Origin of the sequence: Streptomyces sp. NPDC014889 (assembly GCF_043081205.1) — a bacterium.
Classification (GTDB): Bacteria; Actinomycetota; Actinomycetes; order Streptomycetales; family Streptomycetaceae; genus Streptomyces.
This window is the reverse complement of record NZ_JBIBWH010000008.1, coordinates 4,929-235,043: the sequence shown is the minus strand read 5'-3', so window position 1 is coordinate 235,043 and position 230,115 is coordinate 4,929. Positions and strand designations below refer to the sequence as shown.

Here is a 230,115-nt window from a genome sequence, read left to right as displayed (position 1 = left end):
TACACACCCGGCACGGACGTGCGCTGGAACTCGTCCACCCGCACACAGCCGTCCGGCAGGATTCGGCACCCCAACTGCTGGGCCAGCAGGGAGTGCTGGCGGGTGGGCGCCCGATGGTAGACGCCTTGCCGTTCGAGGACCCGGCCGTCGGCGAGGACCAGGCGGAGTGCACCTGCCTCGCCCTCGATCCGGGTCACGGCCGTCTCCTCCACGGTGATACCGGCATCGGCGAGCTTGCCCGCGGCCTGTTCGGGCACCGGGTGCCCGTTGGTGCACACGACCACGTCGTCACTGAAGCGGTCGGCCACGTACAGGGCCTGCATGACCTGCGGCAGTTCATGCCCGAGGACGGCCAGGCTCATCCCGCTGGTCTCCCAGCCGTGGCAGAACGGGCAGTGGTACACCCCCCGGCCGAACAGCGCGGACAGCCCTTCCACTTGCTCGTCGAGCTCGTCGACCTGCCCCGTGGCGAGGACCAGTTTGCGGGTCCGCTCCACCGCGCCGTCCGTCAGCGTCAGGGCGAACCCCGGCGGCTCGGACACGGCGGCCGTGACGGTCGCCTCACGTACGACCACGTTCGGGTAGGCGCTGAGCTGCTCCCGGCCTATGCGGCGCAGTTCTGCGGGCGGGAACCCGTCACGGCTGAGGAACATGTGCATCTGCGCCGCGGGCGCGTTGCGCGGGCGGCCCGAGTCCAGCAGGAGGACCCGCCTGCGCTGACGCCCTGACACCAGCGCGGCGTTGAGGCCCGCAGGCCCGCCGCCGACCACGATCACGTCGTACATCGTCTGTCTTCCTCCGTAGTACGCCACTGTAGCTCTGATAATAATTATCATTTTCAGTTACCGGCTGGCGGTGGGGAAGGCGAGGAACACAGGTACGGGGGCACTCATGCCGCATTTTCGATGTGGTCGCACAGGCCGAGCCGCGGCACGGCGCGGACTACGTCGACGCTGCCGGTGAGGAAGGGGTCGTGGCGTGGGCGCTGGGCGGCGCGGAGACCCCCGGACTGGCGGCGGCCTATGAGGACGTGCGGCGACGCGGGGTCTGGTGCGGCTGGAGTGCTCTTCCCGCGCTCCGCCGGGCGAGTGCTTCCGGCTGGTGCTTCGCTGCTCGGGGGTGCGCACGGTTCGCCGTTGCTCTGGGACGGCCGTCCGGGCACGCCAGGCGTGCCCGGACGGCCGAGGAAGCGGTGTGGGTCACCAACTGCTCTTGGTCACGCCGGGGAGTTCGCCTGCGTGGGCCATCTCGCGTACGCGGATGCGGGACAGGCCGAAGGCGCGCAGGTGGCCGCGGGGGCGGCCGTCCACGGAGTCGCGGTTGCGCAGGCGCGTGGCGCTGGCGTCGCGGGGCTGTCGGCGCAGTTCCCTCTGGGCGGCGGCGCGTTCGTCGTCGGACGCCTGGGGTGACGAGGTGATCGCCTTCAGTTCGGCGCGGCGCGCGGCGTAGCGGGCCACGACGAGGCGCCGCTTTTCGTTTTTCGCGATCTTGCTCTTCTTTGCCATCAGACCTTCCCGCCCCGGGCGCGGATGCGGGCCACCGCGGCCTCGATGCCGATCGTGTCGACCGTCTTGATGCCCTTGGCGGAGAGGGTGAGCCGGACGTGGCGGCCTTCGCTCGGCAGCCAGTAGCGCTTGCGCTGGATGTTGGGGTCGAAGCGGCGCTTGCTGCGCCGGTGGGAGTGGGAGATGTGATGGCCGAAGCCGGGCTGTCGATCGGTGAGTTGGCAGTGGGCGGACATGTTTCCTCCTCGTCGCGTGGATCGTGGTCCCGTGTGCGGTTCTTGCGAGGTCGGGCGATTGCGACCCGGTACGGGGCAGCACAGTAGCAGCTAGATGAAAATGAAAACCAATCTCTTGTGGCGCTGAGAGCCGTGAAGCCCGGAATCCACCCCGCCTACCGCCCGGTCGTCTTCCGTGACCGGGCCGCCGACTTCGCCTTCCTCACCCGGTCGACGGCCACGAGCGACAGGACCGTCGAGTGGGAGGGCGGCAACACCTACCCGGTCATCGACGTCGAGATCTCCTCGGCGAGCCATCCCTTCTACACCGGCACCCAGCGGGTCCTGGACACCGCGGGGCGCGTCGAGCGCTTCGAGCGGCGCTACGGCCGCGGACAGGGCCGGCAGTGAGCAGGGACCAGGCGCGGCTGCCGGTCGCGATCGTCGCCGGGTTGCACGCCGATGCCCGCCGGGCCGCCGTCGAGGAGATCCTGCGCACGGTGCCCCGCTCGGTCGCGCTGCACCACGACCTGTCTGACCGCCTTCGCGTCCAGCAGCGGGGGCCAGGCCGCCGAGGAGCCCAGCCTGCCCTTGGGGTGCCAGATGCCCGTGACCGTCACCCACGTGTCCGTCGCCGGGGCGTCCACGCCGCGGACCTCCACCTTGCTCGTGGTCGCGTCGGCCGCGCAGCACGAGACCAGGAGCCGGGTGATGTACCACGTGCCGTCGCCCCCGTGAGTGACGAAGCCGGTCAGCCGGACCGTACGGCCCTTCAACGAGCGATCGCTGTCGTAGACCGCCTGGGAGGTGAAGGCGGCGACGCTCAGGTCCACCGGGTCGCCGGACGGCAGTGGCGGGAACGTTCCGACGCCCTGGGCCGCGCGCTGCGCGTCCTCCCGGTCCGCGCTGTAGGAGCCGAGCGCGGGAGGACCCGCACGGGCACGGGCACACCCACACGACCGGCCCGCGCCTCGCCTGGCTGCTCGCCCTTCCCGCCACCGCGCTGCAGCACGGCCTGCCCGTACCGCCTCACAGCAGCCACCACCCCACGAGCACACTGCTCACCATGGCGACCACCCAGGTCGCCGACGAGAACCGGATGGTGAATGCGCCAGCAGCAGAACCGACAGCCAGAGCGATCCGGTGAAGAGGTCCAGGACCTAGCGGCCGGGGCGACCCCGCGCCGCATCAGGCTTCTTGCCACCGGTACGGACGCGCACTCGCACCCGGGCAGCACCGCTCCGGCCGCCCCCGCTGCGGGCACGGCGAGCGCCGGGTTCCTCGGCAGCAGCCGACTGAAGACGCGCTCGGGCACGAAGGCGCCGATGGCCGCGGAGACCAGCGTGCCCAGCAGGAAGGGGATTCCCTGGACGACGACGGCGGTGAACACCGTCCACCAGGCGGCGACGGGCGGGGTGTAGAGGTCGAGTGCGATCACTGGCCGAGGACCAGCGCGACCGCGACGATCGTGGCGAGCGCGAGGCCGCCGACGACGACCTGCACGAGCGTCCGGACGGCGAGGCGGACGGTGTCGAGGAACCCGTACCGGCTCTCGATGTACTCCTGACCGCTCACGTCACTCGCTTCGCCGTGCGACACCACGCACGCGCCGCATGGTAGCGACGGAGGCTGTGCGCCGGTCTCTTCGGGGCTCCGGGCGTACCGGTCCTCACCCATGGCGGTCTGGCGGATCGGTGTCCGTGCCGGGCCGGGCGGCGCCGTGGCTGCGTTCGCCGCCCGACCCGGGGTCCTCAGACGCCCGCCACGGGTTCGGGGTGCTCGTGCTCGCAGGTGTCGTCGATGCCGTAGGTGTCCCAGGCGGGGAACGGGTCGACGGGCGGCAGGCTCTCGCCGTCGGTCATGAGGCAGTCGGTCAGTGCCGCGTGCAGTGCGTCCGCGTGCAGATGCGTGCCGATGAAGACCAGTTCCTGGCCGTCGCGGCTGTCGGTGTCGCGGGCGGCGGAGGGCTCGAAGCGTGCGACGGAGCCGGCCTGTGACCACAGGCCCGTCACCTGCGGGCGGCTGGCCAGCGTGAAGAACCCCTTGGAGCGCAGGATCTGCCCGTACGCGCCGCTGTCGAGCTCCTGGGTCACGAACGTCCACAGCCGATCGGGGTGGAACGGCAGTTCGGCGCGGAAGACGGTCGAGGAGATCCCGTACTCCTCGGTCTCGGGGACGTGGTCGCCGTTGAGCTCCATCACCCATCCGGGGGCCTGTTGGGCGCGTTCCAGGTCGAACAGCCGGGTGCCCAGTACGTCGGCGGCCTGCACGCGGCCGTGGACGGCCGGGACGACGCGCGCGACCGGATTGAGGCGGGTGAGCGTGGCCCGCAGCCGGTCCGCCGACTCGTCGTCGACGAGGTCGAGCTTGTTGAGCACGATGACGTCGGCGAACTCGACCTGGTCCATCAGCAGGTCGCTGACGGTGCGTTCGTCGTCCTCGTACTGGTCCAGGCCGCGCTCGACGAGCTCGTCGCCGCTCGTCAGCTCGGGCAGGAAGTTGGCGGCGTCGACGACCGTGACCATGGTGTCCAGGCGGGCGATCTCGCCGAGGGTGGCGCCGTCGTCGCGGGCGAAGGCGAAGGTGGCGGCCACCGGCATGGGTTCGGAGATGCCGGACGACTCGATGAGCAGGTAGTCGAAACGGCCCTCGCGGGCCAGCCGGTCGACCTCCTCGAGCAGGTCGTCGCGCAAGGTGCAGCAGATGCAGCCGTTGGTCATCTCGACCAGGCGTTCCTCGGTGCGCGACAAGGCGGCCTCGCCGCCGCGCACCAGGGCAGCGTCGATGTTGACCTCGCTCATGTCGTTGACGATGACCGCGACGCGCAGTCCCTCGCGGTTGCCGAGCACGTGGTTGAGGAGAGTCGTCTTGCCCGCGCCGAGGAATCCGGACAGGACCGTGACGGGCAGTCGGTCGTAGCGCATGAACGGTCAGCCCTCGGGGCGCAGCAGGCCGCGCTCGTACGCCTTCACCAGCCGCTGGGGCACCAGGTAGGGGACGCCGTCGACGGTGACCGGCACGAGCGCCGGGGTGGCCGCCTTCCACTGGGCGCGGCGGTGGCGGGTGTTGCTGCGGGACATCTTGCGCTTGGGCACGGCCATGGGGTCCTCCTGGATCGGTGAGCACGCAGGACGCTACATGAAAACGAATCTCATTACTAATTGGCCGCGCCGGCTGACGAGCCTGGGGAGTGGGCGGCAGCGCGTGCGTGCGGACGCGCACACCCGTCGGCCGGCAGGCGCTCCGGTCGGTCAGGCGGATTGCGGCGTCGGCCTCCTGGCTCCCCACCGCCGGGCGCGGTAGCTGCCCGTCAGTCGGCAGACGGCGTAGAGGGTGAACGAGATCGTCGTGACGTAAGGGCTGATGGGGATGCTGCTGCCCAGTGCGAGCAGGATGCCGCCCTCGATCGAGGCCACGGCGAAGACCACGCTGAGCACCGGCAGCAGGACCGGCGATGCGGTTACCCGGGCGGCCGCCGCGGCGGGTGTGGTGACTAGGGCGAGGACCAGCAGCGCGCCGACGGCCTGTACCGACAGGGCGATGACGAGTCCGAGCAAGAGCATGAAGGCGATCGACAGGCCACGCACCGGCACCCCGCGCGCCTCGGCGACGTCGGGGTCGGCGCTGGCGAAGGCAAGCGGTCGCCATATGGCCGCGAGGACGATGAGTACGACGCCGGAGGTGCCGAGCAGCCAGGTCGTCTGGGGTGTGTCCACGGCGACGATCTGGCCGGTGAGGAGGCCGAACTTGTTGGCCGCCCGGCCCTTGTAGAGGGCGAGGAAGAGCACGCCCAGGCCCAGGCCGGACGCCATGATGATGCCGATCGCCGAGTTGCGGTCCCGGGCCCGCGCGCCCAGGACGCCGATCGCGCCGGCCGCGAGGAGGGAGCCGGTGATCGAGCCCGCCACGATGTTCGTCCCCAGCAGGAGCGCGACCGAGGCGCCCGCGAAGGACAGTTGGACGCGCTCATCCCCAAGGACACGAACATCCACGTGGTGCTGGACAACGGCTGGCGGGAGTCCGGTGCCTGGTCGGCCGCCGACACCCGGTCCTCCAACGGAAGCGGCCACGGCCGGCCCTTGCGGACCGGATCGGCTCCCTCACGCCGCAAGGCGGTGATCAGCTTGTTCACCTCTGACGCGTAAATAGGAGCACGTCAAGGTGCATGTGGGCACGGCTGGGTGCCCGGTCGCCGTGGAGGCTGTCGGGTATCCGGGCTCGGGGCGGTCAGGCTGGGGTTCCCATTGGGTTGAGCGTGACGGTGTAGCCGAGCTGGTTCAACGCGGTGATCGCTCGACGGGTGGCGCGTTCAGGGTCGCGCTGGGTGAAGTAGGCACCGCCGAGCTCGTGGTACGGCTTGTGATCGGTGAGCATGTGCCAGACCGCGGTGATGATTGAGTGTTCGACGGCGACCAGGGCCTTCAGCGGGCCGCGACGTGCGGCCAGCCGCTTGTAGCGGGCCTGCAGATAGCAGTCCTTGGTTCTCGCCGCGCTGAACGCCGCGAGTCCGAGAGCGCCTTTGAGGTAGGGGTTGCCGGGCCGGACCTTGGTGCTCTTGGTGCGGCCGGCGGACTCATGGTGGCCCGGGCAGACCCCGGCCCAGGAGGCGAGGTGCTTGGCCGAGGCGAACCGGGCCATGTCCCCGCCGGTCTCCGCGATGATCACGTCGGCGACTCCCCGGTTGATTCCGGGGATGGTGTCGAGCAGGTCCAGTGCGGGACGAAAGGGGGCCATCGCCTCCTCGATCCGCCCCGTGAGCTGGTCGATCATCGCGGTGAGCTGGTCGTACTGGTCCAGATACAGCCGGGCCAGGAACGCGTGGTGTTCGCGGAAGCGTCCCGTGAGCGCCTCGGTGAGCTCGGGGATCTTGCTACGGAGCTTGCGTTTGGCCAGGTCGGCGAGGATCTGCGGGTCGCGCTCTCCGCGGATGAGGGCTTCGAGCATGGCCCGGCCGGAGACGCCCATGATGTCGGAAGCAACCGCGGACAGTTTGATCCCGGTGTCCTCCAGCAGCTTCTCCAGGCGCTGGACCACGCGGCCGCGTTCGCGAGTGGTGACAGTGCGGGCTCGGGTCAGATCCCGCAGCTCACGCACCGGTTGTGGCGGGACGAAGGAGGGGCGGACCAGCCCGTGGGCGCCGAGCTGAGCCAGCCAGGCGGCATCTGAGACGTCGGTCTTGCGGCCGGGCAGGTTCTTAACCTGGCGCGCGTTGACCAAAATGACGTTCAGATCCTCGGCCAGCACGTAGTAGTAGGGCTTCCAGTAGTCCGAGGTGGCCTCGATCACCACCAGGGTCACCTGCGCGGCAAGCAGATGATCCCGCAGGGCGAGGACCGCATTGGTCGTGGCGCCCCAGGTCGTGGTCTCGGTCGTGAACGACCCCCGGCGCCGGGCATTCGGCGTACGGATGCACACCTTGGCGTCTTTCTTGCTGATGTCCATCCCCGCGCAGCGTTCGTGCAGCACGTCCACGGCCCGCTCCTTCCATCCATGAAGGGCCAGGAGGAACGCCGTCCCGGGAGGGCCAGGGTGAATCAGGAATTCTGACGCACGTGCTCACAGCAACGCTCCACGGTCCCCGTGGTCGGCCCTCAGCACCATGCTGACCAGCGAGCTGCACAGCATCACAGAGGCATCGGTTTCGGCCGGAACGAACACTTCATGATCCCGAACGGGGCCAGTCCCTCGAAAGGGCAGACAGAAGCACCTCCGGCGCGCGCCACAGCATTTACCACGCCCCCGGCGCGCACCGAAGGTGCGCTGGACTGCTGACCAGCAGTTACGGGACAGCCTCTAGCCTCCGCGCCTCGCGGCCCCGAGGGGTCCGCCGGGTGCGCCGACGGCTGCGCTGGCGGGGTGGCGCTCCCGGATTGGGAACGATTGACGCGATCAATTCTGGTCATCTGCTTGCCATTTCTGCGCCAATCTCTATGGAAGATCAACCTTTCTTGCCCGGAAAAACCTGTAAATGCCCAAAATATTTTCCCTGGTTATGCCGGCAGCACGGCAATAAGGTCAGCTGCGGGCGCCCGCGCGATCAGCGGGATCAGGGGCGTCCGCCGCCTCCGCTCACCGCCGGTCCGCGGGCCTGCTCTCGCAGGCGCGGGGTCGGCTCGTCCTTCAGGAGAAGTACGTGAAGACCGCAGCCATCCGTATCGCCACTGTCTCCGCGGCCACCGTGGCGCTGGGCCTCATCCCGTTGGCCGGCACCTCGTACGCGGCCGGCTGCAGCGGTAGCGGCTGTGACAACCAGGGGCCCAAGGCGACAGCGTGCGAGACGGCCAACGTGTCCACCGAGCGCACCCTCATCAACAACGGCCGCAAAGCCGAACTGCGCTGGTCGGTCGGCTGCCAGGCCGCGTGGGTCCGGGTCACCGGCACCGCTCAATCTTTCTACAACTCGTTCGGCTACATCGAGAAGTACGACTCGGCCGGCAAGCTGATCCGCTCCCTGGACGTCCGCATCCCGGACTCCAACAGCATCGACTGGTCCAACATGCTCGGCGGCGGCAGCTACTACTACCGGGTCTGCATCGCGTTCGTGGGCAACGAGTACCCGATGACCTGCAGCACCAAGTTCTGACCGGCACCCCGGCCCGCTGAGCCCGCGGGAGGCCGCCGCACTGCGGCCTCCCGGCCGGTCCGCGAAGGGCCCCGGTCCGCCTTTCCCTCTCGTCATCCCTTCCGCGCGAGCAGCTCCACACCCGTGTGCCCGGCACACGGGTGTCCGCGGCCTGCCCACGCAGTGCGGGCCCGCCCTCCGGCACGGCGACTTCACCAGCAGGTGAGCCCCCCGACCCGGTCCGCGGGTGAGCGCCTACCCGGGCAGGGCCGCTGTGAGGTCGACCTCGATCAGCTGTCCGGGGAAGCCGAGTTGGGCGACTCCCAGCAGCGTGCTCGCGGTGGTGAACGCCGACCCAATGACCGATCCGGTCAAGCGCTGCCAGGCAGTACCCAGAACCGCGACATCGCCGCTGACCACATAGATCACCGAGCGGACGACGTGATCCGGACGGGAGCCCACCGCGCTCAGGGCGTCGGCGTTGGCTGCGTGTGATCTTGGCCGGGCATGCAAGCACCCGGAGCAACCCCACCCGCTCCAACACGGACCATGAGCCCGACCCTCCACGAACTTGCGCGGAGCAGCACTAGCTGGGGCAGGAAGTCCCGGACCCGATCGGCGGCGTCCACGATGACGATCGCCACCGGCAGATCCTCCCTCAGCGACAGCAGCCGCGAGGTGTGGACCAGCGACGAGGCACCGAAGCCTTCCACGCCGCAGAACACCGGCGCACCGACCAGCCCGGCCTTGCGCGCACGGTGCACGATCTCGGTTGAAGATGTCGAAGGCGTAGCTGCTGGCCAGGGTGACGGCGGCCGCTCCGATGATGCCGGCGTCCGGCAGGACGATCGCGAACAGCACGCCCAGCGGCCGAGAGCGTCGGCGACTCCGGTGGCGTCGGTGAGGGGCTTCGGGCGGCGGTGCCCCGGACCGCGAAGTCGGCGATCATGATCGCGGCGGCGATCCGCTGCGGCTCCTGCCACAACCGCCGTGAGCGCGAAGCCGGCTGATGGGTCGGAGGCGTCGCTGTGCCGCCCTCCGCGATGCCCCGTAGGGGCCCGGTCCGGGGAGCGAACGGCTCGGCCCCGCTGTGTCCAGGTGTAGACGCGCATGAGGGTGCGGACTACGGTTGCGTGCTGATCATCCGCTGCCGAGGGGGACGTCCATGCAACCGTCGTCGGCCGCCGCCGAGCCGGGTGGCTCCGGCACACGCGGGTCGCCGGACGCGCGACGGCACCCCGCGTGGGCCCGCGGGGCACTGCGCGCGGTGACGACGGTGCACACGGCGACCCTGTTCACCCAGGCCGTCCTCGCCGGGCGGTTCCTGTCCGGCGACTACGACATGCTCACCGCGCACGCGGTCAACGCCAACGTCATCGTCGCCGTCGGCCTCGTGCAGGTCATGGTGGCAGTGCTGTACTGGCGCCCGGGCCGCGGTCCGGGCTGGCCGGCCGCGGTCAGCGCCGTGCTGCTCGTGGGCGAGGCCGGGCAGGCCGTCCTCGGCTACCAGCGGACCCTGGGGGTGCACGTCCCGCTCGGCGTGATGCTCATCGCCGCCGGGCTGCTGCTCCTGGTCCAGGTGTGGCGCCCCCTGCCCCGGGGCCCCGTCCCGGCCACGTCCGGTGACGCCGGGTCAGCGTCCGGGAGGGTGCCGCCGCCCGGCACGTCCCCGGAGACGTCGCGGCCCGCACAGGAGGTCTCGTGAGGCCGGCGATACCGCGCCGCCGCCTCCTCGGCGCCCTGGGTGGCGCGGCCGCCCTGGCGGCGGTGGGCACACAGATCCCGCGACTGGCCGCCGGCGTCCAGACCGGGGAACTGCTCCGCAGCCTGCTGCCGCTGCCCTCCCCATACCAGGTGCCGCTGCCGGTCCCGCCGGTGCTGACCCCGCGGCAGGACGCCACCACCGACTACTACGAGGTGACGCAGAAGGCCGCCACCCAGGAGATCCTGCCCGGCCACACCACCGCGATCTGGGGGTACGAGGGGACCTTCCCCGGACCCACCCTCGTCTCCCGCAGCGGCCGGCGGACCGTCGTCCGCCACCGCAACACGCTTCCTGTGCCCGCCGTCGTGCACCTGCACGGCGGCCGCACCCCGTCTGCCAGCGACGGCTACCCCACCGACCTGATCGTGCCGGACGGGTTCACCGGCCCGCTCCCGCACCACGACCACCGGGCCGCCCTGGCCCACGGCTCACGCGACTACGAGTACCCGCTCCAGCAGCGGGCCGCCACGCTCTGGTACCACGACCACCGCATGGACTTCACCGGCGCCTCCGTCTGGCGCGGACTGGCCGGGTTTCATCTCGTACACGACGACGAGGAGGAGGCCCTGCCCCTGCCGCGCGGGGACCGGGACATCCCCCTCATGATCACCGACCGGGCCTTCGAAGCCGACGGCTCCTTCCGCTACCCCGCGACCGACCCAACCCTGCTGCACACCCCGGGCGTGCGGCCGGACTACGTCGAAGGGGTCCTGGGCGACGTGATCCTGGTCAACGGCGCGCCGTGGCCCGTCCTGGAAGTCGACGCCGCCCGCTACCGGCTGCGCATCCTCAATGCCTCCAACGCACGCCGCTACCGGCTGGAGTTGGACCCCCAGCCCGCGGGCGGTGGCGCCCTGGTGCAGATCGGCTCCGACGGCGGTCTGCTGGCGGCCCCGAGAGCGCACGACGCGATCGTACTGGCGCCCGCGGAACGTTTCGACGTCGTCGTCGACTTCTCCCGCTACCGGGTCGGCGAGGAGGTCACCCTGGTCAACCGGCTCGGCAGCGGCACCACCGCCGCGGTCATGCGCTTCCGGATCGCCCGGCGCGCCCCCGACGACAGCGCCGTGCCCGCCCGGCTGTCGGACATCGAGCGCCTGGACCCGGTCCGCGCGACGGCGACCCGCACCTTCGCCTTCCGCGACCAGGGCGACGAGGGCTGGACGATCAACGGCCGCCCCTTCGACCCGATGCGGGCCGACGCCACCCCCCGGCTGGGCGCGCTGGAGGTCTGGCGGTTCACCAGCGACTTCCACCACCCGGTTCACCTGCACCTGGTGCACTTCCAGGTGCTCGCCCGCAACGGCGAGGCCCCCGGCCCCTACGACGCGGGCTGGAAGGACACCGTCGACCTGACCCCGGGCGAAGCGGTCGCGGTCATCGCGAGATTCACCGGCTACCGGGGGCGTTTCGTCTTCCACTGCCACAACCTGGAGCACGAGGACATGGCGATGATGGCCAACTTTGAAGTCGTCTAGTCTGTGCCCTGACCAAATGGACGATGGTTCTTGTGTCGCCTCGTCATGCTTGCGTCCACGCTGCGGCTGCAGCCCCGCGACGGAACTGGTCGGGGAGCCGGAGGATAAAGCCCTGCCTGAGGGGATTGACAGGGCTGCCAACCACTTGGAACCTGATGCATCACCATCGAAGGCGGGGTTCCCACGTGCCGCACACAAGCGCCCGGATGAAGGTCAGTTGGGTCTGCTTGGCTACCGTTGGTGCCGGCATCCTGATCTTCGGCATCGTCACGGTCGTAGCGCCAACCTCCCCGGACAAACCACTCATGCGCGCCGTCGGCATGGCGTCGATCGGCATGGGCCTGTTCGGGATGGCGACAACGCTGGGCCCGTTCCGCCGTCAGGAACGCTGGGCGTGGCTCACGCAGTGGTTCTATCCGGTCTTCTGGGTGGTGCATCTGGTGGTTCGCCTGCCGCCGGGCAAGGATCACGTCCATCAGGTGGTGTTCATCGTGCTGTCGCTCGTGGGTTTGCTGCTGCCAGTCCGTGAGTTCTTCCCACGTCTGTGGCAGCAGAGCCGAGGTTGATGATGAAGTACAGCAACCGACGGTGATCGAACAGCGCCTCTGAGGAACAGCGTGGCGGCCTCCATGACCTTCGTTGACCGTAGCGCCAGGGAACAAGAGGGTTGCCCCAAGTGGAGACGGTCTGGCCTCGAGCCAGGCCGTCTCAGTTACCGTCTCATGGGGCCATCAGCAGAGATCGTTTCCCCGCGTTCACTCGCCCATGAACGCGGGTGAAGGGCAGGACCGCGCAGCCTTAGCCGCCGCCGGATCCCAGTCAGGCTCGGTGGTGGACATCCCGGGTGAGCGGGTGAGACGGCGGGTCATCAGCGTGATCGCGGCCCAGGCGATCAGGGTTTCGGAGTGCTGGATGAGCCGTTCGTAGTCGCGCGCATGCGGCGGGAGTTCATCGTCCAGACCGTTGGGAGCGTTCGACGACCCAGCGGCGGCGCAGCAAGACGAACCCGGAGGTGTCCAGCGGGCGGGCGACGGTCTTGACGGTGAACTTCCGCAGGTCAGGACGTCAACAGTCGCCGCGGACTGTTACCCGGGGGGCGTGCGCTCAGCGGCTGCCGCCGGTGGAGCCGCTCGAGTTCCCCGCGCAGCGATCTGTGGCAGCTACTGAGGGGACGCCAACCGTCCAGCGCGTGGCATTTGCGCCTTCACTCCGGCAGTGCCCGCAGGCCTCGATGCCTTCGCTCAGCGCTCGCAGGGCGACCCCCGGGGTACGCCTTCCCGGCGCTTACATGCCAAATGCAAACGCCATGTGGACGGCGACAGGCGGAGTGCCGCGGTTCAGGCCGCCTTCGGTGTGGCCGGCCGGGCCTGCTCGCCGCGTTGGCGCTCCTCCTTGCGGCGTTCGGTTATGGCGATCTGCTGCCGTACTCGGTCGAGGGTGAGGACGAGCCATGTGGGGCGCGCCCGCTATGAGCGCGCCCCTCTTGGGTTCCAGCGGCAACCGCTATCAGCGCACGATGATCACGACGGGGCCGCCGCCGAAGTCGTGGTCGAAGCGGTGGTGGAAGCGGAACCCGCCATGGTCGAAGTCGTGGTCGAAGCGGTGGTGGAAGCGGAACCCGCCATGGTCGAAGTCGTGGTCGAAGCGGTGGTGGAAGCGGAACCCGCCGTGGTCAAAGTCACGATCGAAGCGGAACCCGCCGTGGTCGAAGCAGCGCCAGTCGTCGCCGAAGCACCGGCTGGTGGTCACATGGGTGTGCACGGCTGGGGCTGCTGCTGCGGCCGTGCTGGCTGCGCCGATTGCAGCGCCGCCGGCCATCAAAATGGCGGCTGACGTCGCGACGAGACGCGTAGCGCCTTCTACTCGCATGGTGAATGCACTTTTCCTTCTGCCGCGTCGGCCTGTGTGGCTGGGCGGCGTGGTCTTTGCGGCACGAAAGGGATGACTGCGGCCGCGAGGGAGCGGCACGGTCGTGGGCCTCGCCCCGCGCGTTCGAGGAGCACGTCTCACATCCAAGATCCCCGCTGCACGGGAACCAGCGACCAGGGAACGTATCCCCAGGTTGCAGCTTTGCTTCGGTTACGTAAGCGGCGTCTTTTTGGATTGCCGTTTGGTGAAAAAAACGGTGTGGCACGGCCTGCCGGAATGCTGTCAGAGACTCAGCGTGACAGCGGCACCCCGCACCCGAACGGACACGGACCGCACATCCATAGGGCCGTCGACTCTCGTATCCGCGGCCTGTGGCCCGCCGTCATGGTGCTGTCGAAACCGCCCTCGCTGATCGAGACGGTCCGCTCCCGCCGCGCGACCGGCCGCTGACCGCCGGACGCAGCCGCACCCCGACGTCCAGCCCCGAACCGGGTGAGGCATTCAGGGTGATGTCGCCGCCGGAGGCGTGCACCAGGTGGCGGACGATGGGCAGACCGAGGCCGGTGCCGTCGTGGTGGGAGCCGGAGGCGCGCCAGAAGCGGTCGAAGGCGCGTGCCCGGTCGGCCTCGGTCATGCCGGGGCCCTGGTCGATGATGTGCAGTTCGGCGCCCTGGGTGCGGTGGAGGGTGATGGTGGTGCCGGGTGGGGAGACGCGAAGGGCGTTGGCGACCAGGTTGTCGATGATCTGCTCAAGTGCCCCGGGGATCGCCCACACCCGGCCGGCCGGGCTGCCGGTGATGGCCAGGGTGACGTACTGTTCCGCCGCCAGTGGCTCCCACGTGGCGACGCGGTCGGCGATGACGGCGTCCAGGTCGACCGGTTCGGCAGTGGTGGCGGTGTTCTCCAGGCGGGCCAGGGCGAGCAGGCCGTGGACCATGCGGTTGAGGCGTTCGACCTCGGCGACTGCCTCCTCCAGGCTTTCGTGGGCGCGTGGGTCGAGGTAGGGCTCGAAGTTCTCCAGGCGTAGGCGGAGTGCGGTCAGCGGGGTTTTCAGCTGGTGGGAGGCTTCCGAGGCGAACGCCTGCTGGGCTTTGAGCAGGTGCTGCAGCCGGATGGCGGTGTGGGTGAAGGAGGCGGCGAGGCTTCGGAGTTCGGGCGGGCCGGTGGTGGCGTCGGGCGGGTTGTCCAGATGGCCGTCGGCGAGTTGGGTGGTGGCCTGTTCCAGGGTGCGCAGGGGGCGGGTGATCCAGCGGGCGAGGGTGAAGGCGGCCAGCGCGACGGCGGCCAGGATGCAGGCCCCGGCGAGGGCGAGGGCGCCCCAGATGTTGTGGATGCGGCCGGTCACCTCGGCCATGGGGTAGGTCAGGCGGAGGGCGCCGCGGATCGTGGTGCCCGAGGAGCCGGGCATGGTTGCGGACAGCGCTTCGCTGCCGTCGGTGTCCGTGGTGGTGGTGACGGTGGGCCGGTTGCGCAGGGCGCGGGCGATGTCCGGCTGGGCGGCGAGGCTCACGCCGGTGCGGCCGGCCGGCTGGGAGTCGGCCAGGACGATGCCCTGCTTGTCGGTGACGATGACCCGGCCGCCGGTGCGGGTGGCGTAGTCGCCGACCACATCGGGCAGCACGCCGAAGTTGCCCTTCTCGATGTTCTCCTCGGTGATCTCGGCGAGCATGGAGGCGTCGCGTTCCACGTTCTGGGAGGCACGGGAGATCTCTCCGCGGGCGTAGATGTAGCCGAGCGGTATCTCCAGTCCGGCCAGGACCAGCAGGGCCAGGGCGAGATAGCTGAGCAGCAGGCGCCGGGTCATCCGGCCGCCTGGGACGCGGTGTCTTCGCCGGGGATGGTGAGGCGGAAGCCGACCCCACGGGCGGTGGTGATCCACGCCGGATCGCCGAGCTTGCGGCGCAGGGCCGCGACGTGCGCGTCGAGAGTCTTGGTGGGGCCGAAGTAGTGCCCTCCAGCAACCGCCCAGCAAACGGAGAGCAGGAGCCCAGCAGACGACCAAAGTTTCACCACCGATGCCAGCAGGTGGTGAACCACTCTGGACGGGACGGCCGGTTGGGTGTGTCGGCTGTCAGCGGGCGCGCGGGAGTCTGACCTGGAAGAGCGCGCCGCCGTCGGGTGCGTCAGAGAGGGTGAGTGCCCCGCCGCGGCCCTGGACGACGTCGCGTGCGATGGCCAGGCCCAGGCCCGCGCCGCCGTCGTCGCGGCCGCGGGCCTCGTCGAGGCGGACGAAGCGTTCGAAAATACGCTCACGGTCGGCCCGGGCGACGCCGTGACCGTCGTCGGCGACGCTCAGAACGATCGCGTCCCCCGCCGCCTGCACGGTCACGGTGACCGCGGTGGCGGCGTGCCGCTGGGCGTTGTCGAGCAGGTTGCCGAGCACGCGGGAGAGCTGGGTTCGGCTGCCCTGCACCTCCAATCCGGCGTCGTCGACGGTGATGGCGGGCGCGATGCATCGCTAATGCAAAGCCGTTCAGGTTTTCCTTGCGCGGCCTGGTCCCTCGCGTGTGGTCCTACCAGGCCCGTCGCGTCTGCCGTCCGAAGAGGATGCCGCGGGGTTCGGGCGGTGGGGGAGTGCCCGGTTTGAGGGGCCAGGCGAGCAGCATGCCCACGATGAAGCCGACCACGTGGGCCAGGTACGCCACGCTGCCCGACTCGGCGACGGCCTGGCCGGAGGAGTAGAACGCCTGGAGCACGAACCAGGAGCCCAGCACCACCCAGGCCGGAAGGCGTAGCGGCAGGAAGATCAGGAAGGGGACGAGCACCCACACGCGTGCCGTGGGATACAGCAGCAGGTAGGCGCCGAGCACGCCCGCGATCGCCCCGGACGCGCCGATCAGGGGCTCGGCGGAGTCCGCGTTGAGCAGCGCGAAGCCGTACCCGGCCGCGTACCCGCAGACCAGATAGAACAGCAGGTACCGCACATGGCCCATGCGGTCCTCGATGTTGTTGCCGAAGATGAGCAGGAACAGCATGTTGCCCAGCAGGTGCAGCCAGCTCCCGTGCAGGAACATCGCCGTGAGGACCGACAGCACGGGCGACTTGTCGTAGGCGGGCGGCGCCACCACGCATCCCGGGCCGTGGACGCCCACCCCGACGGCGCCCGTCGGGACCAGCGACGGGAGCTGACCGTGGATCAGCTCCCTCGGCACCAGTGCCCACTGCTGCGTGAAGGCCTCCAGATGGCAGAGCTGCGCCAGCGAACTGCTGCCCGTGACGGATCCGGCGATGCCGGGCGTGAGCAGGAACACGACGAAGTTCGCGGCGATCAGCGCGTACGTCACCCACGCGGTGCGCCGCACCGGGTTCAGATCATGGACGGGAATGACCACAGAAAAGTACTGCCCGCGATGCGCTCGCCGAACCGGTGAACGCCGCCGTCCGCGTGTACGTATCCCTCCTCGACCGCCCGCGGCCCGGGGAAGGCGGGCCGCGCGGCGGACCACTCGTCCGGTCCGCCCGCTGCCACGGCCGGCCGGAGCGGCACAGGGCTCACGGCGTGCTGTCGCGGACCTTCGCCGCGGCCTTCCGGGCCGCCACGAGCACCGGATCCCACACGGGGGAGAACGGTGGCGCGTAGCCCAGGTCCAGGGCCGTCATCTGCTCCACCGTCAGACCGGCCGTGAGGGCGACCGCGGCGATGTCGACCCGCTTCCCCGCGCCCTCACGGCCGACGATCTGCACGCCCAGCAGCCGGCCGGTACGGCGTTCGGCGATCATCTTGACGGTCATCGGGGAGGCGCCGGGGTAGTAGCCCGCGCGGCTGGTCGACTCGACCGTGGCCGTCTCAAACCGCAGGCCCACCCGGCGGGCGTCCTTCTCGCGCAGCCCGGTGCGCGCGATCTCCAGGTCGCACACCTTGCTCACCGCGGTGCCGACCACGCCCGGGAAGGTGGCGTAGCCGCCGCCGGCGTTGGTGCCGATGATCTGGCCGTGCTTGTTGGCGTGGGTGCCCAGCGGGACGTGGCGGAGCTGTCCTGAGACCAGGTCCAGGACCTCCACGCAGTCGCCGCCGGCCCAGATGTTCTCGTGGCCGCGCACCCGCATCGCCCGGTCGGTGAGCAGGCCGCCGTGCGCGCCGACCGGGAGCCCGGCCGCCCGCGCGAGCGCGGTCTCCGGGCGTACCCCGATGCCCAGCACGACCACGTCCGCCGGGTACTCGGCGTCCGCGGTCGCCACCGCCCGGACCGCCCCGTCGTCGCCGGTGAGCACCTTGGTCACCTCGGCGTCGTCGACCATGGTGATGCCCAGGCCCGTCATGGCCCGGTGCACCAGGCGGCCCATGTCCGGGTCGAGCGTGGACATCGGTTCCCGGCCGCGGTTGACGACCGTCACCTCGTAGCCGCGTTTGATGAGCGACTCCGCCATCTCGACTCCGATGTAGCCCGCCCCGATCACCACCGCCCGGCGGCCGCGCGCGCGTGCGAGCGTGTCCAGCAGGGCCTGGCCGTCGTCGAGGGTCTGCACCCCGTGCACGCCGGGCGCGTCGGCGCCGGGCATGTCGGGCCGGACGGGGCGGGCCCCGGTGGCGATCACGAGCTTGTCGTACGACGTCCAGGTCTCCGCGCCGGAGTCGACGTCCCGCGCGCGCACCCGGCCTGCGGCCACGTCGATCTCCGTCACCTCGGTGCGCATCCGCAGGTCGATGCCCCGCGCGCGGTGCTCCTCGGGCGTGCGGGCGATCAGCCGGTCCCGTTCGTCGACGTCGCCGCCCACCCAGTACGGGATGCCGCACGCCGAGAAAGAGGCGAAGTGGCCGCGTTCGAACGCCACGATCTCCAGCTCGTCCGGCCCGCGCAGCCGGCGTGCCTGCGACGCCGCGGACATCCCCGCGGCGTCGCCGCCGATCACGACAAGGCGTTCCTTCGTACCCCGGCCCTCACGCGCAGCGTTCACGTCCATGCGCCCACGCTACGGGGACGGGCCGTCACCAGTCCCGGGGTCGTCTCAGTCCTCGGCGTCCGGTTCGCCGCCCGGCTCCCCGGCCGAAGGAGTAGCCGGCCGGGAGTCCGGCAGCGCGCCCGGCGCGGTCATGACGGGCGCGTCGGCGGCGGGGCGGCGCGGCAGCCGGGGCCGTACCACCCGCAGCCACAGCGCCGCGGCGACAGCCGCCGCCGCGGCGAACGGGAGCAGCGCACCGACGGCCAGGGCGATCCAGCGGAGCACGGTGACGAACACGTGCCAGCCGCCCGCCAGCGCGTCCACGAACCCGGGCTCGTCGTCCTCGGCGACCGCCGGCGCGGGCGGCGGTGTCCGGGACAGCGACAGGGTGATGGTGGCCAGGCTCGTACGGTCCTTCAGCGACGCCTGCTGGGCCAGCAGCGCCTCCAGGTCGGACTCGCGGCGGCTCAGCTCTCCCTCCAGGCTGACCACGTCGCTGAGCCTTGTCGCCTGGTCCATCAGCTCCCGCACCCGCGCCACGCTCACGCGCTGCGACTTGACGCGGCTGTCCACGTCGACGACCTGGTCGGTGACGTCCTGCGCCTTCGCCGTGCGCTCGATCAGCTTGCCGGTGCCCTCCAGGCCGCTGAGCACCTCGTCGTACCGTTCGACCGGCACGCGCAGGACCACGCGGGTGCGTTCGTGCCCGTCCCCGTCGCGGCTGGTGTTCTCGTCACCGACGTACCCACCGGCGTTCTCGACGGTGGCGCGGGCCGTGTCGAGGGCCTTCGGCACGTCCTTGACCTGCACGGTGAGCGAGGCGGTGCGGATGATGTGGGTCGCGGCGACCCTGGGCGGCGCGGTGGCCCTCGCGCCGGAAGCCGGACCGCCACCGCTGCCGCTGTCCGGCGCGCCCCGCTGGTCCTCGGCGGCGGCGGCGTCCGCCGCGGACTTGGCGGAGGAACCGCCGCCGTCGTCCGCGCTGCACCCGGTGAGTGAGAGGGCGGCGGCGAGCAGAAGCCCGGCAAGGGCGGAAGCGGGCCGGACGGAACGTCGTGTGCGCATGTGGCATACCCCCGAGGGTCGTTGTGACCACTGACGCTTCTTCGACTCCCGGCCGGCGCGAGACGTTGGGCGGAAAGGGTTCCGATGCGGTCACGTTCATGACTCGGGCGAGACTCGGGCCCGGGCGCCGGGGCGCGGCAGGTGTGCCGGAACGGTCTGAGAGAGTGGGCTCATGAGCGCAGCGCGTACGGGCACGGACCACGCAGTCGTCATCGGGGCCGGGATCGCGGGGCTGGCCGCCGCGCACCGGCTGTTGCAGCAGGGGGCGCGGGTGACCGTGCTGGAGGCGGCCGAGCGCGTCGGCGGCAAGCTGCTGCCGGGCGAGATCGCGGGCGTCCGCGTCGACCTGGGCGCCGAGTCGATGCTGGCCCGCCGGCCCGAGGCCGTGGCCCTCGCGCGTGAGACGGGACTGGCCGACCACCTCCAGCCGCCCGCCACGGCGAGCGCCGCCATCTGGACGCGTGGCGCCCTGCGCCCCATGCCGAAGGGGCACGTCATGGGCGTCCCCGGCACCGCCTCCGCGCTGTCCGGGGTGCTGTCCGAGGAAGGCCTGGCCCGTATCGAGCGCGACGCCGGGCTGCCCCGCACGGAGGTCGGCGACGACGTGGCGGTCGGCGAGTACGTGGCCGCCCGCCTGGGCCGCGAGGTCGTCGACCGTCTGGTGGAGCCCCTGCTCGGCGGGGTCTACGCCGGTGACGCCTACCGCATCTCGATGCGTTCGGCCGTCCCCCAGCTCTTCCGGGCCGCGCAGACCCACGACTCACTGCTGGAAGGGGTCCGCGAGATCCAGGCCGCGGCGGCCGCCGCGCAGCAGACCGGGCCGGTGTTCATGGGCGTCGAGGGCGGGGTGGGCCGGCTGCCGCTCGCGGTCGCCGAGTCGGTGCGGGCCCGCGGCGGCGAGATCCTGACCGGGGCCCCGGTGACGGAGTTGCGCAGGCAGGACCGCACGTCCTGGCGGGTGACCGCCGGCGACCGCGTGCTGGACGCCGACGCGGTGGTCGTCGCCGTGCCCGCGCCGGCCGCCGCCGGGCTGCTGCGCGCCGAGTCCCCGGAGGCCGCCGCCGAGCTGCGGGCCGTCGAGTACGCCTCCATGGCCCTGATCACCCTGGCCTACCGCCGCGCCGACGCCGCCCTGCCCGAGGGCAGCGGCTTCCTGGTGCCCCCCGTCGACGGGCGCACCATCAAGGCGTCCACCTTCGCCTCCCGTAAGTGGGGATGGATCGCCGAGGAGGACCCGGACGTGGTCGTGGTGCGCACCTCGGTGGGGCGGTACGGCGAGACGGAGATCCTGCAGCGCGAGGACGACGGCCTCGTCGAGGTCTCCCGGCACGACCTGCGCGAGGCGACCGGCCTGGACGCCGTGCCCCTGGAGACCCGCGTCACCCGCTGGACCGACGGACTGCCCCAGTACCCGGTCGGCCACCACGCGCGCGTGGCCCGCATCCGCGAGCACGTCGGCAAGCTGCCGGGCCTCGCGGTGTGCGGCGCGGTGTACGACGGGGTGGGCATCCCGGCGTGCGTGGCGAGCGCGTACGCGGCCGTCGATCAGCTGCGGGGCGACCTGCGGGCCGTGCGGGATCTCACCGCGGCCCCGGTGCAGAGTCTGCACGGCGGAGCGGGAGAATAGCCTCATGAGTGACGACGCCCCCACCACCGAGTCCGGCAGGATCCCGAACAAGGGCAAGCTGGCCAAGGACCTCAACGAGGTCATCCGCTACACGCTGTGGTCCGTCTTCAAGCTGAAGGACCTGCTCCCCGAGGACCGCGCGGGCTACGCGGACGAGGTCCAGGAGCTGTTCGACCAGCTCGCCGCCAAGGACGTGACCATCCGCGGCACGTACGACCTCTCGGGCCTGCGTGCCGACGCCGACCTCATGATCTGGTGGCACGCCGAGACGAGCGACCAGCTCCAGGAGGCGTACAACCTCTTCCGACGTACGAGGCTGGGCCGCGCGCTGGAGCCGGTGTGGTCGAACATGGCGCTGCACCGCCCCGCCGAGTTCAACCGCTCGCACATCCCGGCGTTCCTCGCCGACGAGACGCCGCGCAACTACGTCAGCGTCTACCCCTTCGTGCGCTCCTACGACTGGTACCTGCTGCCCGACGAGGACCGCCGCCGCATGCTCGCCGACCACGGCAAGATGGCCCGCGGCTTCCCGGACGTGCGCGCCAACACCGTCGCGTCCTTCTCCCTCGGCGACTACGAGTGGGTCCTCGCCTTCGAGGCCGACGAACTGCACCGCATCGTCGACCTCATGCGTCACCTGCGCGCCTCCGAGGCGCGCCGGCACGTCCGTGAGGAGATCCCCTTCTTCACCGGGCGTCGTAAGGACCTCGCCGAGCTGGTGGCGGGCCTGGCCTGACGCCTCCGTGCGTCCCGGGCCGACGGGCCCCCGGAACCGGCCCCGGCCTGGTCAGCGGGTGACGCCGGTGCGGCCGGTCGCGCTCTTCAGGGACTCGCGCAACCGGCGTGCGCGGGACTCCTGGAAGGTCGGGCCGTCCGGCCGCGGCTCCGCGCGCGGGGCGCACGCCGCCTGCCACAACGGCAGGCGGCCCTGGAGCAGGTAGGCGTCCAGGTACGCGTTGACGCAGGCGTTCGGTCCGCCCGCGATGCCGTGCGTGCCCGCGCCCCGCTCGGTCACCAGCACCGAACCGGCCAGCCGCGCGCGCAGTTGCAGGGCGCCCCTGTACGGGGCTGCCGCGTCCCGTTCGGCGGCGAGGATCAGCGTCGGCGGCAGCTCGCCGGGGGCGGTCCGCACGTCCAGGGGCCGCTGCCGGGGCGCCGGCCAGTAGGCGCACGGCAGGTTCGCCCACACATTGCTCCAGGTCTCGAACGGCGCGACCCGCGCGAGCCGTGTGTTGTCCCGGTCCCAGACCGCGAAGTCCGTCGGCCAGGGAGCGTCGTCGCACTCCACGGCCGTGTAGACCGCGCTGCCGTTCTCCGCCCGGGCGGCCCCCTCCCGGTGCGGCGCCGCCAGCGCGACCAGCGGTTTCGGGTCGCCCTTCAGATACGCCGACAGGGCCTTGGCACTGCCGGGCCAGTAGTCGTCGTAGTACCCGGCGGTCAGGAACAGACCCTGCAACTGCCCCGGCCCCACCCTGCCGCCCGCCGGTTCGGCGGCGAGCCGCTCCCGTGCCCTGTCGTAGCTCTTCTGCACCTGCCCGGCCGTGCGGCCCAGCCCGTACACGTCGTCATGACGGGCCGCCCACTTCCGGAAGTCCGCCCAGCGGGTCTCGAACGCGGCCGACTGGTCCAGGTTGGCGCGGTACCAGATCCGGTCGGGCGCCGGGTCCACCGCCGCGTCGAAGACCATCCGGCGTACGTGCGAGGGGAACAGCGTGGCGTACAGCGCGCCGAAGTAGGTGCCGTACGAGGCGCCCACGAACGTCAGCCGGTCCTCGCCCAGCGCCGCCCGCAGCACGTCCAGGTCACGGGCGTTGTTGAGGGAGTTGTAGTGGCGCAGGTCCTCGCCCGCGCGCCGGGCGCAGCCGCCCGCGTACGCCTTGGCCTCGGCGACGCGCTGCTCCTTGTACGCCCGTGAGGGATGCGCGGGCGCGGGCGTGGGCGCCCTGAAGAACTCCTTCGGGTCCTGGCAGGACAGCGGGGCGGACCGGCCCACCCCGCGCGGGGCGTAGCCGACGAGGTCGTACGCGGAGGCGACACGCCTCCACTCCGGCAGCAGGCCCATGAGGGGGAAGGAGGTGCCATCGGCGCCCGGCCCGCCCGGGTTGAACACCAGGGAGCCCTGACGGGGCACTCTGCGCTTGCTGTTGCGCGGGTCCTTGTGGGTGGCCCGCACCCGGCTGACGGCGAGCCGGATCCGCCTGCCGTCGGGGTGCGCGTAGTCGAGGGGCACCTGAACCGTGCCGCACTCCATGGTCCGGGGCAGTTCCCGCGCCTTCGGGCACGCGCCGAACTCGATCCCGGCGGCCCGGGCACGCGCCGCGGCCACGACGGTGCCGCGCGGCTGTGCCGCGGCGGACGTGGCCGGGGCGCCGGTAAGAGCGGTGAGGACCAGGGACCCGGCGGCCGTCCAGACGGCGGCAGCGGTCATCGCGTATCCCTTCGGTGCACGGCAGCGACAGAAGGGATGTTTCGTCCACCCCGACGGCGAGGGCAAGCACCGCCCACCGGTGTCGCCCCCGATGCCCCCGACGCGCCCCGACCGGGCGCCGGTGCCGGGCGCACGCTCCGGCACGCGCCGCCGTCCGCACGCCCGCGGTCCCGGCTCCGAAGCCGCCGTGGGGCCTAGCGGTCCTGGGAAGCCCGGCCCTGCGAGGGACGGTTGTGCGGAGGCCGGTCGCGTGCGGGGCGGTCGTGGTGGGCGAAGGCCGCGCGCAGGTCCGGTTCGCCGATCGCGTGGATGCCGCGTACGGCCACGGACGCCAGGTACGTACGATCGTCCCCGGCGCCGTTCATCCGGCGGGTCAGGCCGCCGAGCAGGCGCTGGCCGGCCGGGGAGGCCCAGCGCGAGTACGGGTGGACCTCGAAACGGGCGAGGGCCAGGCAGCTCAACGCGAGGGCGAGCGGCAGCGCGAACCAGAGGGCGATCAGCTCGCGGGGCATCCCGGTCGGGCCGGGCAGCAGCAGCGCGGTCGTGCCCAGGGCGACGACGCCCAGCGCGGCCACCCGCACCCGGCGGACCCCGGCCGCGATCGTGGACGCGTCCCCGTCCGGCACGGCGAGACCGGCCCTGACGAGCCGGTCGGCGAGGCCGCGCACCGCGTCCGCGGTGGCCGCCGCCGCGCGTACCGGCGCGATCCGGGACTGCCCCTCCGGGCCGATCGCCCCTATGACGGAGCGCTCCATCTCGTCACGGCCGCGCGGATCGACGACCGTCGCCCAGCCGGTGTGCGCGAGCAGCAGCCGGCGCTGGCGCGCCATGGAGACCAGGGTCAGCTCGGCGACCCGCGCCGGTCCGCCCGAGAGGAACGCGGCCTCGTAGAGCGTCAGATCGCGGCCCCGGCCCGCGTCCACGTCGACGACCGCGGCGCGTACCGCGGCCAGGCACAGCCGCAGGCACGCCGTGCCCGTGAAGGCCCAGGCCAGAAGCAGGAGAAGGACCCAGAACATGACGCGTTTCTATGCCAGAGGCCTGGGAAACGCCATGCCCTGTTCGCCATCCGGACAGAGTGTTGCCGGTATGTGACGTTCCGCTTGTTTCCCGAGGTCAGGGCACCGGGACGCCGGGGCCGGACTCAGCGGCGCAGCAGCACCCGCCGGGCCGCGCGGGCCGCCCGTGCCGCCGGGCGGCGCGACCGCGGCGCCGGCCCCGAGCGGTCCAGCCACCACTCCCGCAACTCCCGCCGGGCGCCCGCGTGGTGAGGCCGGCCGGCGAGCAGCAGGGACTCCGCGAACTCCAGGGCGTCCTGCCGGTAGCCCCCGGTCATCGGGTGCCTCTGCGCATACGCGAGGAACGCGGCCCGGTACTCCTCGCCGAGCAGCACCGGCAGTTCGGGCGCCACCTTGGCCACGACGTCCGCCCGCTTCGCGGCGAGCGACCGCGCCTGCACGCCGATGCGCACCCGGTCGAACCCCTCCGGGGCGGGCGTCCCGGCGACGAGCGCCGAGAGCAACGAGGTCTGCGCGAGCGCGAGCCGCTGCCGCGCGGACTCGGAGCCGGCCGCCTGCCGTTCCGGTCCGGGCGCGCCACGGCCGCCGTCGGGTGCGGGTGCGGTGCCGCGCGCGGGCGCGGCGTCCGGGGCAGCGGCGGGTGCCGGGTCGGAGTCGGCCGACCCTACGGCCGTCGTGCGTCCCGATTCCACCGCCGTTCCGATGGTCGCCAACTCCCTTTCCAGTTCGGCTGGTTCGGGGAAGTTCTCGTCGCGTTCCAGGAGGACCCCCGGTGGCGCGACCCGCGAGGCGAGGTCGGTCAGGATGTCGAGGACCGGGCGCGGCACCGGGTGGGCGTGGCTGTCGTGCCAGACGCCGTCACGCTCGAAGCCGCCCGCCACATGGACGTACGCGAGGGCTTCGAGGGGGAGTTCGGCCAGCGCCCGGGCCGGATCCTCGCCCCGGTTGACGTGGTTGGTGTGCAGATTGGCCACGTCGATCAGCAGCCGCACCCCCGTGCGGTCGGCCAGCTCGTACAGGAACTGCCCCTCCGTCAGCTCATCGTCCGGCCAGTTCAGCAGCGCGGCGATGTTCTCCACGGCGAGCGGCACGGGCAGTGCCTCCTGCGCGATACGGACGTTCTCGCACAGCACGTCCAGGGCGTCGCGGGTGCGCGGCACGGGCAGCAGATGCCCGGCCTCCAGCCGCGGCGAGGCGGTCAGCGCGCCGCCCGCGCGGACGAACGCGATGTGCTCGGTCACCAGCGGCGAGCCGAGCGCCAGCGCCCGCTCGGCGAGGGCGGTCAGCCGGCCCTGGTCCGGCCGTTCGGCCCCGCCGAGGCCGAGCGAGACCCCGTGCGGCACCACGGTCACCCCGCGGCGGCGCAGCCGCAGCAGCGACTCGGGCAGATGCCCGGCGCACACGTTCTCCGCGACGACCTCCACCCAGTCGATGCCCGGCATGGCCTCCACGGCGTCCGCGATCTCCGGCCGCCACCCGATCCCCGTCCCGAGCCGCTCCATCGTGCCCTCGCCCCCTCTTGCCTCCATACCGGTGCACGTGAGGGGGGTATGGCCCCGGGCGCCGGGCCCCGAACCCCGCCGCCGCACCTTCAGAGCAACATTTGAGCTAAGCCCCGCCGTGGGCGTGGACCCGGCGGAGCGCGGGGTGGTCGGCGACGACCGTGCAGGAGCCGGGGGCGATCTCCGTGAAGCCCGCGTCGCGGACCACCGGCAGCCCGCCCGAGGTGAGTTCCGCCCAGTGGGCGGGTTCGGCGGTGCGGACGGTGAGCGGGAAGCCCGCGTCACGCCAGGCCGTACGCTGCTCGTCGGCCAGTTCCCACCAGGCGAGCTGGGCGCCGTGGCCCGCCTGGGCCATCGCCTTGCCCGCGGACATGTCCAGCCCGGGGCTCGTCCACAGCACCGGGACGCCGGGGTCCGGCGCAGCGGGCGGCTCCGGGTCGTCGAGCTCGGTGCCGGAGACCTGGAGCTTCGCCAGGTCCTTGGGCCAGCCGTCCAGCGGTACGGGCGGGAAGACCCGCACCTGCGCGGTCTCTCCGGTGACGGTGATGCCGGGCAGGGCCTCGGCCCGCCGCCACTCGGAGCCGCGCGCCCGCCGCACCACCTTGCGGATCCGGGCGTCCTGCCAGTCGCGTACGGCCCCCGCCCACTCCCCGTCACCGGCCGAGCGCTCGTCGGCGAGCAGCACCAGGACCGCTCGGGCCGCGGTCTCCAGGGCGTCCGTACGGGCCGGGGGAGCGGCCCGCTCGATCCGCACCACCAGCGGCAGCACGAACTGCGGCGCCTGGTCGCGTGCGCCGGGCTCGGCGCGGAACGGGCTGTCCTGCGGGGCGGTGGCCGTGGTGCTCTCGTCGGTGCTCACGGCGTCCAGTCTGCCAGCCGGGTCGTCGGCCCCCGGCCGTCACCGGCGCCGGGCGTCACCGCCCCACCCCGGCCGACCCGTCAGGCCCGGTCGGTCGAGGCGGCGATCAGGTCGGAGACCTTCACCAGGCGGTAGCCCTGCTTGCGCAGCTCCGGTACGACGGCACGCACCACGCGCTCGGTGGTGGGGGCGGCGCTGCGGGTGCAGTGCATGACCACGACCGAGCCCGGCTTGACCCCGTTCAGGACCTGCCGGACCACGGCGTCCGCGTCCGTCGCGAACGCGTCTCCGCTCACCACGTCCCACTGCACCGCCGTGACGCCGAGACTGCTGAGCGCCCGCAGGGACTGCTGGTCGTAGCAGCCGCCCGGGAAGCGGAAGTACGGCATCGGGTGCGGCACGCCCGCCTTGCGGAACACCTCGTACGCGCCCTCCACGTCCGACCGCATCCGGTCGGCGGGCACCCGGGGCAGGCCGTAACAGTTCGCGGTGAACGCGTAGTGGCTGTAGGAGTGGTTGGCGAGCTCGAACAGGGGGTCGCTGCCGATGGAGCGGGCCTGGTCGGGGTACTGCTCGGCCCAGCGGCCGGTCATGAACACCGTGGCCGGCGCCTTCAGGGCGCGCAGGGTGGCGATGAGTTCCGGGTTGTCGAAGTGCTCGCCCGCCGCCGCGCGCGGTCCCTCGTCGGCGGTCATGTCCGCGTCGAAGGTGAGCGCGACCGTCTTCCCCTTGGTGCGGGGGCCGTTGCTGAAGACAGGGGTCAGACCGCCGGGTCCCGGGGTGAGGGCCGGCGGCCGGGAGGGCGAGGGACTGGCCGGTGCGGAGGGTGGGGCCGACGCGGACTTCGAGGGGGCCGTCAGCCCGGCGCGGGGGGCTCCGTTGCCGCCGCAGGCGGCCAGGGCGGCGCCGAGGGCGCAGACGGCGGTGATGCGTCGTACAAGTGGGATCACCCGATGAACATATGACCATCTTCGATCACGGGAACGGCGGCACGGCCGTACGGTCACCCACCCGGTGGCCGGGGCAGACGCGGGACCCGGCTCAGCGGCCGTAGCGGGCGGTGAGGGTGCCGGAGGCCAGGGTGTGACCGCTCAGCGCGCGCCGCACGTCGGCGGCCGTGGCATTCGGCTTCAGGTCGAGACGGCGGTCGGCGGCGTACACCGTGATGACATAGCGGTGCGGCCGGCCCGGCGGCGGGCAGGGACCGCTGTAGCCCGTCTTCGAGAAGTCGTTGCGTCCCTGGGCGGCTCCCGGCGGGGTCGCGCCCGTCGGCAGGCTCCTGGTGCGCGGGTCCATGTTCCAGACCAGCCAGTGCGTGAACGTGCCGCCCGGGGCGTCCCGGTCCTCGACCAGCAGGATCAGCCCCGCCGTGCGCGCGGGAACCCCGGAGAACGAGAGCGGCGGCGACACGTCGGCACCGCCGCACGTGTAGCGGCCCGGAACGGTGCCGCCGTCGGCGAACGCCGGGCTCGACACGGCGATCCGGCCCGTGGCACCGGGGGAGACGGTGCCGTCGGCGCTGGGCGTGCCGGCGGCGCCCCGGCCCCCGCTCCCGCACCCCGCGAGGCCCCCCAGCACCACGATCAGGACAACCCCCACGAGCCGGCTGCGCATGCCTCGCACGCTAACGACTCCCTCACCGCGCCGCGACCGCGCAGACCCGTCCAGGGGACGGGCCCAGGGGACGGGCACGGGAGCTACATCCTGGAGCCGGCGGCCGTGCTGCCGTCCGCCTCCGGGGTGACCGCGTCGGCGCTGCTCCGGACGGGGGTGATCGGCGCCGCCTCGGGGGCGGGGCCGTCCGTGGACGTCTCCGTGCCCTCGGGCAACTGCTCGGGCGGACGGGGTGCGGGTGCCGTGCTCCGGTCACGGCTCCTGGAGGGACCCGGCTCCGGTTCCGGCTCCCGCTGGGCCTTCTCCAGGAAGCGCAGCAGCTCGACCGGGAAGGGCAGGACCAAGGTGGAGTTCTTCTCGGCGGCGACCGCCGTCACCGTCTGGAGCAGCCGCAGTTGCAGCGCGGCGGGCGTGTCCGCCATCTGCTGGGCCGCCTCGGCCAGCTTCCTGGACGCCTGGAGCTCCGCGTCCGCGTTGATGATGCGGGCCCGCCGGTCACGGTCGGCCTCCGCCTGCCGGGCCATGGACCGCTTCATCGTGTCCGGCAGGGAGACGTCCTTGATCTCCACGCGGTCGATCTGCACGCCCCACCCGACGGCCGGGCTGTCGATCATCAGCTCGAGGCCCTGGTTGAGCTTCTCGCGGTTGGACAGCAGATCGTCCAGGTCGCTCTTGCCGATGATCGAGCGCAGCGACGTCTGCGCCATCTGCGAGACCGCGAACTTGTAGTCCTCCACGCGGATGAGCGCATTGGCGGCGTCGACCACCCTGAAGTAGACGACCGCGTCCACGCGTACCGTCACGTTGTCCCGGGTGATGCCCTCCTGGGCCGGGATCGGCAGCGTGACGATCTGCATGTTGACCTTGTAGAGCCGGTCCACGAACGGGATGATCACCGCCAGGCCCGGCGGGCGCGCCTCACCGGTCTGCCGCCCGAGGCGGAACACCACCCCGCGTTCGTACTGCTTGACGACCCGCATCGCCGCGGTGAGGTACACGAACCCCACGCAGCCCGCGGTGATCACGGCGGTCACCAGTTCCTGCACCATGACGAGGACTCCTCGACCGGTCGCCGGTATGCGTGCTGTGCGCTCCCTTCAACGATATGCCCGGTCCGACGCCAGGGTCGAGCCGTGGGACGGGCACCGCCCACAGGGCAGCGGGACGGCCCCGGCCCAGAGGACCGAGAGAGGGCCCCGCGACTCACAGGGCCGTGAACGCGTCCGTCCGCGGGCAGTGCGCCAGCACCGCGCCGGTGTGCACCTCGTAGTACCAGGCGTGCAGCGTGAGCCGGCCGTCCGCGAGCCGCTTCTCGACGCACGGGTACGAGCGCAGCCGCAGCAACTGGGTCAGGGCGTGGCTCTGGACGCCCTCGGCGACCGCCGGGTCCTGGGCGGCGCCCGCCGGCCGGGGCGTCGCCTGCGCCAGCCAGTCCCGTACGGCGGGTACGGCGTCGAGATCGTCCCCGCGGACGAGGGCGCCGACCGCGCCGCAGTGGGAGTGGCCGCATACGACGATGTCGCCGACGCCGAGCACCTCCACCGCGTACTCGATGGTGGCCGCCTCGGCGGTGGGCCCGGCCGAGGCGTACGGCGGCACGATGTTGCCCGCGGTGCGCAGCTCGAACAGCTCGCCCGGCCGGGCGCCGGTGATCAGGGCCGGGACGACCCGGGAGTCGGAGCAGGTGATGAACAGGACCTCGGGGGACTGGCCCTCGGCGAGCCGGGCGAAGTCCTCCGGGCGCCGTCCGAACGTACGGGCATTGTGGATCAGGGGCTGCATGGGGCGACTCCGTGTCTTTTGGCGCGGACCAGCCAACGGTCAGGGCCGGCGAACGATCATGAGCCGGCAGGAGACACGGTAAACCCCGGGAAGCCGTCCGCCGGGGCGTCGTCCCGGTCAGTGCGTCTCGACGAGCCCCTTGGCGTCCCGGGCGAGGGCGGTCAGGCGGGATATCGCGCGGAAGTACTTCTTGCGGTAGCCGCCGTTCAGCATCTCCTCGCTGAACAGCCGGTCGAAGGGCATCCCGGAGGCCAGTACGGGCACCTCGCGGTCGTAGAGCCGGTCCGCGAGCACCACGAGCCGCAGTGCCGTCGACTGGTCCGGCACCGGCCGCACGTCGGTGAGACACACGGCCGCCACCCCGTCGGTCAGGGCGCCGTAACGGCTGGGGTGCACCCTGGCCAGATGGTCCAGGAGGTGCGGGAAGTCGTCGAGCGAGGCGTTCTCGGTGGCGTACGCCGCCTTCGTCACCTGCGCCTCGGAGTACGGCGCCGGCGCCTCGGGCAGGCCGCGGTGGCGGTAGTCCTCGCCGTCGATGCGCAGCGCGCGGAAGTGCGCGGACAGACCCTGGATCTCGCGCAGGAAGTCCGTGGCGGCGAAACGGCCCTCGCCGAGCTTGCCCGGCAGCGTGTTGGAGGTGGCGGCGAGCGCGACGCCCGCGTCGACCAGCCTGCCGAGCAGGGTGGACACGAGCACGGTGTCGCCCGGGTCGTCCAGCTCGAACTCGTCGATGCACAGCAGGCGGTGGCCGGAGAGGGTCTCGACGGTCTTCTGGAAGCCGAGGGCGCCCACCAGGTTGGTCAGCTCCACGAAGGTGCCGAACGCCTTGCGGGCGGGCTCGGCCGGGGTGGCGTGCCACAGGGACGCCAGCAGATGGGTCTTGCCGACGCCGTAACCGCCGTCGAGGTAGACACCGCGGGGCCCCGCGCCGGCGGCCCTCCCCTTGCCCCTGCTCCTGCCGAAGCCGAACAGGCCGCGCCTGCCGGAGCCGGCCGCGGGCGCCCCGAGGCCGGCGGCGAAGTCGTCCAGGACCTCGACGGCCTCGGTCTGGCTGGGCTGCTTCGGGTCCGGGAGGTACGTCGCGAAGCGCACCGCGTCGAAGCGGGGCGGCGGCACCATCTCGGCGACCAGCCGGTCCGCGGGGACGTGCGGCTCGCGGGCGCACAGGGACAGCGGGGCCGTGGTGGTCAGGGAGCTGAGCCCGGAGGCGGCTGTGGAGGACGACACGGTTCCCCATGGTAAGCGGCGTGGAACACTGCACCTCATGCGACGCCTGTTCCCTGTGACCGACGAAACAGCAGCCCGTCCCCCGGAAGGGACGCACGGGGCCGGGACGCACGTGGCCGGTGGTACGGGCGTGCCCGGCCCCCTCGTGGACCGGGAGTGGACCTTCGCCGAACTGGCCGCCGCCTACGCCTACCCCGAGCGCGGGCCCGCGGCCGGGGAACCGTGGCTGCGCGCCAACATGGTCGCCACCCTCGACGGCGCCGCCCAGCACGAGGGGCGTTCCCAGCCCATCTCCAGCGCCGCCGACATGAGGATCTTCGGCACCCTGCGGGCGCTGGCCGACGTGGTGGTGGTCGGCGCGGAGACGGTACGCCAGGAGGGGTACCGCCCGGCCCGGGCCCGGGCGGAGTTCGCGGCGCTGCGGGAGGCGGCCGGGCAGGGGCCCGCTCCGGCGATCGCCGTCGTCACGGCGAGCCTGGAGCTGGACTTCTCGCTGCCGCTGTTCGGCTCGCCGCTGGTGCCCACGCTGATCCTCACGGGCGCGGCGGCGGCCCCGGACCGGATCGCGGCCGCGGAGAAGGCGGGCGCGCGGGTGGTGATCGCCGGTGACGGCGTCGGTGTCGACCCCGCCCGCGCCGTCCGGGCGCTCGCCGGACTCGGTCACACCCGTCTGCTCACCGAGGGCGGGCCGCGCCTGCTCGGTCAGATGGTGGCGTCCGGCGTCCTCGACGAAATGTGCCTCACCGTCTCCCCGATGCTCACCGCGGGCGACGCCCAGCGCATCGCCGGCGGGCCCTCCGTCACGGTCCCGCAGCGCTTCACCCTGGCGTCCCTCATCGAGGACGACGGCTTCCTGTTCGGCAGGTACCGCCGCCCCTGACCGGAGCACCGCCGCCGCAATTCCCGCGATACCCGTGCGATCACGGGGCAGGATGGTTTCCGCAGGGGCCGCTGCGGCCCGTGGCGGGAGACGGAGGGTCCGGGGACCCTCGGAGGAGAAAGGGCGCCTGGTGTTCACAAGCGTTTTGATGATCGAGAAGGCCCTGACGTCCGCCGACGTGGAGTTCGTCACCACCTTGCACGGCGAGGAGCCGGTGTTCTTCCACGTGCTGCTCCAGCCGCGCGGCGATCAGGCCGACCGGTTGCTGCGGGCCATCGACGACATCGCGCTCGGCGAACTGGACGAGGCGACGCGCGAGGGCGAGACCCCCGAGGGCGCGGCCGCGAAGGGCGCCGGGGAGCAGGCCCTGGACGTGTCCCTCCTCGCATTGCGCGCGGCGGGCAGCAGGGCCGAGGGCCGGCTCGTCGAGGACCATCCGCTGGACGCCCTGAAGTCGCTGGTCGCCGAGGTCGGCGCCGACGAGGTGATCGTCCTGACCGACCCGCACTACGTGGAGGAGTTCTTCCACCGCGACTGGGCCTCCCGGGCCCGCCACAAGGTGGGCGTACCGGTCCTGAAGCTCTTCTCCCACAGCAAGGCATAGGCTGGGGCGGCGTCCCCGCGCGGGGGCGCCCGCACCGTCGTACCGCAGCCGCACCACCTGGGGAGAAAAGCGCATGGCACCCGGCCTTCCTACCGCCATGGACCGACCGCACTTCATCGGCATCGGCGGCGCCGGGATGTCGGGCATCGCGAAGATCCTCGCCCAGCGCGGGGCCAAGGTGGCGGGCAGCGACGCCAAGGAGTCGGAGACCGCCGAGGCGCTGCGCGCGCTGGGGGCCACCGTGCACATCGGGCACGCGGCCGCGCACCTCGCCGACGACGCGAGCTGCGTCGTCGTCTCCTCGGCGATCCGCGAGGACAATCCGGAGCTGGCCCGCGCGGCCGAGCTGGGCATCCCGGTCGTGCACCGCTCCGACGCGCTGGCCGCCCTGATGGAGGGCCTGCGCCCGATCGCGGTCGCCGGCACCCACGGCAAGACGACCACCACCTCGATGCTGGCCGTGTCCCTCGGCGAGCTGGGCCTGCGGCCGTCGTACGCCATCGGCGGCGACCTGGACGCCCCCGGCTCCAACGCGCTGCACGGCGAGGGAGAGATCTTCGTCGCCGAGGCGGACGAGTCGGACCGCAGCTTCCACAAGTACGCGCCCGAGGTCGCCATCGTCCTCAACGTCGAGCTGGACCACCACGCCAACTACGCCTCGATGGACGAGATCTACGAGTCCTTCGAGACCTTCGTGGACCGGATCGTCCCCGGCGGCACCCTGGTGATCGCCGCCGACCACCCCGGCGCGCGGGAGCTGACCCGGCGCGTGGCCGGTGCGGTGCGGACGGTGACGTACGGCGAGTCCGAGGACGCCGACGTGCGGATCCTGTCGGTCGTGCCGCACGGCCTGAAGAGCGAGGTGACGGTCCTGCTCGACGGCACCGAGCTCACCTTCGCCGTCTCCGTGCCCGGCCGCCACTACGCGCACAACGCCGTCGCCGCGCTGGCCGCGGGCGCCGCACTGGGCGTGCCCGCCGCCGGACTCGCCTCCGCGCTGGCCGCGTACACCGGTGTCAAGCGGCGCCTTCAGCTCAAGGGCGAGGCCGCCGGCGTCCAGGTCGTCGACTCCTACGCGCACCACCCGACCGAGATGACCGCCGACCTGGAGGCGATGCGCGCGGCCGCGGGCGACGGCCGGATCCTGGTCGTCTTCCAGCCGCACCTGTTCTCCCGCACCCAGGAACTGGGCAAGGAGATGGGCCAGGCGCTGGCCCTCGCGGACGCCTCAGTCGTCCTGGACATCTACCCGGCCCGCGAGGACCCGGTCCCCGGCGTCACCAGCGAGCTGGTCATCGCCGCCGCGCGGGCGGCGGACGCCGACGTGACGGCCGTCCACGACAAGGCCGAGGTGCCCGACGCGGTGGCGGGAATGGCCAAGGCCGGTGATCTCGTTCTCACCATGGGCGCGGGCGACGTCACCGACCTCGGACCGCGCATCCTGGACCGTCTGTCGAAGTGAGGGGCGCGAGAACCATGCCGTACGACGTCGAGAAGCCGGACGAGCAGTGGCGGGCCGAGCTGAGCCCGGCCGAGTACACCGTGCTGCGCAAGGCCGGCACGGAGCCCGCCTTCACCGGTGAGTACACCGACACCAAGACCAAGGGCGTCTACTCCTGCCGGGCCTGCGGCGCGGAACTGTTCACCTCCGGCACCAAGTTCGAGTCCCACTGCGGCTGGCCGTCCTTCTACGACCCGAAGGACACCGACGCCGTGGAACTGCTGGAGGACCGCTCCCACGGGATGGTCCGCACCGAGGTGCGGTGCGCCCGCTGCGGTTCGCATCTCGGCCACGTCTTCGAGGGCGAGGGCTACGCGACCCCGACCGACCAGCGGTACTGCATCAACTCGATCTCCCTGCGCCTGGCCCCCGACGAGGACTGACCGGCGCCGGGCCGGCGGGCGTGGGCGGGTGCGCCCGTCACAGTGCCTCGTCGTCCCACCGGTCGAGCAGGAGGTCGCTCAGGTCACGGTCGGTCTGCGGGCCGCCGTCGCCGTGCAGGGGCTGTTCGGTCCAGATGACCTTGCCGTGGGGGGTGTACCTGGTGCCCCAGCGGCGGGCGAGCTGGGCGACGAGGAACAGGCCGCGTCCGCCCTCGTCCGTCAGGGCGGCCCGGCGCGGGTGCGGTGAGGTGCTGCTGCCGTCGCAGACCTCGCAGATGAGGGTGGCGCGGTTCCGCAGCAGCCGCACCCGGATCGGCTCGCTGCCGTAGCGGATCGCGTTGGTGACCAGTTCGCTGAGCATCAGCTCGGTGTCGAAACCCACCTCCTGAAGCCCCCACGCGTCCAGCTTCCGGGCGCACGCCGCGCGCACCCGGGCGACGGACGCGGAGTCGCGGGGCACGTCCCACTCCACGACGTCCGCCGGGTCGAGCAGCCGGGTGCGGGCCACGAGCAGCGCCACGTCGTCGCTGGGGTCCGGGGGCAGCACGGCGCCGATCACCGCCCGGCACGTCTCCTCCGGGCTCCGGGCGGGCCGGCCGGTCAGGGTGTCGCGCAGCAGGGCCAGACCGGTGCCGATGTCCCGGTCCCGGTCCGCCACCAGCCCGTCGGTGTACAGGACGAGGAGCGATGCGGGCGCCAGGTCCAGCTCGGCGGTCTCGACGGGCAGGCCCGCCGCCAGGCCGAGCGGCGGGGAGGCGGGCACCTCGGGGAAGCACACCGTGCCGTCGGGACGCAGCAGCGCGGGTCCGGGATGGCCCGCCCTCGCCACGGTGCAGTGTCCGCCCACCGGGTCGTAGATCGCGTAGAGGCAGGTGGCCCCGGTGATCGGGTCGGTCTCGGCCGCGCGGTCCTGGTCGATCCTGGCGACCAGTTCGTCGAGGTGGATCAGGATCTCGTCGGGCGGCAGGTCGAGGGCCGAGAAGTTGAGCACGGCGGTGCGCAGCCGGCCCATGGTGGCGGCGGCGTGCAGCCCGTGCCCGACGACGTCGCCGACGACGAGGGCCACGCGGGCGCCCGGCAGCGGGATCACGTCGAACCAGTCTCCGCCCACACCGGCCTGCGCGGGCAGATAGCGGTGGGCCACCTCGAGGGCGTCCTGCTCGGGCCGCCCCCGGGGCAGCAGGCTGCGTTGCAGGGTCACGGCGACGCCGTGCGCGTGGGTGTAGCGGCGGGCGTTGTCCACGGAGACGGCGGCCCGCGCGACCAGTTCCTCGGCGAGGGAGAGGTCCTCGTCCTCGAAGGGGCCGCGCCGGTCCGTCCGCCAGAAGTCGGCCAGCCCCAGGACGACGCCCCGCGCCCGCATCGGCACGGCGATGAGTGAGCGGATGCCGTGGTCGACGATCCTTCCGGCCGTTTCCGGGCTCCTGAGCAGCCAGTCGTGGGTGGTCAGATCGGCCTCCAGCACCGCTCGACCGCTCTCCAGCGCCACCGCCATGGGGGTGCCGGGCAGCCAGGTGACCCGCCCGCCCACGGGGAAGACGGGCGGGTCCACGCTGTCGCCGAGGATGACCGCGCGGCACATGTCGGCCATGTCCGTCGGCTCGTCGCCGCGCAGGACGGGCTCCAGCAGCTCGACGGTGACCAGGTCGGCGAACCGGGGGACGGCCACCTCCGCCAGTTCCTCGGCGGTCCGTACGACGTCCAGCGTGGTGCCGACCCGCACACCGGCGTCGTACAGCAGCCGCAGACGCTCCTGGGCCTCCTCGGCCCGGCCCGAGACAGCGCGCAGCTCCGTGGTGTCCCGCAGCGTCGTCACACTGCCGGCCGGTCCTCCCCCACGGTCCGTGAGGCGGGTGCTGGCGACCAGCAGCCGGTCTCCCGCGGGTATCACCTCGTCGCTGGTCACCCGTCCGGAGGACAGCAGCCCGGCCACCCGCGGTTCCAGACCGAGCTCGGCGATCCGGCGTCCCTCCGCGTCCGCCGGCAGGTCCAGCAGCCGCCGTGCCTCGTCGTTGGCCAGGAGCAGCCGGCCCTCGCCCGAGACGACGAGGACTCCCTCCCGCACGGAATGGAGGACGGCGTCGTGGTGCTCGTACATCCGCGTCAGCTCCAGGTGGCCCAGACCGTGGGTCTGCCGTCGCAGCCGCCTGCTTGCCCACGCCGATCCGCATGTGGCCAGCACGAGTGCTCCGCCCACGCCGCCGAGCAGGACCGGCAGCTGGTCCATGACCATGGCGTTCACCGTCTCCAGCGTGATCGCGACATCCACGACGCCGGCGACCGAGCCGTCCGGCCGGAAGACGGGGACGAGCGAGTCGACCGCGGGCCCGCGGCTCGCGGTGACGACGTCCGTGAAGGGCCGTCCCTGGACCGCCTGCTTGTACGGACCGATGACGTGCTTGCCGATCAGGGCGGTGTCGGGGTGCGTGAGCCGGATCCCGTCCGGCCGGTACACGACCACGAAGGCCACCCCGGTCCGTTTGCGGGCCTCCTCGGCGCGCGGCTGGAGGATCGCCGTCGGATCGCGGCTGTCGAGGGCCGCCGCCGTCCCCGGGGCGCTGGCGAAGGCGTCGGCCACGGAGCGCGTGCGGTGCCGGGCGTCGGTCAGGATGTTGCTCCGGGTCTGGAGCACGAGGACGGCGCCCGCGGCGATGATGAGCACCAGCAGCATCACCATCTGGAGGGCGAACGCCTGCGCGGCGAAGCTGCGCACGCCGGGCACTGGACGCCGCCGCCTCGCTGACCTGCGCAGAAATCCGGCCATGCGTTCATTTTCCAGCAATGGCGGCCATCACGGAGTCAGCGGCGGCTGCCGGGGCGCAGAGAGCCCCCGGGAGTCGCGGACCCTTTGCGGGGCACTCTTGCGGTGGGACAATATGAGGCAAAGGTGGCGTCTACCCGCGCCACCAGCGCACTTCGCTTTGCTCAGTGAGGCGGGTGGAACACATGGACACAGCTTCCTTCTTCGCAGCGGACACAGGGACCCATCCCTGGGTCATTTACGGCGCCTTCGTTCCCGGAATCGTCATCGCCGCCGCCCTGGTCTGGGCCGTCGTGATCGGCATCCGCGTGATGCGCCGGGAGTCGGAACGGCCGACCGAGAGGGAGCAGCCGCACCTGCCGGTCACCGGCGCCGTCCACGAGATCAGCGAGATGCGGGAGCTGGACGAGCTCCACCCGGACGGCGGGGAGCGGCTCATGCCCTATGAGCTGCACGCCACCGGAACCCGCCGCAGCCAGGACCAGCACCGGCGGCGCTGGCACCCGGGCAGCAGCGGATCGTTCGGCGGTGGCGGCCCCGGCCGGACCTGACCCGGCCCCGCGCCGCACCCGTCAAGGGGACGGGCCTTCAGGGGCCCGCCCCCGCCCCATGCCGGGGCCGGGACGGGCCCCCGGTGGGGCGGAAGGCGCGGTACGTGGCGCGGATCGCGTCGGCCGACCGGTGTCGGGAGCGCGATGCTGGGTAGGCGTCGGTGTCGAAAGGCGCCACGGGGCCTGGGAGCCGTCCGTTCGGGCGGGCCCGCGCGCCGGGCTCACAGCTTGCGCACAGTGCGGTTACGGGGGACGGGGGTGTCGCGTGCGGATCTCGCACGTCACGAGGTGCCCGGACTCTTCCCGCAACGGCCCGCGCGACCTTGGCCGAGAGCGGACAGCTCCTGCCAGACCCGAAGGGTATTCGGCGTTTTGATACGGATAGATTCAGTCACCAAGCGGTATCCGGACGGCACGCTGGCGGTCGACCGGCTCTCGCTCGAGATACCGGACCGCTCGATCACCGTCCTCGTCGGACCGTCGGGATGTGGCAAGACCACCACTCTGCGCATGATCAACCGGATGGTGGAGCCGACCGGGGGCAGCATCCTCCTCGACGGCGTCGACATCCAGGACCAGCCCGTCAACACCCTGCGCCGGTCGATGGGGTACGTCATCCAGAACGCGGGGCTCTTCCAGCACCGCACCATCGTCGACAACATCGCGACCGTGCCCCGCCTGCTGGGCTGGGGCAAGCAGAGGGCCCGGGCGCGGGCGGCGGAGCTGATGGAGCGGGTCGGCCTCGACGTCTCGCTCGCCAAGCGCTACCCGTACCAGCTCTCCGGCGGCCAGCAGCAACGCGTCGGCGTGGCGCGGGCGCTCGCCGCCGACCCGCCGGTGCTGCTGATGGACGAGCCGTTCTCCGCCGTGGACCCGGTGGTGCGCAAGGGACTCCAGGACGAACTTCTGCGCCTCCAGGAAGAGCTGGGCAAGACCATCGTCTTCGTCACGCACGACATCGACGAGGCCGTCAAGATCGGAACGATGGTCGCCGTCCTGCGCACCGGCGGCCGGCTCGCCCAGTACGCGCCGCCCGCCGAACTGCTCTCCGCGCCCGCGGACGACTTCGTCGAGGACTTCCTCGGCATCGACCGCGGGATCCGCCGGCTGTCCTTCTTCGCCTCCGGGGGACTGGAGCTGACGAAGACCCCGATCATCGCCGCCGATTCCACCGCCGAGCAGATCGCCGCCCGCGCCACCCCCGGCGTGCCCTACCTCCTCGTCACCGACGCCGAGGGCAGGCCCCTCGGCTGGAGCGACCCCGCCGCCCTGGCCGACGGCCCCCTCGACGTGGCACGGCTCCTGCCGTACGGGCGGCCCTTCGAGTACGGCACCGACTCGCTGCGCGCCGCCCTCGACGGCGCCGTGCTCTCGCCGACCGGCTGGGCGGTCGCCGTGGACGGGAACGGCCGCGCGGTCGGCGTCGTCTCGCAGCAGACCATCGGCGAGGCGATCCGCAGCGCCCACGCCGAGGGGCGTACCGCGGCGGAGACCGGCACGGGGACCGCGGCGGAGGCCGGCGCCGACGCCGGAGCAGAGGCCGGCGCCGAGGCCGGGGTCGCCGGATGAACCGATTCTTCGACATCCCGAGCGACCTCCAGCACAGCTGGTTCGGCCTGATCGGCCTGCATCTGCGCGAGGCCCTGCTGCCGGTGCTGGCCGGTCTTGTCGCCGCCCTGCCGCTCGCCCAGCTCTGCGTGCGGTTCCGCTGGATGTACCCGCCGGTGCTCGGCCTGACGACCGTGCTGTACGCGATCCCGTCGCTGGCGTTCTTCGTCGTCCTCATCGACTACACCGGCCAGACCGAGCTCACCGTGATGATCCCGCTCGCCGTCTACAGCCTCGTCGTGCTCGTGCCGGCGATCGTCGACGGCGTCCGCTCGGTGCCGCAGGAGACCCTGGCCGCGGCCACCGCCATGGGCCTGGGGCCGGTACGCCGGTACCTCCAGGTGCAGTTGCCGATCGCGGTGCCCGCCATCATCGCGGGGCTGCGGGTGGCCGCCGTCTCCAGCATCTCGCTCGTCAGCGTCGGGATGCTGATCGGCAACCAGGGCGCCCTCGGCAATCTGCTGCACGACGCCCAGATCTACAACCGCCCCGAACTCGCCTGGAACTCCGTCCTCACCACGGCGGCCCTGGCGGTCGTCGTCGACGCCGCGCTCGTTCTCGTCCGGCTGCTGCTGACCCCCTGGATGCCGCGCGGCACCCGCCGCCGCACCCCGGTGGACGCCGAGGCCCGGCCCGAACCGGCCACGCCCGCACTGGAGGACGCAGCCCGGTGAACGTACTGCACTTCATCAACGCCTTCTTCAGCGACGCCACCCACTGGAAGGGCTACGACGGCATCCCCACCCGCCTCGTCGAGCACATCCAGTACTCCCTGATGGCCCTGGCCCTGGCCGCCGCCATCGGGCTGCCGGTGGGCCTGCTCACCGGGCACTACGGGCGCGGCGGCAACGCCCTGGCCCTGATCGCCACCGCCGGGCGGGCGCTGCCCAGCTTCGGCCTGCTGGTGCTGATGGTCATCCTGCTGGGCTTCGGCAAGACACCCGTGATGATCCCGCTGGTGGTCCTCGCCGTCCCGCCGATCCTGATCACGAGCTACGAGGCGATGCGTTCCGTCGATCCCTCGCCGGTGGACGCCGCCCGCGGCATGGGCATGTCCGAGTCGCGTGTCCTGTTCCAGGTCGAACTGCCCGTCGCCCTCCCGCTGATCCTCAGCGGACTGCGCTCGGCGGCCATCCAGATCGTCTCCACGGCCACCATCGCCGCGTACGTCAGCCTCGGCGGCCTCGGCCGGTACATCGTCGACGGTCTCTACCAGCACGACTACGAGAAGGTCGTGGGCGGGGCCGCGCTCGTCGCCGTGCTGGCGCTGGCGACGCTCGCGGTGTTCTGGGCGGTCGCGCGGGTGACGGTGTCGCCCGGGGTGCGCCATGGCGGCTGACCCCGGAAGACGAAGCGGCACACCGGGACCGGGGTGGGTCACCGGCCGCCCCGGGGGCGCTCCGCCGTCACCGCCGGACGCGCATCGAGGCCGATCGGTGACCCGGCGCCTCTTGACTGACGAAGAAGCGGCTGGATTGGATCAAACCGCGGCAATCGCGCCCCGCGTGCCGCCGCCGCTGCCATGCGCCCGAACAACCTCTCAGCCGGGAACGGGAATTGTGACTTCCAACACGAAGAGCACCAGGTCCAGCAAGAGCCACTTCGGGGCGGCCGCGGTCGCGCTCGCCGCCACCTCGGCGCTCCTCGCGGGGTGTTCGTCCGGCGGCTCCTCCGGCAAGGACCCACTCGCGGAGGGCCGGGCGAGCGGCGGCAAGGTCGTCGTCGGCTCCAACAACTTCGCCGAGAGCATCCTGGTCGCCGACATCTACGGCGAGGCCTTGAAGGCCAAGGGTGTCAAGGTCGAGTACAAGCCCAACATCGGCAGCCGGGAGACCACCTACGGTCTGCTCAAGAACGGCTCGATCACCGTGCTGCCCGAGTACAACGGGGCGCTGCTGGCCTACCTCGACTCCAAGGCCGCCCCGAAGTCGGTCGAGGCGACGACGGCCGCCATCGGCGCCAAGCTGGACTCCGGTCTGACGCTGCTCGAACCGGCGCCCGCCGAGGACAAGGACTCCGTCACGGTCAACGCCGCGACGGCGAAGAAGTACGGCCTCACCGACAAGTCGTCCATCGCGGACCTCAAGGACGCCGCCAAGGACCTGGTCATCGGCGGCTCGCCGGAGTTCCAGGCCCGGCACCAGGGTCTGAAGGGCCTGAAGTCCGAGTACGGCCTCGAGTTCAAGTCCTTCAAGGCGCTGGACGCGGGCGGCCCGCTGACCCAGGCGGCGCTGAAGAAGAACACCGTGCAGGTCGCCGACGTGTTCACCACGGATCCGACCATCGCCAAGGAGAAGTTCGTCGTCCTTCAGGACCCGAAGAACCTCTTCGGCTTCGAGAACGTCCAGCCACTGGTGTACAAGTCCGGCCTGGACCAGAAGGGCGTCGACGCGCTCAACGCGGTCTCCGCCAAGCTGGACACGGCCGCCCTGCTGGACATGGACACCCAGGTGCAGTCGCAGAACAAGGACCCGCTCGACGTGGCCAAGGCCTGGCTGAAGTCCGTGGGTCTCGACTGATGCAACCGCCCGCTCGCCGGGTGCCGGACGGACGACCGTCCGGCACCCGGCGAGGCGTGAGCCGTCAGGCCCCGCCGGCTCAGAGGTCGAACTCGTGCGGCGGCAGGCCCAGGGTGAAGCAGGCCTCGCGCACGATGGCCTGCTCGGTCTTGTCGAAGTCGCCGTCCGCGCCGCCGATGACGATGCCGATCTGCACCACGGCACGCGCCTCGGCGGGCTTCTTCTTCGCCTTGGCGATCTCCTGCAACACGCTGACCTTGCCGAAGTCGAAGTCGGCGGTCAGCTTGTTCAGGTTGTCCTCGAAGCGGCGGCGCAGGTCGTCCGCGGGGAAGTTCTGCAGCACCTCGTTGGTGGCGATCAGCTGCGCGACACGCTGACGCTCCGAGGGGTCGATGGTGCCGTCGGCGGCGGCCACGAGGGCGCACATCGCCATGCTCGCGTCCCGGAAGGCACCGCTCTTCAGGTCGTTCTTCTTCGCCACGAGCTGGGTCTGCATCTGCGTCGCGGAGTCCTTGATGCGGTCCCACAGGGCCATGTGCTCTCCAAGTGTGGTGGTCGGGTGGACTGACACGTCCGTGCTGCATCTACAGCAACGTAGAAACTGACGGGGCGGCGGATAAGTTCCGGCGGAAGTCTTCCGGTGGGTTCCGGCGGGTTCCGTCCGCGCCGGGCGGCCTAGACTGGGGCAGCCCGTACCAGGCGTGCGGGCTGAGCGGACAGCGCGCGAACCGTGTGCGCGAACAGGAGGAAGACGACCGTGGCGGCAGCCGGCAGTGGCTTCGAGGATCCGCCCGCCGACGTGCTCGCGGAGGCGGCCGCGGCCTTCGGGCTGCTCGCCTCGCCCGCCCGGCTGCACATCGTGTGGGCACTGGCCCAGGGCGAGAGCGACGTCACCGGGCTCGCGGAGCGGGTCGGCGGCGCGCTTCCCGCGGTCAGCCAGCACCTGACCAAGCTGAAGCTCGCCGGGCTCGTCCGCTCCCGCCGCGAGGGCCGGCGGCAGGTCTACTTCGTCGACGACCCCGACGTGGTCGACGTCGTACGGCTCACGGTGGCCCGGCTCACCGACCGGGGCGCCGCCGCCCCGGCGCGCCGCCTCCGTGGCCTCTGAACTCGCGGCGGCCCGCCCGGCCTCGCCCGACGGCACTCCCCTCCAGGTACTGCGGCGGCTCGACAGCGGCCCGCGCGGCCTGACCGACGCCGAGGCGGAGGCCCGGCTCGCGGTGGTCGGCGAGAACACGGTCGGCGAGCTGCGCACCCCGTCCTGGCCCCTGCTGTGGGTGCGCTCCCTGCGGGACCCGTTCACCGCCGTACTGCTCTGCCTCGGCCTCGTCTCCACCCTCGTCGCCTCCTGGGGGACCGCGGCCGTCATCCTCAGCCTGGTCGTGGTGAGCTGCGTGCTGCGCGCGACCGGCGAGCACCGGGCCGACCGGTCCATGGCCGCCCTGCGCGAACTGGTCGCCGGCACCGCCACCGTGCTGCGGCGCACGGCCGACGGGGAGGAGCCGCGCGCCCGGGAGGTCCCCGTCGCCGAACTGGTGCCGGGCGACGTGCTCCGGCTCGGCCCCGGCGACCTCGTACCGGCCGACGTCCGACTGCTGCGGGCCCGGGGCCTGACCGTGCATCAGGCCCCGCTCACCGGCGAGTCCGCCCCGGTCGCCAAGGCGGCCGTGGAGGAGCCGGGGCTCGGAAAGCGGGGCCCTTTCGGGCAGCCGCACCTGTGCTTCCAGGGCAGCAGCGTCGCCACCGGCACGGCCACCGCCGTGGTGGTGGAGACGGGGGCGCGGACGCGGTTCGCCGCCGCCCACGGCTCGACGGGGCGCGGACGCGCGGGTCCCAGCGCCTTCGACCGTTCCGTGCGGGGCATCTCCTGGGTGCTCATCCGGTTCATGTTGCTGACGCCGCCGCTGGTGCTGATGGCCAACGCGGCGCTGCGCGGGCGCGGTCTGGAGACCCTGCCCTTCGCCGTGGCGGTGGCCGTCGGGCTCACGCCCGAGATGCTGCCCGTCATCGTCACCCTCTGCCTGGCCCGCGGCACCCGGCAACTCGCGGGCGCGCACGGCGTCATCGTCAAGCGGCTGCCCGCCCTGCACGACCTGGGCGCCGTCGACGTGCTCTGCGTCGACAAGACCGGCACCCTCACCCAGGACCGGCCGGTCGTCGAACGAGCCCTGGACGCGGACGGCCACGACGACCCGGAGGTGCTGCGCTGGGCCGCGATCGGTGCCTGGTGGAGCCTCCAGCTCGCCGAACTGCCCGCGCCGGACGCGCTCGACGAGGCGCTCCTGGAGGCCGCCGGAGCGGTCGGCGAGGAGCACGACGGGGTCGCGGCCGTCCCCTTCGACCCGGTGCGGCGCCTGGCCACCGCCGTGGTGCGGGGCCGGTTCGGCCGGCACGTCCTCGTCGTCCGGGGCGCCGTGGAGGACGTACTGGAGCGCTGCCTGCTGGAGCCCGCCGAGCGTGAGCGGCTGCGGGGGCTGGCCGCGCGGGAGGCGGACGCCGGGCTGCGGCTGCTGGCCCTCGCCACGGCCGAACGCGCCGCCCGCACCGGCGACTACACCCCCGCCGACGAGCGCGGGCTGACCTTCCGCGGCCTGATCGCCTTCCGCGACGCGCTCGCGCCGACCGCGGCCGAGGCCCTGCGCGGGCTCGCCGAGGCCGGTGTCACCGTCAAGATCCTCACCGGCGACCATCCGGGCACGGCGGCGCGTGTCTGCCGTGACCTGGGGCTGAAGGTGGGGGAGGTGCACACCGTGGGCTCCGGGCCCGGCGGGGACCGCGCCCTCGCGACCGCCGCCGCCCGTACCACGGTCTTCGCCCGCTGCACACCGGACGACAAGGCCCGGGTCGTGGCCGCGCTGCGGGCGGCGGGACACACCGTCGGCTTCCTCGGCGACGGCGCCAACGACGTGCCCGCACTGCGGACCGCCGACGTCGGCGTCGCACCCCGGGCGGCCCGCGACATCGCCCGGGAGAGCGCCGACGTGGTGCTCGCCGACAAGGACCTCACCTCGATCGGGCACGCCGTGACGGCCGGCCGGCGGGCCAGCGGCAACATCGCCTCCTACCTGCGCGTCACGCTCTCCTCCAACCTCGGCAACGTCATAGCGATGCTCGTCGCGGGTCTGCTGCTGCCCTTCCTGCCGATGCTCCCGGTGCAGGTGCTCGTGCAGAACCTCTGCTTCGACGCGGCCCAGGCCTCCTTCGCCCACGACCGTCCGGGGAGGGCGGCGCTGCGCCGCCCGACCGCGCTGCGGCCGCGGGCCTTCCTGCGGTTCATCACCGGGTTCGGCGCGCTCAACGCGGTCGCGGACTTCGCCACCTTCGCCGTCCTCGCCCTCGTCCTGTGGGGGCCGGACGCGCTGAACGACGAGGCCGTCTTCCACTCGGCCTGGTTCACCGAGAACCTGCTGACCCAGGCCCTGGTGATGGTGCTCCTGCGCACCGGGCGCGGCGAGTGCGGCCGGCGGCGGCTGCCGGGACCCGTCGGCCGGGCCGCGGCCGTCCTCGCCCTCGTCGGGCTGCTGCTCCCGGCCAGTCCGCTGGGCCCGCCGCTCGGCATGACGGAACTCCCGCTGCCCTACTACCTCCTGCTCGCCGCCGTCCTCGTACCGTACGGACTCGCCCTCGCGGCGGCGGTCCGGCGGTACGAGCAGCGCGGGCCGGAAGCCGTCGCGCCCGGCGCGGAGACGCCGGACGCGCCCGCGCGGGTCGGCTGACCAGCGCCACGGGCAGCTTCAGCGGCCCCGCAGCCGCAGGGCCAGGGCGGCGCCCGCGGTGAGCACCAGAACCGCGGCGGCGCCGGCCGCCAGCAGGGGCGCGGAGGGGCCCTGGCCCGCGTCGGTCGCGGACGCCACCGGGCTGCTGTCGGGAGCGGCCGAACGCGCCTGCGCGGCGGCGGAGTCGGGGGCCTGCCCCGCCGGAGCGGCCGTCTGCGGCTCGTGCGCGTGGATGGCGCTCGGGCTCCCGGTGCCCGGCTTCGGCGTACCGGCGGCCGGACTGCCGGCAGAGCGACCGGAGTCACCCTGCCCGGCCGTTCCGGCCGTTCCGCTCGTGCCGCCGGAACCGCCCGTGCCGGCCGCCGCGGTCGTCGCGGTCGTCGCCTTCGCGAACACCACGTCCGAGCACGAGTAGTAGGTGTCCGGTGTGCTGCTGTTCTGCCAGTCGGTGAACAGGACGTGACGGCCCGTCCGGTCGGCCGGCAGGGTCGCCCCGATGCGGTACGCCCCGCCCGTCAGCGGCGGGTCCTTGACCTCGGCGAAGGGCCGGTCGGGCAGGTCCGACCAGGTCAGCGGCTTCGCCGGGTCGTACCCCGGCCTGGTCAGATAGAGCTTGAACGTGCCCTCGTGCGGGATCGTCGAGGCGTACGACATGGTGAGCCGCGCGCCCGGCGCCAGCCGGGTCGACGGCCAGTCGGCGCGGGCGAGGTCGAGTCCCTTGTACGCGGGCAGCCCACCGCTGCAGAGCTTCCCGTCGGGGACGACCTGGCGGTCCCGGCCGCCCACGTTCGCCACCCGCAGGTTGTCCCACGCGGTGAAGGGGACGCCGCCGTTCGCGGCGACGGCCGCCCGGCAGGCAGCCGTACCCGCCGGGCCGCCGTCCGGCGAGCAGGCGTACACCCGGCTGACCGGGTCGGTCGGGGCGCCGTGCGCCCGGGCGGGCCCCGCCGCCCACAACGTGAGCAGGGCCGACACCGCCACGGCGGCTGCGGTGCCCCTGAGGGGCGCGGTCGTCCGGGTCATCGGGGGGCGACTCCTGGGCCGGCGGGGAAACGGACTGCTGTCCGGTCCAGTACGGACGGCGGGCGCCGAGCGTTCACGGGGGTCTCCCGAGCGCGGCCGGTGACCGGTGAGGCCCAAGGGGCCCTGGTGGGCGCCTTGTAGCCGTGAGCTATCGTGTACGCGGAGTGAGAAACAAACGGTCCGCCCCGTTCGTTACGGCCCCGGGAGTGTTCTGTTCATGCCGAGGCAGTTACGCGCCGAACAGACCCGCGCGACGATCATCACAGCCGCCGCCGACCTGTTCGACCGGCACGGCTACGAACGGACCAGCCTCAGCGACATCGTCGCACACGCACACGTCACCAAGGGCGCCCTGTACTTCCACTTCGCGGCCAAGGAGGATCTGGCCCACGCCATCCTGGAGTTGCAGTCCCGGGCCGCCCAGCAGGTCACCAACCGCGTGGACGAGCAGGGCTACTCGTCGCTCGAAGCGCTGATACGCATCACCTACGCGCTCACCCGCCTCACCGTGGAGGGCCCCGTCACCCGCGCCGGCCTGCGGCTGGCCACCGGAGGGGTCGAGGTACGGCCGCCGCTGCGGCACCCGTTCACCGAATGGCTGGACATCGCCACCGGCAAACTCCTCGGCGCCGTCAAGGAGTACGAGATCCAGCAGGACGTCGACGTCCACGCCGTCGCGCACTCCCTCGTCTGCTTCTTCGTCGGCACCCGCGTCGCCGGCCGGCGCCTGGAACCCATGGCGCGGCTGCCGCGCCGTACCACCGAGATGTGGCACCTGCTGATCCGCGGCCTGGTCCCGGTGCACCGGCGCCCCCGCTATCTGAGCCTCGCCACCCGCCTGGAGCGGGAGATCGTCGTCCTCTGACCCGCCGGGTACGGTGAGGCGCATGCCCGCCACCCCGTCCGCGCCCGTCATCCTCGGCGACGAACCCGGCTCCTTCCCCCACAGCGTGCTGGCCGAACGGCACCCGGCCATCGTCCGGCAGGTGCGCGACGCCTTCCCCTACGGCCCCGAGCAGCACCGCGCCCTGGACGCGTTGCTGGAGAGCTGCGCCGAGGGCGTCATCGAGGACCTTCCCGCCGCCGAGTCCGACCGCGACCGCTGGCGTACCTGGGGCCTGGATCGGTATGCCGGGCATTCCTGGTTCGACGTGCCGTGGCTGTGGTCCGAGAGCTACTTCTACCGCCGGCTCCTCGAAGCCGTCGGCTACTTCGGGCCCGGCCCCTGGCAGGGCATCGACCCGTTCCGCCCGTCCAAGCTCGCCGAACTCGACTCCCCGGAGACCGACGGGGAACTGGCGGCGCTCGACGAACTGGAGAGCAGACCGGCGGCGGAGCGCGCCGACGCCCTGCTGCACGGCTCCCTCTGGGGCAACCGCGCCGACCTCGGCTTCCGGCTGTCGGCGGGCGGCGCCGAGGCCGGACCGCCCGTCCCCGCCCTGGTCGCCGACGACAGGGCGGCCCTCTGGTCGCTGCTGCCGCCCTCCGGCACCGGCACGCTCTGCCTGGTCGCCGACAACGCCGGCCGCGAACTCGTCCCCGACCTGCTCCTCGTCGCCCACCTCCTCGCCGAAGGTCGCGTCCGGCGGGCGGTCCTGCACGTCAAGCCGTACCCGTACTACGTCTCCGACGCCACCACCGCCGACGTCGTCGACGCCGTACGCCGGTTGACGGCGGCTCGCGGCGCGGCGGCGGACCACGGGCGCCGCCTGTGGTCGGCGATGGCCGACGGCCGGCTCACGGTCCGGGCGCACCCCTTCTCCTGCTCCCCGCTGCCGTACGCCGACATGCCCGCGGACCTGCGCGAGGAGTTCGCCGCGGCGACGCTGACCGTGTTCAAGGGCGACCTCAACTACCGGCGGCTGGTGGGCGACCGGCTGTGGCCCCCGACCACGCCGTTCGCGGACACCACGGCCTTCTTCCCCGGCCCCGTCGCCGCCCTGCGCACCCTGAAGTCCGACGTGATCACCGGTCTGGACGCGGACACCGAGGCCGCGCTGGACGCCGCCGAGGGCGAGCGCTGGCGCGTCGCCGGCACGCACGCGCTGATCCAGGTCAGCCCCTGACCGGCCGGGCCGCCCCACCCCCGCGACCACCCGGTTCACATGCGGATTCACGCGATGGAGTGATCGCGTTGGTGCGTACGGATGGTGCCGGAGTGTCGCGGGTAGGGCCCGGCCATGACGCAGCAGCCCTTCGAACTCCCGCACTTCTACATGCCGTATCCCGCGCGGCTCAACCCGCACGTCGACGAGGCCCGCGCCCACTCGACGCGCTGGGCGCGCGACATGGGCATGCTGGAGGGCTCCGGGATCTGGGAGCAGTCCGACCTCGACGCGCACGACTACGGACTGCTCTGCGCCTACACCCACCCCGACTGCGACGGACCGGCCCTGTCGCTCATCACCGACTGGTACGTGTGGGTCTTCTTCTTCGACGACCACTTCCTGGAGACCTTCAAGCGCAGCCAGGACCGCGAGGGCGGCAAGGCGTACCTGGACCGGCTTCCCCTGTTCATGCCCCTCGACCTCGAAACCGCCGTACCCGAGCCCCGCAACCCGGTCGAGGCCGGCCTCGCCGACCTGTGGGCGCGTACGGTCCCGTCGATGTCGGCCGACTGGCGCCGCCGGTTCGCGGTGGCGACCGAGCACCTGCTCAACGAGTCCCTGTGGGAGCTGTCGAACATCAACGAGGGGCGGATCGCCAACCCCGTCGAGTACATCGAGATGCGCCGCAAGGTCGGCGGCGCGCCCTGGTCGGCGGGCCTGGTGGAGTACGCGACCGCGGAAGTGCCCGCCTCCGTCGCCGAGTCCCGGCCGCTGAGGGTGCTGATGGAGACGTTCTCCGACGCCGTGCACCTGCGCAACGACCTGTTCTCCTACCAGCGGGAGGTCGAGGACGAGGGGGAACTGAGCAACGGCGTCCTGGTCCTGGAGACCTTCTTCGGATGCACCACCCAGGAGGCCGCCGATTCCGTCAACGACGTCCTGACCTCCCGTCTGCACCAGTTCGAGCACACCGCGCTCACCGAAGTACCCGCGCTGGCCCTGGAGAACGGCCTCACCCCGGCCGGGACGGCGGCGGTGGCGGCGTACACCAAGGGCCTCCAGGACTGGCAGTCCGGCGGCCACGAGTGGCACATGCGCTCCAGCCGGTACATGAACCAGCGGGCCCGGCCCACCAGCCCCTGGCAGCGGCTCGCGGGCCCCGGCACCTCGGCGGCCGACGTGGGCGCGCTGCTCGCGGCGGCCGGGACGGAGAGGATGCGCGCGTACACGCACGTGCCCTTCCAGAAGGTCGGCCCGTCCCGCATCCCCGACCTCCGCATGCCCTACCCGCTGGGGCTGAGCCCCCATCTGGACCGCTCCCGGGCCACGCTCGTCGACTGGTGCCACCGCATGGGCATCCTCGAGGAGGGCGTGTGGGACGAGGACAAGCTCGCCGCCTACGACCTGGCGCTGTGCTCGGCCGGCATCGACCCGGACGCCACGCCCGAGGCGCTCGACCTGAGCGCCCAGTGGCTCGCCTTCGGCACCTACGGCGACGACTACTACCCGCTGGTGTACGGCCACCGCCGGGACCTGGTCGCCGCGAGGGCGACCACGGCACGCCTGTCGGCCTGCATGCCCGTGGCGGGGGAGGCGGCGCCCGTCCCGCTCAACGCCATGGAGCGGAGCCTGACCGACCTGTGGGCGCGCACCACCGCGGAGATGATCCCCGACCAGCGGCGCACCCTGAAGCACGCGATCGACGCCATGACCGAGAGCTGGGTGTGGGAGCTGTCCAACCAGCTCCAGAACCGCGTCCCCGACCCGGTCGACTACCTGGAGATGCGGCGCGCCACCTTCGGCTCCGACCTCACGCTGAGCCTGTGCAGGATGGGATACGGCCCGGCCGTCCCCGCGGAGGTCTACCGCAGCGGCCCGGTCCGCTCCCTGGAGAACGCGGCCGTCGACTACGCCTGCCTGCTCAACGACGTCTTCTCGTACCAGAAGGAGATCGAGTACGAGGGCGAGATCCACAACGCGATCCTCGTCGTGCAGCACTTCTTCGGCATCGACTACCCGGCGGCGCTCAAGGTCGTCCAGGATCTGATCAACCAGCGCATGCGGCAGTTCGAGCACGTAGTGGCCAACGAACTCCCCGTCGTCTACGACGACTTCGAGCTGTCCGAGGAGGCGCGGGCGGCCATGCTCGGCTATGTCACCGATCTGCAGAACTGGATGGCGGGCATCCTCAACTGGCACCGGAACGTCGACCGCTACAAGGCCGAGTGGCTGGGCAGCCGGGCCCACGCCTTCCTGCCGGACCGCGCTCCGGCTTCCGTCCTCCCCGTGGGCTGACCTGAGGCCGCCGATGGAGTCGAGGGAACAGACGGCGTTGCGTCCCAAGCCGATGCCCGGACGGGAGCCCGGCGGCGGGCACGGCCCCGTACGGCGTCCGCCCGCCCCGCGCCGCCGCCGTGGCCGCCGTCTGGCGGCCGTGGCGTGCGGGGTGCTCGCCGGGATCGCCCTGATCCTGTCCGGCGTCGGCCTCGCCACGCTGACCGGCACGAGCCGGCCGGCCCGGGCCGAGCCGCACCGGCAGCCGGTCCCGGAGACGCGCACGGAACCGACGCCGGCCTCCGTGCCGGTGCCGGTAGGGCCCACCCTGGGCCTGGAGGTGGTGGACGACGGCGGATCCGGAGCCAGGGTCGTCGGCGTCCACGTCCCCGGCCCGGGTTACACGGCGGGCCTGGTCCGCGGCGACGTACTCCTGACCTTCGCCGGAACCCGCCTCGACACGGCGACGGACCTGGCCCGTGCGGTCGCCGCCTCCCACCCGGGCCAGGCGGTACCCCTCACCGTCCGCCACGCCACCGGCGGCCGACAACAGCTCACGGTCACACCGGCGATCGTCACATGACGGCCTCCCGGCCCGAGCCGCGCCCCGGCCCGTGACCCGGCCCCGGCCGGGGCGGTCGGGCGGCGTGACCGTGGGCAGGATCCGTAACCGGCTCGCGTGGTGGGGCGGGGGCGGGCAGGATGCTGCCCGTAGTGTTTCTCACCGTTTCAGCCGTATACGGAGGCCCGGATGACCGGCATCGCGCTCGCGCCCTTCAGCGCCGAGGACTACAGCGTCCGGCTGGAACGTGCCGGCCGGGCGGCGTCCGGGGCCGGGCTGGCAGGACTGCTGGTGGCACCCGGCCCGGACCTGGTGTGGCTGACCGGGTACGCGCCCACCGCCGTCACCGAACGGCTCACGCTGCTCGTCCTCGCCGCCGGACGCGAGCCCGTTCTCGTGGTGCCCGCGCTGGAGGCCCCGGACGCCGCCAAGGCGGCCGGCGCGTCCGCCCTGGCCCTGCGGGAGTGGACCGACGGCACCGACCCCTACGCCGTCACCGCGGCCCTCCTCGACGACGGAGGCCGGTTCGGCATCAGCGACAACACCTGGGCCCTGCACCTGCTCGCCCTGCAACAGGCACTGCCGGGCACCTCCTACGCCTCCCTCACCGAGGCCCTGCCCATGCTGCGCGCGGTGAAGGACGCCGCCGAGGTGGAACTGCTCGCGGCGGCGGGCGCGGCCGCCGACGCCGCGTTCGAGGAGATCCGCACGGTGCGCTTCTCCGGCCGCCGTGAATCGGAGGTCGCCGCCGACCTCGCCGGCCTGCTGCGGCGCTTCGGGCACTCCCAGGTCGACTTCACCATCGTCGGCTCAGGACCCAACGGCGCCAACCCGCACCACGAGGTCGGCGACCGCGTCATCGAACGCGGCGACATGGTCGTCCTCGACTTCGGCGGCCTCAAGGACGGCTACGGCTCCGACACCACCCGCACCGTGCACGTCGGCGAGCCGACCGAGGAGGAGCGGCGGGTGCACGACATCGTCCGCGAGGCCCAGGAGGCCGGCTTCCGGGCCGTACGTCCCGGCGTCTCCTGCCAGGAGGTCGACCGCGCCGCCCGCGCGGTCATCGACCGGGCCGGCTACGGCGAGTTCTTCATCCACCGCACCGGCCACGGCATCGGCGTCACCACGCACGAGCCGCCGTACATGATCGAGGGCGAGGAGCAGCCCCTCGTACCCGGCATGTGTTTCTCCGTGGAGCCCGGCATCTACCTGCCCGGCCGCTTCGGGGTGCGCATCGAGGACATCGTCACCGTGACCGGGGACGGGGGCCGCCGCCTCAACGACACGACCCGGGAGATGGTCATAGTGGACTGACCACCGGCAGTCCCCACCCCGCAACCGCAACGACACGGCGCGACGATGACCCAGGCACCGACACCCACCGCGGACACCGTCCGCAGACTGCTCCGCACCCTGCTCAAGGACGGCCAGGACACCGCCCACGGACCCGAGATCCGGCCCGTCGCCGAGGGCGGCGAGCACTCCACCTGGTGGGTCGGCGCCCGCCATGTGCTGCGCCTCGCCCCCGACCGTGAGGCCGCGGCGCGCCAGCGCCGCGAACTGCGGCTGCGCGAACTGGTCCGCCCGCACCTTACGGTCGCCGTCCCGGCCAGCGTCGCGAACGGCGAGTGGGCGCCGGGCCTGACGTACACGCTGGACACCCGGATCGCCGGCGGCACGACCGGCGAGCACGACGTCTCCGCCGTCGGCGAGGACGACCTGGCCGGACTGTTCACCGGGCTGCGCGAGATCCCCGCCCGGCAGGCCCAGGCCCTCGGCGTGCCGCGCACCGCGCCGCGCTCCCTGGAGGCGCTGCGCCGCATGGCCGTGCACGCCGCCGAACGCCTCGGCGCCGCCGACGAGTTCGACCCCGCGAGGATGGCCCAGCTCACCGCGCCCGCCGCGGCCCAGCTCGCCGCCCAGCCCGGCACCGCCGTGCTCGTCCACCACGAGCTCAGGGGCGAGCACCTGGTGGTGAGCGCCGACGGCCGGGTGCGCGGGGTCCTCGACTGGACCGGTGCCGTGGTCGGCGACCCCGCCGAGGACATCGCCGGCGTCGCCGTCGCCGTCGGTTCCCCCGCCGCCGTGCGCGCCGCCACCCTCGCCGGCTACAGCGCCCGGCCCTGCCTGCGCGGCCTGTGGCTGGCCCGCTGCGACACCGTGATCCGCCTCGCCGCACGCCTCGACGGCCGCGACGACGCCCCGCTGCCGCTCCTCAGGGCCCAGCGGCGCCACGCCTGGGAGGCGATCCTGCTGGAGCGGGTGACGGAGTTCCGGGAGGACGGCGCAGACACCGGGGGCGTCGGCGGCACCGGGGCCACCGGGGAGTAGGGGCCGCCGTCCGGCAGGGCGCGGTGCTCAGTGCTGCAACAGCACCGCGCACGACTCCGCGGGCACGTGCAGCACCCCGTCCGCCGCGGGCGCCGCGACCGGCTCCCAGGCGGCCAGCACCTCCAGGGGGCGGTTGCCGAGCGGGATCTCCGCAGGCGCCTTGGCGAGGTTGACCGCCACCAGGACGTCCCCGCGCCGGAAGGCGAACCAGCGGGCCTCCTCGTCGTAGGCCACCTTGGTGTCGGCGAGATCGGGGTCCGTGAGGTCGGGCTGCTCCCGCCGCAGGGCGGTCAGCCGGCCGTACCAGGCCAGCACGCGCGCGTGCGGTTCGCGCCCCGGCTCCGACCAGTCCAGGCAGGAGCGGTCGCGGGTCGCCGGGTCCTGCGGGTCGGGCACGTCCTCCTCCGCCCAGCCGTGCTCGGCGAACTCCCGCCGCCGTCCCCGGCGCACCGCCTCCGCGAGTTCCGGGTCGGTGTGGTCGGTGAAGTACTGCCACGGCGTGCCGGCCGCCCACTCCTCGCCCATGAACAGCATCGGCGTGAACGGCGCCGTCAGCGTCAGCGTGGCCGCGCAGGCCAGCAGCCCGGGGGAGCCGGCGAGCAGCGTGGACAGCCGGTCGCCCCGGGCGCGGTTGCCGATCTGGTCGTGGGTCTGGCTGTAGCCGAGCAGCCGGTGCCCGGCCACCCGGGTGCGGTCCAGCGGGCGGCCGTGGTGGCGGCCGCGGAAACCGGAGTACGTACCGTCGTGGAAGTAGCCGCCGGTGAGCGTCTTGGCGACCGCCGCGAGCGGGGCACGCCCGAAGTCGGCGTAGTAGCCCTGGGTCTCGCCGGTCAGCGCCGAGTGCAGCGCGTGGTGGAAGTCGTCGCTCCACTGGGCGTCGAGGCCGAGACCGCCCCGCGCGCGCGGGGTGATGATCCGCGGGTCGTTCAGGTCCGACTCCGCGATCAGGAACGGGCGGTGGCCCAGGTCGGCGGAGAGCGCGTGCACCGCCGTCGACAGCTCCTCCAGGAAGTGGCACGCGCGCGTGTCCACCAGCGCGTGCACCGCGTCGAGACGCAGACCGTCGAGGCGGTAGTCGCGCAGCCAGGACAGCGCGCTGCCGACCAGGAACCGGCGCACCTCGTCCGAGCCGGGCGCGTCCAGGTTGACGGCGGCGCCCCAGGGGGTGTGGTGGGTGTCGGTGAAGTACGGCCCGAAGGACGGCAGATGGTTGCCCGACGGGCCCAGGTGGTTGTGCACCACGTCCAGGACCACGCCGAGGCCCAGCTCGTGAGCCCGGTCGACGAAGCGCTTGAGCCCCTCCGGGCCGCCGTACGGCTCGTGCACGGCCCACAGCGACACGCCGTCGTATCCCCAGCCGTGCCGGCCGGGGAACGGGCACACGGGCATCAACTCCACGTGGGTCACGCCCAGTTCCACCAGGTGCGGCAGGTGCACGGCGGCCGCGTCGAAGGTGCCCTCACGCGTGTACGTGCCGATGTGCAGCTCGTACAGGACCGCGCCGGGCAGCGGGCGTCCGGGCCAGTCGGCGGAGCGCCACGTGTAGCGGGCGTGCTCGACGACCGCGCTCAGCCCGTCCGGGCCGTCCGGCTGCCGCAGCGAGCGCGGATCGGGCAGCACCGGACCGTCGTCCAGCGCGAATCCGTACCGCGAGCCGTCGCTCGCCCCGGCCTCACCGGTCCACCACCCCTCCCGCTCCGGATCGCGCTCCAACGCGCGCGTGGCGCCGTCGCACTGGAGCGTCACACGGCCGGCCTGTGGTGCCCACACCTCGAACTGCACGGACGGTTCCCCTTCGTTCGCTCACCGTGACGTCGCCGTCCATGGTGCGCCACAAGAGATCAATCCGCTTTTGAATCCCCCTTTTACGGCGGTGTCGCCGGATCCGAGGGCCCGGTGTGCCTCTTCGTGACAGCTGGACACGGGGGGATCGGCTGACCGACAATCAGCAGCGTGACGTCGCCCTCCGAGTCCCACACGTCCCCCGCGCGGCTGTCCGACGCGGAGCGCGACAAGGCGCTGAAGGTGCTCCGTGACGGCGTCGCGATGGGCCGGCTGTCCCACGACACGTTCGTACGGCGGATGGAGCTGGCCCTGGCCGCCCGCCGGTCGGACGAACTCGCCGCGCTCACCTCCGACCTGCGCACCGAGGGGCGCGTGTCCCGGCTGGTGTTCGGCTCGGTCGAGGCGGTGTCCGGGTTCGGCGTACGGCTGCGGCGGGCGTGGCAGGCCGAGCGGCTGCCCAAGCTGCTGCTGCCGCTTGCCGTGAGCGGTCATCCGTTGAGCATAGGGCGCGATCCGGTCTGCGGTCTGCGGCTGACCCACGAGACGGTCTCCCGGGTGCACGCCGAGCTGCGCCACCAGGGCGGGATGTGGGTGCTGCGGGACCTCGGCTCGACCAACGGCACGACCGTCAACGGGCGGCGCGTGGTCGGCGCGGCCGTCGTGCGCGAGGGCGACCAGGTGGGGTTCGGGCAGGTGGCGTTCCGGCTCTCCGCGAACTGAGCGGCGCACGCGGCGGGCCTCACGCGCGCGTGCTCACGATCGGGTGAGCGGGGGTGGGGCGTGCGGGCGGCCGTGCCGATACACCGGGCATGACGACCCATCCCACCAAGGCGGCCACGGCCCGCCTGCGGCACGGCCTGACGGCCGCGGCCGCCCTCCTGCTCGCCGGCGCCGGCGCCGCCCCGGCCGCAGCCGCCCACCGGCCCGCCGCCCAGTCCGACTGGCTCTACGTCACGGTCACCGACGGCGACGGCCGCTCCGGGAACGTGCGCGGTGCCCTGCTCCTGTGCGACCCGCCCCGCGGCCACGCCCACGCGTCCGACGCCTGCACCCAGCTCCGCTCGTCCGGCGGAGACATCCACGGCCTCCCCCACAGGGACGTCCTCTGCCCGATGATCTACCGCCCCGTCACGGCCCACGCCCGCGGCCAGTGGAAGGGCCACCCGGTCGACTACACGGAAACCTTCTCCAACAGCTGCGAGATGACCGCCCGAACGGGCGTAGTCTTCGACGTCGCTCCCTGACCCCCACGGCCCGTACGCGTACGACGTACGACGCAGTGACGTCCGGACGGGTGGTGCCCTCTTCGGTCCGCGGCGGAGGCCCGACGGCCCCGTGCCCGTGCCCGGGGTGGTGGGGGCGGGGTCGGCCCGCGGCCGTGTGTGCCGCGGTGGTGGGCGTGCGCCGCGGGCAGTGCCCGCACCCGTCGTGACGCCCGGCTGACCCGCGGGTGCGCGCGTGGGTCGAGCACGCGACCGGCACGCGCGCGTGGCCGGGGTGCGGGGCGTGCGGTGTCCGGTGTGCCTGCCCGGAACGCCGGTACGGGCGGCCGGCGACCCGTGGGCGGGCCGGTCCGGGGCCGCCGGCGGTGTCGCGCCGCGCGGGGCCGTGTCGGGCGGGGCCGGTCAGGTGGGGCGGGTGCCGGCCTGGTGGGCTGTGGTGAGGACTGTGTGGCTCTGGTGTTCCACTTGGTGCTCCAGGGGGACCCAGCGGGCGTGGAAGCGGTGGGCGAAGGACTCGCTCCAGGTGGTCACCAGGCGCTCCAGGCCGGGCGCCGCGCGGTCGTCGGTCTCGCGCAGGGTCCGCAGGAGCATCGCCGCGGCCCGCAGCGGCAGCCGGCGGCCGAACGCGTCCACGCTGCCGACGTACGCCATCGTGGTGTCCGCGGGCGGCATGTGGAGCCAGTCCGCGGCCAGCCCCGGCACCAGGCTCAGCCCCCACTTCGCCGCCCGCAGCAGCGGCCCGTCGGGGCCGTGCAGGCGCGGCAGCGCGTCGGCGAGCACCGCCTCCACCTCCCGCGAGTCCCGCAGCAGCCGCTGCGCCAGCCGTCGTATCGCCGCCGCCGGGGCGGGATGCGGCGCGGGGTCGTCCACCAGGTCGCTCGCCCACATCGGCACCTCCACGACCGCGGTCATGCCGCCGTACCGGTGCGGACGGAACCAGGTGCTGTGCCGGGCGTCGTCCGGCATGCTCGGATACGCCGGTCCCGCGCCGGGCCCCGGCATCACCCGCACCCCGGGCCCGGACGCCGGCCAGCCCGCCGCGTCCGAGGCGCCGGTCTCCACCGGGATGTGCAGCCGCGCCGCCGACTTGCCGAACGGCTCGGCGAGTCCCGGCACGTCGCGGGTCAACTGCACCCAGCTTCCGCCCAGGTCGGTGCCGTGCAGCGTCACCTGGAGGTAGGGCCGCAGCTCGTCGATCACCCCGGTCAGCGCACGCGTCTCGGGCGGCAGCCGGTCGGGCGGCAGCACGGAGGGCGACCACTCCGGCTGCTCGGGCCCGGCGGGCCGGAAGAACCCGAGATGGTAGTCGAGCAGGCTGCGCGGCGCCGGAGTGACGTGCAGGCTCGCCCCGTCCGGGTCCGCGCACAGCAGGAAGTGCCAGGAGGTGTCCGCCCGCAACCGCTCCTCGTGCAGCACCCGGCGCGCGACGGCGAGGAGGGTGGAGCCGCCGGTGGGCTCGTTGGCGTGGGCGCCCGCGACCACCAGCACCGCCCGCCGGGCGTGCCCGACGGACAGCAGGTGCAGCGGTCGTCCCGCGCGCGAGTGGCCGACCTGCCTCAGCACGCACCGGTCCGGCCGGTACGCGGCCAACGCCCGGGCGGTGGCCACCAGTTCGGCAACACTGGGGTAGCGCAACTCCGGCAGGAGACTCACCCCCGACCTGTCCTCCCGGCTTCGCATTCCGCAGTACCCCACGGACGCCGGGTCCTGTCAAGCGCGCTCCAGCAGCGACACCGGCAGCCGCTCGAAGAGTTCCGACACGAGCACCTGCCCTTCGAACTCCCGCCCAGGGGTCAGCGCGTCGGCCCACCGACCGGGCGGCAGCGGCAGCCGGGTGTCCCGCCAGCCGCCCCCCTCCGCCAGGCGCAGCGACAGCCGGGTCACGGCCGTGACCACCTCCCCTGAGCGCCCGAACGCCGCACAGTGGGCCGCCGCCGGCCCCTCGGCGAGCAGCGGGGCGTACGTCGCCGCCGGTCCGAAGACCTCCGGCCGCCGGGCGCGCAGCCGCAGCGCCGCCATGGTCACCGCGCCCTTGTCGCCGGCGTCGGCGGGCGGGAACCGCACCGGGCGCCGGTTGTCCGGATCGACCAGGGCCCGGTACTCGGCCTCCGTGCCCTGGTACACGTCGGGCACACCGGGCATCGTCAGATGCACCAGGGCCGTGCCCAGCACGTTCGCCCGGATGTGCGGTCCGAGCGCGGTGCGCAGGGCGGTCACCGGCCCGGCCGGCGCCCCGCACGGTCCATCGGCGACGAACCGCGCCACCGCCTCCTCGTAGTCGGGCCGCTGCTCGGTCCAGCTCGTGCGCAGGCCCGCCTCGCGCACGTGCTTCAGCAGGGCCCGCAGCACCCGTTCCGTGTCCGCCGGGCCGAGGCCGAACACCGTCTGCCAGGCCGCCCAGGCCAGTTGCCTGTCCGGCACGCCCTCGCCGCCGCCCAGCACGTCCAGCAGGTCCGCCCAGACCCGCGGGCACTCGGTGAGCACGGCCAGCGCCGCCCGTACGTCGGCGCTGCGCTTGGTGTCGTGCGTGGAGACCACCGTCCCGGTTGCCGGCCAGTCGCGCTGCACCCGGGCGCAGTACGCGTGGAAGTCCTCCGGGGACACCGCCGGGCGACCGGGGTCGCCGCCCACCTCGTTGGCCGACAGCAGCGGTACGTACCGGTAATAGGCCGTGTCCTCCACGGACTTGGCGCGCAGCGCGGAGGCGGCCTGCGCGAAACGGGTACGGAACTCCTCGGGGTCCGGTCCCGACCCGGCCCGCCCGAGGACCAGGTCGCGCACCACGTCGACGGCCTCGCCCTCCTCCGGCACCACGAAGGCGAGCCGGGCCTGCGCGGCGGCCTCCTCGGTGACCACGGACGCCGGGTCCACGGAGGCGTAGGGCCGGTAGACCCGGAGGCGGACCAGCAGCTCCCGCAGCGCGGTGCGCAGCGCCCAGGGCGCGCGGTCGCGCAGCGCCGGGTCCGGCGAGGTGGCGCACACCCGGCTCGCCACCCGGGTCAGCCGCTCCGTCTCGGCGGCCAGCTCGTGCGTGATCACCGTGTACGCCGCCCGCCGTACCGTCGCCTCCCAGTCCCCGCCCTCGTCGTCGCGCGGAGCGGCGAACCGCCGGTACCGCCCGGCCAGCTCGTCCGCCCCGGCCGGGTCGGTGAACAGGCCGTCGACGTGCCGCAGGGCGTCGTAGCCGGTGGTGCCGGCGACCGGCCAGGAGGCCGGCAGGTGCTCGCCGTCGGAGAGGATCTTCTCGACGACCGTCCAGCGCCCGCCGGTCGCCTCGTGCAACTGCCGGAGGTAGGCGTCGGGGTCGGCGAGCCCGTCCGGGTGGTCGACGCGCAGCCCGTCGACCACCCCCTCGGCCAGCAGCCGGAGGATCGTGGCGTGGGTCGCCCGGAACACCTCCGGGTCCTCCACCCGCACCCCGATCAGCTCCGAGATGCTGAAGAACCGCCGGTAGTTCAGCTCCGTACGGGCCAGCCGCCACCACACCGGCCGGTACCACTGCGCGTCCAGCAGTTCGGGCAGCGGCAGCCTCCCGGTGCCCTCGCGCAGCGGGAAGGCGTGGTCGTGGTAGCGCAGGACGTCGCCGTCCGCCTTCAGCTCGCCGGCCTCCCGGCCGACCGGGTGGCCGAGCACGGGCAGCAGCACCTTGCCGCCCTGGGCCTCCCAGTCGATGTCGAACCAGCGCGCGTACGGCGACGAGGGGCCCTCCCGCAGCACCTCCCACAGGGCGTGGTTGTACCGCGGGGCCATGGCCATGTGGTTCGGCACGATGTCCACGACCAGGCCGAGCCCGTGCTCCCGCGCGGTGCGCGAGAGCGCCCGCAGGCCCTCCTCTCCGCCGAGCTCGTCGCGCACCCGTGTGGGGTCCACGACGTCGTAGCCGTGCGCGGAGCCCGGCACGGCCTGAAGGACGGGTGACAGATGCAGGTGCGAGACGCCGAGCGAGGCCAGGTACGGCACGGCCCGCTCCGCGGCCGCGAACGGGAACTCGGGCTGGAGTTGGAGCCGGTAGGTGGCCGTGGGCACGACGGGCTCGGGACGCTCGGATGTCTCGGGTGTCATGGAGACCTACGTACCCGCCCGACCGCCTTTGGTGTCACCCACCCGCCATGTGCCCGGCGCCCCACCCGGGCGGGTGCGTGTCCTCGCCCGGACGGGTGAGCGCCGCCCCGGCTGCCCGCTCGCAACAGGCCCTAGACCGGTCGTCGCAGCACCGTCAGGCTGCGGTCGGTCAGGGTGAGCCGGTCACCGGCCCGTACGGTGGGGCCGGTGCCCGGTGGGACCGGGTCCGTGCGGGCGGTGTCCACCATCACCTGCCACTGGCGCCCGTGATCGACCGGCACGGCGAAGTCGAGCGGCTTGGGCGCGGCGTTGAACATCAGCAGGAAGGAGTCGTCGCTGATCCGCTCCCCGCGCGTGCCGGGCTCCGAGATCGCGTTGCCGTTGAGGAACACGGTCAGCGCGGACGCCCGCGCCGAGTCCCAGTCCTGCTGGGTCATCTCCCGGCCCTCGGGGGTGAACCAGGCGATGTCCGACAGCTCGTCGTGCGTGCCCTCCACCGGCCGTCCGTGGAAGAAGCGGCGCCGCCGGAAGACGGGGTGGTCCCGGCGCAGCGCCGCCATCGCCCGGACGAAGTCCAGCAGCTCCGCGTCGGGCTCGCCGGGCTCGGGCCAGCGCACCCAGGACAGCTCGTTGTCCTGGCAGTAGGCGTTGTTGTTGCCCCGCTGGGTGCGCGCGAACTCGTCGCCGTGGCTGATCATGGGCACGCCCTGGGACAGCATCAGCGTCGCGACGAAGTTCCGCGTCTGCCGCGCCCGGAGCCGGACCACCTCGGGGTCGTCGCTCTCGCCCTCGGTGCCGCAGTTCCAGGACCGGTTGTGGCTCTCGCCGTCCCGGTTGTCCTCGCCGTTGGCCTCGTTGTGCTTGTCGTTGTACGACACCAGGTCGCGCAGGGTGAAGCCGTCGTGGCAGGTGACGAAGTTGATCGAGGCCAGCGGGCGGCGGCCGTCGTCCTGGTAGAGGTCGGAGGAACCGGTCAGCCGGGAGGCGAACTCGGCGAGCGCCCGGGGTTCGCCGCGCCACAGGTCCCGCACGGTGTCGCGGTACTTGCCGTTCCACTCGGTCCACAGCGGCGGGAAGTTCCCCACCTGGTAGCCGCCCTCGCCGACGTCCCAGGGCTCGGCGATCAGCTTCACCTGGGAGACCACCGGGTCCTGCTGCACCAGGTCGAAGAACGACGACAGCCGGTCCACCTCGTGGAACTGCCGTGCCAGGGTCGCCGCCAGGTCGAAGCGGAATCCGTCGACGTGCATCTCGGTAACCCAGTAGCGCAGCGAGTCCATGATCAGCTGGAGCACGTGCGGGGACCGCATGAGCAGGGAGTTCCCGGTGCCCGTGGTGTCCATGTAGTAGCGCGGGTCGTCGGTGAGGCGGTAGTAGCGCGGGTTGTCGAGGCCCTTGAACGACAGCGTCGGACCCAGGTGGTTGCCCTCGGCGGTGTGGTTGTAGACCACGTCGAGGATGACCTCGATCCCGGCCTCGTGCAGCGCCCGGACCGCCGACTTGAACTCCAGGACCTGCTGGCCGCGGTCGCCCCAGGAGGCGTAGGCGTTGTGCGGGGCGAAGAAACCGATCGTGTTGTAGCCCCAGTAGTTGTTGAGGCCCAGGTCGACCAGGCGGTGGTCGTTCACGAACTGGTGCACGGGCATCAGTTCGAGCGCGGTGACGCCGAGTTCGGTCAGATGCTCGATGAGCGCCGGGTGGGCGAGCCCCGCGTAGGTGCCGCGCAACTCCTCGGGCAGTCCCGGGTGCCGCATGGTGAGGCCCTTGACATGGGCCTCGTAGATCACCGTCTCGTGGTAGCCGCGGCGCGGCAGCCGGTCGTCGCCCCAGTCGAAGTACGGGTTGACCACGACGGACGTCATGGTGTGCGGCGCCGAGTCAAGGTCGTTGCGCCGGCCGGGGTCGTCGAAGTGGTAGCCGTACACCTCCTCGCCCCACCGGATCGAGCCGCTGATCGCACGCGCGTACGGGTCGAGGAGCAGCTTCGCCGAGTTGCAGAGCAGCCCGCGCTCCGGGGCGTACGGGCCGTGTACCCGGAACCCGTACCGCTGCCCCGGCATGACACCGGGCACGTACGCGTGCCGGACGAACGCGTCGCTCTCCCGCAGTTCCACCGCCGTCTCCGAGCCGTCGTCGTGCAGCAGACACAGCTCTACTCGGTCCGCGGCCTCCGTGAAGACCGCGAAGTTGGTGCCGGCGCCGTCGTACGTGGCGCCGAGTGGGTACGCCTCTCCAGGCCAGACCTGCATGGACCAGACTCTTTCAGGTGTGCGGCGCCGCGGGTGGCGCCTTGGCAACGAGTCTCCAGGAAAGTCGGGGAAGCACCTGTGACGCACGTCCGTGTGCCGAACTGGTGGGGTAGGCGGTGCCCGCGGGACAGGAAGGGCAGGTGCGCGGGGTGGGCCGAGCGGGCCGCGGGGCCCGGCCGGGCCCGGACGGGCCCGCAGGTCAACGGGTGGAGCGGCCCTCACCCGGTGAGGTGACGGGCGCGGGGTTCCGCGGCGCCGCCCGGGACCCGGACGGCCGCCGGTGCCGGTCAGCGGCTATGAATCAGCTCACTCGGCCGGCCCAGGATCTCCGGAACGCGCAAGTACCGTGCGGAAGTTGAGAAAGGAGCTGCGCATCCGGCTGCGTCGCGCGCCGCTCCCGGAGTACCCTTCCTTGATCGTTGGGACGGGGAGTGCCCGGGGGAGCGGAAGGCGGTGCACGGGTGGGCTCGGGAGGCCTGGAGCTGCCCCCTGGTGACGAGGGTCACGAGGGGCACTCCGCAGACGTCCCGTCCGGTGCGGTGTCCCTGGCCCGGCCGATGGACGCCGGTGCCATCGGGCCGGAGCTGGACTGGGACGCGGGCGCCTGGCGCGAGGTACGCACACGCGCCCAGCGGGCCGGCCGCGCCTACATCTGGCTGAACCTCGTCGAACAGCGGCTGCGCGCCGTCGTGGCCGCCGTGCTGCGCCCCGTCTACGAGCCCGTGCACGGCGACGACTGGGCGGTGGCCGCCGCAGGACCGGCCGGCCAGGAGTGGGTGCAGCGGGCCGTCGCGGTACGCGAAGTCAGCCGCCGCAAGGGCTACTTGCTCGACCCGGCCGACGACAACGTGATCAGCTTCCTCACCCTGCCGCAGCTGCGTGAGCTGGTGGTGCAGCACTGGCCGTGCTTCGCGCCCTACATAGACGAGCGCCGGGACGTCGAACTCGCCCTGGACGAGCTGGAGGTGGCCCGCAACGTCGTCTCCCGCAACCGGGCCCTGTCCGAGGCGGTGCTGAGCCAGGCCGAGCGGGCCTCCGCACGGCTGCTCGACATCCTCGGCACCGGCGGCGACGTGCCCTCCGCCCGGCGGCTGCCGGTCGACGCGGTCGAGGACCTGGTCGGCGACCGGTACGCGGACGTGGTCGCGGTGCATCCGGACCGGGTGCGGCTGCTGCGCCAGTTCCCGGCCGAGGACATGTTCGGCGGCGCCCGCCGCCTGGACGCCATCGGCATCGGCCTGAACCTGCTCGTGCAGAACTTCTCCGGCCGCCGCCTGGTGCGGCTCGCCGAGTCCGGCTGCCGGGTGCGGCTGCTGTTCCTCAACCCGGCCTCCAGCGCGGTGAAGCGCCGCGAGCGCGAACTCGGGCTGAAGCGCGGTGAGCTGAGTCGCTCGGTGGAGATGAACATCCTGCACATGCGCCGGGTGCGCGGCCGGCTGCGCGACCCGGGCGCCTTCGAGATCCAGGTCTACGACGAGACCCCCCGCGTCTCCGCCTACCTGGTCGACGGCGACGGCTCGGACGGCATCGCGGTCGTGCAGTCCTATCTGCGGCGCAGCCGGGGCATGGAGGCCCCCGTCTTCGTCCTGCGGAACGACAACAAGGTGGTCAAACCCGGCGAGATCGACGAAAGCGGGCTCTTCTCCGCCTACCGTGAGGAGTTCGAGCTGATGTGGGTGGATTCGCGCCCGGTGTCCTGATACGCCCTCACTCCCCGGGCGGTAAGCGGAACGTGGTCCTCGGATTGTCAGTGGTGCGTGCGATCGTGGAGGCCACTGGGGGAACGCACCACCGAGAAGGGGGGCCGCCATGGGCTGGCACCGGGAGCTGCTGATCGGCTTCGACCTGGAGACGACCGGGACGGATCCGCGCGAGGCGCGCATCGTCACGGGGGCCGTGATCGAGGTCAGGGGAGGGGAGCCGGGGGGACGCCGGGAGTGGCTGGCGGACCCCGGAGTGGAGATCCCGGCGGACGCGGTGGCGGTGCACGGGATCAGCAACGAACGCGCGGCCGCCGAGGGCGAACCGGCCGACCGGGTCGCGAACGCCATCGCGGACGTCCTGACCGGCTACTGGAAGACCGGCGTGCCGGTGGTGGCGTACAACGCGGCCTTCGACCTGACCCTGCTCTCCGCCGAACTGCACCGGTACGGGCTGCCGTCCCTGAGCGACCGCCTGGGCGGAGCGGAGCCGGGACCGGTCGTCGACCCCTACACCATCGACCGCTGGGCCGAGCGCTACCGCCCGGGCAAGCGCAACCTGGAGGCGGTCTGCGCGGAGTACGGAGTCGTCCTGGACGCCGCCCACGACGCCTCGGCCGACGCCCTCGCGGCGGCCCGGCTGGCCACCGCGATAGCCGGCCGCCACTCCAAGGTCGCGACCCTCGGCCCGGCGGAGCTGCACCGCCGCCAGATCGAGTGGCACGCAGCCTGGGCGGCGGACTTCCAGGCCTTCCTGCGCCGCAAGGGCGACCCCCACGCGGTGATCGACGGCGCCTGGCCACTCCGGCAGCCGGCGGACGAAACGGTCTGACCCGGGGCGCGGAAAACGCGGCCCGGACGGCCGACTTCGCCGTTCCGGCCACGGTCGCCGCCCCTGCGGACCGGCTCGCTGTCCCGTCACGGTTGGTGTGGGCGCGGGTCGGCTGCTCCGGCTCGTCGCGGTCGGCTTGCCTCGTCGGTCATGGTCGTCGCGTCCGCGGGCCGGGGTCCGCTCGTCGCCGTCGGCGTGCTGGGCCGGTCGTGGTCACCGGGGACGTGGTCCCCCGAGCAACCGGTTCGACGGTCCCGTCGCGGTCGTCGTGACCGCGGGGGCTCCCGCTCGGCCCGGGCCGGGAAGGGCCGGGACGTACAGGGGCGGGCAAGGATCAGAACGGGTACCAGCGCACCGTGGTGTCACCGTTTCGCAGGGATGCCACCCGGCGCTCGAACTCGGTCAGGGCCTTGGGGTTGGTGGGGGCGTGCTGGGCGACCCAGGCGCAGCTCGCCGTCTCGCGGGCGCCGCGCAGCACGGCGCAGCCCTCCCACTCCCGTACGTCCCAGCCGTAGGTCCGGGTGAAGGCGTCGTGGGCCTCGGCGGGCAGGCCGTAGCGGTCCCGGGACAGGGCCATGACCACCAGGTCGTGCTCGCGCAGGTCGGCCGAGAAGGTCTCCAGGTCGACCAGGACCGGCCCGTCCGGACCGATGTGCACATTGCGCGGGAGCGCGTCGCCGTGGATCGGGCCGGGCGGCAGGTGCGGGGTGAGCGCGGCGGCGGCCGCCGCGAAGCCGTCGCGGCGCTCCCGCAGATACGCCGCGTCGGCCGGGGAGATCGTGTCGCCCGCGAGCCGCAGCCAGCGCTTCACGCCGCCGAGCAGTTCGCGGGGCGGCAGCGCGAAGTCGGGGACGGGCAGGGCGTGGACCAGGCGCAGCAGCTCCGCCAGGTCAGCCGGTTCGGCGGGCCGTACCGGATCGGGCAGCCGGTGCCACACGGTCACCGGATGCCCCTCGACGAGGATCGCCTCCGTGTCGGCGGCCCGCACCGCCGGGACGCCGGCGTCGGCCAGCCACAGCGCGATCCGCAGCTCGCGCCGCGCCCGGTCCCACAGCTCCGCGTCCCGGCCCACCTTGACGACGACGTCCCCGGCGGCGAACACCGCGTTCTCACCCAGCGCGAGCAGCCGCGCGTCGCGCACCGGACCGGTCAACACGCCCGCCCCGCCCAGTACCTCCCGAGCCCGCGCCTCGTCCATCCTCAGCCTCCGTGTCCTCGTCCGGACCCCGGCGACCACGCCGGAGCCCGCATTTTTCGCCGGGTCAGTGTCGCATCCGCACAGGTCGGGGCCGGTGCCCGGTGCCGGGCTCGGCGTAATTCGTTTGCGGGGGCACTCGGGCGGGACCTAGCGTCACCTCCGTGGCGGCTTTCAACGCGATCATCATCTCCGGTCTCGGCCGGGGCTGCGCGCACTCCCAGCGGGTGCGACGCGGTCCTGGTGCCCTGACCGGCCCGGGGAGCAGCCACACCTGCTGAGCGCCGCATCGCGCCTCCTTCCCCCCATTCCTGTCTTCCGGTCAGGGCTTCGGCTGCCCTCTCCACTCCCACGGAAGACAAGGACCGCAGGCCATGGCCCGCCCCTTTCAGCCCTCGCGCGCGCTCTCGCAGAACTTCCTCACCGACCGCGCCACCGCCGAACACCTCGCCCGCCTCGCCGTCCCGAACGGTCGCCGGCCGCCGCTTCTGCTCGAAGTCGGGGCCGGAAAAGGCGCGTTGACCACGACGCTCGCCCCGCGCTGCCGCGAGGTGCGCGCCTATGAGATCGATCCCCGGCTCCTGCCCCTGCTGCGCGCCCGTTTCCTCGACGCACCGCGGGTGACGATCGTCGGCGGCGACTTCCTCCGGGCCAGGCCCCCGCGCACCCCGTTCTCCGTCGCGGGGAACGTCCCCTACTCCCGCACCGCGGAGATCGTCGACTGGTGCCTGCGCGCCCCCGCCCTCACCGACGCCACGCTCCTCACCCAGCTCGAGTACGCCCGCAAGCGCACCGGCGACTACGGACGCTGGACGCTGCTGACCGTACGCAGCTGGCCGCGCTTCGAATGGCGTCTGGTGGGGCGGGTGGCCCGGACCCGGTTCAGGCCCGTGCCGGGAGTCGACGCCGGAATCATCCGTATCGAGCGCCGTCGCGCCCCGCTGCTCGACCCGTCCGGATACGAAAGCTGGCGGCGGCTGGTCGAGCTGGGGTTCACCGGAGTGGGCGGTTCGCTGCACGCCTCGCTGCGCCGGGCCCACCCCGGACGGCGGGTGTCGGCCGCGTTCCGCGCCGCCCGGCTCGACCCGGGCGTTCTGGTGGGGGAGGTGCCGCCGGAGCGCTGGCTGGCCCTGCACGAGGTACTGGCCTCCTGACGCGGCGCCTGCCGCGGGAGCACACGACGGGCCCGCCGGCTTCCCCGAAGCCGGCGGGCCCCGCTCGTGGGACGGTTCAGACGCCCAGTGGCTCACCCTTGCTGGGAGCGGGCGGCAGGGACGCCGGCTCCAGGGGCTCGTCGTGGGAGAGGTCCGGGAGGCGGTGCAGCCATCGGGGCAGGTACCAGTTGCGTTCGCCCAGCAGGGACATCACCGAGGGCAGCAGCACACCGCGGATGACCGTGGCGTCGATGAGCACCGCGGCCGCCAGACCCACGCCCATCTGCTTCATCGACTGCATGGACAGCGTCCCGAAGATCGCGAACACGGCGACCATGATGACCGCGGCGCTGGTGACGACACCCGCCGTGGTGACCACACCGTGCTGGATGGCGTCCTTCGTGCCGCGGCCGCGCAGCCGCGCCTCGCGGATCCGGGAGACCACGAAGACGTGGTAGTCCATCGAGAGGCCGAACAGGATCACGAACAGGAACAGCGGCAGCCAGGTGACGATCGCGCCGACACCGTGGGCGCCCACCAGGGACGCGCCCCAGCCGTGCTGGAAGACCGCGACGAGGATGCCGTAGGCGGCGCCCACGGACAGCAGGTTCAGCACGATCGAGGTGATCGCGACGGTCAGCGAGCGGAACGACAGCAGCATCAGCAGGAAGGCGAAGACCACGACGAAGACGAACACCGGGACGACGGAGCCGATGAGCTGGGCGTTGAAGTCGTGCGAGCCTGCGACCTGGCCGGTGATCGGCGCCTGGACGCCGTCGACCTTGCCCAGCGTGGCGGGCCGCACCTCGTCGCGCAGCTTCTCCAGGCTCTTGCCGGCCTTGTCGAGGTCCGAGCCGCCGACCAGCGGGACGGAGACGAGTGCGACGTTCTGGTCCTCGTGCAGCCGGATGTCGACCGGGCCGCGCGAGGCGCCCGAGGAGACGGCCCGCTCCTTGAACGCGGCCAGCGCCTGCCGTACTTCCGGGGCGTTGATGTCGTCGGCCTTCACGATCACCTGGGCCGGCTCGGAACCGCCGGGGAAGGCCTCGTTGAGCCGCTGGTACGTCTGCACGATGGGCAGCGAGTCACCGAACTCCTGGTCCAGCGTGAGCTGCGAGGTCTTCATGCCCAGCGCCGGGGCCGCGACGGCGAGCAGCGCGCCCACGGCCACCGCGGCCGACACCACGGGCCGGGCCAGCACACGCCGCAGCACGGCCGTCCAGAACCTGCTCTCCCCGTTGCCGCCCCGGTTCCGCCGCAGGAACGGCAGGCGCCCCTTCTCGACCCGCTCGCCCAGCAGCGACAGCAGCGCCGGCAGCACGGTCACCGAGCCGACCATGGCCACGGCCACCACCATCAGCGAGGCCAGGCCCATCGCCTCGAACTCGGCGACCCCGGTGAACAGCATGCCCGCCATCGCCACGCACACCGTGACGCCGGAGACGATGATCGCGCGCCCGCTGGTCGCGGCGGCGATGCGCAGCGCGGTCCCCGGGTCCCGCCCGGCCGCCCGCTCCTCGCGCTCGCGGCGCAGGTAGAACAGGCAGTAGTCGACGCCGACCGCCATGCCGACCAGCAGCATCACGGAGTTGGCGGTGTCGCTCATCGGCTGGAGGTGGCTGACGATGCCCATCAGGCCCATCGTCGCCATGATCGCGGTGATCGCCAGCGCCACCGGCAGCAGCGCGGCCACCAGCGCCCCGAAGGCGATCAGCAGGATGCCGAGGGCCACCGGCACGGCGGAGAACTCGGCCTGCTGGAAGTCGTTCCCGAAGGCGTCGGAGTACTGCTTCTGCATGCTGGCGCCGCCGATCTCCTCGATCCGCAGCGACGAGTGGTCCTTCTGGACCCCGGCCACGGCGTCGAGCACGGGTTCCACCCGCTCGCCCGCGGTGTCCGCCTCCCCGCGCAGCGAGAACTGCACCAGCGCGCTGCGGCCGTCCCCGGAGATGGTCTTCGTGTCGTACGGCGAGGTCACATCCGTGACCAGGCCGGTCCCCTCGACGGCCGTGATCACGTCGCCGACGGCCGCCCGGAAGCCGGCGTCCGTGGCCCTGCCGGAGCCGTCCTTCGCCTGGATCAGGACGGTCTCGCTCGCCGGTTCCTTGATCCCCGCGTCCTCGATGATCTTCGCCGCGGTGTGCGTCTCGCCCTTGAGCTGGTCGCTCTCCTTGACGTCCAGCCGGCCGGCCGCCGAACCCAGCCCCATCGCCAGTACGACGAACAGCACCCAGATCCCGACCGCGGCCCATCGATGCCGGGCGCTCCAGCCGCCGGCTCGCGCGGCGAGGCCCCGCGCCCGTGTCTCTCCGTTCACCATGACGGGCTTGCCCCTTCTTGAAAGGCCCTGCGGACCTCGTGCGCGGCGACAGCCCCCTGCCGTCGCCCTCCGCATCGAAGGTAGGGCCGGCCCGGTAGCCCGCTCGTCGTGCTGACCGGTGAAGTGCCGCCCCGGAGGCTCCTCCTGCCGGACCCCGTTTCCTCCGCACTGGGGAGGACGCCGACCCCTTACACCTATCCGGGCTTCTCGGGGGCGCGGATCAGGGTGTCCGGTCCGCCGGGAGGGGCCCGTCCGGCGAATACGCAGCCTTGTTGAACAAGTCACAGCCGCGTGCAGCGCTTGAACCGCACGCCGCGATCCGCCATCGTTCCGTCGGACCCCGCCCGCGAAGGGCGGCCCTCGTGCCCGCCCCCACGGGGCACGGCGGCCGCTCTATCGTGGGCGGATGACGATGTACGCCGCGCTGCTGCGCGGAATCAACGTGGGCGGCAAGAAGGTTCCGATGGCCGAGCTGCGCACCCTGGTGGCGGAGCTCGGCCACACGCGTGTGCGCACCTATCTGCAGAGCGGCCAGGCCGTCTTCGACGCCGGTCACAGCGACGAGCAGTCGCTGGCCGCGGAGCTCACGGCGGCGCTGGAGAAGCGGTTCGGCTTCCCGGTGGACGTGATCGTGCGCGATCACGCCTATCTGCGGGCGGTCGCCGAGTCCTGTCCGTTCCCGGCCGCGGAGCTGGAGGGACGGCAGCTCCATGTGACCTACTTCTCCGCGCCCGTCCGGGCCGACCGCTACGCGGAGATCGACCAGGAGGCCTACCTGCCCGAGGAGTTCCGTCTCGGCGACCGGGCCCTGTACCTGTACGCGCCGGACGGGCTCGGCCGCTCCAGGCTGGCCGAGCACCTGTCCAGGAAGCGGCTGAACAAGGACCTGATCGCCACCAGCCGGAACTGGAACACGGTGCTCAAACTCGTCGAGCTGACCGCGCCGGACGCCTGACTCGCGCACGGACGCGATCGACGCGACCGGCGTGACCGAGGCGGTCGCGCTCACCCGAGAGCGGCCAGCCGGGACAGCTCGGCGGCGCCGAGGGACACCCCCGCCGCGTCCAGGTTCTCCTCCAGGTGGGCGAGCGTCCCCGTGCCCGGGGTCGGACAGAGCACGGGGGAGCGGTGCAGCAGCCACGCCAGGGCCACCTGCCCCGGTGTGGCGCCGTGCGCGGCGGCGACCCGGGCGCAATCCGGGTGCCCGGTCAACGCGCCGTTGCCCAACGGGAACCACGGCAGGAACGCGATCCCGCGCTCCTCGCACAGCTCCAACAGCGGCTCGGACGCGCGGTCGAGGAGGTTGTAGCGGTTCTGTACGGAGGCGACGGACGTCAACTCCAGTGCCGCGGCGAGCTGTTCGGCGGAGACGGTGTCCAGGCCGAGGTGGCGGATCTTGCCCTCATCGCGCAACTCGTCGAGCGCTCCGAGCTGTTCGGCCATCGGCACGGCGGGGTCGAGCCGGTGCAACTGGTACAGGTCGATCCTCTCCAGCCGCAGCCTGCGCAGGCTCGCCTCGCACATCGCCCGCAGTTGCTCCGGCCGCCCGTCCACGTGCCAGGCGCTGTCGCCGGTGCGGACCACCCCGCCCTTGGTGGCGATCACCAGGTTCTCCGGGTAGGGGTGCAGCGCCTCGGCCACCAGTTCCTCGGCGACGGACGGGCCGTAGTTGTCCGCGGTGTCGATCAGGGTCACCCCGCGCTCCACCGCCCGCCGCAGCACGGCCACCGCGTCCCGGGCGTCGCCGCGCGGCCCCCAGTAGCCGGGGCCGGTGAGCTGCGCGGTGCCATAGCCGAGGCGCCGTACGGGCAGGTCGCCGCCGAGCGTGAACAGCTGCGGGGTCACACGGTCTCCTGGGTGGTCCGGTGGGGCGTACGGAGGGCTGTGGCAGGCTCGCCCCATGCGATACATCATCATCGGGGCAGGGGCGGTCGGCGGCGCCGTCGGGGGCCGGCTGGCGCAGAGCGGGCGCGAGGTCGTGCTGGTCGCGCGCGGAGCGCATCTCGCGGCGCTGCGCGAGGGCGGGCTGCGGCTGACGGTGCCGGAGGGCGAGCTCACGTACCGGCTGCCCGCCGTGGACGGGCCCGAGGCGCTCGGCGAACTGCGCGCCGACGACGTGCTCGTGCTGGCCGTCAAGACCCAGGACACCGAGGCGGCGCTGGCGGCCTGGGGTCCGGCGCCGGTCGCGGGTGGCGGCACGGCCGAGCGGAGACTGCCGCTGCTGTGCGCGCAGAACGGGGTGGAGGGGCAGCGGCTCGCCCTGCGCCGCTTCCGGCACGTGTACGGCGTCTGCGTCTGGCTGCCCGCGGCCCACGTCGAACCCGGCGCCGTCTCGGCCGCCGGTGCCCCGCTCACCGGCATACTGCACCTGGGCCGCTACCCGGGCGGCACCGACGACACCCTGCGGCGGATCTCCGCCGACCTGGAGTCGGCGCACTTCGAGGCGCCGGTCGTGCCGGACGTGAACCGCTGGCAGTACGCCAAGCTGCTCGGCAACCTCGCCAACGCGATCGAGGCGGTCAGCGGGCCGCTGGACAGCGGGGCGGCGCACGCGCTGTACGGGAGGGTGCGCGCCGAGGGCGAGGCGGTGCTCGCCGCCGCCGGGATCACCTGGGCGGGCGCCGAGGAGCAGAAGGAGGTCCGCGGCGACAAGATCACGCCGGTGCCGCTGCCCGGCGCCCCGCGCGGCGGCGGCTCCTCCTGGCAGTCCCTCGCCCGTGGCACCGGCTCCATCGAGGCCGACCACCTCAACGGGGAGATCGTGCTCCTGGGCCGGCTGCACGGCGTACCGGCGCCGCTGAACGAACTCCTCCAGCACCTGGCCAACACCTTCGCGCGAGAGCGCCGGGCGGCCGGCTCGATGCCGGTGACGGAACTGGTACGGCTGGCGGACGCGGCGGACGCGGCGGGCTGAGCGGCCCAGGCGGACCGGCGGTCCAGGTGGCCCACGAAAAGACCCCCTGATTGGACCGGGATCCTGTGCCAATCGGCCGCTAGCGTCGACGGCATGACCCATGACTCGCCCGACTCGCCGACCCGCGTCGACTTCTACTTCGACCCCGCCTGCCCCTTCGCCTGGATCACCTCCCGCTGGCTGCTCGAGGTGGAACGCGAGCGTCCGCTCGACCTCCGGTTCCACGTCATGAGCCTGTACCTGCACAACACCGGCAACGAACTGCCCGACTGGTACCGGGAACTGGTCGGCAAGTCGATCGGCCCGGTGCGCGTCGCGGTGGCCGCGGCCGAGCGGCACGGCGAGAAGGTGCTGCGGGACCTCTACACCGCGTTCGGCGTCCGCATCCACGAGCGCGGGGAGGAGGACTTCGACGCGGTCGTCACCGGCTCCCTGGCCGAGCTGGGACTCGACCGGGACCTCGCCGCGGCCGCGCACGATCCGTCGTACGACGAGGCGGTACGGCGCAGTCACGAGTCCGGCGCCGAGACGGACACCGGCGCGTACGTGGGGACGCCCACCCTCCATGTCGACGGAACGGTGTGGTTCGGGCCGGTGCTGCGGGCCGTCCCGCGCGGCGCCGAGGCGGCGGAGCTGTTCGACGCCTTCCGGGTGCTGGCCACCCGGCCGGACTTCTTCGAGCTCAAGCGCACCCGAACCGGATCACTCCGCTTCGACTGAGCCCCGGCCGCGCGTCCCTCGCGTACGGCATGGGCGGGATGATCCACATTCGGGGGGCCGGCGGAGGCAGGGCAGTGACACTTGCGCGTCGCCGCACGCTGAACTGAACGGCACCACTGCTCACCGGTCAACGGCGGGTGGTGGTGGGTCCGTTCGCGGACCGGCACCACGGGGGAGTGCCGGGACGCGGACGGAGCCCGTTCCCGTCCGCCGGTCCGTCAGGCGCCCAGGGCCGCCGACAGCGGCAGCCGGGCGGCGTCGTAGCGCTTCAGCAGGACCCGGGCCACCTCCGGTGCCGGACCGAGGACCCCGGCCAGCACGTCGGCCCCGGCCTCGGTCGCTCCGCGGGCGATGCGGTCCGGCAGGAAGCCCGGCGCCAGCACGTACGGGGCGACCGCGACCCTGGCGCAGCCCAGTTCCCGCAGTTCCCGCACCGCGTCCTCGGTGCGCGGCGGGCAGGCGGAGGCGAACGCAGGCCGCACGGCGCACCAGCCGGTGTGCCGCCACTCCCGCGCGGTTTCTGCGATCACTGCGATCGCCTCCGGGTCGGAGGACCCCGCCGAGGCCAGGACGACCCCGGTCGAGGACTTGTCGGCGGGGTCGAGCCCCGCCTCGTACAGACGGCGCTCCAGGGCGTCCGTCAGCAGCGGTGAGGGGCCGAGGACCTCCGCCTGCCGGATCCGCAGCCGCGACGGCGCGCGGCGCAGCACCGAGGGGATGTCCGCCTTGGCGTGGAAGGCCCGGGTCAGCAGCAGCGGCAGGGCCACGACGTCCCGGACCCCGTCGGCCGCCAGGGCCTCCAGCACGCCCGGCACGGACGGCACGTTGAAGTCCAGGAAGCCGGTCTCCACCCGCAGTCCGGGGCGCAGGGCCCGGACCCGGCGGACCAGGGCGTGGACGGTCGCGGCATGGCGCGGGTCGCGGCTGCCGTGGGCGACGACGAGGAGAACGGGCTGGTGGATCACGGGCGTTCAGCTCTTCACGAGAAGACCGCGGCTCCGCAGTACCCGCCGCTCCAGCGGACTGAAGATCAGCAGGTCGATGGCGATGCCGACGAACAGGATCAGGATGATGGCCTCGAAGACCATGGCCATGGAGCTCGCGTTGCGGCCGTTCTCCAGCAGCGCGCCCAGGCCGATGCCCAGGTCCGGCGAGGAGGCGATGATCTCCGCCGCCATCAGTGACCGCCAGGAGAACGCCCAGCCCTGCTTCAGACCGGCCAGGTAGCCCGGCAGCGCGGCCGGCAGGACGATGTGCCAGGCGCCCCGGGCACCCGTCGCGCCCATCGTGCGGCCCGCCCGCAGGAACAGCGGCGGCACCTGGTCGATGCCGGACACCAGCCCGTTGGCGATGGACGGGACCGCGCCGAGCAGGATCACCGCGTACATCATCGAGTTGTCCAGGCCCAGCCAGATCACCGCCGGCGGCACCCACGCCACCGACGGCAGCGACTGCAGGCCCGACAGGATCGGGCCGATGGCCGCCCGCACGAACTTCACCCGGGCCACCAGCAGTCCCAGCGGGGTGCCGATGGCCAGCGCGAACAGGAAGCCCAGCAGACCGCGCGAGACGGACGTCCAGATGAAGCCGAGCAGCTTGCCCTGCAACCAGGCGTCCTTGAACTCGCCGCCCACGTCGGCGGGCGAGGGCAGCCGGCTCGGGTCGTCGACCACCTTCAGGGAGATCAGCGCCTGCCAGACCACGAGGACCACCGCGATCGCCACGACCGGCGGCAGGACCTTGTCGACCAGGGTCCGACGCAGCGGCGCACGGCCGGCCGTGGTGGCCTCCAGGGCGTCAAGGCCGGCCTCGACGTCGGCCAGTTCGGCGCCCCGCGCCGTCTTCGTCTCAGTGCTGGCCATGTCGGCGGATCTCCCCACGCAGGACTTCGGTGATCTCCAGGGACAGTTCCGCCACGGGCGCGTCCTCGATGCGGCGCGGCTGCGGGATGTCCACCGCCCACTCGCGGGCCACCCGGCCCGGACGGGAGGACAGCAGCACCACGCGCTGGGCCAGCCGCACCGCCTCGCGCACGTTGTGCGTGACGAACAGCACCGACACGCCGGTCTGCTGCCAGATCCGGGTCAGCTCGTCGTGCAGGACGTCCCGGGTGATGGCGTCGAGCGCCGCGAACGGCTCGTCCATCAGCAGCAGGTTGCTCTCCTGGGCCAGCGCGCGGGCCAGCGCCACCCGCTGGCGCATCCCGCCGGACAGTTCGTGGACGCGCTTGCCGTACGCGCCCTTCAGCCGGACCAGTCCGAGCAGCTCCTCGGCCCGGCCGCGCCGCTCGGGCTTCGCCACCCCGCGCAGCCTGAGGGCGAGTTCGATGTTCTTGCCCGCGGTCAGCCAGGGGAAGAGGGCGTGCTCCTGGAACATCAGGGCGGGGCGGCCGTCCGTCGTGATGGACCCGGCGGTGGGCCGGTCCAGCCCCGCCACCAGGTTCAGCAGGGTGGACTTGCCGCAGCCCGAGGCTCCCAGGAGGGTGACGAACTCGCCCGGAGCGACATCGAGACTGATGCCGTCCAGCACGAGCTGCTGCCCGCCCGGTGCCGCGAAGGACTTCGAGACGTTCTCGAGGCGGGCCGCGTGCTCTACGGTCTCCGCGGCCCTGGCAAGGGTCGAGGCCATGGTCGTCACCTCCTGGGAACTCTTCGGCTACGGGCTCTACTCGGCGCCGAGGCCGGCGTCGTCGACGGTCGGCTCGCCCGCGGCCTTCAGCACCTTGTTCAGCGGGGCCAGGTCATAGATGCCGGCCAGCTTCGGGCTCTGCAGCAGACCCGCCTTGACCGCGTGCTTCGCCTCGGTGTCGAGGGTCGAGGCCAGCGGGTCGTCGGTGATCTGGATGGACGTCCACGCCGGGTCGAGGACGTTCTCGGGCAGTTCCTTGCCGGAGTCGACCCCGAGCTGCCTGTTCGCCGCCGTCTTCGCCTCGTCCGGGTGGGCGTTGATCCACTTGTTGGTCTCCACGGAGGCCTTCAGGACCGCCTCGACGGCCTTCGGGTGCTCCCTGAGGAACTTCTGCGACACGATGATGTTCGTGATCACGAACTTCTTGTCGGGCCACAGCGACGACTCGTCGAGCAGCACCTTGGCGCCCTCGGCGACCAGCTTCGACGCGGTCGGCTCCGGCACCCAGGCGCCGTCGATGGAGCCGGACTTGTAGGCGTCCGGGGTGATCTTGTTGTCGGTGCGGACGACGGAGACGTCGCCCTTGCCGCTCTGCGCGTCGACCTTCCAGCCCTGCTCCGCGATCCAGTTGAGGAACGCCACGTCCTGCGTGTTGCCGAGCTGCGGGGTCGCGATCTTCTTGCCCTTGACGTCCGCCAGGGACGTGATCTTCTTCGGGTCGACCACGAGCTTGACCCCGCCGGAGGCCGAACCGCCGATGATGCGCAGGCTCTTGCCGTCCGACTTGGTGTAGCCGTTGATCGCCGGGGACGGGCCGATCCAGCCGATGTCGATGGAGCCGGAGTTGAGGGCCTCGATCTCGGACGGCCCGGCGTTGAAGACCGACGGCTTGACGACCGTCGCGCCCAACTCCTTCTGGAAGAAGCCCTTCTGCACCCCGACCAGCGCGGTCGCGTGGGTCAGGTTGCCGAAGTAGCCGATCCTGACCGAGTCGAGACCGTCGGTCTTCTCGGCCCCGGCGGCCACCTTCTGCTGGGCGCCGTCGTCGGCCTGGGAGCCGTAGCCGCAGGCGGCGAGCGTGAGCAGGGGCAGGGCGGCGACCACGGCGAGGCCGCGGCGGAGTACGGGCCCGGGGGAGCCCCCGGCCGGGCGGAGGCGGAACGGGGGAAGGCTGGCAGGCACGGGAGGCTGTCCTCTCGCAGGCCCGGCGGTCACGGCCGGTCAGGCCGTGGCCGGGAAGTCGGCAGGTCCAAGTAAGCGGGGGTGGGGGGTGAGGGCGCGCGGGCAGTGCGCGTACGTCAGCGCGCACATCGCGCCACCCCGCCCTGTCCGCTGCCGAGGGCGCCGCTGCCGACCCGGCCGCCCTCCTTGGCGAACGTCGAGTAGAAATCGCGAGAGTTCATGGTCAGAAGTCCCAGCCGTCCTCGTCCGCCGCGTCGCTGACCGGCGCGGGCGCGGCGAAGGACTCGCCGACCATCCCCGCGGTGAGCGTGGTGCCGTCGGCCGGGTCGATCAGGATGAACGAGCCGGTGCGGCGGGAGTCGGCGTAGGAGTCGACCGGCAGCGGCTCGGCGGCGCGGATCTTGACCCGGCCGATGTCGTTGGCGACGAGCTGCCCGGGGTGCGGGTGCAGGGACAGGTCGTCCAGGGTGAGCCGGGACGGGATGTCCTTGACGATCGCCTTGACCGTGCGGGTGCCGTGCTTGAGGAGCACCCGGTGGCCGACGGTCAGCGGCTGGTCGGCGACGTGACAGACGGTCGCCTCCACGTCCTGGGTCGTGTCGGGCGCGTCCTCGCTGGGCACGATCAGGTCGCCGCGCGAGACGTCGATGTCGTCCCGGAGCAGGACCGTCACCGACTGCGCCGTCCAGGCCACGTCCACCGGCTCACCGAGCAGGTCGATGCCGGAGATGCAGCTGGTGCGGCCGGACGGCAGCACCGTGACCTCGTCGCCGACCCGGAAACTGCCCGCGGCGATCTGGCCGGCGTAGCCGCGGTAGTCGGGGTGCTCGGCGGTCTGCGGCCGGATCACGTACTGCACGGGCAGCCGCGCGTGGCAGTGCGCCAGGTCGTGGCTGACCGGGACCGTCTCCAGGTGCTCCAGGACGGTCGGGCCGCCGTACCAGTCCATGCTCGCGGACGGCTCCACCACGTTGTCGCCGACGAGCGCCGAGATCGGGATGGCGGTGACCTCCGGGACGCCCAGTTCGGTGGCGTACGCCGTGAACTCCTCGGCGATCGCGGCGAACACGGGCTCGCGGTAGTCGACCAGGTCCATCTTGTTCACGGCCAGGACCACGTGCGGCACGCGCAGCAGCGCGGCGATCGCCGCGTGCCGGCGGGTCTGCTCCACCACGCCGTTGCGGGCGTCCACCAGGATCACCGTCAGCTCGGCGGTGGACGCGCCGGTGACCATGTTCCGCGTGTACTGCACATGGCCCGGCGTGTCCGCGAGGATGAACCGGCGGCGCGGCGTGGCGAAGTAGCGGTAGGCCACGTCGATGGTGATGCCCTGCTCGCGCTCGGCGCGCAGCCCGTCGGTCAGCAGGGCGAGGTCCGGGGCCTGCTGGCCGCGGCTCGCGGAGGCGCGTTCCACGGCCTCCAACTGGTCGGTGAGGACCGACTTGGAGTCGTGCAGCAGCCGGCCCACGAGGGTGGACTTGCCGTCGTCGACGGAGCCGGCGGTGGCGAACCGCAGCAGGGTGGTGGACGCCAGGTCCGTGGTGGTGGTCATCTCTAGAAGTACCCCTCGCGCTTGCGGTCTTCCATCGCGGCCTCGGACAGCTTGTCGTCGGCCCGGGTGGCGCCGCGCTCGGTCAGGCGCGAGGCGGCGATCTCGGTGATCACCTTCTCGATGGTGTCGGCGTCGGAGTCGACTGCGCCGGTGCACGACATGTCACCGACGGTGCGGTAGCGCACGAGCCGCTTCTCCACGCTCTCGCCGTCCCTGGGGCCGCCCCAGTCGCCGGCGGTCAGCCACATGCCGTGGCGCGAGAAGACCTCGCGCGTGTGGGCGTAGTAGATGCCGGGCAGTTCGATGCCCTCGCGGGCGATGTACTGCCACACGTCCAGCTCGGTCCAGTTGGACAGCGGGAACACCCGGACGTGCTCGCCGGGCGCGTGCCGGCCGTTGTAGAGGTTCCACAGCTCGGGCCGCTGGCGGCGCGGGTCCCACTGGGAGAACTCGTCGCGCAGCGAGAACACCCGCTCCTTGGCGCGGGCCTTCTCCTCGTCGCGGCGGCCGCCGCCGAAGACCGCGTCGAACCGCTCGGACCGGATCCTCTCGGTCAGCGGGAGGGTCTGGAGCGGGTTGCGGGTGCCGTCCGCGCGCTCCTTGAGGACGCCCCGGTCGATGTAGTCCTGCACGGAGGCGACGTGCAGCCGCAGCCGGTGGCCGGCCACCGTGCGGTCGCGGTATTCGAGTACCTCGGGGAAGTTGTGCCCGGTGTCCACGTGCAGCAGCGAGAAGGGCACCGCGGCGGGCCGGAACGCCTTCAGCGCCAGGTGCAGCATGACGATGGAGTCCTTGCCCCCGGAGAACAGGATCACCGGGTTCTCGAACTCGCCGGCCACCTCCCGGAAGATGTGCACCGCCTCGGACTCCAGCGCGTCCAGGTGGGAGAGGGCGTACGGGCTGCCCGTGCCCTCGTCGCCCGCCTTGGTCTTGGCGACGGTCGTCATGCCAGTCCCCTCTCGCTGAGCAGCGTGTGCACGGAATCGGCCGACTCCCGGACCGTCTGGTGCTGCGACTCGATGCGCAGGTCCGGCGCCAGCGGCTCCTCGTACGGGTCGTCGACGCCCGTCAGGCCCGTCAGTTCGCCCGCGGCCTGCTTGGCGTACAGACCTTTCACATCGCGCACGGAGCACACCTCGACCGGGGTGGCGACGTGCACCTCCAGGTACGCCGTGCCGTTCTTGGCGTGCCACTCGCGCACCGCCTCGCGGCTGTCGGTGTACGGCGCGATCACCGGAACCAGCGCCGTGACCCCGTTGCGGGCGAGGAGTTCGGCGACGAAGCCGATGCGCCGCACGTTGGTGTGCCGGTCGGCGCGGCTGAAGCCGAGGCCCGCGGAGAGGAACTCGCGGATCTCGTCGCCGTCGAGCACCTCGACGCGATGGCCCTGCGCACGCAGCCGTCCGGCCAGTTCGTGCGCGATGGTGGTCTTGCCGGCGCTCGGCAGACCCGTGAGCCAGACGGTGGCTCCGGTCGTCACGTGTGTCTCCCTGTGGGTGGAAGCAGTCGTCGGCGGTGTCGTCGGTACGGTCATGGGTCAGCCGTGCAGTCCGCACTCGGTCTTGGCGCTGCCGGCCCAGCGGCCGGCGCGCGCGTCCTCGCCCTCCAGCAGGCGCCGGGTGCAGGGCGCGCAGCCCACGGAGCCGTAGCCGTCCATCAGCAACGGGTTGGTGAGCACGCCGTGTTCGGCGACGTAGGCGTCCACGTCGTCCTGGGTCCAGCGGGCGATCGGGGAGACCTTGACCTTCCGCCGCTTCTCGTCCCAGCCGACGACCGGCGTGTTCGCCCGGGTCGGGGACTCGTCGCGGCGCAGCCCGGTCGCCCACGCGGTGTAGCCCTTCAGGCCCTCCTCCAGCGGCCGCACCTTGCGCAGCCGGCAGCACAGGTCCGGATCGCGGTCGTGCAGCCTCGGGCCGTACTCGGCGTCCTGTTCGGCGACCGTCTGCTCCGGGGTGAGGGTGATGACGTGGACGTCCATCACGGCCTCGACCGCGTCACGGGTGCCGATGGTCTCCGGGAAGTGGTAGCCGGTGTCGAGGAACACGACGTCCACGCCCGGCATCGCCCGGGAGGCGAGGTGGGCGACCACCGCGTCCTCCATGGAGGAGGTGACGCAGAACCGGCGGCCGAAGGTGCCGGCCGCCCACTGGAGGATCTCCAGCGCGGAGGCGTCCTCCAGATCGCGGCCCGCCCGTTCGGCCAGCGCCTTCAACTCGGCTTCGCCCACCGCCTCCTGAGTGGCCGCAGTCATATCCCCTCGCCCCCTTCGTGGCCGGCGTGCCTCACGCCCCGGGCGAGCAGGCCGAGGAACTTCAGCCGGAAGGCCCGGTTGCATCCCGCGCACTCCCACGCGCCGTGGCCCTCCTCGCTGGGACGCAGGTCCTCCTCACCGCAGTACGGGCAGTAGAAGGGGGCGGCACGCTCGCTCATGACAGCTCCTCCTCGGATGCCCGCGCGGCCCAGGCGGCGAACCGCTCGCCGTCCTTGCGCTGCTCCTGGTAGCGGGTCAGGATCCGCTCGATGTAGTCGGGCAGCTCCGTGGCCGTCACCTTCAGTCCGCGCACCTTGCGGCCGAAGCCTGGCTCCAGGCCCAGTGCGCCGCCCAGGTGCACCTGGTAGCCCTCGACCTGCTCGCCGCGGTCGTCGACGACCAGCTGGCCCTTGAGGCCGATGTCCGCCACCTGGATACGGGCGCAGGCGTTGGGGCAGCCGTTGAGGTTGATGGTGATCGGCTCCTCGAAGTCCGGCAGGCGGCGCTCGAGTTCGTCGATCAGCGTGGCGCCGCGCGCCTTGGTCTCGACGATGGCGAGCTTGCAGAACTCGATGCCCGTGCAGGCCATGGTGCCGCGCCGGAACGTGGACGGCCGGGCGGTGAGGTCCAGGGCCTCCAGACCGGCGACCAGCGAGTCGACCTGGTCACCCTCGACGTCGAGGATGATCATTTTCTGCTCGACGGTGGTGCGGACCCGTCCCGAGCCGTGCGCCTCGGCCAGTTCGGCGATCTTCGTCAGGGTGGCGCCGTCGACGCGGCCGACCCGCGGGGCGAAGCCGACGTAGTGCCGGCCGTCGTTCTGCCGGTGCACGCCGACGTGGTCGCGCCACTGCTGGACCGGCTCCTCGGGGGCGGGCCCGTCGACGAGCCCGCGCTTCAGGTACTCGTCCTCCAGCACCTGGCGGAACTTCTCCGCGCCCCAGTCGGCGACCAGGAACTTCAGCCGGGCCCGGTTGCGCAGCCGCCGGTAGCCGTAGTCGCGGAAGATCGACAGGACGCCCTCGTAGACGTCCGGGACCTCCTCCAGCGGCACCCAGGCGCCCAGCCGCACGCCCAGCTTGGGGTTGGTGGACAGGCCGCCGCCGACCCACAGGTCGAAGCCGGGCCCGTGCTCGGGGTGGCGCACGCCCACGAACGCGACGTCGTTGATCTCGTGGACCACGTCGAGCAGCGGGGAGCCGGAGATGGCCGTCTTGAACTTCCGGGGGAGGTTCGAGTACGCCTTGTTGCCCAGGACGCGGCGCTGCATCTCCTCCAGCGCCGGGGTGGCGTCGATGATCTCGTCCTCGGCGATGCCGGCGACCGGGGAGCCGATCATCACGCGCGGGGTGTCGCCGCAGGCGGTGACCGTGGACAGGCCGACGGACTCCAGGCGGTGCCAGATCTCGGGCACGTCCTCGATCCGGATCCAGTGGTACTGGATGTTCTGCCGGTCGGTGATGTCGGCGGTGCCGCGCGCGAACTCCTGCGACACCTCGCCGATGACCCGCAGTTGCCGGGTCGTCAGCCGGCCGCCGTCGATGCGCACGCGCATCATGAAGTAGCGGTCGTCCAGCTCCTCCGGCTCCAGGATCGCGGTCTTGCCGCCGTCGATGCCGGGCTTGCGCTGGGTGTACAGCCCCCACCAGCGCATCCGGCCGCGCAGGTCGCTCGGGTCGATCGAGTCGAAACCGCGCTTGGCGTAGATGGTCTCAATACGTGTCCGCACATTGAGACCGTCGTCGTCCTTCTTGAACTGTTCGTTGCCGTTGAGCGGGGTCAGATGCCCCACGGCCCACTGTCCCTCGCCGCGGTGACGGCTCACCTTGCGGCGGGACGCGGCGGGGTTCTGCGGGGAGGCGGCCATGGTCGATACGTCCTTCGGGACAGCGGGAATGCGGCTCTGGAATGCGGCTTGGGACCTGCGCGTGTGCAAGCGCATGGGCAGGCGCGCCGGCGGGCGCGTCTGTGCGCAGGGCGGGGCAGCAGGAAAAGCGGGACAACCAGGGAAGACGGGAGAGCCGGCGGTGCCGGGGCGCGTGGCCGTCAGGCCACGGCGGGTGGGGTCAGCTCCCCGGACAGATGGCGCTGGACATGCGGCCGTGGTCGACGTGCCGTCGGCTCACCAGGGCGACTCCAGTTCCAGACATGCCGAAAGCCTGGCACGGCGATCTGGACAGCGTCCAGCATCGTCCGACATGCGGACACCCCTGTCCCGGGATGCGGGACAGGGGTGTTGTGCGGCGCAGCGGCCGCCGTCGTTGCGCCCACCTGTCGTGGGCCACCAGGGGCTCAGGCCGGGTACGCCCCCGGCCACGGTCCCGGGGTGGCCACCTCCGGCTCCTCCTCGACCTTGGTGTCGAAGAGCGTGAAGCCACGGCGCTGGTAGTTGTCCATCGCGTACTCGCCGTCCTTGCTGCACGTGTGCAGCCACACCCGCTTCGTCGGCGTCCGCCCGGGCCAGCGCTCGGCCAGGTCCCAGGCGCGGGCCGTGCCGCAGGACAGCAGGTGGCCGCCGATCCGCCGGCCGCGGAAGGGCGCGATCAGCCCGAAGTAGACGATCTCCACGACGCCCTCGTCCTGCGCCTCCAGCTCGACGTAACCCGCCGGAGTGCCGCGGTCGTACGCCACCCACGTCTCGACACCCGAACGCTCCAGGTACTCGCGCCACCGCGCGTACGACCAGCCCAGCCGGTCCGTCCAGCGGATGTCGCCGCCGACCGAGGCGTACAGGAACCGGCTGAACTCGGGGGAGGGGATCTCGGAGCGAACGACCCGCACGTCCCCCTCGGGCACGGCGGCCGGCAGGAGGTCGGTCGGGGAGGTCTGCTCCAGGGACCAGGTGGTCACGGCGATGCTCGTCATGCCGGTCAGAAAATCATCCGCGCCGGTCCGCTGTCGATCGGGAGTGCCGGGTCTCACTCGGGACGCGCCCGCCGACCCGGACCTGTCGCGGCTCCCGTGCGGCCTACCGCAGTTCCCTTTCGACCGCGGCCAGCGGCAGCGCGAACAGCATCCGGCCCGACAGGGACCAGACGTCGCCGGTCTCCTGCCAGTAGGACAGGGAGCCGGTGCCTTCGCCCCAGCAGCGGTGGGTGTCCTCGGAGCCGCACGTGGCGGCCTTCGCTCCGCGCTCGTCCTGCCGCCACAGCGTGCCGTGGGTGCCCTCGTCCGCGGGGCGGCCCAGATACCAGTCCGGCGGTGCGAACGGCCTCGGGCGGTGCGACAGGACGCCCCGGACGTCCTCCGCCTTCGTCCCGTAGGCCTCGGTGGAGGTCACCGTGGAGCCGGCGTCGGTGTCCAGCAGACCCGAGCGGCCGGGGTCCTGGCTGAAGGAGTAACGCCACAGACGGGTGTGGTGGCCGCCCTCCGTGGGCGCGGCCTGACTCGCGACCAGGCTGGCCGGCGCGGAACTGCGGTCCAGGGACAGGCCGTCCGGGCAGGGCGGCGCGGACAGGTCCGTGCCCGCCTCCCGGACGCAGTTGCCGTCGGCCGGGCGGTAGGAGGCGACCGCGGGCAGCACCCACCGGTAGCCGTGCGCCGACCAGCCGCCCGGCACCCGGCCCACCTCCTCGCCGCCGACCGTGGCGCGGTGGATGCGGCGCAGGTCGTAGACGTACAGCGCGTCGCGCTCGTCGCCCGAGGTGGTGACCAGCAGCTTGTCCCGGTACCAGACCATCCCCGACACGTCCGAGACGAGCCCGCGGAAGTCGCGTCCGCCGTCGACCGGGACGGCGAGCAGCGCCCAGGTGTAGGTGAGGTGGCCGGGGTCGTCGGCGTTGACGAAGGCCACCCGGGCCAGACCGCGGCCGTCGCCGGCCTCGTGCGTCCAGCCGGAGAGGATCACGCGGTGGTCGCCCCAGCGGCCGTCGCTCTCGGCGTCCCCGGAGGTGGTCACCGACTCCGGCCGCCACAGGCGGGTGGCGGAGTCGGCGGGGTCCCAGCAGTACGCGCGTGTGGCCGCCGGTTCGACGGGCAGTGCCTTCTTCTCCTCGGCGCCGCACGCGTCGGCGCGGCGCAGCGAGCGGTCGGTGCCGCTGAGCACCGTGTCGACACCGACCGGCCGGCCCATCGCCTTGGCGAGCCGGTCGAGGGACCGCTGCGGCACCGGCTGCTCGGTCAGCCGCAGCCGGTCGAGTTCGGCGGACGAGGTGAGGGGCCTGAGCGCCCCGGGGTCGTCGGCGACCGTGGCCTGCGAGGTGCTGATCATCGTGGCGGTCGCGGTCAGCGCGAGGCCGGCCCCGGCCAGGAGCGCGCGCAGCGCCCTGCCCCGTCTGCGCCTGCGGTGTCTGCCGCGCTGCTTCATACAGCCCCCTTTTCAGGGCTCGGTCCGCCTCCGGGACGCCGGGTTCCGCACACACGGGCCAACTGCTTCGGAAGGTCCGAGCGTTGACCGAGGAGCGGTTGGGGCGGCCCTGCGGCGATGCTACGGCAGTCGGGCCCGCGAGAGGTCGAAGACCCTGCAAATATGCGGAAGATGCCACCGGCGGCCGAACCCTTGACCTACCGGAGGCCGCCGGGGTCACCCACCCGCGCCACTCGCGGCACGGTGACGACATGCTCCCCGCCCGCCGCCGGCGCCGCTCGGACCGCCGGCGCCGCCGAGTGGGGGAGCAGGTCGGCCGGGTCGTCCGGCAGGAGCAGTTCGACGTCGGTGTCCTCGCGGAAGCGGTAGGGGCGGTGCTCGAGGTACGGACCCAGATAGCGCCGTACCCGCGACATCTCCGCGCGCACGGTCACCTTGCGGGCCGGATCGCCGAACACGTCCTCCGCCAGTTGCGAGGCGCTGCGGCCGGAGCGCTGCGCGGCGAGCAGATAGAGCAACTCGGCGTGACGTGGACTCAGTTCGTGGGTCCAGGAGCCCTCGTCGCCCAGCACGGTCACCGACCAGCGGCGCGGCCGGGCCAGGTCCAGCACGATCCGGGCGCCGTCGGGCGGCGCCGGTTCCGCGCCGACCCGCACCAACCAGCCGTCCGCCAGCGGCTCCAGGGAGCACGGGCCGACCCCGGGCAACCACACAGGGCCCGCCGAACGGGACTTGGGCAGCGGGATCCGCGCCGTGTACGGCATTCCGGTCACCGCCGCCGTCCAGCCGTCCGCGTCCACCACCACCGCCCGGCGGTCGAGCCGGGCCAGTACGGGCGCCGCGACCGCCCGCAGTCGCTCCAGCGAGGCCAGATGCAGTTCCCGCAGCGTCGCCTCGGCCAGTTTCGCCACCGAGCCCACCCAGGCCAGCGAGGCCGGATGCATGGTCTCCAGCGGGCCGCTGACGTTCACCACGCCGAGCAGCCGCCCGTCCCGGGGGTCCGTGACGGGCGCCCCGGCACACGTCCACGACGCGTGCGCGCGCAGGAAGTGCTCCGAGCCGAAGACCTGCACCGGCCGGCGCAGCACCGCCACCGTGCCCACCCCGTTGGTGCCGACCGCCTCCTCCCGCCAGTCGGCGCCGACCTCGAAACCCATCCCGTCGGCCAGGCGCAGCACCTGCGCACCGCCCTCCCGCCACAGCACCCGGCCCTCCGCGTCGGCGACCACGGCGACATGAGGGGTGGCGGCCGCGGCCGGCAGCAGCCCCTCCCACAGTGCGGGCAGCACATGCCGCAGCGGGGACGCCTCCCGCCGCAGCGTCACCTCCTCACCGGCCAACAGCCCGGAACGGGCGTCCCGCTTGGGGTCGAGACCGCCGCGCAGCAGCCGCTCCCAGGACTGCCCGATCACCGGACGCGGTGCCACCCGCGCCCGCTGCCCGGCGAGCGTCGCCGCGCGTGTCTCCTTGAGCACCCTTGCCGCCTGCGCCGGATCGACGGCGACGAGCCGCGCCACGTCCACCGGCGCCTTGGCCACTGAGTCCTCCCATGAAAGGGGTCGGGCAACCGACTTCCCCACCGCGCCGGGGCCATGCCGCCGAGTCACCGCGGCCGCCCCGTCCACCCTGCCGCACGGCCGTCCCGGAAGGCCGCGATCCGCTCAATCCGGCCCGCGCGTTGCAACCCCTTGCAACCCTGGTGAACAGCATGGGGTTCGTTGAAACTTGTGCAACGCCGCCGCGCGCGGCGTCCCGGCCTGCAACGGGCCGACGAGCGGGGGTGGTGCCGTGTCGGCGCAGCACCACCCCCGCGTCAGTGCGCGGGCCGTGCCCGGTCCACCACCGCCGCCAGGTTCAGCGTGTGCGGCAGCGCACCGAACGTCGCCCCCCACTCGCCGCCCAGCCGCGAGGCGCAGAAGGCGTCGGCGACCTCCGGCGGCGCGAACCGCACCAGCAGCGCCCCCTGGAGCACCAGCGCCAGCCGTTCGGCCAGCCGCCGCGCCCGGGCCTCCATGCCCGCCAGATCGGCGAGTTCGGTGAGCAACTGTTTGATCGCCGCGTCGAGACGGTGGTCGGCGCCGCGCGCCGGAGCCACCTCCCGCAGATAGGCGTCGAGCGCTTCCGGCTCCCGCGTCAGCGCCCGCAGCAGGTCCAGCGCCTGTACGTTCCCGGCGCCCTCCCAGATCGAGTTGAGCGGCGACTCGCGCACCAGGCGGGGCATCCCGGACTCCTCCACGTACCCGTTGCCGCCCAGGCACTCGGAGGCCTCCACGGTCAGCGGCGCGCACCGCTTGGTGACCCAGTACTTGGCGGCCGGCACCGCGATCCGCAGCAGCGCCCGCTCCTGCTCGCCCCCGTCGTCGTAGGCGGCCGCCAGGCGCAGCGCGAGCGTCGTCGCCGCCTCCGACTCCAGCGCGAGGTCGGCCAGCACGTTGCGCATCAGCGGCTTGTCGACGAGTTTGCCGCCGAACGCCTCGCGGTGCCCGCAGTGGTGCACCGCCTGCGCCACCGCCTGCCGCATCAGGCCGGCCGACCCGAGCACGCAGTCCAGCCGGGTCGCCGCGACCATCTCGATGACGGTGCGCACCCCGCGCCCCTCCTCACCGACCCGGCGCGCCCAGGTCCCGTCGAACTCGACCTCGGCGGAGGCGTTCGACCGGTTGCCGAGCTTGTCCTTCAGCCGCTGGATCAGGAACACGTTGCGCGTGCCGTCCGGCAGCACCCGCGGCACCAGGAAGCAGGTGAGCCCTCCAGGGGCCTGCGCGAGCACCAGGAACCCGTCCGACATCGGCGCCGAGCAGAACCACTTGTGCCCGGTCAGCTCGTAGGCGCCGTCCTCGGCGAGCGGCCGCGCCGCGGTGGTGCCCGCCCGTACGTCGCTGCCGCCCTGCTTCTCGGTCATGCCCATCCCGAACAGCGCCCCGGCCTTCAGGTGCGCCGGCCGCGGTTCGCGCTCGTAGACGACGGATGTCAGCCGGGGCTCCCACTCGGCGGCCAGTTCCGGGTCGGTGCGCAGCGCGGGCACGGCCGCGTGGGTCATCGACAACGGGCAGCAGGTGCCGGCCTCGACCTGCGTCCACATCAGGAAGGCGGCCGCCCGCCGCACATGCCCGGCCGGCCGGGTCCAGGCCGCGGTCAGCCCGGACGAGACGCCCTTGCCGAGGAGCCGGTGCCAGGCCGGGTGGAACTCGACCTCGTCGACGCGGTGGCCGTAGCGGTCGTGGGTGCGCAGCCGCGGCGGGTTCTCGTTGGCCTGCGCTCCCCACTCCTGCACCTGCGCCGAGCCGGCGGCCCGCCCGAGGGCCGACAGCTCCCCGCGCACCTCGTCGAGCAGTCCCGGCTCCACGTGCCGCCCGACCGCCTCGGCCAGGGCCCGGTCGGCGGCGAAGACGTCGTAGCCGACCAGCGGCGGCGGCTGGTTGGTCACGGTGTGCGTGCTGGGTGCCATGGAACGGAACCTACCGCGCGGTACGGCTCCGGGCATCACACGGACGCCGGACACCGGGGCCGCCGGGCCACCACGGAGCCGCCCCGCACCGGGCAGGCCGGGTCCGGATGGGTCCTTCCCGGGTCCTGCCTGGTGGCCCGTCCCCTTGGCGGGTGAAGGTGAGGGGGACGGACGGAGATACCTTTGGGTCGTGCAGCAGTCAGCCAGCGATTCCCCCGAAAGGCCCTCCGGCCGCCTCCACCGGGCACGAGCCCTCTACCGGAACGTATCCAAACGCAGGACCGCCTGGCTGCTGCTGAAGGACACGGTCAACTCGTGCATGGAGTACCGGATCCTGGGTCTGGCCGCCGAGGCGGCGTTCTTCTCCCTGCTGTCCGTGCCGCCGCTGCTGCTGAGCCTGATCGGACTGCTCTTCTACGTCGACACCTGGACCGGCGCGCACACCATCGCCAGCCTGGAGCGCAACATCCTGGACGCCTCCCGCACGGTCCTGTCCGACCAGGGCGTCAAGGAGATCACCGAGCCGATCCTGCGGGACGTCATGAAGGGCGGCCGGCCCGACGTGATCTCCATCGGGTTCGTGTTCGCCCTGTGGTCGGGCTCGCGCGCGGTGAACGTCTTCATCGACACCATCACCGTCATGTACGGCCTCGACGGCGTGCGCGGCATCGTCAAGACCCGGCTGCTGGCCTTCGGGCTGTTCATCGTGGCCCTGCTGATCGGTTCGATCGCGCTGCCGCTGATGGTGGCGGGACCGGACGCGGTGGTGCGGATCGTGCCGTGGTCGACGACGGTGGTCCAGGTTCTGTACTGGCCGGTCGTCATCGTGCTGTCCGTCGTCTTCCTGACGACGCTGTACCACGTGTCCGTGCCGGTGCGCTCCGCGTGGATCGAGGACGTGCCCGGCGCGCTGGTCGCCCTGGCGATGTGGGTGGTGTGCAGCTTCCTGCTGCGCATCTACCTGACCAGCACCGTGGAGGGCCCGACCATCTACGGCTCACTGGCCGCGCCGGTCGCCGTGCTGCTGTGGATCGGTGTGTCCGCGTTCGCCGTGCTCGTCGGGGCGGCGGTCAACGCCGCCATCGACCGGGTCTGGCCGGCCGCCGCCACGGCCTCGGCCCGCGCCGCCAACGAGCGGGTGCGCGAGGCGCAGATCGCCGAGTACGTCGCCCGCGCCGCCGCGACCCGCGAGAACGAGCCCGACGACCCCGACGACCCCGACATGCCCGCGGAGTTCCCCGAACGCTGGTCGCGCTTCCTGCCCCCGGAGGACGTGACGGCCCGGCTGCGGTCCCACGTGCGCAGCACGCACGCGCGGAGCCCGCACAAGGACGAGCAGAACGGTTCGTCGAACCGTTCGAACCCGTCGAAAGAGTGACCTGACCCCCGGTCCGCGCCGCTCGCCCGCGGACCCGTGGCCCTGGGCCTGCCGCGCGGATCTCCGGGGACGTAGGGTCGTCCGCCATGGGCTGCCGACTCCTCGTGCACACGCGTACCGCCGACTACCGCCACGACTCCATCCCGGACGCCGTCGCGGCACTCCGCGCCCTCGACGGCTTCGAGGTGGAGCACACCGAGGCCCCCGAGGCTCTCGCGCGGCCCCTGGAGCGGTACGACGCCGTCGTCTTCCTCTCCACCAGCGGCGAGGTGCTCACCCCGGCGGGCCGGGAGCGCCTCGCGGCGTACGTCGAGCAGGGCGGCGGGTTCGTCGGGGTGCACGCGGCGGCCTGCACGGAGTACGACTGGCCGTACTACGGCGAACTGCTCGGCGCCCGGTTCGCCCGGCACCCGGAGTACCAGCCGGGCCGGGTCCTGGTCGAGGACGCGGACCATCCGGCCACCCGCCACCTGCCCGCCGAGTGGGCTTTCACCGACGAGTGGTACGACTTCCGCACCAACCCGCGCGACACCGTACGGGTCCTGGCCCGCGCCGACGAGTCGTCGTACCGCGGCGGCGGCATGGGCGCCGACCACCCTCTGGTGTGGTGCCGCGAACAGGGCCGGGGCCGCGTCTTCTACACGGCCCTCGGCCACGCCTCCGAGGCCTACACGGACCCCGAGTTCCGCGCCCACCTGCGCGGCGGCATCGAGTGGGCGGCGGGACTCGCGACCGGCTGAGGCGCGGGACGGGGGCTCGGCGGCCGTCGCTACGGCGCCGTACGGTCCGTCGGACCGTGCGCGTGCCCGCCCGCAGGGCCCTGCGGGCCGTCCTCGCCCGGCAGCAGGACCGTCGCGAGGATGCGCCGCCTGCGTCCCGGACCGGGCGGCAGGGCCAGGCGGGGCTGGAGCACCCGGACCAGGTCGTTCAGCATGGCGGCGTACTCCGCGTCGTCGAGCCACATCCCGGCCAGGTTGTACGTGGCTCCGTCCCGGACCGGGTCGGCGTCCTCGCGGGCGAGGTAGCGGTCGGCGTCGTCGAGGAGGCCCGCGACGAACGCCATGAAGGCGTTGCGGTGGTCGTCGGGGCTCATCCGTGCGACCTCGTCCGCGGACATCTTCGCGGCGGCGGCCCGCAGCACGTACGTGCGCTCCACGGCGCCCCGCACCTGCCGTTCCGCCACGACCATCAGCACACCGGCGTCCACCAGGCGCGCCACATGGCGGTACAGGCTGGTGGAGGGCACGTCGGACAGTTCCTCCCTGAGCGCGCCGGTGGTCAGCGCCCGGTCGCCGAGGAAGGCCTGCACGATCCGCAGCCGGACCGGATGGAGGAGGAGATCAGCGGTGGTCACGACGTCACCCTAGTAGCCATATCTTCCCAGCGTTGGTAATGTTCCCACCGCTGGGATTGATCGGCATCGATTCGGAATTGATCCGGTACCCGTCCCTGAACACCGTGTCCGCCCTCCGAGAAGGAACCTCCCGTGCCGGCCGACTCCTTCCCCGCGTCGTTCCCCACCCCGTGGATGGCCCTCGTGCCGCTGGTGGCGCTCATCCCCGCCATCTACTGCATGATCGACATCTCGCGGCACCCCGACACCCGGCAGCTCCCGCCCCAGGCGTGGCTGGCCCTCTGCGCCTTCGGCAACGTGATCGGCCTGGCCGCCTACCTCAGGTTCGGCCGCAGCGAGAACCGGTAGCGGTCCACCAGCCGGCCGTGCCGACGGCCCGCGCGCCGGAATACCGGGAGGCGCCGGAGCGCTTCCCTGATACCGGTGCCGCGCGCGGTGAAGGGCTGGTGGACGCATGACGGCCGACGGAGCCGGCAGAGGCGACAGATCGGACCCCGTGGTCACCACCCCCTACGGGGCGGTGCGAGGAAGACATGAGCACGGCGTGGCCGTGTTCCGCGGCATTCCGTACGCGGCGCCCCCCTTCGGCCCCCGGCGATTCCGCCCGCCGGTGCCGCCCGAGCCCTGGGACGGTGTGCGCGACGCCGCCTCCTTCGGCCCGACCGCGCCGAAGCCCCCGTACTCCGAGGCCTTCGCCCGGTACCTGTCCGACCCGGTCGTCCCCGGCGACGACTGCCTCAACCTCAACGTGTGGACACCCGTCCCCGACTCCGGCGCCCGGCTCCCCGTCATGGTGTGGCTGCACGGCGGCGCGCTGACCCGCGGCTCCTCCGCCGTGCCCGTGTACGACGGGCGGGCCTTCGCCCGTGACGGCGTCGTCCTGGTGTCCGTCAACTACCGGCTCGGCGTGGAGGGCTACGGACTCTTCCCGGACGCCCCCGCCAACCCCGGCCTGCGCGACCAGCTCGCCGCCCTGCGCTGGGTCCACGAGTCGATCGGGGCCTTCGGCGGCGACCCGGACCGGATCACCCTGTGCGGCCAGTCGGCCGGAGCCATCAGCATCGGCGCGCTGATCGCCGCCCCGCAGGCCCAGGGCCTGTTCCGGCGCGCGGTCCTGCAGAGCGGCCCTCCGGAGGCCGCCGACCGTGGCAACGTACGGCGGATGGTGCGCCGCATGGCGGCCCGGCTGAAGGTGCCCGCCACCGCGGAGGCGTTCGCCGCCGTCGACCGGGACCTGCTGCTGCGCACCCAGGCCGAGGTCGGCCGGCTCAGCAGCCCGGTCCTCGGCGGGCCCGCCTTCGGCATCGTCGTCGACGGCGACCTCGTCCCGCGCGACCCGCTCCGGGCCCTGGTGGAGGGCGACGCGGCACGGGGCGCGGAGCTCCTCTTCGGCTGGACCCGCGACGAGTACCGGCTGTGGCTGGTCCCCGGCGCGCTGCTGGAGCGCGTCGACCGGCTCGGCCCGGTCGCGCTGGCCGGCGCCATGGCCCGCTGCCACTGCGGGCACGAGGTGATGCGCGGCTACCGGGCGCTGCGCCCCGGGGCCGGCACCGCCGAGATCGTCGGCCAGCTCGTCACCGACCACCTGCTGCGCCGTCCGCTGCACAGCCTGGCCGACGCCCGCCCCGGCTCCTCGTACGTCTACGAGTTCGCCTGGCCCTCGCTGCTGCCCGACCTCGGCGCCTGCCACGCCCTGGAACTCGGCTTCGTCTTCGACACCGGCGACACCCCGGACTCGCGCAGGCTCGCCGGGGAGGGCGCCCCGCAGGAGCTGGCCGATGCCCTGCACGCGGCCTGGGTACGCTTCGCCACCGACGGCGACCCCGGCTGGCAGCCCTGGGACGCCACCCACCCGGTACGCGTCTTCGGCGACGGCCCCCCACACACGACCCACGGCCCACGCGACGCCGAACTCGCCCTGTGGACGACCGCCCCCGAGCCGCTCCCCGCCTCGAACGGCGCCCGGCCCCGCGCCGCGGAACTCCGAGCGGTCGTACGCCGCCTGCGCCGCCCGGGGGGTGTGGGCGGCCGCTGACGAGCCCCTAGCTCGGGGGAGCCGTGTCCGGAACCGGGCGGGCCCGGCACGACCGGCCTGCCGACGGCGACCGGGTGGGTTCCGTCTCGTCCTGGGGCCGCGCCCGGTACGAACCGCCTGACAACTGGGCGGGCGTTGAACGGGGCGCGGTGGTGCGCCTCCCACGGGTTCGACAGCATGCGGGCCACCGCCGTGTCCCGCCGGCCCGCAACCAGGGCCCGCCCGAAGGGGCAGGCCCTGGTCCGGGACGTCAGCGGATCACGGCGAGGGGCTCACCGTTGTGCGGTCCGTTGGCTCTTGCGAGGTACCAGCCGTCGAGGGCGGGGCCGGGGGTGCGGTAGGCCTCGCGGCGTTCTTCAAGTCCCACGGACCTGTTGTCGGCACCGACTCGCTCAAACCGCCGGCCGGAGTCAGCGCCAGTTCACGCCAGTAGTACGTCCCGTCACAGATCGTGTCGGTCCTGATGAGCGTGGTCGTCGTGCTCTGGTCGACGCTGGGCGAGAGCGCTCCGGGTGCGGTGAGGCGCAGACGGACGGTGACGGCGCGAGCTCCCACGTCGCTCGGGAGGAACACGTGGGTACTCAGAAGCGACGCCGGCTGGAGTGTCCCGCGGGCGCAGTGGCTTGCGGCGCACAGCTGGAAGGAGCCGCCCGCGAGATCCGGGTAGTCGGCCCTCAGCAGGCGCACGTTCACGGAGGAGGCGGCCTGGGCCATTGTGCAGGAATCTTCGGTTCCGCATGCGGAGGTCAGCATGAGAACTCCGCATGCGGCCAGCAGTGCGGTGCTCCTCTTAGCAGCGGTCACCACTTCTTCACTCCTCCGGGGAGGGCCTTCTCGGCGAGTGCGATGTCCGTGAAATCCACCACGCAGTCGAGGTCAGTGGCATCGCTGCAGTCGTGGTCACTGTTGTTGCTGCTGAAGAGGCTGGAGCATCTCCCACCCGAGATGATTCCCTTCGCGTACACGTAGCCCGGCTGTTTGCCCGACTGCAGCACTGTGTAGACCGGACCGCCGGAGTCTCCGCCGATGACGCACTTGCCCGAGCTCTTGACAGCCTCAGTGATGTTGTGAGCCACCGATCCGTTGCTCGAGCTCGGACTGGCTGTGGGCGACGATCCTGGTGTCGGGGGTGACGGTGGCACTGGTGGTCTCGGCCGGATCGGCGACGCCGTCCTCGGTGGTGGTGCTGCCGTCGGGCTCCTCGGGCGCGTCGGGAAGGCTGGCGTCGTCGCTGCCCTGGTCGGCGGGGACATCCGTGACCTCGATCGGCGCGGTCGCGGTGTTCTCGGCGGCGGCGGTGGTGACCGGGGCGATGATCTCGCCGCTGGTCTGGTCGAGGTAGGGCGGGGCGAGGGTCTCGGGAGAGGCTTCGGCCCGGGCCTGGGCGATGTTCAGTGCGGAGGCCTGGACCACGGTCGGGTTGACGAGGGTGTGCGTGCGGCCGGGGCTCAGGGTTGTGACACGTCTGAGCTCGACGGTCACCTCGTCCGAGGGGGCGGGCGAGTTGGCCCCGGTGAACACGGCTCTTATCCGGAGTTCTCCGTCGGCGGTGAGCGCGTCGGTGTTCCAGTTCAGCATTGGGGTCTTGCCCTCGGTCATACCGACGGGCCAAGTGGCCTCTTTCCCGCCGGCGGCCAGCGTGACACTGCTGGGATCGATGGTTGCCCAGGTGTTCGCCTCACTGCGCCGGTAGTGGAAGGTCGCACCGGTGAGGTCGTCGGGGCCGGCTGCGGCCAAGGAAACGATGTGACCTACTTGCTCTCCGCTGAGGGGAGCCGTGAGGCCGGCGGTGCCGACATGGAAGGTGTAGGTGGTGGCGGCTGAGGTGTTGCCGGCAGTGTCGGTCGCGGTCACCGAGAGCAGGTGGCTTCCCGTGGTGTCCGGTGTGAGCGTGATCCTCGTGGTCGCACTGCGTGTGTTCAGGGTGGTCGTGGTGCCCCCGTCGAGGCGGTAACTCACCCTCGCCAGCCGGGCGTCCTGGGAGGTGGCGGTGAAGATGCCGGGCAGGCCTGCGTCGCCGCTCCAGGCGTCCGCCGGATAGTCGGCGGAGTCGACGAGCGGGGCGGCTGGGGGAGTGGTGTCGACGGTGAAGCGGTAGTGGGCGGTGTCACCCCACGTGCCGGTGTTGTCGATGCCGCGGACGTGCAGGTACCAGGTGCCGTCGGTCTTGCTGGTGCTGTGTGTGGTGCCGGTCGTGGTGATCGTCGCGGGCGGCACCGTGGTGGGTGTCGCATCGACCAGCACGCTGTACCCGCCGGCGCCGCCCACAGGGGGCGTCCAGGTGGCACGGAAGTCGCCGGACCTGTACGCGTCGGTCTGGTCGGGATGAGTGCTGGAGGTGATCACGGGCGGGTTCACGGCGGAATCGACTGTGAACGCGAAGTGAGCCGCGGCGGTGGACCAGTTGCCGGCGTTGTCCTTGGCCCGTACGTGGAGGTACCAGGTGCCGTCACCGGTGCCGGTGGTGGTGTAGGAGGTTCCTGACTGGTAGGCGTCGGTGGTGGCCGGCAAAGTCGTCGCGGTTCTGTCCACCTTCACCGCGTATCCCGCGATACCGGAGAGGTCCGCCGGCGCCGCCCAGCTGAAGGAGGCGTTGCGCGAGTTGTAGGCGCTGGTACTGAGCGGATGAGTGGGGGACTTGAGGTCGGTGGCTATTCCGGGCGCAGTGGTGTCGACGTTGAACCTGAAGTGCTTGGCTGGGGACCACAGGCCGGCGTTGCTCTTGGCAGCGGTGTGCACCCACCACGTGCCGTCGGTGCGGCCGGTCCAGCTGAGGGCGGTTCCGGTCTGCGTGACCGTGGTGCCGGGTGCGGTGGAGGACGACTGGTCGAGCTTCACCGCATAGCCGGAGATGCCGCTGGTCGCGGTGGCCGCGAGCGTACCCGTGAAGTCCTTGGCCGCATACCAAGTGCTGGAGGATGGATGGATGGCTGGTGCTGGTGAGCGTGGGGGACGCGGGTGCGGAACTGTCGACGGTGAGGGTGTTCCACCCTGACCAGGCGGCGGAAGTGTCCGTGCCGTCGTACGCCTGGACGCGCCACTTGTAGGCGCCGCCTGCGAGCACGGTGGCTGGGGTCCAACTCGCAGTGGTGCCGGAGGCCACGGACGCCGACTTGCCCGTCTGGAGAGCGGCGGTGCCGTCGGACTTCCAGACCTCGAAAGTGAGCTGGACGGTGTCGCCGTCCGCGTCGGTGGCCTTTGCCTGCAGGGTGGGCTTGCCGTTGGTCGTCACTGCCCCCGTGGCAGGTGCGACCAGGGTCGGAGTACCGGGCTTGGTGTTGTAGTCCACGACCAGCTTGGGCGCGTAGCCGACGGTGGTGTAGTTGGCGGAGCGGAAGCGCCGCCAGGCGGTGACGTCCTTGTCGTCGGCGCTGGAGATCTGGAGACCGTAGTTGGGCTGGCCGTCGGCCCAGTCCTGAACCAGCTTGGTCATGCCCCAGTTGGACCAGTTGGGCGGGCAGGTGCTGTCGTAGCCCCAGCGGCCGGTGTTGCTGGAGGAGTTGGTGTCGCTGGTGGTGGGCTGGGTGGCCCAGGTGATCTTGGCGGAGTCCCAGCTGGAGGTGATCCGCTTCGCCACGGTCGGTGCTTTCGTGGTGTCGCATGAGGAGGAGTAGTACGAGTAGAGCGACATGGTCGCCTTGAGGATGTGAGTGCCCTTGAACTTCGAGACGTCGAACTTCAGGTAGGAGTGGGCGACGTGCGTGCCGCCGTCGTAGCTGCCGGACTTCAGCTCCTGAGATCCCTGTTGGGAGTCCGGATAGTCGGGCTTCTGCACCCAGGTGTCGGTGGTGACCGCCAAGGTGGAGGTCGGGTCCACCGTGACCGGGTAGGTCAGGTCCTGCTCGAAGAAGGCCGGATCCGGAGTGAGCACCAGGGTCGTGGAACCGTCCGGAGTCTTCTCGATCGAGGTCTTGCGTCCTTGGACAGCTCCAAGCCCTCGAGACGCATCGGGATCCGGTACGACGGCGCCTTGCCCGGGTCCTCGTCCAACACGATGGTCTGCTCGAAGCCCTGCGGCAGAGCTGTCACATTCAGCGTCGCGCCACCGCCCAGGGCGTAGGCGGCGCTGCTGCCGTCAACCACCGGCTCGGGCAGAGCAGTCGGCCAGTCCATCCCGAAAGTGCGACCCCCGTACCGTACCGCCGCCAGGCGCCGGTCCCTGCCGTCGGAGAACGCCACGTCCGCCACCGTAGTTACCGGCTTCAGATCTCCGGCTTCCAGAGCCAGCGTGGTGTCGATCTGCCGCCAGACGCCGTCCTCCCGCAGGACACGGATCGGGCCGGTGAACGCCTCTGTCGTCAGCGAACCGTCAGGGTTGACGAAGGTCGTCGAGTCCGCCGTCCGCTCCGACAACGCCTCAATCCCGCGCCCCTGCGACTGAGCCATGTACCGCGCCCAGGAAAGGTCCTCCGCCTCGGCCGGACCCTCAACCCGCACCGGTGCAGGTATCGAGCCGACGGCAGGCTCAGGGGCGGAACGGGAAGAAGCCTGAACTGGCGCGCCCACCGCCGCACCGGTGTCCAGCGCCAAGGCCAACACCAACACGCCCGCTATCCGTCGTGACCAGCGCGATGGCGGCCGGTCGGGCCGACCCACCGCCGCTCTCCAATGAAGCATTATTCATATCCTCAAAGTTCATGTGTTGTTCATAAAGAAAGCGCGAATGCCGGCTCCAGCCGGTTGGTCGTTTCGTTTGGAGCACCCATCACGATGCCGAGTCAGCTCCAGGACACCCCGACGCGTGCGGCCACCCGGGACGAACTGATCAACTCGGGCCTCAACAGAAAAGCCGGCTCCGCCCGCGCAATCCGATAGCGGCGCAAGGGAAGACACATCAGGCCCGCCCCTTTCCTTCACTCGGCAGGCACACATCCGCCACAGACGCGCAGATTAAAGCAAGATCGCTCACGTCGAGTCAATGAACGCAATCCACCGGCCAACCCTCATACGTCCCCAGCCCGAATTCGCACGCTGGGAACAAGGAGTGGTCTGAGCAAGGAATTTCGGAACAGGTCCGCGTCCTCGCCCTGGCGGCGTACGACCGTATGCCCGGCCCTCCGCTCGGGACGTCTCCGAAGGAGCCAACCGGCACGCAGGTGTCGGCCGGCGCACGGGTGTTCCGTCCACGCGGCCGGTCGGCCGCCGGCCCCGTAAGGGTGCCGTGGGACCGCTACCGGGGCGCCAGCACGCGGGCGATCTCCGCGATCGCGTCCGGCCTCACCCGGCAGCAGCCGCCGATCAGCCGGGCACCGGCGGCGCGCCAGCGTGCCACCTGGTCCGGGGTGAAGGTGGAGCGGCCGGTCCACGAGCGGGACCGGGCGTCCCAGGACTCACCGCTGTTGGGGTAGACCACGACCGGCTTGCCGGTGACGCGGGCGGCCGTGTGCGCCGCGGCGGCCGCGTCACCGGGCGCGCAGCAGTTCACGCCGACGGCGATCACCTCGTCCGCGTCGGCGGCCAGGGCGAACGCCTCCTCCAGCGGCTGCCCGGCGCGCGTACGGTCACCGGCGACGGTGTACGACAGCCAGGCCGGCACCCCCAGCCCGCGCACCGCCCGCAGCAGCGCCCGCGCCTCCTCCGTGTCCGGCACCGTCTCCAGCGCCAGCACGTCGGGCCGGGCGGAGGCCAGCACCTCCAGGCGGGGACGGTGGAAGCGCTCCAACTCGTCGACGGTGAGCCCGTACCGGCCCCGGTACTCGGAGCCGTCGGCGAGCATCGCCCCGTAGGGCCCCGCCGACGCGGCCACCCACAACGGCCGCACCACCCCGAGCGCACGCGCCCGCCGCGCCGCCTCCCGCGCCGTCCCCACACTCAGCCTCATGAGTCCGGCCGCCCGCTCCCGCCCGACTCCCCGCCTCGCGAACCCCTCGAAGGTGGCCTGATAACTCGCGGTGATCGCGACGCTCGCCCCCGCCTCGAAGTACGCCAGATGCGCCCGGGCGACCGCCTCCGGCCGCTCGGCCAGCAGCCGCGCCGACCACAACTCGTCGCTCAGGTCGTACCCGCCCGCTTCCAGCTGATTGGACATCCCCCCGTCGAGCACAACAGCCCCACCGGCGAGCGCGTCGGCGAGGGCGGGGGAGGTGACGCCGTCCATGCCTCGACGCTAATCGATGACCTGGCACCCGGGAACGGGGTCCGGGCCGGCTACGAGGCCGGAAGCGTCCGTCCCAGGCGGGCGAGCGGGGACAGGGCCATCAGCGCAGGGGAGAGCAGCATGCCCGCGGCCGTCACCAGGAGGCTGGTGCGCAGCCCCCACTCCTGCGCGAGGAATCCGCCGAGCAACGAGCCGAGCGGGGTCAGGCCCATGCCGACGAATGTGATCGTCGCGGCCGCGCGGCCCTGCATCCCGTCCGGGGTGAGGGCCTGCCGGACAGCCATGACCGTGACATTCACCAACTGGCCGCCGGCACCGAACACGAAGTTGATCACGAGCAGCACGGGAACAGTCAGCGTGGAGGAGCCGTGCACCGCGGGCACGCACAGGAACACGCCGTCCCCGAGTGCCGCCGCGGACACGAGCACCGCGCCATGGCCGAACCGGAGCGGCAGACGGGCGGCCAGGACCGAACCCAGGAGCGCGCCCGGCCCCGTCGCGGCGAGCGCCAGCCCGACGACGGCGCCCGACAGGTGCAGTTCCCGCGGCAGGAAGAGCAGATAGACAGTCATCGCGGCCGCCAAGGAGAACTGGAAGGCGGCCGAGGCGAGGCACACGGTCCGCAACGAGGCGTCGCCGGCGACGAAACGGAGGCCCTCATGGATGCGCCGCCAGACCCGAGGGGGGCGTTCCGAGCGCTTCGGGAGTGATTCGGTCCGGCGGATCCGTCGGACCGACAGGAACGACAACGCGAAGAACAGCGCGCCGGCAGCGGCGGCGATCGGCGCCGACAGCAGTGACACCAAGGCGCCACCGAGGGCGGGACCGCCGATCTGGGCCGCGGACCGGCTTCCCTCGAGCGCGCTGTTGCCCCGCACCAACTGATCGCGTGCGACCAGCCGTACGAGAGACGCCTGGTATGCCACGTCGAAGAACACGGACAGGGCCCCGACGGCACAGGCGACCACGAACAGCGCGGGCAGGCCGAGCCGGCCGAGGAGGCCGGCCACGGCGGCGGCGCCCAGTGCCAGGGCCCGGCCGGCGTCCGCCAGCACCATCACCGTGCGGGTCCGCCACCTGTCGACCCACGCGCCCACGAACAGCGAGAGCAACAGGATCGGCGCCTGCCCCACCGCGCGCAGGACGCCCAACTGGCCGGCATCGGCGCCGAGCGTCAGGACGGCGAAGAGCGGCAGAACCACCAGGCTCGCGTGTTCGCCGAGTTGGGAGACCGTCTGACCCACCCAGAGCCCGCGGAAGTCGCCATCCCGCCACAGACTCGAGGGGCTCACCTACTCACCCGGCGTCCAGCTCCACGGCCCTCGACGTCGCCGCTCCGGGAGGCCGGGCCCGGTTGTTCCGGGGCGCCCCGTAGCGCGCCAGGTAGTGCCAGACCTTCTTGACTGCCTGAGGGTCATGGCGGCCGGACCGCGCCGCGTCTCCGACGATGCGGGGATCGAGCACGCCGTCGACCGCGATCCGCGCGCCCAGATCGACGTATTCCTGACCGCGGTAGCCGGGATGACGGCGGAGTTCCTCGACGGCGATCCGCAAACCGGGGTGCCACTCCACGGGGCAGCCAAGGCGCAGGGCCGCCGCCTCGACGGTCGTGCCTCGGTAGCAGGGGTCCAGGACCAACGCCTCGACATGGCGGTCCGGCCGGACCGGTCCATGCACCTGCGCCTCGACGTAGTCGTCCAGATCGTCCTGGCGGTCGGCGAGGGCAAGCGCGATGAGGCCCATGCGGTCCGCGACACCGAAATCCGAGGGCTCGAGGAAACTGTCCGGGTAACAGAACGTGGTCCGCGGCAGCGTCTCGGCCGTCAGCCGGAAGTGCGCGGAGCCGAACCGCGGTGCTCCGCCGAGCGGCCTGCGACGGAAGTTCAGCGCCCCGTAGACCGGCCGCTCATGAGCGGGCGCCTCGTCGTACGCCCCGTTGAAGATCCGGCTCTCCCAGCGCCACCGGTCGCCGCCGGGAAACGCGGTCAGTCCGCCGTTGCTGATCCCCGTGACGAACTGCGAGCGGTAGACGCCGTCTTCGGCCATGACGTCCAGGATCGGCCTGCCGTCCAGCAGACGGTCCGGGTGGAAGTTGAGCGTCACCCGCAGCATCGGATCCATCGGCGGGCCCGACGCCAGTTCCGCGACATGACGAAGGGCCAGTTCCTGCGCTGTGGGAGAGGCCGCGGATCTCATCCGCACAGTCTTCCCCAAGCCGGCCGACCGGTGCACCCGGATTACCCGCCGGCAGCCCGTCGAGGATTGGGGACGGTCGCGGTGATGAGGGCGGGGAGTTCGCGCATGTCGTGGAAGACGGTGGTGCCGTGGCCTTCGAGGCGTTCGGCCGGGGTCAGCCCGCCGGCGTAGCCGAAGGCGCGCATGCCGGCCGCGCGGGCGGCCAGGACGCCGGGCCGGCTGTCCTCGACCACCACGCAGGCGGCCGGGTCGGCGCCCATCTGCCGGGCGGCGTACAGGAACAGGTCCGGGGCGGGCTTTCCGCGGGCGACTTCGGTGGCGCTGTGGATGCGGCCCGCGAAGCGGTCGTAGAGCCCGGTGCGGCCCAGGGTGTGGCGCATCTTCTCGTGGGAGCCGCTGGAGGCCACGCACGTCGGCAGGGTTATCGCGTCGAGTGCCTCGGGCAGCCCCTCGACGGGGGCGAGATCGGCGTCCACCGCCTCGCGGTGAAGCTGCTCGAACCGCTTGGCCCAGATCGCGGCGGTCTCCTCGCCGAGCCGGGCGGCGATCTGCTCGCGGATGGCGGCATGCGAGCGGCCGATGAACCGGTCGACGACCTCGTCCTCGGTGAGCGGCCAACCCAGTTCCGCGCCGAGGGCGACCTGGACGCGGGCGGCGATGCGTTCGCTGTCCACCAGCACGCCGTCGCAGTCGAATATGACGAGTTCAATCGGCTTGGTCATCCCCGCAGCCTAGGGTCAGCGCCGTGCGGAGGGCATCGAACCGCTCGCGAGGTTCGAAGGCGCTCGCGAAGTTCGAAGGCGGCGATCGGGCGAAACCGCCCCGACGGCTCCACGTCGGCTGTCGGACAAGAGTCCCGGTCTCGTCAGTGACGGGCCGTCCGGCAGGATGTGCGGGACCTGGCCAGCCCGCGGATGGAGACATGCCATGACCTCCGGACTGGACGGCTCGGCGTCGTCGGGGACTGGTGCCGAGACCGGCGTCCCGCCCGTCCGCGCCGGGCGTGCGGGCGCCTGCGTCGTCGGGCTCGGGGCCTGCGTGGTCGTTCCGGTCGGGCCGGGGGTGCCGGTGCGGATGGCCCTCGTGGGCCTCGGAGTCGTGCTGCTGGCCGCCTGGGCCGGGGTTCTGCGATCGGCGGCGGCGGTCCGGGCGGCGGTGTTCGCCGGGCCGCTCTTCGGCTGTCTCGCGGTGGGGATGCTCTCCGGCTGGCCGCCCGCCGTCACCACGGTCCTGGTGTGCGTCCTGCCTCTGGGATGCCTCCTGCTCGCCGGTCGTCACGCTGCCCTCGGCCCGGCCGCGCCCTGGCTGAGGCGTGGTTCGCCGACGGCCGGGACCCTCTGGCTGAGCCTGGCCACGGTCGTGCTCAGCGCCCTGGCACTCACGGCCTGGGCGCTCGGGGTGCGGCCCGAGCCGGCGGAGTACCTTCGGGAGCTGCAACGCCTCCCACTCGGCCTCGCGATCCTGGGCATCGTGGCGTTCGCCCTGGTCAACGCGGTATGGGAAGAGGCGCTCTTCCGCGGAGTGCTGCTGACCGAACCCGCCTCGGCCTGGGGCACCGGGGCCGCCGTGGTGCTTCAGGCCCTGCTGTTCGGGGCCGCGCATTTCGGCGGCTTCCCGTCCGGCTTCACCGGCGTGTTCATGGCGGGCGCCTGGGGATTCGCCTTGGGTGTCCTGCGCGTGCGCAGCGGCGGCATCCTGGTCCCCTACCTGGTGCACGTGGCCGCTGACGCGGTCATCGGGACGCTGGCGGTGCTGATCCTGCGGTGAGGTGCGGAAGGGAGGGCGCGCCGGTGGGGTTCCGGCGCGCCCGTGGTGCGGGTGTCAGCTCGCCGTGCAGCTGATCGAGCCGACCGGATAGTTGTTGCCCGTGGACGTGGCCGTGAATCCGAAGAAGACACTGCCGTTGGGCGGTACGGTCCGGTTGTAGTCGGCGTTCCTGACCGTGACCGTGCCGTCCCCGGCCGTGGTCAGATTGCCGTTCCAGGCAGTGCCGATCTTGGTACCGGTGCCGGGTTTCCAGGTCACCGTCCAGCCGTTCAGCGGTGCCGTGCCGTGGTTCATCACCTCCACGGAGCCCTGGAAGCCGCCGCTCCAGGAGTTCTCCACGTTGTACACGGCCATGCAGGAGCCGGTCTGCGGACCGGACGGAGTCGGCGTCGGGGTGGGCGTCGGAGTCGGGGTGGGAGTGGGCGTCGGGGTCGGAGTCCCCGAGCCGGAGTCGCGGATGCCGGTCACCTCACCGTGGCCACCGTCGAAGACGATGTCCGAGCAGGAGAAGAAGTTCTCCTGGCTGTCGGAGCGCACCCACTGGATGAAGATCAGCGCGTTGCCCGAACGGCCGGAGGGCAGGGCGAGGTTCCAGTAGTAGTGGCCGCCGTCGGTGCCCGGCGACCCCACCTGCGGCGGGTTGCTGACCGTCTGGATCAGGTCCAGGTCGGCCCAGCGGAGCTGGGACGCGGACGACCAGCCCGGCTTGGTGATGTAGACCCGGAAGTCACCCGGGTGCGCGGCCCAGTTGCTGTACTGGAGCTGCATCGTGGACCCGGAGGTCAGATGCGTCCTGGGCCAGTCGGCGCGGGCCGCGTTGTAGGCGGAGAAGTCGTACGGCGAGCGGTCGCCCGCGCTGCACAGGGTGCCGTCCGGCACGTAACCCTGGTTCCGGCCGCCGGCGTTGGAGTCGAGCACCGCGAACCAGTTGTACAGCGGTGTGGCACCGCTCTTGTTCAGGGCGTCCCGGCACGCGGGGTTCGTCGGGTCGAGGCTGCCGGTCGCCGTGCGGGCGTCCACGTAACACAGATAGGTGCGCGAACCGGGCATCATCGCCACGCCGTGCGCCTCGGCGCGGCCCTGACCGAGAAGGGTCAGGCCAAGTGCCGCGAGGAGGGTGGCGAAGGCCGCCGCCACCGACAGAAGTCTGCTGCGTCGAGCCACTTTCGGTCCTTCCTTCCTGCTGGGGTGATCGGGTATTCCGTGTAGGTCTCAGGCCTTGGTGCAGGCAGTGCCGTTGAGGGTGAAGGCACTCGGCGCGGCGAACGTGCCGCTGTAGGTGCCCTGGAAGCCGAACGTCTGGCTGCCGCCCGGCGCTATCTGCGTGTTGTGCGACAGGGCGGTCGCGGTGACGGCGCCCGAGGACGGGTTCACCGTGGCGTTCCAGGCGCTGGTGACGCGCTGCCCTGAGGGCAGGGTGAAGCCGAGCTGCCAGCCGCTCACCGCCGCGGAACCGGTGTTGCGGACGGTGACGTCGGCGGTGAACCCGTCCGTCCAGACGTTCGTGGCGTACGTCACCGAACAGGCCGTCTGGCCACCGGGGTTGCCGCCCCCGCCGCCACCGTTGCCTCCGCCGCCGCCGTTGCCACCCGTGCGGATCTCGGAGGAGAACGACGTCACGGCGAGCCCGGTGCCGTTCTGCCAGGGCTCGAAGCCCGCCTGCACGCTCGTCAGGTACCAGTTGCTCGACGCCAGTTGACGGGAAACCGCCTGCTGGACGAAGTCCATCACGTCGAAGTTCCAGCTGCTGATCGCCGATGGGGCGACGAAGGACAGCACGTTGTTGGAGCCGTTGCTGCCCGACCACACCTGCCAGGACCGGCCGGCGACCGTGGCCGTGCCGGTCTGCGAGCCCACCGGCTGGATCGGGCCGACCTTGTTGAACCAGACCATGATCTCGGTCCGGTTCACGCCGTCCTTGCGGGCCGTCGGGTCCAGCCAGATGTCGTAGGCGGCGTCGTAGACCGCGTCGCTGACATAGCCGTACGAGATGCTGGTGGGCGCGCTGGAGATGGTGTCAAGCCGGGCCGGGAGCGCCGTACCGGGTGAGCAGTTGGTGTAGTGGCAGCCGTTGTAGACGGACGGGTACGACTTCGGCGCGCCGTTGGTGGCCACCGAGCCGTCTGCCCGGTTGATCCGGAAGCCGGAGTCCGTCACGGTGATGCACTGGGCGGCGTTGGTGCCCCAGCGGTTGTTCTGGACCACGTAGCGGCCCTGGATCGTGGTCGTTCCGTAGGCGTCGCAGATCTGGGTGTCGGCGTGCGCCGCCGGAGCGGCCGCCAGGAAGGCGGCGACCAGGGCGAGAGCGGTGAGCAGTGCGCACAGCACACCGCGCGCGGTGTCGAGCCGATGGGGCAGCAGTCGCATAGGGGGCCTCTTCGAGGGGCGACGTCGGAGGGAGGAGGGGTGCTCCCGTTCGCGCTTCCGTGGGAGCGCTCCCATCGTTTGGAACGGACTATAGGAAGCGATTCATGTCCCTGACAAGAGTGTGAGTGAGACAAAAAAAGAGAGTGCGGAGCGCGCTGTTTCAGCCGTTCACGCCCGCATGTCCGGTTCCCAGCGATGTGTCCACCGCGGCGCGCTCCGTCGCTCCATTCCTCGACCCGCTGCCGGACGGCGAGGGCGGGCGTGGGCTGGTGCTGGTGGCCGCCGTGTCCGAGCGGTGGGGCGTGGAGCAGGCGGCGGACCGCGCCTACAAGGTGGTGTGGGCTCAGGTGCGGGTCACGGGGCCAGGAGGTCGGCGAGGAAGGCGTTCGTGAACTTGCCGGCCGGGTCCAGCTCCCGGGCCAGCGCGCGGAAGTCGTCCAGTCGCGGGTACCGGTCGCGCAGGACGGCCGACGGGGTGGTGAACACCTTGCCCCAGTGCGGGCGGGCGTCGAGGCCGGCCAGGGCCTCTTCGAGTCGGCGTACCACCGGCAGGACCGTCGCCGTGTCCTCGATCCAGGTGAAGTGCGCGGCGACGGTGTCCCGGCCGTGGCAGGGGCTCAGCCACTGCTCGTCGGCGGCGACGGTGCGGATCTCGCACGTCTGGAGCACCCGGGCGACCGTCCCCCGGATTCCGTCGAGCGCGTGCAGGAGGTCGAGGGCGTACCGGCGCGGCAGCAGGTACTCGGACTGCAGCTCGGCGCCGCTGCTGGGGGTGAACTCGGCGCGGAAGTGCGGCAGTCGCTCGTGCCAGGGTCCGGGCACGCCGAACTGCTGGGTGCAGTTCTCGGCCGGCATGCCGGGCACCGGGTGCAGCGCGACCTTGGCCGGTACCGCCCAGGGGAAGGCGGGCAGCGGCTGGTCGGTGCGCCGCTTGAGCCATACCTGGCGGAAGCCCGGGTCGCGCCAGTCGGTGAACAGGCTGACGCTGTACGCGGCGGCCGCCACCGTCTCGTAGTCCAGTCCCTCCAGGGGGAGTTCGGTGAACAGGTGCTGCTCGACCTCGTAGGCGGGCTCCAGGTCGAGGGTGAGCGCGGTGACCACTCCGAGCGCGCCGAGGGAGGTGACGGCCCCGCCGAAGCGCGGGTCGCCGCTGCCGATGGTGACCGTCGAGCCGTCCGCGGTGACGATCTCCACCTCCCGCACGGCGGCGGCCAGCGGACCGTTACTCACCCCGGAGCCGTGGGTGCCGGTCGCCACCGACCCGGCCACCGAGATGTGCGGCAGGGAGGCCATGTTGGGCAGGGCGAGACCGCGCGCGTGCACGTGGCGGGCCAGTTCCGCGTACCGAAGGCCGCCGGCCACCCGGACCGTGCGGGCCGCCGTGTCGACGTCGGCCTCGGCGGGCATCGCCTCCAGGGAGAGCAGGGTGCCCCCGGCGCCCGGGTCGGCGATCTCGTTGAAGGAGTGCCCGCTGCCCAGCACCCGCACCCGCGCGCTGCGGGCGACCAGCTCCCGCACCGCGTCGAGCGAGCCCGGCCGTTCCACCTCCGCGGCACTGTAGGTGATGTTCTTCGCCCAGTTGGTCACGGTCGTCCCGGTCATCCCGCTCTTCCTCGCCCTCACACCACGGCCCACAAGGTCACGGGGAACGTACCCGACGGCCGCCGGACAGAGGTTCACCGCCTCCGTGCGGGGGACCCGGCACGACCTGCGCGCGAGCGGAGGCATACCGTGAGAAGTCGTACACGCGAGTCGGGAGGAGTCAACGGGATGGGCAGCCGTACCGAGCTGGTCGAGGATCTGATGGAGCGCTTCCCGCACGTGCCGCGGGAGGCCGTCTTCAAGGAGGATCTGCTCCGGGGCGGTGTGGCCTTCGACCCGTCCGCGCTCAGCGACAACGAGAGCGGCGAGGTCAAGCCGAAGTCGTACTTCATCTTCTCCTTCGACCACGGCACCCTGCCCGAGCTGGGGGAGGCCGCGCTGCGGCGGCCGCCGGAGGAGATCATCCTCACCGGCGGACCGTACGACCTGCGGCGTACCGTCGTCTCCGTACGGGTGAACCCGGCCTCGCCCTACCGCGTGGCCGCCGACGAGGAGGGGCTGCTCGGGCTCTACCTGGACGGGAAGCGGATCGCCGACGTCGGTGTGCCGCCCATGCCCGAGTACTACCGGCACACGCTGTCCAACGGGAAGTCCGTGATGGAGGTCGCCCCGACCATCCAGTGGGGCTACCTGATCTACCTCACCGTCTTCCGGGTCTGCCAGTACTTCGGCGCCAAGGAGGAGTGCCAGTACTGCGACATCAACCACAACTGGCGCCAGCACAAGGCGGCCGGCCGGCCCTACACCGGCGTCAAGGACGTCGAGGAGGTCCTGGAGGCACTGGACATCATCGACCGGTACGACACGCAGAAGGCGTCCACCGCCTACACCCTGACCGGAGGCGCCGTCACCTCCAAGGTGGCGGGCCGCGACGAGGCCGACTTCTACGGCCACTACGCCAAGGCCATCGAGGAGCGCTTCCCGGGCCGCTGGATCGGCAAGGTCGTCGCGCAGGCGCTGCCGAAGCCGGACGTGCAGCGGTTCAAGGACTACGGCGTGCAGATCTACCACCCCAACTTCGAGGTGTGGGACCGCCGCCTGTTCGAGCTGTACTGCCCGGGCAAGGAGCGCTACGTCGGCCGCGACGAGTGGCACCGCCGCATCCTGGACTCCGCCGAGGTGTTCGGCGCGCGCAACGTGATCCCCAACTTCGTGGCGGGCGTGGAGATGGCCGAGCCCTTCGGCTTCACCACCGTCGACGAGGCCATCGCGTCCACCACCGAGGGCCTGCGCTTCTTCATGTCGCACGGCATCACGCCCCGCTTCACCACCTGGTGCCCGGAGCCCACCACCCCGCTGGGCAAGGCCAACCCGCAGGGCGCGCCGCTGGAGTACCACATCCGGCTCCTGGAGGCCTACCGCGCCACGATGGACGACTTCGGGCTGCCCTCGCCCCCCGGCTACGGCCCGGCCGGCCCCGGCCACGCGGTGTTCTCGGTCAGCTCCTTCATGGACAGCCTGCCGGCGGCGCAGGAGGCGCCGGCGGAGACCGAGGGCGCGGCGCGGTAGCCCTCCGCGGGCGCGTTTGCGGGTCCCGTGAGTCGTATGGGGGCTTCCGTCCGTACTACGGAGCGGAGTTGAGGACCACGGGATCCGTCACGACAATTGCATACGTGGCTTGTCAGTTGTGTCAAAGGCGTGAAAAGCTCGTGCTCTACCCCGAGGTACCCCCCAACTTCTCCCTGAGCGCAGAGAGTTGACCTCGCCCGTGGATGCAGGAGACCCATGCCCGACCTGCCGAGCCCCAAGGACGCGACCGAGGCCGCGCTGCTTGCCGAGTGCTGGGACGCCGTGCTCTCCTACGCCGACCTGTGCACGGCCGGGTCCGGCGCGGCCGGGCAGCTGGCCGCGGAGGCCTTCGCCGCGGGTGTGCGCGAGGTCCGGGCCGCCGAGGCCGGCGCGTCCCGGGGCCGCCGTACGCCCCGGCTGCCCGCGATCCCGCTGACGCTGGCCGCCGTGCGCACCACCGCCGCGTCCTGGGAGGCCGGCGGGCTCGGCGACCGGCTCGACCCGGACCTGCGGCTGTGGCTCAACTCCGACAAGGCCGCCCGCTGGGCCGGCCCGCCGCCGCAGCGGCCGCTCGCCCTGCGCACCCTGCGGGACCTCCAGGAACCGGACGCCGCGCTGCTGTGGCTGGCCGAGGTGGAGGCGCTGCCGTCGACCGTGGTGGCCCGCCGGCTGGGCCTCGACCCCGCGCGGGTGTCCGAGGAACTCGACCAGGTGCGGACCCTGTTCCGGGACCGCTGCCGGCGCAACCACCTCGACACCCCGATGGACGCGGAGTGCCGCGGCTACGCCGGACTGCTGGACGCGGTCACCCGTCCCGCGTCCGCCGCCGAGACCCCCGAGGACCTCTCCCGGCACCTGGCCACCTGCGAGGGATGCGCCCAGGCCGCCGCCTGCCTGCGGCCGCGTGGCGGCGGACTGCCCGCCGCGCTGGCCGGCGGCGTCATCGGCTGGGGCGGACTGGCCTACCTGGAGCGCCGCCGCCGGGCCGCCGAGGTGCGCCTCGTCGCCCGCCGCCCCGCGGCGGCGGACAGCGGCGAGGAGCCGCAGCGGGGCGCCGCGCGGGCGCGGCTCGTGCGCGGCGGCCTGCTCGCCGCGGCGGTCGCCCTGTCCGGGCTGGCGCTGGCCGTGTCGATGATGCCGTTCGGCGGCTCCGCGAACGACGACGCGAGCGGCGACGCCGGCCGCCGGCCGGTCACCGACGGCCGCCCGGCCCTCGACCCGGACGCCGGCCCGCCGGCCGCCGAGCCGCTGCCGTCCGCCTCCGTCGCGGCCTCGGTGTCCGCGGCCCACGAGTCGTCCGCGAGCGGCGCGGCGACCCGGTCGGGGCGTGAGAACCCCGACCCGGAGCCGCAGGGCACCGCCTCGGCCACCGCCGACGGGGGCGACTCGCCCGACCCGGGGACGGACGGATCCGGGACGGGCGGTTCCGGCACGGGCGGCACGGCGTCCGGCGGTACGGCGTCCGGGGGTACGGGAACCGGTGGGCCGGACAGCGGCGGGACAGGGGTCTGCCGGGTCGACTACGACCTGACGTACCAGTGGACCGACGGCTTCCAGGCCAAGGTCACCGTCACCACCGCACGCTCCCTGGACACCTGGCGCGTCGCCTGGTCCTTCCGCGACGGGCAGCAGGTCGGCCAGATGTGGGACGCGACCGTCGCCCAGAACGGCACCCGCGTCACCGCCACCGCCGCCGAGTACAACAAGTCCGTCCCCGCGAACGGCACCCTGTCCTTCGGCTTCCTCGGCACCTGGCACGGCCACAACTCCACGCCGAACGACTTCACGCTCAACGGGCACGGCTGCGCGACGGGCTGATCCCGGGCCCGCGGACGGACCGGCGGCCCGGCGGCCCGGCCTCAAGGGTGACCCGAACGGCCCTGTCGGGTACCCGGGCGGGACATGGAGGGTGGAACCGTGTGCCACCGGCACGCGGTACCCCCCTCCGCACGCGGTACCCCGACCGCCGTCCCGACCCGGAAGGAAACCCGATGTCCGTCGAGACGCAGCAGGCAGCCGCCGGACTCACGGACGAGGAACTCGCGACGCTGGACGCCCACTGGCGTGCCGCGAACTACCTCTCCGTCGGCCAGATCTACCTCATGGGCAACCCACTGCTGGCCGAACCGCTGCGCCCGGAGCACATCAAGCCGCGCCTGCTCGGCCACTGGGGCACCTCGCCCGGCCTCAACCTGGTCCACACCCACTTCAACCGCGTCATCAAGGCCCGCGACCTGAACGCCCTTTGCATCTGGGGACCCGGCCACGGCGGGCCCGCCGTGCTGGCCAACTCCTGGCTGGAGGGCTCGTACACCGAGACCTATCCGGACATCACCCGGGACGCCGCCGGCATGGCGCGGCTGTTCAAGCAGTTCTCCTTCCCCGGCGGGGTGCCCAGCCACGTCGCCCCCGAGACACCGGGCTCCATCCACGAGGGCGGCGAACTCGGCTACTCGCTCTCCCACGCGTACGGCGCCGCGCTCGACAACCCGGACCTGGTCGTGGCCTGCGTGATCGGCGACGGCGAGGCGGAGACCGGCCCGCTGGCCGCGTCCTGGCACTCCAACAAGTTCCTCGACCCGGTCCACGACGGAGCGGTCCTGCCGGTCCTGCACCTCAACGGCTACAAGATCGCCAACCCGACCGTCCTTGCCCGCCTCCCCGAGGCGGAACTCGGCGAACTGCTCCGCGGCTACGGCCACGACCCGATCCACGTCACCGGGGACGACCCGGCCGCCGTGCACCGCGCCATGGCCGCGGCCATGGACACCGCCCTCGACCGCATCGCCGCCCTCCAGCACGCCGCCCGCACCGACGGCGCCACGGAGCGGCCCCGCTGGCCCGTGATCGTGCTGCGCACCCCCAAGGGCTGGACCGGACCCGCCGAGGTCGACGGGGTACCCGTGGAGGGCACCTGGCGCGCCCACCAGGTCCCGCTGGCCGGCGTCCGGGACAACCCCGAGCACCTGCGGCAACTGGAGCAGTGGCTGCGCTCGTACCGCCCCGGGGAACTCTTCGACGAGCACGGCGCCCCGCGCCCCGACGTGCTGGCCTGCGTCCCGCACGGCGCCCGCCGCCTCGGCGCCACCCCGCACGCCAACGGCGGACTCCTGCTGCGCGAACTGCCCCTGCCCCCGCTGGAGAAGTACGCCGTCGAGGTCGACAAGCCCGGCGCGACCCTGCACGAGCCCACCCGCGTCCTCGGCGACCTGCTCGAGGACGTCATGGCCGCCACCACCGACCGGCGCGACTTCCGGCTCGTCGGCCCCGACGAGACCGCCTCCAACCGCCTCCAGGCCGTCTACGGCGCCAGCGGCAAGGCATGGCAGGCCCTGACCCTGCCGGTGGACGAGCACCTCGACCCGCACGGCCGGGTCATGGAGATCCTGTCCGAACACACCTGCCAGGGCTGGCTCGAGGGCTACCTCCTCACCGGCCGGCACGGACTGTTCTCCTGTTACGAGGCCTTCGTGCACATCGTCGACTCGATGGTCAACCAGCACATCAAATGGCTGCGCACCACCCGCCGCCTGTCCTGGCGTGCCCCCATCGCCTCCTTCAACTACCTGCTGACCTCGCACGTCTGGCGCCAGGACCACAACGGCTTCTCCCACCAGGACCCCGGCTTCGTCGACCACATCCTGAACAAGAGCCCCGAAGCGGTCCGGGTCTACTTCCCGCCGGACGCCAACACCCTGCTCTCCGTGGCCGACCACACGCTGCGCAGCCGCGACTACGTCAACGTGATCGTCGCCGGCAAGCAGCCCTGCTTCGACTGGCTCTCCATGGAGCAGGCCACCGTGCACTGCGCGCGCGGCGCCGGCGTCTGGGAGTGGGCCGGCACCGAGGACGGCATCCGCGAGCCGGACGTCGTGCTGGCCTGCGCGGGCGACGTGCCGACCCAGGAGGTGCTGGCCGCCGCCCAGCTCCTGCGCCGGCACCTGCCCGACTTGGCCGTGCGCGTGGTCAACGTCGTCGACATCGCCCGGCTGCTGCCCGGCGAGGAGCACCCGCACGGCATGACCGACTTCGAGTACGACGGCCTGTTCACCCGGGACAAGCCGGTGATCTTCGCCTACCACGGCTACCCGTGGCTGATCCACCGCCTGGCCTACCGGCGGGCCGGCCACCCCCACCTGCACGTGCGCGGCTACAAGGAGATCGGCACCACGACCACACCGTTCGACATGGTGGTCAGCAACGACCTGGACCGCTACCGGCTGGTCATGGACGTCATCGACCGCGTCCCCGGCCTCGCGGTGCGCGCCGCCGCCGTCCGCCAGCGCATGGAGGACACCCGGCTGCGCCACCACGCCTGGATCCGGGAGCACGGCGTGGACCTGCCCGAGGTGGCGGACTGGTCCTGGGACGGCTGACCCGGACGTTCCCCCTCCGGCGCGCGGGGCGGCGCACAGGATCCCATCACGGTCACGCGCGGACCAGGGCCGACCGGCCCTGGTCCGGTCACGCGCCGCGGGGAAGGATCCTTGATGTAAGCCGACACATCACAAGGAGCGACCGATGGCGGACCGTGAGCAGGCCGGACCGGACACCCCGATCCGGGTCTTCCTCCTCGACGACCACGAGGTGGTACGGCGCGGGGTGCACGACCTGCTGAACGACGAACCGGACATCACGGTGGTGGGCGAGGCCGCCACCGCCGACCAGGCCCTGGTGCGCGTCCCCGCCCTGCGCCCGGACGTGGCCGTGCTCGACGTACGGCTGCCCGACGGCGACGGCGTGACGGTCTGCCGCGAGCTGCGCTCCCGCCTGCCGGAACTGGCCTGTCTGATGCTGACCTCGTTCGACGACGAGGAGGCACTGCTGGACTCGATCATGGCGGGCGCCTCCGGCTATGTGCTGAAGCAGATCCGGGGCTCCGACCTGGTCTCGGCGGTGCGCACCGTGGCGAGCGGCCAGTCGCTGCTCGACCCCAGCGCCACCACGAAGCTGATGGCCCGGTTGCGCGGCGGACAGCAGGCGGAGGAGGCGCCGGACGCGCTGCCCGGACTGACCGACCGGGAACGGGAGATCCTGGGGCTGATCGGCGAGGGCCTGACCAACCGGCAGATCGGCCAGCGCCTCTACCTGGCCGAGAAGACGGTGAAGAACCACATCTCCCGCCTGCTCGCCAAGCTGGGCGTGGAGCGGCGCATCCAGGCCGCCGTCATCGCCACCCAGGCCAAGGACCGGCTGCGCGGGAGCTCCTGACGCGGGTCAGCGCGGGCTCGGGCCCCTCGCGTACGGGGACGGCGCCGTTCGTCCCTCGTGTGAGGGACCTCGGGCCCGTTGGTGCGGGCGGCGGGAGCGGGCGATCCTGGAGGCGGACCGCCTTGAGGGAGGCATGGCCATGCACGCTCAGCGGGGCGACCGACTGGTCGTCGAAAGCCCGGTCACCGGCGACGTCCGGCGGGACGGCGAGATCGTCGGCCTGCACCACGACGACGGCACCCCGCCGTACGACGTGCGCTGGTCCGACACCGGCGAGATCACGCTGGTGTTCCCCGGCCCGGACGCACACGTCCGGCACCCGGGCGAGGACGACGTGGCCGCGCCCGGCGGGGACGAGGGGACCGCGCGGACACCGGCCACGGCCGGGGGACCGGCTTCCGAGGCGCCCCCCGGCGGCGGGCCCGCCCGGCCGGGCGATTTCGGCCGGCGTCTGGCGGCCGCCCGCGCGAAGCGGGGACTGAGCCTGGAGGAGACGGCGGGCCGGGCCCGGATGTCCCCGCAGTACCTCGCCTATCTGGAACAGCACCCCTCGGCGCCGGGGACGGGAACCGTCGTGCGGCTGGCCGACGCTCTCGACACCACACCGGTCACGCTGAGCGGCGGCGACCAGGACCTGCCACCCGGGCAGGGGCAGGCGCTGCTCCACCCCCGGCTGACCGACCTCGGCCGGGACGAGTGCCGGGCGCTGCTGTCCACGCACGGAGTGGGCCGCGTCGCGCTGACCGGCCCGGACGGGCCCGCCGTCTTCCCGGTCAACTACGACGTGGTCGACGACGACCTCGTGTTCCGCACCGCGCCCGGCTCGGCTCCCGCCTGCGCCGTCGGCCACGAGGTGGCTTTCGAGGTGGACCACGTCGACGAGACGATGAGCCAGGGCTGGAGCGTGCTGGCGGTCGGCCGCGCCGAAGCGGTCACGGAGGCCGACGCCGTGCGCCGGCTGGGGGAGCGGGTCCATTCCGACCCCTGGGCGGGCGGGCCACGGAACCTGTGGGTGCGCATCCGGCCCGTCCGTCTGACGGGACGCCGTATCACTCCCGCGGACCGGTGAGCGGGCCGCCGGGCACGACCGACTCCGAGCGCTACGGGCCGGTGCACGGCGCACGAATGGGCGGGAAGGACAATCCACTTCTCGCGGATCCTGATTGCGCGGTGCGCGGCTTTTCACCGCTTCCCCGCGTCTTCCGGTCCTTCCCGCCACTCTCATGACACCACACGCGCCGTCGCGGCACCAGGCCGCCCGGCCCTGCCGGGCGGTGCTGGCCCTGGCGGGCAGTGCTGGTCCTGGCGGGCAGCTCACCTCGCTGGGCCCGCGGGGCACGGCCGGGCGCATGCCCGTGCGGGACTTCACCGGCCCGGTGCCGGGGCTGCGTCCGCCCGCGCTGCGTTTCGAACGGCACGCGCAGGTGGCCCTGTTGTGGACCCCGCACGACCGGCGGGAGGACTGGCTGCGCGCGGGGCAGGCGATGGAGCGGGCCCTGCTGGTGGCCACCCGGTACGGGGTGCGCACCTCGATGCTGCACCAGGCGATGGAGTGGCCCGACCTGCGGGCGGCGATGGCCGCCCCGAGGCTCCGCTGCCGCCCCCATCTGCTGATCCGCTTCGGCTACGGCCCGGACGGAGGCCGCACCCCGCGCGCGACCACCGCATGGGGTGAAAGGACAGGATGAACCCGCACGACGAGCGCGGGCCGGGGCGGCGTACCGAACGCCCGCCCCGGCCCACCGGGTCCCCGACCGCCGCCGCGCGACCGTTCAGCCCCGGACGCGCAGATCGTTCAGCTCCCGTCCGGTGACCATGGTGGCCTCGATGCGGATGAAGACGTCCTCCTCGATCGGCATCCAGGAACGCGGCCCGGTCCGCAGGAGACGCTCGTGCTCGACGGGATCGGTGACCACGGTGGCCCGGCCGGTGACGACCACGCTCCAGCCCGACCGGCTCTCCACGTCGAAGGCGTCCGCCTCGAAGGCGACCACGACCCCGTCGACGGCGCGCACGAGGTCCGATCCCGCGGAGGTGCGCAGCAGCACGGACGCGTCCGCCGCCAGGGCGAAGTTGACGGGGAGCACCGCCGGCAGCGCCTGCCGCGTGTAGACGACACGGCCCACCGGCACCTCGGCCATCAGGCGCAGGCACTCCTGCCGGTCCATCGAGCGAAAGCCATCATTGTCGGACACCCTCCCATGGTCGCCGCGCACCCGGCCTGGCGTTAGGGCCTGTTGGCCCACATCTTCGGTGCCGCCGGACGCCGCGGAAGTGGCCGCTCCGGGGGCGGGACGGCCGGGTCGGTGGAATCCTGTGGTGCGCGGGAGCCGGCCGCGCCGTTCGTGAACGGGGCGGGCGCCATCCGCCAGGGAAGCGAGCGACCAACGGGCTGGACCGACCCGGAAGGGAGCGGCGCGGTGGCCAAGGAGACCGACCCGGCGTCGATGCGCACCCGCGGAACCCCGTGGCCGGGCCTGGACGGTGAACTGACGCAGGCGCTGGTGAGCTCGCGCCGGTTCTTCACCCGGGCGGAGGTCTCACCCGACCTGCGCACCCTGCACAGGACCGGCGGCCGGCAGGCGGACGACTTCTACCGTGACCGCTGGTCGCACGACAAGGTGGTGCGCTCCACCCACGGGGTGAACTGCACCGGGTCCTGCTCGTGGAAGGTGTACGTCAAGGACGGCATCATCACCTGGGAGGCCCAGCAGACCGACTATCCCTCGGTCGGCCCGGACCGCCCCGAGTACGAGCCGCGCGGCTGCCCGCGCGGCGCCGCGTTCTCCTGGTACACGTACTCGCCGACCCGCGTCCGCTACCCGTATGTGCGGGGCGTGCTGCTCCAGATGTACCGGGAGGCGAAGGCCCGGCTCGGCGATCCGGTCGCGGCCTGGGCCGACATCGTCTCCGACCCGGCGCGGGCCCGCCGGTACAAGGCCGCGCGCGGCAGGGGCGGCCTGGTGCGGACGAGCTGGGCGGAGGCCGTGGAACTGGCCGCCGCCGCGCATGTGCACACCATCGGGGAGTACGGGCCCGACCGGCTGGCCGGGTTCTCGCCGATCCCGGCGATGTCGATGGTCTCGCACGCGGCGGGCGCCCGCTTCTACTCGCTGATCGGCGGCGTGATGCTGTCCTTCTACGACTGGTACGCGGATCTGCCGGTCGCCTCGCCGCAGGTCTTCGGCGACCAGACGGACGTGCCGGAGTCGGGGGACTGGTGGGACGCCGGTTATCTGATCATGTGGGGTTCCAACCTGCCGGTGACCCGGACCCCGGACGCGCACTGGATGACCGAGGCCCGCTACCGGGGCCAGAAGGTCGTCGCGGTCAGTCCGGACTACGCGGACAACGTGAAGTTCGCCGACGAGTGGCTGCCCGCGCGGCCGGGCACCGACGGAGCCCTGGCGATGGCCATGGGCCACGTGGTGCTCAAGGAGTTCTTCACCGACCGCCGCACCCCGTACTTCGAGGAGTACGTGAAGCGGTACACGGACCTGCCGTTCCTGGTCGCCCTGGACGAGCGCGAGCCGGGGGCGGGGACGTACGCGCCGGGCAAGTTCCTGACGGCGGCCGACCTCGGTGGGGAACCGGCCGCCGCCGAGCACGCGGAGTTCCGTACGGTCCTGCTGGACGGCGACGGCAGCCCGGTCGTCCCCGGCGGCACCCTCGGCGACCGGTTCGGCGAGAGCGGGGCCGGACGGTGGAACCTCGACCTGGGAGACGTCGACCCGCTGCTGTCGGCCGACGGCGGCGGCGAGGACCCGGTCGAGGTCGAGCTGCCCCGCTTCGACGCCCCCGACGGCGCCGCGGGCGTGCTGCGGCGCGGCGTACCGGTGCGGCGGATCGCCGGACGGCTGGTCACCACGGTGTACGACCTGCTGCTCGCCCAGTACGGCGTGGGCCGCCCCGGACTGCCCGGCCGCTGGCCCGCGTCGTACGACGACGCCGACGAGCCGTACACGCCCGCCTGGCAGGCGGCGATCACCGGCGTGGACGCGGAGCGGGCCGCGCGCATCGCCCGGGAGTTCGCCGCCAACGCCGAGGAGTCACGCGGCCGTTCGATGATCGTGATGGGTGCGGGCACCAACCACTGGTTCCACTCCGACACCATCTACCGGGCGTTCCTCACCCTCACCACGCTGACCGGCTGCCAGGGCGTCAACGGCGGCGGCTGGGCCCACTACGTCGGCCAGGAGAAGGTCCGGCCGCTCACCGGCTACAACGTGCTCGCGACCGCCTCCGACTGGAACCGCCCGGCGCGGCAGATGATCCAGACGGCGTACTGGTACCTGCACAGCGACCAGTTCCGCTACGACCCGTTCTCCGCCGACACCCTCGCGGCGGCCGGCGCGGGCGGCCCCTTCGCCGGGAGGACCACCGCGGACCTGATCGCCGCCTCCGCGCGCATGGGCTGGATGCCCTCCTATCCGACCTTCGACCGCAATCCGCTCGACCTCGCCGACGAGGCCGAGGCGGAAGGCCGCCCGGTCGGCGATCACGTCGTGGAGGAACTGACGGCGGGGCGGCTGGGGTTCGCGGGCGAGGACCCGGACGCCCCCGCCAACTTCCCCCGCGTACTGACCATCTGGCGGGCCAACCTGCTCGGCTCCTCCGCGAAGGGCAACGAGTACTTCCTCAAGCACCTGCTCGGCACCGACTCCTCCGTCAGCGCCGCCGAGGCGCCGCCCGGCGCGCGGCCCCGGGACGTGAGATGGCGGGAGGAGGCGCCCGTCGGCAAACTCGACCTGCTGCTCACGCTGGACTTCCGCATGACCAGCACGACCGTCTTCTCGGACGTGGTGCTGCCCGCCGCCACCTGGTACGAGAAGCACGACCTGTCGAGCACCGACATGCACCCCTACGTGCACGCCTTCAACCCGGCGATCGCCCCGCCCTGGCAGACCCGCACCGACTGGGACGCCTTCACCACCCTGGCCCGCGAGTTCAGCCGGCTCGCCGCCCCCCGCCTCGGCGTGCGCAAGGACGTGGTCGCCGCCCCGCTGCTGCACGACACCCCGGACGAACTGGCCACCCCGCACGGCCGCGTACGGGACTGGAAGGCCGGCGAGTGCCCGCCCGTGCCCGGCCGCACCATGCCCAAGCTGATCACCGTCGAACGCGACTACGGCGCCGTCGCCGAGAAGATGACCGCGCTCGGCCCGCTCCTGGACTCGCTCGGCGCCTCCACCAAGGGCGTCACCTTCCGCCTGGAACGCGAACTGGACTACCTGCGGCACAAGAACGGCCCGGTGCGCGGGGGAGTGGCCGACGGGCGGCCCACGCTCGCCCGGGACGTGCACGCCTGCGAGACGATCCTCGCCCTGTCCGGCACCACCAACGGCCACCTGGCCACGCAGGGCTTCCACACCCTCGAAGCGCGCACCGGGGTCCGGCTCGCCGACCTGGCCGCGGAGCACGAGGGCAAGCAGGTCACCTTCGCCGACACCCAGGAAGCCCCCGTGCCGGTCATCACCAGCCCCGAGTGGTCCGGTTCGGAGGCGGGCGGCCGCCGCTACGCGCCGTTCACCGTCAACGTCGAACGCGGAAAGCCGTGGCACACCCTCACCGGCCGCCAGCACTTCTACCTCGACCACGACTGGATGGCCGCCCTCGGCGAACAACTCCCCGTCTACCGGCAGCCGTTGGACATGCACGCGCTGTTCGGTGAACCGGAGCTGGGAGAGACCGGCGAACTCGGCCTGACCCTGCGGTACCTGACCCCGCACAACAAGTGGTCCATCCACTCCGAGTACCAGGACAACCTGTTCATGCTGTCGCTGTCCCGGGGCGGACCCACCATCTGGATGAGCACCGAGGACGCGGCCAGGACCGGCGTACAGGACAACGACTGGATCGAGGCCGTCAACCGCAACGGCGTCGTCGCCGCCCGCGCCGTCGTCTCGCACCGGATGCCCCGGGGCACCGTCTACATGCACCACGCCCAGGACCGCCTGATCGACGTGCCCCGCACCGAGACCACCGGCCGCCGCGGCGGCATCCACAACTCCCTCACCCGGCTGCTGATCAAACCCAGCCACCTCATCGGCGGCTACGCCCAGTTGTCGTACGCCTTCAACTACCTCGGCCCGACCGGCAACCAGCGCGACGAGGTGACCGTCATCCGCCGCCGCGCCGACCAGGAGGTGACGTACTGACATGCGCCCCATGGCCCAGATGGCGATGGTGATGAACCTCGACAAGTGCATCGGCTGCCACACCTGCTCGGTCACCTGCAAACAGGCGTGGACCAACCGGACCGGCGTCGAGTACGTGTGGTTCAACAACGTCGAGACCCGGCCAGGACAGGGCTATCCGCGCCGCTACGAGGACCAGGACACCTGGCAGGGCGGCTGGACCCTGAACCGGCGCGGCCGGCTCACGCTCAAGGCCGGCGGCCGCTTCAAGAAGCTCGTCAGCATCTTCTCCAACCCCAACCTGCCGAGCCTGGACGACTACTACCAGCCCTGGACGTACGACTACGAGACGCTGACCGACGCCCCGTTGCAGGAACACATCCCGGTCGCCCGCCCCAAGTCCCTCATCACCGGCAAGGACATGAAGATCTCCTGGTCGGCGAACTGGGACGACGACCTCGGCGGCTCCGCCCAGCACGGCGAGAAGGACGTCCTGCTCGGCGAGATCTCCGAGCGGATCAGGCTGGAGTTCGAGCAGACGTTCATGTTCTACCTGCCGCGCATCTGCGAGCACTGCCTCAACCCGTCCTGCGCGGCCTCCTGCCCCTCCGGCGCGATCTACAAGCGCACCGAGGACGGCATCGTCCTGGTCGACCAGGACCGCTGCCGCGGCTGGCGGATGTGCGTGACCGGATGCCCGTACAAGAAGGTCTACTTCAACCACCGCACCGGCAAGGCCGAGAAGTGCACCTTCTGCTTCCCCCGCGTCGAGGTCGGCCTGCCCACCGTCTGCTCCGAGACCTGCGTCGGCCGGCTGCGCTACATCGGCCTCGTCCTCTACGACGCGGACCGCGTCCTCGAGGCCGCCACCACCCCCGACGACACCGGCCTGTACGACGCGCAGCGCCGCGTGTTCCTCGACCCGGACGATCCGCGGGTCGCCGACGCGTGCGAGCGGGCGGGCATCCCCCGGGACTGGATCGAGGCCGCCCGGCGCTCCCCGGTGCACGCCCTGATCAACACCTACCGGGTGGCGCTGCCGCTGCACCCGGAGTACCGCACCCTGCCCATGGTCTGGTACATCCCGCCGCTCTCCCCGGTCGTCGACGCCGTGCGCGGGACCGGGCACGACGCCGAGGACCACCGCAACCTGTTCGCCGCCGTCGACTCCCTGCGCATCCCGGTGGACTACCTCGCCCGACTGTTCACCGCGGGCGACCCGGCCCCGGTGGACACCGTCCTGCGCAAACTGGCCGCCATGCGCTCCTACATGCGCGACATCAACCTCGGCCGCGAACCCGACCCCGCCATCCCGCGGGCGGTCGGGATGGAGGAGGAGCAGATGTACGACATGTACCGGCTGCTGGCGCTGGCCAAGTACGACGAGCGGTACGTCATCCCGCCCGCGCACGCCGAACAGGCCCACGACCTGGAGGAGTCGGTCACCGAGTGCGCCCTGGACTACGAGGGCGGCCCCGGCATGGGAGGCTCCGGACCCTTCGGCGAGACCTCCGGCGGCGCCGCGCCGGTCGCCGTGGAGAACTACCGGGCCCTGCGCGACCGGCAGACCTCCGACACCCCGGCCGCCCCCGTCGGCAAGGACACCCGCGTCAACCTGCTCAACTGGGACGGCAAGGGCTCCCCGCCCGGCCTGTTCCCGCCCCAGGACCGGACCGCCGGAGCCGACGGCGACGCGGAGGCCGGGCCGAAACCATGAGAAGGAGAACCAGGACCGCACCGGCCCGCACCGAGCCCTGGCACGCCTGCGCCTGGCAGGTCCAGTCCCTGCTGCTCGCCTACCCGGACGAGGAGTTCCCCGAGCGGCTCGCCCTGGCCCGCCGCGCGGCCCCCACCCTGCCCGACCGCGTCCGCGCGCCCCTGCTCCGCTTCACCGGGCACGCCGAGCACACACCGGCCGGCGAACTCGCCGCCGCGTACGTCGCCACCTTCGACCACCGCAGGCGCTGCTGCCCCTACCTGACCTACTACGCGCACGGCGACACCCGCAGGCGCGGCGTCGCGCTGCTCCGCCTGAAGCAGACGTACGCCGCCGCCGGACTGCGCCTCGCGGACGACGAACTGCCCGACCACCTCGCCGTCGTCCTGGAGTTCGCGGCCGCGGAGCCGGCCACCGGACACCGGCTGCTCACCGAGCACCGCGCCGGTCTCGAACTGCTCCGCCTCGCCCTGCGCGCCGAGGACTCGCCCTGGACGGCCCTGCTGGAGTCCGTCTCCGCCACGCTGCCGCCGCTGAAGGGCGACGAGCAGCGGGCGGTCGCCCGGCTCGCCGCCGAGGGCCCGCCCGAGGAACAGGTCGGGCTCGCCCCGTACACGCCCCCGCAGTTCATGCCCGGCCCGGCAGGAGGCCCGCGATGACGACCGCACCCGCGCAGCCGCTCACCACGGCGGCCCAGGCCGGCACGGGCAGCACCCTGCTGTGGGTGGTTCTGCCCTACCTCGCGCTCGCGGTCTTCGTCCTCGGGCACATCTGGCGCTACCGCTACGACAAGTTCGGCTGGACCACCCGCTCCTCCCAGCTCTACGAGAACCGGCTGCTTCGGATCGGCAGCCCGCTGTTCCACTTCGGCATCCTCGTCGTGATCCTCGGCCACATCGGCGGGCTGGTCGTCCCCGAGAGCTGGACACGGGCCGCCGGCATCAGCGAGAACACGTACCACTGGCTGGCCGTCGTCCTCGGCACCATCGCGGGCGTGTGCACGGTGGGCGGCCTTGCCATCCTCATCTTCCGCCGCCGCACGGTCGGTTCGGTGTTCTCCGCCACCACCCGCAACGACAAGGCGATGTACGTCTCGCTCACCGTGACCATCGCGCTCGGCCTGTCCGCCACCGTCGCCGCCAACGTCGTCGGCGGGGGCTACAACTACCGGCAGACCATCTCCCCCTGGTTCCGGTCCATCTTCGCCGTGCAACCGCGCCCGGACCTGATGAACGGTGTACCGCTGCTGTTCCAACTCCACGCCATCAGCGCCATGCTGCTCTTCGCCGCCTGGCCCTTCACCCGGCTGGTCCACATGCTCACCGCCCCGTTGGGCTACCTCACCCGTCCCTACATCGTCTACCGCAGCCGAGACCCGCGCCTCGGAACACGGCCGCCGCGACGCGGCTGGGAACGCATCGGGTGAGGGGGCGGCATCCGACATGCCGCACTGTGCGCCGTTGGCGCTGAGCGCGAACTCGTGACAGCCCGCTACCCATCACCAAATGCAATGACGTCCAAGGATATTACGGGCGAACCGTAGGCCCGATCAGCGACCGAACCTCGCTGACGAATCGACGTCGACATCCGGACTTTGTGACTTCGGTGCGCCGGGCATCTTTCTCGTGTCCACTCGGATGATCTAAGCTTTTGGCGATCACGAGGTGCCCGCAGGGTCGCTCGCAGGTGTCGGAATTGACTGTTCTCCGGGGGGATTTCAGGCATGTGGACCACCATGGACCGAGGGCGACAGGTACACGCGGGAATGTCCCCTGCCCGGCCTTGGGGAACTCACTCCCTTCGCTGCGGTTCGCCTCGGCCGTAGCCCGCCCGGAAAACAGCTGTCCCGCTCGGCGCGGTGCGCCCGGGACTTGCCGGTGAGCCCTGACAGTCGTGCCGGCCACGCGGGGTCATCCACCGTGACGGGGTCATGAACGCTCTCCGTGCCTTTCTTCGGCGGTGCCGTCGACCTGGTGTGCCGGCATCTTCATCCGCTCCGACTTCTCTTTTCGCGGAAGGAAATCAATGGCTGACGAGATGGTGCTCCGCGCCCAAAGATTTATCAACACGACCTATGGGAATGGCGCAACGCTCGGGATATCCAAGCTCGAAGAGAATGGCCAGACCGGCTGGCCGGTCATGTACGCCCTGACCCGGGCACTGCAGTACGAGATGGGCATCACCGCACTGTCGAACTCGTTCGGGCCGACAACTCTGGCGACCATCGGCGAGAAGTACGGCAAGCTCGACGAGAAGACCATTCCTTCGGCGAACTTCTGCCGGATCATCCAGTCCGCTCTGTACTGCAAGGGGTACGACGGCGGCGAGATCGACGGAACCTACAACGACCGGGTCAAGGCCGCCGTCACCAAACTGCATCAGAACATGGGCGTCTCCGGGATCTACCCGGGCGGCTCGCTGTGGCCGAAGACGACCAAGGGCCTGTTCAACATGGACGCCTACGTCACCGTCAACAGTGGCTCGGACACCATCCGTTCCATCCAGCAGTGGCTGAACGGCCGCTATCTGCTGCGCAAGGACTTCTATGTCATCCCCTGCGACGGCCACCACTCCCGGGACGTCGCCACGTCCATGCTCTTCGCCATCCAGTACGAACTGGGCATGGCCGACGGCACTGCCAACGGCGTCTTCGGCCCCGGCACCCAGTCGGGCCTGAAGTCGCACACCGTCTCCACCGGCACCACCGGCGTCTGGGCACAACTCTTCACCGCCGCCATGGTCCTGAACAAGCGGAACGTCCCCTTCGGCGACTTCACCGCCACCGTGCAGTCCGGGGTGGAGAGCTTCCAGTCCTTCTCGAAGCTGCCGGTCACCGGCAAGGGCGACTTCCAGACCTGGGCATCGCTGCTGGTCTCCTACGGCGACCAGTCCCGCAAGGGCACGGCCTGCGACGGCGTCACCATGGTCACCCCGCCTCGTGCCCAGGCCCTGAAGGACGCCGGCTACGCGTACATCGGCCGCTATCTCTTCAACCCGTCCAGCACTTCCCTGCCGGAGAAGCAGATCCAGCCCGGCGAGCTCGCCGTCATCAAGCAATACGGACTGCGTTGTTTCCCGATCTACCAGACCTGGAGCCGCTCCGCCGACTACTTCCGCTACTCCCAGGGCTGCATCGACGCCACCAACGCCATCGAGTGGGCGAAGATGCACGGGTTCAAACCGGGCACCATCATCTACTTCGCGGTCGACTACGACGCCATGGACGGCGAGATCACCGACTTCGTCCTCCCGCACTTCCGTGGCGTGATGCGGACCATCGGCGAGAACTCGAGCTACGGCGTGGGCGTCTACGGTCCGCGCAATGTCTGCCAACGGGTCGCGGACGCGGGGTACGCGGCGACGAGCTTCGTCTCCGACATGTCCTCCGGTTTCTCCGGCAACCTCGGCTACCCGCTTCCCACCAACTGGGCGTTCGACCAGATCTCCACCGTCACGGTCGGCTCCGGCAGTGGTGCGGTCGAGATCGACAACAACATCGCTTCCGGGCGCGACACCGGCCAGGGCGACTTCGACCCGGGCAGTCCGCTGGAGAACGACCTGGACACCGACCTCGACAAGGCCGCGTACAAGTCGGCCATGCTCGGCGACGTCCAGCGTTACCTGACCTCCATCGGCGTGCCGGAGACCGGTGGCGAGGGTTGGACCGCGGACGACGACTGGGTCACGTACGGCCTGGTCACCACGACCGAGGCCTTCAACATGGTGATGGACGCCGACTGGCTCTTCACCAACCTGGCCCGCACCCTCAAACTCCGCAAGGCGCTGATCCAGGCCCCGGTTCTGTGGGAGCTGCGCAAGCTCAATCCGCTGGACGCAGTCGCGGACGAGGCCGTCAAGCACGGCCTGCGGGACGACTGCAGCACCGGCTGGGGGCAGATATTCGCCTGGGTGACCATCGAAGCCCGTAACTACTGCCTGCAACAGGGCATCATCAACGGAAGCCCGCTGACGAGCGGCGACACGCGTGCGGTCTGGGACAGACTCCAGGAGCCCGAGTACAACATCCCGTCCGTCGCCTACCTGACGATCTACAACGCCCATCAGCTCGGTATCGCCCGGCCGAGCCTGACCACCAGCCTGGCCGACACCCAGGCGCTGCTCGCCCGCTACAACGGTACGGGTGACAAGGCCGCCCAGTACGGCCGGGAGCTGATCGGTCTGTACAACGTCCTGGAGAACTACAACAGGCTCAGCCGCGCCAGCTGAGCCCGGAGGTCCCGTGAAGAACGCGCAGCCGTGGAAGTCCTTCGTTCCCGTGGCGGTCAATCTGCTGCTCGGGATTCCGGCGATCGTGCCGGTCTTCCTGGTCTGGTACGTCCTGTCCAACGGCCCGCTGGCCGAGCTGGGCCTGACCAGCCGGGACCCGAACGAGGACGACGGGATGATGCTCTGGCTGGTCATCGTCGTGCCCGTGGTGGCCTGTTTCGGGGGGATCTGGGCGCTGGTCAACATCTGGCTGCGGCGCAGGCTGTTCACCGCCCCGCTGCCGTACCCGTACTGGCTGGTGTGTGGGACGGCGACCCTCGCCCCCTTCTTCGTGGGAATCGGAATCGGCTGAACGGATGCCGCACGGCGTGACGCGCAGGCACGGCACCGCAGGACATCACAGAGGCAGAAGAGGAAGAGGAAACGTGGAGAACGGAATAACTCGACGGAACGTGGTCAGGGCCGCGGCGGTGCTCGGCACGATGGCCGCCACCGGTGCGGTGCCGTTCGTGGCCTCGGCGGCGGACACGGCCGCCGGAAGGAACGAGCAACACGCGAAGAAGCCGCAGCAGACCACGGTCAACGGCTGGCCGGTGCAGAGCAACGCCGACCGTGACTCCCAGGTGTGGACCCGCTCGGTGGCCGGCACCGGACTGAGCGTGCCGGTGTGGATCGGCGACCCGGAGGCGATCCTGCTGTACGTGGTGCGCCGGTACCACTACGAGGTGACGCAGATCCGGGCCGGTGAACTCGCCGGCTGGCAGCAGGCGAGAACACTCGACGCCAAGGCCCCGGAGTCCAATCTGGCCTCCGGCACCGCGGTCCGTATTCGTCCCGGAGCCGCCGCCAGGGGAAGCCTCTTCCCGCTCCAGGAGATCGTGGTTCGCGACATTCTCGCCGACTGCGAAGGTGTTGTCCGCTGGGGCGGCGACGACTCCCTGGTCGACGAGTCCCTGTTCTACCTCGACCGTGGGCCTGCCGACCCGCGGGTTCGTGAACTCGCCGACAAGGTGCGCAGGGAGGATGCGGCCCCCGGCCAGGGCGCGGGGAGGGCCGTGAATGTCATGGCCCACTCGCGACGGGACCGTGCGAACCGCCTCGCCGGAGTGCAGCGCGGGAGGTGATCCACACCCCTGGCGCGTGAGGTGAGCGTTGTCCCACCAGCCGTCGTCGGTACGGTCCACGCTGTTCCGACGACGGCAGCGGCGGAGCAAAAATCAGTGGCGGTGCTTCGCCGCGCTCCCCTACGGTGAGGCGCGCGACATGAGTTCTCGTTGAGGAAGAGGAGGTGTGACCCATGGCTGTCTCGGTGATGGGCGCTGCCCGCAATCCCAGGATCATCCACTCCACCTCCGCGGCCACCGGCTGACACCTCATGCCACGCCCGCGCACATCCGCGCGGGCCGTCGGGGCCGCCCTCGTGAAGGGTTCCCCCTTGCGTTCCTCCGCTTCTTCCGTTCCCTCCGTTCCTTCCTCCGTCTCGCCGCACCCTCTCGCCCCCTACGGCTGGGACGAGGGCTGGGAGACGGCCTTCACCCCGTACACCGCCGAAGGCCTGCTGCCGGGCCGGGTGATCCGGGTCGACCGGGGACAGTGCGACGTCGTCACCGCCGGCGGTGTGCTGCGCGCCGACACCGCGTTCGTCACCCCGCACGACCCGATGCGGGTGGTGTGCACCGGCGACTGGGTCGCCGTCGAGCCCGGCGGCAACCCGCGCTACGTCCGTACGACACTGCCGCGCCGCACCGCCTTCGTGCGCTCCACCTCCTCCAAGCGGTCCGAGGGGCAGATCCTCGCCGCCAACGTCGACCACGCGATCGTCGCGGTGTCCCTCGCGGTCGAACTGGACCTCGGCCGCATCGAGCGCTACCTGGCGCTGGCCTGGGAGTCCGGCGCGCAGCCGCTGATCGTGCTGACCAAGGCCGACCTCGTGCCCGACGCGACGGGCCTGGGGTACCTCGTCCAGGACGTGGAGACGAGCGCGCCCGGGGTGCCCGTGCTGCCGGTCAGCGCCATGACCGGGGACGGACTCGACGTCCTCCTCGCCGTCGTCTCCTCGGGCACGTCCGTGCTCCTCGGCTCGTCCGGAGCGGGCAAGTCCACGCTCGCGAACGTGCTGCTCGGCGACGACGTCATGGTCGTGCAGGCCGCACGGGACGTCGACGGCAAGGGCCGGCACACGACCACCACCCGCAATCTGCTCGCACTGCCCGGCGGCGGTGTGCTGATCGACACCCCGGGGCTGCGCGGAGTGGGCCTGTGGGACGCCGAGAGCGGCGTCGGGCAGGTGTTCTCCGAGATCGAGGAACTGACCGGGCGGTGCCGGTTCCAGGACTGCGCCCACGACAGCGAGCCGGGATGCGCGGTGCTGGCCGCCGTCGACGCCGGTGAGCTGCCCCACCGGCGGCTGGAGAGCTACCGCAAGCTCCTGCGCGAGAACCAGTGGATCGTCGCCAAGACCGACGCGCGGCTGCGCGCGGAGATCCGACGGGACTGGAAGCGCAAGGGCGCCGAGGGCCGGGCCGCGATGGAGGCCAAGCGGGGGCGGTGGCGCTAGCCCTGTGTGCCGCGCCGGGCGTGGTGTCCGTTTTCCGCCAGCAAGATCCCCCTGCGGAGACGGACACTGGACGGCGTGATGGACGAGAACACCAGGTACGAGGCCGTACGCAGCCGGGACGGCCGGTTCGACGGGGAGTTCTTCTTCGCCGTCGAGACGACCGGGATCTACTGCCGTCCCAGCTGCCCGGCCGTCACGCCCAAACGGCACCACGTGCGGTACTACGCCACGGCCGCCGCCGCGCAGGGCGAGGGCTTCCGCGCCTGCCGGCGCTGCCGGCCGGACGCGGTGCCCGGCTCCGCCGACTGGAACGTCCGGGCCGACGCCGTCGGGCGCGCCATGCGGCTGATCGGCGACGGTGTGATGGACCGGGAGGGCGTCGCCGGGCTCGCCGCGCGGCTCGGCTACAGCGAGCGGCAGGTGCGCCGGCAGCTCACCGCCGAGCTGGGCGCCGGACCCGTCGCGCTCGCCCGTACCCAGCGGGCGCACAGCGCGCGGGTCCTGCTCCAGACCACCGACCTGCCGGTCACCCGGATCGCGTTCGCGGCCGGGTTCGCCAGCGTGCGGCAGTTCAACGACACCATGCGGTCCGTCTACGCGGCGACGCCCAGCGAGCTGCGCGCCACCGCCCGCAGGACACGGGGCCGCCGTCCCGCGGCGCCCACCGCGGGCATCCCGCTGCGGCTCGCGCACCGGGGCCCCTACCAGTCCGGTCCCGTCTTCGACCTGCTGGAGCGCGAGGCCGTGCCCGGCGTGGAGGAGATCGGCGGCCCGCCCGGCCGGCGGACCTACCGCCGCACCCTGCGGCTGCCGTACGGCACCGGGACCGTCGCCGTGGACGAGCGCTCCGGCGCGCCGCGGGCCGGGTCCGGCGCGCACCCCGGCGGCTGGCTGGAGGCCCGGCTCCACCTGACCGACCCGCGCGATCTGACCACGGCCGTGCAGCGGCTGCGCCGGCTGTTCGACCTGGACGCCGACCCGTACGCCGTCGACGAGCGGCTCGGCGCGGACTCGCGGCTGGCCCCGCTGGTCGCCGCCAGGCCCGGCCTGCGCTCGCCGGGCTCGGCGGACCCGCCGGAGACGGCGGTCCGGGCGCTGGTGGGTCCGACGGCCGCCGCGGAGCTGGTACGGCGCTACGGCAAGGTGCTGGACGCGCCCAGCGGCACCCTGACCCACCTCTTCCCCGAGCCGGCCGTCCTCGCCGAGGCCGAGCCGGACGGTCCCCTCGGCGCCCTGGCCGCCGCCCTCGCCGACGGCACGGTGCGGCTGGACGCGGGCGCCGACCGCGACGACACGCACCGGGCGCTGCTCGCCCTGCCCGGCCTGGACCCTGCCACGGCCGCCGTCATCCGCACCCGGGCCCTCGGCGACCCCGACGTGGCCCCGCCCGGCGCGGCCGCCCCCGAAAGCTGGCGCCCCTGGCGCTCGTACGCCCTGCGGCACCTGTGTGCCGCCCAAGAGCTGGAGACGACCCCATGACGACTCCTACCGGTACGACGTACTGGACCACCCTCGACAGCCCGCTGTGCCCGCTGCTGCTGACCGCCGACTCCTCCGGCGCGCTGACCTCGCTGTCCGTGCCCGGCCAGAAGGGCGGTCGCGAGGTCCAGGCCGCCTGGCGACGGGACACCGGGCCCTTCCGCGAGGCGGAGGAACAGCTCCGGGCCTACTTCGCCGGTGAACTCAAGGAGTTCCGGCTGCCGTTGCACACCTCCGGCACAGCGTTCCGGGAGCGCGTGTGGGCCACCCTCGACGACGTTCCGTACGGCTCGACGACCACGTACGGCGAGATCGCCGCGCGGATCGGCGCTCCCCGGGCCGCCGTTCGGGCCGTCGGCGGAGCCATCGGCGCCAACCCGCTGCTGCTCCTGCGCCCCTGCCACCGCGTGATCGGCGCGGACGGCTCCCTGACCGGGTACGCGGGCGGGCTCGAACGGAAGGTGCGGCTGCTCACCCTGGAGGGCGCCCTGTAAGCGCGTCAGCCCTGGCGCTCGCGGGCCACCCAGCCCCGTTCGTAGGCGTGCCAGCCCAGTTGGAGCCGGGTGCTCACCCCGGTCAGCTCCATCAGCCGCTTCACCCGGCGCTGCACGGTCCGCAGGCCCAGGTCGAGCTGCTTGGCGACGCTCGCGTCGGTCAGCCCGGCCAGCAGCAGCGACAGCACCTCCAGATCGATGGCGTCGGGGCCGTCCGGGCCCTCCTCGGTCACGCCGGACGCCCCGAGCCGCAGCGGCAGCGCCTGCCGCCACACCGACTCGAACAGCCCGTACAGCAGCTCCAGCAGTCCGCTGGCGTGCACGACCAGCGCGGTGGGCTCCGGGGTGTGCGACGTGAGCGGCACCATGGCGAGCGTGCCGTCGGCGACGACCAGCTTGGTCGGCACCGTCTCGACGACCCGCACCTGTTCGTCGCGGCTGAGTGCGGCGGTCAGCTCGGCGACGCCGTTCGGACGGTCCAGAACGGCCCGTTCCAGAACCACCCGGTAGCGGACGCCGCGGGCGACCGCCTGCTCCTCGGCGTGGTTCTCCAGCGAGGAGACGGCGATCGGGTTGCCCGTGACCAGCGCGCAGACCTCCTCGCTCGCCCCGAGCTGGAGCTGGAGGAAGCGCTGCGCGACCGCGGGGGCGCCGGTGACCACCTCCACCAGGTCGTGCACGGCGGGCTCGGAGGCGGCGGCGCGGTACTCCTCGGCGAGCAGCGCGGCGGCCAGTTCCGCCTTCTCCAGTTCGTGGCGCTGCTGGGTGAGCAGCGCGCCCAGGGCCACCCCCGGCGGCGCGGCCACCCAGCGCCCCGGCCGGGCCGGGGACTGGGCCGCGAGTCCGTACCGCTCCAGGCGGCGCAGGGCGTGCTCGGTGTCCCGCTCGCCGAGCGTCAGCCGTCGCGCGAGATCGGGGACCTCGGCGGCGCCCACGGACACCAGGGCCCGGTACGCCGCCTCGTGTGTCTCGTCCAGGCCTATCGCTGCCAGCATCAGCTGCTGTCCCTCCCCTTCCGGATCCCCGGCATGACGTTCCGCGGCGTGTCGGCGGTGGCGGGAAACAGCCACGGCGCAAACCCGCCGCCGCACATCATCGCTGTACCACCGGTCACTCTGACAAGGTGGCGACACCGAGGCACCGACGGATGCCCGGTGTCCGGCCACCGGTGTGGCCTGCATGGATACGCACCCAGTGCGGTGGCCGGGGCCTTTGACCGCCCCGGCCCGCGGCGCCCGGGCCGGACACCGATGGCCGCGTCGGGGTGTTCCGGACGGCGGGATTTCGGCCGCCCGGACCGGGTGTCGCCGGGCCGCTCCTCCGTGGGGGGTGGAGCGGCCCGGCGACTTCCCTCCGGATTTTCCGATGCCCCGTTCCCACAGGGCCCGTGCGGTGGACAATTGGCGGCATGAGCCAGCAGGGGGGACGTCCCACCGGTCAAGAGGACGACTGGTGGGGCCAGTTGTACGACAACACCGCCGGGGACACCGGCCCCGCGTCCGAGGCCGACACCCTGGACGACCGCTTCGCCTCAGCGACCGGAACACTGGACGCCCCCTCGGGGGCGGCGCCGCCATCCACCCAGACACCGGACCCGGACTGGTGGCGCCGCACCCCCGAGTCCGAGGCGGCACCCAAGGCCCCGGCACCGGGGCCGGCCCGGCCCTCCGCCCCGGCCGACGGCCCGGCTCCGGGTGGTGACCGGGATTCGGGGCGGGGGGACTCCGAGCGGTCGCTTTGGTCGTCGGCACCGGCCGAGGGCCCGACATCGCAGGCTGCCGGGGACTCTGGGCCGGCGAAGCCGGAAGGATCACCTGGGCCGTCCGTCCCGGGCGAGGGACCCGCGTCGGGGGTCGCTTGGGGCTCCGGGGCGGTGGGGGCCGAAAGGCCACCGGCCGACGGGGCGGATCCGAGGGCGGCCGGGGAGGACGGGCGCGTGGCGTCGGAGCGGTCGGCTCGACCGTCCGCTCCGGGTGAGGGACCGGCGTCGGGCCCCGCGGAGTCGACGCCGTGGGGCGTCACCGGCTCCGGTTCGGGCGGCCTCTCGCCCACGGACGCCGCCGACCCGGGCGGCCCCGCCGCGAGGCGGCCCCCTTCCTCGTCCCCTTCTCCCTCCTCGTCCCCTCCTCCCTCCGCGCCCCCGTGGCCTTCTTCGCCTCCGCCGGCCTCCGCGCCCTCGTCCGCTGCCTCGCCCTCTGCTCCTCAACCGTCCTCGCCCCCGCGAGCGTCCTCGCCCCCGCGAGCGTCCTCGCCCCCGCCTAGTTCTCCGCCGCCCGCCCCCTCGGTCCCACCGCCCCCGTCCGCTCCTCCGTCCCCCTCCGCGCCCCCGCGGCCCTCCGGGTCCTCCTCGCCGCCGGAACCCCCGGGCGCCGTCGCATACGTCGGGTCCGGGCCGCCCACCTACGCCGCTGAGCCCACCGCGTTGCCCGCGGCCGATCCGGAGGCGTTGGACGACACCGTGCCGGACACCGTGCTGGACGGGGCCGCGTACGGGAGCTGCACGTTGCGGGCCGTGTCGGTGCGGGGGGACTCCGCCCGGTACCGCGGCGAGGCGCGGCGCGACACGTTGCTCACCGCGCGCTTCGGCACGGGGGACCAGGCGCTCGTGCTGGTCGCCATGGCCACCGGCGCCCGCGCCGCCCCGGGGGCGCACCGCGCTGCCGCCGAGGTGTGCCGCTGGATCGCCGAGGCCGTGGGCCGCAGCCACGCACGGCTGGCCGAGGACATCCGCGCCGCCCGGCGCGGCGACCTGAAGTCCGGGCTGCACCGCCTCACCGACCGCAGCCTCGGCAGACTCCGCGCGGACGCCGCCGAACAGGGCGTCGACCCGGAGCAGTACACGGCCGGCCTGCGCTGCCTGCTCCTGCCCGCCGACCCCGAATGCCGCGTCCGGGTGTTCTTCGGCGTCGGCCCCGGCGGCCTGTTCCGGCTGCGCGAGGGCGAGTGGCAGGACATCGAGCCGGGCGTCGCCGAGACCCCCGGCCACCCCGTGGTCGGCTTCGGCTCGCCGCCGTCCGAGACCCCGGACGGCGACCGGCTCACCATGGACCTCGGCATCACCACCCCGCCGAACCCGTACGAACCGGCGCCCGAACCGCCCCGCGAGCCCTTCCGCTTCCGCGCCTCCGTGGCCCAACCGGGTGACACGCTCCTGATGTGCACCGCCGGTCTGGCCGACCCGCTGCGCGGCGAGCCCGAGCTGTGTGCCCACCTCGCCCGACGGTGGTCCGACCCCGCCCCGCCGGGCCTCGCCGCGTTCCTGGCGGACGCCCAGGTGCGGGTCAAGGGCTACGCGGACGACCGTACGGCCGCCGCCGTGTGGGAGGCGTGAGCGCCGGGGCTGTGCCTTCATGGAGGCGGAGGATCCGCGGCAGACCGAAGGGGTGCCCGAGAGCCATGGCCAAGCAGAGCGTCGCAGAGCAGTTCGTCGACATCCTCGTCCGCGCCGGAGTCAAACGCCTGTACGGCGTGGTCGGGGACAGCCTCAATCCGGTCGTCGACGCGGTCCGCCGCAACGCCGCCATCGACTGGATCCACGTCCGCCACGAGGAGACCGCCGCCTTCGCGGCCGGCGCCGAGGCCCAGATCACGGGACATCTGACGGCCTGCGCCGGCTCCTGCGGGCCCGGCAACCTGCACCTCGTCAACGGCCTGTACGACGCCCACCGCTCCATGGCCCCGGTCCTCGCCCTCGCCTCGCACATCCCCTCGGGCGAGATCGGCCTCGGATACTTCCAGGAGACCCACCCGGAGCGGCTGTTCACCGAGTGCAGCCACTACAGCGAACTGATCTCCAACCCGAAGCAGATGCCCCGGCTGCTCCAGACCGCCATCCAGAACGCGGTGGGGCGCAGCGGCGTCAGCGTGGTCGCGCTGCCCGGCGACATCGCCGCCGAGCCCGCGCCCGAGCGGGCCGCCGAGACCGCCATCGTCACCTCCCGGCCCACCGTCCGGCCCGGCGACGCCGAGATCGACAGGCTCGTCGAGATGATCGACGAGGCCGACCGGATCACCCTTTTCTGCGGCAGCGGCACCGCGGGCGCGCACGCCGAGGTGATGGAGTTCGCCGAGCGGATCAAGTCCCCGGTCGGACACGCGCTGCGCGGCAAGGAGTTCATCCAGTACGACAACCCGTACGACGTCGGCATGAGCGGACTGCTCGGCTACGGCGCCGCCTACGAGGCCACCCACGAGTGCGACCTGCTGATCCTGCTCGGCACGGACTTCCCGTACAACGCCTTCCTGCCCACCGATGTGAAGATCGCCCAGATCGACGTCCGGCCGGAGAACCTCGGCCGCCGCTCCCGCCTCGACCTCGCGGTGTGGGGCGATGTGAAGGAGACCCTGCGCTGTCTCGTGCCGAGGGTGCGGGTCAAGAACGACCGGCGCTTCCTGGACCGGATGCTCAAGAGGCACGCGGACGCCCTGGAGGGGGTCGTCAAGGCGTACACGAGGAAGGTGGACAAGCACGTCCCGATCCACCCCGAGTACGTGGCCGCCGTCCTGGACGAAGTCGCCGACGACGACGCCGTGTTCACCATCGACACCGGTATGTGCAACGTCTGGGGCGCCCGCTACGTCTCGCCCAACGGGCGCCGCCGCATCATCGGTTCCTTCTCGCACGGCTCGATGGCCAACGCGCTGCCGATGGCGATCGGCGCGCAGTTCACCGACCGTGGCCGCCAGGTGGTGTCCATGTCCGGGGACGGCGGCTTCGCCATGCTGATGGGCGACTTCCTGACCCTGGTGCAGTACGACCTGCCGGTGAAGGTCGTCCTGTTCAACAACTCCTCGCTGGGCATGGTCGAGTTGGAGATGATGGTGGCGGGCCTGCCCTCCTACGGGACGGCCCTGAGGAACCCGGACTTCGCCGCCGTCGCCCGCGCCTGCGGCGCCCACGGCGTCCGGGTGGAGAAACCCAGGCACCTCGCCGGCGCCCTGAAGGAGGCGTTCAGCCACAAGGGCCCCGCCCTCGTGGACGTCGTCACCGACCCCAACGCCCTGTCGATCCCACCGAAGATCAGGGCCGAGATGGTCACCGGGTTCGCACTGTCGGCCTCCAAGATGGTGCTCGACGGAGGCGTCGGCCGGATGGTGCAGATGGCGCGCTCCAACCTGCGCAACGTGCCCCGGCCGTAAGCCTGTCGGGGCTGCGCCGGCTGAGGACAACCGGGCGTGGCCCATTCCACATGACTGGCCCGCGCCCGACGGGGCATGGATCTCCGTGAACGTGTTCGAACCGGAGGGGAACCGACATCGGCACGCGGACGGGGGACATGGACAGGCGCGCACGAGGGGGCGGTCCCGCGACCGTCGGGGCCTCCTCGGCTCGGACGACGGAGGAACACACGGAGAGAGCGGCGGGCGGACCCGCGGGAGACTTACCGGGGCGGCCCGTGGCGCCCCAGCTCAGGCGCAGGCTGGGCCGGGCCGATCTCAAGGCGGTGCCCGAGGCACGACGGGCGCTGCGCACACTGCTGCGCCACTGGGGCGGGCCGGGCACGTCGGACGTCGCGGAACTGCTCACCAGCGAACTGGTGACCAACGCGCTCGTCCACACCGACGCCGACGCGGTCCTGACGGCCACCGTCTCCTCGCACGGACTGCGCGTGGAGGTGAGGGACTTCGTGGCCCGCCGGCCCAGACCCCGGGCCCAGGGGACGGGCGAGAGCACCGGCGGGCGTGGCCTGGTCCTGGTGCAGTCCCTCGCGGACACCTGGGGTGTGTGCATGCACGGCGTCGGAAAGTCCGTCTGGTTCGAACTGGGCGCGGACGCCGCGTGAAACGGGTGGGGGCGCGGCCCGCACGGCCGCGCCCCCACCCGTCACCGATCGGTTCGGCCCGTTCCTAGCCGAACTGCTGCTCCAGGTCCTTGAGCTTGCGCTCCAGGGAGTCGAGACGCGGCAGGGCCATTGTGTCGTCCTCCGCGGTGAGGTCGACGGCGCTGCTCTCGGAGCCCTTGCGGACGGGCTGAAGGGACGGACGCGTGAGCGCCGGAAGCTCCGCCGCCGCTATGGCAGGCTCCGCGGTGACCTGGCTGGAGCCGCGCTCCAGGGACTGCTGCTCCGTCTGCCGGCCGCCGCGCCCGACGAAGCCGCGGTGGCCCCGGCTGAGCGCCTTCAACTGCGCCCGCTCCATGCGCTCCTGATCGCGCCGCAGCCGCCGGTTCTCCGTCTTCTGGCGCTGGTCCTCGCGCACCTCGTCGACCGCCTCGTCCAGGCTGCGCACGCCCTCCAGGAGCATCAGCGACCAGGCCCTGTAGGTCTCGCGGGGCGCCCGCAGCCAGCGCACTATGCGGATCTGCGGCAGCGGGCGAGGCACCAGGCCCTGCTCGCGCAGGGCGGCCCGGCGGGTCTGCTTCAGCGCGCGGTCGAACAGGACCGCCGCCGAGAGCGACATGCCCGCGAAGAAGTGCGGCGCCCCCGCGTGGTCGAGGCCCCTGGGCGCGTGCACCCAGTTGAACCAGGCCGCGGCGGCGGCGAACATCCACACGAGTATCCGGGAACCGAGCGCCGCGTCACCGTGGCTGGCCTCGCGCACCGCGAGCACGGAACAGAACATCGCCGCGCCGTCCAGGCCGAACGGCACCAGGTACTGCCAGCCGTCGCTCAGGCCGAGGTTCTGCTCGCCGAAGCCGACCAGGCCGTGGAAGGAGAGCGCGGCGGCCACCGCCGCACAGCAGAACAGCAGCACGTAGGAGGCGGTGCCGTAGACGGCCTCCTTGCGCCTGCGGCGCTCCTCGCTGCGCTCCCACGAGTCGTCCGCGCTCGCGTTCTCCCCGGAGGAGCGCTTGCCGCGCACGAGCACCGCAACCGCCGTCAGCACGCCCAGGAGCAGCACGGCGCCCGGAAGCAGCCAGTTCAGCGATATGTCGGTCAGTCTCATCTGGGGTCCCTTGCATTGGGATAGGGCGTAACGCCCGCCATAGTGGCCCAATCCCGTCGGCCCTCAGGGGTTTTCGGGGCAAGAGGCCGCCAAGGAGGTGCAAGGGGATGCCCGGGGCGGCGTTCTGCTCGAACTGCCGCTTGAGGGGCGGGAGTTGAGTTCGAATAAGACTACCCGTACGGATGGTTCCGCGGATAGTTCCCGCGGCAGGTGAGGGTTTTGTGAATCACCTGTGACCTTGTGGGTGTCCCAGTCGCAGGTGATCTTACGCGATGGCGGGGGCGCGCCGGACCGCCGGGGCGGGTTCGTTCCCGTGTGACGGGGGTTCAACCCGCGGCGGCGGCCGTCAGTTTGGCGATCCGGTCCGCGTCGCGGGTGCGTGGGCAGGTGACGCAGAGGTCCTCGGGGCGCACGGTGTAGAACATGCAGCAGCTCGCCCGGTCGCGGGTGGGCAGTGATTTGCCGTCCGGCCCGGTCAGCTCACGGAAGGCGGCGGATCCGACGTACGGCCGGGTCGCTCCCGGCAGCAGCAGCTCCAGTTCGCGCATCGCCCGCCGCTGCTCGCCGAGCAGATGGGCGACGTACCAGAGCCCCTCGACGACCTCGTCGGTCGCCATGCCCCACAGGGCGCGCCCGCGCCGGCGCATCCGCGGGCCGAATCCGGCCAGTACGGGCTCCAGGTGCTCGGCGACGGCCGCGCGCAGTTCGGCCCGCAGCGCCTCCTCGTCGGGCACGACGCGCGCGCCGGGCAGCGCGGCCGCGGGGTCGCCCGGCAGGCAGGCGAAGGCGGTGGGGCGTACGGCCATGCGGCCGGCGGCCCGGTCGTAGGAGACGTGGGTCGCGGGCAGGCGCGGCACCCGGCGGTGCAGGAACCACGGCACGGTGAACAGCAGGCAGGCGGGCCAGGCGTAGCGGTGCAGTCCGAAGCTCGCCACGACGTCCGGGCGGGCGGGTGTGCCGTAGTCCCGCAGCACCTGGGCGTCGTCCCAGGCCAGGAAGGCGTCCAGGCCGGTCCCGCCCGCCGCGAGGGTGGCGGCCGAGGTCCAGCCGCCGCCGTCCGGGACGGGCTCGCCGGGGCCGGGCTCCGTCACCGTGAGGCCGGGGAAGACCTCGGCGAGACGGGCGTAGGCGTCCGCCACGGCCGAAAGGGGCACAGGCATGCCGGGTCCACCGTTTTCGCATCGACTGTAGGTAAGCCTTACCTTACTTCACCGAATCGGAATGTGAAGCCTTGGCCTACAGTGCCTAAGGTGCTTGACGGCCGGGCGACAACCGGCCGTAATGACCACAAGCACCTCAAGCACCCCAAGCCCGGAGGAGAACCGTGAAGCAGGGCGCGCAGGACTCCACCGGCATCCGGACCTCCCGGGCCGGCGGGGGCGCCGTGCCCCGCGTGCCGAGCCAGCCGCGGGCCGGGGACCCGCGGAGCGAGCAGGAGCCGATGGCCGCGGCGGACCTTCCGGGGACCGGCGCACGCGGCGAGCACACGCACGGCGAACCGCCCGTGCCGGGCCCCCGGCCCCTCGTACGGCGCTCCTCCGTGCGCGGCCAGATCCTGCAGGCCCTGCGCACCGCGCTGGTGGCGGGGGAGCTGAAGCCCGGCGAGGTCTACTCGGCGCCCGCGCTCGGCGAGCGGTTCGGGGTGTCCGCGACCCCCGTGCGCGAGGCGATGCAGCAGCTCACGCTGGAGGGCGCCGTGGAGGTCGTGCCCAACCGCGGCTTCCGGGTGATCGAGCGCGGGGACCGCGAGCTCGCCGAACTGGCCGAGGTGCGGGCCCTGCTGGAGGTGCCGGTGATGCTGCGGCTGGCCCGCCGCGTGCCCGTCGAGCGCTGGGCCGAGCTGCGGCCGCTCGCCGAGGCCACCGTGCGGGCCGCGTCCTCCGGCTGCCGGGCGACCTACGCCGAGGCCGACCGCGCCTTCCACAGCGCGGTGCTGTCCCTCTCCGGGAACGAGCAGCTCGTCCAGATCGCCGAGGACCTGCACCGCCGCGCGCAGTGGCCGCTCGTCGGCGGCCCCGCCCGCCCGGCCCGCGCCGACCTCCTCGCCGACGCCTCCGAACACACCGCCCTCCTGGACGCCCTCGTAGCCCGCGACGTCGACGTGGTCCGCACCCTGGCCACCGAACACTTCGCAGGAGCGGACTAGCGCCCCGAGGGCGCGAACGGAGTACACCCCGCCCCCCGCTCGTGCCGACTACGGGCCCGACCCCCCGCTCAGGTCAAGCCCCGGCCCAGGCCCTTTCGCTGGGGTCGAGTGCGGGCCCGGCGCCCCGCTCGTGCCGTGCCTGGGGTTCAGGCCCTCCGCTGGGGTCGTCTGCGGCTCGCGCCGCCGTTGAGACCGAAGACTGCCGGGCCCCGCTCGCCGTGAGCGCGGGTGGTGGGCCCTGCTCGCGGTGAGTGCGGGCCTCGGCCCCTACTCGGGGCGGCGCGGGCCACGCCCTCCGCTGCGGCCCGTGCGGTCAGGCCTCCCGCTCGGGTTGAGCGCGGCTCGCGTACTCCGAGCGGACTGCGCGCACCTCGTGCCCCGCTCGGGCCGTGCGTGGCACGTGTGCCCGTTCGGTCGAGTGCGGCCCGGGGCCCCAGCCGGGCCGCAGCGCGGTGCGGTGGGCGCCCTCGGGCCGCCGGCGGCGGCCTACGTCCTCGGCCCGGGCGGGGAGCGGTCCACGTTCCCGCTTGGCCTGAGCGCTGCCAGAGCCGCCACCCGAGCCCTGTCCGTGCCCCCGCTCGGGCCGACCACCGCCAGGGCCCCGCTCCGGGCCGAGTGCGGCTCGCGCCGCCGTTGAGACCGAAGACTGCCGGGCCCCGCTCGCCGTGAGCGCGGGTGGTGGGCCCTGCTCGCGGTGAGTGCGGGCCTCGGCCCCTACTCGGGGCGGCGCGGGCCACGCCCTCCGCTGCGGCCCGTGCGGTCAGGCCTCCCGCTCGGGTTGAGCGCGGCTCGCGTACTCCGAGCGGACTGCGTGCACCTCGTGCCCCGCTCGGGCCGTGCGTGGCACGTGTGCCCGTTCGGTCGAGTGCGGCCCGGGGCCCCAGCCGGGCCGAGTGCGGCCCGGGGCCCCAGCGGGGCCGAAGCGCGGTGCGTGCGCCTCGGGCTGTCGGGCGCGCGCTTGCGTCCTCCGCCCCGGCGGGGCGCGGGCCGTGGCTTGCTCAGACCGTCGCCGCCCCCGGTGTCGGTGGGGTGGCCGGTGTGAGTTGGTGGGTCAGCCAGGTCGGTACGCCGCCCAGGAGGCGGAAGAGGCGGCGGGCCTCCTCGCGGAGGCGGGAGGCCTCCGGTTCGGATTCCGTGTCGGCGAGGGAGACCAGGGCCGGGGCCGTGCCGACGAGGTAGCCCAGTTCCTCGCGGATGCGGAGCGATTCGGCGAAGCCGTTGCGGGCCTCGGTCAACTCGCCGTCCCGCAGCGCCAGTCCGGCCAGATGGCGCCAGGTGGAGGAGAGCAGCAGCGGGTCGGCGTGGGCGAGCGCGCCCGCGTGCGCGCGGCGGAACGCGGCATGCGCGGCCTGCGGGGACCGGGTGAGGTTCTCCGCGATCAGACCGCGCCGGAAGTCCAGCAGGGCCCGCCCCGGGGCCCCGGGCGGCACCAGCGCCGCGGCCCGGCCGAGCGCCGAGCGCGCCTCGTCCGCCCGGTCCCGTACGCCGTGCAGCGTGGCCGCGTAGGCAAGGTACCCGCGTTCACAAGCGGCGGCGCCCCGCTCCTCGTCGGTGTCGGCCAGCGCCTCCGCGGTGCGCAGCGCTTCCTCGGCCTCCTCCCAGCCCGCCTCGGTGTACAGGCAGCGTTCGACCAGCAGCGCCGTTCTCTGGAGCGCCGCGGCCGCGGTGGCCGACTGGAGCAGCGCAGCGGCGTCGGCCCAGCACGCGCGTGAGCGCAGCCGCCATACCGCGGTCTGGAGTGGATCGTCACCAGGGGTCGTTCCGTTACCAGACATGGCGGTATGCGCCACGTTGCCCTCCCCGAGCACGCCATCGAGCCTTGAGTGGTGGCGGCATCTCAGCACGAAATCCGTGGCCCGGCCAAGAGGATGGGTGAAAAATTTCACAAAGTCGTGGGACGGAGGAGGCCGCAGGTGGCGCGCCCCCCTCGTCCGCCGCGGCCTCAACTCATGCGCAGCGCCAGGAAGAAGTCCAGCTTGTCCTCGAGCCGGGACAGGTCACGACCCGTCAACTGCTCGATACGCCCGACCCGGTAGCGCAGCGTGTTGACGTGCAGGTGGAGCCGCGTGGCGCAGCGGGTCCAGGAGCCGTCGCAGTCGAGGAAGGCCTCCAGGGTGGGGATCAGCTCGGCGCGGTGCCGGCGGTCGTACTCCCGCAGCGGGTCCAGCAGCCGCGCGGTGAACGCGCGGCGCACGTCGTCCGGGACGAAGGGCAGCAGCAGCACGTGGGAGGCCAGCTCCTGGTGCCCGGCCGCGCACACGCGTCCCGGGCGCGCCGCCGCCACCCGCCGGGCGTGCCGGGCCTCCTCCAGCGCCCCGCGCAGCCCCTCGGCCGAGTGCACGGTCGCGCTGACGCCCAGGGTGAGCCGCCCGTCGCCGTCGAGGCCGGCCGACAGCGGGTCGCGTACGGACTCCAGCAGCGCGTCGGCGAGGATCCCGGTCTCGGAGCCGTCGTGCTCGGTCGAGACGGCCGGGAGCGGTACGAGCGCGACCGCCTCGTCGTCCGTGTGGGCGACGGCCATCCGGTCGGAGGGCTCGGGACCGGTGCCGTGCTGCCCCCCGCCCGAAGAGCCCGGGGAAGTCTCGACCAGCATCTCCTCGAGGAGCGACTGGGCGATCCGCCCGCCCCCGCCCTGCCCGTCGTCCCACTCGACGCTCGCCACGACCACCTGCCAGTGCGGGGCGGCCCCGAGACCGGGCAGCAGCACCGGCGCGGCCACCCTCAGCCGCGCGGCGATCTCCGTGGGCGGCGCGCCGGCCTGCACCAGCTCCAGCACCTCCTGGGCCAGCCGCCTGCGCACCGTGCGGGCCGCTTCACGGCGGTCCCGTTCGACCGCGATGAGCTGGGTGACGCCCTGGAGCAGGTCCAGCCGTTCGTCGGGCCACTCGCCCGCGTCCGCCTCCACGGCCAGCAGCCAGTCCGACAGCACCGTCTCGCGCACGTCCTGCGCCGCCTGGGGGGCCTGTGCGGAGCGCCCGCCGCCGCGGATGGGGAACAGGGAGTAGGTCGTCGGGCCGAGCGCCACCCGGTGGGGCCCGCGCCGGCCGGTGCGGGCGGCCGACAGGTGCTCGGCGGCGAGCCGGGCGCACACGTCGGGGGCGAGCGCCGGACCCGCCGCCCTCGGGCCGGCGATCAGCCGGCCGGTGGGGGAGAGCAGCCAGGCCCGCAGGTCCAGGTCGGAGCCCAGCAGGTCGAGCACCACGTCGGGACCGCCGCCCGCCGGGCCGGCCGTCATCATCCTGCGGTGCCGCTCCACCACGGCCGCCAGGTCACCGGCGCGCTCGCCGGACACCTGCCGCACGACGTGCTCGGTGATCGTCGCGAACGCCACCGACTCGTTCACCGCGAACAGCGGCAGCCGGTGCCGCGCGCAGGCCGCGACCAGGTCCTCGGGCACGGGCCCCAGCTCCGCCTCACCGGCCGCGAGGGCGGCCACACCGGCCCCCACCAGGATCCGTACGAACGGCTCGGAGTCGGCGGCGTCCCGGCGCCAGGCGAGCCCGGACAGCACCAGCTCACCGCCGGAGAGGTAGCGGCTGGGGTCGCGCAGGTCGGTGGTCATGACACCCCGGACGGTGCGGTCCAGCTCCTCTTCCCCGCCGAGCAGCTTCAGGCCCAGCGCATCGGTGTCCAGCAGTGCGCGCAGCCGCATTCTCGTCGCCGCCGTTCTGTGTCTAGAAAACTACGATGGATCATGTGGCGAGGGCCCGGCCGCGCGGCCGGGCGACAGCTCCGCCAGAAGGTGAGTCCGCGTCCCCTCGGCCGCCGCTGTTTCCAGGGGAACGGAAGAGGTTCCTGAAGACCTCGGTTCATACGAATCTACAAGATGCCCGCGCTGGCCAGCCAAACCCTTCATGGTTTCGGTGACTGACCGGGCCGGAGCGGTGAACGGTGTACTGGGCCCACTCCGCGTAAAAGGGACAGGAACGAGCCGGGCCCGCCGCACACGGATTGGCTCAATCCGTACGACTCACGACGATTCACGAGACGAAGAAGAGAGCCGGTCATGGACTTCCTTCGCCCCGCAAGCTGGGAGGAGGCGCTCGCCGCGAAGGCCGAGCACCCCGCCGCAGTGCCGATCGCGGGCGGCACCGACGTGATGGTCGAGATCAACTTCGACCATCGCAGGCCCGAGTACCTCCTCGACCTGAACCGGGTCTCCGACCTCGACGAGTGGGAGGTGGGAGAGGACTCCGTGCGGCTCGGCGCCTCCGTTCCGTACACGAGGATCATGGAGAACCTGCGGGCCGAGCTGCCGGGCCTGGCGCTCGCCTCGCACACGGTCGCCTCCCCGCAGATCCGCAACCGCGGCGGCGTCGGCGGCAACCTCGGCACCGCCTCCCCGGCCGGCGACGCCCACCCCGCGCTGCTGGCGGCCGGCGCCGAGGTCGAGGTGGAGTCGGTCCGCGGCTCCCGCCGCATCCCGATCGACGACTTCTACACCGGCGTCAAGCGCAACGCCCTGGAGCCCGACGAGCTGATCCGCGCCGTCCACGTCCGGAAGGCCGACGGACCGCAGCAGTTCTCCAAGGTCGGCACCCGCAACGCCATGGTCATCGCCGTGTGCGCCTTCGGCCTCGCCCTGCACCCGGAGACCCGGACGGTGCGCACCGGCATCGGCTCGGCCGCGCCCACGCCCGTCCGGGCGAAGGCCGCCGAGGAGTTCCTGAACGCGGCGCTCGACGAGGGCGGCTTCTGGGACAGCGGGGAGATCATCACCCCGTCGGTCGCCCGGCAGTTCGCGCAGCTGTGCGCCGCCGCCTGCAACCCGATCGACGACGTCCGGGGCACCGCGAGCTACCGCCGCCACGCGGTGGGCGTGATGGCCCGCCGGACGCTCACCTGGACCTGGGAGTCGTACCGCGGCGCCCGAGGCACCGCCTGTCAGAAGGGAGGCGCTGCGTGATGCGCGTCAACTTCACCGTCAACGGCCGGCCGCAGCAGGCCGACGACGTCTGGGAGGGCGAGTCGCTGCTGTACGTGCTGCGTGAGCGACTGGGACTGCCCGGCTCGAAGAACGCCTGCGAGCAGGGCGAGTGCGGCTCGTGCACGGTGCGCCTGGACGGCGTGCCGGTGTGCTCCTGCCTGGTCGCCGCCGGGCAGGCCGAGGGCCGCGAGGTCGTGACCGTCGAGGGCCTGGCGGACTTCGCCGAGCAGCGGTCCGGCGGCACTCAGGGCCGCGGTACGACACTGGAGGACGCCCAGCGGTGGCAGGCGCGGGGCTCCCAGGCCGGCGCGGGCGGTGAACTCGCGCCGATCCAGCAGGCGTTCATCGACGCGGGCGCCGTCCAGTGCGGGTTCTGCACCCCGGGCCTGCTGGTCGCCGCCGACGAGATGCTGGAGCGCAACCCCGACCCGAGCGACGCGGACATCCGCGAGGCCCTGTCGGGCAACCTGTGCCGCTGCACGGGCTACGAGAAGATCATGGACGCGGTCCGCCTGGCGGCCGCCCGGCAGTCCGAGGAGGTCTGAGCATGGCCTCTCCCGAGAACTCCACCACGTTCGGCCGTGACGGCGGCCCCACCGGCGTCCCCACCAAGGTCACCCAGGGCTCACGGACCGGGGGCGGCATCGGCGAGTCCACGCTCCGCCCCGACGGCGTCCTCAAGGTCACCGGCGAGTTCGCGTACTCCTCCGACATGTGGCACGAGGACATGCTCTGGGGCCAGATCCTGCGCTCCACGGTCGCGCACGCCGAGATCGTCTCGATCGAGACGGCCGAGGCCCTCGCCATGCCGGGCGTGTACGCCGTGATGACGTACGACGACCTGCCCACCGAGGTGAGGAACTACGGCCTGGAGATCCAGGACACCCCGGTCCTGGCCCACGGCAAGGTCCGCCACCACGGCGAGCCCGTCGCCGTCGTCGCCGCCGACCACCCGGAGACCGCCCGCCGCGCCGCCGCCAAGATCAAGGTGGAGTACCGGGAACTGCCGGTCATCACCGACGAGGCCTCCGCGACCGCGCCGGACGCCGTCCTCGTCCACGAGAACCGCACCGACCACCACGCGGGCCACGTCCCGCACCCCAACGTCGTCCACCGCCAGCCGATCGTCCGCGGCGACGCCGAAGAGGCCGCGCGGAGAGCCGACTTCGTCGTCAAGGGCGAGTACCACTTCGGCATGCAGGACCAGGCCTTCCTCGGCCCCGAGTCCGGGCTCGCCGTGCCCGAGGAGGACGGCGGCGTCCACCTCTACATCGCCACCCAGTGGCTGCACAGCGACCTGCGCCAGATCGCCCCGGTGCTCGGCCTGCCGCCGGAGAAGGTCCGCATGACGCTGTCCGGCGTCGGCGGCGCCTTCGGCGGGCGCGAGGACCTGTCGATGCAGATCCACGCCTGCCTGCTCGCGCTGCGCACCGGCAAGCCCGTCAAGATCGTCTACAACCGGTTCGAGTCCTTCTTCGGGCACGTCCACCGCCACCCGGCCAAGCTGTACTACGAGCACGGGGCCACCAAGGACGGCAAACTCACCCACGTCAAGTGCCGGATCGTGCTGGACGGCGGCGCGTACGCCTCCGCCTCCCCGGCGGTCGTCGGCAACGCCTCCTCGCTCGGCATCGGCCCCTACGAGGTCGACGACGTCGACATCGAGGCCATCGCCCTCTACACCAACAACCCGCCCTGCGGCGCCATGCGCGGTTTCGGCGCGGTGCAGGCGTGCTTCGCCTACGAGGCGCAGATGGACAGGCTCGCCGACGCCGTCGGCATGGACCGGGTGGAGTTCCGGCAGCTCAACGCCATGTCCCAGGGCACGATCATGCCGACCGGGCAGCCGGTCGACTCCCCGGCCCCGGTCGCCGAACTCCTGCGCCGGGTCAAGGCGATGCCGATGCCGCCGGAGCGCCAGTGGGAGAGCTCCGAGGGCGCCGACGTCCGGCAGCTGCCCGGCGGCCTGTCCAACACCACGCACGGCGAGGGCGTCGTGCGCGGGGTGGGCTACGCGGTCGGCATCAAGAACGTCGGCTTCTCCGAGGGCTTCGACGACTACTCCACGGCCAAGGTCCGCATGGAGGTCGTCGGCGGTCAGCCCGTCGCCACCGTGCACACTGCGATGGCGGAGGTCGGCCAGGGCGGCGTCACCGTCCACGCGCAGATCGCCCGCACCGAGCTGGGCGTCACCCAGGTGACCATCCACCCCGCCGACACCCAGGTGGGCAGCGCCGGTTCGACGTCCGCCTCCCGGCAGACGTACGTCACCGGCGGCGCCGTCAAGAACGCCTGCGAGCTGGTGCGCGAGAAGGTCCTGGAGATCGGGCGCCGCAGGTTCGGCTCCTTCCACCCGGCCTGGGCCACCGCCGAACTCCTGCTGGAGGGCGGCAAGGTCGTCACCGACGGCGGCGAGGCCCTCGCGGACCTGGCGGACGTCCTGGAGGACGAGGCCGTCGAGGTGGAGGCGGAGTGGCGGCACCGGCCGACCGAACCCTTCGACCTGCGCACCGGCCAGGGCAACGGCCATGTGCAGTACTCCTTCGCCGCGCACCGCGCCGTCGTCGAGGTGGACACCGAACTCGGCCTGGTGAAGGTGATCGAGCTGGCCTGCGCCCAGGACGTCGGCAAGGCGCTCAACCCGCTGTCCGTCGTCGGCCAGATCCAGGGCGGTACCACCCAGGGCCTGGGCGTGGCGGTCATGGAGGAGATCGTCGTCGACCCGAAGACGGCGAAGGTGCGCAACCCGTCCTTCACGGACTACCTCATCCCCACCATCCTCGACACGCCGACCATCCCCGTCGACGTGCTCGAACTCGCCGACGGCCACGCGCCGTACGGGCTGCGCGGCGTCGGCGAGGTCCCCACCCTGTCGTCGACGCCCGCCGTCCTGGCGGCGATCCGCAACGCGACGGGGCTGGAGCTGAACCGCACGCCGGTCCGGCCGGAGCATCTCACCGGCATGTGAGCCGCCGGCGTCCGAACCGCCGAACCCCCGGGGGAGTTCGCCCCCCCCGGGGACCCCAACTGTTCGTCTCGGGCCGTCCCCCGGGTCGTCCATTCCCAGATCCCGCATGCCCCCGTCCACGGCATCGGGTGTCCCTGTGAACCTTGGGAGATGGCCCATGACCCAGCAGTCAGTGGAGCCGAGGACCGCCGCCGAGGACGCGGGCGCGGGCAGCCGAGTCCCGGCGGGCCGGTCCTGGCTCGACCGCTACTTCCACATATCCCGGCGGGGATCCACGGTCGCGCGTGAAGTGCGCGGCGGCGTCACCACCTTCATGGCGATGGCGTACATCCTGCTCCTCAACCCGCTGATCCTGTCCGGCAAGGACGCCGCCGGCGACACCCTCGGGCAGAAGGCCCTCATCACCGCGACCGCCTTCGCGGCCGCCCTCACCACCCTGCTGATGGGCCTCGTCGGCCGGGTGCCGCTCGCCCTCGCCGCCGGCCTTTCCGTCTCCGGCGTGCTGTCCTCGCAGGTCGCCCCGCAGATGACCTGGCCGCAGGCGATGGGCATGTGCGTGATCTACGGCGTGGTCATCATGCTGCTGGTGGTCACCGGCCTGCGCGAGATGATCATGAACGCCATCCCGCAGGCGCTCAAGCACGGCATCACCATCGGCATCGGCCTGTTCATCGCGCTCATCGGCTTCTACAAGTCCGGCTTCGTGCACCAGGGGAAGACCACCCCGCTCATGCTCGGCCCGGCCGGCGAACTCGCCGGCTGGCCGGTGCTGCTCTTCGCCTGCACCCTGCTCCTGATCTTCATGCTCCAGGCGCGCGGCGTCCCCGGCGCCATCCTCATCGGCATCGTCGGCGGCACCGTGGCGGCGGCCGTCCTGAACGCCGCGGGCGTCGTCGGGGCCGACGCCTGGGCGGGCGGCGCGCCCGCCCTGCACGGCAGCGCGGTGTCGATGCCCGACTTCTCGCTCTTCGGGCACGTCGAGTTCGGCGGCTGGGGCCAGGTCGGCGCGATGACGGTCGGCATGATCGTCTTCACTCTGGTCCTGGCCGGCTTCTTCGACGCGATGGCCACCATCATCGGCGTCGGCACCGAGGCGAAGCTGGCCGACGACCAGGGCCGGATGCCCGGCCTGTCCAAGGCGCTGTTCATCGACGGCGCGGGCGGCGCGATCGGCGGAGTCGCCGGCGGATCCGGGCAGACCGTGTTCATCGAGTCGGCGACCGGCGTCGGCGAGGGCGCCCGCACGGGCCTCGCCTCCGTCGTCACCGGCCTGTTCTTCGCGGCCTGCCTGTTCTTCACCCCGCTCACCGCGATCGTCCCGCAGGAGGTGGCCGCCGCCGCGCTGGTGGTCATCGGGGCCATGATGCTGATGAACGCCCGGCACGTGGACTGGGCCGACCGGTCCACCGCGATCCCGGTCTTCCTCACCGTGGTCCTGATGCCGTTCACGTACACCATCACCACGGGTGTCGCCGCCGGTGTCGTCTCGTACACAGCCATCAAGTCCGCCCAGGGCAGGGCCCGGGAGATCGGCGCCTTCATGTGGGGCCTGACCGCGGTCTTCCTCGTGTACTTCGCACTGCACCCCATCGAGAGCTGGCTGGGCGTGCGCTGACCGCGGCGCCGCCCGCCCGCCGACGTGCCCTCCCCACGACCGTCGCAAGGAGACCGACAGATGCTGGACATCGCCGAGGAACTGGACCGGTGGGTCGCGCAGGGACGCGACTTCGCCGTGGCCACCGTGGTGGCCGTCGGCGGCAGCGCGCCACGCAGGCCGGGTGCCGCCCTCGCGGTCGACGCCGAGGGCACGGCCGTCGGCTCCGTCTCCGGCGGCTGTGTGGAGGGCGCCGTGTACGAGCTGTGCCGGCAGGCGCTGGAGGACGGCGAGACCGTCCTGGAGCGCTTCGGCTACAGCGACGAGGACGCCTTCGCCGTCGGCCTGACCTGCGGCGGCGTCATCGACATCCTCGTCACGCCGCTGCGGGCCGCCGATCCGGCCCGTGCGGTGGCCGCGTCCGCGCTGGCCGCCGCCGCGCGGGGACAGGCGGCGGCCCTGGCACGGGTCGTGTCCGGACCGGCGGGACTGCCGGGCCGGGCACTGCTGGTCCGCCCGGACGGTTCCCGTGAGGGCGGCCTCGGCGGCCACCCGGAGCTGGACCGCACGGTCGCCGGCGAGGCGTCCGCCTTCCTGGACGCCGGCCGCACCGGCACGCTGGAGATCGGTGAGCTGGGCTCGCGCTGCGGAGCCCCCCTCACGGTCCTGGTCGAGTCCGCGGTGCCGCCGCCCCGGTTGATCGTCTTCGGGGCGATCGACTTCGCCTCGGCGCTGGTGCGCATCGGCAAGTTCCTCGGCTTCCACGTCACCGTGTGCGACGCCCGGCCCGTCTTCGCCACCCGGGCGCGCTTCCCGGAGGCCGACGAGATCGTCGTCGAGTGGCCGCACGAGTACCTCGCCCGCACCCGGGTCGACGCCCGTACGGTGCTGTGCGTCCTGACCCACGACGCCAAGTTCGACGTCCCCCTGCTCAAGCTGGCGCTGCGCCTCCCGGTGGCCTACGTCGGCGCCATGGGCTCCCGCCGCACCCACCTCGACCGCAACCGCCGGCTGCGCGAAGTCGGCGTGACGGAGCTGGAGTTGGCGCGGTTGCGGTCCCCGATCGGTCTCGATCTCGGTGCCCGTACGCCGGAGGAGACGGCCCTGTCGATCGCCTCCGAGATCGTCGCCGCCCGGCGCGGTGGCAGCGGGGTGTCCCTCACCGGAGCGCACACCCCGATCCACCACGACGCAGTGCCCGCGGCCAACGGGCGGATCGGCTCGGTGGCCTGACGGCACGTCGGCTCGGTCAGGGCTGTCTGAGCAGCCGGTTCAGCGCCCGTCCGAACACCGAACGGGCCGCGCCGCGCAGGGGCTCGTCGAACAGGCCCGGCAGGAAGCGGACCCGCAGCTCCTCCCGCCACACCACCCGGGTACGGCCCCCGGGGCCGGGCCGCACCTCGAACTCGGCCCAGCCCCGCACCACCCGGCCCCGCTTCTCCACCCGGCACAGCCCCGGCTCGCCGTCGGCCGGCGGACGCCAGACGGTGACCTCCATCGGATCGTCGAAGCCGAGCGGACCGATCCCTGAACGGGCCACGAACACCGTGCCCTCGCGGGTCGGCGCGGGCGTGACCACGTGGATACGGGTCAGCGGCACCGTGTCGGCGTGCCGCGACCACCGCGTGATCCGCCGCCACGCCTCGTCGAGGGGGAGCGGCGCGGTGCGTTCGAGCGAGAAGTTGACCACGGCACGATCGTAGGCAATCGGGGGCGTCCTCCCGCGCGTTCGTCCCCCGCTCACACGGTTGGCCGAGCGCCCGGGCGCACCGCGGACCGGCCGCCCTGCGAAAGGTGAGGGACCGTGGCTACGGCCGGTAGACCTTCCCCGGCTCCGCCCTGCCCGGTGCCAGCAACTGCGGAACCGTGACGAAGACGTACCCCCGCTCCTTCAGCGCGTCGATGATCCCGGGCACCGCGGGCACCGTGCCCGCGTAGATGTCGTGCAGCAGGATGATCCCGTCCCGGGAGGACTGGTCGAGGACGCGCCGGGTGATCAGCGCGGAGTCGGTCGTCGTGTAGTCCTTGGCGGTCACGCTCCACAGGACCTCGGACATGCCCAGTTCCTTGCAGATCCGGTGCACGGTGTCGTCGGTGCGGCCCTGCGGCGGGCGCATCAGGGTCGGCTTGCGCCCGGTCAGCCGCTCTATCTCCTCGTTCGGGCGCTGTATCTCCTCGCGTACGCGGTCCGCCGGAATCCGGGTCAGGATCTGGTGGTCCCAGGTGTGGTTCGCCACCTCGTGGCCCTCGGCGGCCATGCGCACGACCAGCTCCGGGTACTTCTCGATGTGCCGGGCGCCGAGCAGGAAGAAGGTCGCCGGTACCTGCTTCTCCTTGAGGATGTCCAGCAGCCGCGCCGAGTTCTCGCTCGGCCCCGCGTCGAAGGTCAGCGCGATGCACTTCGCGTGCCGGCAGTCCACCGTGCCGAATCCGGCCGGCGCGCCCGCCGCGGGGTGCGCCCGGGCGTCGCTCGGCGCCGTGCTGTCGGCGGCGCAGCCGGTGAGTGTCATGCAGGCGGCCGCCAGCGCCGTCAGAGCCGCCGTTGCCCGGAACCGGGCCCCCGTCTTCTTCGTCTTCCTGGTCGCACAAGGCATGCCGGGACTATACGCTGCGGGTATATACGCGGTTCATAGTGGGGGCGAATAAACGATCCAAGCGTCGGCCTGAGCCGGCCGAGGGGGCGCCACGGCGGTGACCGGGCCCGGCGGGTGGTGCGTCAGGACTCCGCCCGGCGGCACAGCAGCCGCAGCACGGAGAACAGCGTCACCGGCCACACCGCCGCGAACGCCCAGATCACGCCCGGCTCCGAGGTGACGGCACCGGCCGTCAGCAGAGCGAGCGAGGCCGCCACCAGCAGCACCACGGCCCACATCGGAGGGACGTAGGACGCCACCCGGGAGAGGACCGGCCGTTTGCGCCCGGACCGCAGCCGCCGGACCAGACGGCGGTCACGGCTGAGGGCGCGTTCTATCTCGTTCAGGATCCGCTGTTCGCGATCGGGGAGTCGGCCTGTCGACACTGTTGCTCCTACGGGGAACCGGTCTGCCGTGAGTCCTCTCCGACTGCCCCTCCCACCCCGGACTAACCGGCGCGCCGGACGGCGCCCGCGGCATGTGGCCCGAAGGGCCCCCCGGGGTACCCGGCCACAGGGCGGAAGGAGGGACGCCCATGAGGTTCGAGGACCGCGCGCAGGCCGGCCGGCGACTGGCCGAACGGCTGCGCCCCCGGTACGAGGCGGGCGCACTGCCCGACCCCGTCGTGCTGGCGCTGCCCCGCGGCGGCGTCGCGGTGGCCCGTGAGGTCGCGCGGGCGCTGGACGCTCCGCTGGACGTCGTCGTGGTCCGCAAGATCGGCGCCCCCTCGCAGGAGGAGTACGGCCTCGGCGCGATCGCCGGGGACGACCCGCCGCTGTTCGACAAGACCGCCCTGCACCTGCTCGGCCTCACCGAGGAGGACCTCGCCCCGGTGGTCGAACGCGAACGCGCCGAACTGCGCCGCCGCACCCACCGCTACCGCCACGGCCGCCCGGCCCCCGACCTGCGCGGCCGCACCGCGATCGTCGTCGACGACGGCCTGGCCACCGGCTCCACGGCCCGCGCCGCCCTGCGGCACGTACGGCGCGCCGCGCCCGCGCGCACCGTCCTCGCCGTCCCCGTCGGCGCACCCGAGGCCGTACGGGCGCTGAGCGGCGAGGCCGACGAACTGGTCTGCCTCCACCAGCCGCCCTCCTTCACGGCCGTGGGCGTCTGGTACGACGACTTCGAGCAGTTGACGGACGAGGAGGTGCTGCGGGCCCTGAGGGACGGCTGAGAGGAGGCACGCCCGTGCCCCGCATGGACCCCGGCGAGGCGCGCCGCCGGTTTCTCGCCGCCCGGGTGGCGCGGCTGGCCACGGTGGACGCGGCAGGACGCCCGCACCTGGTGCCCACGGTGTTCGCCGCGCTCGGCGACGACGGCCTCGTGACGGCCGTCGACCGCAAGCCGAAGACCACGACCCGGCTCGGACGGCTGCGCGACATCGAGGCCACCGGGTCCGTGTCCCTGCTGGTGGACGACTACGACGAGGACTGGGGCCGCCTGTGGTGGGCCCGCGCCGACGGCGACGCCCGGATCGTGCCGCCCGGCGCGGAGGACGAACGGACCGTGGTGGAGTACGGCACCGCGCTCGCCCGGCTGCTGCGCAAGTACCCGCAGTACCGCGAGATCCCACCGCACGGACCGGTGATCGCGATCACCGTCCGCCGCTGGACGGGCTGGTACGCCACCGAACCGCCGCCCGCCGCCGGCGACCGGGGCCCCGGCGAAGGGCGGCCAGGTCCCTGACGAAAGAGGACGGATACTGTCCTCATCGGCCGTTACCGTGCGGACATGACGAAGACGACGACCACCGCGTCGGCCCCCGTGCTGGGCGTGCGCGCCCTCAACCGGGCCACCCTCGCCCGGCAGTTGCTGCTGCGCCGCGCGCCGCTGCCGGCCGGGGCGGCCGTGGAGCACCTGGTGGGCCTTCAGGCGCAGAACGTCAGGCCGCCGTACTACGCCCTCGCCGCCCGCCTCGACGGTTTCGCACCGGAGCGGCTGTCGGAGCTGATGGCCGCCCGCGAAGTGGTCCGCATCGTCACCCTGCGCTCGACCGTCCACACCCACACCGCCGAGGACTGCCTCACCCTGCGGCCGCTCGTGCAGGGAGCCCGCGAGCGTGAACTTGGCCAGTTCCGCAAGGGCCTGGACGGTGTCGACCTCGACCGGCTCACCGCCCTCGTCCGCGAACTCGTCGAGGCCGAGCCGCGCACGATGACCCAGTTGCGCGCCGCACTCGGCGCCCGGTGGCCGGACGCCGACCCGCAGGCCCTCGGCGTCGCCGCCCGCTGCCTGCTCCCGCTGGTGCAGGTCACCCCGCGCGGACTGTGGGACAGGAGCGGGCAGGTCGCCCTCACCACCGCCGAGCACTGGCTCGGCCGCCCCGCGGCCCCCTCCCCCCGGGAAGGGGACACCGCCGCCCTGGAAGCCACCGTCCTGCGCTACCTCGCCGCCTTCGGCCCTGCCTCCGTCCGGGACACGCAGACCTGGGCGGGCCTGACCAGGCTGCGCCCCGTCTTCGAACGGCTCCGCCCCCGGCTCGTGACCTTCCGGGACGACGGCGGCACCGAGCTGTTCGACCTTCCCGACGCTCCCCGTCCCGACCCGGACACCCCGGCACCGCCCCGCTTCCTGCCCGAGTACGACAACCTGCTCCTCTCCCACGCCGAGCGCGCCCGCGTGGTGCCCGCGCCCTACCGGGGCCGCAACGCGCGGGGCAACCAGGCCCACCGCACCCTTCTCGTCGACGGCTTCCTGGCGGGGCTGTGGAAACCGGAGGGCGACACCCTGGTGATCGAGCCCTTCGGACGGCTGACCAGGGACCAGCGGCGGGACGTGACCGCGGAGGCCGAGCGCATGCTCGCCGCCCTGCACCCGGGAGCCTCGTACGGCATACGGTTCGGGACCGTCGCAGGAGGGTGACGACAGGGCCGGGCGCGGGGATTGGAGAGGGGGCGTTGCGGGCCGCTCGTGGTGGCTCGCAACGCCCCCTGGCTTTCACCGGGGCGGGCTCAGGTCAGGACCTGTTCGGTCACGAGGCTGGAGAAGGAGGTCAGCCGGGTGTAGACACCCGGCCGGCCCGCCTCGGCACAGCCGTCGCCCCAGGAAGTGATCCCTGCCAGGACGCCCCCGATGAGCAGGGGACCGCCGCTGTCGCCCTGGCAGGTGTCAACGCCGCCGGACAGGTATCCGGCGCAAACCATGTCGCTCGCGACGAAGTCGGAGCCGTAGGAGTCGTGGCAGTCGCTGTCGGACACGACGGGCACCGCCGCCGTCCGCAGCTCGCCGGAGGAGCCGCCGTCCTCGCCGGTGGTGCCCCAGCCCAGGACGCGGGCCGTCATGCCGGGCGCGTACACACCGGTGCCGGTCGGAGAAACGTAGGCCGCCGTGGCGTACGGCATCGGCGACTTCAGGGTGAGCACGGCCACGTCGCCGCCGCTGACGGCGTCCGTGTAGTCCGGGTCGAACCAGATCCCGCCGACCTCGCCGACCGTGCCGTCGGTGCCGTCGAGGCGGGTGCGCCCGCCCACCACCCGCACGCTGTCCGCGCTGTCGCCGACCACGCAGTGCGCGGCGGTGACCACCTTCGTGGGCGCGACCAGGGTGCCGCCGCAGAACTGGCCGCCGGCCGTGTCCGTGATCTGCATGACGAACGGGTACTCCGCCGTCGTGGTCGCCGTGCCGCCGACGACCGGCCGGGGGGCAGCGGCCGCGGAGGGTGCGGTGAGCGCGGCCGTGGCAGCGCCGACCGCGACCGCGGTGGCGGTCCGTCTGGCGCGGGTGAGGCCGAACATGCGTCTCCTCGGGGCAGGCCGGTGGGGGATCGCGCGGGCGGGGGAGTACGGGGGCCGTGGGGTCCGTGCTCGGGTCCCGTGTGCCCGGGCGAGCGGCATGGCCCTTACGCTAGGACCGGGCCCACCCTCCTCCAATGAGGGAACTCCCTAGGGGAGTCGGGCAGGGAAATCCCTCGGTCCCGCCCCGGTGACCGCCGGCGGGCACCGGTGGCCCGCTCTCGTCCGGCGGCGCGCTCCGGCGCCGGTTCTCACTGCTTCTCACTGCGTCCCTGCGGTCGTCCACGCGGTCAGTCAACCCGCGCCGCGCTCACTTCGCGCGCCGGCCCGCCGCCAATCGGACGATGTCGACGCGCGAACGGATCCCCAGCTTGCGGTAGACCCGGGTCAGGGTCGCCTCCACCGTCTTGACGCTGACGAACAGCCGCGCGGCGATCTCCCGGTTCGTCGCGCCCTCCATGACCAGCGAGGCCACCTGACGCTCCATCGCCGCCAGCCCGTCGAGCGCCGCCGGGGCCACCTCAGGCTGCTGCGCGGGCCGGGCGGCCGCGGCCTCCTCCACCCGCCGCAGCCACGGCAGCGCGCGGCAGCGCCGGAACAGCCGCGTCGCCTCGTCGTACGCCGTCGGCCCCGGCACGGCAGCGGCCCCGCCCCGGCCGGCTCCCAGGGCCGGGGCGAGGGTGCGCAGCCGGGCCAGCGCGAACGCGGCGCGGGCCTCCTCCAGACCGTTGCCGAGCTTCGCCAGCCGGTCCTGTGCGGACGTCAACTGGGCCACGGCCGCGTCCCGTTCGCCGCGGGCCGCGCGTACCTGAGCCTCGGACCGGTCGAGGACGGCCAGCACGCTCTCGCGGCCGAGCCGCAGCGCGTGCTCGCGGGCCGCGTCGATGACGCGCTGGGCCTCGGCCGGCTCCCCGGTCCGCACCAGGGCCTCCGCGAGGTCGCCGTGCCAGCGGCCGCGCGCCGGATCGGTGATGTTGAGCCCCAGCTCCAGCTCCCGCACCCGGCACAGCGCCGTCACGGCGGCCTGGTCGTCCCCGGCCACCAACTGGGCGTGCCCCAGGGCGGTCAGGGCGCGCGAGAGATACATCTGGTCGCCGTCCTCCTCGGCGTGCCCCACCGCCTCCCGGGCCAGCGCCAGCGCCCGGTCGGTGCTGCCGCCGGACGCCTCGGCGAGGGAGGCGAGCGTGGCCGAGGCGCTCTCGCCGATGCCGGTGTCCCGGGCCATCCGCAGACTCTCGCGGGCCAGGTCCAGGGCCCGGCCGCAGTGGCCGGAGCGCAGTTCGGTCTCGCCGAGCAGGCGCAGGAAGTGCACCTCGCTCTCGACCATGCCGCGCCGCCGCACCTCGCGCAGCAGCGCGGTGATGGTCGCCCGGGCCTCGGGCAGCCGGTCGCTCATCAGCAGCCAGCGGTAGCGTGCCGAGCCGACGCCGTTGTGATGGCAGGCCACGTACGGGTCCTGAGGCTCCCTCAGCGCCCGCTTGATGGTGGTGGGGGCGTTCGGATGGCCCATCAGGGTCTCGGTGGAGGCCTGGAAGGCGAGCGCCATCAGCTCGATGCGCCGGTCCCGGCCGCGCTCCGCCAACTCGGCGGCGTGCGCGGCCTCCCGGCGGGCCTCGGCGAAGTCGCCCGCCACGACCAGGCCGCGCCAGGCGAGCTGGTAGTGGACCAGGGCGAGCAGCCGGGGGTCGTCGCCCGCGTCGGCCAGCGCCTGCGGGAAGACCACGTCGACCTCGCCGAGGGCCTGGCCGGCCGACTCGATCACCACCATCCAGGCCCGCACCCGTTCGGCGGGCACGGTGGCCCGGGTCAGCACCTCGCGGGCGATGTCCCGGGCGAGGTCCACCTCGCCGGCGGTGATGGCGTCCTCGGCGGCCTGCAACCGCCGTCCGTCCGGGCCGGGGCCGCTGCCGGGCGGGGTGTGCCGGGCGGCGAGAAGGCCCAGCGAGGCGGCCACCGAGGGCGCGCCGCGGTCCCGGGCCAGCGCGGCGGCCTCGGCGAGCCGGGCGGCCACCTCCGGGTCGGTGCCGGTGGTGGCGAGCGCCAGGTGCCGGGCGCGTTCGATGGGGTCGGGGGCGGCGGTGGCCAGGGCGGCGTGGGCGGCACGCCGCTCCTGGGCGGGCGCCTCCGCGTACAGGGCGGCCGATATCAGCGGGTGCGCGAACCGTACGGCGGGGTCCTCCGGCTCGGTGGCCAGCAGACCGAGCTCGGCGGCCTGCGCGCACTCGGCCTCGGCGTTGCCGCGGCCGGCCGCGTGCAGCAGGGCGGGGGTGGGGCGGGCGCCGGCACTGGCCACCAGCAGGGTGCGGCGGGCCTCGTCCGAGAGCATCTCGAGGCGGCTCAGGACGAGGGCGCGCAGCGACGTCGGCACCGGCAGCGGCTCGCCGGGGCGGGGCGGGGTGGGGCTCTCGGCCAGGGCGCGGCCCAGCTCCAGCGCGAACAGGGGGTTGCCGCCGCTGGTGCGGTGGATGTCGCGGACGGTGGAGCGGGGCAGGTCGAAGTAGCCGCGGTGGCCGAGCAGGGCGGAGACCTGCGTACGGGTCAGGGGGCCCAGCCGGACGGAGAGGGTGTCGGGCGGGCAGGCGCGCAGATGGCGGTCGTACTCCTCCTCCTCGGTCCGCACCGCGCACAGCATCTGCACGGGCGTCTCGCCGAGGCGGCGGGCGGCGAAGCCGAGCAGTTCGGCGCTGGCCGGGTCCAGCCACTGGAGGTCGTCGGCGACGATCAGGACCGGGCCCTTCGCGGCGAGCGCGCGCAGTGTGGAGAGCACGGCCAGGCGCAGGGCCAGTCCGTCGCGCTGGAGGGTGGACTCGCCGCGGCCGGTGAGCGCCGACTCCAGCGCGGTGTGCTGGGCGGCGGGGAGCTTGCCGGACACCTCGTCGAGGACCAGACCGAAGAGGTCGGCCAGGGCGAGGAAGGGCAGGTGGGATTCGGACTCGGTGGCGGAGCAGCGCAACACGGTGCGGGCGCTCGGGGCGTATTCCGCGGCCAATGCCCGCAGCACCGTCGACTTTCCTATTCCGGCGGGCCCGTGCAGCAGCACACTCCCACCGCGCGCGAGCTGCTCCCGCGCCGCCGCGGACGGCTCCTCCTGGCCGATGACCAGCTCGGAACGGCAGTTCGCAGGGCCCTTGAAGTCCCGTCGCACGGTCACCGCTCCCCTCGAGTGTCGTGTTCGGGCCAAATTCTAGGCAACCCGCCCGTGAATTTCGGACAGCCGGGGAGGTGAGCGAAATAACAGCGCCCGTGGCATGGCCATATTCAAAGCACCACTGAATGAATACGAGCGCGCGCACCCGGCCGTGTCTGCCGGGTGCCCCACCCCCTGGTGAGCCTGCCGCCGCCCCGGAGACGGGAACCCCCAAGATCCGCCGGGACCCGCGCGCGGGCACGCCGAAGCGGCTGTTCCCGCGGGTCCCGCGAAGGTCAACGGCGCCTGGTCTTCAGCAACATGACCACGAGGGCCACGAGCAGGATCGCGACCATGACGGCGTACCACGTGATCAGGTCGCGAATCGGGTCGGCGAGTTCTTCCGCTCCGGCCGCTGCGCAGAGGATCTTTCCGTATACGAAGGCCATCGGGGTCGCCTTCTCCTGGAACGCCCGTTTTGCGGCTCCAGTCGGCGGAAACGGCGGGTTCCATGGTTCCGGGCATCTGTCGCCCCCCACTGTCATTGAACACCCGGGGACGCCCGCGCGCTCGCACGGTCGGGCGTCGCCCCTGCCCGACCTCCTACGGCAGTACCCCCGCCCGGCGGGCCGAGGCCACCGCCTCGCCCCGGGTATGGGCGCCGAGCTTGCGCATGGCCGAGCGAAGGTAGCTCTTGATGGTCTCCGGGCTCAGACCCAGGCGGGACGCCGCGGTGGCGTTGGTCGCGCCTGCGGCCACGCAGGCCAGTACGTCGATCTCGCGTGGGGCCAGGCTCACGCCCGCGACCGGGGCGGCCGCCGTGGTCAACAGCCCGCAGGCATCCAGGAGTTCGGCGCGCAGGGCGGGGTCGGAGATCCGCGGGGCCAGGGCGCGCAGGGCCGCGTGGGCCTCGCGGACCTGCTCCCAGGCCGCCCCGTCCGCCGGATCCGGGGCGGGCGCCGTACGGGACGCCGTCAGCAGGTCCCGCGCCCGCTCCTGAGCCACCAGCGCCTGCTCCACGTCACGCGCCGCCTCCACGGCCGCGCTCAGCGTCCGGTCGCCCAGCGGCTGGGCCGTGCGCAGCGCCCCGTACAGCACGCCGCGCACCCGGCGCCGTACGACCACCGGCACGGCCAGCACCGAGCGCAGCCCCTCCGCGGCGACCGGCACGTCGTACTCGTGGCTGATCCGCGGGGACAGTGAGTAGTCCGTGACCGCGCACGGACGGGCCAGCGCCACCGCCTTGCCGCCCAGTCCGTTGCCCGAGCTCACCGCGAGCGCCCTGAGCGCGAGCGTCGTCGTGCCGGTCAGTTCGCTGATCCGCACCCGCGGCCGCCCCGGTTCGACCAGGCCGCCGAAGGCGACCGGAAGGCCCGTCGCCCGCCGCAGCCGTATCAGCGCACCACGGATCTCCGCCGCCCCGGCCGCGTCCGCCCTCACCGCTCGCCCCTTCGCCGTGGAACGTCATGGACCTGCCCGCCAGCACACCCCCGTTCGGGGGTAGTGAGACGCACATCACGGATTACACGATGGCAGAGAGCCGCCCGGCAATGGTCCGGGACCAAGGAGGACAAATGACGACGGCGACGGAGCTCTTCCGCAGGGCACGGGACTTCCTGCTGGAACACCGTGAGGACTACGCCACCGCCTACGCCGGCTTCGAGTGGCCCCGCCCCACCCACTTCAACTGGGCACTGGACTGGTTCGACGCCGTCGCCGAGGGGAACGACCGCACCGCCCTGCACATCGTCGAGGAGGACGGCAGCGAGACCCGCCTCTCCTTCGCCGAGATGTCCGAGCGTTCCAGCCGCGCCGCGAACTGGCTGCGCGACCGTGGCGTCGGAGCCGGGGACCGCGTCCTCGTCATGCTCGGCAACCAGGCCGAACTGTGGGAGACCGCGCTCGCCGCGATGAAGCTGCGCGCGGTCGTCATCCCCGCCACCCCGCTGCTCGGCCCCGCCGACCTGACCGACCGCGTCGAACGCGGCCGGGTCAGGCACGTGATCGCGCGCGCCGCCGACACCGCCAAGTTCGCCGACGTCCCCGGCGCCTACACCCGCATCTCCGTCGGCGGCCTCCCGGAGGAGGGCTGGGAACCCTACGAGGACGCCTGCGCCGCGCCCGCCGAGTTCGTCCCGGACGGGCCCACCCTCGCCGACGACCCGCTGATGCTGTACTTCACCTCGGGCACCACGGCCCGCCCCAAGCTGGTGGAGCACACCCACGTCTCGTACCCCGTCGGGCACCTGGCCACCATGTACTGGATCGGCCTGAAACCGGGGGACGTGCACCTCAACATCTCCTCGCCCGGCTGGGCCAAGCACGCCTGGTCGAACCTGTTCGCCCCGTGGAACGCCGAGGCGACGGTCTTCATCCACAACTACACCCGCTTCGACGCCGCCCGTCTGATGGCCGAGATGGACCGCGCGGGCGTCACCACCTTCTGCGCCCCGCCGACCGTGTGGCGCATGCTGATCCAGGCCGACCTCACCCAGCTGCGCACCCCGCCCCGCGCGGCCGTGGCCGCGGGCGAGCCGCTGAACCCCGAGGTCATCGAGCAGGTCCGGCGCGCCTGGGGCGTGACCATCCGGGACGGCTTCGGGCAGACCGAGACCGCCGTGCAGGTCTCCAACAGCCCCGGTCAGCCGCTGAAGACCGGCTCCATGGGCCGGCCCAGCCCCGGCTACCGCGTCGAACTGCTCGACCCGGTCTCCGGCGCGCCCGGCGCCGCCGAGGGCGAGATCGCGCTCGACCTGTCCGCGCGCCCGGTCGGCCTGATGACCGGCTATCACGGCGACCCGGAACGCACCGCGGAGGCGATGGCCGGCGGCTACTACCGGACGGGAGACGTCGCCTCCAGGGACGAAGAGGGATATCTGACGTACATCGGACGCTCCGACGATGTCTTCAAGGCGTCCGACTACAAGATCAGCCCGTTCGAGCTGGAGAGCGCCCTGCTGGAGCACGAGGCGGTCGCCGAGGCGGCCGTCGTGCCCGCGCCGGACCCGCTGCGGCTCGCCGTGCCGAAGGCGTACGTCGTCCTCGCCGAGGGCTGGGAGCCGGACACCGGTACCGCGAAGGCGCTCTTCGAGCATTCCCGGGAGGTGCTCGCCCCCTACAAGCGCATCCGCCGCCTGGAGTTCGGCGAGCTGCCCAAGACCGTCTCCGGCAAGATCCGCCGGATCGAGCTGCGCGAGGCCACGGCCGAGGGCTCGGCGAACGAGTACCGCGAGGAGGACTTCCGGTGAGCGAGCTGTCCTACGCCCACGGAACCAGCGGCACACCGCTGCTGGGTGACACCATCGGCGCCAACCTCGACCGGGCGGTGGCCGCCTTCGGCGACCGCGAGGCGCTCGTCGACGTGCCCTCCGGACGCCGCTGGACCTACGCCGAGTTCGGCGCCGCCGTCGACGAGGTGGCCCGCGGACTGCTCGCCAAGGGCGTGGCCAGGGGCGACCGGGTCGGGATCTGGGCGGTCAACTGCCCCGAGTGGGTGCTCGTCCAGTACGCCACCGCGCGCATCGGCGTGATCATGGTGAACATCAACCCGGCCTACCGGGCCCACGAGGTGGAGTACGTGCTCCGGCAGGCCGGCATCTCGCTGCTGGTCGCCTCGCAGGCCCACCGCGGCACCGACTACCGGGCGCTGGTCGAGCAGGTCCGCGGCAGGTGTCCCGAGCTGCGGGAGACCGTCTATGTCGGCGACCCGTCGTGGGACGCGCTGACGGCCGCCGCGGCACGGGTGCCGGTGGAGCAACTGGTCTCGGCGCAGGCCGAGTTGAGCTGCGACGACCCGGTCAACATCCAGTACACCTCGGGCACCACCGGTTTCCCCAAGGGGGCCACGCTCTCCCACCACAACATCCTCAACAACGGCTACTGGGTGGGCCGTACGGTCGGCTACACCGAACGGGACCGGATCTGCATCCCCGTCCCGTACTACCACTGCTTCGGCATGGTCATGGGCAATCTGGCGGCCACCTCGCACGGCGCGTGCATGGTGATCCCGGCGCCGTCCTTCGAGGCGAAGGCCACCCTGGAGGCGGTCCAGCGGGAGCGCTGCACCTCGCTGTACGGGGTGCCGACGATGTTCATCGCGGAGCTGAACCTCCCCGACTTCGCGTCGTACGACCTGTCGTCCCTGCGCACCGGCATCATGGCGGGCTCGCCCTGCCCGGTGGAGGTGATGAAGCGGGTGGTCGCCGAGATGCACATGGAGGAGGTCTCCATCTGCTACGGCATGACCGAGACCTCGCCGGTCTCCCTGCAGACCCGGATGGACGACGACCTCGAACACCGCACCGGCACGGTCGGCCGCGTACTGCCGCACCTGGAGGTCAAGGTCGTCGACCCGGCCACCGGGGTCACCCAGCCCCGCGGCACGGCGGGCGAGCTGTGCACCCGCGGCTACAGCGTGATGCTCGGCTACTGGAACGAGCCGGAGAAGACCGCGGAGGCGGTGGACGCGGGCCGCTGGATGCACACCGGGGACCTCGCGGTGATGCGCGAGGACGGGTACGTCGAGATCGTCGGCCGCATCAAGGACATGATCATCCGCGGCGGCGAGAACATCTACCCGCGCGAGATCGAGGAGTTCCTCTACGGCCACCCGAAGATCCGCGACGTCCAGGTGGTCGGCGTACCGCACGAAAAGTACGGCGAGGAGGTGCTGGCCTGCGTCATCCCGCTGGACGCGGCCGACCCGCCGGCCCTTCAGGACCTGCGGGCCTTCTGCGAGGGCCGGCTGGCCCACTACAAGATCCCGAGCCGGCTGCGGGTCCTGGACTCCTTCCCGATGACCGTTTCCGGCAAGGTGCGCAAGATCGAGCTGCGCGAGAAGTACGCCCTGTGAGCGGACGGCTCGCGCCTCGGGCACTCGTGGTGCGCAGAACGACGACGGCTCCCTGATACACCCCGCGCCTTCATGCACCCGCGCCTTCCGACCGCCCCCGGCACTCCTGCCGGGGGCGGTTTCCGTCGTGCTGGTCCGCCCCTCGCCACCCTTGACGGCCTTCGCGGACCCCACTTACATTGCTTCCAGATCGTAGAAAGTATTTTCCGCTATACGGAAGAACCACAACCGCAGGGCGCGACGGGCGTGCGAATCCGACAGCCGAAGACAGCCGAAGCAGGAGAACTCGATGGCTCGTATGACCGCTGCCCGTGCGGCAGTTGAGATCCTCAAGCGCGAGGGCGTCACCGCCGCGTTCGGAGTGCCGGGCGCCGCGATCAACCCCTTCTACGCGGCGCTCAAGGCGTCCGGCGGCATCAACCACACGCTCGCCCGCCATGTGGAGGGCGCCTCGCACATGGCCGAGGGCTACACGAGGACCCACGCGGGCAACATCGGCGTCTGCATCGGCACGTCCGGCCCCGCCGGCACCGACATGATCACGGGCCTGTACTCGGCCATCGGCGACTCCGTCCCGATCCTGTGCATCACGGGCCAGGCCCCCACCGCCGTGATCCACAAGGAGGACTTCCAGGCCGTCGACATCGCCTCCATCGCCAAGCCGGTGACCAAGATGGCCGTCACCGTCCTGGAGGCCGCGCAGGTCCCCGGCGTCTTCCAGCAGGCCTTCCACCTGATGCGCTCCGGCCGTCCCGGCCCGGTCCTCGTCGACCTGCCGATCGACGTCCAGCTCACCGAGATCGAGTTCGACCCGGAGACGTACGAGCCGCTGCCCGTCTACAAGCCGGCCGCGACCCGCGCCCAGATCGAGAAGGCGATCACGCTGCTCAACGAGTCCGAGCGGCCGCTGATCGTCGCGGGCGGCGGTGTCATCAACGCCGACGCGTCCGAACTCCTCGTCGAGTTCGCCGAGCTGACGGGCGTTCCGGTCGTCCCCACCCTGATGGGCTGGGGCGTCCTGCCCGACGACCACGAGCTGAACGCGGGCATGGTCGGCCTCCAGACCTCGCACCGCTACGGCAACGCGACCTTCCTGGAGTCCGACTTCGTCCTCGGCATCGGCAATCGCTGGGCCAACCGCCACACCGGCAAGCTGGACGTCTACACGGCCGGCCGGAAGTTCGTCCACGTCGACATCGAGCCCACCCAGATCGGCAAGATCTTCGCCCCGGACTACGGCATCGCCTCCGACGCCAGGGCCGCGCTGGAACTGTTCGTCGAGGTGGCCCGCGAGCTGAAGGCGGCCGGACGGCTGCCCGACCGCACCGTCTGGGCCGCCGCCGCGCAGGAGAAGCGGGCGAAGCTCCAGCGCCGTACGCACTTCGACAACGTCCCGATCAAGCCGCAGCGCGTCTACGAGGAGATGAACAAGGCCTTCGGACCGGAGACCCGGTACGTCTCCACCATCGGCCTCTCGCAGATCGCCGGCGCCCAGATGCTGCACGTCTTCAAGCCGCGGCACTGGATCAACTGCGGTCAGGCCGGCCCGCTCGGCTGGACCGTCCCGGCCGCGCTCGGCGTCGCCAAGGCCGACCCGGAGGCGTCCGTCGTCGCCCTCTCCGGCGACTACGACTTCCAGTTCATGATCGAGGAGCTGGCGGTCGGCGCGCAGCACAAGATCCCCTACGTCCATGTGCTGGTCAACAACTCCTACCTGGGGCTGATCCGCCAGGCGCAGCGCGCCTTCGACATCGACTTCCAGGTCAACCTGGAGTTTGAGAACATCAACTCGCCCGAGCTGGGCGTCTACGGCGTCGACCACGTCAAGGTCGCCGAGGGCCTGGGCTGCAAGGCGATCCGGGTGACCGACCCGGGTGAGCTCGGCGCCGCTCTCGAACAGGCCAAGAAGCTCGCCGCCGAGCACCGCGTGCCGGTCGTCGTCGAGGCGATCCTGGAGCGCGTCACCAACATCTCGATGTCGGGAACCAACGACATCGGCAACGTCGTCGAATTCGAGGAAGTGGCCACCGAGCCCGGCCACGCCCCGACCGCCATCAGGGCCCTCAAGGTCTGAGGCGCATTCCGACTGACGCGCACACCGACGGAAGGGGGCGGCCCGCCCGCAGGTGGCCGCCCCCTTCATGCTGTTCCGACGCACCAAGGGCGGCGCCGTCACACGGAAGCGCAGCTGAAGCCGCCCGAGCCGCCGCCCCAGGACTGCCGCAGCTCCCGCTCGGTCGTCCCGCCCCGCCCGAGGAGTCCCGCCTCCCGCGCGAAGCGCGGCATGAGCCGGGTCAGCGCCCGGTCCCCGTACAGGGCCACGGCCAGTAGCCGGTCGTCGGACGACAGGCCCTTCCCGCTCGTGGGCAGCGGGTGCCGGTCCCGCAACTCCCTCAGGGCCCGCCGGCCGGCCCGGGTGCGCCTGGGCGGGAAGCCGCGCAGCAGCCCGGCGACCGTGAGTTCGTGGCGCAGGTCGGTCAGCGCGTGGGCGACGGGCTCCCGGTCCAGCAACTGCCGCATGCCGGCGGGTCGGTAGAGAGCGGCGTGCACGGTCTTCGTCAGATGGGGGAGGGCAGGGAGATCCGTCCCCGCGCCCCGGGCCGGCCCCGTGGTGTGCATCGTGCCGCCGCGTCCGGGACCGACGGCGCCCCGCGCCCGCAGAGCGAGTACGGCGACCGTGACGGCGGCGCGGCGGCCGCCCCGCAGAAACGCGATCTCGTGCGGCGCGAGCCGGTTCGTCGCGTCACTGTCCATGGGACCCCCAGCAGCCGGTGCACGGGACCCGCCGCCCCCGTACCGGCGGGCCCCGTCAAGGGACATGTGCCCGCACCCGGGGCTGCCCGACACCCTGCCGCCCCTGCTTCAGAGCATGATTTGAGCATGCCGTAGCCGCGCTACGCCCACTGCGGTAGACACCCCGGCCGCTCCGCCCCCAGCCCCCGCCGCCGAGGCGTCTTCGTGGTCCGGCGCGGTCAGATGTCGTCGTGCTCCGGCAGGCCCGGCCAGTCCTCCGGGCCGCCGCCCTGCCACTCGATGAGGTCGCTCTCCTCCACCTCGACGCGGTCCAGGTCGGCCAGCCGGAGGATCTCGATCACGTCGTCCAGGTGGGAGGCGAGACCGAGGGTCACCTCGCCCTCGGTCACCCGCCGGGAGCCGTCCAGGGCCGGCGCGTGCACCACGATGTGCGGATGCTGCGTGGGGTTGTCCATGTCCTCAAGCCTCCTGACCCTCAGCCTCCTGCGCCGGCCTCCCATCCGCACGCCGAGAAGCGCCGGACCCGGGAACTCACCGGGGCCGGCGCTTCTCCGCCGTCCGCTTGGTTGCCGTCCGACGGCGCGAGACTGGGCGCGACAGGACATTCGCGCCGCCGGACGGGATCGGGAGGCCTCACGGCAGGACCGCGAGGCGGAGGGCCGGGACCGCGGCGGGTGCGACGGCTCCGGGACGGCCTCCCTCCGGTCGGGAGGACGGTCCCGTCGCTTTCACCACCGCACTGGCTCGCACGCCGCCGCGGTCCCTGGGCCCTGCCCGCACGGCCGTCGGGCGGTCACCCCTCATCCGGGTCGCCCGACGGCCCGGGCGGGCCGTACGCGTACGGGATCCGGGGCATGACCTCCCGGCGGATCCCGTACGCGGCTCGGTGTCAGTCCTCGCGCAGGGCGCGCACCGCCTCCTCCACACGCCTGCCGTAGTCCGGGTCGGCGGCGTGGAAGTGCGCGAGGTTCTTCCTGATCACGTCGTCGCGGGAGACCTGCGCGAGGCCGCCGGCGATGTTCGCGACCAGACGCCGCCTCTCCTCCTCGGACATCAGCCGGTACAGCTCGCCGGCCTGGAGGAAGTCGTCGTCCTTGGTGTGGGCGGGCGCCGCGTGGGTGCCCGTGTGGCCGGTCACCGCCAGCGGGGCCGACAGCGGACGGCCGGTCTCGACGGGGCCGTCGTAGGAGTTCGGCTCGTAGTTCTTGGCGTACCGGCCCTGGGGGTTGGACGCCATGAGGCCGTCACGGCCGTAGTTGTCCGCGCCGGCGGGCACGGCCTTCGGGGCGTTCACCGCGAGCTGGGTGTGGTTGACGCCCAGACGGTAGCGGTGGGCGTCGGCGTAGGCGAACAGCCGGCCCTGGAGCATCTTGTCCGGCGACGGGCCGATGCCCGGCACGAAGTTGTTCGGGGAGAACGCGGCCTGTTCGACCTCGGCGAACACGTTGTCCGGGTTGCGGTCCAGGACCAGCCGGCCCACCCGCCGCAGGGGGTGGTCCCGGTGCGGCCAGACCTTGGTCAGGTCGAACGGGTTGAAGCGGTAGCCGGCCGCCTCGGCCGCGGGCATGATCTGGACGTACAGCGTCCAGGACGGGCGCACCCCGCGCTCGATCGCCTGGAGCAGGTCCGTCTGGTGGGAGGCCGGGTCGGCGCCCGCGATCTCCTGGGCCTGCTCGGTGGACAGACAGCGGATGCCCTGGTCCGTCTTGAAGTGGTACTTGACGAAGAAGGCCTCGCCGTCGGCGTTCGTCCACTGGTAGGTGTGCGAGCCGTAGCCGTTCATGTGGCGGTACGACGCCGGGATGCCGCGGTCGCCCATCAGCCACGTCACCTGGTGCGTGGCCTCGGGGGAGTGCGCCCAGAAGTCCCAGACGTTGTCCGGCTCCTGACGGCCGGTGAACGGGTCGCGCTTCTGCGAGTGGATGAAGTCCGGGAACTTGATCGGGTCCTTGATGAAGAAGACCGGCGTGTTGTTGCCGACGAGGTCGTAGTTGCCCTCCTCGGTGTAGAACTTCACCGCGAATCCGCGCGGGTCGCGCACCGCGTCCGCGCCGCCGAGGGAGTCCGCCACGGTGGAGAAGCGCACGAACACCTCGGTGCGCTTGCCGACCGCGCCCAGGAAGTCGGCGTGGGTGTAGCCGGTGACGTCGTCGGTCACCTCGAAGTGCCCGTGGGCGCCGGAGCCGCGGGCGTGCACCACGCGCTCCGGGATGCGCTCGCGGTTGAAGCGCGCCAGCTTCTCCAGCAGGTGCTGGTCCTGGAGGAGGAGGGGGCCGCCGATACCTGCGGAGGCGGAGTTCTGGTTGTCGGCGACCGGGGCGCCGGACTCGGTCGTGAGCACGCGCTTCGACATCGGGGACCTTCCGTGCAGAGTGCTGCGGAATTACGTTTCCGCTTCGTGGAGTTTCCGCTGGCGTGGAGCCTAGGAGCGGCGCGATCGGCGCGTCAACAGTTTGTTGAACAGGCGGTGGTGGAGATCCGGACGGCGCCGCCGCCTGGGCGCGACATGACAGGTGTCGGCGGCGGCGCCGTCCGGAGGTCTGGCGGGTCCGGTCAGACCTGGTCGCCGGAGAGCCGCTCCACGGCCCGCAGCAGGGCCGAGTGGTCCAGGCCCCCGTCGCCCTGCGCACGCAGGGAGGCCACGAGCTGGGCGACCACGGCGCCGACGGGCAGCGCGGCACCCACGGTGCGGGCCGCGTCCGTCACGATGCCCATGTCCTTGTGGTGCAGGTCGATACGGAAGCCTGGCTTGAAGTCGCGCTGGAGGAAGTTGTCCTTCTTCCGCGTCAGCACCGTCGAGCCCGCCAGGCCGCCGCCCAGGACATCCAGCGCCGCCTTCAGGTCCACGCCCGACTTCTCCAGGAAGACCACGGCCTCGGCGCACGCCTGGATGTTCACCGCGACGATCAGCTGGTTGGCGGCCTTCACGGTCTGGCCGGACCCGTGCGGACCGCACAGCACGATGGTCTTGCCCAGCGCGTCGAAGAGCGGCTTGGCCGCGTCGAAGTCCGCCTGCTCGCCGCCGACCATGATCGACAGCACCGCCTCGACGGCGCCCGCCTCACCGCCGGAGACGGGGGCGTCCAGGACCCGGATGCCCTTGTCCTTGGCGGCGGCGGCCAGGTCGATCGAGGTCTGCGGGGTGATCGAGGACATGTCGATCAGCAGCGCGCCGGAGCGCGCGTTCTCCAGGATGCCGTCCGGGCCGTAGGCGATGGCCTCGACCTGCGGCGACGCGGGCACCATCGTGACGATCACGTCGGCGTCCCGGACCGCCTCGGCGATCGAGCCGGCGGCGGTGCCACCCGCGGCGGCCAGCCGGTCCAGCTTCGCCTGCTCCAGCGTGAAGCCGGTGACGTCGTAGCCCGCCTTGATCAGGTTCTCGGACATGGGCGAGCCCATGATGCCGAGGCCGATCCAGGCGACCTTGGGAAGGGTGGTGGTCATGTGCGGGTGCCTTTCTGACTTCTGTGCTGCGTCTGGGAGTCGGGGCCCGGAGAAAGGTGTCCGGGGCGGGTCAGCGGGCCGCTCGGGCGCCGGCCGGCAGCCACCCGAAGGCCTCGGCGCTCGGCTTGTCGCCCGGCTTGTACTCCAGGCCGACCCAGCCGTCGTAACCGGCCTTCCCGAGCTGGTCGAGGAGGTCCTCCAGCGGGAGCGAGCCCGTGCCGGGCGCGCCGCGGCCGGGGTTGTCCGCGATCTGGACGTGGCCGGTCCGCGCGGCGTACCGCTCGATCACCGACGGCAGGTCCTCGCCGTTCATGGACAGGTGGTACAGGTCCATCAGGAACCTGGCGTTGCCGAGGCCCGAGGCCGCGTTCACCTTGTCCACCACCTCGACGGCGGCGGGCGCGCTCACCAGCGGGTACAGCGGCGACTCCGGCTTGTTGAGCGCCTCGATCAGCAGGATCGCGCCGATCCGGTCGGCGGCCCGGGCCGCGAGCACCAGGTTGTCCAGCGCGAGCGCGTCCTGCTCGGCCGGGTCCACGCCCTCGACCCGGTTGCCGTACAGGGCGTTGAGCGCCGTGCAGCCGAGCGACCGGGCGAGGTCCGCGGCCACGTCGATGTTGGCGCGGAACCGCTCCGACTCCTCACCGGGCACGGACAGCGCGCCGCGGTCGGGGCCCGGGAGCTTTCCGGCGTAGAAGTTCAGACCGGTGAGCTGTACGCCCGCGTCCTCGATCGCCTTCTTCAGGGCGTCGGTCTCGGCACGCTCCGGGGTGGGGGTGTCGATCCACGGCCACCACAGTTCGACCGCGGTGAAGCCGGCCGCGGCGGCGGCCGCCGGCCGCTCCAGGAGCGGGAGTTCCGTGAAGAGGATCGACAGGTTGACGTTGAAGCGCTGGTCTGCGGCTGTGCTCGATTTAAAAGCCGGCATCAGGGCCGCGCTCCCTTCCGTTGTCGCCGTATTCCGTATTGCGGAAGTTTGTTTCTGCCTAATGGAAGACTGCCGGGGGGTGTCGTGGCTTGTCAAGGGGGTGCGGGCCCCCGGGCGGATCCCGGTCCCGGAGGGCTGCCCGGAATCCGGCCCGCGCGTTAGGTTGTGCGCGTGCGATTGAGAGTGGAGTTCACGACCGAACCCTTCGATCTGGACGAGGCCCCCGAGCACGCGCTGGTGGCGCGGGAGGTCGTCGAGGCCGCCGAGCTGGACGCCGTGGACGTCGGCCCGTTCGGCAACACGGCCGAGGGGGGCGCCGACGCCGTCCTGGACGCCGTGGACGCCCTGCTGCGCAGGACCCTGGGGGCCGGCGCCACCCGGATCTCCCTTCAGGTCACCGTGCTCGGGGAGGGCGGGAGGTGATCGGCGAGGAGCCCTTCATCGCGGCCCTGAAGCCGCTGGTCGACGCGATCGGCGGCCGGATGCTCCCGCCCGACGAGGCCGGCCCCGACGACGTCGTGCTCTCCTGGGAGGGTGACGCCGCCGTCGCCGTACGCCTGCCCCAGCTCGCCGACTCGCTCGACCACATCCTGGCCGCCATGGAGCGCAGGAAGGGCATGCCGCTCGCGGATCTGGACCGCAGGTCCAAGCAGGAGGTCGTGCGGGTGCTCGAGGCGCGCGGCGCCTTCTCCGTACGGCACGGGGTGGAGACCGTGGCGAGCGCGCTGGGCGTCAGCCGATTCACCGTCTACAACTACCTCAACCGCGACAAGCAGAGCTGAGCCGCCGCCGGGCCGGGCCGTCCCGGAATTTTCAACAAACTGTTGACGCGATGTTCGTCAGGGCGTTAGCTATCCGCAGCCCGTTCCACGCGAAGGCCGTCAACAGCCCACGGAGGCTCCCGTGACTTCGACCTCAACGCCACCGGGTCTCGCCCGATTCAACACCCTCCCCGAGGACGCGGCCCGGGCCGCCCTCCTGGAGGCGTGCGCCAGCACGGCGTGGGTCGACCGTCTGCTGGCGGCCCGCCCCTGCGACACCCCCGACGACCTCGAAGCCGCGAGCGACGCCGCCATGACGGAGCTGACCCCCGCGGACCTCGAGGAGGCGATGGCCGGCCACCCGCCGATCGGCCGTCCCAAGCCCGGCGACCCGGCCTCGGCCCGCGAACAGCGCGGAATGACCGGCGCCTCCGAGGAACTCAGGGCCGAGATGCTCGACCTCAACCTGGCCTACCAGGACAAGTTCGGCCACGTCTTCCTCATCTGCGCCACCGGCCTGACCGGCGAGCAGATGCGCGACGCGCTCAAGGAGCGGATCGGCAACGCGCCGGAGCAGGAACGCGAGATCGTCCGCAGCGAACTGGGGAAGATCAACCGCATCCGGCTCGCCCGGCTGCTCGAAGACGCCTGAGAAGACGCCCGAAGAGGAAACCATGAGCACCGAGACCACCGCCTCCGTGTCCACCCACATCCTGGACACCTCCGCCGGCCGCCCCGCCGAGGGCGTCGCCGTCCACCTCCTGGCCCGCTCGGGACGTGAGAGGGACTGGCAGGCGCTCGGCGGCTCCTCGACCGACGCCGACGGGCGGTGCAAGGACCTTCCGGCGCCACCGGAGGGCACCACCCACGTACGGCTCGAGTTCGACACCGAGACGTACTTCGCCAAGAAACAAGCCGCGGCCCAGCAGGACGCCCCCGCGCTCCGGGACAGCGAGAACGGCCGGCCGGTGTTCTTCCCCGAGGTCACCATCACCTTCGCGGTGGTGCCCGGCGAGCACTACCACGTTCCGCTGCTGCTCAACCCGTTCGGCTACTCCGTTTACCGAGGGAGCTGACCGACACCATGACCCGTTTCGTCCTGGGACAGAACCAGTACGGCAAGGCCGAGAACCGAGTCGTCAAGATCACGCGTGACGGCGACACGCACCACATCAAGGACCTGAACGTCTCCGTCGCCCTCTCCGGCGACATGGAGGAGGTCCACCGCAGCGGCTCCAACGCGAACGTCCTGCCGACCGACACCACCAAGAACACGGTGTTCGCCTTCGCCAAGGAGCACGGGATCCGGAGCGCCGAGGACTTCGGCGTCAAGCTCGCCCGGCACTTCGTGGACAGCACCGAGCCCATCCACCGGGCCCGCATCCGCATCGAGGAGTACGCCTGGGAGCGGATCGAGACCTCGCAGTCCGGCGCGCGCTTCGTCGGCTCGGACGAGATCGCCCACTCCTTCGTCCGCAAGGGCCAGGAGACCCGTGTCGCGCAGATCAGCTACGACGGCCACGGAATCCAGGTGCTCTCCGGGTTCAAGGACCTGACCGTCCTGAACTCGACCAACTCCGAGTTCTTCGGCTTCCTGAAGGACAAGTACACCTCCCTTCAGGAGGACCACGACCGCATCCTCGCCACCACCGTCTCCACCTGGTGGCGGCACAACTGGAACGGCATCGACTCGCACGCCCCCGACTGGGAGCGCTCGTACAACGGGGTGCGCAAGCACGCGCTGCAGGCGTTCGCCGAGACCTACTCGTACTCGCTCCAGCAGACCCTCTTCGAGATGGGTGTGCGGGTGCTGAACTCCCGCGACGAGGTCGACGAGATCCGCTTCTCGATGCCCAACAAGCACCACTTCCGCTCGGACCTGTCGCCCTTCGGGATCGACAACGAGGCCAAGGACGGCGCCGTCTACTACGCCGCCGACCGGCCCTACGGCCTGATCGAGGCCACCATCCTGCGCGACGGCGCCGAGCAGCTCATCCCGGTCGACATGACAAACCTCTGACGCGAGACGCGCGCCACCGGACCCGCTCCGGACCGGTGGCGCGCCACACCGGAGGGAACGAAATGGCACTGCCTGCTCAAGGGCCCGTCCAAGGCCCGTGCTCCACCCCGCCGGTGCACACCGAGGACGCCGTCACGTCCGTGCACCCGGTGGACGAGAAGCTCCACCCCTCGCGGCTCGTCCCCGCCGCGCTCCAGCACATCGCCGCCATGTACGCGGGCGTCGTCACCCCTCCGCTCATCATCGGCCAGGCCTGCGGGCTCGACATCCCGGCCCGCACCCGGCTCATCGCCGCCAGCCTGCTGATCGCCGGCGTCGCGACGATCCTCCAGACCATCGGCGTCAAGCAACTCGTGGGCAACCGCCTGCCGTTCGTGAACGCCGCCTCCTCGGCCGGCATCGCCCCGATCCTCGCCATCGCCGAGAACAACGCCAAGGGCCACCAACTCCCCGCGATCTACGGGGCGGTGATGGTCGCCGGCGCCTTCTGCCTGGCCGTCGGCCCGTTCTTCGGACGGCTGCTGAAATTCTTCCCGCCACTCGTCACCGGCGTGGTGATCACCCTCATCGGGGTCACGCTGATGCCCGTGCCCGTCGGCTGGGCGCAGGGCGGCGACAAGACCGCCGCCGGCTTCGGCTCCATGAAGAACCTCGCCCTCGCCGCGTTCACCCTCGTTGTCATCCTGCTGATCCAGCGCTTCGGCAAGGGCTTCGTCAAACAGATCGCCCTGCTGTTCGGACTGCTCGTCGGCACCCTGGCCGCCCTCCCGTTCGGCATGGCCGACTTCCGCGGCATCACCTCCGCCCCGGTCGCCGCGCTGCCCACCCCCTTCGCCTTCGGCGCCCCCGTCTTCCAGCCCGCGGCCATCCTGTCGCTGTGCATCGTGATGCTGGTGCTGATGACCGAGTCCAGCGCGGGGATGCTCGCCCTCGGCGAGATCTGCGACCGCCGCGCCGACGCCCGCACCATCACCCGCGGACTGCGCACCGACGGCATCGCCACCCTGCTCGGACCCGTCTTCGGCGGCTTCCCCACCTCGGCCTTCGCCCAGAACGTCGGCGTCGTCTCACTGACCCGGGTGCGCAGCCGCTACGTCGTCGCCGTCGCCGGCTCGGCCCTGCTGGTGCTCGGCGCCTTCCCGGTCCTCGGCGCGGTCGTCTCCCTGGTGCCGATGCCGGTCCTCGGCGGCGCGGGCATCGTCCTGTTCGGCTCGATCGCCGTCAGCGGCATCCGCACCCTGTCCGAGGCCGGACTGGACGACAGCTCCAACATCATCCTGGTCGCCGTGGCCCTCGGCGCCGGCATCATCCCGCTGGCCGCCCCCACCTTCTACACCCAGTTCCCGGCCTGGGCCCAGACCGTCCTCGGCTCCGGGATCAGCGCCGGCGCCATCGTCGCCGTCCTGCTCAACCTGTTCTTCCACCACCTCGGCACCCGGAGCAGCACCGCTCCGGCACTCAAATCCTCCTAGGGTCCTGCCGTGCCCTCCCCGTGGACGCCTTTCGCGTCCACGGGCCGCCACCAAAGACAAGGAAGCGCAATGGCACCATCGGCAGCCCCGCGCATTGTCATCGAGAACTGCGCGATCGCGACCGTGGACGCGGACGACACCGAGTACGCCTCGGGACACCTCGTCCTCGCCGGCAACCGGATCGAGTCGGTCGGCGCGGGCAAGGCCCCGGAGGGGCTGAAGGACGTGGCGCGCCGGATCGACGCGAGCGGCCATCTGGCCACGCCCGGTCTGGTCAACACCCACCACCACTTCTACCAGTGGATCACCCGGGGCCTGGCCACCGACCACAACCTGTTCGACTGGCTCGTCGCGCTCTACCCGACCTGGGCGCGCATCGACGAGGAGATGGTCCACGCGGCGGCCCGGGGCTCGCTGGCGATGATGGCCCGCGGCGGCGTCACCACCGCCATGGACCACCACTACGTCTTCCCGCGCGGCTCCGGAGACCTGTCCGGCGCGATCATCCGGGCGGCCCGCGACATGGGCGTACGGTTCACCCTGGCCCGCGGCTCGATGGACCGCGGCGAGAAGGACGGCGGACTGCCGCCGGACTTCGCCGTGGAGACGCTCCAGGACGCGCTCGCCGCCACCGAGGAGACCGTCGCACGGCACCACGACGCCTCCTTCGACGCCATGACGCAGGTCGCCGTCGCCCCCTGCTCGCCCTTCTCCGTCTCCACCGAACTGCTGGGGCAGGCCGCGGAGCTGGCCCGCCGGATCGGCGTACGGCTGCACACCCACGGCTCGGAGACGGTCGAGGAGGAGAAGTTCTGCCACGAGCTGTTCGGCATGGGCCCCACCGACTACTTCGCGTCCACGGGCTGGCTGGGCGAGGACGTGTGGATGGCGCACTGCGTTCACATGAACGACTCCGACATCGCCGCCTTCGCCCGCACGAGAACCGGCGTGGCGCACTGCCCCTCCTCCAACGCCCGCCTGGCGGCCGGAATCGCGCGCGTTCCCGACATGCTGGCGGCCGGCGTCCCGGTCGGCCTCGGCGTCGACGGCACCGCCTCCAACGAGTCCGGCGAACTCCACACCGAACTGCGCAACGCCCTGCTGATCAACCGCCTCGGCGCCCACCGCGAGGCGGCGCTGAACGCCCGACAGGCCCTGCGCCTCGGCACCCACGGCGGTGCCCGGGTGCTCGGCCGGGCCGACCAGATCGGCTCGCTGGAGCCGGGCAAGCTGGCCGACCTGGTGCTGTGGAAGATGGACACACTGGCCCACGCCTCGATCGCCGACCCGGTGGCCGCCCTGGTCCTCGGCGCGGCGGCACCGGTCACCGCCTCCTTCGTGGACGGGCGGCAGATCGTCGAGGACGGCCGGCTGCTGACCGCCGACGAGGACGCCATCGCCCGCGCCACGCGGGCCGAGGCACAGCGGCTGGCGCGGATCACCGCGCGAAGCTGACCGATTCAAGGAACTCCGGGCGGGAGGGACGGCTCCCGACCGGTAGCCGTGGACCCGAGCGGGGTCCGCGGCGGGCCGGCTCCGGGGCGCGCTTGGACACGCGCCCCGGAACGGTCCTCCGTCGCCCACCGCGGGCCCCAGTGCCCCGACAGGCACTGGAAAGCCCGCCCCCGGTCCCGCACGACCACCATGCACCACCTCCTTGACACCCACGTCCGAACCGACGTGTTAACCGACCGGAGGAGCAGCCGTGGCCGCTCACCCCACGTCCCGCGACGAGGCACAGAAGCCAGCCGAGTCCACCACCCACCCCGTGGACGAGAAACTCCCCGTCCTGAAGATGGCGACCAGCGGCCTCCAGCATGTGGCCGCCATGTACGCGGGCGTCGTCGCCCCGCCCCTGATCGTCGGCGCGGCCGTCGGCCTGTCCGGCACCGAGCTGACCTTCCTCACCGGGGCCTGCCTGTTCACCGCCGGTCTCGCCACGTTCCTGCAGACCCTCGGCATCTGGAAGATCGGCGCCCGGCTCCCCTTCGTCAACGGCGTCACCTTCGCCGGTGTCGCCCCCATGACGGCGATCGTCGCCTCCACCAAGGACAAGTCCGACGCCCTCCCGATCATCTTCGGCGCGGTCATCGTGGCGGGTGTCCTCGGCTTCCTGGCCGCGCCGGTCTTCTGCAAGGCGATCCGGTTCTTCCCGCCGGTGGTCACCGGCACCGTGATCACCCTCATCGGCGTCTCCCTGCTGCCCGTCTCCTTCGGCTGGGCCCAGGGCCCCGATCCGGCCGCGCACGACTACGGCTCCGCGACCAACCTCACCCTGGCCGGCATCACCCTGGTCATCGTGCTGCTGCTGCGCCGCTTCACCCGCGGCTTCGTCAAGCAGATCGCGGTCCTGCTCGGGCTGATCGCCGGCACGGTCATCGCGATCCCGTTCGGGGTCACGGACTTCGGCCCGGTGGCGGACGCGCGGGTGGTCGGCTTCCCGACCCCGTTCCACTTCGGCGCGCCGCAGTTCCAGGTCGCCGCGATCCTGTCGATGTGCGTGGTCATGGTGGTCTCGATGACCGAGTCCACCGCCGACATGCTGGCCCTCGGCGAGATCGTCGAACGCCCGGCGAACGAGAAGACGATCGCCGCCGGCCTGCGCGCCGACACCCTCGGCTCCGCTCTCAGCCCCCTGTTCAACGGCTTCATGTGCAGCGCCTTCGCACAGAACATCGGCCTGGTGGCCATGACCCGGATCCGCAGCCGCTTCGTGGTCGCCTTCGGCGGCGGCTTCCTGGTCCTGATGGGCCTGTGCCCGATGGCCGCCTCGCTCATCGCCGTCGTACCGCGCCCGGTGCTCGGCGGCGCGGGAGTGGTCCTGTTCGGCTCGGTCGCCGCCAGCGGCATCCAGACCCTGGCCCGGGCCGGCCTCGACAAGGACAACAACGTCCTCATCGTCGCCGTCTCGATCGCCGTCGGCATCATCCCGATCACGGCGCCGAACTTCTACCACGCCTTCCCCGAGACCGCCCGGATCGTCCTCGACTCCGGCATCTCCACCGGTTGCGTCGCGGCCGTCCTGCTCAACTTCGTCTTCAACCACCTGGGCAGGCCCCGCTCCGCGGGCGCCCAGGACGTCACTCATCCGATGGAGGCGGGGGAGGAGATAGCGGTCGTGCGCTGACTGTTGGGGGAGGGGCACGGCGGTTCCGCCGCCCCTCCCTCCGCGTACCCGTGCGGGTGTCACAGCCCCAACAGGCCGGGATCCGCCGCCAGTTGCCTGAAGTGGTCATGCGGTGCGGGCACCAGCCTCCGCGCTGCGAGATCGAGGAGGCCGCCGACCGCGTCGATCTCGGCCGCCACCGTGCCGTCGGTCTTCAGGATCGTCTGCAGGATCCGGAAGGTCTTGCCCTCACTCCACTCGAAGGCGCAGGTCACGTCGACCTCGTCGCCGGCCGGCAGCTCCCGCAGATAGCGGATCGTTGTTTCCAGGACAACCGGTCCGACACCGCCGGACACGAGGCGCGCCTGGCTGATCCCGGCCGCCTGGAGCAACGACCAGCGGGCGTGCTCCGCGTAGTTGAGGTACACGGCCTGGTTGAGGTGTCCCTGCACATCGGTCTCGTAACCGCGGACGGTCACCCGGACGGAAAACGGCTCGCTCACTGCGTCCCCTTCTCGTACGCCGCTCGGACCCACCGATCCTGGCAGGCGTTCCTCACACCCTGCGCGGCGATGCCAGCAGGTACCGGGCCCTCGTGCGGGGCTCGGTGTACTCCCCGGCCTGCCAGCCCGCCCGCTCCAGCGCGGCCGCGCACGCCCGCAGCGCCGCGCCGTCCGGCCCGTACACCGCGACCGCCTCCGGCTGCGGGGTCGCCCGCACCCGGTAACCGTCGGCGTCCGGCCCCGCGGGCCGCTGTCCCGCCGCCTCCAGGGCGATCGCGGCGGCCCGCACCAGATGCGCGCGCTCCCAGCCGCAGGGCCGTCCGACGGCGCCGTCCGGGTTGGTCATCCGGCGCAGTTCCAGCAGCCCCTGCCAGGCACTGTGCACCTCGCGCACCCGCCCGGAACCGTCGTACGGCTGCTCCTCGCCTCCGACGCGGGCGGAGAACACACCGGTACCGGCGAGTGTGTCCCCAGTGGGAGGCGCCTTTTGCTCCTCTTCTTCTTCCTCCTCCCGTATTCGATGCCCGGCCGGGGTGAGGAAGTGGTCGTGCGGTGGGCGCGGGTGCCGGAACGCGAGCCCGCGCTTGACCAGCGCCGCGAGCTGCGCCTCCGTACCCCTGAGGCGGCCGGTCACGGGGTCGGCGGCGTCGATGACGCGGCGCTGCGCGGCGGTGGGCGGTCGAGTCACGGCACGGCCTCCCCGAATCGTCGAACGGTCGTCGATCAGCTACTTCGAAGAGTAGGACCCGGGACTGACAACGACCCGCCGCCGCTCACGCCGAAGACGCCGGCCGGATGTTCCAGCCCGCGACGACCGGCCGCTCGTGCTCCGTGCCCAGCCGGCACACCGTGCCCGTGGCCAGTTGGAACAGCGCGCCCGCCGACGGCGGCAGCCCGAGCCGCCGGGCCGTGAGCACCCGCAGGAAGTGCCCGTGCGCGACCAGCACGACGGCCCCCTCGGTATTGGCGAGCGCGGCGTCCACCTTGCCCAGCATCCGGTCGGCCCGCTCCCCGACCTGCTCCACGCTCTCCCCGGGATGCTCCGGCGGCCCCGGGGCGACCCCGTCCGTGAACAGGAACCAGCCGGGACGCGTCCGCTGGATCTCGGCGGTCGTGATGCCCTCGTATCCGCCGTAGTCCCACTCCCGCAGATCCGCGTCGACCCGCGCGTCGCCGATCCCGATGAGATCGGCCGTCTCCCGCGCCCGCTGCGCGGGGCTGACGAACGCCGCCCCGATCCGGTGCGAGCGGATCAACGGCACCAGCCCCCGCGCCTCCTCCCGACCGTGTTCGGTGAGCGGCACGTCCGTCCATCCGGTGTGGCGCCCGGACCGCGACCACTCGGTCTCCCCGTGCCGGACCAGAAAGAGATCACCCATGCGTCCCAGGCTACGAGTCCGCGCCCGCGCTCCGGCGGACGCCCGCGCTCACGGCGGGGCATCGCGGCCCGGGCACTTTCGGAGAACGGATCCGCAACGCGGCGTCACCACCGCGGCGCGGGCTGGGAACGTGACGGCATGCTGGCGTGCGGATGCCTGGACCCGATCGGAATGCTGGCCAACCTGGCCGGCGACGCCCTGCTGAGCCTGGCCGTGCTCGTACTGGCCCTGGTCTGCCTGATCGGCCTGCTGCTGGGCGCGATGGCGGCCCTCGGCCACCTGACCCGCCGCGACCAGGACGCCGCCCCCGAGGACGAGGACACCGAACAGGGCGGGGAACCCCTCACCCTGGCGTCCTTCCGCTGGGAATCGCCCCCGGACCCGGGCGATCCGCACTAGCCGAGCGGCACTAGTCGAGGGGGACCTCCTCGATCACACTCTCCTTGAACCGCCACGACCCCTGATTCCCCCACGCCTCGGCCCGCAGCCCCATCTCCCAGGCGATACGGGCCGCCCGCTGCTGCGACAGGGCGGGGTAGTCCTCCGGGTGCACCTTGATGTAGCCGCGGCGGTCGACGGGGTGGGTGCGCAAGGCCTCGCGCAGCTTCTCCTCCTGCTCCTTCTGCCTGGCGAGAGCCTTGTACTCGCCGGTTGTCCCCTTACGCCGGTCCCGCCGTCTCGCGGCGTCCGATCCGCGCCAGGCCAGCCAGCCGACGGTGCCGAGCGCGGTGAGCGCGAAACCGCCGGCGCCGAGCGTCTCGGCGGTCGCGTCCGCCCGGCCCGGTGTCCGAGGGGCGAGTTCGCCCTTCGGGTCCTGGAACACCGTCAGTACCTGGCCGAGGTCGTAACGTTCCTTGTCCGTCGTCATGGTGGGTCCCAGGACTCTGGTGCCGTCCTGCCGTTCCAACTCGTAGTTGTAGCGGGGGCCTCCGCGTCCCCGGGGCGGATCGGGCCACTTCTCCACGACCGTGGCCGTGACCTTCTCCCCCCGACGCTGAAGGGTGAGGTCGTCGCGGACGACGTCGGCGAGGGACAGGGACATCACGGACAAGAACACGATGAACAGCGCCGTCCCGACACTGGACTCCCGGGCCCCCAGCCTGCGCAGCAGCACGGTGAGCAGGACGCCGTGCGCGGTCCACAGGGGGATCAGGAGGGCGAGCCCGAGACCGTTCGCCAGGAAGAACGTCCCGGCCATCGCGGCGAGCACGTAGCAGCCGATGGCGACAGCGAGGGCGACGGGGTAGCGCGTGCGCCTTCTGCGGGCTTCGGCCTCCGTGGCGGCGGCGCTCATGTTCTCTTCTCCGTTTCCGGTCAGGGGTTTCCGGTGCGGTTCTGTTTGCGGTAGTGGTCCAGGACGTCCTGGCGGAGGAGGTGGGCGAAGCCGGATGTCTCCAGGCGGAGGGCCAGTTGGGGCTCCGTCAGGCCGAGGGCGGTGGCGGTGGTGGCGAGGTGCCAGTCGTGGGCGGCGAGGTGGGTGAGGAGATGGCCGCGACGGACCTGGTTCTCCGAGAGGCGGAACGTCTTGAGGTAGACGGTCCGGCCGTGTTCGTCGGTGATCGCCTCGCCGATGTGGTTGTCCTGCTTGGGGCGGAACGGTGGCAGGAAGCGGGAGAGGGTGAAGCGGCCCGTGCGGCGAACCCGTTGCCAGGTGCTCGGCTGGTCCAGCAGTCCGGCCGCCATCGTGGTGTCGTGGAAGTCGGCCCACTGCGCCGTCTGTTCCGCCGCGGCCTTCCGCAGGTCGGCGAGCGTGTGGATCCGGGTGTCCAGGATGCGCGCGTTGAAGTCCGTGACGGGAGGCATCAGGGTGGCGTAGTGGTGCACCAGGTCGCCGTAGAGGTCCTGGAGCAGGGTCGGGTGCAGGGTGCGGTAGTCGTCCGGGTGCGGCACCACGAACGCCGCGGCCGGTGTGTCGGCCAGATGGACCAGTACGCCGCACTGGCCCGGGTGGATCTCGAAGACGCGCAGCGCGTCGGCCAGTCCGGGGACTTCCGTGCCCAGGCAGGCCGCCTCGACGCGCGGCGAGAGACCCTGGCGCAGGGCTCGCCGCGACCACTCCTCCCAGGCGACGGCGGGTCCGCCGAAGTGGAGCGCGAGGTAGCCCTCCAGCGCGAGGTGAAGCGGCAGGAAGCGGAGCCGGTGCCGGTCCTCCCGGCGTGCCGTCCGGCGGTGGAAGTGCAGTCGTGCGGACCAGACTTCACCCTCGGACCGGTCGTCGGTCAGTTGTGTTCCGTAGGCCGCGGCGGGTGAGCCGTCCCCGGTCCAGTCGGCGACGAAGCTGTGCGGGATGTAGGAGCAATAGCTTCGCCCCCGGCCCAGGTCCACCTGACCCGGTCCGTCGTGGATCCGTCGATGCAGGCGCAGGTCGTGGACCGCCTCGGCCCGTACGAGCGGGACCAGCCGTACGGCGCCCCACACCTGCGAGGGACGGGTCTCCAGCCCGTCGAGCAGTCCGTGCGACGTCATCGGGGGTTCCTCTCCGCCCGCCGGACCGCGGCGGCGGTGAGCCACGCCGCGCGGGCGTCCAGGTAGGCCGTCAGGTCGGCCAGTCGGGTCCGGCCCTCGGCGAACTGTGCGATCTCGACGAGCGCGGGCAGGTCCTCGGCGTCGCGGACGCCGGCGGTCGGCACCCGCGGGGACAGCCGCCGCACGTCGAAGTCCTCGGCGTCGTAAACGGGGTTGAGGTGGACCACGCTGGTGCGGCGGGCCGGGTCGAGGCGGGTGCGCCAGACGCGGAGCACCTCGCCGGCCAGTCCGGGAGGCGAGTTGTCCCAGCCGTCGGAGACGATCACCAGGCGTTCCGGTGCCGTCTCCAGACCGTCGAGGATCCGCCGGCCCAGCGGGGTCGGGCCGACGGGGTGGGCCAGGAGCGCGTCGCCGCGGCCGGAGGTCCACAGCCCGGTGTAGTGGCCGGCGAGCGCCTCGAGCAGATAGTGGCAGGCCAGGGCGACCGCCAGCGGCCGGCGCCGCTTCACGCCCGAACCGTGGGAGGAGAAGCTGTCGTCCAGTACGGCGGCCACCCGACCCCAGGTTCCCCGGTGCCGGCCGGCCGTTCGGCGGGCGGCCGCGCGCAGCGCTCCGGTCAGCTCCTCGCGCCGGGCGACCCGCTCCTCGGCGGGCAGGGAGAGCACGTATCCGGCGAGGCGGGTGAGCGGCATCCGGGACAGGCCGGCCGTCACCGCCCGCGCCGGCTCAGGACCGTGCTGCCGTGCCGACTCCTGGAGCCGCAGCGTCTCCAGGCGGGTGAGCCGAGGGGCGATGCGCTCCAGGAACACGCCGCGCGGTATGCCGTGCCGCGCCGCGAAGCTCTCCGCGACGGTGTACGGGAGTTCGTAGAGCGCCGCCTGCTCGTAGTGCGCGCGGCGCCAGGCCTCCAGGATCGGAGTGTCGTAGCGGGCGCGGCTGCGCGGTGCGAACAGGAAGGCGCCGAGTTCGTCGTCGGCCGGCGCCAGATGCGCGTGCCGCAGCGCCTGCTTGAGGCCGTTGCGGTACTTGACGGCGTCGAGGGCCGGATCCGGACGGGCGGCCAGCCAGTCGCGCAGCAGGGCGCGGGTGCGGCGGTTGTTCACCCCGGAGCGGCGCAGCGCGCCGAAGAGCCTGTAGACGCGTTGCGGCGGCAGCAGTGCCAGTCGTCCGGCGATCAGCCGGCCCTCGCCGCGACGCTGCTCCGCGGTGGCCTCGCCCGCCGTCTCCAGCAGCCGGCGTACGATCAGCGCCGCGTTGTGGTCGTTGATGTCGAGCGCGAGTACGCCCGCGTAGAGGTCGCGGTAGTTGCCCAGCATGTAGGCGTGCCGGAAGTCGAGGGAGAGCCGCTGGGCCGCCGCGTCGGAGCGGAACTCACGCTGGCCGGTCGCGGTGATCGCGGCGTTGACGAAGAGCAGCACGTCCTCGGCCGCGATCGGATCCCCGGACGGCTCCACGCCCCCGTTCATGCCCCCACCCGTTCACTCGCGGCCCCTGCCGGAGCCTGCCGGCATCCCCTGCCGGGGCCGGCCGGGGAATGGGGGCACGAGCTGCGAATCATTGCTTCAGAGGCAGGTTCCGGAAGTCGCACCGAAGTCCCGCGGCCGGCGTTGGGACCGTAACACAGCGCAGTTCACGGGCTCGACGGGGTTTCGCGGGGCCGCGCCGTCGGGCCTACTGCCGGTACCCCCCGAGGAACCGGCCGATCCTGCTGATCGCCGTGTCCAGGACGTCCGCGTGGGGGAGCGTGAGGATGCGGAAGTGGTCGGGGGCCGGCCAGTTGAAGCCGGTGCCCTGGACCACCTGGATCTTCTCGCGCAGCAGGAGGTCCAGGACGAGCCTCTCGTCGTCGTGGATCGGGTGGACCTTGGGGTCCAGACGGGCGAACGCGTACAGCGCGCCCCTGGGCTTGACGCACGTCACGCCCGGGATCTCGTTCAGCTTCTGCCAGGCCACGTCCCGCTGTTCGCGCAGCCGGCCGCCCGGTGCGGTCAGTTCGCGGATGGACTGACGGCCGCCGAGTGCGGCCTGAATGGCGTACTGGGCGGGGGCGTTGGCGCACAGGCGCATGGAGGCCAGCATGGTCAGGCCCTCCAGGTAGTCCTTGGCGTGCTGCCTGGGGCCCGTGACCACCAGCCAGCCGGAGCGGAAGCCCGCCACGCGGTAGGTCTTGGACAGGCCGCAGAAGGTGAGGACGACCAGGTCGGGGGCGAGCGCGGCGGTGGAGTGGTGGACGGCGTCGTCGTAGAGGATCTGGTCGTAGATCTCGTCGGCGAAGACCATCAGGCCGTGGCGGCGGGCCAGGTCGAGGATGCCCTGGAGGATCTCCTTCGGGTAGACCGCGCCCGTCGGGTTGTTGGGGTTGATGATCACGACGGCCTTCGTACGGTCGGTGATCTTCGCGGCCATGTCGTCCAGGTCCGGGTACCAGTCGGCCTGTTCGTCGCAGAGGTAGTGGACCGCCTTTCCGCCCGCCAGCGTCGTCACTGCCGTCCACAGGGGGAAGTCGGGGGCGGGGACGAGGACTTCGTCGCCGTCCTCGACCAGTGCCTGTACGGCCATCGAGACCAGTTCCGAGACGCCGTTGCCCAGGAAGACGTCGTCGACGTCGACCTCGAGGCCGAGGGTCTGGTAGCGCTGGGCGACGGCCCTGCGGGCGGACAGGATGCCCCGCGAGTCGGTGTAGCCGTGCGCCCGCGGCAGCATCCGGATCATGTCCTGGAGGATCTCCTCCGGCGCCTCGAAACCGAAGAGCGCGGGGTTGCCGGTGTTCAGCCGCAGCACGCTGTGGCCGGCCTCCTCCAGCGCGTCCGCGTGTTCTATCACCGGGCCGCGGATCTCGTAACAGACCTCGCTGAGCTTGCTCGACTGCCGGAACTCCATGCGCCGCATCCCTCCGGTGACTGGTCCTGCTTGGTTTTACCAAGCAGGAGCTTGGAAAGTCCAACAACGCGTCTAGACTGCGTCGCATGCCACCTCGCCGCAGCTACGATCAGTTCTGCTCCGCCGCCCGCGCGCTCGATGCCGTCGGCGACCGCTGGACCCTGCTGATCGTCCGGGAGCTGCTGGCCGGCCCGCGCCGCTACACCGATCTGCACGCCGACCTGCCGGGCGTGAGCACGGACATGCTCGCCTCACGGCTGAAGGACATGGAACGGGACGGGCTGACGACCCGGCGCCGGCTGCCGCCCCCGGGAGCCGCCCACGTCTACGAACTCACTCCTCGGGGACGTGAGTTGCTGCCCGTCCTGCGGGCGCTCGGGGAGTGGGGACAGGCGGATCTCGGCGAGCGGCGGCCCACCGACGCCCTGCGGGCGCACTGGTTCGCGCTGCCCCTGCTGCGCGCCCTGGAGGAGACGGGAGTCGAGTCGGGCCTCATCGAGGTCCACCTGGATGAGGGCGACTTCCATCTGCACCTGGGCGAGGCGGAAGGGCCGCTCTACGGATGCGGCTCCGCGCCCGAGGAGCCGGACGCCCGGCTGGCTCTGGACTCCGGCACGTGTGCGGCCGTCGCCCGCGGGGAGTTGGGCCTGGCGGACGCGGTACGGGACGGACGCGTCGAGGTGAGCGGAGCCGGCACCGCGGCCAAGGCCCTGCGCGAGAGCGGGACATGAGCGAAGGCACAGACCTCGAAGCCCTGGCCCCGTACGGGTGCCGTCCTCTGTCGGCCGGCGCCCGTCGCCTTGGCTCGGTCATGGTTCCCCCTGCTCGAGGATCAGCCGAACCCGGAGTCTACGGCTCCCGGTGGCGGCACGCAGCCACGCCCGACCCGTCAGCCGTAGTGGATGTCCCAGACCACGTGGGGCAGCGAGTCGCCCGGGTCCTCGATGCGTGGGACGCTCCGCGCATCGCCGGCCGTGGTGAGCGGGGTGCCGTGGACCAGGGCGTCCAGGGCCGAGTCGAAGAGGTGGGACAGGCTGTCCCAGCGCTTCACTCCGTTCACGTCGATGGACGGGTCCAGTTCCAGGACCGCGCCGAAACCGGGGCCCTCCCGGTGGTCGACCACGAGCTGTCCACCGGTGTGGTTCATCGCCACCGGCAGCCAGCGCACGTCCGCCATCACGCCGACGACGTACTCGGCTTCGTCCTCCTCCTGAGCCCGGGCGACCTCCTCCTCCATGTCCCGCAGTCCGTCGCGCATCGCGACGTCCCCCAGGAGCGGGAAGTCGGTGGGCACGAAAGCGCCCGCGGCGAGCCCGGGGTCGAGGGCCGAGCCGTCGTGCAGCGAGAGCCAGGACCGGATGTCCGGATGCGGCTCGAACCGGTTCTCCGTCACCGCCGTGATGAGTGCGGGCTCGGCGGGCGGGGCGAGTTGCCGGAAGTCGCCCGGCGCGTGCTGCTCCAGCCACCGGTCGAGCCGGGCCACGGTCCGGGACAGTTCCATGGGATGTACCACTTCTACTCCGTCTTGAGGCCGACCGGCGGGGGCCGGAACGGCGAAGGCCCGCCCCCGGGGAACGCGGGGGCGGGCCAACTGTGCGGCAGGCAGCCGTCAGTAGCTCTGCGGCACCCGGGACGGGCGCCCCGTGCCGCGGGTCAGCACGTAGCCGCCGATGCCCGCGAGCGCGGCCAGTATGCCGCCGATGCCGGTCCACACCCAGCGGTCGGACCACCAGCCGGAGGACCAGCCGCCGTCCGGCTCGATGCTGGACAGCACGGCCGACTTCTTCGAACCCTGGTCGTCCTGCGCGTCGCTGCCGTCCTGCTCGGACGTGACCGCGATGCCCGGGGTCAGCGGCTGGGCGAGCGAGCCGTCGACCGCGGCGGCGCCGCCGATGTCCTTGGAGTCGGCCCGCACTTCGGCGTTCACCGGCAGGCCCAGGTCGGAGGCGGGCAGGCCGACCACCGTGAGCCGGATGTAGTACGTGCCCGGCAGCGGATCGTTGGCCCACGGCTCGGACCAGGCCCGCACCGTGCGCAGCACGCAGGCGAGTTCGACCGAACCGGTGCCCTGGGCGGCGGTGCGGGTCTGGGCGCCGTACTGGCAGGACTGGCGGCGCCGCAGACCGTCGTAGACGTCGAGCTGCCAGGTCTGCGAGGCGTGCGAGTCGGGCAGCTTCACCGTCGCCTTGACGGTGGGGCGCTGCCCGGCGTCCGCGGCGAACGACCAGTACATGTAGTCGCCCGTGGAGCCGCCGGCGGTCGCCTGCTGCCCCTGCTCGATCTCGGTCGCGGTACGGAACGAGGTGCCGGCCTGACTGGGCGCCCCGCTGTCGCCGGACGGGTCCGCCGAGGGGGAGGAGTCGGCGGCCGCGGGGCCCGCGGCCAGCCCGAGCGCCAGCAGTGCGGCGCCCAGCACACGGGTGATACGCATCAGTTCGTCCTCCAGATCGCGACGCGCCAACGCGACACCCAGCCCCACAGCAGGCCCGCGACGAAGCCGGTCAGCACCAGCGCGCCGAGCAGCCACCAGCCGCGGCCGAGGCCGAAGGAGGCCACGTCACTCGACTTGCCCGGACCGTCGACCAGGTCCACGGTCAGCTCCAGCGGCATGCCCGGTGTGGTCTTCACCCCGGAGGCCGCCGAGAAGGCGTTGGTGATCTGCAGGCACACGGTCTCGGCCGGGGCGTTCTCGTCGTCGCTCTCCGGCTTCGGGTAGCGCAGACCCGTGGAGATCACGTCCGTGCGGCCGTTGCCCGCCGCCTCACCGCGTACGATCTCCCGGCCGTGTTCCGTCACGGCCCGCACCAGCAGGCCGTAGTCCGGGTCGACGGCACGGTCCGCGGCGACACTCACCGAGGCCCGCAGCTCCTGGCCGGGGTTGACGTCCACCCGGTACCAGCGCTGCTGCCCGAACTCCTCACGGTCGGTGTAGAGGCCGGACTTGAGCGTGGGTGCCTTCGCGCACTCGGTGGCGCCCTCCGTGGCCACCGGCGTCACCACCGGGTCGGCCGCCCGGTCGACCAACTGGCCGACGCGGTCGCTGAGTTCCTCCTTGTGCTGTACGGAGGTGTAGGTGCCGCCGGTCGCCTCCGCGATGCAGATGAGCTGGTCGCGGGTCTTGGCGTCCGGCACCAGGCCGAGGGTGTCGATGGTCAGACCGATGCCCTTGGCCGCGATCTCGCGGGCCACCTCGCACGGGTCCAGCGGCTGGCAGGTGTCCTCACCGTCGGTGATCAGGACGATCCGGCGCATGCCGTTGCCGCCGTCGAGGTCCGTGGCCGCCTTCTGGAGCGCCGGTCCGATCGGGGTCCAGCCCGTCGGCACCAGCGTCGCCACCGCCGTCTTGGCCTCGGTGCGGTTCAGCGGTCCGACCGGGTAGAGCTGGGCGGTGTCCTTGCAGCCCGTCTGCCGGTCGTTGCCGGGGTAGTTGGCACCGAGGGTGCGGATACCGAGCTGGACCTCCTCGGGGGTCGCGTCGAGCACCTCGTTGAACGCCTGCTTGGCCGCGGCCATCCGCGAACCGCCGTCCATGTCCCGGGTCCGCATGGAACCGCTGACGTCCAGGACGAGTTCGACCTTCGGGGCGTCCGGCCCCTCCGTCTCGTCGGCTACCGCTCCGGCGGGAAAGGCCATCCCCACCGTCAGGGCGGCGAGCAGAGCACAGACTCCCGCCGCCAGCCGTTGTCTTGTGATCATCGGCGGATCCTATTGATCGGAGGTGCCGGGGCACAAAACGAGGGGGTTGGGCAGCCCGGTCCACTGGTCGCCGGGGGTGCCGGGAGACAGCCGCATCAGCGTCAACGCCTTGGCCGGAACCTGCTGTTCACGCAGTGCCAGAACGTCGGGGGAGCGCGGCAGATCCCGTACGGCCGGCTCCAGCGCGGCCCGCAGCGCGGCTGTGGATCCTGCCGTTCCCGCCAGCGCGCCGGCGACCAGCGAGCCGAACAGCTTGCGGCGCAGGGCGGTCGGGTCGTCGGTGAGGTTCCGGGCGGGCAACTCCGGTACGGCGATGCCGTGCTCGGCGAGCCGGGCGGGACTGATCCGGATGTCGGCGAGGTCGCGGTAGACCAGCCGCAGCGGGGACCCGGACCCGGACAGCACGACGAGCAGGTTCTGCCCGTGTGCCTCCAGCGCCACTCCCAACTCCAGCAGGCGCAGACCGACGTTCAGTGCCAGGCGGGCGAAGTCGGCTGTCCAGGCGGGCGATTCGGGCAGGCGGGTGGTGGGCAGCGCGGCAACCGGCACGACATGCTCGCCGGGTGCCGCGTACGTCCGCGGCGACTCGCGCCACAGGGCGGCCAGTTCGGGGGAGCCCGCCGTGGCCGCGCCCAGGGTGCGGGTGATGTGCAGCAGGCCGTCCGTGCGGGCCGCCAGGTCCACGGCGAACGCGGACAGGACGGCGGAGGCGGTCACCGAGCCGACCGAGATGTCCCGGACCGAGGACGTCAGCCGGGAGCTGAGCGAGGTCTTGACGTGCGGCCCGCCGGGCACGGCCAGGGTCCGCAGCGACATCAGCGGACGCGCCGCGAGGACCCGCTCCCCGCGCGGCTGCTTGAGCACATGGGCCGCCTGCCAGGGGTGCACGGGGATCAGCAGCCGCCCACCGTCCCGCAGGTCCGCGGGCCACGCCCCGCTCACCAGGCACTCCCGCTCCGGGACCGGCAGCAGGCCCAGCCCGACCGTCGGCCGGTGCTCGGGCCCGTACGCGAGCTGCTCGGCGACCGAGAAACCCGGCCGGGAACGGCAGTTGGGGTGGAAGGGGTGACCGTCGACCACCCGCTGCTCCCACTCCCAGTCCGCCACCGGCCACTCCCGCGGGGAAGCCCTGTCCCGGGACGGCTGATCGGCCCGCGACAGTGCCAACGAGGCGACACTGTGCCCCAGTTCGGCGGCGAGAGCGTCACCGTGCGGCACGGCGAGGTCCCGCATCAGCCGCGCCGGGTCCTCGTGGACGGTCCCGGCCAGGCGTACGGCCGTGACGTACGCGGAGGTGGCGTACGGGTCCGACGGCGGCCCCTCAAGGCTGCGGCCGTCGCGCAGCCGCAGGACGAGCGCGTCCCGTGTGCGCTCCCGGCCGGTGATCCACGGCAGCGGCTCATGGGCGAGCGCCCGCCACAGCCGGGTCAGCACGGCGGCCCGCGCGCCGCGCAGCTGCGCCGCGTACCGTGGTGCGAGGTCGGGCCGCACGGCGGCCAGCTCCTCGGCGACCTCGGTCTCGGTGGCTGGGGGACGGTGCACGGTCGGGCTCCTCCGATACGGGCGGGCGTCACATCGGCGCGCGCCGGGCAGACATACTGGTCACCTTCGCACCGTGTGGACTTATGGACCGAACGGACCGAGTAAAACGCATGGAGCTCAAGCCCCCCACCGACGGCATCGCGCCCCCCGCCGACGACGGCACGCCCCAGGCCGGCGGCATCGCGGAGCGCGCCGATGCCTACGCGGCCGCGCCCCTGCTGAACTGCCTGCTCCGCGAGGTCGCGCGGCCCTGTCCGGACACGGGCGGGCTCCGGACGTACCGGCTGCCGGGCGGGGACCGGCTGCTGCGGGTGCGCGACGGGCGGCGGCCCACCGCGCCCGAGGTGTACACGGCGGGCGGCTGGCAGCGGATCGACCACCCGGAGCTGGTCAAACTCGTGGCCGAGGAGCTGCGCCGGCACACGGGCCTGTCCAACGACGAGCTGCCTGCCGAGATGATCGACAGCCGGGAGGCGGTGGCGGCGCTGCTCGCCGCCCGCGACCGCGCGCCCGCACCCGAGGACCCGTACATCCGCTCCGAGCAGGCGCTCGTCACCGGCCATCCGTACCACCCGGCACCCAAGGCGCGCGGGGGCGGCCCGGTCGCCTCCTGGCTGCCGTACGCGCCCGAGGCGCACGCCCGCTTCCCGCTGGTGCTGCTCGGGGTGCGCGAGGACCTGGCCGCCGAGGAGGGCGACACCTCGGCGCTCGACGCGCTCGGCCAGGCCCCGCCCGGCTACCGGCTGCTGCCCGCCCACCCCTGGCAGCTCGAACTGGTCGGACGCGACCTCGCCGAGGCCTTCGCCGACGGACGGCTGCTGCGGCTGGGCACGACGGCCCACGCCGTGTGGCCCACGGCGGCGGTCCGCACCGTCCACGTCCCCGACGCGGACCTCTTCCTGAAGTTCAGCCTGGACGTGCGGATCACCAACGACGTACGGCGGCTGTGGCGGCACGACCTGCGCAAGCTGCGCCGCACCGACACGGCCGCCGCGACCGCGCTGAGCCGGCTGCCGGGCCCGGCGGCCTGGCTGTCCGACCGCGGCTACCGCACCGCCGCGTTCGCCTTCGAGGAACTCGCCGTCGTCGTCCGCGACGGACTCGGCGGCCATCTGCTGCCCGGCGCGACCCCGCTGCTCGCGGCCGCTCTGGCCGAGGGCTTCGACGGCAACCCGCTGGACGGCCCGGCGGACCCGGAGCTGTGGTGGGAGGCGTATCTGCGCCAGGTCGTACCGCCCGCCCTCGGGGCCTTCGGGCGGCACGGCGTCGTCCTGGAGGCCCATCTGCAGAACTCGCTGATCGCCGTGGACGCCGACGGCATGCCCGTGCAGGCGCTCTTCCGGGACGCGGAGGGCGTCAAGCTGCTGCCGGACGTCTCCCGGGCCGCCGGCTGGGAGCGGCTGGTGTACTGCCTCGTCGTCAACCACCTCGGTGAGATCGCCGCCGCCCTCGCCGAACGCCACCCGGGCCTCGACCCCTGGCCCGCAGCCCGCCGTGAACTCGTGCGCCACGGCCTGCCCGAGGCCGCCGCCCTGCTCACCTCGCCCACCGTGCCCGGCAAGACGAACCTGCTGCTGCGCTGGACGGGCGCCGACGGTGCCGCGGCCCGCTACCGGCCGGTGCCGAACCCGCTGCTCAGCGCCGGAATCCCGGGCTGATCACCGGCGGTCCGTACCCGCGGTCGTCGAGGCCGACGACCTGGGGACGACGGGCTTCGCGCCGATCCGCGGTCCGTCGCGAAGGCGTCGCCGAACAGCGTCCTCCCGCCCTTCTCTGAGTGGGTGTCACCCCACTCCCGCCCTTCCTCCCTGGACGGGATGTCACCTCGCCAACGGACGTCGGGCGAGCCCGGTGTGGCATAACAGTTTGCCAAGCGTTTAACCCCGGGCCTTTTTTCAGACGTATCTATGCGCGTAGCTTGAGCGCGTGCCAGACCCCGGCCGTCGACAGCCGATCCGGGTCGGTCGGCGCTTCCCAACGCGCCTGCACGCTTCCCCGGCTCTCAAGGAGATCCTTCCTGTGTCGAACTCCAGTGCTGAAACGCCCCGCCCCGCGAGACATCGCGCGACTCCTCTGCGCAAGCGGCTGATACCGCTGGCGATCACCGGCTCGGTCGTGCTGGCCGGAGTGGGCGTCCACTCCGCCTTTGCGACCCCGTCGGCCGACGCCGTCATCTCCGAGGTCTACGGAGGCGGCGGCAACGCCGGCGCCACCCTGACCAACGACTTCATCGAGCTGGCCAACGCCGGCTCCGGCTCGCTGGACCTCTCCGGCTACAGCGTCCAGTACCTGTCGGGCAGCCCCGGCCCGACCACCAAGTGGCAGGCCACCCCGCTCACCGGCACCCTGGCCGGCAACGGCCACTATCTGATCCAGGAGGCCGCGGGCACCGGCGGCACCGCCGCCCTGCCGGCCCCGGACGCCACCGGCAACATCAACATGTCGGGCACCACCGGCACCGTCGCGCTGGTCAAGGGCACCGACCTGCTCACCTGCGTCACCAAGGCCGACTGCGCCGCCGACCCCCGCGTCAAGGACCTGGTCGGCTTCGGCACCGCCGTCGTCCACGAGGGCTCCGGCCCGGCCACGGGCGCGAGCAACACCGCCTCGGTCGCCCGCAAGACCCTGGTCGACACCGACGACAACGCGGCCGACTTCGCCGCGGGTGACCCCACCCCGGAGAACTCCGGCGGCGAGGCAGGCGGCCCCGGCGGTGGCGGCCCCTCCCCGTCGCCGACCCCGACGGCCCCCGCCGACGCGATCTCGGCGAAGATCCACGACATCCAGGGCACCAACCGGCGGTCCCCGCTGTCCACCAAGAACGTCAAGGACGTCACCGGCATCGTCACCGGTGTCCGCAACACCAGCACGTCCTCGACGTCCAAGGGCTTCTGGATGCAGGACCCGAACCCGGACAACGACCCCCGCACCAGCGAGGGCATCTTCGTCTACACCAGCTCCAACCCCACGGTGAAGGTCGGCGACAGCGTCACCGTCTCCGGTGTGGTCACCGAGTACTACCCGGGCGGCTACGACACCGGCATCCAGTCGACGACCGAGATCATGAAGCCGACGGTCACCGTGCTGTCGAGCGGCAACCCGCTGCCGGCCCCGGTCGTCCTCGACCAGAACAGCATCCCCGCCGCGTGGTCCCCGAAGGCCGACAGCAACGGCAGCATCGAGTACTCCGACCTCGAGCCGACCAAGTACGCCCTGGACTTCTACGAGTCCCTGGAGGGCATGAACGTCCAGGTCTCCGACGCCCGCGTCGTCGGCGCCACGGACGCCTACCACGAGATGTGGGTCACGGCCGACCCCGACCACAACAAGACCAAGCGCGGCGGTGTCTACTACCCGTCGTACGACGACCCCAACGTGGCTCGTCTCCAGGTCCAGGCGATCAACACCAACGACCCGTTCCCGATGGCGAACGTGGGCGACGAGCTCACCGGCGTCACCGAGGGCCCGCTGGACTACAGCCAGTTCGCCGGCACCTACATCCTCGCGGCCCGCCAGGTCGGTACCTACAAGGACAACGGCCTCAAGCCCGAGGTCACGAGCGAGGCGAAGTCCAACGAGGTCACCGTCGGCACGTACAACGTGCAGAACCTCGCACCGAGCGACCCGCAGTCCAAGTTCGACAGGCTCGGCCACAACCTGGTCACCAACCTGCGCGCGCCCGCCATCGTCGGCGTCGAGGAGATCCAGGACAACAGCGGCGCCATCGACGACGGCACCGTGGACCCCGACAAGACGCTGGCCAAGCTCACCGACGCCATCGTCGCCGCGGGTGGCCCGCGCTACGAGTACCGCCAGATCAACCCGGTGAACGACAAGGACGGCGGCCAGCCGGGCGGCAACATCCGCACCGTCTTCCTGTTCGACCCGAAGCGGGTCACCTTCGTGGACCGGCCGGGCGGCGACTCCGTCACCGCTGTCGACGTCGTCGGCAAGGGCAGCGACACCCACCTGAGCGTCTCGCCCGGACGGATCGCCCCGACGGACGAGGCCTGGAACAGCAGCCGCAAGCCGCTGGTCGGCGAGTTCCTCACGAAGAACAACAAGAAGATCTTCGTGATCGCCAACCACTTCAACAGCAAGGGCGGCGACCAGAACGTCGCCGGCCGCATCCAGGAGCCCGTCCGCAGCTCCGAGATCCAGCGGGTGAAGCAGGCGACGCTGGAGAACGCTTTCGTCAAGAAGCTCGAGGCCGCCGACCCCAAGGCCCTCATCGTCTCCCTGGGCGACTACAACGACTACCAGTTCTCCGCCGCGATGAAGACCCTGACCGGTGACGGCAAGCAGCTCACCGACCTGGTGAACACCCTGCCGGCGAACGAGCGTTACTCCTACGTCTTCCAGGGCAACTCGCAGGTCCTCGACCACATGATGGTGAACCCGAGCATGCTGAACCACGTCACCTACGACGTGGTGCACATCAACTCCGAGTTCGCCGACCAGGTCAGCGACCACGACCCGCAGGTTCTGCGTGTGAAGCCGTAAGGCTGATGGAGGCCCGCCCGCTCCCGCGCTCAGTGCAGCGGGGGCGGGCGGGCCTCTGCGCGTATGTCCTGACGCACGGGAGCCCGCAGTCGTCGGGGCCGACTCCGCGGGCCGGGCGACTGCCCAGCGTGTGCAGTGCCGCCCTGGCGGGGTAACCGGAAGGCATGCGCCCCCGAGGGCAGGTGTTTGCTCACCGGCAGCGCTCGTGGCACCCCGGTGTTGCCCTGCTGGCGGTACCCCTCGGGCTGATCCTGGCGATCACGCTGGCCGATGTGTTCAGTCCCAGTGGCGTGCCGCTGGGACCGCTGCTGATCGTGGCGCCCGCGATCACGGCTTCGTTCGCCGGCCCCGTTCTCACCGGCATGATGGCCGTGATCGCGATGCTGGCCCTGCTCTGCATCGGTCTGACGCCCCCGAACCTCCTGGGAACGATGTACTTCGATTCCCAGGTCATCTCCCTGCTGGCGGTATCGGTGGTCGTGACCGTGTTCCGCTACGTGCAGGAGAGGCGCTCTCGTGAGCTGAGGCAGGTGCGGACCGTGTCGGAGGCGGCGCAGCGGGTGCTGCTCAGGCCGCTGCCGGCCAGGATCGGTCCGTTGCGGGTGGCGTCGGTGTACCTGGCCGCTCAGGAACAGTCCCTGATCGGCGGCGACCTGTACGCGGCGGTACGCACTTCGTGCGGCACCAGACTGATCATCGGCGATGTGATGGGCAAGGGCCTGACCGCGGTCGGCGACGCCGCCCTGCTGCTCGGCGCCTTCAGAGAGGCCGCACACCGCCAGGCCACCCTGCCCGAGCTCGTGGCCTACCTGGACCACAGCGTGTCCTGGCACATGGACGAACCCACCGAACCGCCCCGGGCCGGAGAGGGCTTCATCACCGCCGCCGTCCTCGACATCCCCGACGACCACCCCGTGGTGCAGATGGTCACCTGCGGGCACCCGCCACCCCTGCTGCTGCGCAACCGGCGCGTCACCACGCTGCGCGTCACCTGCCCAGCTCCGCCTCTGGGCCTGGGCGAGCTGACCCACCCCGGCTACCGTGTCGACACCTTCGCCCTGGAAGCGGAGGATGTGCTGCTGCTGCACACCGACGGCGTGACCGAGGCCCGCGACGCCCGGGGCGCCTTCTACCCCCTGGCCGAGCGAGCCGCGTTCTGGGCACACTGCAAACCGGCAGCACTGGTCCGTCAGTTGCGCGCCGACCTGCTCGCCCACGTCGGCGGACACCTGTCCGACGACGCCGCGGTGATCGCCCTGCAGCACACCCACAGCCCCGCGCCCGCTCTCCTCCGGCCCTCGCTGCGACACGAGGCCGACAACCACGTCGCGGAGACGCCGGCCGCACCGCGGGTCGGGGGCGACAGCCACGCCGAGTAGCGTGCCGGAGCCGATGTGGTCATTCGTGTGGCGGAATGCGGCGCGCGTCGGCTTGTGTGAACAGGCCGCGCCCGATTGTCTGCGTCACGTCAGCCAGCAAGTCCGCTGTCAGCGAGGATGTCCGCTGGCGGGCGGCTACTTCGGGAGTTATCGTGCGCGCACGAAGCCTATCTGTCGCGGCCGCAGCCGCTGTTCTCGTCCTGGTCCAGCCGGGCCTCGCCGTCGCGGCGGACGACCCCAGCACCACGGTCACGTACACCGTCACGTCCGGCGCACTGACGCTGTCGGTACCGGCCAGCGCCGACCTCGGCTCGGGAGCGCCCGGCACCCAGATCAGCGGGGCGATCGGACCCGTGACCGTCACCGACAATCGCGCCCTCCTTTCGGCCTCCTGGACGGTGACCGCGGCGGAGACGGACTTCACGAGCGGTGCGTCGACGATCCCCGCCACCAGCGCTACCTACGCGGCTGGGTCGGTAACGACAACCGGTGTCATTACCGTCACTACAACGAACGTGACGCTGAGCAACTCCGCGCAGGTGGTAGTCACCGGGACCGCCGGTGTCGGAGACAACACCGCGACCTGGGACCCGACAGTCGCCGTCAACGTGCCCGCCGGCGCCGTCGGCGGGCTCTACACCGGAACGCTGACCCAGTCCGTTGCCTGACGGAATGAAGGGTGCGCGCCGGTACTGGGTTCTCCTGCTGGTGCTGGCCTTCGTACAGGCGGCCGGGGCGATGCCGGCGGCGGGGCACGGGGCACCCGGGGTGTCCGCCCCCCAGGACCCGGCCGCGGCCAGGACCATCGGTATCAAGCTGCTCGACGCTCCGGAAAGCCGCCGTGCCGATCCCAGGGCGCAGGCCTACATCGTCGACCACGTCGCGCCCGGCTCGACCATCGAGCGGCGGGTGGAGGTCACCAACGAGTCCTCCACCCCGATGCACGTCAACGTCTACGCAGCGGCGGCCACCATCGCGAAGGGCAAGTTCACCTTCGCGCCGGAGCGCACCCCCAACGAGCTGACCGGCTGGACGTCACTCGATACGGCGGACCTTGAGCTGGCCGCCTCCGAAACGGCGCGGGTACGCGCCACCATCCGGGTGCCCAGGGACGCCGCCGCCGGGGAGCGGTACGGCGTCATCTGGGCGCAGACGGGCACCCCCACGGACCGCTCGCACAATATGACGATCCTGGGCCGGGTGGGCGTCCGCATGTACATCGACGTCGGTCCCGGTGGTGAGCCGCCCTCGGACTTCAAGATCGACCGGCTCTATCCGACCCGAGCCCGCGACGGGCGGGGGGAGGTGCGCGCCCGGATCCGCAACACGGGGGGCCGTGCCCTGGACATCAGCGGGGCACTCTCCCTCTTCGGCGGTCCGGCCGGACTGCGCGCTGGACCGTTCTCGGCCAGGACAGGCACCACACTGGCCCCGGGCGACCTTGCGGAGGCGGTCGTCCCGCTGGACGCACGGCTGCCGGACGGCCCGTGGACCGCGGCGCTCACGCTCAAGAGCGGTCTGGTCGAGCGCACCACGCGCGCCACCGTCACCTTCCCGACGACTCCCGGTGGCGCCGGAGCGGTCGCCGCGTCGGTCGCGCAGCAAGGGAACTTGCCCACCCCTGTGGCCGCCGGGCTTTCAGTCCTCGTCCTCACCGGTCTGTGCGTATTGCTCTCCAAGCTCCTCCGGCGTCGCCGGTGACCACTCCGACGGACTCGCCGCGATCACCTTTGCGTCGTATTCGCGAGCCCACTCACGGAAGCCTGAAGTGATCTTTTTGTCACGCTGAGTATCCATGGTTTGTTGTCGACGGTTTGGAAGCGGAGATGCCGGTGTTCAAGCATGGGAGTGGGCGGTGGCTGAGGGTGCCGGCCCGCAGGACGGGGACGATCATGATGGCCAGGCCGGCCGTCCTGGCGATCGTGCTGGCCACAGTCTGGACCGCCCCGGTTCAGCGCGCCTACGTCGCCCAGGTCGGCAAGGGGACGGTGCCGGTGATCGACACCTTCACCACCACCGGCCGCACCGAACCCAGTGACACCGCCACCACTGACCCCGGCGGCGCCGACAGCACCGGCAGTACTGGCCTCACCTTTACGGTCATCCCGGTCGGCCGACCCTCCCTGACCATCGCCAAGAGTCACGCGGGCGCCTTCACTCGGGGCGAGGACGGCGTTTACACCATCACTGTGGGTAACGCCCCCGCGGCCGGCCCGACCAATGGCACCAAGGTGACCGTCCACGACATCCTCCCCACAGGTCTTCGGGCCGACAGGATCAACGGCAGGGGATGGCACTGCGTTCTGGCCACCCTCACCTGCACCCGCAGCGACGTCCTGCCTGCCGGGCACAGCTACCCGCCCGTCACCCTGAAGGTAGACGTCTCCTGCAACGCCCGTGCCCGGGTCACCAACACCGCTACCGTCACTGGAGGCGGCGACACCACCAAACACACCGCCACCGACCGCACCAAGATCAAGCACCCTGACCATCACAAGCACCACGGGCACCACGGGCACGACGGACGTCATGGCCACTGCGACCGCCACGACCACTGACAACAGTCATATCCAGGTGATGGTTGAACCGATGGTCCGACCGCCGGGCGGCGAAGCATCGGAGCTTCACATTCCGCGCTGCGACACCTTGGCGCCATGCATCTGAGCGGAGCCATACTCCTGCTCACGTTCTTGGTGCCGCCGTTGTGGATGCTGGACGCCGGCTACGCGACCCCGCCAGGCAGTCCCACCGCGGATTCTCCCTTCGTCCTCCTCCTCGCTGTGCCGCCGGTATACGCGAACTTCCATGTGATGGTGCAGATCCCGGCTCCTCCCCGACTGTCACGCTCGGTTACTATGCTCACTTGGGGAAGCAGGGAGACCAGCATGCCAGTCCGAAGTCCCCGACGGTGAGGCTGGCGGATCGGACGGCCTGGGAAGTGCTGACTGAAGTCACCGCCACCCGCTACCTCGCACCCCTGCGGTCCGGCGGCTCCGTGCCCGGAGTCGTCGAGGCCGACGATCTCGGCACGTACGTGGTGAAGTTCACCGGCTCCGCGCAGGGCCGCAAGGCGCTGGTCGCCGAGGTCGTCGTGGGTGAGCTGGCGCGCGCTCTCGGACTGCGGTTCCCCGAACTGGTCCTCGTGCACTTCGACCCCGCGCTCGCCGCGCACGAACCCCACCAGGAGGTGCGCGACCTGCTCGACGCGAGTCCGGGTGTCAACCTCGGCATGGACTACCTGCCGGGTGCCGCGGACTTCACGCCCGAGGTCGCCGAGCACTTCCCGGTGGACCCCGTGGAGGCGGGCCGGATCGTCTGGCTGGACGCGCTGACCGTGAACGTGGACCGCACCGTCCACAGCTCGAACCTGATGGTGTGGCCGACCTTCGGCACGGCGCCGCCGCGCCTGTGGCTCATCGACCACGGCGCGGCCCTGGTCTTCCATCACCGCTGGGGCGCCTCGGAACCCCAGAAGGCCCCGGACCCGGCGAAGGCCTACGACTTCCGCCACCACGCGCTCGGCCGGTACGCGCCGGACGTGCGGGCCGCCGACGCCGAACTGGCGCCCAGGGTGACCCGCGAGCTGCTGCGGTCCGTCCTCGCCGAGGTGCCGGACGCCTGGCTCGCCGACGAGCCCGGCGTCGCCGGCCCGGACGAGACCCGGCACGCCTACGTCGACTACCTCGCCGCCCGCGTCGAGGCGTCCCCGGCCTGGCTGCCCACCGACTTCCCCACCCGCGAGGAGCTGGCGGCGGAGGAGTCCCGGCGGGCGGCGCGGACCCGGGCGGGCCGGCCCGGCTGGCTCAAGACCGTCCCCGACCTGCACGGCAGACCGGCCGCGGCGCAGGACTGGTCCGTGCACCTGGGATGAGCCGGGGCACGACGCGCGGTGGCCCCGGAGAGTTCCGGGGCCACCTGGCACGGTGCGGGGTCAGCCCTTGAGCTGCTGGTACGCCGGGAGGGTCAGGAAGTCGGCGTAGTCCTCGTCGAGGGAGACCTGGAGCAGCAGATCGTGGGCCTGCTGCCAGTGACCGGCGGCGAAGGCCTCGTCGCCGATCTCCTTGCGGATGTTCTCCAGTTCCTCGTCGGCGACCTTGCGGGCCAGCTCCGGCGTGACCTTCTCACCGTTGTCGAACTCGACTCCCGCGTTGATCCACTGCCAGATCTGCGAGCGGGAGATCTCGGCGGTGGCCGCGTCCTCCATCAGGTTGAAGATCGCGACCGCGCCCAGACCGCGCAGCCAGGCCTCGATGTAGCGGATGCCGACCTGGACGGCGTTGACCAGGCCCGCGTACGTCGGCCTGGCGTCGAGGGAGTCGATCGCGATCAGGTCGCCGGCCTCGACGTGCACGTCCTCGCGCAGCCGGTCCTTCTGGTTCGGCTTGTCGCCGAGGACCTTGTCGAAGGACTCCCTGCAGATCGGCACCAGGTCGGGGTGGGCCACCCAGGAGCCGTCGAAGCCGTCCCCGGCCTCGCGGTCCTTGTCGGCGCGGACCTTCTCGAAGGCCACCTTGTTGACCTCGGCGTCCCGGCGGGACGGGATGAAGGCCGCCATGCCGCCGATCGCGTGCGCGCCGCGCTTGTGGCAGGTGCGCACGAGGAGTTCGGTGTAGGCGCGCATGAACGGGGCCGTCATCGTGACCGCGTTGCGGTCCGGCAGGACGAACCTGGCCCCGCCGTCACGGAAGTTCTTGACGATGGAGAACAGGTAGTCCCAGCGGCCCGCGTTAAGCCCGGCGGCGTGGTCGCGCAGTTCGTAGAGGATCTCCTCCATCTCGTACGCGGCCGTGATCGTCTCGATCAGGACGGTGGCGCGGACGGTGCCCTGCGGGATGCCGACGTAGTCCTGGGCGAAGACGAACACGTCGTTCCACAGCCGCGCCTCCAGGTGCGACTCCGTCTTCGGCAGGTAGAAGTACGGGCCCTTGCCGAGGTCGAGCAGACGCTGGGCGTTGTGGAAGAAGTACAGGCCGAAGTCGACGAGGCCGCCGGGCACCTGGGTGCCGTCCGCGTCGACGAGGTGGCGCTCGTTCAGGTGCCAGCCGCGCGGGCGCATGACGACCGTGGCGAGATCCTCGTTCGGGCGCAGCGCGTAGGACTTGCCGGAGCCGGGGTCCGTGAAGTCGATGTTCCGGGTGTAGGCGTCGATCAGGTTGAGCTGGCCGAGGACGACGTTCTCCCAGGTGGGGGCGGAGGCGTCCTCGAAGTCGGCGAGCCAGACCTTCGCGCCCGAGTTGAGCGCGTTGATGGTCATCTTGCGGTCGGTGGGACCGGTGATCTCCACCCGGCGGTCGTTCAGTGCCGCGGGGGCCGGGGCCACCTTCCAGGAGTCGTCCGCGCGGATCGCGGCCGTCTCCGGGAGGAAGTCGAGCGTGGAGGTGCGGGCGGTCTCGGCGCGGCGCTCCGCACGGCGGGCGAGGAGTTCGTCGCGGCGCGGCGTGAACCGCCGGTGCAACTCGGCCACGAAGGCGAGCGCCGCGTCGGAGAGGACCTCATCCTGCCGGGGCAGGGGCTCGGCGTCGACGATGGCCAGCGGGGACGGCGCTGGTGCGGACATGAGCTGTCACTTCCTTCGGGGGAGCTTCTTCAGCGAACCACGTTCAGTGCCACCTTGCCGTGACACCGGGTGCCCATGACCACGAAAGCGGCATACCGCACCCGGGGAGCGGCGGATGCTTCTGAAGTGTGGATAGTAGTTTCCTCATGGTGGAAGTTCAAGGTGTGTTGACGTCGAGAATCTTCGGGTCGAGGGAAGGTGGCTCTCGGTGCCACCCCGCTCACTCAAGGTGCCCCAGGTCGGCCTCGGTGTCGATGTCGTACGCCTGTGCCACGTCCCCGCACTCGACGAGGGTGATCGATCCGTCGTGCGCCCTCAGATAGGCGCGTGCCCCCCGGTCGCCGGTCGCACTCGCGGCCACGCCGCCCCAGTGGGCCGCCCCGAGCAGCACCGGGTGGCCTCGTACGCCGCCGTACGCGGCCGAGACCAGCGAGCCCTCGTCCCGGTACGCGGCCCGCACCCGGGCCACCGCCTCCGCGCTCACGCCGGGCTGGTCCACGAGCAGGACCACGGCGGCCCGGGCCCCCGTGCCCGCGAGGGAGTCGAGTCCGGCCCGCAGTGAGGAGCCCATGCCCTGCTCCCAGTGCGGGTTCTCCACGAGCACGCAGCCGGCCAGGTCCGTGCGCCGGCGGACCTCGGCCGACCGTGCGCCCACGACCACGTGCACGCGCTCGCATCCGGCCGCCCGCAGGGTTCCGGCCGCGTGCTCCACCAGCGGCCGGCCCCGGTGCGCGAGCAGCGCCTTGGGCCGCCCGCCGAGCCGCCGGCCGCCGCCGGCCGCCAGCACCAGTCCCGCGATCTCGTCCTCTGTGCGTGTCATGCGTCCTGCATACCGCGCGCCGTCCGTTGTCGAGCCGGTGTGCGGGGGCTGAATTTCGGTCCACGCGGTGGCGCGCCCCGGTCCGGGTGGCGTTTACTGATCTGCGTCCCCCGGCGCCCGACCCGCTCCACAGGGATGTCCGACGGGACCACGGAGGGGACGGCGCACGACGGCGTGCGAGGGGGAGGGGCTGTGTTGCGGAGCTTGGACCGGCGGCCGGTGACCGGCGGCAAAGAGGATCCCAGGGTGACGGAACTGCGGACCGCCGTGGCCCGGCTGCGCCGCGAACTCGCGGCGCATCCCGCGGAGTTCACCGATCGCGCCATCGCCGAGGACGAACTCGCCGCCCTCGCCGCGATGACCACCCACGGCACCCCCGAACTCCCGCGGCTGCGCCGCTCCCTGCTCCTGATCGCGGGATCCATCGGCTCGGTCAGCGCCCTGGCGACCGGCCTGTCCCAGGTCCGCACGGCGGTGGACCTGTTCGGGGAACAGCCGCGCAATTGACGGACCCGGCGCCGCAGTCGCCACCGCGGTATCCGACGGCATGGGCAACTGGGCTTGAGCCCATGCCGGTTGGGGCCACGGCGGGCCGGTGCGCCCACCGGGCCCGGGCGGCTCGGCAGGCGCGGGCGGCCGGGGCCGGCGGCCCGCCGCGCGGGGCACCCGGGCTCCGGCCGGCCCGGCGGGTCAGACCGCCGGGCCCGAGCTGGCCAGGGCCTTGGACAGGTCTCGTGCCACCTGCTGGAGGACCGGGACGATGCGTTCCGTCGCGATGTCCGTGACGCGGCCCGCCGGGCCGGAGATGGAGATCGCCGCGGCCGTGGGGCTGTCGGGGACGGTGACCGCGAGGCAGCGGACGCCGATCTCCTGCTCGTTGTCGTCGACCGCGTAGCCGAGCCGGCGGACCTCCGACAGGGCCGCCAGGAAGCCCTCGGGGGTCGTGATGGTCTTGTCCGTGGCGGCCGGCATCCCGGTGCGGGCCAGCAGCGCGCGCACCTCGTTGTCGGACGTGTGCGCGAGCAGCGCCTTGCCGACACCCGTGGAGTGCGGCAGCACCCGGCGGCCCACCTCGGTGAACATCCGCATGGAGTGCTTGGACGGCACCTGCGCCACGTAGACGATCTCGTCCCCGTCCAGCAGCGCCATGTTCGCGGTCTCGCCCGTCTCGTCCACCAGCCGGGCCAGGTACGGCCGCGCCCAGGTGCCGAGCAGCCGCGCGGCGGACTCGCCGAGGCGGATCAGGCGGGGCCCGAGCGAGTACCGGCGGTTCGGCTGCTGCCGTACGTAGCCGCAGGCGACCAGGGTCCGCATCAGCCGGTGGATGGTGGGCAGCGGCAGACCGCTCGCGGCGGAGAGCTCGCTCAGACCCACCTCGCCCCCGGCGTCCGCCATCCGCTCGAGCAGGTCGAAGGCGCGCTCGAGGGACTGGACCCCACCGGTGGCGGCGGGGCCGGCGGAGGCGGAGGACTTGCGCTCGTCTGACGGCGGCACGTCGCATTCCTTTCTGCGGGTGTGGCCGCATGCTACCGGCCTGGTCGGATGCCCACCCAGGCCTGTCATGGGCCGTTCCTGCCGATCAGCAAGGGTTTGTCCATATCCTTGTCTGGAATGCGGGCTGACCCTTGACGGTGCTCTCGGTGAAAACTACGTTCTGGCCACCGGAAGTTTACTTCCGTTCTGTGGAAAACACCGAACGTTCCCTCACCTTCCCCTCCCCGGGAGCCCCGTATGCCTCCTGCTGTGGATGACCGAGCGTCCGTGGACACCGGCAACACCGCCAGTTCTGGCCTGTACACGTACGATCTCGCCCCGACGAAGAAAGAGGGGCGCCGCTGGGGCGCCTACAACGTCTTCACGCTCTGGGCCAACGATGTGCACAGCCTCGGAAACTACGCCTTCGCGATCGGACTGTTCGCGCTCGGCCTGAACGTGTGGGGCATCCTGGCCGCCTTCGCACTCGCCTCTCTCCTGCTCTTCCTGCTCCTCACCCTGTCCGGGTTCATGGGGCACAAAACGGGCGTCCCGTTCCCCGTCATGAGCCGCATCGCGTTCGGCATCAAGGGCGCGAAGATACCCGCCGGCGTCCGCGGCGGCGTCGCCATCGCCTGGTTCGGCATCCAGACCTACCTGGCCGCCTCCGTCCTGAGCGCGCTGCTCGTGGCCATGTTCCCCGGCCTGGGCGGCCTCGAGAAGCATTCCGTGCTCGGCCAGTCCGTGCTCGGCTGGATCACCTTCATGGCCCTGTGGCTGCTCCAGGTGCTCATCGTGAGCTACGGCATGCAGATGATCCGGCGCTACATGGCCTTCGCCGCGCCCACCACCCTGATCACCATGGCCGCCCTGGCCGCGTGGATGTTCTTCCGGGCGGGCGGATCGATCTCCCTGTCCGACGGACACCCTCTCCAGGGCGGCACGATGTGGCTGCACGTCCTCCAGGCCGCCGCCCTGTGGGTGGTGATCTACGGCACCTTCGTGCTGAACTTCTGCGACTTCACCCGGTCGGCCAGGAGCCGCGCCTCGATCGTCCGCGGCAACGTCATCGGCATTCCGGTGAACATGCTCTTCTTCGCCGTCATCGTGGCGGTCCTCTGCGGGGCGCAGTTCAAGCTGGACGGGCAGATCATCACCAGCCCCACGGACATCGTCCGCACCATCCCGAACATGATCCTGCTGGCGGCGGCCTCGCTCGCCCTCATCGCCCTGACCGTCGCGGTGAACCTGCTCGCCAACTTCGTGGCGCCGATCTACGCGCTGGTCAACCTCTTCCCGCGCCGGCTGAACTTCCGCCGCGCCGGCCTGGTGAGCGCGATCGTCGGCCTGGTGATCACGCCGTGGAACCTCTACAACAGCCCGATCGCGGTGGAGTACTTCCTCGGCGGGCTCGGCGCCCTGCTCGGACCGCTGTTCGGCGTGATCATGGCCGACTACTGGCTGCTGCGCAGGGCCCGGGTCAACGTCCCCGACCTCTACACCGAGGACGCGCAGGGGGAGTACCACTACCGCCGCGGCTACAACCCGCGGGCCGTCTGGGCCTTCGTGCCCTCCGCGGCCATCGCCGTCGTCCTCGCCCTGGTGCCCGCCTTCCACGCCGTGGCCGGCTTCTCCTGGTTCGTCGGCGCCATCCTCGCGGCCGTCCTCTACTCGGCCATCGCCGACCGCGGCGTCCTGATCCGGGACGTGGACGGCGAGGCCATCGCGGTCGCCGCCGAATGAGCCGCGTACACGCCGCGCACGGCCCGCGCACGGCCCGCGAGCGACCCCCGCACGACCCGTCGAACCAGCCGTCCGAGCAGGATCACCCAGAAAGCCGACCATGCGCATCCTCGTCGTGAACGTCAACACCACGCAGTCCATCACCGACTCGATCGGTGAGCAGGCGGTGGGCGCGGCGTCGCCCGGCACCGAGATCGTCCCGCTGACGCCCCCCTTCGGGGCGGAGTCCGTGGAGGGCAACTACGAGAGTTACCTCGCGGCCATCGCCGTGATGGAGGCCGTACGCGCCTACCCCGAGCCCTTCGACGCCGTGATCCAGGCCGGCTACGGCGAGCACGGCCGCGAGGGCCTCCAGGAACTCCTCGACGTACCCGTCGTCGACATCACCGAGGCCGCCGCGAGCACCGCCCAGTTCCTCGGCCGCAGCTACTCCGTCGTCACCAGCCTGGACCGCACGGTCCCCCTGATCGAGGAGCGCCTGCACGCCGCCGGGCTGAGCGCCCGGTGCGCCTCCGTGCGCGCCAGCGGGCTCGCCGTGCTCGATCTGGAGCGGGACGAGAAGGCCGCCGTCGCGGCTATCGTCGACCAGGCCGCCCGCGCGGTGGAGGAGGACCGGGCGGAGGTGATCTGCCTCGGCTGCGGGGGCATGTCAGGGCTCACCGAGCGCGTCGCCGAACGCACCGGGGTCCCCGTCGTGGACGGCGTGACCGCCGCCGTGACGATCGCCGAGTCCCTCGTCCGGCTCGGCCTGTCCACCTCCAAGGTGCGCACCTACGCGCCGCCGCGGCCCAAGCGGATGGTCAACTGGCCCCCGAGTGCGCGTTGACGCAGGTCGCGCGCGGCCCGCACAGGCCGCCGCGACGAACTCCGCTCCGCCAGGAAGGTCTTGACTCATGAGGTTCGGCCATGAAGACTCCGTCTACAGGAAACTCATTTCCGCTCTCCGGAAGACTGCATGGTGTGCGGGTGAGCGACAGTGAATAGAGGAACAGCACCAGAGGAGGGGCGTCCGTTGCCCGACGTACAGCTCGTACTGCGCTCCACGCGCGTCGTGACCCCCGAGGGCGTGCGCCCCGCGTCCGTCACCGTCGCCGACGGCCGGATCGTGGCCGTACTGCCGCACGACGCCGAGGTGCCGGCGGGAGCGCGGCTGGAGGACGTCGGCGACGACGCTCTGCTGCCCGGACTCGTCGACACCCATGTCCATGTGAACGACCCCGGGCGCAGCGACTGGGAGGGCTTCTGGACCGCCACCCGGGCGGCGGCCGCCGGCGGCATCACCACCCTCGTCGACATGCCCCTCAACTCGCTGCCGCCGACGACCACCGTCGACAACCTCCGCGTCAAGCAGGAGGTGGCCCGCAGCAAGGCCCACATCGACGTCGGATTCTGGGGCGGCGCGCTCCCGGACAACGTCAAGGACCTGCGGCCCCTGCACGACGCGGGCGTCTTCGGCTTCAAGTGCTTCCTCTCACCCTCCGGGGTCGACGAGTTCCCGGAGCTGAACCACGACCAGCTCACCGCCTCCATGGCGCAGATCGCGGGCTTCGGCGGACTGCTCATCGTGCACGCCGAGGACCCGCACGAGCTGGGACGCGCCCCCCAGCTCAGCGGCCCGAAGTACGCCGACTTCCTGCAGACCCGCCCCCAGGTCTCCGAGGACAGCGCCATCGAGGGCCTCATCGCGCTGGCCCGCCGGCTCGGCGCGCGGGTCCACATCCTGCACCTGTCCTCCTCCGGCGCGCTGCCGCTGATCGCCGCCGCCAAGCGCGAGGGCGTCCGCCTCAGCGTCGAGACCTGCCCGCACTACCTCACCCTCACCGCCGAGGAAGTCCCCGACGGGGCCAGCGAGTTCAAGTGCTGCCCGCCGATCCGCGAGGCCGCCAACCAGGACCTGCTCTGGGCCGCGCTCGCCGACGGCACCATCGACTGCGTCGTCACCGACCACTCGCCGTCCACCGTGGACCTCAAGACGTCCGACTTCGCCACCGCCTGGGGCGGCATATCCTCGCTCCAGCTCAGCCTGTCGGCCATATGGACCGAGGCGGCCCGGCGCGGCCACGCCATCGAGGACGTGGTCCGTTGGATGTCCGAACGCACCGCGAACCTCGCCGGTCTCGACCGCAAGGGCGCCATCGCGCCCGGCCGGGACGCGGACTTCGCGGTCCTGGCCACCGACGAGACCTTCACCGTCGACCCCGCCGCGCTCCAGCACCGCAACCGCATCACCGCGTACGCGGGCAAGACCCTGCGCGGCGTCGTGAAATCCACCTGGCTGCGCGGCGAGCGCATCTACGACCCCGCGCTCGACGACCGCTTCACCGAGCCCACCGGCCGACTTCTGGAAAGGACGAACTGATCACCGTGACGGCGACCCTGAGCTTCACCGGCGACGCGAACCCCTACGGCGGCGGCGACCCCTACGCCGACTACCGTACGGCCGACTTCCCCTTCACCAGGCACGCCAACCTGGCCGACCGCCGGCTCGGCGCGGGCGTCATCGCCGCCAACGACGAGTTCTTCGCCCAGCGCGAGAACCTGCTGGTGCCCGAGCGCGCCGACTTCGACCCCGAGGACTTCGGGCACAAGGGCAAGGTCATGGACGGCTGGGAGACCCGCCGCCGGCGCGGCGTCTCGGCCGAGCACCCCTGGCCCACCGAGGACGACCACGACTGGGCGCTGATCCGGCTCGGCGCGCCCGGCGTCGTCCGCGGCATCGTCGTGGACACCGCCCACTTCCGCGGCAACTACCCGCAGGCCGTCTCCGTCGAGGGCGCCTCGGTCGACGGCGCCCCCACGCCCGGGGAACTCCTTGCCGACGACGTGAAGTGGACGACCCTCGTCCCGCGCACCGCGGTCGGCGGCCACGCGGCCAACGGCTTCGAGGTGAACGCCGAGCAGCGCTTCACGCACCTGCGTGTCAAGCAGCACCCCGACGGCGGCATCGCCCGCCTGCGGGTGTACGGCGAGGTCGTGCCCGACCCGGCGTGGCTGGCCGCGCTCGGCACCTTCGACGTGGTGGCGCTGGAGAACGGCGGCAGCGTCGAGGACGCCTCCAACCTCTTCTACTCGCCCGCCACCAACACCATCCAGCCGGGCCGCTCCCGCAAGATGGACGACGGCTGGGAGACCCGCCGCCGCCGCGACCAGGGCAACGACTGGATCAGCTACCGCCTCGCCGGGCACACCGAGATCCGCGCCCTGGAGATCGACACCGCCTACCTCAAGGGCAACAGCGCCGGCTGGGCGTCGGTCTCCGTCAAGGACGGCGAGAACGGCGAGTGGACGGAGGTCCTGCCGCGCACCCGCCTCCAGCCCGACACCAACCACCGCTTCGTGCTGCCCGCGGCGGCCGTCGGCACGCACGCCCGGGTGGACATCTTCCCGGACGGAGGCATCTCCCGGCTCCGCCTGTTCGGCGCGCTGACCGAGCAGGGCGCGGCCGCCCTGGCGGCCCGCCACCAGGAACTGGGCGGCTGACCCGGCCGCACCCGCGGGGCGCCCGTCCGCATGGACCGGCGCGCCCCGCCCGCCGGGTCCGCCGGGGCCGATGAGTTTCGGGGGGCGGTGGGGTCTGTACCGGTGACGGGGAACCGCACCGGAGGACCCCACCGGAAGACCCACCCGAAAGAGAGGCACCCGCCATGGGCAAGCTCGTAGTCACCGCTTTCGTGAGCATCGACGGCGTCCGCCAGGCGCCCGGCGGTCCCCGGGAGGACAACCGCGACGGCTTCACGCAGGGCGGCTGGAGCGTTCCGTACGGCGACGAGGACTTCGGCGGTTTCATGGCCGAGGTGTTCGACCGCGCCGGCGCCTTCCTCCTGGGCCGCCGCACCTACGACATCTTCGCCGCGTACTGGCCGCAGGTGACCGACCCCGCCAACCCGGTCGCCTCCCGCCTCAACACCCTGCCGAAGTACGTGGCCTCCACGAGCCTGACCGATCCCGCCTGGCAGGGCACCACCGTGATCTCCGGGGACCTCGCCAAGGAGGTCGCCGCGGTCAAGGAGCGCACCGGGGGCGAACTCCAGGTCCACGGCAGCGGCGACCTCGTCCGCTCCCTGCTGGCGCTCGACCTCGTCGACACGCTGCACCTGCTGACGTTCCCGGTCGTACTCGGCGCGGGACACCGCCTGTTCGAGGAGGGCACCGTCCCGACCGCCCTCGCTCACACCGGTGGCCGTGTCACCGGGAGGGGTGTGTCCATCCAGTCGTACGACGTGGTGGGACGCCCACGATACGGCTCCTACCAGGATTAACTTCCCGCGAACTCATCGAATTTGACGGTGAACTCCTGCGCTTGTCATTGACATGCCACTATCTACGCGCGTCATGATGGGCGCATGACATTCCCCCCGCGTACCACCCGGATCGGCGCCGCGGGCGCCCTCCTGTCCGCTCTCCTCGTCGGCGGCACCGTCGCCGCGGCCCCGGCCGACGCCGCCGCGACCGCGGTCGGCAGCATCTGCTACAGCGCGCTGCCCTCACAGGCGTACGACACGCTGCGTCTGATCGACAAGGGCGGCCCCTTCCCCTACTCCCAGGACGGCGCCGTCTTCCAGAACCGCGAGGGCGTCCTGCCCAAGCAGTCGAGCGGGTACTACCACGAGTACACGGTCGTCACCCCGGGCTCCCCCGACCGCGGCGCGCGGCGCATAGTCACGGGTCAGAAGACCCGGGAGGACTACTACACCGCGGACCACTACGTCACGTTCAAGCTCGTCAACTTCGGCTGCTGAACCACGAGTCCACGGCACGTCCCTCGCCCCGCGGAACCTCCACCCACACCGGCCGCGGGGCGGGCGGCCGTCCGGCCCCGGCTCGGACGGGGCGGTGCCGGGCAGCCGCACTCGGGTGCCGCGGGTACGGCCCGGTGACGGCGCCGGTCAGGGCCGCGGAGCGCTCAGCGCCCACAGCGCGGTGAGCAGGGTGCCCGCGCACAGCGCCATCCCCACGGCGGCCACCAGGCTCCCGCCGACGAGGAACGCCCCCGCCACAGCGCCCAGGACCAGCCCGAACGCGGCCGCCCGGGCGCCCGGCCACCACCAGGGCCGCGCGGAGAGCGACGCGGCGTCGACCGGGGTGAAGGAGTCCTTCAGGGTCGTACGGACCACCGCGTACTCGTCGAGCACCCGGCGTGGCACAACGCGGCGCCGCCGCCCCAGGGGCACCGGACGGGTGCCGTCCGGCAGCCGTACCGCCACCGCGCCGCGCGAGCGCGCCCCGTGGTGGGCGCTCACCTCGACCGGGCCGCGGAGCTCGTCGAGGACGGGATGCCACATGATCCGCTGCCAGACCGCCGGCCCGTCGCTCGCGCCCGCCTCGGTGAGCCGGAGCCACAGGGTCTCCGACAGCGCCCGTGGGGAGGCGGCCCGGGCACCGCAGTGCACCGTCGCGGTCATCGGCCGCGACGGCCGCCGCGCCGCCCGCCGGAACCGCAGCCCGCGCCGGACCCACACCGAGCACAGCCCGGCGGCCGTGAACCCGGCGAGCAGGACGGGGACGAACAGGTCGTCCTCGGTGGCCGTCTCCTCCGGGTCACCGGGAAAGCCGCGCGGGTCCGTCTCGTCCGGGTCGTAGGCGACGGGGAAGCGGCGGCCCTCGGTGTAGCGGTCGGTGTCGTAGATCTCGAAGCGCTGCACGTGCTCACGGCCCGTGCGGTCCTTCCAGCGCACCCGGATGTCCTCGGTGTCCCCGAGGCCGTCCTCGACGACCACGCCGGTGGCGCGGGCCGTGGCCCGGTCGCGGGCCTGGCCGTAGGTGTACGCGTGGAAACCCAGCCAGCCCGCGAACAGCGCGAATCCGGTCAGGGTGGCCGTCACGCCCAGCAGGGCGACGCGCAGGGCGGGGCCGGGGCGTCTCATGCTCTCTCCGCCTTCTCGGTCCCGGCCTTCTCCAGCAGGGCGTGGACGGGCGCCGGGTCGCCGCCGTCCACGGCCGTGACGAGCACCTCGTACAGGTCGACGACCGTGCCGTCGGGAGCCGTGAGCACGGTGCTGATCCAGCGGGAGGCGTAGGACCAGCCGGCTTCCAGCAGCAGCGGCCTCAGGGTCGCGCCCATGGCACCGGCCAGTACCCGCCTGCCGGCCGTCCTGCGCAAGGCGGCCGGCAGCCGGCGCAGCCGGGGGTGGGTCCGGTGGGCCAGGCCGTACCAGTCGTCGTCGGCGACGGCGTCCAGTGCCGCGCGCAGCGCCAGGGTGGGGGAGGGCTGCCCGGTCGCGGCCGGCAGCGCCTCCGCGCGGGGCCCGCCGTCGGAGGGGAGGCGGAACCTGTCGGGGTCGAGTTCGAGCAGGCGCACCGGCTTCAGGTCATCGGGCCGGAGGGCGCCGCCCCGCACGCCGCCGCCCGCCTGGAGCGTCCCGCCGGGTCCGTCCGCGCAGGCCAGTCGCCGGACGCACCAGTCGGCGACCGCCTCGGCGTCACGCAGCACGAGCGGGGCCGTGCCGTACGCCGTGCGGTCGCCGGTGTCCGGCAGCGCGGCCGTCCGTACGGACGACGGCGGATGGGTGGCGATCGCGTAGGCGTCCAGGGCCTCGTCCTCGGCGTCCTCTCGGGCGGCCCGGTCCCGGACCAGCGGATCCTGGAGGGCGAGGTCGAACGCCTCGTAGAGGTCCACCGGATACGTGCCGTCCTCGGCCAGGTCCTCCGCCCAGTCCTGCGCGAGCCCGTGGAAAGCCGACTCGATCACGGCGACCCGCTCGACGGCCTCGCGCACCGCGGCGCCGCCCACCACCCGGGCGGCCTCCGCGTCTGCCGCCAACTCCTCGTGCCAGGACCATGGCTGGGTCGCGCGCAGCAGGGGAGTGGCCAACGGGGCCAGTGGCCGCAGGCGCCCCTCGAGCCGTTCGGCGACCGCGGCGCGAGCCGCCAGCAAGGCACGTGAGCGACGGTCGTCGAAGTGACGCCGGTGGGCCAGCTCGTGCGCGATCACGGCGGCCAGTTGCGTGGCCGGGAGCGCCCGGACCAGCGGCAGTCCGAGCAGCAGCGCGTAGGCGTGTCCGCCCGCGACCCTCACCCGGCCCGTGACCACCGTCGGCTCCGGGAGGATCCGCACCAGCAGGGGAGCGGCGAAACCGGTCCGTTCGGCCATGTCCCGCACCAGCGCCGCGAGTTCCGGCTCGTCGTCCGGCAGTACCGCCCGGCCCGGCAGGGCCTCGGGGAGGACGGCCGCGTACACGGCCGGAAGGAACCACATCATCGGCAGCGCGATCACCGGCCAGGTCCCCCAGGCCAGACCGGCGACCACGACCAGAAGTACGAAGCCGATCAGCGGAAGCCAGGCGACGGCTGCCATGGCCGCGGCGAACAACCAGGCGCGGACCGCCGAGATCTGCGGCCCCCCGGATACGCGACCGTCCATCACACTCCTGTCGTGCCGTGAGGTGTCGGCGGATTCTGTCATAACCGGATCGAACACACGGACGCCGAGTGCACGTACGTCACCGGGCCGGGCGGGGCTGTTCTGCCAGGGCCGGTTCAGGGGCGCAGCGCCGAGCTGCGGCGGGCTGTTTCGGCCATGCGCTCCGGGCGATGGGGCCGTGCGGTCAGTGGCTGGCGGCGGGCTGCTCGGTCATGCGCGTCCGGCGATGGGACCGTCCGGTGAGCGCCTGGCGGCGAGCCGCTCGGTCGTACGTGCTCGGGGACCCGGGCGGCCCCGTCAGGTGCGCCCGGCGGCGGGGCGAGACTCCCGCCGGAGCCCGGAGCCCGGAGCCCGGAGCCCGGAGCCCGGAGCCCGGAGCCCGGAGCCCGGAGCCCGGAGCCCGGGGCCCGGAGCCCGGAGCCCGGAGCCCGGAGCCCGGAGCCCGGAGCCCGGAGCCAGGGTGGGTGAGGAGGCTGGGGGCCATTTCCCCACGGGGGCGGGTCAGGGCCGCAGGACCACGCGCCGGCCGTGGAGTTCGCCGCGCTCCATGCGCCGGTGGGCCTCCGCCGCGGCGCTGAGGGGCTGGTACTCGACCGAGCGGGGCCGCAGGCCGCGCGAGGCCAGGAGGTCGTTGACGGCGGCCGCCGCCTCGGCCAGTTCCGCGGCCGTGGCGTTGGAGATGGCGAAGCCGCGCAGGGAGCCGTCCTTCATGTAGAGCGGACCGACCGGCAGGGTCGGCTCGTCGCGGGCGCCGGACAGGACGACGACGCGGCCGCGGTGGGCGAGGAGACCGACCGCGGTCGTCAGGTCGTTGCGTCCCGAGGTGTCGACGTGGACGTCGACGCCGGACGGAGCGAGCCTCGCCAGCCGCGCCGCGAGATCGGGGGCGTGGTAGTCCACGACCTCCGCCGCGCCCAGGGAGCGTACGTGCTCGTGGTCGCGCGGCGCGGCCGTGGCGAGGACGCGTGCGTTCGCCCGGCACGCGAACTCCACCAGCGCGCTGCCCACGTTGCCGGCCGCGCCGCCGACCAGGACCGTCTCACCGGGACGCAGCCCGCCGTGCGTGAAGAGGGCGAGATGGGCGGTCGCGGCGGGATGGAACACGGCCACCGCCTCCTCCGGGCGCACGCCCGCCGGCAGCCGGTAGAGGCGGTCGGCGGGCACCACGGCCCGTTCGGCGGCAGCGCCCTGGCGGCCGTCGTGGCCCAGGCTGTTGCACCACACCGTCTCGCCGACGGCGAAACCGGACCCCGCGGACGCCACCGTGCCGACGAGGTCGCGCCCCACCACGAACGGGAAGGGCAGCGGCGTACGGAACAGCCCCGACCGGACGTAGGTGTCCACCGGATCGACCGCGGTGGCCACCACGTCCACGAGCACCTCACCCGCCCCCGGCACAGGATCGGGCAACTCGCCGAAGCGGATGACGTCGGGCGACCCGAGCTGTTCGACATAGGCGGCGCGCATGACCACCCATTCTCCCACTCACCTGGCCCGCGCGGCGCGTGCGACGCCGGCGGCCGCGGCCGGTTGAGGCCCGTCAGCGGAAGACGGCCCTGTCCGCGCCCGGGATCTCCGCCAGGCTCACCGGGCGGTGCTCGCGGCGGGAGACCTCGCAGGCCTCGGCGACGCGCAGGGCCTGGAGGGCCTCGCGGCCGTCGCAGGGGTTGGGGCGCTCGCCGTGCAACACCCCTACGAACGCGGCGAGTTCGGCCTCGTACGCGGGACCGAAGCGTTCCAGGAAGCCGGGCCAGGGCTTGTCCGCGGCAGGCGGCCCGGTCGGCTCGGTGGACGCGATCGGCGTCCGGTCGTCGAGGCCGACCACGATCTGGTCCCGCTCACCGGCGAGTTCCATGCGCACGTCGTAGCCCGCGCCGTTGAGGCGGGTCGCGGTGGCGGTGGCGAGCGTGCCGTCGTCGAGGGTGAGCAGCGCCGCGCCGGTGTCGACGTCACCCGCCGCGCGGAACATCGCGGGGCCGGCGTCGGACCCGGCCGCGTACACGCTGACGACCTCACGGCCCGTCACCCAGCGCAGCACGTCGAAGTCGTGAATGAGTGTGTCCCGGAACAGCCCGCCGGACAGCGGAAGCCACTCGGGCGGCGGCGGTGCCTGGTCGGAGGTGAGCGCGCGCACCGTGTGCAGACGCCCGAGGCGACCCGAGCGCACCGCCTCGCGGGCGCCCGCGTAACCCGTGTCGAAGCGGCGCATGAAGCCCATCTGGAGCACCGTGCCGGCGGCTTCGACCTCGGCGAGCGCCTGTAATGTCCCCGGTAGGTCCAGGGCGATGGGTTTCTCGCAGAACACCGGCAGCCCCGACCGTGCCGCCCGGCCGATCAGCTCGGCGTGGGCGGAGGTCGCGGTGGTGATCACCACCGCGTCCACCCCCCAGGTGAATATCTCGTCCACCCCCGGTGCCGCCGTCTCACCCAGCCGCAGGGCGAGGGCCTGTGCCCGCGCCGGATCGGCGTCCGTGAGGATCAAGGAGCCGACCTCTCGATGGCGGCTGAGCGTGTTCGCGTGGATGGTGCCGATGCGGCCCGTACCGATGACCCCGATGCGCATGGGAACAAAGTGAGGGCGGACCCCTGACCCTGTCAATCCGCATGTCCGGACAATCGGACTTCACTACTTCCCGTCAACCGGCCGCGGAGCTACGCTCGGCCCGTGCCGAAACCAGAAGTGGACCCCACCGTCTCACTCGAACTCCGTGTGGACCGGAGTTCCCCGGTACCGCTGTACTTCCAGCTCTCCCAGCAGCTCGAGGCCGCGATCGAGCACGGCGGCCTCACCCCCGGCAGCCTGCTGGGCAACGAGATCGAGCTGGCCGCCCGGCTCGGCCTGTCCCGGCCCACCGTCCGCCAGGCCATCCAGTCGCTGGTGGACAAGGGCCTCCTGGTGCGCCGCCGCGGTGTCGGCACCCAGGTGGTGCACAGCCGCGTCAAGCGCCCGCTGGAGCTGAGCAGCCTCTACGACGACCTGGAGGCGGCCGGGCAGCGCCCCACGACGAAGGTCCTGGTCAACACGGTCGTCCCGGCCTCCGCCGAGGTCGCCGCCGCCCTGGGTGTGGCCGAGGGCGAGGAGGTCCAGCGCATCGAACGGCTGCGCCTGGCCCACGGCGAGCCGATGGCGTACCTGACCAACTACCTGCCGCCCGGACTGCTCGACCTGGACACCGGCCAGCTCGAAGCCACCGGCCTGTACCGGCTGATGCGCGCCGCCGGGATCACCCTGCACAGCGCCCGCCAGTGCATCGGCGCCCGCGCCGCCGCCCCCGCCGAGGCCGAGCGGCTCGCCGAGGCCGAGGGCGCCCCCCTGCTCACCATGCAGCGCACCACCTTCGACGACACGGGCCGCGTGGTGGAGTACGGCACGCACACCTACCGGCCCTCCCGCTACTCCTTCGAGTTCCAGCTCCTCGTACGGTCCTGACGCCCTCGTACGGTCCCGACCTCCCCCGCCATGTCCGGACAATATGACCGCTCATCGGTCCCCGGCCGCGGAACGAGCCATTCCGGTGTCCGATAATGGAACGTTCGGGGCCGGCGGGATCACCATCGGCCCCTTGCGTACGTTCGGGCACAGCAAGAAGGGCACGGCCTCGTGGCACGCTTTCCAACCTGGGTAGTCATCGCGCTGACAGGGGCGCTGTCCCTGTCGCTGGCGGGGTGCAGCAGCACCGGCGGCAAGCGCGCGGAGGACGCCCGCAAGGCCGCGGCGGCCCAGGGCAGGGCCGCGGTGAACACCCCCCGCTGGACCTTCGCGATGATCACGCACTCCGGGGACGGCGACACGTTCTGGGACATCGTGCAGAGCGGCGCCAAGCAGGCCGCCGTCAAGGACAACATCAACTTCCTGTACTCGCACGACGCCGAGGCCCAGCAGCAGGCCCAGCTCGTGGACGCCGCGGTGGACAAGAGGGTCGACGGCATCATCGTCACCCTCGCCAAGCCCGACGCGCTCAAGGCCGCCGTGGCCCGCGCCGAGAAGGCCGGTATCCCGGTGATCACGGTCAACTCCGGATCGGCACAGTCCAGGGCGTACGGCGCCCTCACTCACGTCGGCCAGGACGAGTCCGTCGCCGGTGAGGCCGTCGGGCAGGAGCTGAACGAGCGGGGGAAGAAGAGGGTGCTCTGCGTCCTGCACGAACAGGGCAACGTCGGCCACGAGCAGCGCTGCGCCGGAGTGGCGAAGACCTTCTCCGGCACGGTCGAGAACCTCTACGTCAACGGCACCAACATGCCCGACGTGCAGGCCGCGATCGGCGCCCGGCTCCAGGCGGACAGGTCCGTCGACGCCGTCGTCACGCTCGGCGCCCCGTACGCGGACACCGCCGTCAAGGCGAAGGCCGACGCCGGCAGCCGGGCCGAGGTCGACACCTTCGACCTGAACGCCAGGGTCGCCGCCGAACTCAAGGACGGCACACTCGGCTTCGCCGTCGACCAGCAGCCCTATCTCCAGGGCTACCAGGCCGTCGACCTGCTCTGGCTCTACAAGTACAACGGCGACGTCCTCGGCGGCGGACGGTCGGTGCTCACCGGCCCGCAGATCGTCACCAAGGACCAGGCGGCCACGCTGGAGGAGTACACGAAGCGAGGCACCCGATGAGCCGCACCACCACCGGCCGACCCGTCGCTCCCGCCGAGACCACAACTGCCGAAACGTTTCTGCGGGCCTCGGTGCTGCGCGGACTGCTCACTCGCCCCGAGCTCGGCTCGGTCGTCGGCGCCATCGCCGTCTTCGTCTTCTTCGCCTGCGCCGCGGACGGCTTCCTGCGTGCCTCCAGCCTCAGCACTGTCCTGTACGCGTCCTCGACGATCGGCATCATGGCGGTTCCGGTCGCGCTGCTGATGATCGGCGGCGAGTTCGACCTGTCGGCGGGCGTCATGGTGACGTCCTCCGCGCTGGTCTCCTCGATGTTCAGCTACCGGATGACGGCGAACGTCTGGGTCGGGGTCGGCGTATCACTGCTGGTCACCCTGGCGATCGGCGCCTTCAACGGCTTCATGCTGACCCGCACCGGACTGCCCAGCTTCATCGTCACCCTCGGCACCTTCCTGATGCTGGCCGGGATGAACCTGGGCTTCACCAAGCTGATCGACGGCACCGTCTCCACCAAGACGATCGGCGACATGGAGGGCTTCGCCGGCGCCCACGCGGTGTTCGCCTCGACGCTCACCCTCGGCGGCGTCGAGGTCAAGGTCACCATCCTGTGGTGGCTCGGCCTGGTCGCCCTCGCCTCCTGGATCCTGCTGCGCACCCGCGCCGGCAACTGGATCTTCGCGGTCGGCGGCAACAAGGACGCGGCCCGCGCGGTCGGTGTACCGGTCACCAGGACCAAGACCGGCCTCTACATGGGCGTGGCCCTCGGCGCCTGGATCTGCGGGCAGCACCTGCTGTTCTCCTTCGACGCGGTGCAGTCCGGCGAGGGCGTCGGCAACGAGCTGATCTACATCATCGCCGCGGTCATCGGCGGCTGCCTGATCACCGGCGGACACGGCAGCGCCATCGGGTCGGCGGTCGGGGCGCTCCTGTTCGGCATGACCAGCAAGGGCATCGTCTTCGCCGAGTGGAACCCCGACTGGTTCAAGTTCTTCCTCGGAGCGATGCTGCTCCTCGCGACCCTGCTCAACACCTGGGTCCGCAGGCGGGCGGAGGCCACCAAATGACGCAGACCGAAGCACGTACGATCACACGGACCGAAGCGCGTACGGCACTCGTGGAGCTGTCCGGCGTCAGCAAGCACTACGGCGGTGTCCGCGCCCTGGAGGACGTCGGCCTGGAGGTCCACGCCGGGGAGATCACCTGTGTCCTCGGCGACAACGGCGCCGGCAAGTCGACCCTGATCAAGATCATCGCGGGACTGCACCAGCACGACGGCGGCGTCCTGCGCGTCGAGGGCGAGGAGACCCGGTTCACCTCCCCGCGCGACGCCCTGGACCGGGGCATCGCCACGGTGTACCAGGACCTGGCGGTCGTGGGCCTCATGCCGGTCTGGCGGAACTTCTTCCTCGGCTCCGAGCCCCGCAAGGGGACCGGCCCCTTCAAGCGCCTGGACGTCGACCTCATGCGCAGGACGGCACGGGCCGAACTGCTGCGGATGGGCATCGACCTGCGCGACGTCGACCAGCCCATCGGCACCCTGTCGGGCGGCGAACGCCAGTGCGTCGCCATCGCGCGCGCGGTGCACCTCGGAGCGAAGGTGCTCGTCCTGGACGAGCCGACCGCGGCGCTCGGCGTGAAGCAGTCGGGCGTGGTGCTGAGATATGTGGCGGCAGCCCGCGACCAGGGTCTGGGCGTTGTGTTGATCACCCACAACCCGCATCACGCCTACCTCGTAGGCGACCGATTCGTCCTGCTGCGGCGAGGCGCCATGGTCGGCCACCACACCCGGGACGGGATCACCCTGGACGAGCTGACCCGGCAGATGGCCGGAGGCAGCGACCTGGACGATCTGCGCCATGAGCTGCAAGGGTCCTGAGGGCCTGCGGGCTTGTGGCATCATGCGGCTCCGCGGCGCGGGCGCGACGGCTCCCGCGCCTCCCCGTCCGGTACAAATACCGGTACAAACCGGGCGCCGGACCCTGGGTGCCCCGTACGGAACCCTTACCCGGCGTGCGGCAGAATCGGGCCCGATGAGCACCTACCGCGACCTCACCGCCCCCATCGGCTCCCGACGCGCTCCCGTGCTGCGCACGGTCGGCACCCGGGAGCGGCGCTCCCACCTGACCGCGCCGCGCGTCCCCACGGTGGGCATCGACATCGGCGGCACCAAGGTGATGGCGGGCGTCGTCGACGCCGACGGGAACATCCTGGAGCGGCTCCGCACCGAAACCCCGGACAAGTCCAAGAGCCCGAGGGTCGTCGAGGACACCATCGTCGAACTGGTCCTGGACCTGTCCGACCGGCACGACGTGCACGCCGTCGGCATCGGCGCGGCCGGCTGGGTCGACGCCGATCGCAACCGCGTGCTCTTCGCCCCCCACCTGTCCTGGCGCAACGAACCGCTGCGCGACCGACTCTCCGAACGTCTGTCCGTGCCGGTCCTGGTCGACAACGACGCCAACGCCGCCGCCTGGGCCGAGTGGCGCTTCGGCGCGGGCCGCGACGAGGACCACCTCGTCATGATCACGCTGGGCACCGGCATCGGCGGCGCGATCCTGGAGGACGGCCAGGTCAAGCGGGGCAAGTTCGGGGTCGCCGGCGAGTTCGGGCACATGCAGGTCGTGCCCGGCGGCCACCGCTGCCCGTGCGGCAACCGCGGCTGCTGGGAGCAGTACAGCTCGGGGAACGCCCTGGTGCGGGAGGCGCGCGAGCTGGCCGCCGCCGACTCCCCGGTCGCCTACGGGATCATCGAGCACGTCAAAGGGAACATCGCCGACATCACCGGGCCGATGATCACCGAGCTGGCCCGCGACGGCGACGCCATGTGCGTCGAGCTGCTCCAGGACATCGGCCAGTGGCTCGGCGTCGGCATCGCCAACCTGGCCGCCGCCCTCGACCCGTCCTGCTTCGTCATCGGCGGTGGCGTCTCCGCGGCCGACGACCTGCTGATCGGCCCCGCGCGCGACGCGTTCCGGCGACACCTCACCGGCCGCGGTTACCGCCCCGAGGCCCGCATCACCCGCGCCCAGCTCGGCCCCGAGGCCGGCATGGTCGGCGCCGCCGACCTCGCCCGGCTGGTCGCCCGCCGCTTCCGGCGCGCCAAGCGCCGCCGGGTCGAGCGGTACGAGCGCTACGAGCGGTACGCGCAGGCGCGGCGCGAGGCCCGGGAGGCGCTGTGACGATGTCGCTGCCACGCCAGGCGGCGCCTCCGGACGGCCGGCCACCGCGCGTCGAGGACCGTCGGCGCCGCAACCGCCGCAGGGCCCTCACCCTGCTGATCATCGTGCTGCTCATCGGCGTCCCGGCCGGCTACCTGGTGATCTCCGCCAACCAGAGCCGCGACAGCGGCAAGGACAAGGAGGCCCGGTACGCGGTGAAGGGCCTCGCGCCCGGCTACCCGTCCAAGGTCCAGCGCCGCCTCTACCAGGTCCCGATACCGCACCCGGCCGACCGGATCTCCTACTACGAGACCAACAACTGGAAGACCAGCCGCCTCTACGTCCAGTTCCGGACCACCGAACCGGGCCTCACCTCCTTCCTGGAGGCCATGGGCGTCAACCGGAGCGATCTGAAGGAGGGCTCCGTCACCGTCGGCGCCCGGGACAAGAAGACCACCGGCTGGACCTTCACGAGCCCCGGCCCCTGGTGGGGCCTCACCCACAGCCAGAAGAACCCGGCCCCCACGCAGGACGTGGTCGTGAACCTGTCGAACCCGGTCCTGCCGATGGTCTACGTCGTCTCCCGCACCGTCCCCTGACCCCGGCCGCGGCCCGGACCAGGCCGCCGGAGCCGATTGTCAGACCCCGCCCGTAGAGTCGAAGACGACTGGACCGGACGGCGAGCGGGAGGTGACAGGACGTATGAGCGACATGGCGACCGGCGCGACCGCCGGCGCGACGGACGCGGCCCCCGTGTCCCCACGCCTCGCCGCCGTCTTCCTTCCCGCGCCTCTTCCCCGGGACAGCCGTGTCGCCTTCTGGGACGCGAACGGCGACGTATGGAAGGGGAGCGACCTGGCTGCCGCCCCTGACGGGGCCGGCCGAGGGGCCGACGCCCGCTCGGAGCGCGCGGAACAGGCGGTCACAGGGACGCCGGGGCCGCGCGGCGGGGGAGCGGCTGTGCGGACGGAGCTCACCGTCGTGCGGCGGCACGGACAGGGGGCCCGGCGCAGGAGCGCGCCCGCGTTGTCGCTGCCGATCGAGGACGCGCTGCCGCACCTCGTCCGGGCACGGCACGACCCGGCGGCGCATCCCGCCACGGCCTGCTGGGGCGCCGCCGCCCTGCACGCGTTGCGGCTCGTCGCCCGTGGGCGGCTGCTCCCCGGCCTGACCGCCACCGGGTACGACGCCTGGCGCGCGGGCCCTCTCGACCCGGACGACATCGCCCACCTGCGCGCGATCGCCGCCGCCCTGCCCCACGAGGGCCACGCGGTCCCGCTGCCCGGCTCCGGCCCGCTGCGCCTGCCCGAACCGGAGGCGCTGCTGCGCACCTTCCTCGACGCGGTGGCCGACACCCTGCCCCGCACCCCGGCCGCACCGCACACCTCCGGCAGGCCCTTCGCCGCCCGCGGACCGCAGCGCCTGCCGCACGCCCACGACTGGGCGGCCGAGGTCGCCGCCGGCATGGACGCGGGCGTACGCGTCTCACTGCGCCTGGACCTCTCCGCGCACAGCCTGTTCGACGGCGACGGCGACGGCGACGGCGACGGTGGGGGCGGGGGCGCCCGCGGTGCGGGCGCGGCGATCGTCCAGGTGCACAGCCTCGCCGACCCCACCCTCGTCGCCGACGCGGCGGCCCTGTGGGCGGGCGAGGCGGACGCGGCCTTCGGCCCGCGCGCACGCGTGGACGCCGCCCTGGCCGTACGGCGCGCGGCCCGCGTCTGGCCACCGCTGGACCGGCTCTCCGAGCAGGAGGTGCCCGACGTCCTCGCACTCTCCGAGGCCGAGGTGAGCGAGCTGCTCGGCGTGGCCGCGACCCGGCTCGCCACGGCCGGCGTCGCCGTGCACTGGCCGCGCGACCTGGCCCAGGACCTCACGGCGACCGCGGTCGTGCGCCCCGCGCCGGGCTCCGCCAAGGACGGCACCGGCTTCCTCGAGAGCGAGGAACTGCTCAGGTTCCGCTGGCAACTGGCGCTGGGCGGCGACCCGCTCAGCGACGCCGAGATGGACGTGCTCGCCGAGGCCCACCGACCGGTGGTGCGGCTGCGGGACCGCTGGGTGCTCGTGGACCCGGCCCTCGTCCGCAAGGCCCGCAGACGAGACCTCGGCCTGCTCGACCCGGTCGACGCGCTCTCCGTCGCCCTCACCGGCACCGCGGAGGTCGACGGGGAGACGGTCGAGGCGGTGCCCGTCGGCACGCTGGCGGCCCTGCGGGACCGGCTCACGGCCGGCGTACGGCCCGCCGAACCGCCACCGGGCCTCGAGGCCACCCTGCGCGACTACCAACTGCGCGGCCTGGGCTGGCTCGACCTGATGACTTCCCTCGGTCTCGGCGGCTGCCTCGCCGACGACATGGGCCTCGGCAAGACGGTCACTGTCATCGCCCTGCACCTCAAGCGGGCGCACCGCGAACCCACCCTGGTGGTCTGCCCGGCCTCCCTGCTGGGCAACTGGCAGCGGGAGATCAACCGGTTCGCCCCCGGCGTCCCCGTCCGCCGCTTCCACGGCCCGGACCGCACCCTGGACGGCCTCGACGGCGGCTTCGTGCTCACCACGTACGGCACGATGCGCTCCGCGGCGCCTCTGCTGGCCGGGCAGCCCTGGGGCATGGTCGTCGCCGACGAGGCCCAGCACGTGAAGAACCCGTACTCGGCGACCGCGAAGGCGCTGCGTACGATCCCGTCCCCCGCGCGCGTGGCCCTCACCGGCACCCCCGTGGAGAACAACCTCTCCGAACTGTGGGCCCTGCTCGACTGGACCACGCCCGGGCTCCTCGGCCCGCTGAAGTCCTTCCGCGCCCGGCACGCCCGCGCGGTGGAGAGCGGCGGGGCCGAGGACAACGGCGAGGCCGTGCGGCGCCTGGGCCGCCTCGTACGCCCGTTCCTGCTGCGCCGCAGGAAGTCCGACCCCGGCATCGTCCCCGAGCTTCCGCCCAAGACCGAGACGGACCACCCCGTTCCGCTCAGCCGCGAACAGGCCGCCCTGTACGAGGCCGTGGTGCGCGAGTCGATGCTCGCCATCGAGACCGCGGAGGGCATGGCCCGGCGCGGGCTGGTCCTGAAGCTGCTGACCTCGCTCAAGCAGATCTGCGACCACCCGGCGCTCTACCTGAAGGAGGAGCACGCGCGCGGGGGTGACCGGCCGGCGGCGCGCTCCGGCAAGCTGGCGCTCCTGGACGAACTGCTGGACACCCTGCTCGCCGAGGACGGTTCGGCGCTGGTCTTCACGCAGTACGTCGGCATGGCCCGCCTGATCACCTCCCACCTCACAGGCCGCGCGGTCCCCGTGGACCTTCTCCACGGCGGTACGCCGGTCCCGGAGCGCGAGCGCATGGTGGACCGCTTCCAGAGCGGCGCGACCCCCGTCCTCGTCCTGTCGCTGAAGGCGGCGGGCACGGGCCTGAACCTCACGCGCGCGGGCCATGTCGTCCACTTCGACCGCTGGTGGAATCCGGCGGTCGAGGAACAGGCCACCGACCGCGCCTACCGCATCGGCCAGACCCAGCCGGTCCAGGTGCACCGCCTGATCACCGAGGGCACCGTGGAGGACCGCATCGCCGAGATGCTCGCCGCGAAGCGCGCCCTGGCCGACGCGATCCTCGGCACGGGCGAGTCGGCGCTCACGGAACTGACCGACCGCGAGCTGTCCGACCTGGTCTCGCTGCGCAGGGAGGCCTGATGGACGAACGCCCCGCCGACGCGGCCCGCCGAGCCCTGCGAGCCGCCCGCGAACAGCAGACCGGGCCCCTCGACGGACCCGCGGACCGGCGCAGGCCCGGGCCGGACGACCCGGCCGGTGCGGGGAGCCGTCCCGGGGACGCCGCACGGGACGCCCTGCGGCGTGCGGTGTCAGCCCGGCGCGGCGACGGCACGGCGGAGGAGGGGGCCGCGGACGAGGGGGCCGGGCACGGGCCGTCCAAGGCCGCGGAGGCCGCGGAGGACACAGAGACCGCAAAGGACACGGAGGGCACGGAGGAGTCGGAGGAGTCGGAGGAGTCGGCACCCCGACCGGCGGTGCCGTCCTCCGGCGCCCCGGCGGACGGCGCCGCACCACGGCGGCCCGCGGGGGCGCGTCCCTCGGAGGCCGCGCGCGAGGCGCTGCGCGGCGCCCTGGCCCGGCGTGCGGCCCGTGCGGAGCGCTCCGGCGAGGACGCCGCACAGGCGGAGCCCCGGACGCGGGACCTCTCTGCCGCGAGCCCCCCGACGAGCGTCCTCACGGCGAACCGCGCCACACAGGACCGCGGTCCTGTCGCCTCCCACGCGGACGGGCCGCCCACCCCGCCCGCCGGCCCTCCGGACCACACGCCACAGGAAGCCGTTCCTGGCGCCCCCTTCGCGGACGTCCCCTGGGCGGGGACGGGGTCCCCCCTGGTGCCGGACGGCCCCGAGCGCCTGGCGCCGCCCCGGACGCCCCGCACGATGGCCTCCCCACGCCGGGACGGTGAACTCCGGCGTACGTTCCCGGCGTTTCCGGCGCGGGAGGCGGATGCGGCGCGGTTCGCCGAGACCTGGTGGGGCAACGCGTGGATCGACGCGCTGGAGGAGGGCGCCCTGGACGCGGCCAGGCTGGCCCGCGGGCGCGAATACGCGCAGACGGGGCACGTGGACGCCGTCACCGTCACCCCGGGACTGGTCCTGGCGTACGTGCAGGGGAGCCGTCCGCGCCCGTACCGGGTCCAGGTACGGCTGCGGACGCTGGACGACGCCGACTGGGACCGCTTCCTGGACGCCGTGGCCGAGCGCCCCGGGCACATCGCCGCGCTCCTCGACAAGGAGATGCCCCAGTCCCTCGCCGACTGCGGTGTCCCGCTGCTCCCCGGCCCGGGTGACCTGGAGCCCCACTGCAGCTGCCCCGACCGCGGCCACCCCTGCAAACACGCCGCTGCCCTCTGCTACCAGACCGCACGCCTGCTGGACGCCGACCCCTTCGTCCTGCTGCTGCTCCGCGGCCGGGGCGAGCGCGAACTGCTCGACGCCCTGTCCCGGCTGAACGCCACCCGCGCGGCGCGCGCCGCGCAGGAGCGGGAACCGGAGCCGTTCCCGGGGATGCGAGCGGCCGAGGCGCTGGTCGAGAGGCACCGCCCGCCGCTGCCGGCGCCACTGCCGCCACCCCCGCACCCGGAACAGCCCCCGGTGTACCCGGCGGCGCCGGGCGGCCCCGACCCGTTCGCCCTGGACCAGTTGGCCACCGACGCCGCCGCCCGCGCCCACGCGATGCTCACCACCGGCCGCGACCCGGTCGGCGGGCTCACCCTTTGGCAGGACGCGGTACGACTCGCCGCCGCCCGCCCCGGCTCCGGACTGACCGCGGCCACCCGCGCCCTGTACGCCTCGCTCGCCGCCACCACCGGCCGCAGCACGGCCGAACTGGCGCGCGCGGTGGCCGCCTGGCGCCAGGGCGGCGCGGAAGGACTCGCCGTGCTGGAGGATCCCTGGGACCCGCCGGCCGGCCGGTTCGACCGGGCGCGCCCGCTGCTCCTCGCCGCCGACCTGCCCGCCTTCCGCCCCTGGCGCAACCGGCTCACCCACCCCCGCGGTCACCTCCAGCTCCGCCTGGGCCGGGACGGCCTGTGGTACGCGTACGAATCGGAGCCGGACCGCGACGACTGGTGGCCCCGCGGTACGCCCGACCTCGACCCGGTCGGCGCCCTGACCGGCCTGGGCGCACCGGGCGCTCTCTGACAGTTCCGACGTGCGCCTTTTGAATTCAAACCGGTCGATGGCCCGCGGGCGGCGCTGACTGAGTGATATCGGGCGGCTTTTCAGAACGGTGGTTTTGCGTAAGTGTCGTCAGTGCCGATATTGGCATTGTTTACGACGGCCGGCGCACGCTTGAATTTCGGGTTGATCGGCTTTGCCTGGCTGTTTTCCGGACAATCATCCAGGAGGATTGCACGCATGAGGGCTGCGCTTCGACGGTCCCGTCTCAGAACTGCCGGCCTCCTTTCGTTCGTCGGCGCCCTTACTGTCGTATTTCATTCCGTCCCCACCGTGACCGCTGCGGCCGACGCGCTCGAGAGGGCACAAGCCGACGGTCCGAAGGGCGCCGTGAGCGCCGATTTCAGACCCCGGCGCATCACCGGCGGCGGTGACGAAGACCCCCACGGGGATAAAATCGATAAACCGCGTGGGCCACAAGGGCATGGGCCGCACCGCCCACAAGGCAAAAAAGGTCCCCAGGGCCCCCAAGGCGCCCAGGGAGCCACCGGCACGCAGGGCCCGCAGGGCGACCCCGGCCCGCAGGGCTCGGGCCCGCAGGGCCCACAGGGGAACCAGGGCACCCAGGGCACCCAGGGCACCCCTGGGGCGGAGGGCCCCAGCGGCCCGCAGGGCTCGACAGGGACGCAGGGCCCCCAGGGAGCGACGGGACCTCAGGGTGATCCTGTTGCGGGTCCGCAGGGTCCGCAGGGTGAGGCCGGGCCTCAGGGTGATCCTGTTCCGGGTCCGCAGGGTCCGCGGGGTGATGTGGGTCCGCAGGGGGCGATGGGGCCTCAGGGTGATCCTGTTGCGGGTCCGCAGGGTCCGCAGGGTCCGCAGGGTGAGGCCGGGCCTCAGGGGGATCCTGTTCCGGGTCCGCAGGGTCCGCGGGGTGATGTGGGTCCGCAGGGGGTGATGGGTCCTCAGGGTGATCCTGTTCCGGGTCCGCAGGGCCCGCGGGGTGATGTCGGGCCGCAGGGAGCGACGGGGCCTCAGGGTGATCCTGTCGCGGGTCCGCAGGGTCCGCAGGGTGAGGCCGGGCCTCAGGGTGATCCTGTTTCGGGTCCGCAGGGTCCGCGGGGTGATGTGGGTCCGCAGGGGGCGATGGGTCCTCAGGGTGATCCTGTTGCGGGTCCGCAGGGTCCGCAGGGCGAGGCCGGGCCGCAGGGTGATCCTGTTCCGGGTCCGCAGGGTCCGCAGGGCGAGGCCGGGCCGCAGGGTGATCCTGTTCCGGGTCCGCAGGGTCCGCAGGGTGAGGCCGGGCCTCAGGGGGATCCTGTTCCGGGTCCGCAGGGTCCGCGGGGTGATGTCGGGCCGCAGGGAGCGACGGGGCCTCAAGGTGATCCTGTCGCGGGTCCGCAGGGTCCCCAGGGCGAGGCCGGACCGCAGGGAGCAACCGGCCCCCAGGGCGACCCCGTCGCAGGTCCGCAAGGCCCACAGGGGATCCAGGGCTCCATCGGTGCTGAGGGCACCAGCGGACCGCAGGGCGCCACGGGTGATCAGGGACCGCAAGGAGTCCAGGGTTCTACCGGAGCCCAGGGCGAGGCAGGTCCTCAAGGCCCGCAGGGTTTTGGTTCGACTGGTCCCCAGGGCTCCACGGGGCCGCAGGGCACGACGGGCGCTCAGGGACCGCAAGGCGACACCGGACCGCAGGGTCTCACCGGGACGCAGGGCTCTGACGGTGCTCAGGGCACGACCGGGCCGCAGGGCTCCGATGGTGCTCAGGGTTCGCAGGGTTTCCAGGGATTGGCCGGCCCGCAGGGCGTTCAGGGTTTCGACGGTGCTCAGGGCTTGACAGGGGCACAGGGCGCTGTGGGTGCCGAGGGACCTCAGGGTTTCCAGGGTTCGGTCGGCGTTCAGGGTGCGACTGGACCTCAAGGAGAGGCTGGCATTCAAGGCCCTCAGGGCTTCCAAGGGGCCGAAGGTCTTCAGGGCGTCGCCGGCCCGCAGGGCTCTGATGGCGCTCAGGGTTCGCAGGGTTTCCAGGGCTTGGCCGGACCGCAGGGCGTGCAGGGTTTCGACGGTGCTCAGGGTTCAAGTGGCCCTCAGGGCTTGACAGGGGCACAGGGCGCCGTGGGTGCCGTGGGACCTCAGGGCTTCCAGGGTTCGGTCGGCGTTCAGGGTGCGACTGGACCTCAAGGAGAGGCTGGCATTCAAGGCCCTCAGGGCTTCCAAGGGGCCGAAGGTCTTCAG

196 protein-coding genes and 9 pseudogenes (1 of these 205 cut by a window edge) are annotated in these 230,115 nt (G+C 72.5%); 103 read left to right on the top strand and 102 right to left on the bottom strand.

Annotated elements, in window-relative coordinates:
• From ACF09J_RS18060 to rpmB, 3 genes are all read right to left on the bottom strand, one after another.
• Positions 1-785, bottom strand: partial view of an NAD(P)/FAD-dependent oxidoreductase gene (locus ACF09J_RS18060; RefSeq protein ID WP_361421654.1) — the 5' portion only. 139 nt of this gene lie to the left of the window's left edge; the window shows 785 of its 924 coding nt (coding positions 1-785); the start codon lies at positions 783-785; the stop codon falls past the left edge of the window.
• A gap of 414 nt (positions 786-1,199) precedes the next feature.
• Positions 1,200-1,505, bottom strand: coding sequence for a 30S ribosomal protein S14 (gene rpsN, locus ACF09J_RS18055; protein ID WP_392306396.1), 306 nt, complete (start codon positions 1,503-1,505; stop codon positions 1,200-1,202).
• Positions 1,505-1,741, bottom strand: coding sequence for a 50S ribosomal protein L28 (gene rpmB / locus ACF09J_RS18050; protein ID WP_361421660.1), 237 nt, complete (start codon positions 1,739-1,741; stop codon positions 1,505-1,507). The genes rpsN and rpmB overlap by 1 nt, the downstream gene beginning before the upstream one ends.
• A 132-nt stretch (positions 1,742-1,873) precedes the next feature.
• On the opposite strand from rpmB, the gene ACF09J_RS18045 reads away from it, so the two are divergent.
• Positions 1,874-2,131, top strand: coding sequence for a type B 50S ribosomal protein L31 (locus ACF09J_RS18045; protein ID WP_392306556.1), 258 nt, complete (start codon positions 1,874-1,876; stop codon positions 2,129-2,131).
• A pseudogene (locus ACF09J_RS18040) lies at positions 2,128-2,257 on the top strand (cobalamin biosynthesis protein CobW); the annotation flags it as partial. The gene ACF09J_RS18045 and the pseudogene ACF09J_RS18040, both read left to right, overlap by 4 nt.
• Positions 2,258-2,331: 74 nt before the next feature.
• Here the strand turns inward: ACF09J_RS18040 and ACF09J_RS18035 are convergent.
• From ACF09J_RS18035 to ACF09J_RS18005, 7 genes and pseudogenes are all read right to left on the bottom strand, one after another.
• Positions 2,332-2,553, bottom strand: a pseudogene (locus ACF09J_RS18035) (hypothetical protein); the annotation flags it as partial.
• A gap of 329 nt (positions 2,554-2,882) precedes the next feature.
• Positions 2,883-3,277: pseudogene (locus ACF09J_RS18030) on the bottom strand (permease); the annotation flags it as partial.
• A gap of 194 nt (positions 3,278-3,471) precedes the next feature.
• Positions 3,472-4,644, bottom strand: a complete 1,173-nt coding sequence (locus ACF09J_RS18025) for a GTP-binding protein (RefSeq protein WP_392306395.1) — start codon at positions 4,642-4,644, stop codon at positions 3,472-3,474.
• A gap of 6 nt (positions 4,645-4,650) precedes the next feature.
• Positions 4,651-4,821: a 50S ribosomal protein L32 gene (gene rpmF / locus ACF09J_RS18020; protein ID WP_392306394.1), complete on the bottom strand. Its 171-nt coding sequence runs from the start codon at positions 4,819-4,821 to the stop codon at positions 4,651-4,653.
• A 150-nt stretch (positions 4,822-4,971) separates the two neighbouring features.
• Positions 4,972-5,712, bottom strand: a complete 741-nt coding sequence (locus ACF09J_RS18015; protein WP_392306393.1) for a metal ABC transporter permease — start codon at positions 5,710-5,712, stop codon at positions 4,972-4,974.
• 50 nt (positions 5,713-5,762) lie between these two features.
• Positions 5,763-5,867, bottom strand: a pseudogene (locus tag ACF09J_RS18010) (IS5/IS1182 family transposase); the annotation flags it as partial.
• Between the two features lie 80 nt (positions 5,868-5,947).
• The gene (locus ACF09J_RS18005) at positions 5,948-7,192 is read right to left on the bottom strand and encodes an IS110 family transposase (protein ID WP_392306392.1); all 1,245 of its coding nucleotides are present in this window, start codon (positions 7,190-7,192) and stop codon (positions 5,948-5,950) included.
• A gap of 661 nt (positions 7,193-7,853) precedes the next feature.
• On the opposite strand from ACF09J_RS18005, the gene ACF09J_RS18000 reads away from it, so the two are divergent.
• Positions 7,854-8,303: a DUF2690 domain-containing protein gene (locus tag ACF09J_RS18000; protein WP_392306391.1), complete on the top strand. Its 450-nt coding sequence runs from the start codon at positions 7,854-7,856 to the stop codon at positions 8,301-8,303.
• 234 nt (positions 8,304-8,537) lie between these two features.
• Here ACF09J_RS18000 and ACF09J_RS17995 read toward each other — a convergent pair.
• Both ACF09J_RS17995 and ACF09J_RS17990 read right to left on the bottom strand, forming a co-directional pair.
• Positions 8,538-8,771: pseudogene (locus ACF09J_RS17995) on the bottom strand (RidA family protein); the annotation flags it as partial.
• Positions 8,750-9,055: pseudogene (locus tag ACF09J_RS17990) on the bottom strand (DUF190 domain-containing protein); the annotation flags it as partial. The pseudogenes ACF09J_RS17990 and ACF09J_RS17995, both read right to left, overlap by 22 nt.
• A gap of 392 nt (positions 9,056-9,447) precedes the next feature.
• On the opposite strand from ACF09J_RS17990, the gene ACF09J_RS17985 reads away from it, so the two are divergent.
• The 3 genes from ACF09J_RS17985 (at position 9,448) to ACF09J_RS17975 (ending at position 12,091) form a co-directional block, all read left to right on the top strand.
• Positions 9,448-9,987, top strand: coding sequence for a hypothetical protein (locus ACF09J_RS17985; RefSeq protein WP_392306390.1), 540 nt, complete (start codon positions 9,448-9,450; stop codon positions 9,985-9,987).
• Positions 9,984-11,525 (top strand): multicopper oxidase family protein, encoded by a 1,542-nt coding sequence (locus ACF09J_RS17980; RefSeq protein WP_392306389.1) that lies wholly within the window; start codon positions 9,984-9,986, stop codon positions 11,523-11,525. Before ACF09J_RS17985 ends, ACF09J_RS17980 begins: the two co-directional genes overlap by 4 nt.
• A 206-nt stretch (positions 11,526-11,731) precedes the next feature.
• Entirely contained in the window at positions 11,732-12,091 is a 360-nt protein-coding gene (locus tag ACF09J_RS17975) for a hypothetical protein (RefSeq protein ID WP_392306388.1), read from the top strand.
• Positions 12,092-12,373: 282 nt separating this feature from the next.
• Here the strand turns inward: ACF09J_RS17975 and ACF09J_RS17970 are convergent.
• The 8 genes and pseudogenes from ACF09J_RS17970 to ACF09J_RS17935 form a co-directional block, all read right to left on the bottom strand.
• A pseudogene (locus ACF09J_RS17970) lies at positions 12,374-12,569 on the bottom strand (IS5/IS1182 family transposase); the annotation flags it as partial.
• 462 nt (positions 12,570-13,031) lie between these two features.
• On the bottom strand, positions 13,032-13,286 hold the full coding sequence (locus ACF09J_RS17965; protein WP_392306387.1) for a hypothetical protein: 255 nt from the start codon (positions 13,284-13,286) through the stop codon (positions 13,032-13,034).
• A 490-nt stretch (positions 13,287-13,776) separates the two neighbouring features.
• Positions 13,777-15,198: a sensor histidine kinase gene (locus ACF09J_RS17960; protein ID WP_392306386.1), complete on the bottom strand. Its 1,422-nt coding sequence runs from the start codon at positions 15,196-15,198 to the stop codon at positions 13,777-13,779.
• Positions 15,195-15,359, bottom strand: a pseudogene (locus tag ACF09J_RS17955) (helix-turn-helix domain-containing protein); the annotation flags it as partial. The pseudogene ACF09J_RS17955 and the gene ACF09J_RS17960, both read right to left, overlap by 4 nt.
• A 106-nt stretch (positions 15,360-15,465) precedes the next feature.
• Positions 15,466-15,822, bottom strand: a pseudogene (locus ACF09J_RS17950) (sensor histidine kinase); the annotation flags it as partial.
• 85 nt (positions 15,823-15,907) lie between these two features.
• Positions 15,908-16,726 carry a rhomboid family intramembrane serine protease gene (locus tag ACF09J_RS17945; protein WP_392306385.1) on the bottom strand — a complete coding sequence of 273 codons (819 nt, stop codon included), beginning with the start codon at positions 16,724-16,726 and terminating at the stop codon, positions 15,908-15,910.
• A gap of 160 nt (positions 16,727-16,886) precedes the next feature.
• A complete protein-coding gene (locus ACF09J_RS17940; protein ID WP_392306384.1) occupies positions 16,887-18,296 on the bottom strand; it encodes an FAD-dependent oxidoreductase in 1,410 nt (469 codons plus the stop codon).
• A 45-nt stretch (positions 18,297-18,341) separates the two neighbouring features.
• A complete protein-coding gene (locus tag ACF09J_RS17935) occupies positions 18,342-19,340 on the bottom strand; it encodes a DUF4349 domain-containing protein (protein WP_392306383.1) in 999 nt (332 codons plus the stop codon).
• 172 nt (positions 19,341-19,512) lie between these two features.
• Between ACF09J_RS17935 and hemG the strand changes: the two genes are divergently transcribed.
• Complete coding sequence (hemG, locus tag ACF09J_RS17930) at positions 19,513-20,967, top strand: protoporphyrinogen oxidase (protein ID WP_392306382.1); 1,455 nt, start codon at positions 19,513-19,515, stop codon at positions 20,965-20,967.
• Between the two features lie 4 nt (positions 20,968-20,971).
• Positions 20,972-21,703 carry a hydrogen peroxide-dependent heme synthase gene (gene hemQ, locus ACF09J_RS17925; RefSeq protein ID WP_392306381.1) on the top strand — a complete coding sequence of 244 codons (732 nt, stop codon included), beginning with the start codon at positions 20,972-20,974 and terminating at the stop codon, positions 21,701-21,703.
• A 51-nt stretch (positions 21,704-21,754) separates the two neighbouring features.
• On the opposite strand, the gene ACF09J_RS17920 is transcribed toward hemQ, so the two are convergent.
• The 9 genes from ACF09J_RS17920 to zapE all read right to left on the bottom strand — a co-directional run bounded on the left by ACF09J_RS17920 (position 21,755) and on the right by zapE (position 31,437).
• Positions 21,755-23,395, bottom strand: a complete 1,641-nt coding sequence (locus tag ACF09J_RS17920) for an alpha/beta hydrolase (protein WP_392306380.1) — start codon at positions 23,393-23,395, stop codon at positions 21,755-21,757.
• Between the two features lie 194 nt (positions 23,396-23,589).
• Positions 23,590-24,414: a TIGR04222 domain-containing membrane protein gene (locus ACF09J_RS17915; RefSeq protein WP_392306379.1), complete on the bottom strand. Its 825-nt coding sequence runs from the start codon at positions 24,412-24,414 to the stop codon at positions 23,590-23,592.
• Positions 24,415-24,539: 125 nt separating this feature from the next.
• Positions 24,540-25,916: a DUF692 domain-containing protein gene (locus tag ACF09J_RS17910; protein WP_392306555.1), complete on the bottom strand. Its 1,377-nt coding sequence runs from the start codon at positions 25,914-25,916 to the stop codon at positions 24,540-24,542.
• Positions 25,917-26,022: 106 nt separating this feature from the next.
• The gene (locus ACF09J_RS17905) at positions 26,023-26,784 is read right to left on the bottom strand and encodes a peptidyl-tRNA hydrolase (RefSeq protein ID WP_392306554.1); all 762 of its coding nucleotides are present in this window, start codon (positions 26,782-26,784) and stop codon (positions 26,023-26,025) included.
• A 71-nt stretch (positions 26,785-26,855) separates the two neighbouring features.
• Positions 26,856-27,725, bottom strand: coding sequence for a polysaccharide deacetylase family protein (locus tag ACF09J_RS17900; protein WP_392306378.1), 870 nt, complete (start codon positions 27,723-27,725; stop codon positions 26,856-26,858).
• A gap of 91 nt (positions 27,726-27,816) precedes the next feature.
• Entirely contained in the window at positions 27,817-28,389 is a 573-nt protein-coding gene (locus ACF09J_RS17895; RefSeq protein ID WP_392306377.1) for a YbhB/YbcL family Raf kinase inhibitor-like protein, read from the bottom strand.
• A gap of 83 nt (positions 28,390-28,472) precedes the next feature.
• Positions 28,473-29,438 (bottom strand): SPFH domain-containing protein, encoded by a 966-nt coding sequence (locus ACF09J_RS17890; RefSeq protein WP_392306376.1) that lies wholly within the window; start codon positions 29,436-29,438, stop codon positions 28,473-28,475.
• A 154-nt stretch (positions 29,439-29,592) separates the two neighbouring features.
• On the bottom strand, positions 29,593-30,171 hold the full coding sequence (locus tag ACF09J_RS17885; RefSeq protein WP_392306375.1) for a carbonic anhydrase: 579 nt from the start codon (positions 30,169-30,171) through the stop codon (positions 29,593-29,595).
• 117 nt (positions 30,172-30,288) lie between these two features.
• Positions 30,289-31,437 (bottom strand): cell division protein ZapE, encoded by a 1,149-nt coding sequence (gene zapE / locus ACF09J_RS17880; protein WP_392306374.1) that lies wholly within the window; start codon positions 31,435-31,437, stop codon positions 30,289-30,291.
• Between zapE and ACF09J_RS17875 the strand changes: the two genes are divergently transcribed.
• The 4 genes from ACF09J_RS17875 (at position 31,436) to msrB (ending at position 34,766) form a co-directional block, all read left to right on the top strand.
• A complete protein-coding gene (locus ACF09J_RS17875; protein WP_392306373.1) occupies positions 31,436-32,278 on the top strand; it encodes a pyrimidine reductase family protein in 843 nt (280 codons plus the stop codon). The two genes, zapE and ACF09J_RS17875, sit on opposite strands and share 2 nt — an antisense overlap.
• 130 nt (positions 32,279-32,408) lie before the next feature.
• A complete protein-coding gene (locus ACF09J_RS17870; RefSeq protein WP_392306372.1) occupies positions 32,409-32,882 on the top strand; it encodes an indole-3-glycerol phosphate synthase in 474 nt (157 codons plus the stop codon).
• A 73-nt stretch (positions 32,883-32,955) separates the two neighbouring features.
• Entirely contained in the window at positions 32,956-34,344 is a 1,389-nt protein-coding gene (gene murC, locus ACF09J_RS17865; RefSeq protein ID WP_392306371.1) for a UDP-N-acetylmuramate--L-alanine ligase, read from the top strand.
• 14 nt (positions 34,345-34,358) lie between these two features.
• Positions 34,359-34,766, top strand: coding sequence for a peptide-methionine (R)-S-oxide reductase MsrB (gene msrB, locus ACF09J_RS17860; protein ID WP_392306370.1), 408 nt, complete (start codon positions 34,359-34,361; stop codon positions 34,764-34,766).
• A gap of 37 nt (positions 34,767-34,803) precedes the next feature.
• Here msrB and ACF09J_RS17855 read toward each other — a convergent pair whose 3' ends face one another.
• A complete protein-coding gene (locus ACF09J_RS17855) occupies positions 34,804-37,479 on the bottom strand; it encodes a SpoIIE family protein phosphatase (RefSeq protein WP_392306369.1) in 2,676 nt (891 codons plus the stop codon).
• Between the two features lie 233 nt (positions 37,480-37,712).
• Between ACF09J_RS17855 and ACF09J_RS17850 the strand changes: the two genes are divergently transcribed.
• The 5 genes from ACF09J_RS17850 (at position 37,713) to ACF09J_RS17830 (ending at position 42,205) form a co-directional block, all read left to right on the top strand.
• A complete protein-coding gene (locus ACF09J_RS17850; protein ID WP_392306368.1) occupies positions 37,713-38,078 on the top strand; it encodes a DUF6479 family protein in 366 nt (121 codons plus the stop codon).
• Positions 38,079-38,450: 372 nt separating this feature from the next.
• Entirely contained in the window at positions 38,451-39,647 is a 1,197-nt protein-coding gene (locus ACF09J_RS17845; protein ID WP_392306367.1) for an ABC transporter ATP-binding protein, read from the top strand.
• On the top strand, positions 39,644-40,360 hold the full coding sequence (locus ACF09J_RS17840) for an ABC transporter permease (protein ID WP_392306366.1): 717 nt from the start codon (positions 39,644-39,646) through the stop codon (positions 40,358-40,360). The genes ACF09J_RS17845 and ACF09J_RS17840 overlap by 4 nt, the downstream gene beginning before the upstream one ends.
• Positions 40,357-41,025, top strand: coding sequence for an ABC transporter permease (locus ACF09J_RS17835; protein ID WP_392306365.1), 669 nt, complete (start codon positions 40,357-40,359; stop codon positions 41,023-41,025). The genes ACF09J_RS17840 and ACF09J_RS17835 overlap by 4 nt, the downstream gene beginning before the upstream one ends.
• 220 nt (positions 41,026-41,245) lie before the next feature.
• Positions 41,246-42,205: an ABC transporter substrate-binding protein gene (locus ACF09J_RS17830; protein ID WP_392306364.1), complete on the top strand. Its 960-nt coding sequence runs from the start codon at positions 41,246-41,248 to the stop codon at positions 42,203-42,205.
• A gap of 79 nt (positions 42,206-42,284) precedes the next feature.
• On the opposite strand, the gene ACF09J_RS17825 is transcribed toward ACF09J_RS17830, so the two are convergent.
• Positions 42,285-42,740: a tellurite resistance TerB family protein gene (locus ACF09J_RS17825; protein WP_392306363.1), complete on the bottom strand. Its 456-nt coding sequence runs from the start codon at positions 42,738-42,740 to the stop codon at positions 42,285-42,287.
• A 222-nt stretch (positions 42,741-42,962) separates the two neighbouring features.
• Between ACF09J_RS17825 and ACF09J_RS17820 the strand changes: the two genes are divergently transcribed.
• Both ACF09J_RS17820 and mgtA read left to right on the top strand, forming a co-directional pair.
• The gene (locus ACF09J_RS17820; protein ID WP_392306362.1) at positions 42,963-43,313 is read left to right on the top strand and encodes an ArsR/SmtB family transcription factor; all 351 of its coding nucleotides are present in this window, start codon (positions 42,963-42,965) and stop codon (positions 43,311-43,313) included.
• Positions 43,303-45,921, top strand: coding sequence for a magnesium-translocating P-type ATPase (gene mgtA / locus ACF09J_RS17815; protein ID WP_392306361.1), 2,619 nt, complete (start codon positions 43,303-43,305; stop codon positions 45,919-45,921). Before ACF09J_RS17820 ends, mgtA begins: the two co-directional genes overlap by 11 nt.
• An 18-nt stretch (positions 45,922-45,939) precedes the next feature.
• Here the strand turns inward: mgtA and ACF09J_RS17810 are convergent, their stop codons facing one another.
• The gene (locus tag ACF09J_RS17810) at positions 45,940-46,944 is read right to left on the bottom strand and encodes a lytic polysaccharide monooxygenase (protein ID WP_392306360.1); all 1,005 of its coding nucleotides are present in this window, start codon (positions 46,942-46,944) and stop codon (positions 45,940-45,942) included.
• Positions 46,945-47,161: 217 nt separating this feature from the next.
• Here ACF09J_RS17810 and ACF09J_RS17805 point away from each other — a divergent pair, with 217 nt between their 5' ends.
• The 6 genes from ACF09J_RS17805 to ACF09J_RS17780 all read left to right on the top strand — a co-directional run bounded on the left by ACF09J_RS17805 (position 47,162) and on the right by ACF09J_RS17780 (position 54,162).
• Positions 47,162-47,809, top strand: coding sequence for a ScbR family autoregulator-binding transcription factor (locus ACF09J_RS17805; RefSeq protein WP_392306359.1), 648 nt, complete (start codon positions 47,162-47,164; stop codon positions 47,807-47,809).
• Between the two features lie 22 nt (positions 47,810-47,831).
• Entirely contained in the window at positions 47,832-49,010 is a 1,179-nt protein-coding gene (locus tag ACF09J_RS17800) for a damage-control phosphatase ARMT1 family protein (protein ID WP_392306358.1), read from the top strand.
• Positions 49,011-49,124: 114 nt separating this feature from the next.
• Entirely contained in the window at positions 49,125-51,287 is a 2,163-nt protein-coding gene (gene cyc2, locus ACF09J_RS17795; protein ID WP_392306357.1) for a germacradienol/geosmin synthase Cyc2, read from the top strand.
• A 13-nt stretch (positions 51,288-51,300) separates the two neighbouring features.
• On the top strand, positions 51,301-51,849 hold the full coding sequence (locus ACF09J_RS17790; protein ID WP_392306356.1) for a PDZ domain-containing protein: 549 nt from the start codon (positions 51,301-51,303) through the stop codon (positions 51,847-51,849).
• Between the two features lie 168 nt (positions 51,850-52,017).
• Complete coding sequence (locus ACF09J_RS17785; protein WP_392306355.1) at positions 52,018-53,145, top strand: M24 family metallopeptidase; 1,128 nt, start codon at positions 52,018-52,020, stop codon at positions 53,143-53,145.
• A gap of 45 nt (positions 53,146-53,190) precedes the next feature.
• Complete coding sequence (locus tag ACF09J_RS17780; protein WP_392306354.1) at positions 53,191-54,162, top strand: aminoglycoside phosphotransferase family protein; 972 nt, start codon at positions 53,191-53,193, stop codon at positions 54,160-54,162.
• A gap of 27 nt (positions 54,163-54,189) precedes the next feature.
• Here the strand turns inward: ACF09J_RS17780 and treZ are convergent, their stop codons facing one another.
• Positions 54,190-55,944 carry a malto-oligosyltrehalose trehalohydrolase gene (gene treZ, locus ACF09J_RS17775; RefSeq protein ID WP_392306353.1) on the bottom strand — a complete coding sequence of 585 codons (1,755 nt, stop codon included), beginning with the start codon at positions 55,942-55,944 and terminating at the stop codon, positions 54,190-54,192.
• A gap of 171 nt (positions 55,945-56,115) precedes the next feature.
• Between treZ and ACF09J_RS17770 the strand changes: the two genes are divergently transcribed.
• Both ACF09J_RS17770 and ACF09J_RS17765 read left to right on the top strand, forming a co-directional pair.
• Positions 56,116-56,667 carry an FHA domain-containing protein gene (locus ACF09J_RS17770; RefSeq protein WP_392306352.1) on the top strand — a complete coding sequence of 184 codons (552 nt, stop codon included), beginning with the start codon at positions 56,116-56,118 and terminating at the stop codon, positions 56,665-56,667.
• A gap of 89 nt (positions 56,668-56,756) precedes the next feature.
• Positions 56,757-57,191, top strand: a complete 435-nt coding sequence (locus ACF09J_RS17765; protein ID WP_392306351.1) for an SSI family serine proteinase inhibitor — start codon at positions 56,757-56,759, stop codon at positions 57,189-57,191.
• Positions 57,192-57,572: 381 nt separating this feature from the next.
• Here the strand turns inward: ACF09J_RS17765 and ACF09J_RS17760 are convergent, their stop codons facing one another.
• From ACF09J_RS17760 to glgX, 3 genes are all read right to left on the bottom strand, one after another.
• Positions 57,573-58,823 carry a M14 family zinc carboxypeptidase gene (locus ACF09J_RS17760; RefSeq protein WP_392306350.1) on the bottom strand — a complete coding sequence of 417 codons (1,251 nt, stop codon included), beginning with the start codon at positions 58,821-58,823 and terminating at the stop codon, positions 57,573-57,575.
• 57 nt (positions 58,824-58,880) lie between these two features.
• Positions 58,881-61,232: a malto-oligosyltrehalose synthase gene (treY, locus tag ACF09J_RS17755; RefSeq protein WP_392306349.1), complete on the bottom strand. Its 2,352-nt coding sequence runs from the start codon at positions 61,230-61,232 to the stop codon at positions 58,881-58,883.
• Between the two features lie 131 nt (positions 61,233-61,363).
• A complete protein-coding gene (gene glgX / locus ACF09J_RS17750; protein WP_392306348.1) occupies positions 61,364-63,481 on the bottom strand; it encodes a glycogen debranching protein GlgX in 2,118 nt (705 codons plus the stop codon).
• A 461-nt stretch (positions 63,482-63,942) separates the two neighbouring features.
• Between glgX and ACF09J_RS17745 the strand changes: the two genes are divergently transcribed.
• Together ACF09J_RS17745 and ACF09J_RS17740 are read left to right on the top strand one after the other, a co-directional pair.
• Positions 63,943-65,181 (top strand): SAV2148 family HEPN domain-containing protein, encoded by a 1,239-nt coding sequence (locus tag ACF09J_RS17745; RefSeq protein ID WP_392306347.1) that lies wholly within the window; start codon positions 63,943-63,945, stop codon positions 65,179-65,181.
• A 109-nt stretch (positions 65,182-65,290) separates the two neighbouring features.
• Positions 65,291-66,013: a 3'-5' exonuclease gene (locus ACF09J_RS17740; RefSeq protein WP_392306346.1), complete on the top strand. Its 723-nt coding sequence runs from the start codon at positions 65,291-65,293 to the stop codon at positions 66,011-66,013.
• Positions 66,014-66,347: 334 nt separating this feature from the next.
• Here ACF09J_RS17740 and ACF09J_RS17735 read toward each other — a convergent pair whose 3' ends face one another.
• On the bottom strand, positions 66,348-67,211 hold the full coding sequence (locus tag ACF09J_RS17735) for a phosphotransferase enzyme family protein (RefSeq protein ID WP_392306345.1): 864 nt from the start codon (positions 67,209-67,211) through the stop codon (positions 66,348-66,350).
• 371 nt (positions 67,212-67,582) lie between these two features.
• On the opposite strand from ACF09J_RS17735, the gene erm reads away from it, so the two are divergent.
• Positions 67,583-68,362, top strand: coding sequence for an ErmE/ErmH/ErmO/ErmR family 23S rRNA (adenine(2058)-N(6))-methyltransferase (gene erm, locus ACF09J_RS17730; RefSeq protein ID WP_392306344.1), 780 nt, complete (start codon positions 67,583-67,585; stop codon positions 68,360-68,362).
• Positions 68,363-68,438: 76 nt separating this feature from the next.
• Here erm and ACF09J_RS17725 read toward each other — a convergent pair whose 3' ends face one another.
• Positions 68,439-70,682 (bottom strand): MMPL family transporter, encoded by a 2,244-nt coding sequence (locus ACF09J_RS17725; RefSeq protein WP_392306343.1) that lies wholly within the window; start codon positions 70,680-70,682, stop codon positions 68,439-68,441.
• A 406-nt stretch (positions 70,683-71,088) separates the two neighbouring features.
• Here ACF09J_RS17725 and ACF09J_RS17720 point away from each other — a divergent pair, with 406 nt between their 5' ends.
• On the top strand, positions 71,089-71,637 hold the full coding sequence (locus ACF09J_RS17720) for a DUF1697 domain-containing protein (protein ID WP_392306342.1): 549 nt from the start codon (positions 71,089-71,091) through the stop codon (positions 71,635-71,637).
• Between the two features lie 50 nt (positions 71,638-71,687).
• Here ACF09J_RS17720 and ACF09J_RS17715 read toward each other — a convergent pair whose 3' ends face one another.
• Positions 71,688-72,527: an aldo/keto reductase gene (locus ACF09J_RS17715; RefSeq protein WP_392306341.1), complete on the bottom strand. Its 840-nt coding sequence runs from the start codon at positions 72,525-72,527 to the stop codon at positions 71,688-71,690.
• A gap of 55 nt (positions 72,528-72,582) precedes the next feature.
• On the opposite strand from ACF09J_RS17715, the gene ACF09J_RS17710 reads away from it, so the two are divergent.
• Together ACF09J_RS17710 and ACF09J_RS17705 are read left to right on the top strand one after the other, a co-directional pair.
• Positions 72,583-73,596: a ketopantoate reductase family protein gene (locus ACF09J_RS17710; RefSeq protein WP_392306340.1), complete on the top strand. Its 1,014-nt coding sequence runs from the start codon at positions 72,583-72,585 to the stop codon at positions 73,594-73,596.
• A gap of 93 nt (positions 73,597-73,689) precedes the next feature.
• A complete protein-coding gene (locus ACF09J_RS17705) occupies positions 73,690-74,316 on the top strand; it encodes a DsbA family protein (RefSeq protein WP_392306339.1) in 627 nt (208 codons plus the stop codon).
• Positions 74,317-74,534: 218 nt separating this feature from the next.
• Here ACF09J_RS17705 and ACF09J_RS17700 read toward each other — a convergent pair whose 3' ends face one another.
• The 14 genes from ACF09J_RS17700 to ACF09J_RS17635 all read right to left on the bottom strand — a co-directional run bounded on the left by ACF09J_RS17700 (position 74,535) and on the right by ACF09J_RS17635 (position 89,683).
• Complete coding sequence (locus ACF09J_RS17700) at positions 74,535-75,278, bottom strand: sirohydrochlorin chelatase (protein WP_392306553.1); 744 nt, start codon at positions 75,276-75,278, stop codon at positions 74,535-74,537.
• A 9-nt stretch (positions 75,279-75,287) separates the two neighbouring features.
• Complete coding sequence (locus ACF09J_RS17695) at positions 75,288-76,178, bottom strand: ABC transporter permease (RefSeq protein ID WP_392306338.1); 891 nt, start codon at positions 76,176-76,178, stop codon at positions 75,288-75,290.
• The gene (locus ACF09J_RS17690) at positions 76,165-76,944 is read right to left on the bottom strand and encodes an ABC transporter ATP-binding protein (protein ID WP_392306337.1); all 780 of its coding nucleotides are present in this window, start codon (positions 76,942-76,944) and stop codon (positions 76,165-76,167) included. Before ACF09J_RS17690 ends, ACF09J_RS17695 begins: the two co-directional genes overlap by 14 nt.
• A gap of 36 nt (positions 76,945-76,980) precedes the next feature.
• Complete coding sequence (locus tag ACF09J_RS17685) at positions 76,981-78,126, bottom strand: aliphatic sulfonate ABC transporter substrate-binding protein (protein ID WP_392306336.1); 1,146 nt, start codon at positions 78,124-78,126, stop codon at positions 76,981-76,983.
• 223 nt (positions 78,127-78,349) lie between these two features.
• Positions 78,350-79,678, bottom strand: a complete 1,329-nt coding sequence (locus ACF09J_RS17680) for a sulfate adenylyltransferase subunit 1 (protein WP_392306335.1) — start codon at positions 79,676-79,678, stop codon at positions 78,350-78,352.
• Between the two features lie 2 nt (positions 79,679-79,680).
• A complete protein-coding gene (cysD, locus tag ACF09J_RS17675) occupies positions 79,681-80,625 on the bottom strand; it encodes a sulfate adenylyltransferase subunit CysD (protein ID WP_392306334.1) in 945 nt (314 codons plus the stop codon).
• Positions 80,622-81,158: an adenylyl-sulfate kinase gene (gene cysC / locus ACF09J_RS17670; protein ID WP_392306333.1), complete on the bottom strand. Its 537-nt coding sequence runs from the start codon at positions 81,156-81,158 to the stop codon at positions 80,622-80,624. Before cysC ends, cysD begins: the two co-directional genes overlap by 4 nt.
• Before the next feature lie 57 nt (positions 81,159-81,215).
• A complete protein-coding gene (locus ACF09J_RS17665) occupies positions 81,216-81,929 on the bottom strand; it encodes a phosphoadenylyl-sulfate reductase (protein ID WP_392306332.1) in 714 nt (237 codons plus the stop codon).
• Positions 81,926-82,108, bottom strand: a complete 183-nt coding sequence (locus tag ACF09J_RS17660; protein ID WP_392306331.1) for a hypothetical protein — start codon at positions 82,106-82,108, stop codon at positions 81,926-81,928. The genes ACF09J_RS17665 and ACF09J_RS17660 overlap by 4 nt, the downstream gene beginning before the upstream one ends.
• On the bottom strand, positions 82,105-83,796 hold the full coding sequence (locus ACF09J_RS17655) for a nitrite/sulfite reductase (RefSeq protein WP_392306330.1): 1,692 nt from the start codon (positions 83,794-83,796) through the stop codon (positions 82,105-82,107). Before ACF09J_RS17655 ends, ACF09J_RS17660 begins: the two co-directional genes overlap by 4 nt.
• 425 nt (positions 83,797-84,221) lie before the next feature.
• The gene (locus tag ACF09J_RS17650; RefSeq protein WP_392306329.1) at positions 84,222-84,794 is read right to left on the bottom strand and encodes a GNAT family N-acetyltransferase; all 573 of its coding nucleotides are present in this window, start codon (positions 84,792-84,794) and stop codon (positions 84,222-84,224) included.
• Between the two features lie 103 nt (positions 84,795-84,897).
• Positions 84,898-86,235, bottom strand: a complete 1,338-nt coding sequence (locus tag ACF09J_RS17645; protein ID WP_392306328.1) for a hypothetical protein — start codon at positions 86,233-86,235, stop codon at positions 84,898-84,900.
• 197 nt (positions 86,236-86,432) lie between these two features.
• On the bottom strand, positions 86,433-87,773 hold the full coding sequence (locus ACF09J_RS17640) for a GAF domain-containing protein (RefSeq protein WP_392306327.1): 1,341 nt from the start codon (positions 87,771-87,773) through the stop codon (positions 86,433-86,435).
• Positions 87,774-88,048: 275 nt separating this feature from the next.
• Positions 88,049-89,683 carry an acyl-CoA dehydrogenase family protein gene (locus ACF09J_RS17635; protein WP_392306326.1) on the bottom strand — a complete coding sequence of 545 codons (1,635 nt, stop codon included), beginning with the start codon at positions 89,681-89,683 and terminating at the stop codon, positions 88,049-88,051.
• Between the two features lie 190 nt (positions 89,684-89,873).
• Between ACF09J_RS17635 and ACF09J_RS17630 the strand changes: the two genes are divergently transcribed.
• Together ACF09J_RS17630 and ACF09J_RS17625 are read left to right on the top strand one after the other, a co-directional pair.
• On the top strand, positions 89,874-91,061 hold the full coding sequence (locus ACF09J_RS17630; protein ID WP_392306325.1) for a YihY/virulence factor BrkB family protein: 1,188 nt from the start codon (positions 89,874-89,876) through the stop codon (positions 91,059-91,061).
• Between the two features lie 86 nt (positions 91,062-91,147).
• Complete coding sequence (locus ACF09J_RS17625; RefSeq protein WP_392306324.1) at positions 91,148-91,801, top strand: ThuA domain-containing protein; 654 nt, start codon at positions 91,148-91,150, stop codon at positions 91,799-91,801.
• A 29-nt stretch (positions 91,802-91,830) separates the two neighbouring features.
• Here the strand turns inward: ACF09J_RS17625 and ACF09J_RS17620 are convergent, their stop codons facing one another.
• Positions 91,831-92,415: a helix-turn-helix domain-containing protein gene (locus ACF09J_RS17620; RefSeq protein ID WP_392306323.1), complete on the bottom strand. Its 585-nt coding sequence runs from the start codon at positions 92,413-92,415 to the stop codon at positions 91,831-91,833.
• A gap of 132 nt (positions 92,416-92,547) precedes the next feature.
• Between ACF09J_RS17620 and ACF09J_RS17615 the strand changes: the two genes are divergently transcribed.
• Complete coding sequence (locus ACF09J_RS17615) at positions 92,548-92,763, top strand: PLDc N-terminal domain-containing protein (protein WP_392306322.1); 216 nt, start codon at positions 92,548-92,550, stop codon at positions 92,761-92,763.
• A gap of 106 nt (positions 92,764-92,869) precedes the next feature.
• On the top strand, positions 92,870-94,450 hold the full coding sequence (locus ACF09J_RS17610) for a carboxylesterase/lipase family protein (RefSeq protein ID WP_392306321.1): 1,581 nt from the start codon (positions 92,870-92,872) through the stop codon (positions 94,448-94,450).
• A gap of 800 nt (positions 94,451-95,250) precedes the next feature.
• On the opposite strand, the gene ACF09J_RS17605 is transcribed toward ACF09J_RS17610, so the two are convergent.
• The 8 genes from ACF09J_RS17605 to ACF09J_RS17570 all read right to left on the bottom strand — a co-directional run bounded on the left by ACF09J_RS17605 (position 95,251) and on the right by ACF09J_RS17570 (position 103,465).
• A complete protein-coding gene (locus ACF09J_RS17605) occupies positions 95,251-95,526 on the bottom strand; it encodes a hypothetical protein (RefSeq protein WP_392306320.1) in 276 nt (91 codons plus the stop codon).
• The gene (locus tag ACF09J_RS17600; RefSeq protein ID WP_392306319.1) at positions 95,507-96,988 is read right to left on the bottom strand and encodes a PKD domain-containing protein; all 1,482 of its coding nucleotides are present in this window, start codon (positions 96,986-96,988) and stop codon (positions 95,507-95,509) included. Before ACF09J_RS17600 ends, ACF09J_RS17605 begins: the two co-directional genes overlap by 20 nt.
• Positions 96,900-98,321 (bottom strand): DNRLRE domain-containing protein, encoded by a 1,422-nt coding sequence (locus tag ACF09J_RS17595; RefSeq protein WP_392306318.1) that lies wholly within the window; start codon positions 98,319-98,321, stop codon positions 96,900-96,902. The genes ACF09J_RS17600 and ACF09J_RS17595 overlap by 89 nt, the downstream gene beginning before the upstream one ends.
• Entirely contained in the window at positions 98,282-98,980 is a 699-nt protein-coding gene (locus tag ACF09J_RS17590; protein ID WP_392306317.1) for a hypothetical protein, read from the bottom strand. The genes ACF09J_RS17595 and ACF09J_RS17590 overlap by 40 nt, the downstream gene beginning before the upstream one ends.
• 640 nt (positions 98,981-99,620) lie before the next feature.
• The gene (gene mmuM, locus ACF09J_RS17585) at positions 99,621-100,547 is read right to left on the bottom strand and encodes a homocysteine S-methyltransferase (protein WP_392306316.1); all 927 of its coding nucleotides are present in this window, start codon (positions 100,545-100,547) and stop codon (positions 99,621-99,623) included.
• Positions 100,548-100,597: 50 nt separating this feature from the next.
• The gene (locus ACF09J_RS17580; protein WP_392306315.1) at positions 100,598-101,839 is read right to left on the bottom strand and encodes an MFS transporter; all 1,242 of its coding nucleotides are present in this window, start codon (positions 101,837-101,839) and stop codon (positions 100,598-100,600) included.
• Between the two features lie 4 nt (positions 101,840-101,843).
• Positions 101,844-102,743: a DUF3626 domain-containing protein gene (locus ACF09J_RS17575; RefSeq protein WP_392306314.1), complete on the bottom strand. Its 900-nt coding sequence runs from the start codon at positions 102,741-102,743 to the stop codon at positions 101,844-101,846.
• A 41-nt stretch (positions 102,744-102,784) separates the two neighbouring features.
• Positions 102,785-103,465 (bottom strand): HAD family hydrolase, encoded by a 681-nt coding sequence (locus tag ACF09J_RS17570; protein WP_392306313.1) that lies wholly within the window; start codon positions 103,463-103,465, stop codon positions 102,785-102,787.
• Between the two features lie 205 nt (positions 103,466-103,670).
• Here ACF09J_RS17570 and ACF09J_RS17565 point away from each other — a divergent pair, with 205 nt between their 5' ends.
• Entirely contained in the window at positions 103,671-104,510 is an 840-nt protein-coding gene (locus ACF09J_RS17565) for a CPBP family intramembrane glutamic endopeptidase (protein ID WP_392306312.1), read from the top strand.
• A gap of 54 nt (positions 104,511-104,564) precedes the next feature.
• Here ACF09J_RS17565 and ACF09J_RS17560 read toward each other — a convergent pair whose 3' ends face one another.
• The 3 genes from ACF09J_RS17560 to ACF09J_RS17550 form a co-directional block, all read right to left on the bottom strand.
• Positions 104,565-105,674 carry a lytic polysaccharide monooxygenase gene (locus ACF09J_RS17560; RefSeq protein ID WP_392306311.1) on the bottom strand — a complete coding sequence of 370 codons (1,110 nt, stop codon included), beginning with the start codon at positions 105,672-105,674 and terminating at the stop codon, positions 104,565-104,567.
• A gap of 48 nt (positions 105,675-105,722) precedes the next feature.
• The gene (locus ACF09J_RS17555) at positions 105,723-106,877 is read right to left on the bottom strand and encodes a cellulose binding domain-containing protein (RefSeq protein WP_392306310.1); all 1,155 of its coding nucleotides are present in this window, start codon (positions 106,875-106,877) and stop codon (positions 105,723-105,725) included.
• 354 nt (positions 106,878-107,231) lie between these two features.
• Entirely contained in the window at positions 107,232-108,479 is a 1,248-nt protein-coding gene (locus tag ACF09J_RS17550) for an FAD-binding protein (protein WP_392306309.1), read from the bottom strand.
• A 168-nt stretch (positions 108,480-108,647) separates the two neighbouring features.
• On the opposite strand from ACF09J_RS17550, the gene ACF09J_RS17545 reads away from it, so the two are divergent.
• From ACF09J_RS17545 to ACF09J_RS17520, 6 genes are all read left to right on the top strand, one after another.
• Entirely contained in the window at positions 108,648-109,988 is a 1,341-nt protein-coding gene (locus ACF09J_RS17545; protein ID WP_392306308.1) for a radical SAM protein, read from the top strand.
• A 216-nt stretch (positions 109,989-110,204) separates the two neighbouring features.
• Entirely contained in the window at positions 110,205-111,806 is a 1,602-nt protein-coding gene (locus tag ACF09J_RS17540) for a cellulose binding domain-containing protein (protein ID WP_392306307.1), read from the top strand.
• 173 nt (positions 111,807-111,979) lie between these two features.
• A complete protein-coding gene (locus tag ACF09J_RS17535) occupies positions 111,980-114,364 on the top strand; it encodes a phosphoketolase (protein WP_392306306.1) in 2,385 nt (794 codons plus the stop codon).
• A 145-nt stretch (positions 114,365-114,509) separates the two neighbouring features.
• On the top strand, positions 114,510-115,199 hold the full coding sequence (locus tag ACF09J_RS17530; RefSeq protein WP_392306305.1) for a response regulator: 690 nt from the start codon (positions 114,510-114,512) through the stop codon (positions 115,197-115,199).
• Positions 115,200-115,338: 139 nt separating this feature from the next.
• On the top strand, positions 115,339-116,268 hold the full coding sequence (locus ACF09J_RS17525; RefSeq protein ID WP_392306552.1) for a pyridoxamine 5'-phosphate oxidase family protein: 930 nt from the start codon (positions 115,339-115,341) through the stop codon (positions 116,266-116,268).
• Positions 116,269-116,422: 154 nt separating this feature from the next.
• Positions 116,423-116,887, top strand: coding sequence for a hypothetical protein (locus tag ACF09J_RS17520; protein WP_392306304.1), 465 nt, complete (start codon positions 116,423-116,425; stop codon positions 116,885-116,887).
• Between the two features lie 84 nt (positions 116,888-116,971).
• Here the strand turns inward: ACF09J_RS17520 and ACF09J_RS17515 are convergent, their stop codons facing one another.
• Positions 116,972-117,367: a pyridoxamine 5'-phosphate oxidase family protein gene (locus ACF09J_RS17515; RefSeq protein WP_392306551.1), complete on the bottom strand. Its 396-nt coding sequence runs from the start codon at positions 117,365-117,367 to the stop codon at positions 116,972-116,974.
• Positions 117,368-117,646: 279 nt separating this feature from the next.
• Between ACF09J_RS17515 and ACF09J_RS17510 the strand changes: the two genes are divergently transcribed.
• From ACF09J_RS17510 to ACF09J_RS17465, 10 genes are all read left to right on the top strand, one after another.
• Positions 117,647-121,357 carry a nitrate reductase subunit alpha gene (locus ACF09J_RS17510; protein WP_392306550.1) on the top strand — a complete coding sequence of 1,237 codons (3,711 nt, stop codon included), beginning with the start codon at positions 117,647-117,649 and terminating at the stop codon, positions 121,355-121,357.
• A 1-nt stretch (position 121,358) separates the two neighbouring features.
• Positions 121,359-123,053 carry a nitrate reductase subunit beta gene (narH, locus tag ACF09J_RS17505; protein ID WP_392306303.1) on the top strand — a complete coding sequence of 565 codons (1,695 nt, stop codon included), beginning with the start codon at positions 121,359-121,361 and terminating at the stop codon, positions 123,051-123,053.
• Complete coding sequence (gene narJ, locus ACF09J_RS17500) at positions 123,050-123,712, top strand: nitrate reductase molybdenum cofactor assembly chaperone (RefSeq protein WP_392306302.1); 663 nt, start codon at positions 123,050-123,052, stop codon at positions 123,710-123,712. Before narH ends, narJ begins: the two co-directional genes overlap by 4 nt.
• Positions 123,709-124,479 (top strand): respiratory nitrate reductase subunit gamma, encoded by a 771-nt coding sequence (gene narI, locus ACF09J_RS17495; protein WP_392306301.1) that lies wholly within the window; start codon positions 123,709-123,711, stop codon positions 124,477-124,479. The genes narJ and narI overlap by 4 nt, the downstream gene beginning before the upstream one ends.
• A 599-nt stretch (positions 124,480-125,078) precedes the next feature.
• Positions 125,079-127,280 carry a glycoside hydrolase domain-containing protein gene (locus tag ACF09J_RS17490; protein ID WP_392306300.1) on the top strand — a complete coding sequence of 734 codons (2,202 nt, stop codon included), beginning with the start codon at positions 125,079-125,081 and terminating at the stop codon, positions 127,278-127,280.
• A 13-nt stretch (positions 127,281-127,293) separates the two neighbouring features.
• Positions 127,294-127,632, top strand: a complete 339-nt coding sequence (locus tag ACF09J_RS17485; RefSeq protein WP_392306299.1) for a hypothetical protein — start codon at positions 127,294-127,296, stop codon at positions 127,630-127,632.
• Positions 127,633-127,705: 73 nt separating this feature from the next.
• Positions 127,706-128,404, top strand: a complete 699-nt coding sequence (locus ACF09J_RS17480; protein WP_392306298.1) for a hypothetical protein — start codon at positions 127,706-127,708, stop codon at positions 128,402-128,404.
• Between the two features lie 251 nt (positions 128,405-128,655).
• The gene (gene rsgA / locus ACF09J_RS17475) at positions 128,656-129,837 is read left to right on the top strand and encodes a ribosome small subunit-dependent GTPase A (RefSeq protein WP_392306297.1); all 1,182 of its coding nucleotides are present in this window, start codon (positions 128,656-128,658) and stop codon (positions 129,835-129,837) included.
• 78 nt (positions 129,838-129,915) lie between these two features.
• Positions 129,916-131,316: a DNA-3-methyladenine glycosylase 2 family protein gene (locus ACF09J_RS17470; protein WP_392306549.1), complete on the top strand. Its 1,401-nt coding sequence runs from the start codon at positions 129,916-129,918 to the stop codon at positions 131,314-131,316.
• Positions 131,313-131,810: a methylated-DNA--[protein]-cysteine S-methyltransferase gene (locus tag ACF09J_RS17465; protein ID WP_392306296.1), complete on the top strand. Its 498-nt coding sequence runs from the start codon at positions 131,313-131,315 to the stop codon at positions 131,808-131,810. Before ACF09J_RS17470 ends, ACF09J_RS17465 begins: the two co-directional genes overlap by 4 nt.
• A gap of 5 nt (positions 131,811-131,815) precedes the next feature.
• Here the strand turns inward: ACF09J_RS17465 and ACF09J_RS17460 are convergent, their stop codons facing one another.
• Positions 131,816-132,805 (bottom strand): helix-turn-helix domain-containing protein, encoded by a 990-nt coding sequence (locus tag ACF09J_RS17460; protein WP_392306295.1) that lies wholly within the window; start codon positions 132,803-132,805, stop codon positions 131,816-131,818.
• A gap of 1,015 nt (positions 132,806-133,820) precedes the next feature.
• Between ACF09J_RS17460 and ACF09J_RS17455 the strand changes: the two genes are divergently transcribed.
• From ACF09J_RS17455 to ACF09J_RS17440, 4 genes are all read left to right on the top strand, one after another.
• Positions 133,821-134,072, top strand: a complete 252-nt coding sequence (locus ACF09J_RS17455; RefSeq protein WP_392306294.1) for a hypothetical protein — start codon at positions 133,821-133,823, stop codon at positions 134,070-134,072.
• A 184-nt stretch (positions 134,073-134,256) separates the two neighbouring features.
• Positions 134,257-135,141 carry a protein phosphatase 2C domain-containing protein gene (locus ACF09J_RS17450; protein WP_392306293.1) on the top strand — a complete coding sequence of 295 codons (885 nt, stop codon included), beginning with the start codon at positions 134,257-134,259 and terminating at the stop codon, positions 135,139-135,141.
• A gap of 65 nt (positions 135,142-135,206) precedes the next feature.
• The gene (locus tag ACF09J_RS17445; protein ID WP_392306292.1) at positions 135,207-136,949 is read left to right on the top strand and encodes a pyruvate dehydrogenase; all 1,743 of its coding nucleotides are present in this window, start codon (positions 135,207-135,209) and stop codon (positions 136,947-136,949) included.
• Between the two features lie 137 nt (positions 136,950-137,086).
• A complete protein-coding gene (locus tag ACF09J_RS17440) occupies positions 137,087-137,593 on the top strand; it encodes an ATP-binding protein (RefSeq protein WP_392306291.1) in 507 nt (168 codons plus the stop codon).
• 64 nt (positions 137,594-137,657) lie between these two features.
• On the opposite strand, the gene ACF09J_RS17435 is transcribed toward ACF09J_RS17440, so the two are convergent.
• On the bottom strand, positions 137,658-138,695 hold the full coding sequence (locus ACF09J_RS17435) for a DUF2637 domain-containing protein (RefSeq protein WP_392306290.1): 1,038 nt from the start codon (positions 138,693-138,695) through the stop codon (positions 137,658-137,660).
• Positions 138,696-139,021: 326 nt separating this feature from the next.
• A complete protein-coding gene (locus tag ACF09J_RS17430) occupies positions 139,022-139,855 on the bottom strand; it encodes a (2Fe-2S)-binding protein (RefSeq protein ID WP_392306289.1) in 834 nt (277 codons plus the stop codon).
• 164 nt (positions 139,856-140,019) lie between these two features.
• Between ACF09J_RS17430 and ACF09J_RS17425 the strand changes: the two genes are divergently transcribed.
• The gene (locus ACF09J_RS17425) at positions 140,020-140,841 is read left to right on the top strand and encodes a GntR family transcriptional regulator (protein ID WP_392306288.1); all 822 of its coding nucleotides are present in this window, start codon (positions 140,020-140,022) and stop codon (positions 140,839-140,841) included.
• A gap of 998 nt (positions 140,842-141,839) precedes the next feature.
• Here the strand turns inward: ACF09J_RS17425 and ACF09J_RS17420 are convergent.
• On the bottom strand, positions 141,840-142,616 hold the full coding sequence (locus tag ACF09J_RS17420; RefSeq protein ID WP_392306287.1) for a hypothetical protein: 777 nt from the start codon (positions 142,614-142,616) through the stop codon (positions 141,840-141,842).
• A gap of 167 nt (positions 142,617-142,783) precedes the next feature.
• Entirely contained in the window at positions 142,784-144,493 is a 1,710-nt protein-coding gene (locus ACF09J_RS17415; protein WP_392306286.1) for a PucR family transcriptional regulator, read from the bottom strand.
• A 354-nt stretch (positions 144,494-144,847) separates the two neighbouring features.
• On the opposite strand from ACF09J_RS17415, the gene ACF09J_RS17410 reads away from it, so the two are divergent.
• The 5 genes from ACF09J_RS17410 (at position 144,848) to ACF09J_RS17390 (ending at position 151,563) form a co-directional block, all read left to right on the top strand.
• Positions 144,848-145,747: an FAD binding domain-containing protein gene (locus ACF09J_RS17410; RefSeq protein ID WP_392306285.1), complete on the top strand. Its 900-nt coding sequence runs from the start codon at positions 144,848-144,850 to the stop codon at positions 145,745-145,747.
• Positions 145,747-146,313, top strand: coding sequence for a (2Fe-2S)-binding protein (locus ACF09J_RS17405; RefSeq protein WP_392306284.1), 567 nt, complete (start codon positions 145,747-145,749; stop codon positions 146,311-146,313). The genes ACF09J_RS17410 and ACF09J_RS17405 overlap by 1 nt, the downstream gene beginning before the upstream one ends.
• A gap of 2 nt (positions 146,314-146,315) precedes the next feature.
• Positions 146,316-148,736, top strand: a complete 2,421-nt coding sequence (locus tag ACF09J_RS17400) for a xanthine dehydrogenase family protein molybdopterin-binding subunit (RefSeq protein ID WP_392306283.1) — start codon at positions 146,316-146,318, stop codon at positions 148,734-148,736.
• 157 nt (positions 148,737-148,893) lie between these two features.
• The gene (locus ACF09J_RS17395) at positions 148,894-150,351 is read left to right on the top strand and encodes an NCS2 family permease (protein WP_392306282.1); all 1,458 of its coding nucleotides are present in this window, start codon (positions 148,894-148,896) and stop codon (positions 150,349-150,351) included.
• A 60-nt stretch (positions 150,352-150,411) separates the two neighbouring features.
• Positions 150,412-151,563, top strand: coding sequence for an XdhC family protein (locus tag ACF09J_RS17390; protein ID WP_392306281.1), 1,152 nt, complete (start codon positions 150,412-150,414; stop codon positions 151,561-151,563).
• Between the two features lie 16 nt (positions 151,564-151,579).
• Here the strand turns inward: ACF09J_RS17390 and ACF09J_RS17385 are convergent, their stop codons facing one another.
• The 3 genes from ACF09J_RS17385 to ACF09J_RS17375 all read right to left on the bottom strand — a co-directional run bounded on the left by ACF09J_RS17385 (position 151,580) and on the right by ACF09J_RS17375 (position 153,349).
• The gene (locus ACF09J_RS17385; RefSeq protein ID WP_392306280.1) at positions 151,580-152,020 is read right to left on the bottom strand and encodes an SRPBCC family protein; all 441 of its coding nucleotides are present in this window, start codon (positions 152,018-152,020) and stop codon (positions 151,580-151,582) included.
• Positions 152,021-152,138: 118 nt separating this feature from the next.
• Complete coding sequence (locus tag ACF09J_RS17380; protein ID WP_392306279.1) at positions 152,139-152,924, bottom strand: polysaccharide deacetylase family protein; 786 nt, start codon at positions 152,922-152,924, stop codon at positions 152,139-152,141.
• Between the two features lie 122 nt (positions 152,925-153,046).
• Entirely contained in the window at positions 153,047-153,349 is a 303-nt protein-coding gene (locus tag ACF09J_RS17375; protein WP_392306278.1) for a DUF3040 domain-containing protein, read from the bottom strand.
• A 149-nt stretch (positions 153,350-153,498) separates the two neighbouring features.
• Here ACF09J_RS17375 and ACF09J_RS17370 point away from each other — a divergent pair, with 149 nt between their 5' ends.
• From ACF09J_RS17370 to ACF09J_RS17360, 3 genes are read left to right on the top strand one after another with little or no spacing between them, the layout of a single operon-like run.
• Positions 153,499-154,140 carry a phosphoribosyltransferase gene (locus ACF09J_RS17370; RefSeq protein ID WP_392306277.1) on the top strand — a complete coding sequence of 214 codons (642 nt, stop codon included), beginning with the start codon at positions 153,499-153,501 and terminating at the stop codon, positions 154,138-154,140.
• 14 nt (positions 154,141-154,154) lie between these two features.
• Positions 154,155-154,652, top strand: coding sequence for a TIGR03668 family PPOX class F420-dependent oxidoreductase (locus ACF09J_RS17365; RefSeq protein WP_392306276.1), 498 nt, complete (start codon positions 154,155-154,157; stop codon positions 154,650-154,652).
• Between the two features lie 45 nt (positions 154,653-154,697).
• Positions 154,698-155,828 (top strand): winged helix DNA-binding domain-containing protein, encoded by a 1,131-nt coding sequence (locus tag ACF09J_RS17360; RefSeq protein WP_392306275.1) that lies wholly within the window; start codon positions 154,698-154,700, stop codon positions 155,826-155,828.
• 89 nt (positions 155,829-155,917) lie between these two features.
• Here ACF09J_RS17360 and ACF09J_RS17355 read toward each other — a convergent pair whose 3' ends face one another.
• From ACF09J_RS17355 to ACF09J_RS17340, 4 genes are all read right to left on the bottom strand, one after another.
• On the bottom strand, positions 155,918-156,700 hold the full coding sequence (locus ACF09J_RS17355; RefSeq protein WP_392306274.1) for a S1 family peptidase: 783 nt from the start codon (positions 156,698-156,700) through the stop codon (positions 155,918-155,920).
• Positions 156,701-157,007: 307 nt separating this feature from the next.
• Positions 157,008-159,848, bottom strand: coding sequence for an AAA family ATPase (locus ACF09J_RS17350; RefSeq protein WP_392306273.1), 2,841 nt, complete (start codon positions 159,846-159,848; stop codon positions 157,008-157,010).
• 272 nt (positions 159,849-160,120) lie between these two features.
• Positions 160,121-160,273, bottom strand: a complete 153-nt coding sequence (locus ACF09J_RS17345; protein ID WP_392306272.1) for a hypothetical protein — start codon at positions 160,271-160,273, stop codon at positions 160,121-160,123.
• 154 nt (positions 160,274-160,427) lie between these two features.
• The gene (locus ACF09J_RS17340; protein WP_392306271.1) at positions 160,428-161,264 is read right to left on the bottom strand and encodes a LuxR C-terminal-related transcriptional regulator; all 837 of its coding nucleotides are present in this window, start codon (positions 161,262-161,264) and stop codon (positions 160,428-160,430) included.
• A gap of 134 nt (positions 161,265-161,398) precedes the next feature.
• On the opposite strand from ACF09J_RS17340, the gene ACF09J_RS17335 reads away from it, so the two are divergent.
• The 3 genes from ACF09J_RS17335 (at position 161,399) to gcl (ending at position 166,750) form a co-directional block, all read left to right on the top strand.
• Positions 161,399-163,072 carry an AMP-binding protein gene (locus tag ACF09J_RS17335; protein ID WP_392306270.1) on the top strand — a complete coding sequence of 558 codons (1,674 nt, stop codon included), beginning with the start codon at positions 161,399-161,401 and terminating at the stop codon, positions 163,070-163,072.
• A complete protein-coding gene (locus tag ACF09J_RS17330) occupies positions 163,069-164,676 on the top strand; it encodes an AMP-binding protein (protein ID WP_392306269.1) in 1,608 nt (535 codons plus the stop codon). Before ACF09J_RS17335 ends, ACF09J_RS17330 begins: the two co-directional genes overlap by 4 nt.
• Before the next feature lie 289 nt (positions 164,677-164,965).
• On the top strand, positions 164,966-166,750 hold the full coding sequence (gene gcl, locus ACF09J_RS17325; protein WP_392306268.1) for a glyoxylate carboligase: 1,785 nt from the start codon (positions 164,966-164,968) through the stop codon (positions 166,748-166,750).
• A gap of 98 nt (positions 166,751-166,848) precedes the next feature.
• Here gcl and ACF09J_RS17320 read toward each other — a convergent pair whose 3' ends face one another.
• From ACF09J_RS17320 to ACF09J_RS17300, 5 genes are all read right to left on the bottom strand, one after another.
• Positions 166,849-167,430 (bottom strand): TIGR04222 domain-containing membrane protein, encoded by a 582-nt coding sequence (locus ACF09J_RS17320; protein ID WP_392306267.1) that lies wholly within the window; start codon positions 167,428-167,430, stop codon positions 166,849-166,851.
• Positions 167,431-167,648: 218 nt separating this feature from the next.
• Positions 167,649-167,885, bottom strand: a complete 237-nt coding sequence (locus ACF09J_RS17315) for a hypothetical protein (protein WP_392306266.1) — start codon at positions 167,883-167,885, stop codon at positions 167,649-167,651.
• Between the two features lie 434 nt (positions 167,886-168,319).
• Positions 168,320-169,783, bottom strand: coding sequence for a catalase (locus ACF09J_RS17310; RefSeq protein ID WP_392306265.1), 1,464 nt, complete (start codon positions 169,781-169,783; stop codon positions 168,320-168,322).
• A 200-nt stretch (positions 169,784-169,983) separates the two neighbouring features.
• Entirely contained in the window at positions 169,984-170,877 is an 894-nt protein-coding gene (locus ACF09J_RS17305; protein WP_392306264.1) for a 2-hydroxy-3-oxopropionate reductase, read from the bottom strand.
• Between the two features lie 70 nt (positions 170,878-170,947).
• Complete coding sequence (locus ACF09J_RS17300) at positions 170,948-171,805, bottom strand: TIM barrel protein (RefSeq protein ID WP_392306263.1); 858 nt, start codon at positions 171,803-171,805, stop codon at positions 170,948-170,950.
• Positions 171,806-171,976: 171 nt separating this feature from the next.
• Between ACF09J_RS17300 and ACF09J_RS17295 the strand changes: the two genes are divergently transcribed.
• The 8 genes from ACF09J_RS17295 (at position 171,977) to ACF09J_RS17260 (ending at position 179,185) form a co-directional block, all read left to right on the top strand.
• Positions 171,977-172,228: a hypothetical protein gene (locus ACF09J_RS17295; protein ID WP_392306262.1), complete on the top strand. Its 252-nt coding sequence runs from the start codon at positions 171,977-171,979 to the stop codon at positions 172,226-172,228.
• Positions 172,225-172,587: a helix-turn-helix domain-containing protein gene (locus ACF09J_RS17290; protein ID WP_392306261.1), complete on the top strand. Its 363-nt coding sequence runs from the start codon at positions 172,225-172,227 to the stop codon at positions 172,585-172,587. Before ACF09J_RS17295 ends, ACF09J_RS17290 begins: the two co-directional genes overlap by 4 nt.
• A 121-nt stretch (positions 172,588-172,708) precedes the next feature.
• A complete protein-coding gene (uraD, locus tag ACF09J_RS17285; protein WP_392306260.1) occupies positions 172,709-173,218 on the top strand; it encodes a 2-oxo-4-hydroxy-4-carboxy-5-ureidoimidazoline decarboxylase in 510 nt (169 codons plus the stop codon).
• A gap of 22 nt (positions 173,219-173,240) precedes the next feature.
• Positions 173,241-173,642 (top strand): hydroxyisourate hydrolase, encoded by a 402-nt coding sequence (gene uraH / locus ACF09J_RS17280; protein WP_392306259.1) that lies wholly within the window; start codon positions 173,241-173,243, stop codon positions 173,640-173,642.
• A gap of 8 nt (positions 173,643-173,650) precedes the next feature.
• The gene (gene pucL / locus ACF09J_RS17275; protein WP_392306258.1) at positions 173,651-174,586 is read left to right on the top strand and encodes a factor-independent urate hydroxylase; all 936 of its coding nucleotides are present in this window, start codon (positions 173,651-173,653) and stop codon (positions 174,584-174,586) included.
• A 62-nt stretch (positions 174,587-174,648) separates the two neighbouring features.
• Complete coding sequence (locus ACF09J_RS17270; protein WP_392306257.1) at positions 174,649-176,058, top strand: nucleobase:cation symporter-2 family protein; 1,410 nt, start codon at positions 174,649-174,651, stop codon at positions 176,056-176,058.
• A gap of 69 nt (positions 176,059-176,127) precedes the next feature.
• A complete protein-coding gene (locus ACF09J_RS17265) occupies positions 176,128-177,513 on the top strand; it encodes an 8-oxoguanine deaminase (protein ID WP_392306256.1) in 1,386 nt (461 codons plus the stop codon).
• Between the two features lie 340 nt (positions 177,514-177,853).
• Positions 177,854-179,185: a nucleobase:cation symporter-2 family protein gene (locus ACF09J_RS17260; protein ID WP_392306548.1), complete on the top strand. Its 1,332-nt coding sequence runs from the start codon at positions 177,854-177,856 to the stop codon at positions 179,183-179,185.
• Between the two features lie 59 nt (positions 179,186-179,244).
• Here ACF09J_RS17260 and ACF09J_RS17255 read toward each other — a convergent pair whose 3' ends face one another.
• The 3 genes from ACF09J_RS17255 to ACF09J_RS17245 form a co-directional block, all read right to left on the bottom strand.
• Positions 179,245-179,667 (bottom strand): acyl-CoA thioesterase, encoded by a 423-nt coding sequence (locus ACF09J_RS17255; RefSeq protein WP_392306255.1) that lies wholly within the window; start codon positions 179,665-179,667, stop codon positions 179,245-179,247.
• A gap of 52 nt (positions 179,668-179,719) precedes the next feature.
• A complete protein-coding gene (locus ACF09J_RS17250; RefSeq protein ID WP_392306254.1) occupies positions 179,720-180,355 on the bottom strand; it encodes a hypothetical protein in 636 nt (211 codons plus the stop codon).
• Between the two features lie 85 nt (positions 180,356-180,440).
• Positions 180,441-181,046 carry a histidine phosphatase family protein gene (locus tag ACF09J_RS17245; protein WP_392306253.1) on the bottom strand — a complete coding sequence of 202 codons (606 nt, stop codon included), beginning with the start codon at positions 181,044-181,046 and terminating at the stop codon, positions 180,441-180,443.
• A 138-nt stretch (positions 181,047-181,184) separates the two neighbouring features.
• On the opposite strand from ACF09J_RS17245, the gene ACF09J_RS17240 reads away from it, so the two are divergent.
• A complete protein-coding gene (locus ACF09J_RS17240) occupies positions 181,185-181,445 on the top strand; it encodes a hypothetical protein (RefSeq protein WP_392306252.1) in 261 nt (86 codons plus the stop codon).
• A gap of 10 nt (positions 181,446-181,455) precedes the next feature.
• Here ACF09J_RS17240 and ACF09J_RS17235 read toward each other — a convergent pair whose 3' ends face one another.
• From ACF09J_RS17235 to ACF09J_RS17220, 4 genes are all read right to left on the bottom strand, one after another.
• Positions 181,456-182,340 (bottom strand): hypothetical protein, encoded by an 885-nt coding sequence (locus ACF09J_RS17235; protein ID WP_392306251.1) that lies wholly within the window; start codon positions 182,338-182,340, stop codon positions 181,456-181,458.
• 20 nt (positions 182,341-182,360) lie between these two features.
• A complete protein-coding gene (locus ACF09J_RS17230; protein ID WP_392306250.1) occupies positions 182,361-183,512 on the bottom strand; it encodes a hypothetical protein in 1,152 nt (383 codons plus the stop codon).
• Positions 183,509-184,978 (bottom strand): hypothetical protein, encoded by a 1,470-nt coding sequence (locus ACF09J_RS17225; RefSeq protein ID WP_392306249.1) that lies wholly within the window; start codon positions 184,976-184,978, stop codon positions 183,509-183,511. Before ACF09J_RS17225 ends, ACF09J_RS17230 begins: the two co-directional genes overlap by 4 nt.
• 205 nt (positions 184,979-185,183) lie before the next feature.
• The gene (locus ACF09J_RS17220; protein ID WP_392306248.1) at positions 185,184-186,392 is read right to left on the bottom strand and encodes a pyridoxal phosphate-dependent aminotransferase; all 1,209 of its coding nucleotides are present in this window, start codon (positions 186,390-186,392) and stop codon (positions 185,184-185,186) included.
• Positions 186,393-186,478: 86 nt separating this feature from the next.
• On the opposite strand from ACF09J_RS17220, the gene ACF09J_RS17215 reads away from it, so the two are divergent.
• Positions 186,479-187,123: a winged helix-turn-helix transcriptional regulator gene (locus ACF09J_RS17215; RefSeq protein WP_392306247.1), complete on the top strand. Its 645-nt coding sequence runs from the start codon at positions 186,479-186,481 to the stop codon at positions 187,121-187,123.
• Positions 187,124-187,281: 158 nt separating this feature from the next.
• On the opposite strand, the gene ACF09J_RS17210 is transcribed toward ACF09J_RS17215, so the two are convergent.
• The 4 genes from ACF09J_RS17210 to ACF09J_RS17195 all read right to left on the bottom strand — a co-directional run bounded on the left by ACF09J_RS17210 (position 187,282) and on the right by ACF09J_RS17195 (position 191,630).
• On the bottom strand, positions 187,282-187,893 hold the full coding sequence (locus tag ACF09J_RS17210; protein WP_392306246.1) for a hypothetical protein: 612 nt from the start codon (positions 187,891-187,893) through the stop codon (positions 187,282-187,284).
• A 108-nt stretch (positions 187,894-188,001) separates the two neighbouring features.
• A complete protein-coding gene (locus ACF09J_RS17205) occupies positions 188,002-188,823 on the bottom strand; it encodes a hypothetical protein (RefSeq protein WP_392306245.1) in 822 nt (273 codons plus the stop codon).
• Positions 188,823-190,088, bottom strand: a complete 1,266-nt coding sequence (locus ACF09J_RS17200) for a VWA domain-containing protein (RefSeq protein ID WP_392306244.1) — start codon at positions 190,086-190,088, stop codon at positions 188,823-188,825. Before ACF09J_RS17200 ends, ACF09J_RS17205 begins: the two co-directional genes overlap by 1 nt.
• A gap of 9 nt (positions 190,089-190,097) precedes the next feature.
• The gene (locus ACF09J_RS17195) at positions 190,098-191,630 is read right to left on the bottom strand and encodes an IucA/IucC family protein (RefSeq protein WP_392306243.1); all 1,533 of its coding nucleotides are present in this window, start codon (positions 191,628-191,630) and stop codon (positions 190,098-190,100) included.
• Positions 191,631-191,740: 110 nt separating this feature from the next.
• Here ACF09J_RS17195 and ACF09J_RS17190 point away from each other — a divergent pair, with 110 nt between their 5' ends.
• The 7 genes from ACF09J_RS17190 to ACF09J_RS17160 all read left to right on the top strand — a co-directional run bounded on the left by ACF09J_RS17190 (position 191,741) and on the right by ACF09J_RS17160 (position 201,383).
• Entirely contained in the window at positions 191,741-193,288 is a 1,548-nt protein-coding gene (locus tag ACF09J_RS17190; protein WP_392306242.1) for an IucA/IucC family protein, read from the top strand.
• Positions 193,289-193,649: 361 nt separating this feature from the next.
• Entirely contained in the window at positions 193,650-196,133 is a 2,484-nt protein-coding gene (locus tag ACF09J_RS17185; RefSeq protein WP_392306241.1) for a lamin tail domain-containing protein, read from the top strand.
• 164 nt (positions 196,134-196,297) lie between these two features.
• On the top strand, positions 196,298-197,512 hold the full coding sequence (locus ACF09J_RS17180) for a PP2C family protein-serine/threonine phosphatase (protein ID WP_392306240.1): 1,215 nt from the start codon (positions 196,298-196,300) through the stop codon (positions 197,510-197,512).
• 152 nt (positions 197,513-197,664) lie between these two features.
• Positions 197,665-198,180, top strand: a complete 516-nt coding sequence (locus ACF09J_RS17175) for a hypothetical protein (protein ID WP_392306239.1) — start codon at positions 197,665-197,667, stop codon at positions 198,178-198,180.
• 4 nt (positions 198,181-198,184) lie between these two features.
• Positions 198,185-199,213, top strand: a complete 1,029-nt coding sequence (locus ACF09J_RS17170) for a peptidase (protein WP_392306238.1) — start codon at positions 198,185-198,187, stop codon at positions 199,211-199,213.
• Positions 199,214-199,404: 191 nt separating this feature from the next.
• On the top strand, positions 199,405-200,070 hold the full coding sequence (locus ACF09J_RS17165) for a hypothetical protein (protein WP_392306237.1): 666 nt from the start codon (positions 199,405-199,407) through the stop codon (positions 200,068-200,070).
• A gap of 380 nt (positions 200,071-200,450) precedes the next feature.
• On the top strand, positions 200,451-201,383 hold the full coding sequence (locus ACF09J_RS17160; protein ID WP_392306236.1) for a HipA family kinase: 933 nt from the start codon (positions 200,451-200,453) through the stop codon (positions 201,381-201,383).
• A gap of 60 nt (positions 201,384-201,443) precedes the next feature.
• On the opposite strand, the gene aceB is transcribed toward ACF09J_RS17160, so the two are convergent.
• Entirely contained in the window at positions 201,444-203,069 is a 1,626-nt protein-coding gene (gene aceB, locus ACF09J_RS17155) for a malate synthase A (RefSeq protein WP_392306235.1), read from the bottom strand.
• Positions 203,070-203,289: 220 nt separating this feature from the next.
• A complete protein-coding gene (locus ACF09J_RS17150) occupies positions 203,290-203,889 on the bottom strand; it encodes an NTP transferase domain-containing protein (protein ID WP_392306234.1) in 600 nt (199 codons plus the stop codon).
• A gap of 192 nt (positions 203,890-204,081) precedes the next feature.
• Between ACF09J_RS17150 and ACF09J_RS17145 the strand changes: the two genes are divergently transcribed.
• Positions 204,082-204,396 (top strand): DUF5955 family protein, encoded by a 315-nt coding sequence (locus tag ACF09J_RS17145; protein WP_392306233.1) that lies wholly within the window; start codon positions 204,082-204,084, stop codon positions 204,394-204,396.
• A 183-nt stretch (positions 204,397-204,579) separates the two neighbouring features.
• On the opposite strand, the gene ACF09J_RS17140 is transcribed toward ACF09J_RS17145, so the two are convergent.
• Positions 204,580-205,383, bottom strand: a complete 804-nt coding sequence (locus ACF09J_RS17140; protein ID WP_392306232.1) for an IclR family transcriptional regulator — start codon at positions 205,381-205,383, stop codon at positions 204,580-204,582.
• A gap of 237 nt (positions 205,384-205,620) precedes the next feature.
• Here ACF09J_RS17140 and ACF09J_RS17135 point away from each other — a divergent pair, with 237 nt between their 5' ends.
• The 6 genes from ACF09J_RS17135 (at position 205,621) to ACF09J_RS17110 (ending at position 211,844) form a co-directional block, all read left to right on the top strand.
• Positions 205,621-207,105, top strand: coding sequence for an NCS1 family nucleobase:cation symporter-1 (locus ACF09J_RS17135; protein ID WP_392306231.1), 1,485 nt, complete (start codon positions 205,621-205,623; stop codon positions 207,103-207,105).
• A 100-nt stretch (positions 207,106-207,205) separates the two neighbouring features.
• Positions 207,206-207,931 (top strand): aspartate/glutamate racemase family protein, encoded by a 726-nt coding sequence (locus tag ACF09J_RS17130; protein WP_392306230.1) that lies wholly within the window; start codon positions 207,206-207,208, stop codon positions 207,929-207,931.
• Between the two features lie 186 nt (positions 207,932-208,117).
• Positions 208,118-209,464: an allantoinase AllB gene (gene allB / locus ACF09J_RS17125; RefSeq protein WP_392306229.1), complete on the top strand. Its 1,347-nt coding sequence runs from the start codon at positions 208,118-208,120 to the stop codon at positions 209,462-209,464.
• 5 nt (positions 209,465-209,469) lie between these two features.
• Entirely contained in the window at positions 209,470-210,585 is a 1,116-nt protein-coding gene (gene alc, locus ACF09J_RS17120) for an allantoicase (RefSeq protein WP_392306228.1), read from the top strand.
• 164 nt (positions 210,586-210,749) lie between these two features.
• On the top strand, positions 210,750-211,364 hold the full coding sequence (locus tag ACF09J_RS17115; RefSeq protein WP_392306227.1) for a dihydrofolate reductase family protein: 615 nt from the start codon (positions 210,750-210,752) through the stop codon (positions 211,362-211,364).
• Positions 211,365-211,448: 84 nt separating this feature from the next.
• Positions 211,449-211,844 (top strand): ribonuclease domain-containing protein, encoded by a 396-nt coding sequence (locus tag ACF09J_RS17110; protein WP_392306226.1) that lies wholly within the window; start codon positions 211,449-211,451, stop codon positions 211,842-211,844.
• A gap of 147 nt (positions 211,845-211,991) precedes the next feature.
• Here the strand turns inward: ACF09J_RS17110 and ACF09J_RS17105 are convergent, their stop codons facing one another.
• From ACF09J_RS17105 to ACF09J_RS17090, 4 genes are all read right to left on the bottom strand, one after another.
• On the bottom strand, positions 211,992-212,969 hold the full coding sequence (locus tag ACF09J_RS17105; RefSeq protein ID WP_392306225.1) for a hypothetical protein: 978 nt from the start codon (positions 212,967-212,969) through the stop codon (positions 211,992-211,994).
• Positions 212,966-214,465 carry a M48 family metalloprotease gene (locus tag ACF09J_RS17100; protein WP_392306224.1) on the bottom strand — a complete coding sequence of 500 codons (1,500 nt, stop codon included), beginning with the start codon at positions 214,463-214,465 and terminating at the stop codon, positions 212,966-212,968. The genes ACF09J_RS17105 and ACF09J_RS17100 overlap by 4 nt, the downstream gene beginning before the upstream one ends.
• 501 nt (positions 214,466-214,966) lie before the next feature.
• Entirely contained in the window at positions 214,967-215,932 is a 966-nt protein-coding gene (locus tag ACF09J_RS17095; RefSeq protein WP_392306223.1) for an NADPH:quinone reductase, read from the bottom strand.
• 73 nt (positions 215,933-216,005) lie between these two features.
• Entirely contained in the window at positions 216,006-217,028 is a 1,023-nt protein-coding gene (locus ACF09J_RS17090; protein ID WP_392306222.1) for a Gfo/Idh/MocA family oxidoreductase, read from the bottom strand.
• Positions 217,029-217,145: 117 nt separating this feature from the next.
• Here ACF09J_RS17090 and ACF09J_RS17085 point away from each other — a divergent pair, with 117 nt between their 5' ends.
• From ACF09J_RS17085 to ACF09J_RS17050, 8 genes are all read left to right on the top strand, one after another.
• The gene (locus ACF09J_RS17085) at positions 217,146-217,895 is read left to right on the top strand and encodes a GntR family transcriptional regulator (protein ID WP_392306547.1); all 750 of its coding nucleotides are present in this window, start codon (positions 217,146-217,148) and stop codon (positions 217,893-217,895) included.
• Between the two features lie 171 nt (positions 217,896-218,066).
• Positions 218,067-219,071: a sugar ABC transporter substrate-binding protein gene (locus tag ACF09J_RS17080; protein ID WP_392306221.1), complete on the top strand. Its 1,005-nt coding sequence runs from the start codon at positions 218,067-218,069 to the stop codon at positions 219,069-219,071.
• The gene (locus tag ACF09J_RS17075; protein WP_392306220.1) at positions 219,068-220,132 is read left to right on the top strand and encodes an ABC transporter permease; all 1,065 of its coding nucleotides are present in this window, start codon (positions 219,068-219,070) and stop codon (positions 220,130-220,132) included. The genes ACF09J_RS17080 and ACF09J_RS17075 overlap by 4 nt, the downstream gene beginning before the upstream one ends.
• 20 nt (positions 220,133-220,152) lie before the next feature.
• Positions 220,153-220,944, top strand: a complete 792-nt coding sequence (locus tag ACF09J_RS17070; RefSeq protein WP_392306546.1) for an ATP-binding cassette domain-containing protein — start codon at positions 220,153-220,155, stop codon at positions 220,942-220,944.
• 154 nt (positions 220,945-221,098) lie between these two features.
• Complete coding sequence (locus tag ACF09J_RS17065) at positions 221,099-222,247, top strand: ROK family glucokinase (protein ID WP_392306219.1); 1,149 nt, start codon at positions 221,099-221,101, stop codon at positions 222,245-222,247.
• On the top strand, positions 222,244-222,825 hold the full coding sequence (locus ACF09J_RS17060; protein WP_392306218.1) for a sugar kinase: 582 nt from the start codon (positions 222,244-222,246) through the stop codon (positions 222,823-222,825). Before ACF09J_RS17065 ends, ACF09J_RS17060 begins: the two co-directional genes overlap by 4 nt.
• 103 nt (positions 222,826-222,928) lie before the next feature.
• The gene (locus ACF09J_RS17055; RefSeq protein WP_392306217.1) at positions 222,929-225,904 is read left to right on the top strand and encodes an SNF2-related protein; all 2,976 of its coding nucleotides are present in this window, start codon (positions 222,929-222,931) and stop codon (positions 225,902-225,904) included.
• Complete coding sequence (locus ACF09J_RS17050; protein ID WP_392306216.1) at positions 225,904-227,907, top strand: SWIM zinc finger family protein; 2,004 nt, start codon at positions 225,904-225,906, stop codon at positions 227,905-227,907. The genes ACF09J_RS17055 and ACF09J_RS17050 overlap by 1 nt, the downstream gene beginning before the upstream one ends.
• A gap of 80 nt (positions 227,908-227,987) precedes the next feature.
• On the opposite strand, the gene ACF09J_RS17045 is transcribed toward ACF09J_RS17050, so the two are convergent.
• Positions 227,988-228,125, bottom strand: coding sequence for a hypothetical protein (locus tag ACF09J_RS17045; protein WP_392306215.1), 138 nt, complete (start codon positions 228,123-228,125; stop codon positions 227,988-227,990).
• Positions 228,126-229,738: 1,613 nt separating this feature from the next.
• Between ACF09J_RS17045 and ACF09J_RS17040 the strand changes: the two genes are divergently transcribed.
• Positions 229,739-229,978 (top strand): hypothetical protein, encoded by a 240-nt coding sequence (locus ACF09J_RS17040; protein WP_392306214.1) that lies wholly within the window; start codon positions 229,739-229,741, stop codon positions 229,976-229,978.
• Positions 229,979-230,115 lie beyond the last annotated feature (137 nt).

Excerpts from the sequence above, each read along its gene's own strand:
- rpsN (WP_392306396.1), bottom strand. The coding sequence starts at position 1,505 with ATGGCAAAGAAGAGCAAGATCGCGAAAAACGAAAAGCGGCGCCTCGTC.
- rpmB (WP_361421660.1), bottom strand. The coding sequence starts at position 1,741 with ATGTCCGCCCACTGCCAACTCACCGATCGACAGCCCGGCTTCGGCCAT.
- ACF09J_RS18025 (WP_392306395.1), bottom strand. The coding sequence starts at position 4,644 with ATGCGCTACGACCGACTGCCCGTCACGGTCCTGTCCGGATTCCTCGGC.
- rpmF (WP_392306394.1), bottom strand. The coding sequence starts at position 4,821 with ATGGCCGTGCCCAAGCGCAAGATGTCCCGCAGCAACACCCGCCACCGC.
- ACF09J_RS17985 (WP_392306390.1), top strand. The coding sequence starts at position 9,448 with ATGCAACCGTCGTCGGCCGCCGCCGAGCCGGGTGGCTCCGGCACACGC.
- ACF09J_RS17975 (WP_392306388.1), top strand. The coding sequence starts at position 11,732 with ATGAAGGTCAGTTGGGTCTGCTTGGCTACCGTTGGTGCCGGCATCCTG.
- ACF09J_RS17960 (WP_392306386.1), bottom strand. The coding sequence starts at position 15,198 with ATGACCCGGCGCCTGCTGCTCAGCTATCTCGCCCTGGCCCTGCTGGTC.
- ACF09J_RS17940 (WP_392306384.1), bottom strand. The coding sequence starts at position 18,296 with ATGGACGTGAACGCTGCGCGTGAGGGCCGGGGTACGAAGGAACGCCTT.
- ACF09J_RS17935 (WP_392306383.1), bottom strand. The coding sequence starts at position 19,340 with ATGCGCACACGACGTTCCGTCCGGCCCGCTTCCGCCCTTGCCGGGCTT.
- hemG (WP_392306382.1), top strand. The coding sequence starts at position 19,513 with ATGAGCGCAGCGCGTACGGGCACGGACCACGCAGTCGTCATCGGGGCC.
- hemQ (WP_392306381.1), top strand. The coding sequence starts at position 20,972 with ATGAGTGACGACGCCCCCACCACCGAGTCCGGCAGGATCCCGAACAAG.
- ACF09J_RS17920 (WP_392306380.1), bottom strand. The coding sequence starts at position 23,395 with ATGACCGCTGCCGCCGTCTGGACGGCCGCCGGGTCCCTGGTCCTCACC.
- ACF09J_RS17915 (WP_392306379.1), bottom strand. The coding sequence starts at position 24,414 with ATGTTCTGGGTCCTTCTCCTGCTTCTGGCCTGGGCCTTCACGGGCACG.
- ACF09J_RS17910 (WP_392306555.1), bottom strand. The coding sequence starts at position 25,916 with ATGGAGCGGCTCGGGACGGGGATCGGGTGGCGGCCGGAGATCGCGGAC.
- ACF09J_RS17895 (WP_392306377.1), bottom strand. The coding sequence starts at position 28,389 with ATGCGCAGCCGGCTCGTGGGGGTTGTCCTGATCGTGGTGCTGGGGGGC.
- ACF09J_RS17890 (WP_392306376.1), bottom strand. The coding sequence starts at position 29,438 with ATGGTGCAGGAACTGGTGACCGCCGTGATCACCGCGGGCTGCGTGGGG.
- ACF09J_RS17885 (WP_392306375.1), bottom strand. The coding sequence starts at position 30,171 with ATGCAGCCCCTGATCCACAATGCCCGTACGTTCGGACGGCGCCCGGAG.
- ACF09J_RS17875 (WP_392306373.1), top strand. The coding sequence starts at position 31,436 with ATGCGACGCCTGTTCCCTGTGACCGACGAAACAGCAGCCCGTCCCCCG.
- zapE (WP_392306374.1), bottom strand. The coding sequence starts at position 31,437 with ATGAGGTGCAGTGTTCCACGCCGCTTACCATGGGGAACCGTGTCGTCC.
- murC (WP_392306371.1), top strand. The coding sequence starts at position 32,956 with ATGGCACCCGGCCTTCCTACCGCCATGGACCGACCGCACTTCATCGGC.
- msrB (WP_392306370.1), top strand. The coding sequence starts at position 34,359 with ATGCCGTACGACGTCGAGAAGCCGGACGAGCAGTGGCGGGCCGAGCTG.
- ACF09J_RS17850 (WP_392306368.1), top strand. The coding sequence starts at position 37,713 with ATGGACACAGCTTCCTTCTTCGCAGCGGACACAGGGACCCATCCCTGG.
- ACF09J_RS17840 (WP_392306366.1), top strand. The coding sequence starts at position 39,644 with ATGAACCGATTCTTCGACATCCCGAGCGACCTCCAGCACAGCTGGTTC.
- ACF09J_RS17825 (WP_392306363.1), bottom strand. The coding sequence starts at position 42,740 with ATGGCCCTGTGGGACCGCATCAAGGACTCCGCGACGCAGATGCAGACC.
- ACF09J_RS17810 (WP_392306360.1), bottom strand. The coding sequence starts at position 46,944 with ATGACCCGGACGACCGCGCCCCTCAGGGGCACCGCAGCCGCCGTGGCG.
- ACF09J_RS17805 (WP_392306359.1), top strand. The coding sequence starts at position 47,162 with ATGCCGAGGCAGTTACGCGCCGAACAGACCCGCGCGACGATCATCACA.
- ACF09J_RS17800 (WP_392306358.1), top strand. The coding sequence starts at position 47,832 with ATGCCCGCCACCCCGTCCGCGCCCGTCATCCTCGGCGACGAACCCGGC.
- cyc2 (WP_392306357.1), top strand. The coding sequence starts at position 49,125 with ATGACGCAGCAGCCCTTCGAACTCCCGCACTTCTACATGCCGTATCCC.
- ACF09J_RS17790 (WP_392306356.1), top strand. The coding sequence starts at position 51,301 with ATGGAGTCGAGGGAACAGACGGCGTTGCGTCCCAAGCCGATGCCCGGA.
- ACF09J_RS17785 (WP_392306355.1), top strand. The coding sequence starts at position 52,018 with ATGACCGGCATCGCGCTCGCGCCCTTCAGCGCCGAGGACTACAGCGTC.
- ACF09J_RS17780 (WP_392306354.1), top strand. The coding sequence starts at position 53,191 with ATGACCCAGGCACCGACACCCACCGCGGACACCGTCCGCAGACTGCTC.
- ACF09J_RS17765 (WP_392306351.1), top strand. The coding sequence starts at position 56,757 with ATGACGACCCATCCCACCAAGGCGGCCACGGCCCGCCTGCGGCACGGC.
- treY (WP_392306349.1), bottom strand. The coding sequence starts at position 61,232 with ATGACACCCGAGACATCCGAGCGTCCCGAGCCCGTCGTGCCCACGGCC.
- glgX (WP_392306348.1), bottom strand. The coding sequence starts at position 63,481 with ATGCAGGTCTGGCCTGGAGAGGCGTACCCACTCGGCGCCACGTACGAC.
- ACF09J_RS17740 (WP_392306346.1), top strand. The coding sequence starts at position 65,291 with ATGGGCTGGCACCGGGAGCTGCTGATCGGCTTCGACCTGGAGACGACC.
- ACF09J_RS17735 (WP_392306345.1), bottom strand. The coding sequence starts at position 67,211 with ATGGACGAGGCGCGGGCTCGGGAGGTACTGGGCGGGGCGGGCGTGTTG.
- erm (WP_392306344.1), top strand. The coding sequence starts at position 67,583 with ATGGCCCGCCCCTTTCAGCCCTCGCGCGCGCTCTCGCAGAACTTCCTC.
- ACF09J_RS17725 (WP_392306343.1), bottom strand. The coding sequence starts at position 70,682 with ATGGTGAACGGAGAGACACGGGCGCGGGGCCTCGCCGCGCGAGCCGGC.
- ACF09J_RS17720 (WP_392306342.1), top strand. The coding sequence starts at position 71,089 with ATGACGATGTACGCCGCGCTGCTGCGCGGAATCAACGTGGGCGGCAAG.
- ACF09J_RS17710 (WP_392306340.1), top strand. The coding sequence starts at position 72,583 with ATGCGATACATCATCATCGGGGCAGGGGCGGTCGGCGGCGCCGTCGGG.
- ACF09J_RS17705 (WP_392306339.1), top strand. The coding sequence starts at position 73,690 with ATGACCCATGACTCGCCCGACTCGCCGACCCGCGTCGACTTCTACTTC.
- ACF09J_RS17695 (WP_392306338.1), bottom strand. The coding sequence starts at position 76,178 with ATGGCCAGCACTGAGACGAAGACGGCGCGGGGCGCCGAACTGGCCGAC.
- ACF09J_RS17690 (WP_392306337.1), bottom strand. The coding sequence starts at position 76,944 with ATGGCCTCGACCCTTGCCAGGGCCGCGGAGACCGTAGAGCACGCGGCC.
- ACF09J_RS17680 (WP_392306335.1), bottom strand. The coding sequence starts at position 79,678 with ATGACCACCACCACGGACCTGGCGTCCACCACCCTGCTGCGGTTCGCC.
- cysD (WP_392306334.1), bottom strand. The coding sequence starts at position 80,625 with ATGACGACCGTCGCCAAGACCAAGGCGGGCGACGAGGGCACGGGCAGC.
- ACF09J_RS17665 (WP_392306332.1), bottom strand. The coding sequence starts at position 81,929 with ATGACTGCGGCCACTCAGGAGGCGGTGGGCGAAGCCGAGTTGAAGGCG.
- ACF09J_RS17660 (WP_392306331.1), bottom strand. The coding sequence starts at position 82,108 with ATGAGCGAGCGTGCCGCCCCCTTCTACTGCCCGTACTGCGGTGAGGAG.
- ACF09J_RS17655 (WP_392306330.1), bottom strand. The coding sequence starts at position 83,796 with ATGGCCGCCTCCCCGCAGAACCCCGCCGCGTCCCGCCGCAAGGTGAGC.
- ACF09J_RS17650 (WP_392306329.1), bottom strand. The coding sequence starts at position 84,794 with ATGACGAGCATCGCCGTGACCACCTGGTCCCTGGAGCAGACCTCCCCG.
- ACF09J_RS17645 (WP_392306328.1), bottom strand. The coding sequence starts at position 86,235 with ATGAAGCAGCGCGGCAGACACCGCAGGCGCAGACGGGGCAGGGCGCTG.
- ACF09J_RS17635 (WP_392306326.1), bottom strand. The coding sequence starts at position 89,683 with ATGGCACCCAGCACGCACACCGTGACCAACCAGCCGCCGCCGCTGGTC.
- ACF09J_RS17625 (WP_392306324.1), top strand. The coding sequence starts at position 91,148 with ATGGGCTGCCGACTCCTCGTGCACACGCGTACCGCCGACTACCGCCAC.
- ACF09J_RS17610 (WP_392306321.1), top strand. The coding sequence starts at position 92,870 with ATGACGGCCGACGGAGCCGGCAGAGGCGACAGATCGGACCCCGTGGTC.
- mmuM (WP_392306316.1), bottom strand. The coding sequence starts at position 100,547 with ATGGACGGCGTCACCTCCCCCGCCCTCGCCGACGCGCTCGCCGGTGGG.
- ACF09J_RS17575 (WP_392306314.1), bottom strand. The coding sequence starts at position 102,743 with ATGAGATCCGCGGCCTCTCCCACAGCGCAGGAACTGGCCCTTCGTCAT.
- ACF09J_RS17570 (WP_392306313.1), bottom strand. The coding sequence starts at position 103,465 with ATGACCAAGCCGATTGAACTCGTCATATTCGACTGCGACGGCGTGCTG.
- ACF09J_RS17565 (WP_392306312.1), top strand. The coding sequence starts at position 103,671 with ATGACCTCCGGACTGGACGGCTCGGCGTCGTCGGGGACTGGTGCCGAG.
- ACF09J_RS17555 (WP_392306310.1), bottom strand. The coding sequence starts at position 106,877 with ATGCGACTGCTGCCCCATCGGCTCGACACCGCGCGCGGTGTGCTGTGC.
- ACF09J_RS17550 (WP_392306309.1), bottom strand. The coding sequence starts at position 108,479 with ATGACCGGGACGACCGTGACCAACTGGGCGAAGAACATCACCTACAGT.
- ACF09J_RS17545 (WP_392306308.1), top strand. The coding sequence starts at position 108,648 with ATGGGCAGCCGTACCGAGCTGGTCGAGGATCTGATGGAGCGCTTCCCG.
- ACF09J_RS17540 (WP_392306307.1), top strand. The coding sequence starts at position 110,205 with ATGCCCGACCTGCCGAGCCCCAAGGACGCGACCGAGGCCGCGCTGCTT.
- ACF09J_RS17535 (WP_392306306.1), top strand. The coding sequence starts at position 111,980 with ATGTCCGTCGAGACGCAGCAGGCAGCCGCCGGACTCACGGACGAGGAA.
- ACF09J_RS17530 (WP_392306305.1), top strand. The coding sequence starts at position 114,510 with ATGGCGGACCGTGAGCAGGCCGGACCGGACACCCCGATCCGGGTCTTC.
- ACF09J_RS17525 (WP_392306552.1), top strand. The coding sequence starts at position 115,339 with ATGCACGCTCAGCGGGGCGACCGACTGGTCGTCGAAAGCCCGGTCACC.
- ACF09J_RS17520 (WP_392306304.1), top strand. The coding sequence starts at position 116,423 with ATGACACCACACGCGCCGTCGCGGCACCAGGCCGCCCGGCCCTGCCGG.
- ACF09J_RS17515 (WP_392306551.1), bottom strand. The coding sequence starts at position 117,367 with ATGGACCGGCAGGAGTGCCTGCGCCTGATGGCCGAGGTGCCGGTGGGC.
- ACF09J_RS17510 (WP_392306550.1), top strand. The coding sequence starts at position 117,647 with ATGCGCACCCGCGGAACCCCGTGGCCGGGCCTGGACGGTGAACTGACG.
- narH (WP_392306303.1), top strand. The coding sequence starts at position 121,359 with ATGCGCCCCATGGCCCAGATGGCGATGGTGATGAACCTCGACAAGTGC.
- narJ (WP_392306302.1), top strand. The coding sequence starts at position 123,050 with ATGAGAAGGAGAACCAGGACCGCACCGGCCCGCACCGAGCCCTGGCAC.
- narI (WP_392306301.1), top strand. The coding sequence starts at position 123,709 with ATGACGACCGCACCCGCGCAGCCGCTCACCACGGCGGCCCAGGCCGGC.
- ACF09J_RS17490 (WP_392306300.1), top strand. The coding sequence starts at position 125,079 with ATGGCTGACGAGATGGTGCTCCGCGCCCAAAGATTTATCAACACGACC.
- rsgA (WP_392306297.1), top strand. The coding sequence starts at position 128,656 with ATGCCACGCCCGCGCACATCCGCGCGGGCCGTCGGGGCCGCCCTCGTG.
- ACF09J_RS17470 (WP_392306549.1), top strand. The coding sequence starts at position 129,916 with ATGGACGAGAACACCAGGTACGAGGCCGTACGCAGCCGGGACGGCCGG.
- ACF09J_RS17465 (WP_392306296.1), top strand. The coding sequence starts at position 131,313 with ATGACGACTCCTACCGGTACGACGTACTGGACCACCCTCGACAGCCCG.
- ACF09J_RS17460 (WP_392306295.1), bottom strand. The coding sequence starts at position 132,805 with ATGCTGGCAGCGATAGGCCTGGACGAGACACACGAGGCGGCGTACCGG.
- ACF09J_RS17445 (WP_392306292.1), top strand. The coding sequence starts at position 135,207 with ATGGCCAAGCAGAGCGTCGCAGAGCAGTTCGTCGACATCCTCGTCCGC.
- ACF09J_RS17440 (WP_392306291.1), top strand. The coding sequence starts at position 137,087 with ATGGACAGGCGCGCACGAGGGGGCGGTCCCGCGACCGTCGGGGCCTCC.
- ACF09J_RS17435 (WP_392306290.1), bottom strand. The coding sequence starts at position 138,695 with ATGAGACTGACCGACATATCGCTGAACTGGCTGCTTCCGGGCGCCGTG.
- ACF09J_RS17430 (WP_392306289.1), bottom strand. The coding sequence starts at position 139,855 with ATGCCTGTGCCCCTTTCGGCCGTGGCGGACGCCTACGCCCGTCTCGCC.
- ACF09J_RS17420 (WP_392306287.1), bottom strand. The coding sequence starts at position 142,616 with ATGTCTGGTAACGGAACGACCCCTGGTGACGATCCACTCCAGACCGCG.
- ACF09J_RS17415 (WP_392306286.1), bottom strand. The coding sequence starts at position 144,493 with ATGCGGCTGCGCGCACTGCTGGACACCGATGCGCTGGGCCTGAAGCTG.
- ACF09J_RS17410 (WP_392306285.1), top strand. The coding sequence starts at position 144,848 with ATGGACTTCCTTCGCCCCGCAAGCTGGGAGGAGGCGCTCGCCGCGAAG.
- ACF09J_RS17405 (WP_392306284.1), top strand. The coding sequence starts at position 145,747 with ATGCGCGTCAACTTCACCGTCAACGGCCGGCCGCAGCAGGCCGACGAC.
- ACF09J_RS17400 (WP_392306283.1), top strand. The coding sequence starts at position 146,316 with ATGGCCTCTCCCGAGAACTCCACCACGTTCGGCCGTGACGGCGGCCCC.
- ACF09J_RS17395 (WP_392306282.1), top strand. The coding sequence starts at position 148,894 with ATGACCCAGCAGTCAGTGGAGCCGAGGACCGCCGCCGAGGACGCGGGC.
- ACF09J_RS17390 (WP_392306281.1), top strand. The coding sequence starts at position 150,412 with ATGCTGGACATCGCCGAGGAACTGGACCGGTGGGTCGCGCAGGGACGC.
- ACF09J_RS17380 (WP_392306279.1), bottom strand. The coding sequence starts at position 152,924 with ATGCCTTGTGCGACCAGGAAGACGAAGAAGACGGGGGCCCGGTTCCGG.
- ACF09J_RS17370 (WP_392306277.1), top strand. The coding sequence starts at position 153,499 with ATGAGGTTCGAGGACCGCGCGCAGGCCGGCCGGCGACTGGCCGAACGG.
- ACF09J_RS17360 (WP_392306275.1), top strand. The coding sequence starts at position 154,698 with ATGACGAAGACGACGACCACCGCGTCGGCCCCCGTGCTGGGCGTGCGC.
- ACF09J_RS17355 (WP_392306274.1), bottom strand. The coding sequence starts at position 156,700 with ATGTTCGGCCTCACCCGCGCCAGACGGACCGCCACCGCGGTCGCGGTC.
- ACF09J_RS17345 (WP_392306272.1), bottom strand. The coding sequence starts at position 160,273 with ATGGCCTTCGTATACGGAAAGATCCTCTGCGCAGCGGCCGGAGCGGAA.
- ACF09J_RS17335 (WP_392306270.1), top strand. The coding sequence starts at position 161,399 with ATGACGACGGCGACGGAGCTCTTCCGCAGGGCACGGGACTTCCTGCTG.
- gcl (WP_392306268.1), top strand. The coding sequence starts at position 164,966 with ATGGCTCGTATGACCGCTGCCCGTGCGGCAGTTGAGATCCTCAAGCGC.
- ACF09J_RS17320 (WP_392306267.1), bottom strand. The coding sequence starts at position 167,430 with ATGGACAGTGACGCGACGAACCGGCTCGCGCCGCACGAGATCGCGTTT.
- ACF09J_RS17315 (WP_392306266.1), bottom strand. The coding sequence starts at position 167,885 with ATGGACAACCCCACGCAGCATCCGCACATCGTGGTGCACGCGCCGGCC.
- ACF09J_RS17310 (WP_392306265.1), bottom strand. The coding sequence starts at position 169,783 with ATGTCGAAGCGCGTGCTCACGACCGAGTCCGGCGCCCCGGTCGCCGAC.
- ACF09J_RS17305 (WP_392306264.1), bottom strand. The coding sequence starts at position 170,877 with ATGACCACCACCCTTCCCAAGGTCGCCTGGATCGGCCTCGGCATCATG.
- ACF09J_RS17300 (WP_392306263.1), bottom strand. The coding sequence starts at position 171,805 with ATGCCGGCTTTTAAATCGAGCACAGCCGCAGACCAGCGCTTCAACGTC.
- uraH (WP_392306259.1), top strand. The coding sequence starts at position 173,241 with ATGAGCACCGAGACCACCGCCTCCGTGTCCACCCACATCCTGGACACC.
- pucL (WP_392306258.1), top strand. The coding sequence starts at position 173,651 with ATGACCCGTTTCGTCCTGGGACAGAACCAGTACGGCAAGGCCGAGAAC.
- ACF09J_RS17270 (WP_392306257.1), top strand. The coding sequence starts at position 174,649 with ATGGCACTGCCTGCTCAAGGGCCCGTCCAAGGCCCGTGCTCCACCCCG.
- ACF09J_RS17265 (WP_392306256.1), top strand. The coding sequence starts at position 176,128 with ATGGCACCATCGGCAGCCCCGCGCATTGTCATCGAGAACTGCGCGATC.
- ACF09J_RS17260 (WP_392306548.1), top strand. The coding sequence starts at position 177,854 with ATGGCGACCAGCGGCCTCCAGCATGTGGCCGCCATGTACGCGGGCGTC.
- ACF09J_RS17245 (WP_392306253.1), bottom strand. The coding sequence starts at position 181,046 with ATGGGTGATCTCTTTCTGGTCCGGCACGGGGAGACCGAGTGGTCGCGG.
- ACF09J_RS17240 (WP_392306252.1), top strand. The coding sequence starts at position 181,185 with ATGCTGGCGTGCGGATGCCTGGACCCGATCGGAATGCTGGCCAACCTG.
- ACF09J_RS17235 (WP_392306251.1), bottom strand. The coding sequence starts at position 182,340 with ATGAGCGCCGCCGCCACGGAGGCCGAAGCCCGCAGAAGGCGCACGCGC.
- ACF09J_RS17230 (WP_392306250.1), bottom strand. The coding sequence starts at position 183,512 with ATGACGTCGCACGGACTGCTCGACGGGCTGGAGACCCGTCCCTCGCAG.
- ACF09J_RS17225 (WP_392306249.1), bottom strand. The coding sequence starts at position 184,978 with ATGAACGGGGGCGTGGAGCCGTCCGGGGATCCGATCGCGGCCGAGGAC.
- ACF09J_RS17220 (WP_392306248.1), bottom strand. The coding sequence starts at position 186,392 with ATGGAGTTCCGGCAGTCGAGCAAGCTCAGCGAGGTCTGTTACGAGATC.
- ACF09J_RS17215 (WP_392306247.1), top strand. The coding sequence starts at position 186,479 with ATGCCACCTCGCCGCAGCTACGATCAGTTCTGCTCCGCCGCCCGCGCG.
- ACF09J_RS17210 (WP_392306246.1), bottom strand. The coding sequence starts at position 187,893 with ATGGAACTGTCCCGGACCGTGGCCCGGCTCGACCGGTGGCTGGAGCAG.
- ACF09J_RS17205 (WP_392306245.1), bottom strand. The coding sequence starts at position 188,823 with ATGCGTATCACCCGTGTGCTGGGCGCCGCACTGCTGGCGCTCGGGCTG.
- ACF09J_RS17200 (WP_392306244.1), bottom strand. The coding sequence starts at position 190,088 with ATGATCACAAGACAACGGCTGGCGGCGGGAGTCTGTGCTCTGCTCGCC.
- ACF09J_RS17190 (WP_392306242.1), top strand. The coding sequence starts at position 191,741 with ATGGAGCTCAAGCCCCCCACCGACGGCATCGCGCCCCCCGCCGACGAC.
- ACF09J_RS17180 (WP_392306240.1), top strand. The coding sequence starts at position 196,298 with ATGCGCCCCCGAGGGCAGGTGTTTGCTCACCGGCAGCGCTCGTGGCAC.
- ACF09J_RS17170 (WP_392306238.1), top strand. The coding sequence starts at position 198,185 with ATGAAGGGTGCGCGCCGGTACTGGGTTCTCCTGCTGGTGCTGGCCTTC.
- ACF09J_RS17165 (WP_392306237.1), top strand. The coding sequence starts at position 199,405 with ATGATGGCCAGGCCGGCCGTCCTGGCGATCGTGCTGGCCACAGTCTGG.
- aceB (WP_392306235.1), bottom strand. The coding sequence starts at position 203,069 with ATGTCCGCACCAGCGCCGTCCCCGCTGGCCATCGTCGACGCCGAGCCC.
- ACF09J_RS17150 (WP_392306234.1), bottom strand. The coding sequence starts at position 203,889 with ATGACACGCACAGAGGACGAGATCGCGGGACTGGTGCTGGCGGCCGGC.
- ACF09J_RS17135 (WP_392306231.1), top strand. The coding sequence starts at position 205,621 with ATGCCTCCTGCTGTGGATGACCGAGCGTCCGTGGACACCGGCAACACC.
- ACF09J_RS17130 (WP_392306230.1), top strand. The coding sequence starts at position 207,206 with ATGCGCATCCTCGTCGTGAACGTCAACACCACGCAGTCCATCACCGAC.
- ACF09J_RS17115 (WP_392306227.1), top strand. The coding sequence starts at position 210,750 with ATGGGCAAGCTCGTAGTCACCGCTTTCGTGAGCATCGACGGCGTCCGC.
- ACF09J_RS17110 (WP_392306226.1), top strand. The coding sequence starts at position 211,449 with ATGACATTCCCCCCGCGTACCACCCGGATCGGCGCCGCGGGCGCCCTC.
- ACF09J_RS17105 (WP_392306225.1), bottom strand. The coding sequence starts at position 212,969 with ATGAGACGCCCCGGCCCCGCCCTGCGCGTCGCCCTGCTGGGCGTGACG.
- ACF09J_RS17100 (WP_392306224.1), bottom strand. The coding sequence starts at position 214,465 with ATGGACGGTCGCGTATCCGGGGGGCCGCAGATCTCGGCGGTCCGCGCC.
- ACF09J_RS17095 (WP_392306223.1), bottom strand. The coding sequence starts at position 215,932 with ATGCGCGCCGCCTATGTCGAACAGCTCGGGTCGCCCGACGTCATCCGC.
- ACF09J_RS17090 (WP_392306222.1), bottom strand. The coding sequence starts at position 217,028 with ATGCGCATCGGGGTCATCGGTACGGGCCGCATCGGCACCATCCACGCG.
- ACF09J_RS17075 (WP_392306220.1), top strand. The coding sequence starts at position 219,068 with ATGAGCCGCACCACCACCGGCCGACCCGTCGCTCCCGCCGAGACCACA.
- ACF09J_RS17065 (WP_392306219.1), top strand. The coding sequence starts at position 221,099 with ATGAGCACCTACCGCGACCTCACCGCCCCCATCGGCTCCCGACGCGCT.
- ACF09J_RS17055 (WP_392306217.1), top strand. The coding sequence starts at position 222,929 with ATGAGCGACATGGCGACCGGCGCGACCGCCGGCGCGACGGACGCGGCC.
- ACF09J_RS17050 (WP_392306216.1), top strand. The coding sequence starts at position 225,904 with ATGGACGAACGCCCCGCCGACGCGGCCCGCCGAGCCCTGCGAGCCGCC.
- ACF09J_RS17045 (WP_392306215.1), bottom strand. The coding sequence starts at position 228,125 with ATGCGTGCAATCCTCCTGGATGATTGTCCGGAAAACAGCCAGGCAAAG.